General features: G+C 45.1%; 232 protein-coding genes, 1 pseudogene and 1 riboswitch (3 of these 234 only partly in view). Of the genes and pseudogenes, 180 read left to right on the top strand and 53 right to left on the bottom strand.

The window, feature by feature from the left end; genetic code table 11:
* From BR63_RS10175 to BR63_RS10140, 8 genes are all read left to right on the top strand, one after another.
* A protein-coding gene (locus BR63_RS10175; RefSeq protein ID WP_034424034.1) for a 2-isopropylmalate synthase crosses the window boundary here: on the top strand, positions 1–165 show its 3' end. Its footprint begins 1,389 nt before the window's first position; only the last 165 of its 1,554 coding nucleotides appear in the window; its start codon lies beyond the left edge, outside the window; the stop codon is at positions 163–165.
* 14 nt (positions 166–179) lie between these two features.
* On the top strand, positions 180–1,445 hold the full coding sequence (gene leuC / locus BR63_RS10170; protein ID WP_034424037.1) for a 3-isopropylmalate dehydratase large subunit: 1,266 nt from the start codon (positions 180–182) through the stop codon (positions 1,443–1,445).
* Positions 1,445–1,954: a 3-isopropylmalate dehydratase small subunit gene (locus BR63_RS10165; protein ID WP_034424040.1), complete on the top strand. Its 510-nt coding sequence runs from the start codon at positions 1,445–1,447 to the stop codon at positions 1,952–1,954. The genes leuC and BR63_RS10165 overlap by 1 nt, the downstream gene beginning before the upstream one ends.
* Entirely contained in the window at positions 1,947–3,026 is a 1,080-nt protein-coding gene (gene leuB / locus BR63_RS10160; protein ID WP_034424043.1) for a 3-isopropylmalate dehydrogenase, read from the top strand. Before BR63_RS10165 ends, leuB begins: the two co-directional genes overlap by 8 nt.
* 367 nt (positions 3,027–3,393) lie before the next feature.
* On the top strand, positions 3,394–3,609 hold the full coding sequence (locus BR63_RS10155; RefSeq protein ID WP_034424045.1) for a 4Fe-4S binding protein: 216 nt from the start codon (positions 3,394–3,396) through the stop codon (positions 3,607–3,609).
* A complete protein-coding gene (locus BR63_RS10150; RefSeq protein ID WP_034424049.1) occupies positions 3,606–4,673 on the top strand; it encodes a 3-methyl-2-oxobutanoate dehydrogenase subunit VorB in 1,068 nt (355 codons plus the stop codon). The genes BR63_RS10155 and BR63_RS10150 overlap by 4 nt, the downstream gene beginning before the upstream one ends.
* Before the next feature lies 1 nt (position 4,674).
* Positions 4,675–5,421: a thiamine pyrophosphate-dependent enzyme gene (locus BR63_RS10145; RefSeq protein WP_034424058.1), complete on the top strand. Its 747-nt coding sequence runs from the start codon at positions 4,675–4,677 to the stop codon at positions 5,419–5,421.
* A gap of 1 nt (position 5,422) precedes the next feature.
* On the top strand, positions 5,423–5,995 hold the full coding sequence (locus BR63_RS10140) for a 2-oxoacid:acceptor oxidoreductase family protein (protein WP_034424060.1): 573 nt from the start codon (positions 5,423–5,425) through the stop codon (positions 5,993–5,995).
* Between the two features lie 217 nt (positions 5,996–6,212).
* Here the strand turns inward: BR63_RS10140 and BR63_RS10135 are convergent, their stop codons facing one another.
* Complete coding sequence (locus BR63_RS10135; protein WP_187142874.1) at positions 6,213–7,472, bottom strand: IS110 family RNA-guided transposase; 1,260 nt, start codon at positions 7,470–7,472, stop codon at positions 6,213–6,215.
* 303 nt (positions 7,473–7,775) lie between these two features.
* On the opposite strand from BR63_RS10135, the gene BR63_RS10130 reads away from it, so the two are divergent.
* Entirely contained in the window at positions 7,776–8,540 is a 765-nt protein-coding gene (locus BR63_RS10130) for an SDR family NAD(P)-dependent oxidoreductase (RefSeq protein WP_187142892.1), read from the top strand.
* Positions 8,541–8,575: 35 nt separating this feature from the next.
* Here the strand turns inward: BR63_RS10130 and BR63_RS10125 are convergent, their stop codons facing one another.
* The 3 genes from BR63_RS10125 to BR63_RS19990 form a co-directional block, all read right to left on the bottom strand.
* Positions 8,576–8,830: a hypothetical protein gene (locus tag BR63_RS10125; protein WP_243269976.1), complete on the bottom strand. Its 255-nt coding sequence runs from the start codon at positions 8,828–8,830 to the stop codon at positions 8,576–8,578.
* Positions 8,778–10,037 (bottom strand): IS91 family transposase, encoded by a 1,260-nt coding sequence (locus BR63_RS10120; RefSeq protein WP_187142658.1) that lies wholly within the window; start codon positions 10,035–10,037, stop codon positions 8,778–8,780. The genes BR63_RS10125 and BR63_RS10120 overlap by 53 nt, the downstream gene beginning before the upstream one ends.
* Positions 10,038–10,690: 653 nt before the next feature.
* Positions 10,691–10,834, bottom strand: coding sequence for a Spo0E family sporulation regulatory protein-aspartic acid phosphatase (locus tag BR63_RS19990; protein WP_161781908.1), 144 nt, complete (start codon positions 10,832–10,834; stop codon positions 10,691–10,693).
* Positions 10,835–10,896: 62 nt separating this feature from the next.
* On the opposite strand from BR63_RS19990, the gene istA reads away from it, so the two are divergent.
* A complete protein-coding gene (gene istA, locus BR63_RS10110) occupies positions 10,897–12,060 on the top strand; it encodes an IS21 family transposase (protein WP_243269975.1) in 1,164 nt (387 codons plus the stop codon).
* 133 nt (positions 12,061–12,193) lie between these two features.
* Here istA and BR63_RS10105 read toward each other — a convergent pair whose 3' ends face one another.
* From BR63_RS10105 to BR63_RS10085, 5 genes are all read right to left on the bottom strand, one after another.
* A complete protein-coding gene (locus BR63_RS10105) occupies positions 12,194–12,496 on the bottom strand; it encodes a hypothetical protein (protein ID WP_034425946.1) in 303 nt (100 codons plus the stop codon).
* A 43-nt stretch (positions 12,497–12,539) separates the two neighbouring features.
* Positions 12,540–13,937 carry a sigma-54 interaction domain-containing protein gene (locus BR63_RS10100; protein WP_243270115.1) on the bottom strand — a complete coding sequence of 466 codons (1,398 nt, stop codon included), beginning with the start codon at positions 13,935–13,937 and terminating at the stop codon, positions 12,540–12,542.
* Positions 13,938–13,969: 32 nt separating this feature from the next.
* Positions 13,970–14,113: a hypothetical protein gene (locus tag BR63_RS10095; protein ID WP_153802198.1), complete on the bottom strand. Its 144-nt coding sequence runs from the start codon at positions 14,111–14,113 to the stop codon at positions 13,970–13,972.
* 147 nt (positions 14,114–14,260) lie between these two features.
* Positions 14,261–15,541 carry an acetyl-CoA hydrolase/transferase family protein gene (locus BR63_RS10090; RefSeq protein WP_034425948.1) on the bottom strand — a complete coding sequence of 427 codons (1,281 nt, stop codon included), beginning with the start codon at positions 15,539–15,541 and terminating at the stop codon, positions 14,261–14,263.
* A gap of 119 nt (positions 15,542–15,660) precedes the next feature.
* On the bottom strand, positions 15,661–17,112 hold the full coding sequence (locus BR63_RS10085; RefSeq protein ID WP_034425949.1) for a 4-hydroxyphenylacetate 3-hydroxylase family protein: 1,452 nt from the start codon (positions 17,110–17,112) through the stop codon (positions 15,661–15,663).
* Between the two features lie 177 nt (positions 17,113–17,289).
* Between BR63_RS10085 and BR63_RS10080 the strand changes: the two genes are divergently transcribed.
* From BR63_RS10080 to BR63_RS10035, 11 genes are all read left to right on the top strand, one after another.
* Entirely contained in the window at positions 17,290–17,490 is a 201-nt protein-coding gene (locus BR63_RS10080; protein ID WP_034425952.1) for a hypothetical protein, read from the top strand.
* 180 nt (positions 17,491–17,670) lie between these two features.
* Positions 17,671–17,910 carry a hypothetical protein gene (locus BR63_RS19350; protein ID WP_207724710.1) on the top strand — a complete coding sequence of 80 codons (240 nt, stop codon included), beginning with the start codon at positions 17,671–17,673 and terminating at the stop codon, positions 17,908–17,910.
* A gap of 153 nt (positions 17,911–18,063) precedes the next feature.
* Positions 18,064–19,116, top strand: a complete 1,053-nt coding sequence (locus BR63_RS10075) for a hypothetical protein (RefSeq protein WP_207724709.1) — start codon at positions 18,064–18,066, stop codon at positions 19,114–19,116.
* 42 nt (positions 19,117–19,158) lie between these two features.
* Positions 19,159–19,386, top strand: a complete 228-nt coding sequence (locus BR63_RS10070) for a hypothetical protein (RefSeq protein ID WP_034425954.1) — start codon at positions 19,159–19,161, stop codon at positions 19,384–19,386.
* A gap of 137 nt (positions 19,387–19,523) precedes the next feature.
* Positions 19,524–20,981: a transposase gene (locus BR63_RS10065; RefSeq protein WP_243269974.1), complete on the top strand. Its 1,458-nt coding sequence runs from the start codon at positions 19,524–19,526 to the stop codon at positions 20,979–20,981.
* A gap of 7 nt (positions 20,982–20,988) precedes the next feature.
* Entirely contained in the window at positions 20,989–21,909 is a 921-nt protein-coding gene (locus BR63_RS10060) for an iron-containing alcohol dehydrogenase (protein ID WP_034421646.1), read from the top strand.
* A gap of 283 nt (positions 21,910–22,192) precedes the next feature.
* Positions 22,193–22,339 (top strand): hypothetical protein, encoded by a 147-nt coding sequence (locus tag BR63_RS10055; protein ID WP_153802059.1) that lies wholly within the window; start codon positions 22,193–22,195, stop codon positions 22,337–22,339.
* Between the two features lie 37 nt (positions 22,340–22,376).
* Entirely contained in the window at positions 22,377–23,150 is a 774-nt protein-coding gene (locus tag BR63_RS10050) for an HpcH/HpaI aldolase family protein (RefSeq protein ID WP_034421644.1), read from the top strand.
* Between the two features lie 72 nt (positions 23,151–23,222).
* Positions 23,223–24,614: an FAD-binding oxidoreductase gene (locus BR63_RS10045; protein WP_034421643.1), complete on the top strand. Its 1,392-nt coding sequence runs from the start codon at positions 23,223–23,225 to the stop codon at positions 24,612–24,614.
* A complete protein-coding gene (locus tag BR63_RS10040) occupies positions 24,611–25,699 on the top strand; it encodes an FAD-binding oxidoreductase (RefSeq protein WP_034421641.1) in 1,089 nt (362 codons plus the stop codon). The genes BR63_RS10045 and BR63_RS10040 overlap by 4 nt, the downstream gene beginning before the upstream one ends.
* Entirely contained in the window at positions 25,700–26,965 is a 1,266-nt protein-coding gene (locus BR63_RS10035) for a (Fe-S)-binding protein (protein WP_081908108.1), read from the top strand.
* 155 nt (positions 26,966–27,120) lie between these two features.
* Here BR63_RS10035 and BR63_RS10030 read toward each other — a convergent pair whose 3' ends face one another.
* Positions 27,121–28,821: a sigma-54 interaction domain-containing protein gene (locus tag BR63_RS10030; protein WP_051965644.1), complete on the bottom strand. Its 1,701-nt coding sequence runs from the start codon at positions 28,819–28,821 to the stop codon at positions 27,121–27,123.
* A 762-nt stretch (positions 28,822–29,583) separates the two neighbouring features.
* On the opposite strand from BR63_RS10030, the gene BR63_RS10025 reads away from it, so the two are divergent.
* The 8 genes from BR63_RS10025 to BR63_RS09990 all read left to right on the top strand — a co-directional run bounded on the left by BR63_RS10025 (position 29,584) and on the right by BR63_RS09990 (position 36,407).
* On the top strand, positions 29,584–30,654 hold the full coding sequence (locus BR63_RS10025; protein ID WP_207724708.1) for a TRAP transporter substrate-binding protein: 1,071 nt from the start codon (positions 29,584–29,586) through the stop codon (positions 30,652–30,654).
* 100 nt (positions 30,655–30,754) lie between these two features.
* Positions 30,755–31,315, top strand: a complete 561-nt coding sequence (locus BR63_RS10020) for a TRAP transporter small permease (RefSeq protein WP_051965642.1) — start codon at positions 30,755–30,757, stop codon at positions 31,313–31,315.
* Positions 31,308–32,585 carry a TRAP transporter large permease gene (locus tag BR63_RS10015; RefSeq protein WP_034421638.1) on the top strand — a complete coding sequence of 426 codons (1,278 nt, stop codon included), beginning with the start codon at positions 31,308–31,310 and terminating at the stop codon, positions 32,583–32,585. Before BR63_RS10020 ends, BR63_RS10015 begins: the two co-directional genes overlap by 8 nt.
* Positions 32,586–32,652: 67 nt before the next feature.
* Positions 32,653–33,408: an SDR family NAD(P)-dependent oxidoreductase gene (locus tag BR63_RS10010; RefSeq protein ID WP_034421637.1), complete on the top strand. Its 756-nt coding sequence runs from the start codon at positions 32,653–32,655 to the stop codon at positions 33,406–33,408.
* 389 nt (positions 33,409–33,797) lie between these two features.
* Positions 33,798–34,001 (top strand): 4Fe-4S binding protein, encoded by a 204-nt coding sequence (locus BR63_RS10005; RefSeq protein WP_081908106.1) that lies wholly within the window; start codon positions 33,798–33,800, stop codon positions 33,999–34,001.
* A gap of 62 nt (positions 34,002–34,063) precedes the next feature.
* Positions 34,064–35,104 carry a 3-methyl-2-oxobutanoate dehydrogenase subunit VorB gene (locus tag BR63_RS10000; protein WP_034421663.1) on the top strand — a complete coding sequence of 347 codons (1,041 nt, stop codon included), beginning with the start codon at positions 34,064–34,066 and terminating at the stop codon, positions 35,102–35,104.
* Complete coding sequence (locus BR63_RS09995; protein WP_034421636.1) at positions 35,105–35,851, top strand: thiamine pyrophosphate-dependent enzyme; 747 nt, start codon at positions 35,105–35,107, stop codon at positions 35,849–35,851. It begins immediately after the preceding gene.
* 1 nt (position 35,852) lies between these two features.
* Positions 35,853–36,407, top strand: a complete 555-nt coding sequence (locus BR63_RS09990) for a 2-oxoacid:acceptor oxidoreductase family protein (protein ID WP_034421634.1) — start codon at positions 35,853–35,855, stop codon at positions 36,405–36,407.
* 191 nt (positions 36,408–36,598) lie between these two features.
* Here the strand turns inward: BR63_RS09990 and BR63_RS09985 are convergent, their stop codons facing one another.
* The 3 genes from BR63_RS09985 to BR63_RS09975 form a co-directional block, all read right to left on the bottom strand.
* Entirely contained in the window at positions 36,599–38,320 is a 1,722-nt protein-coding gene (locus BR63_RS09985; RefSeq protein WP_051965636.1) for an adenosylcobalamin-dependent ribonucleoside-diphosphate reductase, read from the bottom strand.
* 172 nt (positions 38,321–38,492) lie between these two features.
* Complete coding sequence (locus tag BR63_RS09980) at positions 38,493–39,596, bottom strand: AAA family ATPase (RefSeq protein ID WP_153802058.1); 1,104 nt, start codon at positions 39,594–39,596, stop codon at positions 38,493–38,495.
* A gap of 93 nt (positions 39,597–39,689) precedes the next feature.
* A complete protein-coding gene (locus tag BR63_RS09975; protein WP_051965631.1) occupies positions 39,690–40,490 on the bottom strand; it encodes a M23 family metallopeptidase in 801 nt (266 codons plus the stop codon).
* A 273-nt stretch (positions 40,491–40,763) separates the two neighbouring features.
* Here BR63_RS09975 and BR63_RS09970 point away from each other — a divergent pair, with 273 nt between their 5' ends.
* Positions 40,764–40,994, top strand: coding sequence for an FmdB family zinc ribbon protein (locus tag BR63_RS09970; RefSeq protein ID WP_034421633.1), 231 nt, complete (start codon positions 40,764–40,766; stop codon positions 40,992–40,994).
* Positions 40,995–41,034: 40 nt separating this feature from the next.
* On the opposite strand, the gene BR63_RS09965 is transcribed toward BR63_RS09970, so the two are convergent.
* Positions 41,035–41,508: a PAS domain S-box protein gene (locus BR63_RS09965; RefSeq protein ID WP_034421631.1), complete on the bottom strand. Its 474-nt coding sequence runs from the start codon at positions 41,506–41,508 to the stop codon at positions 41,035–41,037.
* 228 nt (positions 41,509–41,736) lie between these two features.
* Between BR63_RS09965 and BR63_RS09960 the strand changes: the two genes are divergently transcribed.
* Together BR63_RS09960 and BR63_RS09955 are read left to right on the top strand one after the other, a co-directional pair.
* The gene (locus BR63_RS09960) at positions 41,737–43,104 is read left to right on the top strand and encodes an amidohydrolase family protein (protein ID WP_034421630.1); all 1,368 of its coding nucleotides are present in this window, start codon (positions 41,737–41,739) and stop codon (positions 43,102–43,104) included.
* A gap of 224 nt (positions 43,105–43,328) precedes the next feature.
* Positions 43,329–45,239 (top strand): hypothetical protein, encoded by a 1,911-nt coding sequence (locus BR63_RS09955; RefSeq protein ID WP_034421628.1) that lies wholly within the window; start codon positions 43,329–43,331, stop codon positions 45,237–45,239.
* 146 nt (positions 45,240–45,385) lie between these two features.
* Here the strand turns inward: BR63_RS09955 and BR63_RS09950 are convergent, their stop codons facing one another.
* From BR63_RS09950 to BR63_RS09940, 3 genes are read right to left on the bottom strand one after another with little or no spacing between them, the layout of a single operon-like run.
* Positions 45,386–46,120: a DUF881 domain-containing protein gene (locus BR63_RS09950; RefSeq protein ID WP_034421625.1), complete on the bottom strand. Its 735-nt coding sequence runs from the start codon at positions 46,118–46,120 to the stop codon at positions 45,386–45,388.
* Between the two features lie 7 nt (positions 46,121–46,127).
* Complete coding sequence (locus BR63_RS09945) at positions 46,128–46,490, bottom strand: small basic family protein (RefSeq protein WP_034421624.1); 363 nt, start codon at positions 46,488–46,490, stop codon at positions 46,128–46,130.
* A 3-nt stretch (positions 46,491–46,493) separates the two neighbouring features.
* Positions 46,494–47,204: a DUF881 domain-containing protein gene (locus BR63_RS09940; protein ID WP_034421622.1), complete on the bottom strand. Its 711-nt coding sequence runs from the start codon at positions 47,202–47,204 to the stop codon at positions 46,494–46,496.
* Positions 47,205–47,583: 379 nt separating this feature from the next.
* Here BR63_RS09940 and cdaA point away from each other — a divergent pair, with 379 nt between their 5' ends.
* The 27 genes from cdaA (at position 47,584) to dapA (ending at position 74,769) form a co-directional block, all read left to right on the top strand.
* Positions 47,584–48,390 carry a diadenylate cyclase CdaA gene (cdaA, locus tag BR63_RS09935; protein WP_420825478.1) on the top strand — a complete coding sequence of 269 codons (807 nt, stop codon included), beginning with the start codon at positions 47,584–47,586 and terminating at the stop codon, positions 48,388–48,390.
* Between the two features lies 1 nt (position 48,391).
* Complete coding sequence (locus BR63_RS09930; protein WP_034421620.1) at positions 48,392–49,597, top strand: CdaR family protein; 1,206 nt, start codon at positions 48,392–48,394, stop codon at positions 49,595–49,597.
* A gap of 19 nt (positions 49,598–49,616) precedes the next feature.
* Complete coding sequence (glmM, locus tag BR63_RS09925) at positions 49,617–50,954, top strand: phosphoglucosamine mutase (protein ID WP_034421618.1); 1,338 nt, start codon at positions 49,617–49,619, stop codon at positions 50,952–50,954.
* A gap of 109 nt (positions 50,955–51,063) precedes the next feature.
* Complete coding sequence (gene acpS / locus BR63_RS09920; RefSeq protein ID WP_034421617.1) at positions 51,064–51,450, top strand: holo-ACP synthase; 387 nt, start codon at positions 51,064–51,066, stop codon at positions 51,448–51,450.
* Positions 51,438–52,988, top strand: coding sequence for a bifunctional ADP-dependent NAD(P)H-hydrate dehydratase/NAD(P)H-hydrate epimerase (locus BR63_RS09915; RefSeq protein WP_034421615.1), 1,551 nt, complete (start codon positions 51,438–51,440; stop codon positions 52,986–52,988). The genes acpS and BR63_RS09915 overlap by 13 nt, the downstream gene beginning before the upstream one ends.
* Before the next feature lie 187 nt (positions 52,989–53,175).
* Positions 53,176–54,309, top strand: a complete 1,134-nt coding sequence (alr, locus tag BR63_RS09910) for an alanine racemase (protein ID WP_338055975.1) — start codon at positions 53,176–53,178, stop codon at positions 54,307–54,309.
* A gap of 94 nt (positions 54,310–54,403) precedes the next feature.
* Positions 54,404–54,679: a CopG family ribbon-helix-helix protein gene (locus BR63_RS09905; protein ID WP_034421614.1), complete on the top strand. Its 276-nt coding sequence runs from the start codon at positions 54,404–54,406 to the stop codon at positions 54,677–54,679.
* A 1-nt stretch (position 54,680) separates the two neighbouring features.
* Positions 54,681–55,034, top strand: coding sequence for a type II toxin-antitoxin system PemK/MazF family toxin (locus BR63_RS09900; protein WP_034421612.1), 354 nt, complete (start codon positions 54,681–54,683; stop codon positions 55,032–55,034).
* 253 nt (positions 55,035–55,287) lie between these two features.
* Positions 55,288–56,292 carry an asparaginase gene (locus BR63_RS09895; protein ID WP_034421610.1) on the top strand — a complete coding sequence of 335 codons (1,005 nt, stop codon included), beginning with the start codon at positions 55,288–55,290 and terminating at the stop codon, positions 56,290–56,292.
* A 13-nt stretch (positions 56,293–56,305) separates the two neighbouring features.
* A complete protein-coding gene (locus BR63_RS09890) occupies positions 56,306–58,456 on the top strand; it encodes a Tex family protein (RefSeq protein ID WP_034421609.1) in 2,151 nt (716 codons plus the stop codon).
* Positions 58,457–58,662: 206 nt separating this feature from the next.
* A complete protein-coding gene (locus tag BR63_RS09885; RefSeq protein WP_243269973.1) occupies positions 58,663–59,493 on the top strand; it encodes a Nif3-like dinuclear metal center hexameric protein in 831 nt (276 codons plus the stop codon).
* 10 nt (positions 59,494–59,503) lie between these two features.
* Positions 59,504–60,688, top strand: coding sequence for an amidohydrolase (locus tag BR63_RS09880; protein ID WP_034421605.1), 1,185 nt, complete (start codon positions 59,504–59,506; stop codon positions 60,686–60,688).
* 96 nt (positions 60,689–60,784) lie between these two features.
* Positions 60,785–61,186, top strand: a complete 402-nt coding sequence (locus BR63_RS09875; protein ID WP_034421603.1) for a response regulator — start codon at positions 60,785–60,787, stop codon at positions 61,184–61,186.
* 173 nt (positions 61,187–61,359) lie between these two features.
* Positions 61,360–61,845 (top strand): tRNA (adenosine(37)-N6)-threonylcarbamoyltransferase complex ATPase subunit type 1 TsaE, encoded by a 486-nt coding sequence (tsaE, locus tag BR63_RS09870; RefSeq protein WP_338055973.1) that lies wholly within the window; start codon positions 61,360–61,362, stop codon positions 61,843–61,845.
* The gene (tsaB, locus tag BR63_RS09865) at positions 61,826–62,530 is read left to right on the top strand and encodes a tRNA (adenosine(37)-N6)-threonylcarbamoyltransferase complex dimerization subunit type 1 TsaB (protein WP_034421601.1); all 705 of its coding nucleotides are present in this window, start codon (positions 61,826–61,828) and stop codon (positions 62,528–62,530) included. The genes tsaE and tsaB overlap by 20 nt, the downstream gene beginning before the upstream one ends.
* Before the next feature lie 10 nt (positions 62,531–62,540).
* Positions 62,541–62,999 carry a ribosomal protein S18-alanine N-acetyltransferase gene (gene rimI / locus BR63_RS09860; RefSeq protein ID WP_034421600.1) on the top strand — a complete coding sequence of 153 codons (459 nt, stop codon included), beginning with the start codon at positions 62,541–62,543 and terminating at the stop codon, positions 62,997–62,999.
* 236 nt (positions 63,000–63,235) lie between these two features.
* A complete protein-coding gene (gene tsaD / locus BR63_RS09855; RefSeq protein WP_034421599.1) occupies positions 63,236–64,252 on the top strand; it encodes a tRNA (adenosine(37)-N6)-threonylcarbamoyltransferase complex transferase subunit TsaD in 1,017 nt (338 codons plus the stop codon).
* A gap of 207 nt (positions 64,253–64,459) precedes the next feature.
* Complete coding sequence (locus BR63_RS09850) at positions 64,460–65,734, top strand: hemolysin family protein (RefSeq protein WP_034421597.1); 1,275 nt, start codon at positions 64,460–64,462, stop codon at positions 65,732–65,734.
* A 416-nt stretch (positions 65,735–66,150) separates the two neighbouring features.
* Positions 66,151–66,969, top strand: a complete 819-nt coding sequence (locus tag BR63_RS09845) for an electron transfer flavoprotein subunit beta/FixA family protein (RefSeq protein WP_034421595.1) — start codon at positions 66,151–66,153, stop codon at positions 66,967–66,969.
* A 10-nt stretch (positions 66,970–66,979) separates the two neighbouring features.
* A complete protein-coding gene (locus BR63_RS09840) occupies positions 66,980–68,266 on the top strand; it encodes an electron transfer flavoprotein subunit alpha (protein WP_034421593.1) in 1,287 nt (428 codons plus the stop codon).
* Positions 68,250–69,548: an FAD-dependent oxidoreductase gene (locus BR63_RS09835; protein WP_034421591.1), complete on the top strand. Its 1,299-nt coding sequence runs from the start codon at positions 68,250–68,252 to the stop codon at positions 69,546–69,548. The genes BR63_RS09840 and BR63_RS09835 overlap by 17 nt, the downstream gene beginning before the upstream one ends.
* Positions 69,545–69,823 (top strand): ferredoxin family protein, encoded by a 279-nt coding sequence (locus BR63_RS09830; RefSeq protein ID WP_034421589.1) that lies wholly within the window; start codon positions 69,545–69,547, stop codon positions 69,821–69,823. The genes BR63_RS09835 and BR63_RS09830 overlap by 4 nt, the downstream gene beginning before the upstream one ends.
* Positions 69,824–69,833: 10 nt before the next feature.
* On the top strand, positions 69,834–71,174 hold the full coding sequence (locus BR63_RS09825; RefSeq protein WP_034421587.1) for a radical SAM protein: 1,341 nt from the start codon (positions 69,834–69,836) through the stop codon (positions 71,172–71,174).
* A 123-nt stretch (positions 71,175–71,297) separates the two neighbouring features.
* On the top strand, positions 71,298–71,738 hold the full coding sequence (locus BR63_RS09820; protein ID WP_034421585.1) for a DUF6917 domain-containing protein: 441 nt from the start codon (positions 71,298–71,300) through the stop codon (positions 71,736–71,738).
* Between the two features lie 4 nt (positions 71,739–71,742).
* On the top strand, positions 71,743–73,050 hold the full coding sequence (locus tag BR63_RS09815; protein WP_034421583.1) for an FAD-dependent oxidoreductase: 1,308 nt from the start codon (positions 71,743–71,745) through the stop codon (positions 73,048–73,050).
* A gap of 153 nt (positions 73,051–73,203) precedes the next feature.
* Positions 73,204–73,662 carry a RidA family protein gene (locus BR63_RS09810; RefSeq protein ID WP_207724805.1) on the top strand — a complete coding sequence of 153 codons (459 nt, stop codon included), beginning with the start codon at positions 73,204–73,206 and terminating at the stop codon, positions 73,660–73,662.
* Between the two features lie 213 nt (positions 73,663–73,875).
* Positions 73,876–74,769 (top strand): 4-hydroxy-tetrahydrodipicolinate synthase, encoded by an 894-nt coding sequence (gene dapA / locus BR63_RS09805; protein WP_034421579.1) that lies wholly within the window; start codon positions 73,876–73,878, stop codon positions 74,767–74,769.
* 185 nt (positions 74,770–74,954) lie between these two features.
* Here dapA and BR63_RS09800 read toward each other — a convergent pair whose 3' ends face one another.
* On the bottom strand, positions 74,955–75,536 hold the full coding sequence (locus tag BR63_RS09800; protein ID WP_034421577.1) for a 5-formyltetrahydrofolate cyclo-ligase: 582 nt from the start codon (positions 75,534–75,536) through the stop codon (positions 74,955–74,957).
* A 354-nt stretch (positions 75,537–75,890) separates the two neighbouring features.
* On the opposite strand from BR63_RS09800, the gene groES reads away from it, so the two are divergent.
* The 4 genes from groES (at position 75,891) to BR63_RS09780 (ending at position 80,382) form a co-directional block, all read left to right on the top strand.
* Entirely contained in the window at positions 75,891–76,175 is a 285-nt protein-coding gene (gene groES, locus BR63_RS09795; RefSeq protein ID WP_034421576.1) for a co-chaperone GroES, read from the top strand.
* A gap of 55 nt (positions 76,176–76,230) precedes the next feature.
* The gene (gene groL, locus BR63_RS09790) at positions 76,231–77,862 is read left to right on the top strand and encodes a chaperonin GroEL (protein WP_034421574.1); all 1,632 of its coding nucleotides are present in this window, start codon (positions 76,231–76,233) and stop codon (positions 77,860–77,862) included.
* A 313-nt stretch (positions 77,863–78,175) separates the two neighbouring features.
* Positions 78,176–79,528, top strand: a complete 1,353-nt coding sequence (locus BR63_RS09785; protein WP_034421572.1) for a CoA-disulfide reductase — start codon at positions 78,176–78,178, stop codon at positions 79,526–79,528.
* Between the two features lie 242 nt (positions 79,529–79,770).
* Positions 79,771–80,382 (top strand): superoxide dismutase, encoded by a 612-nt coding sequence (locus BR63_RS09780; protein WP_034421570.1) that lies wholly within the window; start codon positions 79,771–79,773, stop codon positions 80,380–80,382.
* A 330-nt stretch (positions 80,383–80,712) separates the two neighbouring features.
* Here the strand turns inward: BR63_RS09780 and BR63_RS09775 are convergent, their stop codons facing one another.
* Together BR63_RS09775 and BR63_RS09770 are read right to left on the bottom strand one after the other, a co-directional pair.
* A complete protein-coding gene (locus tag BR63_RS09775) occupies positions 80,713–81,060 on the bottom strand; it encodes a cupin domain-containing protein (protein WP_081908102.1) in 348 nt (115 codons plus the stop codon).
* Between the two features lie 132 nt (positions 81,061–81,192).
* A complete protein-coding gene (locus BR63_RS09770) occupies positions 81,193–81,366 on the bottom strand; it encodes a hypothetical protein (RefSeq protein WP_153802056.1) in 174 nt (57 codons plus the stop codon).
* Between the two features lie 337 nt (positions 81,367–81,703).
* Here BR63_RS09770 and BR63_RS09765 point away from each other — a divergent pair, with 337 nt between their 5' ends.
* The 4 genes from BR63_RS09765 (at position 81,704) to BR63_RS09750 (ending at position 85,044) form a co-directional block, all read left to right on the top strand.
* Positions 81,704–82,552, top strand: coding sequence for a methyl-accepting chemotaxis protein (locus BR63_RS09765; RefSeq protein WP_034421568.1), 849 nt, complete (start codon positions 81,704–81,706; stop codon positions 82,550–82,552).
* Between the two features lie 98 nt (positions 82,553–82,650).
* A complete protein-coding gene (locus BR63_RS09760; protein WP_051965629.1) occupies positions 82,651–83,085 on the top strand; it encodes a CBS domain-containing protein in 435 nt (144 codons plus the stop codon).
* A gap of 351 nt (positions 83,086–83,436) precedes the next feature.
* Positions 83,437–84,462, top strand: a complete 1,026-nt coding sequence (locus BR63_RS09755) for a YeiH family protein (RefSeq protein ID WP_034421563.1) — start codon at positions 83,437–83,439, stop codon at positions 84,460–84,462.
* Positions 84,463–84,720: 258 nt separating this feature from the next.
* Positions 84,721–85,044: a hypothetical protein gene (locus BR63_RS09750; protein WP_153802055.1), complete on the top strand. Its 324-nt coding sequence runs from the start codon at positions 84,721–84,723 to the stop codon at positions 85,042–85,044.
* A gap of 88 nt (positions 85,045–85,132) precedes the next feature.
* Here the strand turns inward: BR63_RS09750 and BR63_RS09745 are convergent, their stop codons facing one another.
* Genes BR63_RS09745 through BR63_RS09730 form a run of 4 tightly spaced genes read right to left on the bottom strand, consistent with a single transcriptional unit; the run spans position 85,133 to position 87,605 of the window.
* Entirely contained in the window at positions 85,133–85,471 is a 339-nt protein-coding gene (locus tag BR63_RS09745) for a NifB/NifX family molybdenum-iron cluster-binding protein (protein ID WP_034421560.1), read from the bottom strand.
* 26 nt (positions 85,472–85,497) lie between these two features.
* The gene (locus BR63_RS09740; RefSeq protein WP_243270093.1) at positions 85,498–86,382 is read right to left on the bottom strand and encodes an ATP-binding protein; all 885 of its coding nucleotides are present in this window, start codon (positions 86,380–86,382) and stop codon (positions 85,498–85,500) included.
* Positions 86,376–87,224 (bottom strand): ATP-binding protein, encoded by an 849-nt coding sequence (locus tag BR63_RS09735; protein WP_034421558.1) that lies wholly within the window; start codon positions 87,222–87,224, stop codon positions 86,376–86,378. Before BR63_RS09735 ends, BR63_RS09740 begins: the two co-directional genes overlap by 7 nt.
* An 18-nt stretch (positions 87,225–87,242) precedes the next feature.
* A complete protein-coding gene (locus BR63_RS09730) occupies positions 87,243–87,605 on the bottom strand; it encodes a NifB/NifX family molybdenum-iron cluster-binding protein (protein WP_034421556.1) in 363 nt (120 codons plus the stop codon).
* Between the two features lie 161 nt (positions 87,606–87,766).
* Here BR63_RS09730 and BR63_RS09725 point away from each other — a divergent pair, with 161 nt between their 5' ends.
* The 16 genes from BR63_RS09725 to BR63_RS09650 all read left to right on the top strand — a co-directional run bounded on the left by BR63_RS09725 (position 87,767) and on the right by BR63_RS09650 (position 104,645).
* Positions 87,767–88,627 (top strand): Mrp/NBP35 family ATP-binding protein, encoded by an 861-nt coding sequence (locus BR63_RS09725; RefSeq protein WP_034421554.1) that lies wholly within the window; start codon positions 87,767–87,769, stop codon positions 88,625–88,627.
* A gap of 169 nt (positions 88,628–88,796) precedes the next feature.
* The gene (locus BR63_RS09720; protein WP_034421553.1) at positions 88,797–89,201 is read left to right on the top strand and encodes a DUF134 domain-containing protein; all 405 of its coding nucleotides are present in this window, start codon (positions 88,797–88,799) and stop codon (positions 89,199–89,201) included.
* Positions 89,202–89,414: 213 nt separating this feature from the next.
* Positions 89,415–90,731: a sigma-54 interaction domain-containing protein gene (locus BR63_RS09715; protein WP_034421551.1), complete on the top strand. Its 1,317-nt coding sequence runs from the start codon at positions 89,415–89,417 to the stop codon at positions 90,729–90,731.
* A gap of 239 nt (positions 90,732–90,970) precedes the next feature.
* Complete coding sequence (locus BR63_RS09710; RefSeq protein ID WP_243270092.1) at positions 90,971–91,258, top strand: TusE/DsrC/DsvC family sulfur relay protein; 288 nt, start codon at positions 90,971–90,973, stop codon at positions 91,256–91,258.
* Between the two features lie 21 nt (positions 91,259–91,279).
* Positions 91,280–91,624: a TusE/DsrC/DsvC family sulfur relay protein gene (locus BR63_RS09705; RefSeq protein WP_034421548.1), complete on the top strand. Its 345-nt coding sequence runs from the start codon at positions 91,280–91,282 to the stop codon at positions 91,622–91,624.
* 12 nt (positions 91,625–91,636) lie between these two features.
* A complete protein-coding gene (locus tag BR63_RS09700; protein WP_034421546.1) occupies positions 91,637–92,863 on the top strand; it encodes a (Fe-S)-binding protein in 1,227 nt (408 codons plus the stop codon).
* Between the two features lie 23 nt (positions 92,864–92,886).
* A complete protein-coding gene (locus BR63_RS09695; protein WP_034421545.1) occupies positions 92,887–97,290 on the top strand; it encodes an FAD-dependent oxidoreductase in 4,404 nt (1,467 codons plus the stop codon).
* A gap of 13 nt (positions 97,291–97,303) precedes the next feature.
* Entirely contained in the window at positions 97,304–97,720 is a 417-nt protein-coding gene (locus BR63_RS09690) for a hydrogenase iron-sulfur subunit (protein ID WP_034421543.1), read from the top strand.
* Complete coding sequence (locus BR63_RS09685) at positions 97,713–98,546, top strand: 4Fe-4S dicluster domain-containing protein (protein WP_034421542.1); 834 nt, start codon at positions 97,713–97,715, stop codon at positions 98,544–98,546. The genes BR63_RS09690 and BR63_RS09685 overlap by 8 nt, the downstream gene beginning before the upstream one ends.
* The gene (locus tag BR63_RS09680; RefSeq protein ID WP_034421540.1) at positions 98,546–99,568 is read left to right on the top strand and encodes a 4Fe-4S dicluster domain-containing protein; all 1,023 of its coding nucleotides are present in this window, start codon (positions 98,546–98,548) and stop codon (positions 99,566–99,568) included. Before BR63_RS09685 ends, BR63_RS09680 begins: the two co-directional genes overlap by 1 nt.
* Entirely contained in the window at positions 99,565–100,422 is an 858-nt protein-coding gene (locus BR63_RS09675) for an FAD/NAD(P)-binding protein (RefSeq protein WP_243270091.1), read from the top strand. Before BR63_RS09680 ends, BR63_RS09675 begins: the two co-directional genes overlap by 4 nt.
* A gap of 318 nt (positions 100,423–100,740) precedes the next feature.
* Positions 100,741–101,427, top strand: a complete 687-nt coding sequence (gene lipB, locus BR63_RS09670) for a lipoyl(octanoyl) transferase LipB (protein WP_034421538.1) — start codon at positions 100,741–100,743, stop codon at positions 101,425–101,427.
* Between the two features lies 1 nt (position 101,428).
* Positions 101,429–102,289 carry a lipoyl synthase gene (gene lipA / locus BR63_RS09665; protein WP_034421536.1) on the top strand — a complete coding sequence of 287 codons (861 nt, stop codon included), beginning with the start codon at positions 101,429–101,431 and terminating at the stop codon, positions 102,287–102,289.
* A gap of 55 nt (positions 102,290–102,344) precedes the next feature.
* On the top strand, positions 102,345–103,457 hold the full coding sequence (locus BR63_RS09660) for a ComEC/Rec2 family competence protein (protein WP_051965626.1): 1,113 nt from the start codon (positions 102,345–102,347) through the stop codon (positions 103,455–103,457).
* 9 nt (positions 103,458–103,466) lie between these two features.
* Positions 103,467–103,676, top strand: coding sequence for a DUF3006 domain-containing protein (locus BR63_RS09655; RefSeq protein WP_034421535.1), 210 nt, complete (start codon positions 103,467–103,469; stop codon positions 103,674–103,676).
* Positions 103,677–103,769: 93 nt separating this feature from the next.
* Positions 103,770–104,645 (top strand): Lon-like protease helical domain-containing protein, encoded by an 876-nt coding sequence (locus BR63_RS09650; protein WP_034421533.1) that lies wholly within the window; start codon positions 103,770–103,772, stop codon positions 104,643–104,645.
* Here BR63_RS09650 and BR63_RS09645 read toward each other — a convergent pair.
* Positions 104,605–106,062 carry a transposase gene (locus BR63_RS09645; protein ID WP_243269974.1) on the bottom strand — a complete coding sequence of 486 codons (1,458 nt, stop codon included), beginning with the start codon at positions 106,060–106,062 and terminating at the stop codon, positions 104,605–104,607. The genes BR63_RS09650 and BR63_RS09645 overlap by 41 nt on opposite strands.
* A gap of 215 nt (positions 106,063–106,277) precedes the next feature.
* On the opposite strand from BR63_RS09645, the gene BR63_RS09640 reads away from it, so the two are divergent.
* The 4 genes from BR63_RS09640 (at position 106,278) to BR63_RS09625 (ending at position 110,422) form a co-directional block, all read left to right on the top strand.
* Positions 106,278–107,837, top strand: a complete 1,560-nt coding sequence (locus tag BR63_RS09640) for a Lon protease family protein (protein ID WP_051965719.1) — start codon at positions 106,278–106,280, stop codon at positions 107,835–107,837.
* Positions 107,838–108,097: 260 nt separating this feature from the next.
* A complete protein-coding gene (locus BR63_RS09635) occupies positions 108,098–109,342 on the top strand; it encodes a Zn-dependent hydrolase (protein WP_034422130.1) in 1,245 nt (414 codons plus the stop codon).
* Between the two features lie 38 nt (positions 109,343–109,380).
* Positions 109,381–109,575 (top strand): M20/M25/M40 family metallo-hydrolase, encoded by a 195-nt coding sequence (locus BR63_RS09630; protein ID WP_034422129.1) that lies wholly within the window; start codon positions 109,381–109,383, stop codon positions 109,573–109,575.
* A 115-nt stretch (positions 109,576–109,690) separates the two neighbouring features.
* Complete coding sequence (locus BR63_RS09625) at positions 109,691–110,422, top strand: hypothetical protein (protein ID WP_034422127.1); 732 nt, start codon at positions 109,691–109,693, stop codon at positions 110,420–110,422.
* Between the two features lie 346 nt (positions 110,423–110,768).
* Here BR63_RS09625 and BR63_RS19770 read toward each other — a convergent pair whose 3' ends face one another.
* From BR63_RS19770 to alr (BR63_RS09605), 5 genes are all read right to left on the bottom strand, one after another.
* On the bottom strand, positions 110,769–112,577 hold the full coding sequence (locus tag BR63_RS19770) for a sigma-54-dependent Fis family transcriptional regulator (RefSeq protein WP_034422125.1): 1,809 nt from the start codon (positions 112,575–112,577) through the stop codon (positions 110,769–110,771).
* 564 nt (positions 112,578–113,141) lie between these two features.
* Entirely contained in the window at positions 113,142–114,245 is a 1,104-nt protein-coding gene (locus BR63_RS09615; protein WP_051965718.1) for a YkvI family membrane protein, read from the bottom strand.
* A 209-nt stretch (positions 114,246–114,454) separates the two neighbouring features.
* The gene (locus tag BR63_RS09610) at positions 114,455–115,318 is read right to left on the bottom strand and encodes an aminotransferase class IV (protein WP_034422122.1); all 864 of its coding nucleotides are present in this window, start codon (positions 115,316–115,318) and stop codon (positions 114,455–114,457) included.
* Positions 115,319–115,386: 68 nt separating this feature from the next.
* Positions 115,387–115,500, bottom strand: coding sequence for a hypothetical protein (locus BR63_RS19985; RefSeq protein WP_420825505.1), 114 nt, complete (start codon positions 115,498–115,500; stop codon positions 115,387–115,389).
* Positions 115,478–116,689 carry an alanine racemase gene (gene alr, locus BR63_RS09605; RefSeq protein ID WP_081908141.1) on the bottom strand — a complete coding sequence of 404 codons (1,212 nt, stop codon included), beginning with the start codon at positions 116,687–116,689 and terminating at the stop codon, positions 115,478–115,480. The genes BR63_RS19985 and alr (BR63_RS09605) overlap by 23 nt, the downstream gene beginning before the upstream one ends.
* 777 nt (positions 116,690–117,466) lie before the next feature.
* Here alr (BR63_RS09605) and BR63_RS09600 point away from each other — a divergent pair.
* The 5 genes from BR63_RS09600 to BR63_RS09580 are packed head-to-tail and all read left to right on the top strand — an operon-like array spanning position 117,467 to position 122,036.
* Positions 117,467–118,453: an HlyD family secretion protein gene (locus BR63_RS09600; RefSeq protein ID WP_034422120.1), complete on the top strand. Its 987-nt coding sequence runs from the start codon at positions 117,467–117,469 to the stop codon at positions 118,451–118,453.
* Between the two features lie 5 nt (positions 118,454–118,458).
* Positions 118,459–119,370 (top strand): ABC transporter ATP-binding protein, encoded by a 912-nt coding sequence (locus BR63_RS09595; RefSeq protein WP_034422118.1) that lies wholly within the window; start codon positions 118,459–118,461, stop codon positions 119,368–119,370.
* A complete protein-coding gene (locus tag BR63_RS09590) occupies positions 119,371–120,294 on the top strand; it encodes an ABC transporter ATP-binding protein (protein ID WP_034422117.1) in 924 nt (307 codons plus the stop codon).
* The gene (locus tag BR63_RS09585; RefSeq protein ID WP_034422114.1) at positions 120,287–121,396 is read left to right on the top strand and encodes an ABC transporter permease; all 1,110 of its coding nucleotides are present in this window, start codon (positions 120,287–120,289) and stop codon (positions 121,394–121,396) included. Before BR63_RS09590 ends, BR63_RS09585 begins: the two co-directional genes overlap by 8 nt.
* Before the next feature lie 34 nt (positions 121,397–121,430).
* Positions 121,431–122,036, top strand: a complete 606-nt coding sequence (locus BR63_RS09580) for a TetR/AcrR family transcriptional regulator (protein ID WP_034422112.1) — start codon at positions 121,431–121,433, stop codon at positions 122,034–122,036.
* Positions 122,037–122,138: 102 nt separating this feature from the next.
* Here BR63_RS09580 and BR63_RS09575 read toward each other — a convergent pair whose 3' ends face one another.
* Entirely contained in the window at positions 122,139–123,215 is a 1,077-nt protein-coding gene (locus tag BR63_RS09575) for a YeiH family protein (protein WP_051965716.1), read from the bottom strand.
* A gap of 766 nt (positions 123,216–123,981) precedes the next feature.
* On the opposite strand from BR63_RS09575, the gene hpt reads away from it, so the two are divergent.
* From hpt to BR63_RS09515, 12 genes are all read left to right on the top strand, one after another.
* A complete protein-coding gene (gene hpt / locus BR63_RS09570; protein WP_034422110.1) occupies positions 123,982–124,521 on the top strand; it encodes a hypoxanthine phosphoribosyltransferase in 540 nt (179 codons plus the stop codon).
* A gap of 27 nt (positions 124,522–124,548) precedes the next feature.
* Positions 124,549–126,081, top strand: a complete 1,533-nt coding sequence (gene guaA, locus BR63_RS09565; RefSeq protein ID WP_161781876.1) for a glutamine-hydrolyzing GMP synthase — start codon at positions 124,549–124,551, stop codon at positions 126,079–126,081.
* 131 nt (positions 126,082–126,212) lie between these two features.
* Complete coding sequence (gene nadA / locus BR63_RS09560) at positions 126,213–127,124, top strand: quinolinate synthase NadA (RefSeq protein ID WP_034422106.1); 912 nt, start codon at positions 126,213–126,215, stop codon at positions 127,122–127,124.
* Positions 127,125–127,155: 31 nt separating this feature from the next.
* Entirely contained in the window at positions 127,156–128,652 is a 1,497-nt protein-coding gene (nadB, locus tag BR63_RS09555; protein WP_161781875.1) for an L-aspartate oxidase, read from the top strand.
* A gap of 13 nt (positions 128,653–128,665) precedes the next feature.
* The gene (nadC, locus tag BR63_RS09550; RefSeq protein ID WP_034422101.1) at positions 128,666–129,499 is read left to right on the top strand and encodes a carboxylating nicotinate-nucleotide diphosphorylase; all 834 of its coding nucleotides are present in this window, start codon (positions 128,666–128,668) and stop codon (positions 129,497–129,499) included.
* Between the two features lie 93 nt (positions 129,500–129,592).
* Positions 129,593–130,177, top strand: a complete 585-nt coding sequence (locus BR63_RS09545; protein WP_051965712.1) for a tripartite tricarboxylate transporter substrate-binding protein — start codon at positions 129,593–129,595, stop codon at positions 130,175–130,177.
* Positions 130,178–130,339: 162 nt separating this feature from the next.
* Positions 130,340–131,140 (top strand): IclR family transcriptional regulator, encoded by an 801-nt coding sequence (locus BR63_RS09540; RefSeq protein WP_051965707.1) that lies wholly within the window; start codon positions 130,340–130,342, stop codon positions 131,138–131,140.
* 286 nt (positions 131,141–131,426) lie between these two features.
* Entirely contained in the window at positions 131,427–131,984 is a 558-nt protein-coding gene (locus BR63_RS09535; protein ID WP_034422098.1) for a 2-oxoacid:acceptor oxidoreductase family protein, read from the top strand.
* Positions 131,977–132,285, top strand: coding sequence for a 4Fe-4S binding protein (locus BR63_RS09530; RefSeq protein WP_051965705.1), 309 nt, complete (start codon positions 131,977–131,979; stop codon positions 132,283–132,285). The genes BR63_RS09535 and BR63_RS09530 overlap by 8 nt, the downstream gene beginning before the upstream one ends.
* Positions 132,278–133,483, top strand: coding sequence for a pyruvate ferredoxin oxidoreductase (gene porA, locus BR63_RS09525; protein WP_034422096.1), 1,206 nt, complete (start codon positions 132,278–132,280; stop codon positions 133,481–133,483). Before BR63_RS09530 ends, porA begins: the two co-directional genes overlap by 8 nt.
* Positions 133,477–134,370, top strand: coding sequence for a thiamine pyrophosphate-dependent enzyme (locus BR63_RS09520; RefSeq protein ID WP_034422094.1), 894 nt, complete (start codon positions 133,477–133,479; stop codon positions 134,368–134,370). The genes porA and BR63_RS09520 overlap by 7 nt, the downstream gene beginning before the upstream one ends.
* 24 nt (positions 134,371–134,394) lie before the next feature.
* The gene (locus tag BR63_RS09515; RefSeq protein WP_276568982.1) at positions 134,395–135,837 is read left to right on the top strand and encodes a 4-hydroxyphenylacetate 3-hydroxylase family protein; all 1,443 of its coding nucleotides are present in this window, start codon (positions 134,395–134,397) and stop codon (positions 135,835–135,837) included.
* Between the two features lie 17 nt (positions 135,838–135,854).
* Here the strand turns inward: BR63_RS09515 and BR63_RS09510 are convergent, their stop codons facing one another.
* Complete coding sequence (locus BR63_RS09510) at positions 135,855–136,637, bottom strand: ZIP family metal transporter (protein WP_051965703.1); 783 nt, start codon at positions 136,635–136,637, stop codon at positions 135,855–135,857.
* A 281-nt stretch (positions 136,638–136,918) separates the two neighbouring features.
* On the opposite strand from BR63_RS09510, the gene BR63_RS09505 reads away from it, so the two are divergent.
* The 15 genes and pseudogenes from BR63_RS09505 (at position 136,919) to BR63_RS09435 (ending at position 153,811) form a co-directional block, all read left to right on the top strand.
* Positions 136,919–138,265, top strand: a complete 1,347-nt coding sequence (locus BR63_RS09505) for an NCS2 family permease (protein WP_034422090.1) — start codon at positions 136,919–136,921, stop codon at positions 138,263–138,265.
* 155 nt (positions 138,266–138,420) lie between these two features.
* Positions 138,421–138,922, top strand: a pseudogene (purE, locus tag BR63_RS09500) (5-(carboxyamino)imidazole ribonucleotide mutase).
* Between the two features lie 182 nt (positions 138,923–139,104).
* Positions 139,105–140,400: an adenylosuccinate lyase gene (gene purB / locus BR63_RS09495; protein WP_034422088.1), complete on the top strand. Its 1,296-nt coding sequence runs from the start codon at positions 139,105–139,107 to the stop codon at positions 140,398–140,400.
* Positions 140,401–140,597: 197 nt separating this feature from the next.
* Positions 140,598–141,311: a phosphoribosylaminoimidazolesuccinocarboxamide synthase gene (purC, locus tag BR63_RS09490; protein WP_420825496.1), complete on the top strand. Its 714-nt coding sequence runs from the start codon at positions 140,598–140,600 to the stop codon at positions 141,309–141,311.
* 1 nt (position 141,312) lies between these two features.
* Complete coding sequence (purS, locus tag BR63_RS09485; RefSeq protein ID WP_034422086.1) at positions 141,313–141,567, top strand: phosphoribosylformylglycinamidine synthase subunit PurS; 255 nt, start codon at positions 141,313–141,315, stop codon at positions 141,565–141,567.
* Positions 141,564–142,268, top strand: a complete 705-nt coding sequence (gene purQ, locus BR63_RS09480; protein WP_034422084.1) for a phosphoribosylformylglycinamidine synthase subunit PurQ — start codon at positions 141,564–141,566, stop codon at positions 142,266–142,268. Before purS ends, purQ begins: the two co-directional genes overlap by 4 nt.
* Positions 142,265–144,460: a phosphoribosylformylglycinamidine synthase subunit PurL gene (gene purL / locus BR63_RS09475; protein WP_034422083.1), complete on the top strand. Its 2,196-nt coding sequence runs from the start codon at positions 142,265–142,267 to the stop codon at positions 144,458–144,460. The genes purQ and purL overlap by 4 nt, the downstream gene beginning before the upstream one ends.
* The gene (purF, locus tag BR63_RS09470) at positions 144,445–145,899 is read left to right on the top strand and encodes an amidophosphoribosyltransferase (protein WP_051965701.1); all 1,455 of its coding nucleotides are present in this window, start codon (positions 144,445–144,447) and stop codon (positions 145,897–145,899) included. The genes purL and purF overlap by 16 nt, the downstream gene beginning before the upstream one ends.
* Positions 145,878–146,927: a phosphoribosylformylglycinamidine cyclo-ligase gene (gene purM, locus BR63_RS09465; RefSeq protein WP_034422082.1), complete on the top strand. Its 1,050-nt coding sequence runs from the start codon at positions 145,878–145,880 to the stop codon at positions 146,925–146,927. Before purF ends, purM begins: the two co-directional genes overlap by 22 nt.
* Entirely contained in the window at positions 146,927–147,556 is a 630-nt protein-coding gene (gene purN / locus BR63_RS09460; RefSeq protein ID WP_034422080.1) for a phosphoribosylglycinamide formyltransferase, read from the top strand. Before purM ends, purN begins: the two co-directional genes overlap by 1 nt.
* On the top strand, positions 147,549–149,084 hold the full coding sequence (gene purH / locus BR63_RS09455; RefSeq protein WP_034422079.1) for a bifunctional phosphoribosylaminoimidazolecarboxamide formyltransferase/IMP cyclohydrolase: 1,536 nt from the start codon (positions 147,549–147,551) through the stop codon (positions 149,082–149,084). Before purN ends, purH begins: the two co-directional genes overlap by 8 nt.
* A 21-nt stretch (positions 149,085–149,105) precedes the next feature.
* Entirely contained in the window at positions 149,106–150,371 is a 1,266-nt protein-coding gene (gene purD, locus BR63_RS09450) for a phosphoribosylamine--glycine ligase (protein WP_034422141.1), read from the top strand.
* A 564-nt stretch (positions 150,372–150,935) separates the two neighbouring features.
* Positions 150,936–152,762, top strand: coding sequence for a glutamine--fructose-6-phosphate transaminase (isomerizing) (glmS, locus tag BR63_RS09445; RefSeq protein WP_034422077.1), 1,827 nt, complete (start codon positions 150,936–150,938; stop codon positions 152,760–152,762).
* A 332-nt stretch (positions 152,763–153,094) separates the two neighbouring features.
* Entirely contained in the window at positions 153,095–153,343 is a 249-nt protein-coding gene (locus BR63_RS09440) for a hypothetical protein (protein WP_034422075.1), read from the top strand.
* A gap of 117 nt (positions 153,344–153,460) precedes the next feature.
* A complete protein-coding gene (locus BR63_RS09435; RefSeq protein WP_034422073.1) occupies positions 153,461–153,811 on the top strand; it encodes a hypothetical protein in 351 nt (116 codons plus the stop codon).
* A 223-nt stretch (positions 153,812–154,034) separates the two neighbouring features.
* Here BR63_RS09435 and BR63_RS09430 read toward each other — a convergent pair whose 3' ends face one another.
* The gene (locus BR63_RS09430) at positions 154,035–154,424 is read right to left on the bottom strand and encodes a helix-turn-helix domain-containing protein (RefSeq protein ID WP_034422071.1); all 390 of its coding nucleotides are present in this window, start codon (positions 154,422–154,424) and stop codon (positions 154,035–154,037) included.
* Between the two features lie 143 nt (positions 154,425–154,567).
* Here BR63_RS09430 and BR63_RS09425 point away from each other — a divergent pair, with 143 nt between their 5' ends.
* The 9 genes from BR63_RS09425 (at position 154,568) to BR63_RS09385 (ending at position 163,501) form a co-directional block, all read left to right on the top strand.
* A complete protein-coding gene (locus BR63_RS09425; protein WP_187142870.1) occupies positions 154,568–154,744 on the top strand; it encodes an aspartyl-phosphate phosphatase Spo0E family protein in 177 nt (58 codons plus the stop codon).
* The gene (locus BR63_RS09420; protein WP_051965698.1) at positions 154,725–155,399 is read left to right on the top strand and encodes a GGDEF domain-containing protein; all 675 of its coding nucleotides are present in this window, start codon (positions 154,725–154,727) and stop codon (positions 155,397–155,399) included. Before BR63_RS09425 ends, BR63_RS09420 begins: the two co-directional genes overlap by 20 nt.
* Positions 155,400–155,580: 181 nt before the next feature.
* On the top strand, positions 155,581–157,179 hold the full coding sequence (locus BR63_RS09415) for a spore germination protein (protein WP_034422070.1): 1,599 nt from the start codon (positions 155,581–155,583) through the stop codon (positions 157,177–157,179).
* Between the two features lie 49 nt (positions 157,180–157,228).
* Positions 157,229–158,410: a Ger(x)C family spore germination protein gene (locus tag BR63_RS09410; protein WP_034422068.1), complete on the top strand. Its 1,182-nt coding sequence runs from the start codon at positions 157,229–157,231 to the stop codon at positions 158,408–158,410.
* Positions 158,411–158,420: 10 nt separating this feature from the next.
* On the top strand, positions 158,421–159,521 hold the full coding sequence (locus BR63_RS09405; protein ID WP_153802075.1) for a GerAB/ArcD/ProY family transporter: 1,101 nt from the start codon (positions 158,421–158,423) through the stop codon (positions 159,519–159,521).
* 351 nt (positions 159,522–159,872) lie between these two features.
* A complete protein-coding gene (locus tag BR63_RS09400) occupies positions 159,873–160,202 on the top strand; it encodes a winged helix-turn-helix domain-containing protein (protein WP_034422064.1) in 330 nt (109 codons plus the stop codon).
* A gap of 20 nt (positions 160,203–160,222) precedes the next feature.
* On the top strand, positions 160,223–161,008 hold the full coding sequence (modA, locus tag BR63_RS09395; RefSeq protein WP_034422063.1) for a molybdate ABC transporter substrate-binding protein: 786 nt from the start codon (positions 160,223–160,225) through the stop codon (positions 161,006–161,008).
* Between the two features lie 20 nt (positions 161,009–161,028).
* Positions 161,029–161,703, top strand: a complete 675-nt coding sequence (modB, locus tag BR63_RS09390; RefSeq protein ID WP_034422061.1) for a molybdate ABC transporter permease subunit — start codon at positions 161,029–161,031, stop codon at positions 161,701–161,703.
* 307 nt (positions 161,704–162,010) lie between these two features.
* A complete protein-coding gene (locus BR63_RS09385; RefSeq protein WP_051965696.1) occupies positions 162,011–163,501 on the top strand; it encodes a divergent polysaccharide deacetylase family protein in 1,491 nt (496 codons plus the stop codon).
* Between the two features lie 342 nt (positions 163,502–163,843).
* Here the strand turns inward: BR63_RS09385 and BR63_RS09380 are convergent, their stop codons facing one another.
* Positions 163,844–164,359 (bottom strand): chromate transporter, encoded by a 516-nt coding sequence (locus BR63_RS09380; RefSeq protein ID WP_034422060.1) that lies wholly within the window; start codon positions 164,357–164,359, stop codon positions 163,844–163,846.
* Positions 164,359–164,934 carry a chromate transporter gene (locus BR63_RS09375; protein WP_034422058.1) on the bottom strand — a complete coding sequence of 192 codons (576 nt, stop codon included), beginning with the start codon at positions 164,932–164,934 and terminating at the stop codon, positions 164,359–164,361. Before BR63_RS09375 ends, BR63_RS09380 begins: the two co-directional genes overlap by 1 nt.
* 190 nt (positions 164,935–165,124) lie before the next feature.
* Here BR63_RS09375 and BR63_RS09370 point away from each other — a divergent pair, with 190 nt between their 5' ends.
* From BR63_RS09370 to BR63_RS09350, 8 genes are all read left to right on the top strand, one after another.
* Entirely contained in the window at positions 165,125–165,400 is a 276-nt protein-coding gene (locus BR63_RS09370; RefSeq protein ID WP_034422056.1) for a hypothetical protein, read from the top strand.
* A gap of 118 nt (positions 165,401–165,518) precedes the next feature.
* Complete coding sequence (locus BR63_RS09365; RefSeq protein WP_153802074.1) at positions 165,519–166,130, top strand: hypothetical protein; 612 nt, start codon at positions 165,519–165,521, stop codon at positions 166,128–166,130.
* Positions 166,131–166,211: 81 nt separating this feature from the next.
* Complete coding sequence (locus BR63_RS09360) at positions 166,212–166,646, top strand: Hsp20/alpha crystallin family protein (RefSeq protein ID WP_034422052.1); 435 nt, start codon at positions 166,212–166,214, stop codon at positions 166,644–166,646.
* A gap of 93 nt (positions 166,647–166,739) precedes the next feature.
* Positions 166,740–167,036 (top strand): hypothetical protein, encoded by a 297-nt coding sequence (locus BR63_RS09355; RefSeq protein WP_034422051.1) that lies wholly within the window; start codon positions 166,740–166,742, stop codon positions 167,034–167,036.
* Between the two features lie 23 nt (positions 167,037–167,059).
* On the top strand, positions 167,060–167,188 hold the full coding sequence (locus BR63_RS19765; RefSeq protein WP_276568974.1) for a hypothetical protein: 129 nt from the start codon (positions 167,060–167,062) through the stop codon (positions 167,186–167,188).
* A gap of 127 nt (positions 167,189–167,315) precedes the next feature.
* Positions 167,316–167,438, top strand: a complete 123-nt coding sequence (locus BR63_RS19760) for a hypothetical protein (protein ID WP_276568973.1) — start codon at positions 167,316–167,318, stop codon at positions 167,436–167,438.
* 31 nt (positions 167,439–167,469) lie between these two features.
* The gene (locus BR63_RS19755; protein WP_276568972.1) at positions 167,470–167,592 is read left to right on the top strand and encodes a hypothetical protein; all 123 of its coding nucleotides are present in this window, start codon (positions 167,470–167,472) and stop codon (positions 167,590–167,592) included.
* A gap of 177 nt (positions 167,593–167,769) precedes the next feature.
* On the top strand, positions 167,770–168,078 hold the full coding sequence (locus BR63_RS09350) for a hypothetical protein (RefSeq protein ID WP_034422049.1): 309 nt from the start codon (positions 167,770–167,772) through the stop codon (positions 168,076–168,078).
* A gap of 50 nt (positions 168,079–168,128) precedes the next feature.
* On the opposite strand, the gene BR63_RS09345 is transcribed toward BR63_RS09350, so the two are convergent.
* Positions 168,129–168,419, bottom strand: coding sequence for a zinc-ribbon domain containing protein (locus BR63_RS09345; protein WP_034422047.1), 291 nt, complete (start codon positions 168,417–168,419; stop codon positions 168,129–168,131).
* Positions 168,420–168,688: 269 nt separating this feature from the next.
* Between BR63_RS09345 and BR63_RS09340 the strand changes: the two genes are divergently transcribed.
* The 8 genes from BR63_RS09340 to BR63_RS09305 all read left to right on the top strand — a co-directional run bounded on the left by BR63_RS09340 (position 168,689) and on the right by BR63_RS09305 (position 175,548).
* Entirely contained in the window at positions 168,689–169,087 is a 399-nt protein-coding gene (locus tag BR63_RS09340) for a putative ABC transporter permease (RefSeq protein WP_338056053.1), read from the top strand.
* A gap of 63 nt (positions 169,088–169,150) precedes the next feature.
* Positions 169,151–169,795 carry a tRNA (guanosine(46)-N7)-methyltransferase TrmB gene (gene trmB / locus BR63_RS09335; RefSeq protein WP_034422044.1) on the top strand — a complete coding sequence of 215 codons (645 nt, stop codon included), beginning with the start codon at positions 169,151–169,153 and terminating at the stop codon, positions 169,793–169,795.
* 297 nt (positions 169,796–170,092) lie between these two features.
* Positions 170,093–171,460 (top strand): RsmB/NOP family class I SAM-dependent RNA methyltransferase, encoded by a 1,368-nt coding sequence (locus tag BR63_RS09330; protein WP_034422042.1) that lies wholly within the window; start codon positions 170,093–170,095, stop codon positions 171,458–171,460.
* 10 nt (positions 171,461–171,470) lie between these two features.
* Positions 171,471–172,202, top strand: coding sequence for a pseudouridine synthase (locus BR63_RS09325; RefSeq protein ID WP_207724785.1), 732 nt, complete (start codon positions 171,471–171,473; stop codon positions 172,200–172,202).
* Positions 172,199–172,957, top strand: coding sequence for a selenium cofactor biosynthesis protein YqeC (gene yqeC / locus BR63_RS09320; protein ID WP_034422040.1), 759 nt, complete (start codon positions 172,199–172,201; stop codon positions 172,955–172,957). The genes BR63_RS09325 and yqeC overlap by 4 nt, the downstream gene beginning before the upstream one ends.
* On the top strand, positions 172,954–173,583 hold the full coding sequence (locus tag BR63_RS09315) for a nucleotidyltransferase family protein (RefSeq protein ID WP_034422039.1): 630 nt from the start codon (positions 172,954–172,956) through the stop codon (positions 173,581–173,583). The genes yqeC and BR63_RS09315 overlap by 4 nt, the downstream gene beginning before the upstream one ends.
* Positions 173,555–174,358 (top strand): XdhC family protein, encoded by an 804-nt coding sequence (locus BR63_RS09310; RefSeq protein WP_081908138.1) that lies wholly within the window; start codon positions 173,555–173,557, stop codon positions 174,356–174,358. The genes BR63_RS09315 and BR63_RS09310 overlap by 29 nt, the downstream gene beginning before the upstream one ends.
* Before the next feature lie 170 nt (positions 174,359–174,528).
* Complete coding sequence (locus BR63_RS09305; protein WP_034422038.1) at positions 174,529–175,548, top strand: molybdopterin-binding protein; 1,020 nt, start codon at positions 174,529–174,531, stop codon at positions 175,546–175,548.
* Between the two features lie 97 nt (positions 175,549–175,645).
* Here the strand turns inward: BR63_RS09305 and BR63_RS09300 are convergent, their stop codons facing one another.
* Positions 175,646–176,905 (bottom strand): IS110 family RNA-guided transposase, encoded by a 1,260-nt coding sequence (locus tag BR63_RS09300; protein WP_187142874.1) that lies wholly within the window; start codon positions 176,903–176,905, stop codon positions 175,646–175,648.
* A 303-nt stretch (positions 176,906–177,208) separates the two neighbouring features.
* Here BR63_RS09300 and BR63_RS09295 point away from each other — a divergent pair, with 303 nt between their 5' ends.
* From BR63_RS09295 to BR63_RS09205, 19 genes are all read left to right on the top strand, one after another.
* Complete coding sequence (locus tag BR63_RS09295) at positions 177,209–178,873, top strand: PucR family transcriptional regulator (RefSeq protein ID WP_034422246.1); 1,665 nt, start codon at positions 177,209–177,211, stop codon at positions 178,871–178,873.
* A 244-nt stretch (positions 178,874–179,117) separates the two neighbouring features.
* The gene (locus BR63_RS09290; RefSeq protein WP_034422244.1) at positions 179,118–180,056 is read left to right on the top strand and encodes an oxamate carbamoyltransferase subunit AllH family protein; all 939 of its coding nucleotides are present in this window, start codon (positions 179,118–179,120) and stop codon (positions 180,054–180,056) included.
* Positions 180,047–181,597, top strand: coding sequence for an acyl-CoA synthetase FdrA (fdrA, locus tag BR63_RS09285; RefSeq protein ID WP_034422243.1), 1,551 nt, complete (start codon positions 180,047–180,049; stop codon positions 181,595–181,597). Before BR63_RS09290 ends, fdrA begins: the two co-directional genes overlap by 10 nt.
* A 21-nt stretch (positions 181,598–181,618) precedes the next feature.
* The gene (locus BR63_RS09280) at positions 181,619–183,037 is read left to right on the top strand and encodes a YlbE family protein (RefSeq protein WP_034422242.1); all 1,419 of its coding nucleotides are present in this window, start codon (positions 181,619–181,621) and stop codon (positions 183,035–183,037) included.
* 20 nt (positions 183,038–183,057) lie between these two features.
* Positions 183,058–184,257, top strand: a complete 1,200-nt coding sequence (locus BR63_RS09275) for a CaiB/BaiF CoA transferase family protein (protein ID WP_034422241.1) — start codon at positions 183,058–183,060, stop codon at positions 184,255–184,257.
* Between the two features lie 171 nt (positions 184,258–184,428).
* Positions 184,429–185,214 (top strand): cyclase family protein, encoded by a 786-nt coding sequence (locus tag BR63_RS09270; protein ID WP_243270089.1) that lies wholly within the window; start codon positions 184,429–184,431, stop codon positions 185,212–185,214.
* 131 nt (positions 185,215–185,345) lie between these two features.
* Complete coding sequence (gene arcC / locus BR63_RS09265) at positions 185,346–186,290, top strand: carbamate kinase (protein ID WP_034422239.1); 945 nt, start codon at positions 185,346–185,348, stop codon at positions 186,288–186,290.
* Between the two features lie 11 nt (positions 186,291–186,301).
* Entirely contained in the window at positions 186,302–187,201 is a 900-nt protein-coding gene (locus BR63_RS09260) for a carbon-nitrogen hydrolase family protein (RefSeq protein WP_034422237.1), read from the top strand.
* A gap of 320 nt (positions 187,202–187,521) precedes the next feature.
* Entirely contained in the window at positions 187,522–188,376 is an 855-nt protein-coding gene (locus BR63_RS09255) for an FAD binding domain-containing protein (protein ID WP_034422236.1), read from the top strand.
* A 5-nt stretch (positions 188,377–188,381) separates the two neighbouring features.
* On the top strand, positions 188,382–188,852 hold the full coding sequence (locus BR63_RS09250) for a (2Fe-2S)-binding protein (RefSeq protein ID WP_187142868.1): 471 nt from the start codon (positions 188,382–188,384) through the stop codon (positions 188,850–188,852).
* A 16-nt stretch (positions 188,853–188,868) separates the two neighbouring features.
* Positions 188,869–191,187 (top strand): xanthine dehydrogenase family protein molybdopterin-binding subunit, encoded by a 2,319-nt coding sequence (locus BR63_RS09245; protein ID WP_034422235.1) that lies wholly within the window; start codon positions 188,869–188,871, stop codon positions 191,185–191,187.
* A 127-nt stretch (positions 191,188–191,314) separates the two neighbouring features.
* Positions 191,315–192,589, top strand: a complete 1,275-nt coding sequence (gene uraA, locus BR63_RS09240; RefSeq protein WP_034422233.1) for a uracil permease — start codon at positions 191,315–191,317, stop codon at positions 192,587–192,589.
* 128 nt (positions 192,590–192,717) lie between these two features.
* Positions 192,718–192,984 carry a hypothetical protein gene (locus tag BR63_RS09235; RefSeq protein WP_081908148.1) on the top strand — a complete coding sequence of 89 codons (267 nt, stop codon included), beginning with the start codon at positions 192,718–192,720 and terminating at the stop codon, positions 192,982–192,984.
* 166 nt (positions 192,985–193,150) lie between these two features.
* Positions 193,151–193,963, top strand: coding sequence for a tRNA lysidine(34) synthetase (locus BR63_RS09230; protein WP_034422230.1), 813 nt, complete (start codon positions 193,151–193,153; stop codon positions 193,961–193,963).
* Positions 193,964–194,161: 198 nt separating this feature from the next.
* Complete coding sequence (locus BR63_RS09225; RefSeq protein ID WP_034422229.1) at positions 194,162–195,271, top strand: iron-containing alcohol dehydrogenase family protein; 1,110 nt, start codon at positions 194,162–194,164, stop codon at positions 195,269–195,271.
* Positions 195,272–195,352: 81 nt separating this feature from the next.
* Positions 195,353–195,700: a cupin domain-containing protein gene (locus tag BR63_RS09220; protein ID WP_034422227.1), complete on the top strand. Its 348-nt coding sequence runs from the start codon at positions 195,353–195,355 to the stop codon at positions 195,698–195,700.
* Positions 195,701–195,846: 146 nt separating this feature from the next.
* On the top strand, positions 195,847–196,818 hold the full coding sequence (locus BR63_RS09215; RefSeq protein WP_187142867.1) for a 2-hydroxyacid dehydrogenase: 972 nt from the start codon (positions 195,847–195,849) through the stop codon (positions 196,816–196,818).
* Positions 196,819–196,845: 27 nt separating this feature from the next.
* Positions 196,846–197,421 carry a DNA-3-methyladenine glycosylase I gene (locus tag BR63_RS09210; RefSeq protein WP_034422224.1) on the top strand — a complete coding sequence of 192 codons (576 nt, stop codon included), beginning with the start codon at positions 196,846–196,848 and terminating at the stop codon, positions 197,419–197,421.
* Between the two features lie 49 nt (positions 197,422–197,470).
* Complete coding sequence (locus BR63_RS09205) at positions 197,471–198,304, top strand: alpha/beta hydrolase (RefSeq protein ID WP_034422223.1); 834 nt, start codon at positions 197,471–197,473, stop codon at positions 198,302–198,304.
* Between the two features lie 74 nt (positions 198,305–198,378).
* Here the strand turns inward: BR63_RS09205 and BR63_RS09200 are convergent, their stop codons facing one another.
* Complete coding sequence (locus tag BR63_RS09200; RefSeq protein WP_051965739.1) at positions 198,379–198,717, bottom strand: DUF3870 domain-containing protein; 339 nt, start codon at positions 198,715–198,717, stop codon at positions 198,379–198,381.
* Between the two features lie 331 nt (positions 198,718–199,048).
* On the opposite strand from BR63_RS09200, the gene BR63_RS09195 reads away from it, so the two are divergent.
* The 10 genes from BR63_RS09195 to BR63_RS09150 all read left to right on the top strand — a co-directional run bounded on the left by BR63_RS09195 (position 199,049) and on the right by BR63_RS09150 (position 210,008).
* Entirely contained in the window at positions 199,049–200,026 is a 978-nt protein-coding gene (locus BR63_RS09195; RefSeq protein WP_034422221.1) for an NAD-dependent epimerase/dehydratase family protein, read from the top strand.
* A gap of 15 nt (positions 200,027–200,041) precedes the next feature.
* Positions 200,042–200,554, top strand: coding sequence for a 4Fe-4S dicluster domain-containing protein (locus tag BR63_RS09190; RefSeq protein ID WP_034422218.1), 513 nt, complete (start codon positions 200,042–200,044; stop codon positions 200,552–200,554).
* Positions 200,551–200,847: a ubiquitin family protein gene (locus tag BR63_RS09185; protein WP_034422216.1), complete on the top strand. Its 297-nt coding sequence runs from the start codon at positions 200,551–200,553 to the stop codon at positions 200,845–200,847. Before BR63_RS09190 ends, BR63_RS09185 begins: the two co-directional genes overlap by 4 nt.
* A gap of 1 nt (position 200,848) precedes the next feature.
* Positions 200,849–202,720 (top strand): aldehyde ferredoxin oxidoreductase family protein, encoded by a 1,872-nt coding sequence (locus tag BR63_RS09180; RefSeq protein ID WP_034422215.1) that lies wholly within the window; start codon positions 200,849–200,851, stop codon positions 202,718–202,720.
* A gap of 11 nt (positions 202,721–202,731) precedes the next feature.
* On the top strand, positions 202,732–203,712 hold the full coding sequence (locus tag BR63_RS09175) for an NAD(P)-dependent oxidoreductase (RefSeq protein ID WP_051965736.1): 981 nt from the start codon (positions 202,732–202,734) through the stop codon (positions 203,710–203,712).
* A 122-nt stretch (positions 203,713–203,834) separates the two neighbouring features.
* Positions 203,835–205,244: an SLC13 family permease gene (locus tag BR63_RS09170; protein ID WP_081908145.1), complete on the top strand. Its 1,410-nt coding sequence runs from the start codon at positions 203,835–203,837 to the stop codon at positions 205,242–205,244.
* 99 nt (positions 205,245–205,343) lie between these two features.
* Positions 205,344–206,375, top strand: a complete 1,032-nt coding sequence (locus BR63_RS09165; RefSeq protein WP_034422209.1) for a TAXI family TRAP transporter solute-binding subunit — start codon at positions 205,344–205,346, stop codon at positions 206,373–206,375.
* 170 nt (positions 206,376–206,545) lie between these two features.
* Positions 206,546–208,468, top strand: a complete 1,923-nt coding sequence (locus tag BR63_RS09160; protein ID WP_051965735.1) for a TRAP transporter permease — start codon at positions 206,546–206,548, stop codon at positions 208,466–208,468.
* 306 nt (positions 208,469–208,774) lie between these two features.
* A complete protein-coding gene (locus tag BR63_RS09155; RefSeq protein WP_187142866.1) occupies positions 208,775–209,131 on the top strand; it encodes a hypothetical protein in 357 nt (118 codons plus the stop codon).
* Between the two features lie 121 nt (positions 209,132–209,252).
* Positions 209,253–210,008 (top strand): peptidase dimerization domain-containing protein, encoded by a 756-nt coding sequence (locus BR63_RS09150; RefSeq protein WP_051965734.1) that lies wholly within the window; start codon positions 209,253–209,255, stop codon positions 210,006–210,008.
* 519 nt (positions 210,009–210,527) lie between these two features.
* Here the strand turns inward: BR63_RS09150 and yqeB are convergent.
* Positions 210,528–211,331, bottom strand: coding sequence for a selenium-dependent molybdenum cofactor biosynthesis protein YqeB (yqeB, locus tag BR63_RS09140; RefSeq protein ID WP_034422207.1), 804 nt, complete (start codon positions 211,329–211,331; stop codon positions 210,528–210,530).
* A 281-nt stretch (positions 211,332–211,612) separates the two neighbouring features.
* On the opposite strand from yqeB, the gene BR63_RS09135 reads away from it, so the two are divergent.
* A complete protein-coding gene (locus tag BR63_RS09135) occupies positions 211,613–211,918 on the top strand; it encodes an ion channel (RefSeq protein ID WP_153802078.1) in 306 nt (101 codons plus the stop codon).
* Complete coding sequence (locus BR63_RS09130; protein WP_338056058.1) at positions 211,919–212,617, top strand: potassium channel family protein; 699 nt, start codon at positions 211,919–211,921, stop codon at positions 212,615–212,617.
* Between the two features lie 9 nt (positions 212,618–212,626).
* Here BR63_RS09130 and BR63_RS09125 read toward each other — a convergent pair whose 3' ends face one another.
* Both BR63_RS09125 and BR63_RS09120 read right to left on the bottom strand, forming a co-directional pair.
* Complete coding sequence (locus BR63_RS09125; protein WP_051965731.1) at positions 212,627–213,925, bottom strand: HD-GYP domain-containing protein; 1,299 nt, start codon at positions 213,923–213,925, stop codon at positions 212,627–212,629.
* 194 nt (positions 213,926–214,119) lie between these two features.
* Positions 214,120–215,334 carry a hypothetical protein gene (locus BR63_RS09120; RefSeq protein ID WP_034422205.1) on the bottom strand — a complete coding sequence of 405 codons (1,215 nt, stop codon included), beginning with the start codon at positions 215,332–215,334 and terminating at the stop codon, positions 214,120–214,122.
* A gap of 305 nt (positions 215,335–215,639) precedes the next feature.
* Between BR63_RS09120 and BR63_RS09115 the strand changes: the two genes are divergently transcribed.
* On the top strand, positions 215,640–216,620 hold the full coding sequence (locus BR63_RS09115) for an MBL fold metallo-hydrolase (protein WP_034422203.1): 981 nt from the start codon (positions 215,640–215,642) through the stop codon (positions 216,618–216,620).
* An 88-nt stretch (positions 216,621–216,708) separates the two neighbouring features.
* Positions 216,709–217,503 (top strand): transposase, encoded by a 795-nt coding sequence (locus BR63_RS09110; RefSeq protein WP_034422202.1) that lies wholly within the window; start codon positions 216,709–216,711, stop codon positions 217,501–217,503.
* Between the two features lie 39 nt (positions 217,504–217,542).
* Here BR63_RS09110 and BR63_RS09105 read toward each other — a convergent pair whose 3' ends face one another.
* The 5 genes from BR63_RS09105 to dnaK all read right to left on the bottom strand — a co-directional run bounded on the left by BR63_RS09105 (position 217,543) and on the right by dnaK (position 224,267).
* Complete coding sequence (locus BR63_RS09105) at positions 217,543–218,163, bottom strand: DUF1847 domain-containing protein (protein WP_034422200.1); 621 nt, start codon at positions 218,161–218,163, stop codon at positions 217,543–217,545.
* Positions 218,164–218,389: 226 nt separating this feature from the next.
* Positions 218,390–220,987 (bottom strand): ATP-dependent chaperone ClpB, encoded by a 2,598-nt coding sequence (gene clpB / locus BR63_RS09100; RefSeq protein ID WP_034422199.1) that lies wholly within the window; start codon positions 220,985–220,987, stop codon positions 218,390–218,392.
* Between the two features lie 27 nt (positions 220,988–221,014).
* Complete coding sequence (locus BR63_RS09095) at positions 221,015–221,314, bottom strand: chaperone modulator CbpM (RefSeq protein WP_051965729.1); 300 nt, start codon at positions 221,312–221,314, stop codon at positions 221,015–221,017.
* 4 nt (positions 221,315–221,318) lie between these two features.
* The gene (locus BR63_RS09090; RefSeq protein WP_034422197.1) at positions 221,319–222,314 is read right to left on the bottom strand and encodes a DnaJ C-terminal domain-containing protein; all 996 of its coding nucleotides are present in this window, start codon (positions 222,312–222,314) and stop codon (positions 221,319–221,321) included.
* 75 nt (positions 222,315–222,389) lie between these two features.
* Positions 222,390–224,267: a molecular chaperone DnaK gene (dnaK, locus tag BR63_RS09085; protein WP_034422195.1), complete on the bottom strand. Its 1,878-nt coding sequence runs from the start codon at positions 224,265–224,267 to the stop codon at positions 222,390–222,392.
* Between the two features lie 302 nt (positions 224,268–224,569).
* On the opposite strand from dnaK, the gene BR63_RS09080 reads away from it, so the two are divergent.
* Positions 224,570–224,713, top strand: coding sequence for a hypothetical protein (locus tag BR63_RS09080; RefSeq protein WP_153802077.1), 144 nt, complete (start codon positions 224,570–224,572; stop codon positions 224,711–224,713).
* Positions 224,714–224,738: 25 nt separating this feature from the next.
* Here BR63_RS09080 and BR63_RS09075 read toward each other — a convergent pair whose 3' ends face one another.
* The 6 genes from BR63_RS09075 to BR63_RS09050 form a co-directional block, all read right to left on the bottom strand.
* The gene (locus tag BR63_RS09075) at positions 224,739–225,335 is read right to left on the bottom strand and encodes a class I SAM-dependent methyltransferase (RefSeq protein ID WP_034422194.1); all 597 of its coding nucleotides are present in this window, start codon (positions 225,333–225,335) and stop codon (positions 224,739–224,741) included.
* Complete coding sequence (locus BR63_RS09070; protein WP_034422192.1) at positions 225,313–225,870, bottom strand: ECF transporter S component; 558 nt, start codon at positions 225,868–225,870, stop codon at positions 225,313–225,315. Before BR63_RS09070 ends, BR63_RS09075 begins: the two co-directional genes overlap by 23 nt.
* Positions 225,871–226,031: 161 nt before the next feature.
* Complete coding sequence (locus BR63_RS09065) at positions 226,032–226,484, bottom strand: Fur family transcriptional regulator (protein ID WP_034422190.1); 453 nt, start codon at positions 226,482–226,484, stop codon at positions 226,032–226,034.
* A 122-nt stretch (positions 226,485–226,606) separates the two neighbouring features.
* Positions 226,607–227,431, bottom strand: a complete 825-nt coding sequence (locus tag BR63_RS09060; protein WP_034422188.1) for a metal ABC transporter permease — start codon at positions 227,429–227,431, stop codon at positions 226,607–226,609.
* 2 nt (positions 227,432–227,433) lie between these two features.
* Positions 227,434–228,087, bottom strand: coding sequence for a metal ABC transporter ATP-binding protein (locus BR63_RS09055; protein WP_051965726.1), 654 nt, complete (start codon positions 228,085–228,087; stop codon positions 227,434–227,436).
* Positions 228,084–229,109 (bottom strand): metal ABC transporter substrate-binding protein, encoded by a 1,026-nt coding sequence (locus BR63_RS09050; protein WP_034422187.1) that lies wholly within the window; start codon positions 229,107–229,109, stop codon positions 228,084–228,086. The genes BR63_RS09055 and BR63_RS09050 overlap by 4 nt, the downstream gene beginning before the upstream one ends.
* Positions 229,110–229,296: 187 nt before the next feature.
* A riboswitch (cobalamin riboswitch) is annotated at positions 229,297–229,526 on the top strand.
* Positions 229,527–229,680: 154 nt separating this feature from the next.
* On the opposite strand from BR63_RS09050, the gene BR63_RS09045 reads away from it, so the two are divergent.
* Both BR63_RS09045 and BR63_RS09040 read left to right on the top strand, forming a co-directional pair.
* The gene (locus BR63_RS09045) at positions 229,681–230,430 is read left to right on the top strand and encodes an energy-coupling factor ABC transporter permease (protein WP_034422186.1); all 750 of its coding nucleotides are present in this window, start codon (positions 229,681–229,683) and stop codon (positions 230,428–230,430) included.
* Positions 230,414–230,686: the 5' portion of an energy-coupling factor ABC transporter substrate-binding protein gene (locus tag BR63_RS09040; RefSeq protein WP_034422185.1), read on the top strand. It continues 6 nt past the right edge of the window; only the first 273 of its 279 coding nucleotides appear in the window; it begins with the start codon at positions 230,414–230,416; its stop codon lies beyond the right edge, outside the window. The genes BR63_RS09045 and BR63_RS09040 overlap by 17 nt, the downstream gene beginning before the upstream one ends.
* Positions 230,678–230,686: the end of a DUF2023 family protein gene (locus tag BR63_RS09035; protein ID WP_034422184.1), read on the bottom strand. Its footprint extends 342 nt past the window's final position; 9 of the gene's 351 nt are visible here — the last part of the coding sequence; its start codon lies beyond the right edge, outside the window — the gene reads right to left on this strand; the stop codon is at positions 230,678–230,680. The genes BR63_RS09040 and BR63_RS09035 overlap by 15 nt on opposite strands.

The following is a 230,686-nucleotide window of genomic DNA, read 5'->3' as shown; positions in this document are numbered from 1 at the left end:
CAGGGTGAAGTGGTAGTACGGGTGGAAATCGGTGACCGAACCTTTATGGGCAGGGGATTAAGCGTAGATATCATCGAAGCTAGCGCCCGGGCTTATATCAATGCCCTCAACAAAATTGCCGCGACCTATAAAGAAATGGTAGCCCTGCCTGCTGTTAACGAATGAAGGGGGAGAATACAATGGGGATGACAATCACGGAGAAAATCCTGGCGGACCATGCAGGTTTAGCCGAAGTTTCTCCGGGAGAACTGATCAACGTAAAACTGGACCTGGTATTGGCCAATGATATTACAGGACCCTTGGCCATCAAGGAATTTAGAAAAATCGGCGTTGACAGGGTATTTGACAAAGACAAAGTGGTCTTGATTCCCGACCATTTTGCCCCGGCCAAAGATATACCCTCGGCCCAGCAGTGCCTGGAAATTAAAGAGTTTTCCCGGGAGCAGGGATTAACCCATTATTATGAAGTTGGGCGCAACGGCATAGAACACTGCTTTTTACCGGAACAGGGCCTGGTCGTTCCTGGGGACGTGGTGATAGGCGCCGATTCCCATACTTGTACTTACGGGGGCCTGGGCGCCTTTGCCACGGGGGTGGGAAGTACAGACCTGGCCGTAGGTATGGCTACAGGAGAAATCTGGTTCCGCGTACCCGAGAGCATCAAGTTTATTCTCAAAGGGAAACCCAGGAACCCATGGGTGACAGGGAAAGATTATATCTTAGCCATTATCGGAAAAATTGGTGTAGATGGTGCGCAGTATAAAGCCATGGAATTTACGGGAGAAGCCATCAGGGACTTATCCATGGACGGCCGCCTGACCATGGCCAATATGGCCATTGAAGCCGGGGCCAAAAATGGCATCATTGAACCGGACGAAAAAACCTTAGCTTATGTGAAAGAACGGGCCCAAAAGCCCTGGAAGGTTTATACCAGTGACCCAGATGCTGCTTACAGTGAGGTCATAGAAATCGATGTTACCAACCTGGAACCCCAGGTAGCTTTTCCCCACCTTCCTTCCAACACCCGTCCTGTCTCCCAGGCCACACAGGTGAAGATTGACCAGGCGGTGATCGGTTCCTGTACCAACGGGCGCTGGGAAGACCTGGTGGTGGCAGCGGAGATTATTAAAGGTAAAAAGATTCACCCGGAAGTCCGGGCCATTGTCATACCCGGAACCCAGGAAATCTATCTCCGGGCTGTGAAGGAAGGATTGGTAGAGATATTCGTCAATGCCGGTGCAGTGGTGAGCACACCTACCTGCGGTCCCTGCCTGGGGGGCTATATGGGGATTTTGGCTAAAGGAGAAAAGGCCATCTCTACCACAAACCGCAATTTTGTGGGCAGGATGGGTCACCCGGAAAGTGAAGTGTATCTCTCCAGTCCGGCCATTGCCGCTGCCTCGGCCATACTGGGCCGGATTGGTTCTCCAGAGGAGGTGGCGTGATGGCAGGGAATAAAATCAGCGGGCAGGTCTGGAAAGTAGGCCATGATGTGGATACGGACCTGATCATTGCTGCCCGTTACCTCAACAGGTCGGAGCCGGAGTTTCTCGCCCAGCACTGTTTGGAAGACTTAATACCAAATCTGCTGGAAAGGGTTAAAGCGGGAGATATTCTGGTAGCAGGTAAAAACTTTGGCTGCGGCAGTTCCCGGGAGCATGCACCCATCGCCCTGAAGGCCGCCGGTTTCAGTTGTGTCATTGCCGAAAGCTTCGCCCGTATCTTCTACCGCAATGCCATTAATATCGGCCTGCCTATTATTGTTGCTCCGGAAGTTTCCAGGACCGTGCAAGAAGGGAGTAAACTTGGAGTAGACCCGGTTTCCGGTGAGATAAAAGACCTTACGACAGGTACTGTCTTCCGGGGAGAGCCTTTTCCGCCCTTTATGTTAGAAATTCTGGGAAAAGGCGGGCTCATTCCCTATGTGAGAGAGAAGGTGAAGAACCGTGGTTAAACTGGCGGTCCTTCCCGGTGACGGTATTGGGCCGGAAATTATTGAACAGGCTCTTTGTGTACTGGAAGTCATCAAGGATAAATATGACTTTACTTACACCACGCAAACGGGTTTGTTAGGCGGGGCGGCTATTGATGCCACCGGTGAGCCTTTCCCGGAGGAAACCAAAGAACTGGTCCTGCAGAGTGATGCTGTGCTTTTAGGAGCAGTGGGAGGTCCCAAATGGGACCAGCTGCCGGGGGAGAAGCGCCCGGAGAAAGGCCTCCTGGGTATCCGTAAGGCACTGAACCTCTATGCTAACCTGCGCCCCGTCAAATGCTGGCCTCAGCTCATTCAACAATCACCTTTGAAGAATGAAAAACTTGCAGGGGTAGACTTAATCGTCGTTCGGGAATTGATCGGAGGCGCCTATTTTGGGAAAAGGGGTCAGGAAGCTATCCTGGGCGGAATCAAAGCTTATGATACTATTGAGTACTCCACTCCGGAAATTGCCCGGATAGCTAAGGTCGCCTTTTCTTTAGCCGGTAAACGAAGAAAGATAGTTACTTCTGTAGATAAAGCCAATGTCTTGGATACTTCCCGCCTCTGGCGCAAAACTGTGGAAGAAATAGCGAAGGATTACCCGGAGATAAATCTTAATCACTTATATGTGGATAACTGCGCTATGCAGCTATGCCTCAATCCCGCCCAGTTTGATATTATTGTGACGGAAAACATGTTTGGTGATATCCTTTCAGATCAAGCCTCTGTCTTAGGGGGTTCCCTGGGGATGCTGCCATCCGCCAGTATTGGGGAAGGACCCGCGTTGTATGAACCGGCCCACGGTTCAGCTCCTGACATAGCAGGTCAGGACAAGGCTAACCCCCTGGCTACCATACTCTCTGTGGCCATGATGCTGCGCATTTCCTTTAACCGGGGAGAAGCTGCCCTGGCCATTGAAAAGGCCGTCAGCAACGTCCTGGATCAGGGCCTGCGTACGGGCGATATCTGGTCTCCCGGCACTCAACTGGTAGGGACCCGGGCCATGGGCGAGGCCGTGAGAAAGGAGTTAAGGAAGATAACTAACAACTAACAACTACCAACTAAATCTGTCGAAATGTATTCTGTATAATTTTGAACTTTTCAGAGTGTTTTATGATATATTAATAGTGAAGCTATATAGTTAAATGGGGGTATTGCCTGTGTATATCCGCAAATCTTTGGATTACGGGCTTGCAAAACTCCATTACTTTTTTAAAAAAGGGACGATCCGCCAAGGGTCGTCCCTAAACTTTTGCTTGTTATATTATATTTTCAAAATATAACACCTGTTATATTAAAGGGAGGAAGTGGTGCTTTACTAGTACAGTTTATAAAACAGTTTGGTGATGTAGTAAAGGGTAATCTAATTCCAGAATCTTCGGCCTGATGTGAGTTTTCAATGTTTAGGAGGTGTTGTGATGGCTAAAGTTAGTTTCCGGGAGGAATTGTGCAAAGGTTGTGAATTATGTAAGCAGGCATGTCCCAAAGGGATTATCGAAATGGGTAGTCACATTAATGCTATGGGGTATCATCCTGCTCAGGTCACCGATATGACAAAATGTATCGGCTGTGCTTTCTGTGCCTGGATGTGCCCTGATGTGGTCATTACTGTGGAGAAGGAGGGGAAAGCATGAGCAAGGTTTTAATGAAAGGGAATGAAGCCATAGGTGAAGCGGCCATAAAGGCAGGCTGCCGTTATTTCTTTGGTTATCCTATTACTCCCCAGAGTGAGCTGCCGGAATATCTTTCCCGCCGCTTACCCCAGGTAGGGGGTGTATACCTCCAGGCGGAAAGTGAAGTAGCCGCCATCAATATGGTTTATGGTGCAGCCAGTACCGGAGCCAGGGTGATGACTTCGTCTTCCAGTCCGGGAATCAGCTTAAAACAGGAAGGTATCTCTTATCTGGCGGGTTCTGAGCTCCCCTGTGTCATTGTCAATATCATGCGGGGTGGTCCCGGCTTAGGAGGCATTCAGCCTTCTCAGTCCGATTACTTTCAGGCCACTAAAGGCGGGGGCCATGGCGATTATCGCCTCCTTGTACTGGCTCCGGCTTCCGTACAGGAAATTGTGGACCTGGTAAAAGAAGGCTTTGACCTGGCCGAAAAGTATCGCATACCGGTAATGATTCTCGGTGATGGTATCCTGGGCCAGATGATGGAACCAGTGGATTTAGGTAGCGAAAGGACCCTGGAAGCCGGGGAGAAACCATGGGCAGTAACAGGGAAAATGGGTCGTACCAAAAATATCATTAACTCTCTTTATTTAGACCCGGAAAAACTGGAGAAACACAATCGCCATTTGGAGAGAAAGTACCAGGAGATTAAGGCTAAAGAAACAAGGTCTGAATCGTACCTTACCGACGATGCGGAAATAGTGGTGGCAGCCTATGGCATGATCGCCAGAGTGGCTAAAGCCGCTGTGGATATGGCCCGGGAAGAAGGAATCAAAGCAGGGGTTTTCCGGCCCATAACCCTCTGGCCGTATCCTGAAAAAGAGCTGAACCAAGCGACAGTCCAGGCTAAGGCCGTGTTAACGGTAGAGATGAGCCTAGGCCAAATGGTGGAAGATGTTCGGCTTTCGTTAAATGGACGTTTACCGGTGGAGTTTTACGGACGGGTGGGCGGCATGGTACCTACGGCCCGTGCCATATATGAAGAAATTAAACGTTTAGCCAAAACTTACGGGGAGGTGAAGTAAGATGGCAGTAGTATTTGAACGTCCCAAATCCCTGATCCAGCAAAAATTCCATTACTGCCCCGGCTGTCACCACGGCATTATTCACCGTCTCGTGGCCGAGGTCCTGGATGAATTGGAATTACAGGAGAAAACCATTGCCATTGCTTCCGTTGGCTGCTCAGTGTTCGCCTATGACTATTTTGATGTGGATGCTATCCAGGCGGCCCACGGCCGTGCTCCTGCGGTGGCTACCGGTGTCAAGCGGTCTCGCCCGGAAAGTATTGTTTTTACCTACCAGGGGGATGGTGACCTTGCTTCCATCGGAGCTGCGGAAATCATTCACGCCGCCGCCCGGGGCGAAAATATCACCGTAATCTTTGTGAATAACGCTATTTATGGCATGACGGGAGGACAGATGGCGCCCACTACCCTCATCGGGCAGGAAACCACGACGTCACCCCAGGGACGTAACCCCAAGAGCGCAGGTTATCCTATCCGGATGAGTGAAATGTTGGCCACGCTCCCCGGTGTTACCTATATTGCCCGTACATCTGTTCATGACCCCAAGCATGTACGGGAAACCAAGAAAGCCATTAAAGAGGCCTTCCAGGTGCAAGTGGAAGGCAAAGGCTTCTCGCTGGTAGAAGTGCTTTCCGCCTGTCCTACCAACTGGCATATGACGCCTGTGGAAGCTCTTGACTGGATAAAAAAAGAGATGATTGCCTATTATCCCTTGGGAAAATTTAAATCTGCAGAGGAGGCGAAGTAAGATGTTGAAGCAAATGATACTGGCCGGTTTTGGCGGCCAGGGTGTTATGTCCATGGGTCAGCTCCTGGTTTATGGAGGAATGCTGGAAGGAAAAGAAGTAGCCTGGATACCTTCCTATGGCCCGGAAATGAGAGGCGGAACGGCCAACTGTTCCGTAACCATCTCCAGCTCCCCCATCAGCTCACCTCTGGTAACAGAACCTGATATAGTGGTAGCCATGAACAGGCCATCCCTGGATAAGTTTGAACCCCTGCTCAAACCCGGGGGGATATTATTCATCAACTCATCATTGATTGACCGGCCTGCCAAGCGCACTGACATTACTGTTTATTATGTTCCCGTCAACGAAAAAGCAGGTGTCCTGGGTGAATCCCGTGTAGCCAATATGGTGATGCTGGGAGCCCTGTTACAGGCAGAGCCTCTCATCAAGCCCCTTTCCGTCATGGAATCATTAAAGAAAGTGCTGCCGGAGAACAAGCACCATTTACTCCCCTTGAATGCTCAGGCCCTGGCCATGGGGGCAGAAGTGGTTAAGGAAAAAAGCAATAAAAAGACAGCCTGTAAAGTAGGTTAATAAAAAAGGGGCAGGTTTAACGCCTGCTCCTATTTATGTCCAGGAAAAGATATAATTTCTATAAGGGATGTTAGGGGACCGTTTACTTTGTGCTTTTGTTTTATATCTATATATTGAGGGGGAGTAGCGTGAAAACATTCTCGACAAGCGTCGAAGACCCCTGAGCTTAAAAAAGGGTATAGCAAACAAGCCCTAACGGAAGCAGAGCGCAGAAAGATTAAGCAGGCAGCGTGATATGTTCGGGGTTTACGATACCATGGGCAACCAAGAGTTTAGCAGCTTGCCTCAAAGCTTTCTCCTTTTGCTTATTGCGAAGCTCCACCGGCATATCAACATGGTAGAGGTCACAAGGATTGAAGACTTCACCTGATTGGAGCATATGATAAGTGGCTGTAAGTATCATTCTGGCAATGGCGATTATGGCTCGTTTCTTCCCTCGGCGCTTGGATATCCGCTCATATTTGATACGGTAGTAAGCGGAAGAATTCGATTTTACAGCGGCATGGGCTGCTTGCACGAGCGTGGGCTTGAGATAAACCCCGGCCCTCGTAATGCGAACGGACTTCTTTTTGCCTGCGGATTGATTGTTGCCGGGCGTTAGTCCCCCCCAGCAGCATAAGCGTTTCGAGGATGAGAACTGAGACATATCCGTACCAATTTCGGAGAGGATCGTAATGGCTATGTTACGGTCAACTCCGGGAATGGTACACAGTAGGGCAATGGCGCTTTCCAAGGGTGCAGCCAACCGGGCGATGGTTTGGTCGAGGTCGGCAATGAGCTGCTCCACGAAATCCAAGTGTTTGCGGACGAAACGGATGCGTGTCTTCTGTTCCGCAGACATTTGAAAACCCTCAATAGATTCGATGACCTCGTCGGCTTTCTTCTTCAAGGAGCGTTGCAGCAAGGAAACGCAATGTTTTGGATCGAAAGAATCCGAGTTTACAAGGTAGTCCGTGATGGAAGAGGCAGATTTGCCAAACATGTCGGAAACGACAGCATCAAGGGCGACATTGCAAACGGTGAAAGCGTTCTGAAAGCGGTTCTTTTCGCTGGATTTACAGGAAACGAGCTTGAAGCGGTATCGCGTATACTCCCGCAAAATGCGGATGTTCTTGGACGGGATAAAGCTACCGGGAACCAGACCGAGGCGAAAAAGATCGCCGATCCACTTGGAATCCTTGACATCATCCTTGTTGCCCTTAACAGCAGCAACCCACTTGGGGTTGGCGACGGTAACCCGGATGCTGTCCTCCAGCAAATTGTATATGGGAACATAATACTTCCCGGTGCTCTCCATGCAAACGTCAAAGCAGTTGTTGTCAATCAGCCACTGCTTAAACGCCAGAATGGATTTGTTAAAGGTAGAAAAACGCTTTTTTTTGTAACTCGGAACGATACCCTGCGTTGTGATGAGCGTAGCGACGAGAAATGTCTTGTGTACATCGACGCCACAACAGATGGGATAAACGATTCTCAGAATTCTCCCTCCTTGCAATGAAATTGTGAGGGAGAAGACAGTGACTGGATCGCCGCACATTTAACGCTGAGTTAAAACAATGATTAGCGTGCGGCCTCATGGCACCACTTATTTGTGCTTGTAAGGCGATCCTTACACTGGTTTTTATACTGATTTAAGCCAAGAGGCAGTCTGCAACTCGCCTCACCGTGCTTTGTAGTGTGCCTTCTCCTCAGACAGATTGTACTGTAATCAGGGTGGGTGTGCACCTGTTTTCATTACTATTTGTGTCGCCCGCACCGGCGGCGCGAGATGGAGGTTTTTATGGCCGGTACTCATTTTGATTTGTCCGGCAAAGTCGCTATCGTGACAGGAGCCACCAAAGGCATTGGCTACGGCTTAGCCGTGGCTTTGGCCAGATACGGAGCCAATATTATAGTGGTGAGCCGGAACCAGGCAGATTGTGAGGGAACGGCGGCGGAGATCAAGGGATTGGGGAGGGAAGCCTTGCCTGTTTCCACTGATGTGACCAGCCTTGATCAGATACAGAATATGGTTGAGAAAACAATTAATCACTTTGGTCGTGTTGATATCTTAGTAAATAATGCCGGTACGGCCCTTACCAAAAAGGCGGAGGATATAACTGAGGAAGATTGGGACAGGGTACTTAATGTTGATTTAAAAGGGGTATTCTTTTGTGCCCAGGCAGTGGGTAAAGAGATGATAAAACAGAAGCGGGGGAAAATCATCAATGTGGCCTCTATCCTAGGTCTGGTGGGAGACCGGCAGGTGCTTCCCTACTGCGCAGCCAAGGGCAGTGTCATCCAGTTAACAAAAGCCCTGGCTTTAGAATGGGCCCGTTACAATATCCAGGTCAACGCTTTGTGTCCGGGTTATGTAAAAACTTCCATGAATGAAAAGGAATTGAGTCAAGAGAAGATTTACAACCATATTATCGGTAAAATCCCCGTGCGCCGAATCGGGGAAGTGGGAGATATGACGGGGGCAGCAGTCTTTTTGGCCTCGGAGGCCTCTGATTATATGACGGGGCAGACGCTGGTTATTGACGGCGGCTGGACAGCAGAATAAAAAAAGCGCGACCAAGGTCGCGCGCTCTTTGGTTCCTATAACTCATATTTAATACCATGCACACCTAAGTATTCTTTTGGGCGCATCTCACCGCCACAAACCTCACAACTAAACCTTGGTGGAACTGAAATATCTCCGTCATCCATCATATCGCAGTAATCCACCACTTCCTTCGGAATGTCTTCTTCTATGTTACACTGCAAACAAACAAATTTGATGGTTGCCTTGCCGCCTACTTTAGGCGGCTTTTTCTTTGCGTGTTTCTTTCTTTTTCTGCTTACTGGGCTCATCTATTCCTGCCAACTCCTTTAGTCTTTTTTTAGCAAAGTCATCTACGGCATCAACAACTTTCAATATCCCTGATTTTAGACACACTTTCCCCTTGTATTCCATTATCTCTTTACATCTCATACATTCTAACGGGTCTTTTCCTGTGAATTCTTCTATTTTATTTCTCCAGCCTATCCGTTGCTTTCCTCTTTGGCCGTTTTTCCTTCTTTTCTGCCTTCCCAGGTATGCTTCCATTAATTTGTCAGCCAATCTTTTACTCCTTCTGGAGTAAATTCCATAATACCGGATTGTTTTAAATTGCTCATCCGGTATATGCCTTATTATCCGTGATATGAATTCTTCTACGGTGATGGTTTCTTGTTTTTCTTTTTGCTCTGTTTTATCAAAGTATTTAAAGGTTACATTTTCCCCGTCATAGTCTACAATTCTGCTTAACGCCATGGCAGGTCTTCTCATGTACCGCCCTATATATCCTACTTGGGCTTCTACTGACCCTTGTCCTTTTTTATTGGGCGGACCATAGATTACAAATCCTTCAGGGTTATCATCCCATATCTTTTGAAACAACTTCTTATATCGTTTAACTTCTTGTTCCGGCAGTTTTTTCTTCAACATCTCCATTACTGCCGCCTGCCACCTTTTCCTCAGCATTACATATGGGATAAAGTCTTTAACAACCCATTTCCCCGCTCCGTCAAAACCACCTTCAGTTACTAGGATATGTACATGGGGATTGAAGTTCATTCTTGCTCCAAAGGTATGTATTCCTACCATGGCGCCGGATTTGACTTTTCCTCTTTTCTTCAGCCATTCTAATAGTATTTTTACTGCCAGGTCCATTAGATCTTTCAAGAGTTCTCTATGACGGGTAAATATTTCCCACAAACGTTCGTCCACTGTAAACATGATGTGGCGATGAGGAACCGGATACATTCTTTTACTGGTTTCTCGACTCCATTCTTGGGTGTATCCGGTTGCGCACGATGTACAAAAACGTCCCTTACACGTGTGAGGAACTATTTTCATTTCTCCACATACCGGACATGCGAACAGAGTAAATCCTGCTTCTTTTTGTCCACATCGATTAAATTTATTGATTTCCTTTATCACAACAGGACGTATTCTGTCTTCGTATTTATTAACAAACTTTTCCCAATGCTTGTTCTCATCAAAAAATATCTCTCTTAAGATATTATCCTGGCCCATATGTTCTCACCTTTCTAACAACTACTTCCTGCTTTCGTTAAAAAATGAAAAAACCCTTGCTTAGCAAGGGCTGAGAACCACAAAAATTTTTATACTTTCCTATACGTTGAAAAAACCCTTGCTTAGCAAGGGCTGAGAACCACAAAAATTTTTATACTTTCCTATACGTTGAAAAAACCCTTGCTTAGCAAGGGCTGAGAACCACAAAAATTTTTATACTTTCCTATACGTTGAAAAAACCCTTGCTTAGCAAGGGCTGAGAACCACAAAAATTTTTATACTTTCCTATACGTTGAAAAAACCCTTGCTTAGCAAGGGCTGAGAACCACAAAAATTTTTATACTTTCCTATACGTTGAAAAAACCCTTGCTTAGCAAGGGCTGAGAACCACAAAAATTTTTATACTTTCCTATACGTTGAAAAAACCCTTGCTTAGCAAGGGCTGAGAACCACAAAAATTTTTATACTTTCCTATACGTTAAAAAAATCCTGAAATGGAAAAAGGACTCTTGAACCTTGTCGGTGAAATGCTATGTTTGCGACCACACTTACCGAAAGGAGAGTCCTGCCACTATGGTAACATATTTCTCTACGTCCGTGCAGTTTAAAACATGTCTAAGTTAATCCAAAACAAGAATTAACTCCCAATTTATTCAGCCCTGCTTTCCCGAATACTTATTCAACAATTGATCCAGCCGTTGGCTTAGTTGTACCACCTCAGGATCCGTGAGATACTGGTAGTGATAACATAAAAGTTGACCACTTTCATAGCCTGTGATAATGAAAAAATTGACCACCCCGAGAGCCAATTCCTGTATGATTGAAGTTGCAAAGACAACATCGTACAGGAGGAAAGGACATGATCGGAATGGTCGATAAAGAGTATATCAGAAAAAAGTATTACATTGAAGGGTGGTCCATACGAAAGATTAGCCGGAATCTACACGTGGCCCGGCAGACAGTAAGAAAAGCCCTTCAAAACTCAGAAATACCGAAATACCAACTATCCCAAGAAAAGCCCTGTCCCGTATTAGACCCATATAAAGAAATAATTAGGGAATGGCTAGAACTAGATAAAACCCAACCCGAAAAACAACAACATACAGCCAGGAGGATATATCACCGCCTTTGTGAAGAATATGACTATACAGGAAGCGAAACAACAGTACGGAGATATGTCAGAATAGTGAAAAATGAACTCAATGAAGCCTATGTGCCTCTAACAGCAGACTGGGGCGAACAAGCCCAGGTTGATTGGGGGAGAGCCAAGGTCTACATAAATGGTAAGTTAACTGAAGTATCCCTCTTCTGCCTAAGACTTAAAGCAAGTCTAGTCTCCTTTGTATGGGCCTCCCCCACAGAAAAGCTAGAAGGTTTCTTAGAAGGCCATAGAAGGGCTTTTGAATGGCTGGGAGGAATCCCTTGGAATCTTGTCTACGATAACCCTAAGACGGCTGTAACTAAGATCCTAAAGGGACCTTACCGAGAAGAACATAAGCATTTCTCCAGTCTCCGCGCCCACTATCTTTTTGACAGCGAGTTCTGTAATCCCCACAGTGGTAATGAGAAGGGGACGGTGGAGAATCTGGTCAAGTATGTCCGGCAAAATGCCCTAGTACCAGTACCCGAAGTCAACTCATTAGATGAACTCAACAGTATGCTCCTGAACTGGTGCGAAAAACAACGGCAATTGCGTATTAAAGACTGGGAGCAGGAACGTCAAGAACTAAGGCCCTTACCATCAGCCCCGTTTAAATGTTCCAGCACTCATATGATTTCAGTAAGTAAGCTGCTCCTCTTCCAATTCAGCCGTAATTACTATTCTGTCCCCATAGAATATGCCCATAGAAAGTTACGTGTTGAGGCCTTCGTCGACCGATTAGAGATTTACGATTCAACCAAGCTGGTAGCCATCCATGACCGCTGCTACGACCGTGGCGAAAAGATCATGAAACTGGAACACTATCTGCCTATATTAGCTGCTAAGCCCAGGGCCGTAAAAAATGAAAAAACCCTTGCTTAGCAAGGGCTGAGAACCACAAAAATTTTTATACTTTCCTATACGTTGAAAAAACCCTTGCTTAGCAAGGGCTGAGAACCACAAAAATTTTTATACTTTCCTATACGTTAAAAAAACGCAGGCTAAGCCTGCGTTCTTATTCTGTCTTATTTAGAGTTTCATAAACTTTCTTTAATAATGTTTCTTTAAGGACCTTTTCCTCTACGGGATGTAGGTCTACATACAGGCCGCTTACAGAAATGACTTTACCTTGAAAATCAGGGCGGGTAGCACAATCGGCAGGGCAACCGCTCATGATAATTAAAAGGGCCATCTCATTGTCATTCCAGGAGACAAACTCCCATTCTCCTTTGCTGTGTTCTTTAAGATAGTTGATGATAGCAGGACTGTCAATATGTGGGTTACAATTACCGCAGTATTTGATACCGATTTTTTTCATTGTTCAGCTCCTCGCTAGTAAATAGTAACTTTGCTGCTAATAACTAGGAACCGCTAATAGTGATGCCATACTTCCTGGCTTTGCGGAGAAGGGTAGTCCTGTGAATCCCTAGAGCGTGGGCAGCTTTTTCCATATTTTTGTTGCGTTCTAAGGCCTTGGAGATAGCGTCCTCTTCGATCTCGGCCACTATTTGTTCGAGGGTTTTCACCTTTTTTTCGCCCGGAGAGATTTGCCCTTTGATGTGTTCCGGCAGGTCGTTCTCCGAAATCTCATCCCGGAGGGGAGGAATATAAATAGGGACCACATTGAGGCGATAATATAGATCTTCCTGGAAATGCTTTTCCTGGACCATGGCTTTTAAATCTTTATTGGTTGCAGCAATAATCCGTATATTGGCTAACTGGGTTTGTGTGCCTCCTACCCGGATAAATTCCTTTTCCTGCAGAAGGCGCAGGAGTTTAACCTGCATGGCTAAGCCTAACTCACCAATTTCATCAAGAAACAAAGAACCCCCGTTGGCCAGTTCAACTAGTCCTGGTTTGCCACCTTTTTTGGCTCCTGTGAAAGCGCCCGTTTCGTAACCAAAGAGTTCAGACTCTAATAGGTTTTCCGGGATAGCTCCGCAGTTGATTTTAATAAAAGGCCCCTCAAACCTGGGACTGCAACGGTGAATGAGTTTGGCGATATTTTCTTTTCCCACACCGGACTCTCCCATGATTAAGACGGTAGATTCAACCTGGCTGATCCGTTTCACTTTTTCGATAATAGTTTTCATCTCGGGGCTGACTACAATCATCCCTTCCAGGTCCATTTGCTGGCTTCTCAAGTGCTGGAGTTCGGAGTAGTAACGTTGGGAAAGATTCTGGGTCTTTTCCAGTTGACTTTTTAAAGTGTTAAGTTCCGTAATATCACGAACATTTGTTACTACGCGAACAATTTTTCCTTCGGAATTGTAGACAGGATTTCCCGTGACAATCACTTGTTTCCCGGTTTTCTTTATTTCCTGCATGATGGTGGCGGGCTGCTTCTTTTCCAGGACGATGAGGGTAACAGACTGATCAAAGAAACCTTCTTTGACTAAATCTTTCATGTTACGCCCTATTACTTCTTTGGCTAACACACCGGTAATTCGTTCATAGGCTTTATTCACCCGGATAGTTACACCTACACCGTCGGTAACATAGATGCCGTCGTAGGATGATTCAATTATTGCGTCCAACTCCTCGCTTATTTCCCGCACCGACCTGAGTTCCCGGGAAATTGAATCCAGGTCGGAGATGTCCTGAAAGACACCGATAGCCCCAATGATTTCCCCGTCTTTATAGATTGGGGTCCTGTTGGTAATAAAGGTCCGGTCCCCGATAGTCAGTTTCTGACCTGCTTGGGCTTGGCCTGTTCTCATTACTTCCAAAAGACCCGTATTAACCAAAATTTCTTTAATATGTCTGCCGAGGACCAGAGAAGCAGGTTTTCCTAAAAAGCGTTCCGCAGACTTGTTATGATGGTGACTATTCCTTCCTTGTTGATAGCAATGATGCCATTATAGGTGGATTCAAGAATGGTAAGGAGTTCTTCGGTAAGGGATTCTCCGGAATTCAGGTAGGTTTTTTCTGGCATAGCCACACCCCTCGGTAAATACGTATTACTGGTCGCCTAGTCTTCTTAGTTCTGCATGGCCAAGAGAAATCCTGTTCCGGAAAAGTTCTCGGGGGTAAAAAAAACCTCAAAGGACTTGAGGGGAAGGAGATCGGTGTAGAATCTAAGTTAGTTAAACCTGTTTTTAAAGGTTTTAGAGAGGTTTTCCCGGAAATTCGGGTGGGCGATTTGTATTAATGCTGCCGCCCTTTGACGTAAACTCTTGCCGCGTAAATCGGCAATGCCGTACTCGGTTACTACAAAATGTACATCATTACGGGATGTGGTGACGGAGGCACCCTCGTCTAGAGAGGTGACAATCCGGGAGAGTTTCCCACCCATGGCAGTGGAAGGAAGAGCAATAACTGATTTGCCCCCAGGCGAACGGCTGGCGCCCCGTACGAAATCCACCTGACCTCCCACGCCGCTGTACTGCTTATACCCAATAGTATCTGCACAGACCTGACCTGTCAGGTCCACCTGGAGAGCGGAATTGATGGAAACCATTTTATGGTTCTTTGCAATCACGAAGGGATCATTGGTATAATCTACCGAATACATTTCCACCATGGGATTGTCATTTACAAAGTCGTAAAGTTTTTTTGTGCCCATCAGAAAATTGGCTACGATTTTACCTGGGTGCAAAGTTTTTGCGGCGTTTGTTATGACCCCTGCTTCAACCAGTTCCACTACTCCGTCAGAAAACATTTCTGTATGGATGCCCAAATCTTTTTTATCCTTGAGGAAGAGAAGTACGGCATCAGGTATGGCCCCAATTCCCAACTGCAGGGTAGAACCATCTTCTACAAGCTGGGCCACGTGGTAGCCGATTTTTTCTTCCACTTGGGAAATTTCGGGTTTGGGAAGCTCAATGAGGGGAACAGAAGTTTCTACAATATAGTCTATTTGGGAAACATGGATAAAGCAGTCTCCTAAGGTCCGGGGCATCTCTTCGTTAACTTCGGCGATGACGGTTTTGGCAGCCAGAGCCGCAGGCCGGGTATAATCTACCGAGACGCCGAAACTGCAGTAGCCGTGATTATCAGGTTTGGAGACTTGGATAAGAGCTACATCAACGGGCAGGCAGCCGTTAGTAAAGAGGCGGGGTATTTCTGAAAAGAAGCAGGGAGTATAGTCTGCCCTGCCTTCCTGTACGGCTTTCCGGGTAGAACCGCCTACGAACAGGGCATTATGGCGAAAGTGCCTTTCCATTCCGGGCTGGCAGTACTTGGCTTTACCCATTGCTACCATATGGACGATTTCCACATTCTCCAGGCGCTCAGCCTGGGCTACCATGGCTTCAACCAGGGTTTGGGGTTCGCCGCAAGCATGACCGATGACCACCCGAGACCCTGATTGAATGGCTTTAATGGCATTTTCTGCTGAAGTAATTCTGTTTCTCCAAAACATACGCTCACTCCCCAGCGAAATAAAATAAATTGCTTGTGAATACAAATAATAGCCTGAAGACAGGAAGAGGCCAAACAGTTGCTTGTTTAACTTTTAATCTGTTTGGCCCTGTTTTATTGCTACTCCGTAATACCTGCTATTTTTTTGGCCAGTTCTTTTTTAGCATTGAAATTGGCCTGGCGGGAGATGACGATACGTTGGGCCTGGGGAGACCCGGCGCCATGCATGGATTCAGTACGATAGCCCACGGCCGCCGTTCCCAAAGTGAGGTTTTCGATGAGGCGCAGGATACGGAGCCGGTGTTCTGTAGGAATTTCAAAAACGCCTCTAAGGTATTTTTCCACATAGTGGCCAATTTCCGGGTTTTTCAGGTCTTTTTCCGAAGGCATGGTGACCATCAGTCCGCCGGCGATATCTTCAGCCAGGCGGGCAATTTCATAGGGGAAGCGGGTAACGTTTTGCTTACAAACATTGGCCAGGAGCAGGTCAATGAGATAGGTTCCCGTAGCTGTGGGGCGGCCCTGGCAGGAGCAGGCGATACCACAGGCGTAGAGAGTTTCATTCAGGTGGGTCATTTCAATAAGCTTATCCTTAATGTGGCTGGCTTTGCTGGCTCCGTTATAGTCTGCGGCCAGGGCTGCTGCCCCGATGAGGACATCGCCTACACCTACCTTGCAGCCGCCGTAGCTCTGACGGTGATAGCCGGCAAAACGCTCTACAAGCATCCCGGAGAAGTCATATTCTTTATACATAAAGACCCTTTCCCAGGGTACAAATACATTGTCCAGAATTACCAGAGATTCATGTCCCCCGAATTGGGCGTTGCCCAAGTCCATGGTTCCCTCTTCTAGTTTCCGGGTGTCGCAGGATTGGCGTCCGTAAATATAGATTATGCCTTCGCTGTCTGCAGGAAGGGCAAAAGATATGGCATAGTCCTTGTCTGCTTCACCCATGGCAATGGTGGGCATAATCAGGATTTCGTGGGAGTTTAGGGCTCCGGTCTGATGGCACTTGGCGCCTCTCACAATAATACCGTCTTTTCTTTCTTCTATAACATGGACAAACATATCGGGATCTTTCTGCTGCGAAGGAGAAAGACTCCGGTCTCCTTTGGGATCAGTCATGGCCCCGTCCACTGTCCAGTCGTTTTCCTGCATTTTTAATAGCCAGTTGCGGAAACGCTTGTGGTATTCTGTGCCGTATTTCTGATCTATTTCGTAAGTAGTGCTGTCTACGGCATTTATGGCATCCATCCCCACGCAGCGCTGGAAGCAGGAGGCTGTCTTTTGACCTAAGAGACGGAGCATTTTTACTTTTTTAACCAGGTCATCATGGCTTTGATGCAGGTGACAGAAGCGGTTTATCTTCTTTCCGGTGAGACTGGAGGTAGCCGTCATCAAGTCTTCATATTGGGGGTCATGGGCCAGTTCATAGGTCATAGCCACCGAATTCATGGAAGGGCGGACGATGGGATTGTCTACAATGTTTTCGACCCTTTCACCGAAGAGATAAAGCTTAAACTTCATTTTTCGCAAAGATTCAATATACTCTTCTTTTGTTTTTAAGGGCATACAAATACCTCCTCAATAAGTTTTTATTCTATAATGGTCATTAATCATATTCATGCAAATTGTGTGCCAAGTATTGAACTATTTTAACCAAACTAAATTAAATATAGATAATAATTTTCCTTGGGTAATTTTATTTCGTAAGGTTAAAAGGAAGGCAAAAACAGGTGATGTGCATTTTTGCACAAGTATTTTCAGTTAGAGAAGACTGAAAAAATAAAACGAATCAAACTTGAATGGGAAACAGTGCAACAACGCACAAAAGAGTGCAATGGTACACTGTTTTTTAATCCTGTAGAGGCAAAAGTAATTATTCTCATATGTGTCGGTGATTTTTTATTGTTTGGTTTTACAGGGTTGGCGGTTGAATATCATGTATAAAACGATGACTAACTAAAGGAATTATATTGGCATAGAACTTGCAATTGTAACTATGTTGTATAGTGGTTTTATTCTAAATCATAAAAACTAATAAAAAAGGGGGGATTTGGCAGTTTACTAATTATAAAATAAAAGTGCTTTAAACATTAAGTTGATTAACAACAAAAAGGAGGTAATGCGATGTCGAGCGAAGTACCCTTAAAAGGGCAAAAACTACCGTCAGGAACTTTTCCTATCTTGAAGAGGGATTATGGAGGAATCCAACCCTATATACCCTTTGGTCCTTTCAAAATAAGGCTGCCTTTATTACATTATGAATGGGAATGGACAGAATGTTTCGCAGCAATGTTCTTGGGCGTTGCTTGTTTAGGCGCCGGTGTGGCCACAACCATGGAGGTTTTAGGTGTTAATAGTTTCTAGATAGCCCTTACCTTCGGTGTTTTAAATGCCATCTGCTATGCACTCCCGGCTCATCTGGGCGACCCGGTTGTACCAGGCTGGATAACTCCGGCTTTACCTTTAACCATAGGTTATCTATCGGCATATGCCATCGGTCCTGATCGAATCCATGCGATGATTGCCTTACAATTGCTTGTAGCCTTGCTCTTTTTCGTCATGGGGGCTACTGGGGTAGGAAAGAAATTAATCGATAGAATCCCCATCTCCGTAAGGGGAGGCATTATTCTAGGCGCCGGTTTCGCGGCCGCTCTCAACGTAATAAATGTTAGATTAAAGTTAGCACCGATGACTATTATCCTCTCCACCTTAATCGCCTATTTCTTCTTATTCTCGGGTACATTTGCCAAAGCTGCCGAAAAGAACAGGTGGATTAAGATATTGAGAAATCAGGGAATTGTCCCTGCCCAACTTTTTGCCATTATTGTTGGACCTTATCTCTTGAAAGAATTGCCTGTGCCCCAGATCGTCTGGTCTTTGACACCCGTTAATTTTGGGTATGTTCTGCAGAATTATACAGTCTTCGGCCTGGGCTGGCCCGAATTAAAGTTCTTTATTAATGCCTTGCCCATGGCATTGACCGCGTACATCATCGCCTTCGGCGACTTTATTTTGGCTAAAGAGATCGTTAATGATGCCACTGCAGCCAGGGAAGATGAAACTGTGGAATTTGATGCTTCCCGCTCCAACCTGGTATCAGCCATCAGAAATGGTATTATGGGTCTCTTCGCGCCCTGGGTGCCCTTGAATGGTCCTCTCTGGGCTTCCGGTCTGCTAACAATAACAGAACGGTATAAGATGGGATATAAGACATTACCTTCCTACTGGGGAGGCGTAGGTACCTTCCGGGCTGCCACCGTTATTGCTGTTATGTTAATGCCCCTGGTTACCCTGATTAAACCGGCCTTTGGTATATTCTTTGCCCTTACTATGGTGGTGCAAGCCTTTGCTTGTGGATATATCGGTATGAAAATGCTTGATAACAATATGCAGCGGGGAGTGGCTATGACTATGGCTGCCATCCTGGCTATCAAGGGCGCCGCCTGGGGCTTAGCCAGCGGTATCATTCTCTACTTCCTGATTGAGTATACAGCTTCCGAAAAAGTTAATGTCAAGGAAGTTAAGGTAGGTAATATCGGCTGCAGCAGCAGTATGGACCAAAGCAAATAGGTAAAAGTACGATATATCCTTCGTAGAAAGGATGATGGTAAATTGTATAGTTTTAAATTGCCTACAGAGCTTTATCAATATGACACTTTCCCAGAGTTTATACAGGAGTTTGCCCTCAATGAGGAGGATTTGCTTGTCACTAACGCTGTAATCTTCGATAACCATCTGAAAGGCTATAACCTGCCGTGTCATGTCATCTTCCAGGAGAATTATGGCTACGGTGAGCCCAACGATAAAATGATCCAGGAGTTATGCAGTTGGTGGAAATAAATAGAAAATGATAACTCAAAAAATATTTTAAAAAAGATCCTAATTTTCGACAAAAAAGGCTTGACTTTTTCGGAAAGCCCCCATAATCGCTTTGGATGGTATTTTCTACCATCACTCTAGCGATATGGGTGATGCTGATGAAGAAACTGTGTAAACCAACTTTCGAAAAAAAGGATCACGGTCAAGGTGCCGGAATCCCGGTACTCAAGACAATTTGGGATTTATTTGACCTGTCTCTGCTGTTTTCCCAGTCCGGAATACGCAAACACTCCGGAATTCCAGCGTGGCTCCTGGCTTTTGCCTACATCTGCGGCCTTGTTAATCATTCAAGTTCTGCAAATCAAAATGCTAAGTTTTCAACGGAAGCTCCATTTTTACAACAACTGCTTTCCGGGCAAATCATCTCTCAAAGTGCCTTCAGCCGGTTTCTCTCCAAGCCCTTTCAGTGGCTCCGGTTCTCTTTGGGCAGATTTGCCAGGTTACAAGAAAATACGGATAGCAGGCTGACCGACGGCGATATCATTGCCTTAGACGATACCAAAATTGAGCATCCTCACGGTAAAAAAATCCCCTTTCTCTGTTGGCTCTTTGACAGTTCGGATAAGCGCCATGTATGGTGTATTAATCTTGTGTCGACCCTGGCTATCTTAAAGAATGGTCTTGAATATCCCATGTTATGGCGCTTTTGGGTTAAAACCGGTCAGGAGAATGAAAAACAAAGCAAGCTTGATCTTGCTAAACAGATGCTCGCAGAGGCTCGTCAGCTGAACAAGGCCAGACTATGGGTAGCCATGGATCGCTGGTTTTTGTGTAAAAAGTTCCTGAACTGGCTGATGGGTCAAAATTTTGACTGGGTTACCAAAGCCAAACGTAACACAGCGCTATTCAGGAAAATCTACGACCCGGTACTAGGAAAGGAACGCTACATTAAACTTAATCCGAAGCAACTGCTGCGAGAAGTTTATTCCCAGCTTCGGGTCCTTGGCAAAGAATCGGTTCTCAGTATTCCGGACATTTACATCAAAATGCCCTATGAGACCTTAACACGCAAGGGAAAACCCATTACTAGACAACGTTTTTTACCCATAGCTGCCATTGCAGCCACTTATGAGAAGCAGGCTGTCGAGGGCAGCATAGTTCTTCCGGAGGAAGAATGCCCAGCAACCTTCAAGGATGCGTATCTCCTGATAAGCAATCGCGTAGATACGCCGGAAGAAGCTGCAACTGCCTATGTTAAACGATGGAGAATAGAAGTTTTTTACCGCACCGCTAAACAGAATCTTGGTTTAACATCTTGCTATGCTCAGTCTGAAACAGCTCATTTCGCACATGTGGAGCTCTTGTTTACAGCGAAGACCCTTCTTTGTTATGCCTCTTGGGAGTGCAATAAAGAAGGCGCCGAACAAGCCCCCTCCCTCTGCGAAGTGATAAGGTACTTCTTCAACGCCGGTTGTCGGATCCGCTGTTGCGAGCAGTTGATCCAAGTCTATTTTGACACGGCAACCCAGCGTTTTTCAAGGCTTATTGATAAATTCTGGCCACATTCTTTGGAACTTAGGTTATGGGATTGGGAAAATTATCCTGAAACTGCATAACTACTGAATGATCAATGCCATCGTTTCTGAATTGAATGGCAAAGATTACCAGCGGGTAATAGCCGTGGGAGGTGGCACGGTCATAGATGTGGCGAAAATCTTGATACTCCAGGGTGTGGAAGATGTGCTAGAGATATTATATGGGAGAAGTCCGGTGGTCAAGGATAAAAAGCTGGTGGTGATTCCTACCACCTGCGGCACAGGAAGCGAAGTAACCAATATATCCATTATGGAAGATACCCAGGCCCGTGTGAAGAAAGGGATAGTCAATCCCGTTTTATTCCCGGATCAGGCAGTGCTAATTCCGTCTCTCCTCAAGGGTTTGCCGTATAGATTCTTCGCATTCAGTTCCATTGATGCCTTGATTCACGCAGTGGAATCCTACCTGGCGCCCAAATCCAATCCTTTTACAGAGCTTTTCAGCGTAAAAGCTATTCAAGACATATTGGGTGTTTATAAGAAAATATCGGAGGAAGGCCAGGAAGCGGCTTACAAAAACATTGGAGGGGTTTTACTGGCCAGCACATATGCGGGAATCGCCTTCGCCAATACCGGGGTAGCGGCAGTGCATGCCCTCTCATATCCCTTGGGTGGTGGGTATCACGTGTCCCACGGTGAGGCAAACTACGCGTTTTTCAGTGCCGTCATGCAGGTGTATAATCAATATAATCCTAGCGGTAAAATAGCGAATTTTAATCAACTAATTAAAGAAATTATGGGGCTGAAAGAGGGAGAGGATGCCCTGGCTGCCCTGGATAATCTGCTCTCTGTGGTTATCCGCAGGAAACAGCTCAGGGAATACGGCATGAAGGAAGAAGAGATTGAAATGTTTACTACAGCGGCCATGGCGCAAGAACGCCTGATGAAGAACAATTATGTACCCCTTACCTGGAGCGATGTCTATAATATCTACAAGAGCCTATATTAAATCAGATATAAACAGCGAAAGGGTTAGGCAAATACCTAATTTAATTATGTCATAAATTATGATTTTGTAGCGGTGAGGGAAAGCACCAGTCATGGATGGAGGATGGACGGCAGAATAAAAAAACGCGAGGCTTAGCCTGCGTTTTTTTATTCTGTCTTATTTAGAGTTTCATAAACTTTCTTAAGCAAATGAGTCAATAATGATTCGAAGATGAGTCGTTATTGACTCATTTGCTTATTTTTTCACTTTGAAGTGGAGCATCCCCCGTTGGCATGTTTATTGCATGTTAAATTTAATAAGTGAGGTACTGGCTGTAGTGGATATATCTTCTGAAGATTTGGGTATTAATGGTAATGATGCCGGTGGGGGAGAATTGGATAATGTTCTTAAGATACTTGAGCTACCTACTTTCAGGCTTACCGTGACGTAATGCTACAGTTCTTTGAAAGAGAAAGGAGAAAATAGGAATGCGTGAGAATATGCTAAAAAGAAAGTTAAAGGAAGGCAAGGTTTGTATGGGCACCTTTGCTCGTCTAAGTCCGGCTTCTGTGGAAATACTGGGTCTTACAGGTTGGGACTTCGTGGTAATAGATATGGAACATGGTGTTTACGATTTTCCTGCATTAGAGCATATGTTACGCGCTGCACGCAGTGCCGGAATTACTGGTCTCGTCAGAATTGCCGAGCCAAGAGTGTCCTATGTTATGCGGGCTTTGGATACAGGCGCGGAAGGTGTACAGATTCCCCAAATTGAAACGGCACAGCAAGTAAAGACCCTGATGGAAGCCGCCCGTTATTATCCGGAAGGTAAGAGGGGATTGTGCAGTTTTGTCCGCGCCGCCGGTTATTCTGTTACTCCACCGGCTGAACATATACAGACTTCCAATGAGGAAGTATTAACGGTGGTTCATATTGAAGGTGCCCAGGTAGCAGAAAAGATCGAGGAAATAATAACAGTTCCGGGTATTGATGTAATTTTCCTGGGACCATGGGATTTGTCACAATCATTGGGTGTTCCGGGACAAGTAAAGCACCCCAGTGTTGTTACGGTCATGGAGAAGGTAACAGAGGCCTGCCGGAAAAAAGGGGTGACCATCGGTACTTTTGCCCGGGACCCCGAAGACGCCCGTTATTGGGTTGACCGTGGGGTACAGTACATTATGCATTCTACGGATGCTGGCATACTTGTACAGGCCTCGAAGGACCGCTTAGCCGTTTTTAAGTCAGTATTAATAGGTTAGAGCACTTATGACTAGATTTTATGATTGATAGTGGATTTACCGGATACGGGGTTTAGTTAAGGGGGATATAGTGTGTTAAGAAAGGAATTACTGGAAAGAATCGGGGATATAGTTGGCAAGGAGAATGTTATTACTGATACAATTGCTCTTGAAGTATATGCCTATGATGCTTCACCCTACTATAACATGCCCGAAGCAGTAGTATTCCCTGAGAGTACTGAACAAATCATTGAACTGGTGAAGCTGGCGAATCGTGAAGATATACCTATCTTGCCCCGTGGTTCAGGAACTTGCCTTAGCGGGGGGGTTGTACCCATTTATGGTGGTATTGTCCTTGTCTTATCCAGGATGAAAAAAATCCTTGAAATAAATACTGAGCATGAATTCGCTATTGTTGAACCAGGCCTGCCCAATGGTGAGTTGCAGGAAGTTATTGAACCATATGGGTATATGTTTGCTCCTGACCCTGCTAGTTTTCGTGTGTCTAGTCTAGGTGGTAATGTGGCTGAGAATGCCGGCGGTATTAAAGGAGTCAGGTATGGCGTTACGAAAAATCACATTTTAGGACTTGAAGTTGTTATGCCTACTGGAGAACTAATTACAACCGGAATACTATCCCCAAATTACGGTATGGAACCTGATATCACAGGCATGTTCTGTGGTTCCGAAGGTACTTTTGGGATTATAACCAGGATATGTGTAAAAATGACTCCTTTGCCGCAAAGTACCGGAACACTTTTGACGTTTTTTACATCCCTTCAGGATGTAGGTAAAGCGGTCTCAGAGATTATTGCTGAGGGTATCATACCGACAACCCTGGAGATTATGGACCGTGCCTCGGCGCAGGCAGTAAATGATTACATAAATTTTGGTTTAAACCCTAACACTGAAGCCTTACTTCTTATTGAAGTAGATGGGTTAGATGTTGAGATTCCCGGTACATTAATTCGTATAGAAAAAATTCTACACAAAAACCATTGTATTAGTGTTTCCAAGGCCCAGTCTCCGGAAGAAAGGACCCTGTTATGGAAAGCGCGCCAATCTAATTTTGGTGCTATGGGTAGAATTAGACCTTCACAATTAGCTCAAGATGTTGTGGTACCCCGGGATAAGTTACCCGAAATGCTGAGCTCCGTCCAATTAATAGCGAAAAAGTATAATGTTGTTATTGGGCAAGTGGCTCATGCGGGTGACGGTAATGTTCATCCAACATTCCTTTACTCGCCCTGGGATCAGGAGGAGATTGAACGCATGGAGAAAGCATGTGATGAAGTCTTACAGTTGGCCATAGATTTAGGGGGGACGATTTCGGGGGAACATGGTATAGGGATTGAAAAATTGAAATACATGCTTTGGGAGTTCTCTCCTTATGATTTGAAATTCATGAAGAGCATTAAAGATTGCTTGGACCCCAAGGGTATTTTGAATAAGGGAAAGGTGATCCCTGAGGAGGGTGGACAATGAAACTTATGGAAAGTGGGAAACATATTATCGCTCCTGCTTCTGATAAAGAAATAATTTTTTGTATTAAAAATACTGGGGAGTTAGAAAGGAAAATTTCCATAGTTCCTATCGGTCAAGGCAGTACATTAAGAGGAAAGGAAATAGAAAATAGGGGCTCTCATATATTTCTCTCCTCAAGAAATATGAAAAATGTTATTGAACTTGCGAGAGAGAACCTAACTATTACTGTCCAGTCCGGTATAACCTTACATGAAATAGATGAGATTGTTGAACCGGAGGGTTTAGTTCTTGTACGAAGTCCTTTACTGAGACCTGATCGTACTATAGGTGGTGTCGTTGCTGAAGGAACGTATTTTAATAAAGAATTTAATCAATGTATACTTGGCCTAAAAGCTATCCTGCCAAACGGAGATATTATAAAGACCGGTGGTAAAACTGTTAAGAATGCAAGCGGTTATGACCTCAAAAGTATATTTATAGGAAGTAGAGGGATTTTAGGATTTATTTCCGAAATAACCCTTAAACTGCAACCAGTCAAGTCTCATAAGGAATTAATTGTTTGCTGTATTCCTATTTGTGAACTTCCTAACTTGCTAAAGCTAATTTATCCTTTTAAGCATTATTTTACATTTTTAATTATCGATAATGTTGATTTTGTAAGTGAAGGTAGTAATAACAAGACTTGTAAAATATCGGTGGTTTATGAAGGCAGCCAGGAGGCAGTACATTACTTGCGTGATTTTTTAGTTGATAAACTGACAAAAAATGATACACCAATAATCCACACAAATAAAGACATTATAAAGAATGCGTTAAATAAACTACATGAAAATTCAGCACAATTCGATGAATATATCACAATAAATGAAATGGAAGTTGTTCAAACCCTGGGGCCCGAAATGCCAGCATTCATATATGATGTAAAAGCCAGGTATCTACGAGTATTTAAAAAAGGGGAAAAGATGCCTCGGATACTAAATAGCGCAACGGCAAAATTGTTAGAACAGTATACCTTTCACAGTACTTATCTCCAGATTAAAAAGAAAATCGATCCTGATATGCTTTTCGGCATTAATACCAAGTAGATGCGAGGTGGTAGAATGTCGCTCATGTATGAGTTACTACTTAAATGTACTAAGTGCGGGCTTTGTCAACAGGTATGTCCTACTTACCAGGTGAGTAAAAACGAGATGGATCTTGCCCGGGGAAGAGTAAGATTAGCAAGATTGGTGGCAGAGAATAAATATAAGTGGCAGTCTCAAATTGTTCATTCTGTTGAAACGTGCTTACAGTGTGGAGCGTGTGTAGAAAGCTGTCCTTCAGCGGTAAAAACCGACATGATTATGAATTTGGCCAAAAGAGACATAAATAAAGTTAAAAAGCCCCATGCCATATCCCAATTTATCTATAAAAAAATGCTAACTAATCCTAAAATGCTAAAATTTATAGGTGAATTCACACGATATTATTTAAAAATAAAGGATAAGAAAGTACTCAGATTTTTTAATAAGTTAAATCCTATAGAAGAAGTGAGAAGGTTAGAACAAGGTTTACCTGCTTACAAAGAAGATCTGCCGTTATTACCCGGCAAAGCTCATGTTACTTTGAAAATAGGGTATTTCAGAAATTGTGCAAATCTGGCTGTTTTTAACTCTTTAGCACAGGCTACGTTGAAAGTAGTAAGGGGTTCCGGTGCACAGGTTGAGTATTTGTCCAATAAGTGTTGTGGCGCACCCCACTGGTTTAGTGGTGATATTCAGACTTTTGAAGAATTAGCAAAGTATAACATAAACAATGTTGAATTTAATAATTATGACATAATCATTACTGACTGTGCTACCTGTGGGGGAATTCTTAAAAAATACGGCGAGTTATTAGACACTGTTGAAGCAAAGGCATTTTCGGATAAAGTGATGGACATTAATGAGTTTCTGATAAAATATGGTATACCTGACAATTTCAGTTATAAAACAAGAGATGACATTGTTACTGTTCACGATCCTTGTCATTTGGGGCGGGGGCAAAAGATAACAATTGAACCCAGAAAAGTTGTTTCTGCTATTCCTGGGACGATACTGAAAGAAATGAAAAACTCAAATTGGTGTTGCGGTGGTGCAGGCGTCTATAGTGTTATGCAGCCTAAGATGTCTGATCAAATTTTGAGAGCCAAAATAAACAATATCTTAGATACTTCGGCGAATGTTGTGTTGGCTTCGTGCCCCTCGTGCATTATGCAAATCACAAGAGGCGTAAAATTATTTGCCCCATCCTATCATATACAGGTTTTACACCCGATAGAGTATCTTGCTCAAAATATTATGAACAATAATATCAAAAGGCAGACAAGTTGATGAAAACAGGTAACGAGTATATTTAAATCTTCAGATAGTTAAAAACTGAAGCATTTGCCTTCGGTAAAAAATTGGGGACATTGGTACTAGATGTACACTAATTTATCAATACTATAAAAAAGAAAAAGACGTGTGCGTCTTTTTCTTTTTTAAATCTAACTACCAGTTTTTTGGATTTGGCGGAGTCTGCGAACAACGCTGGATTGGCTTATTCCTAAGAGATCAGCAATTTTTCTTGTGCTGCCACAGGATTCCTGAGCCATAAGGATCAGTTGTTCTTCCAGTTCTCTTAAAGCTTGTTTTAAAGGTATAAGTTTATTTACTCTAACATTTGAATGTTCCTTATGCAGGTTCTTAATGTGTTTAGGGAGATGTTTTGGTAGTAATTCGTTATCTGGACTCATGATGATTAAGCGCTCTACAACATTCTTTAATTCTCTCACATTTCCTGGCCAACTGTAGTTCTCCAAATACTCAACTATTTGAGGGGAAAAATATTTCTCCATATTATGTTTTTTGTTGTAAATTTCGCAGAAATGCCATAATAATGGTACAATATCTTCTTTTCTCTCTTTAAGGGGTGGAATTTCTATGGGTACAACATTTAGCCGGTAATATAGGTCTTCTCTAAACTTTCCTTGTTCAACCATCTCTTCTAAATTTTGATTTGTTGCCGTTATAATTCGCACATTGACTTTTTTAGGTATAACTCCCCCCACTCTATACATTTCTTGTTCCTGTAATACTCGTAAAAGTTTTACTTGCAAATCCAGTGATATTTCACCAATTTCATCTAAAAATAGTGTACCCTCGTCAGCTAGTTCAAATAACCCGGGCTTTCCTTTATTAGAGGCTCCTGTAAAAGCACCCGCTTCATAACCAAAGAGCTCTGATTCCAGAAGATTGGGCGAGATTGCACTGCAGTTAATTTTAATAAATGGATGATTGTTTCGTAAACTTGAGGAATGAATTAATTTAGCAATAACCTCTTTACCAACGCCGGATTTTCCTAAAATAAGTACCGTGGTATCAAATCGTGCTACTTGAAGAGCAGATGTTATTACATGCTTCATTTTCGGACTTTCAGCTATGATATCGTCATATTTTTGATTGTGAGTCCTTAGTAGAGTAAGTTCATTTTTATATCGCTCAGTTAACTCATTTGCCTTTTTTAATTGTTGTCGTAGGATACTAAGCTCTGTGATGTCTCTAACATTAGTAATTATATATATTAATTCACCTTTTTCGTTGAAAACTGGGCTGCCGGTTATTATGGCTTGTTTACCTGTTTTGAATGTTTGAATTGTTGTCAGGCTTTTTTGAGTTCGCAAGATAGTGGGTGTAACTATGGGCGTAAACATACCGCTTTTCTCTAAATCTACAATATTTTTTTCTAAAACATCAGACACATTAATGCCAGTAATTCTTTCGTAAGCTTTGTTCGCCCAAATAGTTGTACCATGAACATTTGTGACAAAGATTCCATCATATGATGATTCAAAAATAGCTTTCAATTGTGATTGTATAAGATTAATTTCTTTAAAATCTTCTATAATGGATTTGAAAAGAGTAATATCTTGAATTACCACTATTTTTTCAGAATCTAACGGGATTAATTTCATCGAATAGCTTTTGTTACCTATGTTAAAGCTTGTACTAGAAGCACCTGACGTTAAAGATGCAGATTCTAATTTTGATAAGTGGTCTTTCAATGTAGATATGGTTACTGAATTTAGGAATCTCTCCCCAGTTACATCTAATGCTCTAATTTCTCCTTTCTCATCTATAATAAAAGTATGTAACATATGATTATTAATACTTGGAATATACTTCTCGTACTTAAAGCTTGAAAACATCTTTTTGCCTCCTAAACACTGGTTTAACATGGAGAGGTTTTCATTGTTTAGCATATAAGGATGTATGATTCATTTATGAATCATCTTAAAATATTTCATATTTATGTATATTATATAGTAATTGTCCTAAGTAAGATAGGGCTTTTAACCTTTATAAATAAGAATAGTGAGTCAAAATTGGTTCATTATCGAGTCAATATTGACTCATTTTGCTATATTATAGGGTTTAAATTAAAGATTCCCCGTTGGCATGTTTATTGCATTGTTAAATTTATGAAGTGTACAGGTAATAAAAAATATTTGCCATAATAATGTCGGAAAATAGGGAAATATGACATAAAAAGTTTAGATAAAAGAATGAGAGTCATAAAATTTTTAGAATATTAATAATAGACTATCGAAAATATCACGTGAATTAGAAAAACTCTTAATGGCTATCAGAGTATATTGAAAGCAATAATGCACAAACATTTAAGCTAAAAATGACTTGACATAGAAAATTGATTTTCAAGAAGGAGGAGATACTGTTGGCGATTTAATCAAATGAGAGTTTAACGGGTGGAGGAGGTATTTAAAGTTCCATGGTTCAAGAAGAAAAACATTTTTTTATTTGAAAGGGGGATGATAGTCACCACCTGTCTCAATTATCTATTTACTTCACTTCAGGAGTTGGAAAGAATGTTTGAAATCACTTATTAAATCAATTACTTATTAAATCAATTACTTATTAAATCTATAAGGGGAAAGAGGAGGAGTTTTGTTATGATGAGAATATTACGAAAATTAGGTTTATTTTTGCTTATGGCACTAATAAGTATTGGATTAATAGCTGGTTGTAGTGGAGAAAAACAACAAGTGTCCAATCAACCAAAAAGCAGCGGAGGTCAGGAAGTAGTTGAAATTAAACTATCTCACAGTTCGCCTGCAGTTGATGACAGGCTGGAGGCTGCGTGCCAGGCATTTAAAAAATACGTTGAAGAAAAAACCAACGGAAAAGTTAAAGTTACCACGTACCCTGCCAGTCAGCTAGGCGCGGAAAGGGAGCAACTGGAAGGTGTTCAATTGGGGACAATTCAAATGGCCGCATTGAGCTCAGGACCGTTACCTGGAATATTCCCCCCAATAATGGTATTTGATTTGCCTTACCTGTTTGCTACTCAAAAAGCTGCTTACGAGGTGCTGGACGGCCCTGTTGGCAGAGAAATATTAGATTTAATGAAGGCAAAGACTGGTATTAGAGGTCTGGTATGGGGAGAAAACGGCTTCAGACATTATACCAACAGTGTGAGGCCTATCCGAAAACCTGGGGATATGCAAGGTTTAAAAATTAGGACAATGGAGAACCCCGCACATATGGCTATTGTTAAGGCATTAGGGGCCAGCCCTACACCAATGGCCTTTAACGAGGTATATACAGGATTACAACAAAAGACAATTGATGGGCAGGAAAATCCTATATCCCTGATTGTTTCAATGAGATTCTATGAGGCACAAAAATATTTGACTTTAGACGGGCATGTATACAATCCTTATATTTTAATGATTAACGACAAGTTTTACAACAGCCTTAGCGAAGATATCAGAAAAATCATTGACGAAGGGGCCCTTGTCTGGCAGAAAGTGGAGAGAGAGGAAAATAACAAGCAAATTATGGCTGGTTTAGAGAAACTGAAAGCTGCGGGCATGGAAATAACAGAACTTTCACCACAAGAGCTTCAGGCATTTAGGGATGCAACCAAATCAGTATATGACACAATAGGTAAAAAAGAAGTGGGAGAGGAATTGTTAAATAAGGTGCTTAAAGCTGTGCAAGAAGCTGAAAGCAAGAAGTAAGACTATAAGAGCAACTGGTTTCATAAAATCTACATGTGCTGATTTTATAAAAAGCCAGTTGCTCTTTAATCAACATAATTAGAAATTAGGAGGATGAGAAATGGGATTTCTAAAAAAGCTAGATAAGATCTTGACCTTTATTGAAGACCATCTCATTGCCATCTTGTTAATCATTATGACAGCAATTACATTTTGGGGAGTAATAGCTCGTTTTGTTTTGAGAGATTCATCCTCTTGGGCTGAGGAAGCTGCAAGATATTTGAGTATTTGGGCTGCCTTTATAGGTGCAAGCCTAGGTGTTAAAAAGGGTGCGCATATCGGAGTTGAAGCGTTCGTTATGATCTTACCGAAAAAGGTACAACAGTATATTTCCATCATTACTACCGTTTTCTGTATTATTTTTTGTTGTGCTGTTAGCTACATTGGTTATGATTACACATTGAAGTTACTAAAAACGGGGCAGCTCTCTCCTGCCATGCGTATGCCTATAGTCTGGGCCTATGCCGCAGTACCGGTTGGATGTCTATTAATGACTATACGGTATTTCATGCTTCTAATTGAACAGATTTTCACTTTAAAGGCGGTAGAAGATACCGAAAGTGATAAAAATCAAGTAATAGCGGATAACGCCATTGCGGGAGGTGAAACTATTAATGGGTAACATACTTTTAGTATCGTTTGCAACATTAGTTATCTTGAATGTACCTTTAGCCGTCGGTTTGGGGTTGTCCTCACTGCTAGCGCTAGCAATAACGCAAAAAGTACCTTTATTCTTAATTGCACAAAGGATGTTTACAGGTCTTGATTCTTTTCCCCTTTTGGCTATACCACTTTTTATGATAGCGGGCCGGTTAATGGAGCGGGGTGGAATATCAAGGCGTTTGATTAATCTGGCCACCAATATGGTAGGTTCGGTGGCCGGTGGATTGGCCCTGGTCTCCGTACTTGCATGTATGTTTTTTGCTGCTATTTCGGGGTCAGCTCCAGCGACTGTTGTTGCAATAGGCGCAATCATGGTACCGGCTATGATTAAAGCAGGTTATGACAAGGACTTTGCGGTAGCTTTAATGGCCGCTGCCGGAACCATCGGCGTTATAATCCCCCCCAGTATACCGTTTGTTACTTATGGAATTTCCATGAATGCATCCATCGGGCAATTGTTCATGGCAGGCGTAATCCCAGGTTTTATAATGGGTGGTTCCTTAATGGCGGTGTGCTATGTTATAGCGAAAAAACGAGGTTATAAAGGAACTGTAAGGCCTACTTTAAAAGGATTTCTTTCTTCACTAAAAGAATCAATTTGGGGTTTGTTAATGCCTCTGATTATATTGGGGGGTATTTACGGTGGAGTATTCACGCCAACAGAAGCTGCTACAGTTGCTTGTGTTTATAGTCTTTTCGTAGGTATTTTTATTTACAAAGAGCTGACATATGAAGAAACTATTAAAAGCTTTTCTGAAGCTGGGGTAACTTCTGCGATGGTTATGTTGATTATTGCTACCGCTACAGCCATGGGCTGGATATTGACTACCGAGCAAATTCCTGTAAAAGTGGCAACAGCCATTTCAAGCGTTGCAAAGGATCCTGTCATTCTTTTATTGTTGATAAATATAATACTGCTTATTACTGGATGTTTGATGGAGCTTAATGCAGCTATCATAATTTTGGGACCTATATTCCTTCCCCTGCTGATGAAAATGAATATAGACCTTATCCATTTCGGAGTGATAATGGTTGTCAATATGACAATAGGTCTTTTAACCCCGCCTTTAGGAGTCAATCTGTTCGTCGCCGGTGGTCTTCTAAAAGAGGTTACCTTTAAACAGATTGTAAAAGCTTCCTTCCCATTTCTAGTGATATTAATCGTGGATTTATTTTTGTTCACGTATCTGCCTGGATTGTCGCTTTTCCTAGTAAAGTTGTTTGCTTAGGTCAGGGCAGTACCATTTAGAACAATGGGGACAAGTTTTTTGAAATATAAGGAGGAGGTGATAAGTAGTGAGTGAATTTAATGGCAAGATTGCATTGGTAACAGGTGGAACTAAAGGTATAGGAAGAGCGACAGTTATTGAACTATGTAAGGAAGGTGCCCACTCAGTTATTGTGAGTAGAAATGCTGATGAGGGTTGGGAATTGGTTAAAGAATTAACTTCTCAGGGACTAAAGGCAAGTTATACACAGGCAGATGTCGGGAACCTTTTGGATATCAAGAAAATGGTGGAGGGAGTTATAAAAGAACAAGGAAAAATTGATATACTAGTAAATTGCGCTGGAGTAAATAAAAGAAAACCCATAGAAGAATATACCGAAGATGATTGGAATTTTATGGTTGATATTAACATGAAAGGAACATTTTTTACTTGCCAAGAGGTAGGTAAAACGATGATTGGGAAGGGAATAAAAGGGGTTATTGTAAACATAGGTTCGTTACAGAGCGAAGAAGTATTGCCAGAAAGGGGAATTTATGCAGGTACTAAAGGGGCTGTAAAACAATTAACAAAGGCTTTTGCGGTTGAATGGGCTAAGTATGGTATTCGTGCTAACTCCCTTTCTCCTGCTTTTATAAGTACACCTCTGGTTGAGAGTGTATTGGCTGACCCCAAATGGAATCAGATCATCACATCCCGTACTTTGCTGGGGCGGCCCGGAACCCCTGAAGAAGTGGCTCATCTTATAGTTTTCCTTTGTTCATCTAAAGCGAGTTACATTACTGGGGCGAACATGGTGATTGATGGTGGTTGGACTGCAGGTTAATATTATCCACTAAAATTTAAACTATCTAAAGCAAACCTCCCCTCCCCAATTACGCGTCTTCAAGCCATTCAAATGGTTTGAAGACGTATTATTGTCTGGCCTATCAGGATGTACGATTCATTTATGAATCATCTTAAAATGTTTATCCATTTTATGGAGGAAGTTCATCTAAGCAAGTAAGACAGGCATTTGTTTCCGTAATAAAAGTTACGACTTAAAAATTGGTTCATTAGCGAGTCAATATTGACTCATTTTGCTAAATGATAGGGTTTAAATTAAAGATTCCCCGTTGGCATGTTTATTGCATATTAAATTTATTGCTACTCGGTTTAGCCACTAGGTTTGTTTATTTTAACTAACAGAACCTTAATCTAAAGGAGGTTTAATTAATGGGTTACATCAAAATACGGGAGGAACGTTGCAAAGGATGTACTCTATGTATTAACGCTTGTCCAAAAAAAATAATTTCATTAGCTCCTTATACTAACAGCAAAGGTTATAACCCTGCCACTTTAACAAATGAAGAGGCATGCACCGGTTGTGGCTCTTGTTATGCATTCTGTCCCGATGTATGTATAGAAGTTTATCGTTAAAAGTAAAGAGTTATATAATGCCTAAGGAAAGAGGAGGAGTTAAATTGGCTGAAAAGATTTTAATGAAAGGGAGCGAAGCTATTGCTGAGGCTGCCATTCGTAACGGCTGTCGCTACTTTTTTGGCTACCCTATAACGCCGCAAAATGAAATTCCTGAATATCTGGCAAAACGTCTGCCTGAAGTAGGAGGAACATTCTTACAGGCGGAGAGTGAAGTAGCCGCTATCTACATGGTATTAGGGGCAGGTGCCGCTGGTGCCAGAGTTATGACATCTTCGTCCAGTCCCGGTATTAGTTTAAAACAAGAGGGAATTTCTTACATGGCTGGTGCAGAGGTGCCATGTGTCATAGTAAATATTATGCGCGGCGGCCCTGGTCTGGGGGCAATTCAGGGAGCACAGCCCGATTACTGGCAAGCAACCAGGGGCGGGGGACATGGTGATTATCGTTTGCTGGTGTTGGCTCCTGCTACTGTCCAGGAAGCTGTTAATTTGACTTATGAGGCTTTTGACCTGGCCGATAAATATCGCAATCCGGTAATGATACTTGGTGACGGTATACTGGCCCAAATCATGGAACCTGTCGAGCTGCCGGAAGAGAATAAAGAACAACCGGAAAAAACATGGGCAGTATGTGAAAACCACAATCGCCCCCGTAATATCGTAAGTTCCTCCTATCCTCAAGTAGATGTATTAGAACAAATCAATTTGCGTCTGCACAAGAGGTATAATGAGATAAAAAACAATGAAGTGCGGTGGGATTCATATCTCCTTGATGATGCTGAATATGTAATTGTTGCCTATGGCTCTGCTGCCAGAATTGCTAAAGCTGCAGTGAAAATGGCACGTGCAGAAGGTATTAAAGCTGGCCTTTTGCGACCTGTCAGTGTCTGGCCTTTCCCAGTAAAGCCCTTCCAGGATATTCTTCCCCAGGTTAAAGCTTTCCTTGCTTTGGAAATGTGTACCGGACAAATGATTGATGATGTAAGGTTAGCCATTGGTAATGCAAGACCTGTTCACCATTATGGCCGTTTGGGCGGGGTTATACCGTTACCTGAGGAAGTACTGGGTAAATTAAAAGAGCTGGTTAAGGAGGGAAAATAGGTGAATAAGATTTTTTCATATCCAGAAGCCCTTGTGGATGTGCCAATGCACTATTGCCCCGGTTGCACTCACGGTATTATTCACCGTTTGGTAGCCGAGGTTATTGATGAAATGGGAGTCATGTCCAAAACCATAGGTGTGGCCTCCGTAGGCTGTTCCTGCTTCAATTACGATTATTTCAATTTTGATATGGTGGCCACAGCCCATGGCAGGGCTCCAGCTACTGCCACCGGAGTTAAGCGTGTCCATCCCAATTGTTTAGTCTTTACCTATCAAGGTGACGGCGACCTGGCAGCCATTGGTACTGCTGAAATAATTCATGCCGCAGTACGCGGGGAAAAGATAAGTGTTATCTTTGTAAATAACGGTATTTATGGGATGACCGGTGGGCAAATGGCTCCGACCACCTTACCGGAGATGAAAGCTACCACCTCACCTTACGGTCGTAATACGGCTTTAACGGGATATCCCATTAAGATGACGGAAATGCTGGCCCTGCAGGATGGGTGTGTATATGCGGAAAGAACCAAGATCAGCAGCGTGGCTTCTATTAACAAGACAAAGAAGGCTATAAGAAAGGCCTTTGAATTGCAAATGGCCGGTAAAGGATTTAGCGTTGTCGAAATATTATCAACTTGCCCGACTAACTGGGGTATTGAGCCAGTGGAAGCAATCAAATGGATGGAAAATAATTTGGAAGCCTATTATCCGGTTGGAGTAATTAAGGCACCCAAGGAGGTAGAATAACATGATGCACCAGTTTCTCCTGGCAGGATTCGGCGGTCAAGGGGTAATGCTGATGGGGAGGATTCTTGCCTATGCTGGCATGAAAGAGCAAAAACAAGTGATGTACATACCTTCCTATGGGTCCGAAATGCGCGGTGGGACTGCCAACTGCTCTGTTATCCTCTCTGAGGAAGAAATAGATGCCCCTGTAGTTAGTAAGCCCTCAGGGCTGGTTGTAATGAATGCACCCTCTTTTGATAAATTCGAAACACGTATCCGTGAAAACGGCCTGGTTATCGTTAATTCATCTACAGTTACACGCGAAGCGTTAAGACAGGATGTTAAAGTTATTAAAGTACCTGCCAATGACATGGCCAAAGAACTGGGTAATGAACGGATTGCCAATATGATCCTTCTGGGAACCCTGATTTCTGCCACCAAATGTCTGAAAGCAGAATCGGTCCTGGAAAGTTTAAAAGAAATATTGCCTGTCCATCGACATGATTTATTACCTCTCAACCAAAAAGCCATCGAAGCTGGTATGCAGCTTGCTATTTCAACGCCAAAAAGGAATTAGCCAAAAAAATAGCGGGTATTTCCGAATAATTTATTAGAACAAAGTATGCCAAGTACAAAAGCCCATTATCATTATGATAGTGGGCTTTCTTATCACATCTTTAAATTTTCTGTGTTCACTCAAGAATCCAAATATATATATATATCTTAGTGATTAGATACAACTTGGTAGACAAGCCATATCAGTATGGTTTATTTTGTTTTAGTCAAGGAAAGCACCTGGTCCAGGCGGGTACCCTGGCGATAGACGGTACAGCCTTTAAGCCCCAGGTCATAAGCCAGCCGGTAGGCTTTGGCCACCTCGGCCACAGTGGCGCTGGCCGGGAGGTTGATGGTTTTGCTGATGGCACCATCCACATATTCCTGGATGACAGCCTGCATTTTCAGATGGTCAGCAGGTTTAATATCCAGGGAATAGACGAAAACATTTTTTATTTCCTGGGGAATTCCTTTTATCTCCTGAATGCTGCCTTTTTTCTCCAATTCCTGGCGAAGCTCCGGTGTGTCCAGGTCCAATTCCTTTAGTTTCTCCTCCAGTTGGGGATCCATTTCCCAGAAGACTTTTCCCCCCAGGATGCGGCGTTGATAGACGGGGGCAAATTCGGGTTCCAAACTCCAGGATGTATTGGTGAGGGTAGCGATGGTCCCGGTGGGAGCAATGGACAAAAGATTAGAGTGGCGGAGGCGCACGCCTTTTTTCTCCCACAGGGAGCCGGACCAGGCGGGGTAAACCCCTCTTTCCCCAGCTAAGGCCCGGGAGGCTGCTTCTGCTTCCTGGCGGAGGAAACTGGCCATAGACTGGGCAAAGCTACGCCCTTCCCCGGTATGATAGCCCAGTTCCAGGGCTTTTAAGACCCGGGCCAGTCCCATAAATCCTAAGCCGATGGGACGGGTTGCCAGGGCCATTTCCTGGAGTTTAGGAAGAGGCAGGACGTTGGCGTCGATCATATTATCAAGAAAACGCACTACAGTATGAATAGTGGTCCGGAATTTTTCCCAGTCAAACTCCCAGCCACCATTTAATTTTCTAAGATGTTTTTCCAAATTAATTGAAGCTAAATTACAGGAACTGTAGGGTACGGCAAGAAATTCGCTGCAGGGGTTCCCCCCATAGATTCGTCCAAAATGGGGGTTGGGGTTATCCCTGTTGGCCCGGTCGATAAAAAATAGGCCCGGTTCACCCGTTGACCATGCTTGATAACATAATTCATTCCATAGTTCTCTAGCCGGTATCTGTCTTACGGAGTGACCCAGGGGACTGCTAAGTGTAAAATATTCATCCCTGTCTACAGCCCTGATAAATTCATCGGTAATGGCTACAGAGAGGTTAAAATTGGTTATTTCTCGATCTATCGCTTTAGCTTTAATCCAGGACAGGATATCCGGGTGATGCACAGGAAGGACACCTAAGGCAGCACCGCGTCTTTTACCGCCCTGGGCGATAGCCTCCACAGCCGTATCGTAGACTTTGAGCCAGGCAACAGTACCGCTGGAATAACCTTTGGTTGTACTGACCAGAGCTCCTCTTTCCCGGAGTTTACCGAAGTGAAAACCAACGCCCCCTCCTGTTTTATAGATAAGAGCTGCATCCTTGAGCGTAGTAAAGATGCTTTCCATACTGTCTTCAATGTCCAGAACAAAACAGGCGCTCAACTGTTGTAAAGGTGTGCCCGCATTCATCAAGCACGGACTGGCGGGGGACCACTCCAAGTTTAGGAGACCTTCCAGGAAGCGTTCAGTCCATTCCTTTTGTTCCGCGGGTGCTTTTTCCTGGCCGCCCATGGTTTCGGCTACTCGCCTGTACATATCATAGGGGGTTTCAATGACATGTCTCTCCTTATCCCTTAACAGGTAACGTTCCTCTAAAATTTTCAGGGCCAAAGGAGAGAGACATGGTTCTCTTCGTTCTTTCATGGCTCAATACCTCCACGCAATAGTTTGCAGTGGGCAGTGAATTAGTTGTTAGTTGGTAGTTGATAGTTGGTAGTGACTGATGCTCTCTTTTCCCGATTTCCGAAATAGTTACGGGTGGCTGAAAGCGATTAACATAGTCGGAGGTCGGATGTCGGAAGTCGAAAGTAAAGAGTTAGCGTGAGAAGAGTTCTTTGATTTTGCTGAAAAAGCTTTGGTTTGTGGGGAGAGCAGGGATGTGTTCATTACCCGGATTTAAGAGCTGTTGTGCAATGTTTTTAATACACTGGGCTGCGGGGCAGTTGGGATAATGCAGGGCAAATGGCTCTAAGCGGCGGTTGGCTCTGGGAACAGTGGGGTCTTCCAAAATATAGCCCAGGTTTGACATCTTCAAGGTTAAGAAACGGTTAACCACGTTGACCATGCGGCCGGAAACTTCCTGGTATTCTTTGAGGGATTCTACTCTGTTTAAGACCAGGAGGGGTGATTTTTTATGCTGCTGTTCGTCCAAAACTTTGATAATGGCGTAGGCATCGGTAATGGAGTGGGGTTCAGGCGTAGTAATGATAATGATATCATCGGCAGCCAGGGCAAAATTAATAACGTTTTTCCCCAGTCCTGCCCCTGTATCAATAAGGATAATATCGGCATACTGTTCCAGTGTTTGCAGGCTGGCAATCAAACGGTTAAACTGCCATTCCTCAATATTAGCCAGGTTCTGCAAACCTGAGCCTCCCGGGACAAGGTATACACCACCCGGGCCCTCCACGATGATATCCAGTAATTCTTTTTCCTTATTAATGATATGGGTAAGGTTATATTTGGGTTGCAGATTTAATAAGACGTCGACATTAGCTGTGCCCAAGTCAGCATCAATTATGAATACTCTCTGACCCATTTGAGCCAGGGTAATGGCTAAGTTAATGGTAGTACTGGTTTTACCCACACCACCTTTTCCACTGGTAACAGTAATAACACGGGGTCTATTTCCACGTGCTTCCGCCAGGTGGAACGGTAACTGGATAACCAGATGGGGTTCCGGTTTAAAGCCCCGGGAAATTATCTCCGAACTAAAGGTTATATTACTGCGGGGACACGTGATCTGCATAGGGGTACCGGCACTTAAAAGCACCATCTTACCTTGGGCCATGGGCATAGAAACAGTCATGGCCTGTCCTTCAACGGCTAATACCTCTGTTTGATACATATCCCGGTAGATGGGGGAAATCACTTTTAATTGTAGTAAATCTCCTCTTTGCAGCGGACGGTTACCCAGCAAAACCACGACACCTCCTAACAGGCTTTTGCATAAATTCTACATTTTTGCTGAACTTTCCTGCAGGATACCGGATTTGCTAATAAATTATTCTTTCTATTGATTAGACCAATAGACAAGAAAATGATAGGGGTTTATCCACTGGCCGTAGGGGGTACACATACCAAAATGCAAATGGTCGGGAGTATTTTGGGCATTTCCCGTGTGACCAACATAACCCAGGAGCTGCCCGCGGTTTATTTTCATGCCGCTTTTTAAGTTAGGAGCATAGCCCGAGAGATGGGCGTAATAATAGTAGAAACCATCTTCGCCCCTGAGGCCGATGCGTTCCCCCCCAAGAGGATTAAACCCCATTTTTTCGATGTGGCCATTGGTAACAGCAAAGACCTCGGTCCCCTGGGGTGCAAAGAGGTCTGTTCCTTCGTGAACTCGTTTGCCCCCTTCCCTTGACGCCTGCCAGGTATCTTCATAGCGGGGTTGAACGTTTCCCAAAGGAAAGAAATAGGCACGGGAAAATAAATACCCCGTTCTTTTAAACCTTTTATGGTAATCTTGCACCGCTTTCCATTGTTCTTTGGTTAGTCCGAGATTTTCCCGGGCCTTTCGGCTATCTTTCAAAACCTCGGCGGAACTGATGAGTTCGGAAAGGGTCGGTTCCGGATCGCCGGTCTTATAATCTCTTTTCACATAATAATAGGCAGCAAGCCAGGTCCATTCTGTACCTGTTACTTTTTCCGCCTCCTGGGCTCGAACCACAAATTTTCCATCCAAACAAGAGATGGCCTGGTAATCAGGTGGGGAGAGGGGATTAAAAATAACAGTTAGGATAATCAAACTAACAATCCCTAGAATGCCCAGTAATAATTTCCTGATCGGTTTCTTTTTACGGTGCAGCATTGCTTTCTATTCTCCGGTTCAGCTAATCATATTAAAAATATATCAACAAGTTGCTATAATAGAACTGTAATAGTTCGCAGTTAGCAGTTCGCAGTGGTCAAGTTACTAGTTACTAGTTATTAGTTATTAGCGACTAGTGGAAGCAGTTTGGATTTTTAGGCTGCGGGCGACACATGACCAGAAACCGGTTTTTATCTCCACTGGTCACTGGACACTGGTCTCTGGTCACCACTTTGGACGAAAGTAGATAGCTCAAAGGATGGAGGTAATGATATGCCTACTTATGATTTTCGTTGTCTTACTTGTAACCATGTATTTTCACAAAAGCTGTCCTTCAGCGAGAGAAAAAATGCCGCCTGTGAAAAATGCGGCAGCAAGGAAGTAGAACAACTTTTCAGACGCTGCAATGTTTTGGGAGGTACATCTTCAGTTTCGGGGGACATTACCGGTGGTAAGTCGGCGTGTTCCCGGACAGGCGGCTGCAGCGGGTGTGCCGGTTGTTAGATAGGTACAAAGAACAAAGGTGGCCAATCTGGCCACCTCGTTATTTTTCTCTATTTACATTTGCTGTTGTTGGGTTAATGACTACCAAACAACCAATAGGTTTGGCTTCTGGCTCTGTACGCAGAGGATAGGAATTAAACTCCACCAGTATATTGGTGCCGTCCAAATGAGTGAGGTTATAGTGATAGCCGGCGATAATTTCACCCTGGAGGATTCTTGGTAACCGGGAAAAGTCATAAGGCATGGTGGGTACCAGTATTTCAGCATATTCGCTGATATGGAGCCCGAGAATTTCTTCACGCTCATAACCTACTAAATTACAAAAATTAAGATTGGCATAGGCGATAAAGCCGTTTTCATCGAAAACCAGAATGTTAAAGGGCAGGTTATCTAAAATCGACTGTAAGAGCCCTTTCCTGACGGGAGTCTTGTCACCTTGTTCCTTCACTATGGCTAATAGCTCCATTTCCGCCCGCGGAAGGGCGGGTTCCATTTTAAGGGAAAATTTTCGCATTAAAATGCACCCTTTCAATGATAAATAAGGCCTGTTTATAATATATGGTTCACTTCATTTATAATAAATCCTTCTTTGTGAAAACAATAACAAATAGTCACAAAGCGGCGCCGGAGAAGTAAAAAAGACATTAATTTGACAATTACTGTAAGAATAATAAGAAGGTTTTTTGCTTTTTGTGCCGAAATAACTTAATTAAGTTAACAGCATGTCGAAGAGGTACAAAAAATGAAAGAAATGACTAGACGCCAGTTCTTGTTAGGTCTGGGGGCTGTGGCTGCGGCTACTCTTTTAACCATGGGCTGGGATACCCATGAGGCCATTCCCCAGGAAGGCGCTTTATCTTCAGCTTCACCACAACCTATAGATTGTGATTGGATTATTGACCATGTTAGGATAGTTGATGGGACGGGTAGCCCTGCCTTTATGGGTAAAGTGGCAGTAAAGGGTGACAAGATTGTGGCTGTGGGTGACTTTATGTCCTCACCGGGTACGAAAACAATAGATGGAAAAAATTATGCATTAGCTCCGGGATTTATTGATATTCATACGCACACGGAATCTTATTTCTACAGTGGCGAGAGTATGGCTGCTTTTTTATCACAAGGGGTAACAACTCAAGTGGGCGGAAACTGCGGGCGTTCACCCCGTGATATCGCAGGGTTTCTGAAGAGCAGCCAGGGAAGATCCATGAACTACGGCCTGTTAATAGGATACAGGACTTTACTGGAGTTGGTACAGGGTGTGCCCCGGGCCGGAAGAGTTACCCCCGCGGAACTTGGACAGATGCAGGAACATTTACATAAGGGCCTTTCGGCAGGTGCCTTGGGGTTATCAATAGGTCTCGAGTACTGGCCGCAGAATTTCGCCACAACTCACGACTTAATAATCCTTTGCGAGGTCGTCAAGGAACATGGTGGTTTTTACGCAACCCATATTCGCAGTGAATATGATAAGGTGCTGCAAGCGGTGGAAGAGACCGTGGAAATCGGTCTTAAATCGGGGGTAGCTGTACAATACAGCCATATTAAGGCCGGCTATCCCCAAAACTGGCCGAAATTTGCCAGGGTCCTGGACATGCTGGCAGAGGCTAATAAATCAGGCTTAGATATGAGAGCCGATGTTTATCCCTATACTTTTTCCGGTAATGATATTGGCACAAAACCCCTGCGTCATTCTATTAGCGTGGAGAATCTTGAGGCAGCCCTTATTCACCCACATGTTTTCTATGCCAGTGACTCAGGCATTTATACGGGGGGACGGGCCACACACCCCCGGGCTTACGGTACATATCCCCGTTTTTTAGGGCATTTCGTTAGAGAAAAGGGGTTACTGCCACTGGAAAAGGCCGTGGCCAAAATGACCCATGAGCCTGCCCGGCGCCTAAAACTGCAGGACCGGGGCTTAATCCGTCCGGGATATAAAGCCGATCTGGTATTATTTGACGAGCAGCGGGTTATGGACAAGGCTACTTATGAGAAACCCGTTGCCTTCTCCGAAGGGATAGAAAAGGTTTGGGTTAACGGTGTCCTGGCTTGGAATGAGCAGAAGGTTACCGGCAGTACCAGCGGCCAATTTCTTAAGCTTACAAGCTAATACTATAAATCATAAAAGAGCTGAACTTGCTTCTGTCAGGTTCGGCTCTTTTTAGTTGGTATTTGGTGGTTGATAGTTGGTAGTCGGTACTATCAACATTATGTCATTTACCGACAAAAATTTAGTTGTCTTGCGAATAGTGCTGGAAAAAGGCGGAAAATTTTTGGAGGAGTGGAGGGGGTTATGGCGAAGAAATCTATATACGACAGAAGGAGTGTGGAAGAGTGACGCAAACAAGAATCTGTCTTCAGTTACCACAGGACTTTCTTCATGAGATTATCCAGCGGTTAATAAAGCTTAAACCGAATGACGCTATGGGAGCTTGTCTGAAAGCCTTGGGAGAATTGCGGGAGGAATACCGGTCTCTTTTTCTCTCTGAATTGTCGCAAACCAGGGATAGAAGATTGGTTCCTTTTTTTATGGAAGTTGTGCGCCAATGTGAAGGGCCTCTTAAAGACTGCGCAGAATATGCCCTAATGCGGTTAGCGCCGGAGAGACCTGCAGGATGGGAAACTGCTAGTCAAGAAAGGCGTTTCCTTAAAGCCTTTGCTTCCCGGGACAGGTTTGAAGGAAAGTGTACCCTTACCGTTGTCTGGACAAGTGGGGAAACAAAACCAGTGATTGAGGCACAGCACTTTCTTCTAAGTTTTAATCATGCTGGTATAAAAGATTATTACTGTAAAAAATATCCTGGTTACAGGAGTTATGGGAAAGGTATACGATTGTCATTATCAATGCCGGGAAGTGAATCCCCCCATGATTTCCAGGAGCTTACTCTACTGGAGGCTGCAGCCTTGCTCCAGGATGCCTACGGGCAGAATATCCGCTTTAATTCCCAGCCTGCCTCCGGCATTAACGATTATGGCACCCTTTTGCAGTTCGAAACAGGGAACCTAATACGGCAGGAACTCATGAATAAATTTTATTCACCACACCTGACAGCCCGGATGGTAGGGAACATTTATTTAAGAGGTCTCAAAAATATGGATGCGGCGCTTCTTTATGATTTATCCAGCCAGGAAAGGCAGGCTGCCTTAGGGGAAAGAAGCCAGTTTATTTTTAATTATGGTGAAGAGTTAAAAAACTATACATTCTTAAGGACCCAGGTTACAGGACTGGAAAAAGAGCAAGGAAAGATATTGCTCTCGGCCTATGTGATTGTTAATACACCTCAGGATGAGATCGTAAAGATTTCCTATGATCTAACCTTAGTGAAGGTAAAGAACTATTATTATGTCGATAAATTTTCGGAAATAGGCAGGCAAGAATTAGCTTATAGTGACTCTGATAATCCTCTGAACTATCGCGTATTTTGTTCCGCTTATCATATTTCCAGTGTAAAAAAGATCCAGGATTGGTTAGAAAGTCAGAAAGATATCCTGTTAACCGGTGAATTTGAAAGTGGATACTGCTATAAATGGTTGACGGGGGAGCGAAGCGCAGTTAACAGTTATGATATAACGGATGGTATAGTAGGTGAATTTATCCTCAGAGAAAGGGAACTCCTTATCTATGCCAAAAATCCCGTGGAGTTGGTCCAGGTGGAGGGAAGGATAAAGACTGGTTTAACCCCGCATCTCACCTTGCAAGACAAGTATTATCTTCCTGTCCAGGATGTTTACCGTACAGTTGTTTATCACACTTGTTTGAACCGGGTTCTTCTGGAAAACTACAGCGACGGTTCCTTAAGAAAAGTGCGTGCCAATTGGGCTGTATTCTATGTGGAAGATTACAAAAAATGTTTGTACCAGCTGCAACAAAGAACCATTAACCGTTTGCAGCTGGATAACCATACCTGGTACCTCTGGATAAAAGATAAGATAAGTCCGGCAACGCTCATGACAAAACAGGTTGAATACTATCTTGCCAAGCATTGGGTCAAAGTAAATGTCTTTAACGGTACATTGGAGGAAGAACTCCGGGAATTGGATATACCGGTGACGGAAATTATTTATGGTAACGAATTAGAAAATTATTATGACCTCTTTACCCCGCCTGTGTCGGAGGAGAGAAAATGGGAAATATATAAAGGCTTACACCGCATACATAAGGAGAGTATTATAGGCCGGATGGGCTTCATTCCGAGGCCCAGAGAAATTGCACAAAAACTGGGTTCGGTGAAAAGAACAAATTAAAAGAATGCGCCTACGGCGCATTCTTTTAATTTGTTCTCTGAATTTGGGTAGCTAATTAGCGTTTTATTAATAGCATACTGGTGAATCGGCCCTGTTGATTCGGACATCGGAAGCCGGAAGTCGGGAAACGGGGAGCGGGTGCCGAATTATGCGGCAGGTTTGTTGGGCTCCTGATTACCCGGTGTTTCTGGAGGTTTATACTCCCGAAGGAAATGAAAAACAGGCGGGTCATTTAATGGAGCAATGGTTAGAGACTCCATCTGTTTTAGCCGGGGGAAGGCTTTAAAGAGAGCTAAATTGTCCATGATGCCCCCGGGAATAGTCAGGCCTTTCTCCAGGTTGTTAGGATTACCCAAAGCCTTAATCACGATGGGAAATTGCAATCGGTGATTATTGACGGTAATATACATGGCCTGTTCATCTTCCCCATAAAAAATTGCCGAATTAGCCGTCATGCGGTGCCCGTTTATTTCCACAGCTTCTGCTCCGGCACCCCATAACTCGTTAACAATGCTAATTAAATCGATATAGAGAATGGGTGCGTTTTGGTCAATGGTTACCTCTAACCCAGGTCCTTTTAAAGCTGTACCTCCAGTAACGATCTGCAGCTTTTCCAACTCGTTCCTGAGGCTGGTCATTAATTTTTTCTCGTCCTGGTCACTTTGCAGTTGAGAGTACAACTGGGAACTCAGGTCGCTAATTTCGAGGGCTAGTTTTTGTCTCTTATCAGAAAGACCACGTACCATGGCAATGAGGTCTTCTGTTCTCTGCATGGTAAGGTCGCTGGTAACGCGGCTTTGGGCATGAAATTGTACCGAAAGTAAAATACCCAAAAGCAGGAAAACCAAGGTTATCGGTATTTGCCAATGGTTTTTTTTCACGGATTCCTCACCTCGGTTCGGGTTTTCTTTTCTTGCGATACCTTGTCAATAAATTGTGTCTGATGATAGCCAGGTTTTGAAAAAGACGTACGCCAAAAGCAAACACGGCAGCATAATATAAATCTACACCCAGGCGGTCTCCCATATAAGCCAGGAAGGCAGCCAGCAGGGCATTGGTGAAAAATCCTGTTAAGAGAATGGTTCCGTCGAAATGGTCTTCTAATACCGCCCGTATCCCGCCGAAAACAGAGTCCAGAGAGGCTAAAACCGCGATAGACATGTATTTAACATAGATAAGAGGTACCTGGAAGGTAATGGCGGAACCAATCATGGCACCTATAATTAAACCTAGAACAGGCAGAAGCCACATAGTTTAGCCCTCCTTTGCCGGCTGGGAGTAGTTGAATTGAAGTTCTCCCTTGTAGGCGGGGATGATGAGTTCAGTTTCCTCCTGCAAAGTTACAGGATAATTCGAAGATTTTAAAAGTTCCAATTCACCGTTGGTCACAATTTCGGCCAGGAGCTTGGGGCTTCCAATGGCACGAATCTCAAAAGGCGGAGCAATTCTGGTGGTGTTTACGAGGATTACGTTACCCACACAACGAATTTCCGAAGTTGTGATCAGTCTCTGACCATTCACGGAAATGGCTTCTGCTCCCCCGACTTTCAGTTCACTCACCAGATTGAGGATGTGTTCGTAATGCACGATATATTTATTGGGGTCATCATTAGGGTTGGCCTTGAGACCTGCTTTATTATCATCAATAACAATAATAATTCCGTTCCCCACTACGGGTGTCAGTCCTGCCATTACTTTCAATCTGTCAAGCTGGTTTTTCAGCTCTTGCAGTTTTCTGCTGCTTTGCTGGTTCTGCAGGGCGTTAAGATCGTTACGGGTTCTTTCAATCTGGTTTTCCTGGATTTTTATTTCTTTTTCCAAATCTTTAATGATGGTGACCAGGTTTGTATTTTTCTGGCTAAGGGGATTGATAGTAGTATTGCTGGCCTGTACCTTGAGCTGGAAGGCCAGAAAGAAACCGGAAATAATACAGACTAAGGTTATTGGTACCAGCCATTTACGCATATAGATCCCCCCTTTTACATTACATCACATTATACCACACTGGCATGCTTTTTAAAGGGATATATTTTTGGTATTTCACGGTTTACTAAGTAGTCATAAAAAATGGCCGCATGGAATAAAATGTAAAATTATGCCTAAAAAATCTTATCATAAATTCGAAGAAATTACTATCAATGATTTGTAAAAAAATGGTACAATTCTAAGGTAGAATCTGCAGGAGAAGGTTCTTAACGGGAAAAAATATTTTCTTGGTCTTTTTAAGCCTAAAGTGTGGTAAAAATACTAAAGATAAGGTAGATTTTAAAAGGAATCTACCTTTAAACTGTAGAAACTAGATTATATATTTAAGATATAAGCTGTACAGAAGGAGGGGTGCCTGGTGTTAAAACAGGAACTGGAAATGTTTAATATTATCAGTATAATCGACATTGCTATTGTAGCTTTTGTCATCTATAAGGTTATGATGATCATTAAAGGTACCCGGGCTGTGCAGTTAATTAAAGGGCTTGTGGTCTTAATTATGGCCTCCCTCTTAAGCAACTGGCTGGGTTTTCGCACTTTTGCCTGGATCCTGGGCCAAGTCCAGACAGTACTCGTAGTGGCTCTGCCCGTTGTCTTCCAGCCTGAACTGCGCCGTGCTTTGGAACAGCTGGGAAGGGGCCGGTTTTTTGCCCGTCCCATGGCCATGTTAAATGAGGAGGCCCTGGGTAATTTGGTGGAAGAAGTGGTGAGGGCAGTCAAAGTTTTATCAAATAACAACATTGGTGCACTCATCATTATTGAAAGAGAAACAGGCGTCAACGACTTTATTGAAACAGGGATTAAAATTGACGGGCTGGTTTCCACCGAATTCCTCGTGAATATTTTTATTCCTAAAAGTCCTTTGCATGACGGTGCCGTGATTATCCGCGGTGACAGGGTCATGGCCGCAGGCTGTTTCCTGCCCCTCTCCGAAAATCCTAACCTTAGTAAAGAACTGGGAACGCGCCACCGGGCCGGTCTTGGTCTAACCGAGCAGTCCGATGCCTTAGGTATTATCGTCTCTGAAGAAACCGGCGTTATTTCCATAGCCGAAGAAGGACGTCTAACCAGGTACCTGGATGAGAACACCTTGAAAGAAATACTAAGTAAACGTCTCCAGACCAAGCACAATAATACCATGTCATGGTTCAGCTGGAGGTCATAGTATGCATGAACTGATAAAAAGAGACATCGCCTATAAAGCGGCGGCCATTTTACTGGCGGTACTGTTGTGGTTTTATGTTACCAATTTGCAGAATCCAACAATTGAGAAAGTTCTTTCGGGTGTGCCTGTCTCCTATTATGGCTTAAAAGAAGGACTGGTTACGGGCGATAGGCCCCAGAATATAGAGCTGAAGGTTAAAGGACCCCGTTCCCTAATTAATCCCCTAACTTCTAAGGATATCAAGGCCAGCGTGGATCTAACCCAGGCTAAAATGGGAGAGGGTAATTATCCTGTACAGGTTACGCTTCCGGCAGGTGTAGAGCTGATCTACAATAAAACTCCCAGTATTCATTTACGCATCGATGCCATTCAGGAAAAACAGCTGGCGGTCCAGGTTAAAATAGAGAATACCGTGGCCCAGGGTTATGCCAGTTTTGAACCGGTTCTTACGCCTTCCAGGGTAGTGGTGAAGGGACCCCTGCAGCTTTTGGCCAATCTTGATTCCGCCCGGGTGACGGTGGATCTGAACCAGGCTACGGACAACCTGGTGTTAAATGTACCGGTCAATATTGTAGACAAATGGGGGAATCTTGTACAGGGTAATTCTCTTGACATTAACCCTAAAAGTATCCAGGTCTTTATTCCTGTCATCAAGAACAGCCCCACCAAGGTCGTACCCGTTAAACCTGTATTAAGCGGAAAGCCCGCCGAGGGTTTCCAGGTGGCGAGAATTATTTTAGAGCCGGAAACAGTGAAGATTACCGGACCTTATGATAGATTAAACCTGGTGGACCATGTTCCCACCCAGCCTATCGATATCTCCGGAATCCAGCAGAATCTTGTTACCCAGGTGACACTAAGCTCACCGGAAGGGATAAGCCTGCTTTATGATCCCACGGTCAAGGTGTTAATCCAGGTAGAGACAGGGCCAGTCAGCAAGCAGTTTAACGAAATCCCGCTGAATAAGCAAAACCAGCAGGCAGGGACTAAAGTAATGCTAAAACCCGAAAAAATTAGTATCACCGTGCGGGGATCTCATGAAGAAATAGCCAAGCTTAAAGCTGAAGATATCAAGGCACTAGTGGATCTGGCGGGCTTAACATCGGGGACTTATCAGTTGGAAGTAAAGGTGGATATTTCGAATAACCTCCAGGTATTAAAAGTGGAACCGAATAAAGTGGAAGTAACCATAAGTAACGAAGGTTAAAGGGGAAGGAGCTATAAATATGGCAGTTATGTTTGGAACAGATGGCGTAAGAGGTGTTGCCAACCGTGAGTTAACACCGGAGTTAGCGTTTAAATTAGGAAGAGCCGCAGCCAGTCTCCTTAAACCAGAGAGGGGCAGGGGTTCCATTGTCATTGGCCGGGACACCCGCCATTCAGGCCCTATGCTGGAAGGTGCCTTATTGGCAGGAATTTGTTCCGCAGGACTGGACGTATATTTAGCCGGAGTCATACCAACTCCGGCCATTGCCTTTCTCACCCGGGAGCTGGAGGCCTGTGCCGGGGCGGTTATTTCAGCCTCTCATAATCCTGCCCCGGACAATGGCATTAAATTTTTTAACCATAAGGGTTTTAAATTGGATGACGAGCTGGAAGAAAAGATTGAGGCGCTGGTCCTTGGCGATTTGGAAGGATTACCCCGCCCCACAGGAGCAGATTTGGGTAAAGTGATCCCCCTACCGGATGCCGTGGAGAGATATGTTAATTTTCTTAAGAACATCGTAAAGGGTGATCTTACGGGTTTAAAAATTGTGGTGGATTGTGCCAATGGCGCCGCCTACCAGGCAGCTCCCATCCTGTTGAGGAGGCTGGGGGCAGAGGTCATTATCCTCAATAACGAACCGGATGGAATCAATATTAATGATGAATGTGGCTCTACCCATCCCGCGGGCTTACAGAAGGCTGTGCTGGAGCATAAGGCCCACTTAGGCTTAGCTTATGACGGTGATGCCGATCGGGTTATTGCCGTAGATGAAAAGGGAGAGCTTGTGGATGGAGATAAAATCCTGGTTATCTGTGGTTTGAACCTGCACGAGAAAAATAAATTAGGGAAAAAAATCGTTGTTACGGTCATGAGCAACTGGGGTTTGAAACAGGCCTTTCATAAGGAAAAGGTTGAGGTTTTGGAAACCAAGGTAGGTGACCGCTTCGTCCTGGAAAAAATGCTGGAATCCGGTGCTGTACTGGGCGGGGAACAATCGGGGCATATCATTTTCCTCAAACATAATACAACAGGTGATGGTATCTTGACGTCTCTCCAGCTCCTCCAGGTACTGAAGGAAAAGGGACAGCCCTTAAGTACTCTGGCTCAGGCTATGGAAACATACCCGCAGGTCCTGCGTAACGTTAAGGTAAAAAGCAAGCAGGGCTGGGAAAAAAATTCAGCCATTCAGGAAGCAATTGCCCGGGGAGAAAATACTCTCTCCGGTTCCGGCAGGATACTGGTGCGTCCTTCAGGTACTGAGCCCCTAATAAGGGTAATGGCCGAAGGAAAAGATAGAACACAGCTTGAAACTGTCGTAAATTTAATCAGTGACGTGATAGAAAAAGAATTGGGTTAAATCATGTACTGTTAGCCGCTTATCGCTATCCTTCATTCGCAAGTTTTAGGGAACCTTAGGTTCGGTAGTCGGATGTGGGAAGTCGGTAGGCGTTTTTTGGAGGTTTTACATGCTATACGTTGGTACGGATATTATCGAAATAAGCCGGGTCAGGGAGGCAGCCCTCCGGCATCCGGCCATGTGGGACAAGGTCTTAACGGCCCGGGAAAAAAGTTATTGCCAGGCTAAAGCCAATGGCTACCAGTGCCTGGCCGGGCGATTTGCAGCGAAAGAGGCTATCCTGAAGGCTCTGGGTTTAGGTTTGCGCGGTGTTTCCTGGCGGGATATAGAGATTTTACCGGACGAGCAGGGTCAGCCCCAGGTTAGTGTATACGGGAAGCTCTTGAACCGCAGCCAGGAGTTAGGTATTAAAAAAATTAATCTGAGTATTTCCCACAGCCGCGATTATGCTATGGCTGTAGCCATTGGGGAAGGTGAATGTGGATGCGGATCGTAACGGGTAGTGAAATGAAATTATTAGATAAGTGGGCAGTGGAAGAACGAGGTATTCCCACTGTTTTACTCATGGAGAATGCCGGTAATGCTATAGCACAGACTGTGAAACAGATTTTTGCCTCTGTCTCTGGACGTTATGTCATTATCCTGGTGGGCAAGGGTAATAATGGCGGTGATGCTTTGGTGGCAGCCCGCCACCTTCACCAGCTGGGGGCGGAAGTGAAGCTCTTTTTACTGTTTCCGCCCGAGGAATTCCAGGGGGCAGTGAAAACCAACTGGCACTTTATTGAGAGTTTAGACCTGAAATGGCACCAACTACAGGATGACCACAGCTTTTATTTATTGAAATTGAGCCTTAACAACTGTGACTTGATTATTGACGGGATATTCGGTACCGGTTTCCGGGGGGACCCGCAAGGACATGTGAGCAGGGCTATTCAGGTTGTGAATGAGAGTTCCTGCCCGGTTTTAGCCATAGATGTTCCCTCAGGGCTGGATGCAGATACGGGAAGGGTCGGTGACCCCTGTATTAAGGCGAATTATACGGTGACTTTTGCCTGGGCTAAACGAGGATTGGTACTGTACCCGGGAAAACATTTTGTGGGCAAACTTGTGGTGGCTGATATATCTTTACCCCAGGATGCCCTTGCCCTCCTGGATAAGGAGGAACATTACATTGACAGGGAACTGGCCAAAAAGCTTTTACCCCAGCGTGACTGGGAGGGGCACAAAAATTCCTTTGGCCATGTTCTGGTTATTGCCGGATCCAGAGGTATGACCGGTGCAGCTCTTTTGACCAGTAAAGCTGTGCTGCGTGCTGGTGCAGGATTGGTTACCACGTGTTTACCAGCTTCCCTGGCCGATTTATTTGATATAGCCTTCCCCGAAGGGCTCACCAGAGGAATGGCGGAAACCCGCGAACGCACTTTGGCTGCTGCCGCCTGGTGGGAGATGAGCCCGCTCCTAGCCAATAAGAAAGCAGTGGTTTTTGGACCTGGGCTGAGTACTCACCCGGAAATTGGCGACCTTTTGGAGAAACTCTTGGCTGAATCCCTCGTTCCTTTAGTGATCGATGCCGATGGTCTTAATGTTTTGGCCCAGGATACGGGTATCTTAAAGACGGCAAAAATTCCAGTTATTCTCACGCCCCATCCGGGGGAGATGGGAAGACTGTTAGGGGTTTCCGCGCAAGAAGTACAGGCCAACAGGGTGGAGACGGCCCGCCTGGCAGCAGATCTTTTTCAGTCGATTATTGTTTTAAAAGGTGCTGCTACCATAACTGTTGTACCTGACGGCCACATTTTTATCAATTCCAGCGGCGGCCCGTCCTTAGCCACAGCCGGTTCCGGTGATGTTCTGGCCGGTGTGATCGCAAGTTTTCTGGCGCAAGGATTAGAGCCCGCCTGCGCGGCGATGCTGGGTGTTTATGTACACGGCCTGGCCGGAGACCTTTTGGCAGAAAGTAAAGGAATACGGGGAGTGCTGGCCGGCGACATCGTGGAGACGCTGCCTTTAGCGCTGAAAACGCTGAAAAGTTAAGCGATTTCCGATATCCGACTTCCGAAGTCCGACTATGTTATTCGCTGCCCGCCACCCGCTACCAGCTACCCGTAAATATATCGGGAATCGGGAAACGGGCGGCATCGGTCACTGACAACTACCAACTACCAACAAATAACTAGTAACTAGTAACTAATAACTAGTAACTAATCGGGGGTGTATAGCTGTGATACTAGAACGTCCGGTGTGGGCGGAAATAAGCTTGCCAAACATTATTCACAATTACCGGGAAGTAAGGCGTCTGGTAGGCCCGGCCGTCCAGGTGATGGCCATTGTCAAGGCCAATGCTTATGGACATGGAGCGGTGGAAGTTGCCAAAAGCCTGGACAAAGCCGGTGCTGACCGTTTTGGTGTGGCTATCATGAATGAAGCTGTCCAGTTGAGGGAAAACGGCATTGAAAAACCCATCCTCATCTTGGGCTGGACGCCTAAGGAGGATTACAGGAGGGCTCTTTTAAACGGAATTACACTTACCGTGTTTTCCCTGGAGGAAGCTCAAGAATTATCACGAATATCTACAGAAATAGCAAAGAAAGCTGTTATCCATCTGAAAATTGACACGGGAATGGGTCGTATTGGCTTACGCCCCAATGAACTTAGCCTAAAAGAGATAGAGAAAATTTTATCCTTACCGGCTTTAGAGGTGGAAGGTATCTTTACTCATATGGCCAAGGCTGACGAGAAAGATAAATCTTTTACCCGGCAGCAGCTGGCTTTATTTGAACAATTTGTTAAGGAGATAGAAGATAAAACGGGTTTCAAGTTTAAAATAAAACATGCAGCGAACAGTGCTGCCATCATTGACCATCCGGAAGCTTATTTTGATATGGTGCGTCCCGGTATTATGCTTTACGGACTAGAGCCTTCGGGGGAAGTAGAACTGGAAAAGGTTTCCCTCAAACAAGCCATTTCCTTGCGGGCCATGGTTTCCCATGTGAAAGAAGTGCCTCCAGGTACGCCCATTAGTTACGGAGGCCGTTTTATTACCAAAGATAACTCCCTTATTGCCACGCTGCCACTAGGCTATGCTGACGGTTATTCCCGTTTGCTTTCGGGCCAGGCTCAAGTAATTTACCGGGGCCAGTTGGCGCCGGTGGTTGGCAGGATTTGCATGGATCAATGTATGTTTGATGCCACAGGTTTAGAGCCCCAGGTAAAACAGGGGGATATGGTAACCCTTATTGGTCATGATGGCGACAAATTTATCTCTGTGGATGAATTGGCGCAAAAATTGGGCACTATAAATTATGAAATTACCTGCATGATTTCTGCCCGTGTACCCAGAGTTTATGTTAAATAACTTAATTATTGACGATATATACGCATAATATATATAATGATATAGCACCTATGCTTTAGGCTGGGTTTTTTATTTCCATTGGGAGGTGCTTTTTGTGTCAGAGACTAAGCGCATCATGATTTGTCTCCCCGCAGATCTCTTAGAGGAAGTTGACGGGATAATGACCATAGAGAAGAAGAACCGCAGCGAATTCATTAGAGAGGCCATGCGGTTTTATTTAGCAGAAACCAAAAGAAAAAATCTGCGGGAACAGATGCGCAGAGGCTATCTGGAGATGGCCCAAATCAATCTTACTTTAGCTCAGGAGGCATTTTATTCCGAACTAGAGGTAGATATCCTTTACCAAAACAAATTAGTGGAGTGTCTCTGATATGGTTACAGTAAAAAGAGGGGATATCTTCTATGCTGACCTCAGTCCTGTGGTAGGATCGGAGCAAGGGGGTACACGCCCCGTATTAATCATTCAAAATGACATAGGCAACCAATACAGCCCTACAACGATTGTTGCTGCCATAACCAGCCAGCTTGACAAGGCCAAGCTGCCTACCCATGTGGAAATATCCTGTGAAAGCTGTGGTTTGACCAAAGATTCTGTAATCTTAACGGAACAGATTCGTACAATCGATAAAAGGCGTCTCCAGGAGAAGGTTTCCAGCCTGGATGAAGTAACCATGGGTAAAGTAAGCCGTGCCTTGGAGATCAGCCTCGGGCTGGTGGAACTGTAATTTAGTTGTTAGTTGTTAGTAAGTTGGAATACATAATAGAAACGTGGTAAAGGCCACGTTTTTTGCATTTGTAGAACAACGTGGGTTTAGTGTGTTTAACAAAGAACTGGTAACTATTTTCCAAATATGGTATATTACTTAAGTGGTAAGGCGAGTGATGCTCGTCTTTCTTAATGTTACTAAAAGAGTAGAAGATGAATTTTTGATCTTCGGGTGAATAATGTAAGAGTGGCGAAACGAAAGGATGAAATCAATGGAAGTAGTAAAACTGGTTGAAGTGACACGCGGGGATGTGGTGGAAAGTGTCCACCGCGGCGTTGTGGCTGTAGTAGATAGTGAAGGCAAGCTGGTAGCCTCTGCGGGAGATCCCCGGTATTTAACGTACATACGTTCAGCGGCTAAACCGATGCAGGCTATTCCTGTCCTGGAGAGTGGAGCTGCCAGCCATTATTCTTTAAGCCTGGAGGAAATTGCGGTTCTTACGGCTTCCCACAGCGGTGAAGAAGAACATGTCCGGGTTGTCATGCAGGTCTTAAGTAAAATTGGCTTAACCGCCGCCTATTTACAATGCGGTACTCATCCACCTCTACATAGGCCCAGCGCCAAAGCTCTTATAGCTAAAGGATTAGAACCTACTGTTCTCCACTGCAGCTGTTCCGGTAAGCATGCCGGCATGTTGATTTTAACGCGGTTTAACGAATGGAATTTAGACGATTACTATAAATTAGAGCATCCCGTTCAGCAGTTGATGCTCCAGTGTATGGCGGATTTTGCCGGCCTTAATCCGGAAGAAATTCCTATTGGTATTGATGGGTGTGGCGTACCTGTCTTTGCCATGACTGTAGAAAAGATGGCCTTTTCTTACGCCCGTTTGGCCCAGCCGGAAAGCTTTGCTCCCGAAAGGAAAGAGGCTTCCTTAAAACTTAGAGAGGCGATGACTGCCTATCCCTCTTTAGTGGCGGGAACTGGGAGACTGGCTACAGACCTGATGAAAGTCGTAGGAAATAAGTTAGTAGCGAAAGACGGAGCTGAGGGTGTTTTTTGCATCAGTGTACCTGCCAAGGGATGGGGGATTGCCCTGAAGATAGAGGATGGACATACCCGGGCCGTGGGGCCTGCCGTAATTGCAGTACTGGACCAGCTAGGACTAATTACCGGTGAGGAAAAAGAACTCCTTGCCATTCACACCCGCACAGAGCTTCAGAATTTCCGTAAAGAAGTTATCGGTGAAATCCGACCGGCATTCACGTTAAAGTAAGGGGAGAGATGAGATGGATTTTACGAAGATACTAAGCCAGGAGCTGGGCTGGTCGTACAGCGGTACTGGACAGGCCATTAAATTGCTGGAAGAAGGGAATACTATCCCCTTTATCGCCCGCTACCGTAAAGAAGCCACAGGGGAGATGGACGAGGAGACCCTGAGAAAACTGGCGGAAAGGCTGGAGTATTTAAAAAATCTGACCAAACGCAAAGAAGAAATCCTGCGCCTTATTGAGGAATTGGGTAAACTTACTCCGGAACTAACTGCTGAAATAAATGAGGCTTCAACACTGCAGCAGTTAGAAGATTTATACCGTCCTTATCGTCCCAAACGCCGTACCAGAGCCAGTATTGCCAAAGAGCAGGGCCTGGAGCCCCTGGCTCTGATCATCGCCGATCAATCCCTGGAGGGGGGAGATTTACTGGAGATAGCCCGCACTTATCTTAATCCGGAAGCGGGTATTGATTCGCCTGAAGCAGCACTGGCAGGAGCCAGGGATATCGTTGCCGAGCAGGTCGCGGATGACCCCTTGCTTAGGGAACTGGCCAGAAAAGTTTATTGGGCCAAAGGGGAATTAGTGACAAAAGGGGAAAGTGCCGAACCTACACCTTATGAAATGTACTATGCTTACCGGGAACCTGTGCGCAGCATTCCTCCCCACCGTATTCTTGCCATTAACCGGGGAGAAAAAGAGGATGTCCTGAAGGTCAGAATCGAGGTACCGGAGGAAGAGATTATTCATCTTCTTTATCACAGGTTCGTGACTAACCCTAGAAGTTTAGGGGCCGGGGCCATGCAGGAAGCAGTGGAAGACGGCTGCAAGAGGCTTTTATTTCCCAGTTTGGAGCGGGAGATCAGGAACGAGCTGACAGCTAAAGGTGAAGAGCAGGCCATTAAAGTCTTTTCTCACAACCTGCGCAATCTTTTATTGCAGCCTCCATTACGCAATCAGGTTGTGCTGGGGATCGATCCCGGTTTTCGTACCGGCTGCAAACTGGCTGTAGTCGATGAAACAGGTAAATTATTAGAGGTTGGCGTGATTTATCCTCATCCCCCTCAGAATAAAAAACAGGAAGCCCAGGAGCTCTTGCAATCTCTCGTCAAAAAATGGCATGTTCATGTTATCGCCATAGGTAATGGCACGGCTTCCCGGGAAACGGAAGCTGTGGTGGCCGAATTTATCCGGGAAAATGATTTGCCGGTAAAATACACTATTGTCAGCGAAGCGGGGGCTTCTGTGTATTCCGCTTCCCCCCTGGCTGCTAAAGAGTTTCCCGAGCTGGATTTATCCTACCGGAGCGGGATCTCCATTGCCCGGCGCCTCCAGGATCCTTTGGCCGAGCTGGTCAAGATCGATCCTAAATCGGTAGGTGTAGGGCAGTACCAGCATGATGTAAATGCCAAAGATTTAAACCAGGCTTTGGCCGGTGTGGTGGAGTCCTGTGTGAATACGGTAGGTGTGGAACTGAATACCGCTTCGGTTTCGTTATTACAATATGTAGCCGGTTTAAGTGCTTCCGTAGCTAAGGCCATTGTGGCCCGCAGGGAAAAAGAGGGTAAGTTCCGGCTGAGGGAAGAGTTGCTAAAGGTTCCGCGTTTAGGGCCCCAGACCTTCCAGCAGTGTGCCGGTTTTATCCGTATCGCCCAAGGGGATAACCCCCTGGAAAATACCCCGGTTCATCCGGAGTCTTATGAATTGGCCTGTCTTTTGCTGGCAGAGATAGGTTTTGCCCTGAATGATTTACGGACAAAGGGTGAAAGAATCAGAGCTGCCCTGGAAAACGTTGATCCCCAGGCTATGGCCCGGAAACTGGGGGCGGGAGTTCCCACTGTCCGTGATATTATTGAGGCTCTAAAGCGCCCCGGCCGCGACCCCCGGGAAGACCTTCCACCTGTTTTATTGAGACAGGATGTTTTAACTTTGGATGATTTGCAGGAAGGCATGGTCTTACAGGGTACTGTGCGCAATGTCGTTGATTTTGGGGCCTTTGTAGATATTGGCATAAAACAGGACGGGTTAGTCCACTTATCGCAGATGAGTGACAAATATATCAGGCATCCAATGGAAGTTGTCGCTGTGGGTGATATTGTCAAAGTGGCTGTGTTAAGTGTGGATAAAATACGGGGCAGAATCAGCCTTACCATGCGGGGGATTGATTAGTTGGTAGTTGGTAGTTGGTAGTTGTTAGTGACTTTCGCTTCCCGTTTCCCGATACCCGAATTAGCAGCATATTATCGGGTAGCAGGTAGCAGTGACGGGCAGCGATATGGTAGTTGGTAGTGGGGTCCTGAAGGCAGCTAACGGAATAAAATATTAAAAAGAGTCGGGTGTCGGAATGCGGAATTCGGAAGTCGTTAGGAGGTACAATGATGTTTACCACGGAACAAATCCTGGATATCGCCGTAAAAAAGGCCGGTTTGGATTGTGTACCCGCGGACAGCGGCGTACTTGTACCGGGAGAGAATATTAAAAAAGCAGCCTTCGGAGTGGATATCGAGGTGGGTGAAGTCCTATTAGCCAAAGAGCTGGGAGTAGACTGCCTCATCACCCATCATCCCGAAGGTGAACACCTGGTTAATCTTTTTAAGGTTATGGAAAACCAGATAGACCGGATGGTGGAAGCAGGCGTGCCCATTAATAAGGCCCAAAAAGTGCTGTCCGAAAGAAAAGAGCAGGTAGAACGCAACCTGCATGTTTCCAACTATAACCGGGCCGTTTCGGCAGCCCGTCTTTTGGGAATGTCCTTTGTGGCTATTCATTCCCCGGCCGATTTTCTGGCCCAAAGGGTGGTGCAAAAACACCTGGATGAGAAAATTGGTCCTTATCCCAAAGCTACTTTAAAAGATGTAGTAAATGCCCTGATGGAATTACCCGAGTACCAGAAAACTCATGCCCAGCCAAAAATCAGGGTAGGCAGTGAGGAAAGCTACGCCGGAAAGGTTTTTGTCACTTTTGCCGGAGGTACCAGTGGGGGAGCCAAGGTGTTTAAAGCTTATTTTGAAGCAGGCATAGGTACCCTGGTTGTAATGCATGTACCGGATGATGTGGTGAAAGAGGTTAAAGAACAAAATATCGGCAACGTGATTGTCGCCGGGCATATGGCCAGTGATTCGGTAGGAATCAATCAAATTATTGAGGAACTGGAAAAAGCCGGGTTGGAAGTAGTACGTTTCTCCGGTGTAATTGACCCCAAATAGGAGTGTGGCAATGTTGGAGAAAACAGCTTTAGTAAACGGTCGTATCTATACCATGGCGGGAAATCTTTGGGAAAAGGGGGCCATTCTCTGGCAAAACGGCAAGATTCTTGCTGTTGGTCCCGATGTAGCTATACCTTCAGATGCCGAGGTTATAGATGCAAGGGGTAAAACGGTTTTACCGGGATTCATCGATGCCCATACCCATATCGGCATCTTAGAAGAAATCTATGCCTTTGAAGGCGATGATCTTAACGAAATGACTGAACCTGTTACCCCTGAATTGCGGGCCTTAGATGCAGTAAATCCTTACGATCTTGCTTTTCAGGATGCTCTACAAGGCGGGGTGACTACGGTGATGACAGGTCCCGGAAGTGCCAATGTCATTGGAGGTACATCCCTGGTTTTAAAAACTTATGGAAGAACAATGGAGGAAATGGTGCTGGTCCCCCAGGCCGGTTTGAAAGTGGCCTTTGGGGAAAATCCCAAACGGGTCTACAGCGAACTGAAGAAAATGCCCTCCACGCGCATGGCTATTGCTGCTCTTTTACGCCAGACCCTGATGGATGGCCAAGATTATCTTGCCAAAAAAGCTAAGGCCCAAAAAGAGGAGGATGTTTTTGAACGGGATCTGGGTATGGAAAACGTAAGTCTGGTTTTAACGAAACAAATGCCCCTGAGGGCCCATGCCCACCGGGCCGATGATATTATGACCGCCATGCGCATCGCCGAAGAATTCGGCGTAGAAATTGTCATTGAACATGGCACGGAAGCTCATAAAATTGTGGAGGAAATTGTGAAACGCCAGATCCCGGTAGTCGTAGGTCCATCTTTTTCTAACCGGGCTAAGGTTGAACTGGCGGAGATCACCTGGCGGACAGCGGCAGTTTTACAAAAAGCAGGAGTATTGGTAGCTTTAACTACGGACCATTCCGTGACACCTATTCAGTATCTGCCCTTATGCGCCGCCTTTGCCGTTAAGCATGGGATGCCGGAAGAAGAGGCCTTAAAAGCCATTACCATCAATCCCGCCAAAATCCTAAAACTTGATGAACGTATTGGCAGCCTGGAAAAAGGGAAGGACGCTGACCTGGTGGTTATGTCGGGAGACCCGTTAGATTGGCGTACCAGAGTGGAAGCTGTCTATATTAACGGTAAAAATGTCTATTCCGACAAAACATCCATGAATGTTACATAATTCTTCGCAGGAAATAGGGAATATTTGTGAGAATTTATAGTATAAGGTTATAAGAAAATGTGCCCCCTAACCTTATAGACTGTAGGTGAGCCATCCTTGACTGCTAAAGTAGACATCTTAATTGTTGATGACCAGGCGGGAATCAGAAACTTGTTGTCTGTGGTACTTGAGGAAGACAATTATAGGATTGCTGCGGCTACTAACGGGGAAGAAGGCGTGAGACTAGCCGCCGACCTAAAACCTAAATTAGTGCTGATGGATATCAAGATGCCTGTGATGGATGGCATTGAGGCCCTGAAAAGAATACGTTCTTTCGACCAAAATGTGAAGATAGTGATTATGACTGCCTATGGTGAGGCAAATACCGTGAAAAATTTGATCAAGTACGGGTGTACAGGCTATATCCTGAAACCTTTCGATGTGATAAAATTAAAAGAGTATCTGGGCAGCCTGCTCAAGAATGAGTCTTGTAACATGCCGGGTATAAGTAGTCTATAAAACTCCTTCGGGAGTTTTTTCTTTTCCCCCACTTTCCTATTACTACCGCAGTTAGGTTATAATAGTTATTAGTTGCCAGTTACTAGTTGCTAGTTAATAGTAATTCATGTCAGGACTTCAGAGGTCGGTAAACGGAAATCGGGAAAAGTAATTTGCTGTTTGGAGTGTTGAATTTGCTGGAATTTGATACTTTTTCGCCAGAGGAAACATTGGCCATAGCCTGTATATTAGGAAGTAAACTTAAAGGTGGAGAAGTCATTGCTTTAGAGGGTGAACTGGGAGCGGGGAAAACTCTTTTCGTCAAAGGATTAGCCCAGGGCCTGGGTGTGGAGGAACCCGTGACTAGCCCGACTTTTACACTGATTCACCAGTATGAGGGGGAGATTCCTCTTACGCACTTTGATGTATATCGTTTACCCAGTCCTGAATCCCTGGAGGAACTGGGTTATGAAGAGTTCTTTTACGGACCTGGGGTAACTGCAGTGGAGTGGAGTGATCTTATCAGGTCATATTTGCCCCGGGAGTATCTTCTTATCTCTATCCGGCGTATTTACCAGCCAGATAAGGGAGAGGGCAGGCAGATCAGGCTGGAACCCCACGGGCCTTCTATAGAAAAACTGGTGGAGGAGATGACAGAATATGCTTGTGCTAGGAATTGAGAGTTCCACACCGGTTGCTTCTGTGGCCCTGGTTTCGGAGCAGGGAATTATGGGGGAAATCGTCTTAAATATTGGGTTAACCCATTCGGAGCAGTTACTGCCCCTCATCGATGACCTCTTAAAGCAGGTCAGAATTGATCTGGAGCAAATAGAGGGGATTGCTGTGGGAGGGGGTCCGGGTTCTTTTACCGGGCTCCGGATAGGTATGGCTACGGCGAAGGGATTGGCCCAGGGACGTAAAGTCCCCCTGGTGAGTATTTCTACCTTACGTATCCTGGCAGGCAATATGGAGACACAACCGGCCCTGGTGGCTCCCGTCATGAATGCCAGGAAGCACGAGGTTTATACAGCTTTATTTCGTTTTACGGGGAAGGGAGAAGAAGAACTGGTTTCCCCCCGGGCTATTGCCCCGGAAACATGGGCCCGAGAACTTCTCGCCTTTCGGGAACCGGTGATTTTGCTAGGTGATGGTGTTCCCGTATACCTGGGACTTTGGCAGGAAATAATGGGTAGCCAGGCTTTGATACCTCCACCTATCCACTGGCAGATCCGTGCTTCTCAGGTGGCCTGGTTAGGCAGGAAGAAAATGCTGGCTGGGGAGACCGTCGATTTATATAGTCTTAAACCGGTTTATATACGCCCGGCGGAAGCGGAAGCGAGATTGCTGGGTCAGTCGTGCAGTTAGAGGTGACAGCATGAAATATATTCTGCGACCCATGACCTTAGATGATATAACCCAGGTTATTGCCATTGAAAAAAAATCCTTTCCCACTCCCTGGTCGCCTTACGCTTTTACATGCGAACTGGCAGATAATCAGTTCGCTCACTACTTAGTAGTAGCGACTGAAGAAGATCCCTCGACTGTGCTGGGCTATGGAGGTATGTGGATTATTATTGATGAAGCCCATATTACGAATATTGCCATTGCTCCGGCTTTACGCGGACAGGCCCTGGGGGAGTTTCTGATTAATGGGATGATTCGCTTGGCCCTGGAAAAAAAGGTTGCCCGCATGACTTTAGAGGTGCGGGTTTCTAATGAACCGGCCAAGCATCTCTACCACAGGATGGGCTTCGTTGCTGCCGGTATCCGCCCGGGATATTATACAGATACGAACGAAGATGCCATTATTATGTGGAAGGACATCACTAAGTGACGACGTCCGCTTTCCGACTTCCGACATCCGATTTATTGATGACCGGAGCCCAGTGTGTGGTGTCCAGATAACCTTATTCGTAGACCGTAAACCGTAAACCGTGAACAGTGAACCGTTTTTAAAAATTTCATAGCGGGTTCATATTTACGGTTCACGGTTAACTGTTAACGGTTCACGTTAAAAATTACTACCAAACTATCAACTATCAACTGACAACTATTCGAGGGAATGATAACATGCAGAAACGAGAAATCATCCTGGCTATTGAGACCAGCTGCGACGAAACGGCGGCAGCTGTTCTGGCTGACGGACAGGACATATTGGCCAATGTGGTAGCCTCCCAGATCAAGATTCACCAAAAATACGGCGGGGTTGTGCCGGAGATTGCCTCCCGTCATCACCTGGAACAGGTTAATCTGGTTGTCGATTTGGCTTTGCAAGAAGCTGGCATAACTTTTGACGACCTTACAGCCATTGCCGTTACCTACGGGCCTGGGCTGGTAGGTGCGCTTCTGGTGGGTGTGAGTACGGCCAAGGCCCTGGCCTACGCCTTAAAACTCCCTTTAGTCGGTGTTAATCATATTGAAGGACATATCTACGCCAACTGGTTAGGCAATGATTCTATCCTTTTTCCTGTGGTTTGTTTGGTAGTTTCCGGCGGACATACGGCCCTGGTGGAGATGCAAGGGCATGGTCGCTATCGTTTATTGGGACAGACCCTGGATGATGCTGCAGGGGAAGCTTATGACAAAGTAGCCCGGGCTATGGGTTTAGGCTATCCGGGCGGCCCCCTGCTGGAGTCCTTGGCCAAGGAAGGAGACGAGAAGGCTATTGCTTTGCCCCGGGCCTGGCTGGGGGACGATAACTATGACTTTAGTTTCAGTGGCTTAAAATCGGCCGTGTTAAATTATTTAAACCGTGCCGCCCAAAAAGGCGAGGAAGTGAATAAGGCAGATTTGGCTGCCAGTTTTCAGGCCAGTGTGGTAGAAGTTTTGGTGGAAAAGACCGTCAAAGCTGCCAGGGTGCAAGGTGTGAAGACAGTTTTACTGGCGGGAGGAGTAGCTGCCAACAGTTCCTTGCGAAAATACTTACATGAGCGTTGTAGTGAGGAAAACCTGGAACTTCTTTATCCTCCCTTCCATTACTGTACGGATAATGCGGCCATGATTGCCTGTGCCGGTTATTACCGTTATAAAATGGGGGAACGGGCGGACTGGTATCTTAATGCTGTGCCCAACTTAAAACTGTACTAAAAACTACGCTGTTTCGGCCTTATTTTCCCCATATTGGGACAGATAAGGCCATTATTGTTATTTACCCCTCTCATATTATCCTTTTCTTTAGGAAGATACTTGCGCTGGAGGAAAAGTGTGATTCATAAATTATGGGTAATCTAGTATAATCAAATATTAGATACAGGCTGAATAACAGCCAATATATAATGAGGAGTTGGTCTTAGCTTGGACCCTGATAGTAGCTATCAGCTAATTATACTGGTAGTCTTGGTTTTCCTGTCGGCCCTTTTCTCGGCGGCGGAAACGGCCCTTACTTCATTTAACAAGTACCGCTTACGTCATCTGGTTTCCGAACTGCATCCCCAAGCCGTTGGTGTAAATAAACTCTTAGATGATCCTGCCCGGCTTTTAGGAACAATTCTGGTTGGCAACAATATTGTTAATATTACAGCATCGGTTCTTGGCGCTGCTTTGGCCATCCAGCTTTGGGGACCGAAAATGGGTGTTCTTTATTCCACTTTGCTTCTCACGGTGGTTATCCTGGTCTTCGGTGAGATAACCCCCAAAACCATAGCTGTCCAGTATGCGGAACGCGTATCCTTTACCCTGCTTCGCTTCGTTAAATTCTTTATGATTATCCTCTATCCGGTGGTAAAAATGCTGACGTTCTTTACTGACCTGATTACCGGTGTTCTCGGGGTTAAAGATTCCCAGCAGAGCAACGGTATTACGGAAGAGGAGATTATCAGCCTGGTGGCGGCGGGCCAGGAGGACGGGATTATTCACCAGGAAGAAAAGACGATGATTCATGGAGTCTTTGAATTTACCGATACGGTAGTACGGGATGTGATGGTGCCGCGACCGGACATTGTGGCTGTGGAGAAAAACATATCTTTTGAGGAGCTAATTAAAATTTTTCAGGAAGAACAGTTTTCGCGGATTCCCGTTTACGAAAATTCTGTAGATAATATCCTGGGCGTAGTACACATTAAAGACCTGATTTTTCTTGCCCTTCAGGCACAAAAGGATTTTAATGTCTGTGACTATCTGCGTTCTACGCTTTTTGTGCCGGAAACAAAAAAGGTTAATGAACTCTTTAAAACCATGAAAAAAGAAAAAATTCATATGGCCATTGTCTTAGATGAGTATGGCAGTACGGCGGGGCTTGTTTCTCTGGAAGACCTTATTGAGGAAATTATGGGGGATATCCAGGATGAGCATGACAGCGAAGAACCTGACTTGCAGCAGATTGACGGAGAGACATTCCTGGTAAACGCAAGCTTGCGTATAGACGAATTAAACGAAAAACTGGGCTTGAATTTCATTTGCGAAGAGGCTGACACCGTAGGAGGTTTAATTTTTACCGAATTAGGCCGGGTGCCCTTGACGGGAGATAGCGTTCAATTAGACGGTGTAAAACTGACAGTACAGCAGATGGACGGACACCGGATCGAAAAAGTCCTTTTAAAAAAGACAGAGTCTTCCGGAGAAGAAGAGTAAAGTCTGGTCATCTAGAGAAAAGAAAAAACCAACCTCTCCTATGATTAGGATTGGTTGGTTTTTTTGTCACAGAAGAGATGCGCCTTTAGTCCCATGTGAATGGATAAATTGTGGATAAAGTGGATAACTTTGTGCATAACTGAAATATCAAGGATTTTCGTGTGGATAAAAAAGCAGCACAAAAACCACATTACCTGTGGATAATGTGGAGAATAATGACTAGGGACATATTCTTTAAGGGTTTATTCTGTGGATAAGTCTGTGGAAACTGTGGATATATAGAGCATATGTTCTTCCAGTACTATTCCCATTAAAGTATATGCAGAGCCAGTTTCCGGTAGAACTTTCTTAGGCAAATCTTACATAAAAATCAATAATATGCTAAACTATGATACTAACAGGAAGGAGGTAAAAAAATGCATTATGTTGTTTGCATGAAACAGGTGCCTGATGCTACGGAAGTAAAAATTGACCCCAAGACCAACACGTTAATTCGTGAAGGGGTTCCGGCCATTATCAATCCTTATGATATACATGCCATAGAAGAAGCCCTGAAGTTTAAAGATCAGTACGGGGGAAAAGTTACCGTCATAACCATGGGGCCTTCTTTAGCTATCGATGCATTGAGGAAAGCAGTCTCTTTTGGAGTGGACAGGGCTATCCTCATTTCCGATAAGGCCTTTGCCGGCGCCGATACTTTATCTACCAGTTATGTGCTTACCCAGGCCATTCGAAAACTCAATGAGGAAGAAAAGGTGGATATAATTCTTTGCGGTAAGCAGGCTATTGACGGGGATACGGCCCAGGTGGGCCCGGGGATTGCCGCCCGGCTGGGGATTCCCCAGCTTACATATGTGATGAAAGTGGACAAAATTGACCGGGAGAAAAATGAGATCCAGGTAGAGCGCAAGCTGGAAAATGGACGGGAAGTGGTAAAAACTGCGTTACCCGTTTTGCTCACAGTGGTTAAGGACCTTAACGAACTTCGTTATGCCAGCTTACCTAATCTTATCCGGGCTGCACGCTATGAAGTGGAGACCTGGAATAAGCAGGATATCCCGGTAGAAGATAAGTATTTGGGGCTTAAAGGCTCGCCTACCATGGTACGCAATATTTTTGCTCCCCCGGAGCGGCCCGGTGGAGAAATGATTGCAGGCGGGCAGGAGGATCCTGACCGTGTTGTAGCCCAACTGGTAGAAAAATTAATTCCTTTAAAAATAATCCCCAACAGTTAGGAGGGAGTATATGGCTGTTAAAGTATTAAGGGGAAATTGTATAGGCTGTGGAGCCTGTGTCCAAACTTGTCCCTACGATGCCCTAACCCTGGTAGACGGCATCGTGGAAGTGGACCCCGAAAAATGTACGGAATGCGGTGCCTGTGTGGCTGTATGTCCAACCCAGGCCTTGACTCTCGAAGATCGAAAATCACAAAATACTGTGGAAAGAGGCATTGAACGGATTAAAGAGGTGAAAGGCCCTACACAGGGTGAAGCGGGTGAATATAAAGGCGTATGGGTGTTTATTGAGCACCAGGAGGGAGAGGGGGCTCCTGTCAGCTGGGAACTCCTGGGGGCTGGCAGGCAGCTAGCCAATGCTTTGGAAGTGGAATTATGTGGCATTATCCTGGGACAAGGAGTTGAAAAAATAGCCCAGGAAGGGGTTTTTTACGGCGCTGACAAAGTTTATCTGGTGGAAAGTCCTGTCCTGGCCCAGTATCGTTCCGAACCCTATGCGGAAACCATCGCTAGCCTGGTACAAAAATATAAACCGGAAATCTTTTTGCTGGGGGCCACTACCCTGGGCAGGGACCTTTCCGGAAGGGTAGCCACCCTCCTTTCCACAGGGCTAACGGCAGACTGCACCCAGTTGTCAATCGAAAAAGACAGCCGGTTACTGCTTCAGACCCGCCCTGCTTTTGGGGGAAATATTATGGCTACCATTGTCTGCAAGAATTACCGGCCCCAAATGGCTACGGTGCGGCCCCGGGTCATGCCTATGCCGCAAAGAGACCCGGAACGGAAGGGAGAAATTATTCAGGAAAAATCACTCGTGACGGAAAATGAGGTTAAGACGAAGGTTGTAGAGCTGATTCGTGAGGGAGGCAGTGCTGTTTACCTGGATAAAGCTGATATTATCGTGGCTGGCGGTCGCGGGGTGGGCAGCAAAGAGAATTTTGCCTATCTACAAGAGCTGGCCGATGTCCTGGGGGGAACTTTAGGTGCTTCCCGGGCCGCTGTGGAGGCAGGCTGGCTGCCTGTGGCCCATCAGGTGGGGCAGACGGGTACTACCGTACGTCCTAAGGTCTATTTCGCCATCGGTATATCCGGGGCTATCCAGCACCTGGTAGGCATGCAAACTTCAGATGTCATCGTAGCCATTAATAAAGATCCGGAGGCACCCATTTTTAAAGTGGCTACTTACGGTATTGTGGGTGATTTATTCACTATCGTCCCTAAGCTGACGGAGGCGTTTCGGCAAAAAATTGCGGGTAAAGTAGCGGAAGGAGGGGTTCATCTTGCCGGAAAAATTTGATGTGGCCGTGGTAGGCGGCGGCCCTGCCGGGCTGGCAGCAGCCTATGTGATGGGACAGGCAGGACTTAACGTTATTGTTCTGGAAAGAGGGGAATATCCCGGAGCCAAAAATGTCTCAGGGGCAGTCCTTTACAGTCAGGCCACCAATGCTGTCTTCCCTGAGTTCTGGCAGGAAGCCCCTCTGGAACGACCCCTGGTAGAACAGAATCTCTGGATAACCACTGAAGATGCTGTGGTCAAAATGGGCTATCGCAACCGGACTTTCAATGAAGAACCTTATAACAACTTTTCCGTGCTGCGGGCCAAGTTTGACCGCTGGATGGGGAAAAAAGTCGAGGAGATTGGAGTTGTTCTGGTCTGTGAGACAACGGTTGAAGATTTACTTATGAAAGACAACCGGGTCATCGGTGTAAAAACGGGACGACCCGAGGGAGAAGTCCTGGCCAATGTGGTAGTTCTTGCCGAAGGCTGTAACTCCATTCTTACCCAGGAAAAGCTGGGCTTTAAAAAACGCCATGCCTGGGACCAGCTGGCTGTAGCCGTCAAAGAAATTATCGCTCTACCCAAGGAAAAGATTGAAGACCGTTTTGGCCTGGAGCCTGGGCAAGGGGCTACCATCGAGCTGGTGGGCTGGAACACAAAGAATATGATCGGTACCGGTTTTATTTATACCAACAAGGAGAGCCTTTCCGTAGGTGTAGGGGCCCTCATGTCCCAGATGATCGACCGAAAAGTAAATCCCAATGACCTGTTAGAGCATATGAAAAGTCATCCCGCCGTGAAGCCCCTCATAGAGGGTGGCGAGTTAAAGGAATACGAAGCCAAGCTCATCCCGGAAGGCGGCTATCACGCGGTGCCAAGGTTATATGGGGACGGTGTGGTCATTGTGGGTGATGCGGCCATGCTTGTCAACGGGCTGCACCGGGAGGGGGCCAATCTGGCCATGACCTCCGGGAAGGTTGCCGCCGAGGTGATTGTCGAAGCTCATAAAGCAGGGGATTATTCCGCCGGTTTTCTGAAAAAATATCATGAGCGGTTGAATGATACCTTTGTCTTAAAGGATTTACATAAATACCGCAATGCCAATCAATTCTTCGACCACAACCCTCAATTTTTCCAAACGTATCCAGAAATGCTGAGCCGTGCTGCTAAAGAGTTTCTGACCGTGGACAGTATTCCCAAGAAGGAAAAACAGCGGAAAATTTACCGTCTTGTTAAAGAAATGCGCAGCCCTATACAGATAGGGAAAGATATGCTGGGATTCTGGAGGACATTAGGATGAGAATAGAAGATAAACTCTTTATTAACCGCTATCAGGCCGATAAACACAGCCATATCCGGATTGTAGACCGTGGAGAGTGTCTCAAGTGTGATTTTAAACCCTGTACCTACATGTGCCCGGCTAAAGTCTATGCCTGGAATGAGACAGAAAACCGTATTTTGACGGCTTACGAAGGCTGCTTGGAATGCGGTACGTGCCGTTACTGCTGTCCCCCAGGGATTATAGACTGGCGCAATCCCCGGGGAGGTTATGGTATCCAGTATAAATTCGGTTAGGAAGAGGCCAATGGCAGATAGACTTGTAAAACAGGTTCTTTTCAGGTCGGTGCAAAATTACAATATCCTACCCCTCACCTCTTGCTGCAATGTGAGCTGCCTTTTCTGCAGCCACAGGCAAAACCCCGCAGGAATAGAAGCCTATTTTCTACCGCCTTTGGACTGGGAAACCGTAGAAGACCTGGTGATGTTTTTATCGCCTCAGAAAAAGATTGTCATCGGCGAATCCGCTACCAGAATCATGGAAGGCGAGCCTTTTACCCATCCCCGTATGATGGATATCTTGAGGCTATTACGGGATAAATTCCCCCTTACCGGTATTCAGCTAACAACCAATGGTACGTTACTGGACGAAAAAAAGGTTAGTTTGTTAAAAAGCCTGGAACCCCTGGAAATCAATCTCTCCCTCAATTCCTGTTCACCTGGTATGCGTCAAATCATTATGCATGATAACCTGGCAGAGGAGGCCCTTAAGGCCCCTGCCAGGTTGCAAGTTGCGGGAATTTCGTATCACGGCAGTATCGTACCCATGCCCTGGATAACGGGTTGGCAAGACCTGGCCCAGACTGTATTTTTTCTAGAAGAAAAGGGTGCTCGGACCATTAGAGTTTTTCTGCCCGGTTTTACCCGCTATACTGAAGAGAAGTTACAGCCTCCCCCTGGTTGGGAAAAGGAACTTTTGGCTTTCTTGAAAGACCTCCGGGAAAAGTGTAGTGTTCCTCTAACCATCGAACCCCCGGGGCTTTTGGATTTAAAGCCAATAATTACAGGAGTAATTAAAGGGAGTAAGGCGGAAGCGGCGGGTTTAAGGCGGGGACAAATGATTATCAGTATCAATGGCCTTACTCCTTTTTCCCGGGTGGAAGCTTTTCGGCTCTTAAGTGAACCGGGGAAATATGAGATTAAGGTTACTGACGGCGGGACAGAGCATATAATTATACTGGAAGTATGTCCGGGAGAGAAAAGTGGTCTGGTGATGGACTATGATTTACCTTTAAGTTTGGCTACTGAGATTTTGAATCTTACAAAAAAGGCGGAGAAAGTACTGGTTCTGGCTTCAGAATGGGGTGAGCCCCTGCTCCGGGAAGCTTTACATAAAACCATGAGGCCGGGAATAGATATTACTATTGTTCCTGTTCCCAACAGGACTTTTGGGGGGACCATCAAATCCGCCGGGCTCTTATTAGTAGAAGATTTCCTGAAGGTTATAGAAGATTATGTACAGGATCAAGAGAAGCCTGATCTTCTGGTACTGCCGGGTTTGGCCTTTGATGATCGGGGAAGGGATTTGCGCGGGAGAAACTATCAAGATCTCGTGGAAAGAACTGGTTGTCGGGCAGTTCTAGTTTAATAAAGTGGATTTCGCCAAAAAAATTGAGAAATATTCTCAGATACGAGAAGGAATTTGCTTTTTTTTGGCGAATAATACTACCATCAAAAACTGCTCATCATTGATGAGGAGGGGGGTGTAAAGATGATTGACCCGTATAAAGCAGGCTTATTTTCCCGCAATCCTTATGCCAAGAAAAGACCTTGCCATGGGGAACTGGTGGTTGTTCTAGACGGTAAAATGGAAAACCGCAAGCTTCAACTCATAACACCCATTTCCCGGGCCCTCTGCACTGGAGAAATTCATGAACTAATCGTCACCGATGAGGAACAGGCAGGACCCGGTCAGGAAGTGAACCGTATCGCTTACTGGGGGTTCTTTGAGGTTACCTCGGGGACGGTAGTGGTAGCAGGGGATGAAGTCAGAATAGGGAACAGTGTTTTAGGAACAATTGCGGGATTTGATGAAACCCATATGCCTAATCATCTAAATATTGTGATTAAGGCAGCTGAGAGAAAGACTGGGGTAGAATTAGGACTGGCTTTGGAAGAAAAGATTATCATTACTAAGAAAGAGGAGGAATAGAATTATGGTTAAAGTAGTAGTTATCGGTGGAGGTTGGGCTGGCAGTGCCGCAGCTTTAGCAGCAAGAAAAGCAGGGGCCCAGGTAACCCTCCTGGAAAGAACAGACATGCTCCTGGGCACAGGACTTGTGGGCGGCATTATGCGCAACAACGGCCGCTTCACAGCAACTGAAGAAAACATCGCTTTGGGAGCTCCTGAACTTTTTGATGCCGTCGATGAAACAGCCCGTCATAAGAATATGGAGTTTCCCGGTCATAAACACGCTACCCTTTATGACGTAGCAAAAATAGAACCTGCCGTTAAAGCCAAGCTCTTACAGGCAGGCGTAGAAATTCATTTCCAGGCCCGCTTTACCGATGTGAAAAAAGAGGGAGACCGTATTGTCGGTGTTACGGCCGAAGGAGTAGGTCTGGTGGAAGGTGATGTTTTCATAGATGCTACCGGTACTGCCGGACCTCAAGGAAACTGCACCAAGTACGGCAACGGCTGCGCAATGTGTATCCTGCGCTGTCCTTCCTTCGGTCCCCGGGTCAGTGTGGCCGGTAAGGCGGGGGTACAGGAGATTATCGGTAAAAAAGCCGACGGTTCATTTGGGGCTATGAGCGGTTCCTGCAAGCTGCATAAGGAATCCTTATCCCATGAAATTGTAGAGGAATTAAACCGCACAGGGGTAAAAATCGTACCCATTCCTGCGGAATTACAGAAGAAAGGAGCTCTGGAAAGCAAGGCCTGCCAGCAGTACGCCCTGAAGGAATTTGCCGAGAACGTTATTCTCCTGGATACCGGCCATGCCAAGTTAATGACTCCCTATTATCCCCTAGAAATGCTGCGGCAGATTCCGGGCTTTGAAAACGCCCGTTTTGAAGATCCATATGCCGGAGGTATGGGGAACTCCATGCGTTACCTGGCCATGTCTCCGCGTACTAATGCTTTGCAAGTAGCAGGTGTAGAGAATCTTTTCTGCGGCGGGGAAAAAGCCGGCCTCCTGGTAGGACATACGGAAGCTATCGTTACCGGTACATTAGCAGGCCATAACGCTGTACGTTTTGCCCTGGGTATGGAATTGTTAACTCTTCCCACTGAACTGGCTATCGGTGATGCCATCGATTATGTGGGCAAGCAAATGAAAACAGAAGAAGGTCTCAAGTTTAAATATACCTTCTCCGGTTCCGTTTATTTCGAACGGATGAAACAATTAGGGCTTTACACAACAGATGTAAATGCCATCAAAGCCAGGGTTGAGAAATTAGGCTTGACCGGCGTTTATGCCAAAAAATTAGTGCAAAGCGCCCAAGAAAATGCCGCCAAATAGTTTCGCTTCTGATATCCGACATCCGAATTAGTGACCAGAGTCCAGTGTCCAGAGTCCGGTTTTTTAATAATATTTTTCTGGTCATCGATCACTGGTCACCGGTCACTACCAACTAGCAACTAACAACTAAAAATGAGGTGAAAGTTTATGTCTATGGTAGAAAAAAAATTAGCAGAAATGGGTCTCAGTATTCCTGAGGCGCCAAAACCGGTAGCTGCTTATGTCCCTGCAGTAAAAACGGGAGAATATATCTACACTTCCGGGCAAATTCCTTTAGTCAACGGTGAATTAAAGTTTAAGGGTAAAGTAGGGGCAGAAATGACTCTGGAACAGGGTTATGAAGCAGCTAAAGTATGCGCCTTAAATTGCCTCAGTGTCATTAAAGGCTTAATCGGTGATCTGGATAAAATCGAGCAGGTCGTAAAAGTTGTTGGCTTTGTTAACAGTGCCCCCGGATTTAACATGCAGCCCAAGGTTGTTAACGGAGCGTCTGAATTATTAGGTGCCGTGATGGGCGAAAAAGGATTCCACGCCCGCAGCGCCGTCGGGGTCAATGAGCTTCCCCTGGATGCCACTGTAGAAGTAGAAATGATTGTAAAGGTAAAGGAATAATTAATCATAAAGAGTAAGCCGCCGGATTTCCGGTTAGCTTACTCTTTTTTTGAACAGAAATATTCTCCAATAGTGTTTTTTGTGATAAATTGGGAATAAAGCAGTGCGGCTATCATAGAAGGTAATAGCGAATAAGCGAGGCAGCTTATGAAGGAGCACTTAGAAGTTGTGGAAAAGACGATAAAAATATGAAAAGACAAGAGGAGGATTGATATGACTAAAAAGCCAATAACCGGGGCCTTTCCCCCTGTGGTCACCCCTTTTACAGCTGACGGAGATGTGGATTTTGCAGCATTTCAGGAAAATATCGCCAAATACAATGAAACCGGTTTGGCGGGCTATGTTATTTTTGGTTCTAATGGTGAATACGCTTACCTGGACAAACAAGAAAAACTGGACCTGGTAAAGGCGGGGGTAGAGGCGGCTGCCCAGGATAAGCTGGTTATCGTAGGTTCCGGCTGTGAAAGCACCAGGGAGACCATTGAGCTCACCAATGAATGTGCCCGGCTGGGTGCAGATGCTGCCCTTATTCTCACCCCCAACTACTATAAGGATAGGATGACGAAAGAAGTTTTAAAGAAACATTTCCTAACGGTGGCTGACAATTCTGATATTCCTATTATGTTATACAGTGTTCCCAAGTTTACGGGAGTCACTATCACGCCGGATTTAGTGGGCATACTTTCGCAACATCCCAATATCATCGGTATTAAAGATAGCGCAGGTGACGTAACCCAGCTTGCCCTCCACGTAAACATGACCGGTCCCGATTTCAATGTGCTGGTGGGCACGGCCAATGTGCTCTACCCAGGCTTAGCCATGGGGGCTAAAGGCGGGATTATGGCCCTGGCTAACTGTTGTCCCCGGGAGTGTGTCCGGATGTACCAGTTATACCAGGAGGGTAAGTTTGATGAATTGAGGGATTTACAGTGCCGTCTCATTCCGGTTAATAACGCTGTTACGGGCACTTACGGCATTGCCGGTTTGAAACTGGCCATGGACATGTTAGGGTTTAAAGGCGGGGCGGTGAGGTTGCCGTTACTATCGCTGAACCCACAGGAAAAGGAAGAATTGGTAAAAATCCTGCGAACTGCTCAACTATTATAGGTACAGAACAAAAGCACGCACGTACACTCAAATTAAAATGTTGTGCTTTTGTTCTTTCAAAGGGAACTCATGCGTTCCCTTTGACGCTCCGCTGTTACCCTCCTTATCTAATTTAGGGGACTGCGTTCCCTAACACCCCTAAAATAAGAAAGTTATACTTTCTTATTTTTATTAAAAAAGGAGAGTCATGGACTCTCCTTTTTTACGTAATATGTTCTGCTTTCTGTTATAATAATATCCACTGCTGTATCGTGTGGTTCACGGGGGAGTTCATCCAGCAATTGAAAATCATAGGCCAGACCTACTTTCGTGCAGTCTGATCTTATGGCGGGCAGGAAGCGGTCAAAGTAACCGCCGCCATAGCCCAGCCGGTAACCTTCGCGATCAAAAGCCACACACGGTATGATCAGTAAATCAATATTCTGGACGGGGACAGGGCGTAGGAATTCAGCCTTTGGTTCAAGAATCCCCCAGGTACCCGGGGCTAACTCGTTAAAATCCAGCAGTTCGGAGAGAAGCAGGCTCCTGTCCCGGGGCTGGCAGACAGGTACCACTATTTTCTTTTTTTGCTGCCAGGCTGTTTGCATAATGGCTGAGGTGTCCAGTTCCTTGTTATAGGCAAGATAAATAAGGATGGTTTCAGCTTTTTTATATTCAGGCAAAAAGAGCACACGCTGGGTGATTTCGTGACTCTTACCCTGGACTTCCAGCCAGGATAGAGACTCTCTTCTTTTTAGTAAGGTTTTGCGTAAAGTTTTTTTATCCAAATCATTTCTCTCCTTACTGTTTTTGTTCTCACTAAATCGATTCATATTAATACATTACGAGAAAATTTTACCTATTGCAATGTATAAAAACCAGTAATTACTGGAAACATATTTACTGTTGGTTTAATGTTCCAGCAAAGACCAGGCCAAACAAACCAAAATGTAGCAAATGTGTGAAGTAGAAATAAGGAGCAAAACTGCTTAACAAAAAGAAAAAGGCTGATAATAGCGATTATTTGCCCTATATCGATGTTGCTATCTCATCAGGCCTTTACTATTATTATTTATGGGTATTAGCACTCGATAACGTTGAGTGCTAACAATATATCAACTAATATTAAAGGAGGTTTTTATATGAACATTAAGCCTCTCGGCGACAGAGTAGTCATTAAAACCTTAGCTCAAGAAGAAAAAACTAAGAGTGGCATCGTCCTGCCTGACACTGCCAAGGAGAAGCCGCAGCAAGGTGAGGTTTTAGCTGTTGGTACCGGTAAGACCTTAGAAAATGGCCAAAAGGTACCTCTCGAAGTTAAAGTAGGCGACAAAGTTATCTTCTCCAAATATGCCGGTACTGAAATCAAGATTGACGGGCAGGAAGTCATGATCCTTAACGAAAGAGATATCTTAGCCATCATCTAATTTACTTAAACATTTCGCAGAGCACATATTATTAATTTTTTAAGGAGGGAAAAAAATGGCCAAACAAATTATTTTCGGTGAAGAGGCCAGAAAAGCCTTAGAGAAAGGCGTTAACCAATTAGCAGAAGCTGTTAAGATTACTTTAGGACCAAAAGGTCGGAATGTAGTACTTGATAAAAAATTTGGTTCTCCCACCATCACCAATGACGGTGTTACTATTGCCAGGGAAATCGAATTAGAAGATCCTTTTGAAAATATGGGTGCCCAGCTGGTTAAAGAAGTTGCTACTAAAACTAACGATGTGGCCGGTGACGGTACCACCACAGCTACTGTTTTAGCCCAGGCCATCATTCGTGAAGGTTTGAAGAACGTTGCTGCCGGCGCCAACCCCATGATCCTGAAAAAGGGTATTGAAAAGGCCGTGGCTGCTGCAGTCAACGAAATCAAGGCCGTTGCTAAACCCATCGAGTCTAAAGCTGCTATTGCCCAGGTTGCCTCTATTTCTGCCGCCGATAAAGAAATCGGTGATCTGATTGCCGAGGCTATGGAGACCGTTGGTAATGACGGTGTTATCACTGTTGAGGAGTCCCAGAGCATGGGTACTACCCTAGAAGTGGTAGAAGGTATGCAGTTTGACCGCGGCTACATTTCTCCTTATATGATTACTGATACCGATAAAATGGAAGCCGTCCTCAAAGATCCTTATATTCTCATTACTGATAAGAAGATTTCCTCCATCCAAGAGATTTTACCTGTTTTAGAAAAAGTAGTCCAGTCTGGCAAACAGCTCCTCATTATTGCTGAAGATGTTGAAGGTGAAGCTCTGGCTACCCTTGTTGTCAACAAACTGCGCGGCACCTTTACCTGCGTAGCCGTTAAGGCTCCTGGCTTTGGTGATCGTCGTAAGGCTATGTTAGAAGACATTGCTATCCTGACCGGTGGTCAGGTTATCAGCGAGGAGCTTGGTCTTAAGCTTGATAACACTTCCCTTAACATGTTAGGTCAGGCCGCTACAGTTAAGATCAGCAAAGAAGAAACAACAATTGTAGAAGGCCGTGGTTCCAAACAAGCTATCGATGCTCGTGTAGCTCAGATTCGTAAGCAGTTGGAAGAGACTACTTCCGAATTTGACAGAGAAAAATTACAAGAGCGCTTGGCTAAGCTCTCCGGCGGTGTAGCCATTATCCAGGTTGGTGCTGCTACCGAAACCGAACTGAAAGAGAAGAAGCACCGCATCGAAGATGCTCTGGCTGCTACCCGGGCTGCTGTAGAGGAAGGTATTGTAGCCGGTGGTGGAACTGCTCTCATTCAAGTTCTTCCTGCTCTTGAAAATATAACCTCTGATATTGCCGATGAAATGACAGGTATTAAGATCATCAAGAAGGCTTTAGAAGAGCCAGTGAAGCAGATTGCTTACAACGCCGGCGTAGAAGGTTCCGTTGTTGTAGAAAAGGTAAAAGCATCGGGTAAAGGCATTGGTTTCAACGCGCTGACCGGTGTTTATGAAGACATGATCGCTGCCGGTATCGTTGACCCTGCCAAAGTTACTCGTTCCGCTCTGCAGAATGCCGCTTCCATCGCTGCTATGCTCTTAACTACTGAGTGCTTAGTGGCCGACAAACCTGAGGAAAATAAAGGCGGCATGGGTATGCCTCCCGGCATGGGCGGAATGGGCGGCATGATGTAAAAACTAACAAGAAACCCTTGTATATCAAGGGTTTCTTTCTTCCTATATCCCGTATGACCACATTTTGCCCACATAAAGCAGATATTATATGCCTCTCATTAGTTCGCCGAACTTTTGAGAGGCTTCTTTTTTATTTTCAACAATGTGCGACAGTAAGAACCGTCCCCGTGTCGCAACGAGCCAAGGGGACGGTTCTTATGACACAACGAGGCTCTTTTAACATAGTTTTTTCTAAATTAAGCCTTGACTTTAGGAAAGCAAAAAGAATATGATAAAAACAAAATATACCTAATGGGGGTATGGAGGTGTAAGGATGACTAAATTAGTGGTCATTGGCGGAGTAGCGGCGGGAATGAGTGCAGCCAGTAAAGCAAGAAGAACCAATCAAGGCATGGAAATCGAGGTTTATACTGATGAAGAGTACATTTCCTATGCCGGCTGTGGCCTCCCCTATTTTGTTGCGGGTATGGTGCAGGAAGAGCGGAAGCTCATAGCCAGAACTAAGGAACAGTTTGTCAGGCAGGGAATTAAAGTGTTTACCAACCATAAGGTACTGTCTATTTTACCCACGGAAATGCAGATTATTGTTGTGGACAGTGAAGGCGCAGAAAAGAAAGTGAACTATGATAAACTGGTTATTGCCACAGGGGCCAGGGCCTTTGTTCCTCCTTTACCGGGAAAGGAACTGGACAATGTCTTTACTGTTAAGAGTATTCCTTCGGCAAGACGCATTAAAGAACAGATGCAGAGTGAGCAGGTTAAGAATATTGTCATTGTAGGGGGAGGGTATATCGGCCTGGAAATGGCTGAAGCCTTTGCCGCCTGGAAAAAACAGATAACCATTGTTGAACTGGCTCCCCAACTTCTCGGCAATATTGACGAGGATATGGCAGCCCTGGTCGAAGAGTACCTGGTTAAGGAAGGGGTTCAGATACGAAAAGGTGAAAAAGTTTTGGCCCTGGAAGGCCAGGACCAGGTTAGGAAAGTGGTTACGGATAAAGGTGAAATTCCCGCGGATTTAGTCATCCTGGCTATTGGCATCCAGCCCAATAGTGAGTTAGCGGCCGAAGCCGGTATTCAACTGGGTGTAAAGAAAGCAATTAAAGTCAACAAGTACATGGAAACAAATATCCCCAATATCTATGCGGCAGGGGACTGTGCCACGGCTTATCATCTGCTTTATCAGGATGATGCCTATATACCCTTGGGCACCACAGCCAATAAACAGGGTAAGGTAGCCGGAGAAAACGCTGCCGGAGGAAAGGCCGAATTTGCCGGCATTGTAGGGACGGCCATTATCAAAGTCCTGGACCTGGAAATCGGTCGTACCGGGTTAAGCAAGCGAGAAGCCCAGCAGTTAGGGAGAGAAGTTCAGGAAATCAAGGTGGAGGCTTATACCAAAGCCCATTTCTATCCAGGCTCCCAGGCGGCGACGATAAAATTGTTAATTGAGAAAGCCAGTCAAAAAATAGTGGGAGCGCAAATCGTGGGTGGTGCCGGGGCAGGTAAGCGTATAGACGTGCTGGCTGTTGCTGTTCAACTGGGATTAACGCCTTTTGCTCTGTCCGAACTGGATTTGAGTTATGCTCCTCCCTTTAGTCCCGTTTGGGACCCTGTACTCACTGTAGCCAATGTGGCTGTCGGTGAACTGGAGAAGAAAGCATAAAATCCCTCCTTATTTAATTTAAACCGCACTTTCAGGTGCGGTTTTTAATTCAGGTTCTCCCCAAAATATGCTAAAATAAAAATTATATAACTTTAGTCTGGTAGAGTATAAGATACTGGGTTTATCACCAACATAAAATTTTTTGTTTTGACATAAGAGGAACATTGCTATTAGTATCGAATACTAATAGGCAGGTAATATTTACTAAAGACGATATTACATGATTGAAAGGAGTAATATTTATGACAAAACATGTTTTACCCGAATTGCCCTATCCATATAATGCTTTAGAACCATACATGGATGAGGCTACAGTAAGATTACACCATGACAAACATCACCAGGCTTATGTCGACGGCCTGAACAAGGCGGAGGAAAAAATCCAGGAAGCCCGGGAAAAAGGTGATTATGCCCTGATTAAACACTGGGAAAGGGAACTGGCTTTCCATGGGTCCGGTCACCTGCTTCATACCCTGTACTGGGAAAATATGAAGCCCAATGGCGGAGGAGAAGCTGCTGGCCCTATAGCAGAGCAAATTGCCAGGGACTTTGGAAGTTTCGCTGTCTTTAGAGCCCAGTTTAAGGCTGCCGCAGTGGCTGTAGAGGGCTCCGGCTGGGCTATTCTCGGCTGGAATCCTAAATTCAACAAACTGGAAATTCTCACAGCAGAGAAACACCAGAATCTGACCCAATGGGGTGTGGTTCCCTTGCTTACCGTTGATGTGTGGGAACATGCCTACTATCTTAAATATCAAAACAGAAGGGCTGATTTTGTAGAAGCCTGGTTTAACCTGATCAACTGGGACGATGTGAACAACCGCTTCAGCAAACTCGCCGAGTGCAAGTGCATATAACAACAAGGAGAACGCTTCCAAGAGGAAGCGTTCCCTAGTTTTGTATTTTAAATTGCAGAAAAGAATATCGATGGAATGGGCAATTTCTTTATAAACATCTTCGGAAAACTTTTCTCCTGTCATTGAGTATACCTCACCTCCTGCCAGGAGGCTTCGTTTTTACTTTGTGTTGTTTTTGCATTTCTTATACCCAAAAACATAGCCCGGCTACACGAGCCAGGCTTTTTCTGTTAACCCGTAATAGAAATCATACAATGCATTTCGTGACACTAGTAACTAATAACTGGTAACTTACTGTAATCTGCCAACTGCGAACTACCAACTACCAACTCATTTATCCCCTTCCTCCGGCACAATGCAGATGAAAACAAAATCTTCGTCACTGGTACTGCGGTACTGGTGCAGGACATTGCCGGGTACATAGGCAAAGGAACCGGCTTCCAGTACATATTCCTTATCTTCTATGAAAAGGGTACCCTGGCCCTTGAGAACATAATTGATATGTGGCCAGCTATGTGTATGCCGGGGGGAGTAGCCTTGTTTTTCCAGGGTCATCACACGCATCACATAACCATCCCAGCCTTCCCTGGGACCAATGAGCACCTGCTTCATGGCATTCAGCACACCCGGAGCGTTCATGGGTATTTTTTGCACATCCTTAACATGGGAAACGATCACGTATATCCTCCGCCTTTCCTTGTATTTTAGATGACGTTTCTGGTTACAACATCTGACTACCGATTTTTATGAACTCTAAATTGCGAACAGCATCACTACCAACTACCAACTAATATACTGCGAACTAATGCGCTACTTCCTTGTCTTCCTGTCACTCTTACATTTGGGGCAGCAAATAACATAGGAGACACTGTCAGTACCGGCATTGAGGATAATCGTGGAAGCCTCTTTTTCCGAAAATATGTAACCGCAGTCTTTACAGGTGAATTCAGGCCCGCGAAATATTTTTCTAAGCCAATTAAACATCCTCACATCCCTCCTGACTGTTAAAATAATCTTTATTTCTAATTATAGCTTAAGTCAAGGTATTAAGATAAGTAAAAAGTATTGACAAATGTTATCTAGGGAAGTTTTTCTTACATTCTGTAGTTCTTTTCTTTTCGTTAAGCTGATATTAAAGAAGGAGATGGGTCACTTTAACGCGAATATATAAGATTAATGTAATTTGCTGCGAAGTTTTAGTATATAGTATATAGTGATATAGTGGGGAAGTTAGTTTCTTAAAATTTGTGTGGACAAGACCGGCATTGTCAGAAAATTGCTGGATTGTGGGAAAAAGCGAGAGTGAGAGGGAGGATTTGCCATGCATGAATTAACCATTTTAGACCACCTTCTTAAAGTGGCTCCCCTGATCAACCAGTTTACCCAGGCCGATTTGGGCGTGGCTATTTGTGACAGGGACAAATGGCTGGCCTATATTCCTGCCCAAACCCTGGATCTGAAAATAAAAGCGGGAGACCCGGTTTACGAGGGAACGGCAGTCTATAAAGCCATGAAAAACAGAAAAAGGGTTGTGGTGGAAGTGGATGCCAGTCTCTATGGTGTGCCCTATATTGCCGTAGGTTTACCCTTATTTAATGAGACCGGCGAAGTAATCGGGGCTATTGGTGTATCGGAAAATACCCACCGCAAGGAACTGCTCCTGGATCTATCCAAAAGACTGGGAGTAGCCCTGCAAAATTTCCAGAGTACAATACAGCAGATTGCTGCCGAAGCGGAGGAGCTTTCTGCTACCAGCCAGGAATTAAAACATGTGACGGAAACAGCCACCGGCAAAGTGGAAGCAACAGAAAGTATACTTACGACGGTCAGGCAAATCGCCAAGCAGACAAACCTCATCGGTTTAAATGCATCTATTGAAGCAGCACGGGTGGGTGAATACGGGCGGGGTTTCAATGTAGTGGCCAATGAAGTGCGTAATTTGTCCCACGTTACCAGCAATGCTACCAATGAGATCAGTTCCATTATTGGCACCATCAGGGAGGCTATTCGTTCAATTGATACAGCGACACGGACAGTAAGCCACGTTTCCCATGAGCAGGCGGAAAAGCTGGTTCAGATTAACCCCGTCATGGAGGAGTTGAACAAACTGCTCCAGGAATTGATTGAGGCGGCTGAGAGTCTGACCAAAGATAATTTACAAACGGGGTAAAATTCCTCCTGAAATCTTTTTAAACATTTTTTCTTAATTAAATGCAAAAAAAAAGGTATTTAGGGAAATCCTAATGGGAGAAATGGAAAGGAGGTTATATGATGAAGCTCAGAGATATTATGACCAAAGATGTCATCGCCGTTTCTCCCGATACCACAATTTTTGATGCTGCCCAGATTATGAAAGACAAAAATATCGGGTCACTGCCTATTTGCACCGAGAATATGGATGTGCAGGGCATCATTACAGACCGTGATATTGTATTACGGGTGGTTTGTGCCGGTAAAGACCCCAAACAAGTGAAGTGCCGGGAAGTGATGACCCAGAATGTTGTAGTGGGCAAAACTGACATGGAAGTGGAATCGGCCCTGAATCTTATGGGTGATGTCCAGGTCCGCCGCCTGCCTGTGGTGGAAAATGGCAAGCTGGTTGGCTTTGTGGCCATAGGCGATATGGCTGTCAACAATCGTTTTAACAGGGCTACCGAAGAAGCTCTCACTGAAATTTCCACCCCCAGTCAACCAAGGATGTAAACAGATAAAGCCATCTCCTCTATGACAAGGAGATGGCTTTTAATATTTTCTTCATAGGAGCAGGGAGGGCCAAATACGTTCAATTTCTCGGAAATATTTATAAACTTCAAACGTACTCAATACTGTAGAATCGATCTTCTTACATAAGGACCTTGCTCAATAAAGTAATGCCGTTTCCTTTTATAAAAACAAACATTATTTTACTAATAAAAAAGGTTTTATTATATTAGCTTATAAGCAGCACTAAAATATTCTAATTTTCTTTATAAGGCAGCATAGCGTACACTTATTATAAAATACATACATCATGATGTCATAACATTAATGTAAAATGATAAGGGGGATTGTTAAGTGAGCCGAAGTAGTATTTTACCAGGTTTACTTCTTACGGCAATAATTGCCTATGTTTCTGAGTACCTGCATAGTGTAATTACCTTTGGCGGACAAAAGCCTGTAAGTGGCGTTACCATAGCAATTTTAATTGGGATGGCTATCGAAAACTCTGTGGGCTTAGCTTCTATTTTTAAGGCAGGTGTCCACTTCAGTCAGAAGAAGATTCTTAAGATTGCTATCATTTTATTAGGATTGAGTTTGAGTTTTATTACGGTTATTACTACAGGCAGTAAAGCCCTCATCATTATTTTGATCTGCATCAGCTTCGCTCTTACCATAACCTACTTCTTAGGGAAGAAATTAGGGTTACCTGAGAAATTAGCAGTCTTAATCGGTGTTGGTACAGCGATTTGCGGTTCTACTGCCATTGTGGCATCATCTCCAGCCATCGCTGCGAAAGATGAGGAAGTCTCATTTTCAGTTGGTACTATCACCGTCTTTGGGGTTATTGCCGTTTTTCTTTACCCCATACTGGGTAAACTTCTTTTGTTGAGTGATATGCAGTTCGGTACCTGGGCCGGTGTTGCAGTCAATGACACTTCTCAAGTTGTAGCTGCCGGCTTCGCTTACAGTGAGGCCGCGGGGAAAATTGCCACAGTAGTAAAACTAACCCGGACAGTACTTTTAGCGCCTCTTGTGCTCATTTTAGGGATTATCTATACCAAGAAGCAAGACATCGGAACCAAGGACAAAGTGAACTATATTAAAATATTTCCCTGGTTTGTAGTAGGATTTATTGCTATGGCTGTATTACGTACAATTGGCGATACCTTGTTTGCTGCTCAGAGTTTTTGGCCAGTATTGTTAGAACAAAGTAAAGAATTATCAAAATTCCTGATCGTAATGGCCATGTCAGGTGTGGGGCTGTTGACTAACTTTGAACAGATGAAGAAAGTTGGCTTAAAACCATTTATTACAGGTTTAATCGCTTCGCTGATTATGGCTGTATTTAGTTTGAGTATGATATATGCCCTCGGCATCTAAAGAGTCCATACCGCTATACTAGTCCGACTGCTGATACCCGCTTCCCGATCTCCAAATATTAATATTGATGTTCATATAATTAAAATGAGGCAACCAGTGCCATGCTGGTACTGGTTGCCTCATTTTTTGTACTATAGTATAGGGTATTTTTAGCAAAAGTTATTGTGATAACATTAACAATCAGATAAGATTATTACTATAGAGCAATCTGCTGTAAAATATACGGCAGAAGCACAAGATCCCCAGAGATAGGAGGGATTGCCTATTTCTTACGAGATAAAAGTTGGCATGGTTTTGGGTTTGTTCGTTTTTCTGCTGGTCCTCTTATACCTGCCGGAAACGGATATTGAAAAGCATGCAAGAAATCTTAGCAGGGAAAATAAAGAAAGACTAAAAAAATTTTTCGAGGCCTCTTATCTGGAACAAAATGATTATTTGCTAAAGGTGATTAAAGAAGACTTTTCTAAAGAAAAAAATTCTGAGACAATCGCTCTCTTGCAGGCTATTCTGGCTATTGATAAGGGAAATGAATTTGTCATGAATTTATTGTGGAGTATGTATTTGGATGCCAGGCCTCGCTGAATCGGGTATTTAAGGATGGAAAATATTTTTTTCTAAAAGAGGTCAATTAGAAGAGGGGCGGTAAAGTCGCGCGCCCCTCTTTTATTTTTTAATGGTCACAAGCATTAGGACCTGTTTGTAGTGAATTGTTAAGATAACTCATAACAATGTCTTCAGGGTTTCCTGGCTGAGCACCGGTAATAATCTGTACTCCTGCTGCTTGAAACAGGCTCTGGGCCCGGGCCCCCATCCCCCCTGTTATGACTACATCTGCGCCCTGTTGTTTTATCCAAGGGGGGAGAATACCGGGTTCATGGGGCGGGGGGGTGAGCATTTTTTTGCCCTTAATTTTTTTTTGCACTTCATCGACATCGAAAAAGGCGAAAGATTCACAGTGACCAAAGTGCATACAAAGTTGATTACCTGCAACAGGTAAGGCAATTATCATTTTTAATCCTCTCCTTCATAGCATTTTCATAATGTTTTTTCTTCCGTCTTTAGGAAGGTTTTTATTTTTTCCGCCATGGTCTTAATTTCTTTTACCGCAGGACTTGTGGGGGAAAACTCCACGACATTTACCCCTTCAACCTGGGCTTTTGTAACGGCATTGTCATAGGGGATTATTCCTAGCACTTCTAGGCCCTCTTCTCTGCACTCAAGCAAAATTTTCTTTGTTACTTCGGGGTTAATATCTGCTTTGTTAATACAGACAGCGGTGTTAATCTTAAAATGCTTAGTCAAAGCCACTACCCTTTCCAGGTCATGAATTCCCGAAATAGTTGGTTCGGTGACTGCCAAAACCAGGTTGGCCCCGGAAATAGAGGCGATGACAGGGCAGCCAATGCCAGGGGGGCCATCTACGAGAATAAACTCCTTTTTTTCTTCTAAGGCCAATTTCTTGACTTGGTTTTTAACCAGGGCTACGAGTTTACCTGAATTCTCTTCGGCAATACCCAATTTAGCGTGGACCATGGTGCCGTAGGGTGTCTGGGAGATATACCAGTGGCCCGCCAGGTTCTCTTTAAAATTGATAGCTTTTGCCGGGCAGAAATAGACGCAGACCCCGCACCCTTCACAGGAGACTTTGTCTACCACAAAATTTTCATTAATGGCGGCAAAGCGGCATAATTCAAGGCATTGCCCGCACTCAAGGCATTTATCCTTATTGATAAAAGCGGTCTTGCCACTCCAAAACTCGTGCTTCTCTAGTATTTGGGGTTGCAGCACCAGGTGTAAATCGGCTGCATCAACATCACAGTCGGCTATCATCTTATTGTACAAGAGACTTGCCAAGGAGGCAACAATGCTGGTTTTGCCCGTACCCCCTTTGCCGCTGATGACTACCAGTTCTTTCAACATGAGCTGACCTCCTCCAGGGTTTTGACAAGGTCCGTAAATTTTTCTTCATAGTGGGGCAAGGCTTCTAGTAATAATTGGCCTTGAGAGTAGGCTACGGCGATTTGGCGGTCATCAGGAATTTCCAGGATAATAGGGATTTTATTTGCTTGACAGTAATCCCAAACTTTCCTGTCGCCAATGGTAGAACGGTTAATTCCTACGGCAAAAGGATGGCCCAGTTCCCTGACCATCTCTACAGCTAATTTTAAGTCATTAAGGCCGAAAGGGGTGGGTTCAGTTACTAAAAGCACGAAATCACTATCTTTAACAGACTGAATGACCGGACAAGATGTTCCGGGAGGACAGTCGATAATCACAGTTTCTCTTTCTTTTCCATGAAGTTTGACTTTCTTGATTAAGGGAGGAGACATGGCTTCGCCTATCCGTAAGCGACCCTGAATTAACTGCAGGCCTTCCTGCACTCCTATTTCCACCTGGCCGACTTCTCTGCTAGTTTCGCTAAGGGCTGATACGGGGCACACTTTAATACAGCCGGCACAGCTGTGGCAAAGCTCCGGAAAAGTAAGGACTTTGCCTTTTAAACACACGATGGCTCCGAATTGACAAATCTCACCGCATTTGCCGCAACCTATGCACCTGGCGGTATCAACAACAGGTATGGGGAGTGTTACTGTTTCCTTTGCGTACCAGCTGGGATTGAAAAAGATATGGTTATTTGGTTCCTCCACATCACAATCCAGCAGCGCTACCTTTTTCCCTATTTTATTAAGGAAATAAGCCAGGTTGCTGGCTACAGTAGTCTTACCTGTGCCTCCCTTACCGCTGGCTATGGCGATTTGCATTTGCTCAGATCACCCCTTCTATACCCAATGTCCTTCCACATCATTGCCTTCGGCCTTAGACAACTTTCCGAGTTTGAAGTTCTCAATAGTCTCTTTTACCGTGGATCCTTTAGCAAAATAAATGTCTACGCCTGCCGCACTTAAAGTGCGGTAAGCCTTAGGGCCCACGTGACCGGTAATGACCACTTCAGCCCCTGAATTGACTACGTTTTGAGCGGCCTGGATCCCTGCTCCCTGAGGGGAATTTAAAATTTGGGCATTATCAATGCTCATGTGGGTGTTTTTTTCTAAATCGTAAATGATAAAGTTAGGGGCACGACCGAAGCGTTCGTCCAAGGGGCTGTCCAGGGTATTTCCTTTACAACTCAGGGCAATTTTCACTAATATCCCTCCTTCCCGTAAGATAATTGTCAACTAATAGCAGGTAGCAGGTAAGTAGAGAATAATATTGACATATGCTCAAAACTAACATATCATAGTATTGGGCATATGTCTATAATATATGCAAAAAATTTTTTAAAAAAATGGGAGGAGCATTTATCATGACTGAATGCGGTAACACTACGTGTGGCTGTGGCGAGGAAAAATGTGGTCAAGGGTCCTGCAATGATGAAAATTGCACCTGTGGTAAAGAGTCCAGTGATAAAAAAAATAACAATGAATTGAATCATGTTAAGCATGTAGTGGCGGTGATGAGTGGTAAAGGTGGAGTTGGCAAATCTACGGTAACTGCTCTTTTAGCCTCTGCTTTCCGGAAAAAAGGGTTTAAGGTGGGAATTCTTGATGCTGACATCACGGGTCCCAGTATACCCAAGCTTTTTGGCCTTAAAGACAGTCCAAAAAGTACAGGGTGTGGTCTTTTACCTGTAAAAAGTACCGAAAGTATAGAGATTATGTCCCTAAATTTATTTCTGCCCAGTGAAGACGAACCAGTAATTTGGCGTGGCCCCATCATTTCCGGGGTTATTAAACAGTTCTGGGAAGAGGTTATCTGGGGAGATTTAGACTATCTTTTTGTAGACCTTCCCCCAGGAACGGGGGATGCGCCTCTCACTGTTTTACAATCTTTACCTTTAGACGGTGTAGTAATTGTGACATCACCCCAAGACCTAGCCAACATGGTGGTCAGAAAAGCCATTAAGATGGCGGAAAAAATGGACATACCTATTTTAGGAATTGTGGAAAATATGAGCTATGTGCAATGCCCCGATTGTGGTAAAAAAATATTTCCCTTTGGCCAAGGTAAGGTGGAGCTCATGTGTCAGGAATTTAAAGTCCCCTTATTGGGGATTTTGCCTCTGGAACCCAGCGTAAGCGCCTTCGGTGATCAGGGTAAAATCGGAGAATCCGCCAGCAGCGATTTATTAAGGACGGATCTGTTACTGGAGATTTTGGAAAAATAACAAAAGTAAAGTAGTGGTTGTTATTGATGGACAAGTAAAGGTACTCTCTCATGAGGGTACCTTTTGTATATCATACGAAAGGGGCTGTCGGTTATACTGATAATATAGAAGGAGTCGTACTTGTGTTGTATTATATTAAATAATTAGGAATATGAATGGAGTGTGTGGGATGCCAAGACCGCCAAAATGTCGCAGGGTTGAATTTGAGCCCCAGGTTACCTATTTTAAACCGGCAGGAATACCTAAATGCCAGTTGGAAGAACTGGTGTTAAGTGTAGAAGAAATAGAAGCCATTCGTTTAAAGGACCGGGAAGGGCTGGAACAGGAAGAATGTGCAGAAAGAATGCACGTCTCCAGGCCAACTTTCCAAAGAATCCTCATGAGTGCAAGAAGTAAAATAGCTGAGGCCATTACCGAAGGAAAGGCCATTAAGGTAGAGGGCGGCAATTACCGTCTGGCTACGCGAATTTTTCAGTGCGAGGCCTGTCAATATGAATTTGAGGTTCCTTTTGGACAAGGATGCGGACGTGAAATAAAGTGCCCTAAATGTGAGCATTCAGTTCATCGGATCTAAATTTATTTTCATGCCCACTTTTCCCTCTATGAATTTTTCCCTATATGTCTCTTTTAGCTTGCACATTGCAAGAAAACCGCTGCAATGGAGGGGTACGACATAGCAAATATTCTTGTCAATTATCATTTGTATAGTATTGTAATCCACAAGTAATTAACGCTTACACGGGGCTTGCCCCTGTGTGAGCGTCAAGGAAGAAGGGGGGGGAATGGGATGAGCCCAACACAGATAGATTTTGAGTTTGTAGTCAACAGTATTTCTGAAGGGGTTTTCACTGTGGATACAGAATTTAATATAACTACCTTTAATAATGCGGCAGAGCATATTACGGGCTACAAACGGGATACTGCCCTGGGTCGAAAGTGTTACGAACTTTTGAAAAGCTCCCATTGCTGCGGAGAAAATTGTCTCATGCAAAAAGTAGTAAACAGCGGAGAAAAGGGTTATTCCACTGATGTGGTTATTGTAGCCAAGAATGGCGAATTTGTTCCTGTAGAAATATCGGTGATGCCCTTATTTGACAACTCTGGGAATATAATCGGGGGTTTAGAAATTCTTTCCGACCAGCGTAAAATCCAGCGCCTGCGCCAGGAATTCGAAGGGCGTTATAGTTTTCAAAATATTATCGGCAAAGACCATAAAATGCAGGAAATATATGAAATGGTCGAAGCTGTGGCTCCCTACCGTTCCAGTGTCCTCATTGTAGGTGAAAGCGGCACGGGAAAGGAGCTGGTAGCTAAAGCCATACATTTTTTAAGCGACAGGCGTTATAAACCTTTTATAAAAGTCAATTGTGCGGCCTTGACGCCCACCCTGTTGGAGTCCGAACTTTTTGGACACGAGAAGGGGGCTTTTACCGGTGCCCATTCCACCCACCAGGGCCGTTTTGAACTGGCTGACAAAGGCACCATTTTCCTGGACGAGATTGGGGAAATTCCGGTATCTTTACAAGCCAAGCTGCTCCGGGTGTTGCAAGAGGGGGAATTTGAGAGGGTAGGGGGGAAGAAAACACTAAAAACCGATGTGCGGGTTATTGCAGCCACCAATCGCAATTTAACTGAGGAAATAAGGAAGGGTAATTTCCGCCAGGACCTTTTTTATCGTTTAAATGTTTTTCCGATAAAGCTGCCCCCTTTAAGGGAGAGGAAAAACGATATTCCTCTTTTAAACGAATACTTCATTCGTAGGTTTAATGTCTTTTTTCAAAAGGCTAAAAAAGGAGTTTCCCGGGAGGCTTTAAACTTTTTACTCCAATATGAATTTCCCGGAAATGTCCGGGAACTGGAAAATGCCTTAGAATATGCCTTTATAAAGGGTAAGGGGGATTTTATCATGCTGCAAGACCTGCCCCTTTATATGATTATGACAGCCAACACTGGGGACAGCGCTTTTATCAGGCTGGATGACCTGGAAAAACATCATATTAAACAAGTATTAAGACAGTGTGAAGGAAATAAACAAAAGGCGGCCCAGCTCCTTGGTATAACCCGTAAAACCCTTTATAATAAAATGCAAAAATACGGCTTGTAATTTGTAGTGTGGAAATTCTTTATACAGAAGAGTACCTCCTCTTACTAAAGATAGCCTTTTTCCCTTAAATGTTTTGCATTTTTATCTGGGTAAATATTATACATCTATGTATAATATTTACCCTGTATTTTTAAGGAGGAAAGTGCCTGAAACCTTGATTTAACAAGGGTTTCAGGCACTTTTTTTGTTGGCATGGTATTTGCTTTATATAAAAGTAAAAACAGGATGGGGGAATGGCTATGGCAAGGATGGATAGGGAGGGTTACCTGGTGGACTGGTCGGAATGGGATGAGGAAGTAGCCCAGGTGTTGGCCCGTGATGAGGGTATTGAGCATTTGACGGAAAAACACTGGCTGGTGATCTCCTTTATCCGCAATTATTATGAAGATTTTCAACAGATACCCTCTCTTCGCAAAATTTGCACCCATACGGGGTTAAATACCTTGGAAATTTATCGACTCTTTCCCTCAGGTCCTGTGCGGGGTCCTTGCCGTATTGCGGGATTGTCTTCTTTATCAGGTTGTTAAGAAGGAAAGGTGGTGCATTTTATGAGAGGTCTAAATCTTTTGGGTTCACAACTCCGGCGTCGTTATTTAGCCATAGGACCTGACTGCATTAAAGAAGATTCCCTCTGGGAAGAGATGGTCCAAGAAATTCTCAAAAAAGAGGGTATTGAAACCATTAGTCCCCGGCATCGCCAGGTGATGGACTATGTACGCAAGTATTACCTGGAAAAGGAACGGGCCCCTTCTGTGCGAGAACTGTGTTCCCTGACCGGTCTGTCCCTGGGCGAGTTTTTTGCTCTCTTTTCCGACTGGCCTCACACCCTGTTTTTTTTGGACAGCATTGTCAGCCAGGTGCTGGGGATCCCGGTTTGGCAAGTAGAATGTTAGAGGAGGTTACTTATGGCGGTCATTCGAACAAAGGCTCTGGAACCTAAATTCAGGCAGGAAATTGCCCAAGTTTTTGCAACCCTCCAGGATAAACTGGATTTTAGTCACTGTCTGGCCTGTGGTATGTGTTCCGCGGCTTGTGCTTTTAGCGATGTCCACGAGGAAATGGACCCCCGCAAGTTTATCCGGAAGGTTTTATTAGGCATGAAAGAGGAAGTATTAAATGGCCAATTTATCTGGAATTGTTCCATGTGCGGCCGGTGTACCATGCTCTGTCCCATGGGTGTAGACATTGCCGGCATAGTGAGGACCATTAGAGGTAATTTTGGGGTTAAGTCTCCCGGTTTTCTCCAGGAGGTAGTTGATAACCAATTAAACACCGGCAATCAGATGGCGGTCTCCCAGGAGGACTACCTGGAAACTTTAGAGTGGATGGAGGAAGAACTGCAGGCAGAAATTGCTGACCCCAAGGCAAGGATACCTGTTGATAAAGTTGGAGCTGACTTCTTATTCCTCTGGGATCCCCGTGAGATTAAATACTATCCCCAGGATGTACAGAGTATTGCCAAAATCATGCATGCTGCCGGCGCTAATTGGACCTGCAGCAGTGAATACTGGGACGCAACCCACTATGGTTTGTTCAGTGGTGATGATGAAGCCTCAACTATTCTTTTAAAGCGAATCGCCCAACAGGTGAAAAAGCTGAAAGTACAGTACCTGGTGGTAACGGAATGCGGCCATGCTACCCGGGCCCAGCGCTGGGGCAGGAAGGTTTGGCTGAGTCCTGAAGAAGGGGACTATCCGGTATATAACTTTGTAGAGCTCCAGGCTAAGTGGATTAAAGAGGGGATACTTAAGCTTGATCCTTCCCGCAATCCCGAGCCTGTGACCTTCCATGACCCCTGTAATATGGTGCGGAAAGAAGGAATAGTTGAAGAACCGAGATACTGTGTAACAAAGGCTGTCATGGAATTTAGAGAAATGTGGCCCAACAGGGAGTATAACTACTGCTGCGGCGGCGGTGGCGGTCTTTTGGCCTTTGGTAAGGATATTAAGCCTAACCGCATGAAAAAAGGAAAGCTGAAAGCAGAGCAAATAGCAAGAACTGGTGCAAAAATTGTTGTTACTCCCTGCCATAACTGTTATGACCAGCTGAGCGACATTATTAAAGAATATCAGCTTAAAGTGAAGCTGAAACATGTTCACCATCTGGTCAGTAATGCCCTGATCTTAGATTAATAGGGGGAAGGAAGTGATTTAAGGTGAACAATCTAGAAAAAGTGGGAGCTGTGCTGGTAGCAGGGGGCGGTATCGCCGGCATCCAGTCTTCCCTGGATTTGGCGGAGATGGGCTACAAGGTCTACTTGGTGGAAAAATCCCCGGCCATTGGCGGGACAATGCCTTCTTTAGATAAAACTTTTCCTACCAATGACTGTTCCATGTGCATCCTCTCGCCTAAACTGGTGGAATGCGGCCGGCACTTAAACATTGAAGTTATCACCGGCGCAGAAATAGTCAGTGTAAAAGGAGAAGCAGGGGACTTTCACGTTGAAGTAAAAAAGAAACCCCGCTTCATTGAGGTGGAAAAGTGTACCGGTTGCGGCGAATGCGCGGCCGTGTGTCCTGTGGAAATAGACAATGAATTTGAAAAAGGCCTGTCCAAAAGAAAAGCTATATACAAGAAATATGCCCAGGCCTTCCCCCATGCCTATGCCATCGAAAAAGAGGGGCCTGCCCCCTGTAAAGGCAATTGCCCTGCGGGTGTTCGGGCCCAGGGGTATGTGGCTTTAATGTCCCAGGGTAAGTTTAAGGAAGCTGCGGAGATTGTCTATGATGATCTCTTGCTGCCAGCAACGTTGGGCCGGATCTGTCCCCATCCCTGTGAAGAAAAGTGCAGCAGGGCCCAGGCCGAGGGGGCTGTCTCCCTTGCTGCCTTGAAACGTTTTTTGGGTGATCATGAGCCCCGTCCTCCCTTTGTCTTACCGGAAAGGAAAACCGATAAGGTGGCCGTTGTCGGTTCGGGTCCGGCCGGCTTGAGCGCAGCCTTTGAACTGGCCAAGGAAGGTTACCCTGTCACCATTTTTGAAGCCTTACCCGTAGCCGGCGGCATGCTGGCCGTGGGGATTCCTGATTATCGCTTGCCCAGGGAAGTCCTTAATAAGGAGATAGCTTATCTGACGTCTTTAGGAGTAGAAATTAAAACGAATTCTCCTCTAGGTCCTGATTTGACGATCGAGGATTTAAAGGACCAGGGATATAAGGCTATCTTTTTAGCCACAGGCGCCCACGGTAACCGGAAGCTGGACGTTCCGGGGGAAGATGGAGAAGGGGTCCTGTCTGGAGTGGAGTTTCTGCGCAAGGTAAATTTAGGTGAAGATGTAAACGTAGGGAAAAGGGTCGCCGTCATCGGCGGCGGCGATGTGGCCATGGATGCCGCCCGCAGTGCTTTACGTCTGGGAGCCCAAGAGGTCACGGTCTATTATCGCCGGTCCCGGGCAGAAATGCCGGCCCGGGAAGAAGAAGTAGAAGCAGCCTGGGCTGAAGGGATCCAGTTCAGATTCCTTACTACGCCTTTGTCTTTTGCCAGGGAAGCAGGAAGGTTGACAGGCATGACCTGTGTGGAAATGGAACTAGGGGAACCTGATGCCTCCGGCAGGCGCCGTCCTGTGCCCAAAGCAGATTCGGAATGTTTTATCCCCGTGGACACGGTTATTGTAGCTGTAGGACAGATGCCGGACCTTTCCTTCTTGCCTGAAACCATAAAACGGACGACATGGGGAACTGTGGCTGCCGATGAAGTGACTTTAGCCACTTCCCTGCCTGGTGTCTTTGCCGGCGGCGAGGTCCGTACCGGTCCGGGTATTGCCATTGAGGCCGTGGCTGAAGGCAAGGAAGCAGCTCAATCCATCAGCCGTTATTTAAAGGGAGAAGATTTGCGTCTGGGGCGCCCCAACCGGAGAACCCCCGTAGGCCCTAAGCCCCTTCCTCAGAAAATGGAGAAAGTGGAACGGGTTAAACTGAGAGAGATAGAACCACAAGAGAGGATTAAGGATTTTCGCGAATTTGTCTTAGGTTTATCAGCGGAGGAAGCGCGAAGAGAAGCCGCACGCTGCCTGGATTGCGGTCCTTGTTCCGAATGTATGCAGTGTGTCAAGGTTTGTAAAGCCGGATGTATCGATCATCTCCAGGAAGAAGAAAGGCTCAAGATCCACGTGGGGGCTATCCTTTTTGCTCCTGGCTTTAACGAGTTTCCTGCAGAGAAATTAAGTCACTTAGGCTATGGCCGTTATCCCAACGTCCTGACCAGTATCCAGTTTGAAAGGGTTTTAAGTGCTTCCGGTCCCTTTGGCGGGCATCTGGTACGGCCTTCTGACCACAAGGAGCCAAAGAAAATTGCCTGGATCCAGTGTGCCGGCTCCCGTACCCTGAAGGATGATAAACCATACTGTTCCAGTGTGTGCTGTATGTATGCCATCAAGGAAGCCGTTATCGCCAAAGAGCACAGTCCTTATCCTTTGGATACCGCCATCTTCTATATGGACATGCGGAGCCATGGTAAGGATTTTGAGAAATACTACCGGAGGGCAGAAAACCAGGGAGTCCGTTTTGTCCGTTCCCGTATTTATACAGTGGAAGAAGCTCCGGAGACGGGGAACATCCGCATCCGTTATGCCCGGGAAGACGGGACCATTGCTTATGAGGAGTTTGACCTGGCGGTACTTTCCGTAGGCCTCTGTGCCAGTGAAGACAGCTTAAAATTAGCCCAGGCAGCGGGTTTTGCCTTAAACGAATACGATTTTGCGGCCACCTCTGGCTATGCTCCTGTTTCCAGCACCCGGGAAGGTATCCTGGTGGCAGGAGCTTTCAGCGGGCCCAAGGATATTCCCGATACCGTCACCCAGGCCTGTGCCGCGGCCAGTGAAGCTGCATGCCTTCTGGCTGGCGCTAAAAATTCCCTGGTCAAAGCCAAAGCCTATCCTCCTGCAAAGGATGTAGTGGGACTTAAGCCCAGGATCGGCGTGTTTATCTGCCACTGCGGCATTAACATTGCCAGTGTGGTGGATGTGAAAAAAGTGGCGGAAATAGCGAGAAGTCTGCCCCATGTAGTCTGCGTTGAAGATAATATGTATACCTGTTCCCAGGATACGCAAATCAGGATAAGGGAAATCATCGCTGAACACAGGTTGAACCGTGTGGTGGTAGCGTCCTGCAGTCCCCGGACCCATGAACCCCTGTTCCGGGAAACTTTAAAAGAGGCGGGCCTCAATCCTTACCTCTTTGAAATGGCCAACATCAGAGACCAGTGTTCCTGGGTCCACATGCATGAGCCGGAAAAGGCTACGGAAAAGGCCATAGACCTGGTGAAAATGGCTGTGGCCAAGGCCCGTCTTTTAGAACCGGTAGAGACCGTGTCCGTACCCGTGGAACAAAAGGCCCTGGTCATTGGCGGCGGCGTAGCCGGGATGACGGCGGCTTTAGCCATAGCCTCCCAGCATTATCCGGTATTTCTGGTGGAGAGAGAAAAGGTCTTAGGAGGGATGGCCAACAGGCTTTATTTCAACCATCTGGGGGAACCGGTCCGCCCATATTTAGAAGATCTGCGAATTCAGGTCACCAGCCATCCCTTGATTAAAACCTGCCTGGAAAGCGAAATTAAAGAGATCAAGGGATTTGTGGGCAATTTCCACACGACTATAGAGAAAGGGGAAAAACAGGAAGAGATTGCCCATGGCGTGGTGGTTATAGCCACCGGTGCCACTGAATACAAACCCCAGGAATATCTCTACGGCCAGAATCCCCTGGTCAAAACCCACCTGGAGTTAGAAAAGCTTTTGATAGAACAGTCTGAAGTTGTAAAAGAGATGGAATCTTTAGTCATGATTAACTGTGTGGGTTCACGGAACCAGGAACACCCCTACTGCAGTAAGGTGTGCTGTAACCAGTCCATCCAGCTGGCCCTTAAGGCTAAGGCTCTTAATCCCGATTTAAATATTTATGTGCTTTACCGGGATATGCGTACTTATGGTTTCCAGGAAGAGTTTTACCGGCAGGCCCGCCGGCAGGGGGTTATTTTTATCCGTTATGATCTGGAAAAGCAACCTCAAGTACGGATGGCAAATGGAAAACTTATCGTCACCTGCCGGGACCATGTCTTAGGCCGGGAGCTAGAGATAGAAGCTTCATTATTAAGCCTGGCCGCTGCTACAGCAGCACGGGATAATGAGGCTTTGTCTCAGGCCCTAAAAGTCCCCCTCAACGAAGACGGTTTCTTCCTGGAAGCCCATATGAAACTAAGGCCTGTGGACTTCAGCACCGACGGCGTTTTCCTGTGCGGTTTGGCCCATGGACCCAAACCCCTGGTGGAGACAATCACCCAGGCCAAAGCAGCTGCGGCCAGGGCCTGTACCATCCTCAATAAAGAGTCTTTGGCTGCGGGAGGACTTACGGCCCAGGTCAATCCTCTAAAATGCAGCGGCTGCGGCACCTGTGAGAGCATCTGTCCTGCCAAAGCCGTGGAAGTGGACCGAACTGAAGGGATAGCCAAAGTCAACCCGGCCCTTTGTAAAGGCTGCGGTGCTTGCGCCGCCTCTTGCCGCGCCGGGGCCATTGATGTGCGGGGGTTCCGGAGCGAGCAGATCATGGCCATGCTGAGACAAATCGGGTAAAGGGGTGAAGAGAATGAAGGAACCGAAGATCGTAGCCTTTTTATGTAACTGGTGCAGTTATGCCGGAGCTGACCTGGCAGGTGTCAGCCGCCTCCAGTATCCACCCAATGTAAGGATCGTGAGGGTGCCCTGCTCCGGCAGGGTTGACCCCCTGTTTATCCTGACGGCCTTGAAACATGCTGACGGTGTCTTGACCGCAGGCTGTCATCCCGGTGACTGTCATTACACCAGCGGCAATTTGGTAGCCAGACGCAAGTTCGCTTTGTTAAAAAGCCTGTTGGATTTTGTAGGAGTGGAAAAGGAAAGGGTCCAGTTTGACTGGATCTCGGCGGCCGAAGGAAACCGTTTTGCCGCCAGGATAAAGGACGTGACAGAAGACGTAAAAGGCCTGGAACCTTGGGAAAGATGGGGGGGAAGACAAAATGGATAAAATTATCCTGGAGATAAGGGATAAAGCCCAAGAATTGCTGGAAACAGGACAGGTAGAAGTAGTCATAGGTTTTACTGCAGGTACCCTGCCCGGTAAAAGTACCCCCTGTTTTATCACCAGAGGGGAAGATTGTGAGTTACTGGTCTGGGATGAGGGCTGTAAAAACAACCTGGCCAATTATCTGGTTAAGGAAAAACGCAAGGCGGCCATCATCGTAAAAGGGTGTGACAGCCGCTCCCTCGTTAATCTTCTTACGGAAAACCAGTTGTCACGGGATAGGGTCGTGATTCTGGGAGCCCCTTGCCCTCTCACGGAAGGCTGCGAGGGGTGCCAAATCAAGTCTCCTGTTATCTATGATTATCTGGTGAGCGGCAAAGCAGGGAAAACAGGGGAAGATGATTTTCATGATGTAAAAACATTTGCCCGGCTTTCCCCCCAGGAACGTAAGGAATATTTTTACAAAGAAGTATCCAAGTGCATCCGCTGTTATGCCTGCCGCAATGCCTGCCCTGCCTGCTATTGCAGGGAATGTTTTGTGGAAAACAACCTGCCCCAGTGGGTAGGAAAATCTACCCAGCTTGCTGATAATCTGATTTTCCACCTGACCCGTGCCCTTCATGTGGCGGGACGCTGTGTGGACTGCGGCGCCTGCCAGCGGGCCTGTCCCATGGGCGTGGACTTAAGGATTTTGAACCGCAAAATGTTGCTGGAAGTGAAAGAACTCTATCAATTTGAAGCAGGATTGAAAGAAGAGCAGGAATTGCCCTTGAATACCTATGACCCTGGGGACCCGGAGCCATTCCTGGCAGGAGGTGGGGAAGCGTGATGTATGAGATCTTAAAAGATGACTTTTTTCTCTGGCTCAAAGGGCAGTTGGGGCAAAAGGAGATTTTGGCGCCCCGTTTAAAAGAAGAAGGCTATCTCTTTTTACCCTGGGATGGTGAGGAGTTAGAGTTAACAGGCTATACCAACACCCTAAAGCCTGTTAAGGACGCCTTTTTCCCTCAATGGGAGGCCCTCATCCGCTATAGAATGGATAAAGGCAAGTCCGTCCAGGTTATGGGGGAAAACCCGGCCACAAAGCCCCTTATCCTTTTTGGAGTCCGGCCCTGTGATGCCCGGAGTATCCTCCTTTTAGACCGGGTCTTTAATGGGCCTAAGTATAAGGACCAGCATTACCGTGAGCGCAGGGAGAATACTTTTGTCATCTCCTTAGCCTGCTCAGAACCGGCCAGCACCTGTTTCTGTCAGGATTTGGGAATTAGTCCTCTGGCTAAGGAGGGTTCTGATATTCTCCTGGTTGACCTGGGAGATAAGTTTTTAGCCCTGGCCGATACCCTGGAAGGAGAAGGAATCCTGCAGGAAAGACCTTTTAGTCCGGCTACTCCCGGAAGCATGGATAAATTCCAGGCTTTACAAGGGGTCTCCCGGCAAGCGGCAGCCGCCAGCCTTGTTCCTGAAATTCTATCAGGTGAACTTTCCCAGGTATTTGTCCTCCCCCTTTGGGATGAGATACACCAGAAATGCTTGAACTGCGGCGTGTGTACCTATTTGTGTCCTACTTGTCATTGTTTTGATATCAGTGACGAGGCTACTGATACGGAAGGCCGGAGGGTGCGGAGCTGGGACAGCTGTATGTTTGGTAATTTTACACAGCACGGTTCAGGCCATAACCCTCGTCCTACGGGTAAGGAAAGGATGAGGCAGCGGGTCTTGCACAAGTTTAAGTATTTCCCGGAAAATTACCTGGCAGTGGCCTGTGTTGGTTGCGGCCGTTGTGTAGCCAAATGTCCGGTGAATTTTGATATTCGAGAGGTTCTTAAAAGATTGGGGGGGATGCCAGGATGACATGTCAATGTGAGATAAAAAACCCCTATCTCCCTTATCAAATGGAGATTTTAGAAGTCATCGAGGAGAACCCGGAACAAGATCTGAAAACTTTTACTTTAGGTTTTTTAAACGAAGATGATAATGAGACCTTCTTTTATACCCCCGGTCAATTCGCCGAAATCAGTGTTTTTGGCACCGGAGAGGCTCCTTTTGGTATTGCCAGTTCTCCTACGGAAAAAGGTATCGTACGCTTTTCGGTGAAAAAGGTGGGCCGGGTGACCACGGCTCTCCATATGCTGGAGAAAGGAGACATAGTAGGGTTAAGGGGGCCTCTGGGTAACAGTTGGCCTTTAGAAAAGTTCGCAGGTAAAAACCTGGTGATTATTGGAGGAGGCTTTGCCTTTACCACTTTACGTTCTTTAGTCCGTTACATCCTGGATGAGGAAAACCGGAAGAACTACGGAAATCTCACTGTAGTCTATGGCGCCCGCAATCCCGGCCAGCTTCTCTACAAGGAAGAACTGCAAGACTGGTCGGCACGGGCAGATATTGATATTCATCTTACCATTGACAGGCCTGTGGAGGGCTGGTGGGGAAAAGTAGGTTTTGTTCCTGCTGTTACCGAACAAGTAGTAACATCTTCAGAAAATGCCGTAGCTGTGGTCTGCGGGCCACCGGTGATGATTAAGTTTACCTTGCCTGTCCTCAAGAAAATTGGGTTTACTTCGGAGAATATCTTTACTTCCTTAGAGATGAAGATGAAATGCGGCATCGGGATGTGTGGCCGTTGTAATATCGGGAACAAGTTTGTCTGTAAAGATGGTCCCGTATTCAGTATGGCGGAGTTGGAAAAACTGCCTGCCGAATATTAAACAAATCGCCCCTTTCTTTATTTGGAAAGGGGCGATGGTTTGGGATTTCAAGTTGAGGTTATAAAGATAAATATTCCTAAGTGGGAAAACTTCCTGGGATACCTGAAATATGGTTATGTTAACAGTGAATGTTTTTTAATCCGGGCTATAAAAGAGGTATAAAAAACCTTATGATTTTATGTTTTACCGAGAGGTATTGGAATAAAAACAGAGAAATCTTTATAATGAGAAAACTGCAATGGCCGTTGTCAATTTTGATGACGGCCAATAATTTATCAGTCCGGCTAAAAGCTACGGGCAATTTTAGGGGTGGTAAAAATGAAGCTGCTGGTGGCTCTATTAGGTAAGATGGATTATAAAGAGGCTTTAAGTATACAGGAACATTTATTAAAATTACGACAGCAGGATTTAATAGAAGATACGCTGCTCTTATTGGAACATCCCCCGGTATTGACCATGGGGGTAAGGGGGAGCCGCTCCAATATCATTATCCCGGAAGAAGTATTAAAAGCTCAGGGAGTTAACATATATCAAGTTAACCGGGGCGGGGATGTGACTTACCATGGTCCCGGCCAGATAGTGGGATATCCCATATTAGACCTCAACAAACATGGCAGGGATATACCCGATTTTTTCAGGAAAATTGAAGAGACTTTTATACAATTACTAAAAGAGGAATATGGCATAACTGCCGGTAGGAATTCTAAATACCCAGGGGTTTGGGTAGGAGAAGAAAAAATAACAGCAATTGGTTGTGCCGTCAAACGTTGGGTTACTATGCACGGTTTTGCTTTTAATGTTAATACCCAATTGGAACATTTCAGGTGGATAAATCCTTGTGGTATAACGGACAGAGGGGTAACTTCCTTACAGAAGATATTGGGATATCCTGAAGAGTTGCAGAAGGTTAATGAACAGGTAGTAAGGTATTTTTGTAAAATATTTAATGTACAACCAGAAATAATAGATAAACAAAAACTATACCAGATAACAGGGAGAGAATGATATGCATACACGAAAACCTGACTGGCTAAAGGTAAGACTTCGAGGAGCAGAAAAGTTGACCGAGGTTAAAGAAATGTTAAAGAGGCTTTCCCTGCACACTGTGTGTGAGGAAGCCAACTGCCCAAACATTATAGAGTGTTTTGGCAGAAAGACGGCCACTTTTATGATCTTAGGCAGAATATGTACACGCAATTGCACCTTCTGCAACGTAACCAAGGGCCACGTGCAAGCAGTAGATCCGGAAGAACCCTCCCATGTAGCCCAAGCCGTTAAAGAACTGAATCTTAAACATGTAGTGATAACTTCTGTAACCAGAGATGATCTGCCTGATGGTGGTGCTGGTCATTTTGCCAGGGTTATTGAGCAAATAAAGGAATTAAATAAAAAGATTGTGATCGAAGTCCTTATCCCCGATTTTCAAGGGGAGTATGAGGCCTTAGCTAAAGTGGTAAGGGCCAAACCTGAAATAATTAACCATAACGTAGAAACGGTGCCCCGATTATATCCAGCGGTACGTCCAAAGGCTCTCTATCAACGGTCTCTGGAGCTGTTAAAAAACGTAAAAGAAATGGATGATAGTATATTGACAAAATCAGGGATCATGTTAGGACTGGGAGAGGAAGAGCAAGAAGTTATTCATGTCTTGCATGATTTAAGGGAAGTTGACTGTGACCTGGTAACTATAGGTCAATATCTGGCACCATCGAGTAAACATCATCCTGTGGTTGAATATATACATCCCGAAATTTTTGAGAGATATAAAGAATTGGGTATGGAAATGGGTTTTAAATATGTGGCCTCTTCTCCCCTGGTTAGAAGTTCATATCATGCGGAACAAGTGTCTGAATTGATGATTAGGTGAAAGGGGAAATATCTATCAACAACAGAGGAAAGGTCAAAAATAGGTGAATAAAAATATGTTTACTAAAAGCAAGTGCAGGCTCAGTGTCCTTCTATTAATCATTTATCTTATATCTGCTCTCTTATTGGGCTGTACAGCTTCCCGGGAAGGCGTCTCACCCTTACCTTCACCTCCTGTAGCTAAAGAGGGTAAACTAACTGTTCATTTCCTGGATGTAGGGCAGGGTGACGCTATTTTTCTCCGTTTTCCCGGGGGAGAAACCCTCCTGGTGGACGGTGGGCCGGGTGATAGTGGTGAGGCAGTTGTGGCTTACCTGAAAAAGGCCGGAGTAACCAAACTCACTTACCTTGTGGCCACCCATCCCCATGAAGACCATATCGGGGGACTTAAGGATGTGCTGGAGGCATTTCCTGTAGAAACTGCCTATCTACCCAGGGTAGCCCATACTTCTGTAACCTACACCCGGTTTCTCTCTGCTTTGGAGAAAAATAAAGTAAAGGTGAGAGAAGCCAAAGCGGGAGTAAGTATGGACCTGAAGCAGGGGGTCCAGGCCCAGTTCCTGGCGCCTGTCAAAGATAATTATGCAGATCTCAATAATTACAGTGCTGTTTTACGTGTAACCTATGGGCAGGTATCCTTTCTTTTAACGGGTGATGCGGAGAAAGAATCCGAAGCCCATATGCTGGCTAATGGTGCAAGGTTGGAGGCTGCTGTTCTCAAGTTAGGGCACCACGGCAGCAGTTCCTCCACCAGTCCGGAGTTTCTCCGCAAGGTGAAGCCTAACTATGCCATAATCTCGGCGGCCAAAGAAAATGATTACGGGCATCCCCACAAAGAAACCCTGGCCCTTCTGGCCAGGGAAAAGATTCAAACCTTTTGGACGGCTTTGGCCGGTACTATTGTCATGGAGACGGATGGGCAGAACCTGGCCGTGAATAAAGAAGCCATGAATTTGAATAAATACCTACCTCCATCAAAGCCGGGTGATGAACTGGATAAGTTGTGGGTGGACAGCCGGGGACAGGGCCTCATCAAGGGTAATGTTGGCAACAATGGTAAGGTTTACCACTTGCCCGGCGGGGAATACTACAGCCAGGTTAAAGCCGAAGCCTGGTTCAAGACGGAGAGGGAAGCCCAGCAGGCCGGATTCAGGAAAGCTCAGCGGTAGGTGAGGGAAATGTATGCTGTGATCGATAAGATTGAAAAGAATATAGCAGTCTTAATCTGGGATGATGAAAGAAAAGAAAGTTATTCATTAAATGATTTGCCTCCTGACATCCGGGAAGGGGACTGCCTGGCAGGTCCTCCCTGGAAGTTGGACAGGGAAGAGACGGAAAAACGCAGGAGAATAAATGAGGAGAGGTTGAATAAATTATTTGAAGAATAAAGACAACTACAGGAAATTACTTAAATATGTAGAAAAGACAACAGAAGGAGATGAAAAATAAAGACAAAATGAAGAAGAGCAAGGAGGCATAGCATGAAACAATGGGAATTAACTCCCGAACAACTAAAAAGCGCCTGTAATTGTGCTGCTTTTCCCTTCGAGACTACCGCAGAGGTACCGCCTCTGGAGGGAATAGTTGGCCAGGAACGGGCCGTCAAAGCCATGGAGTTTGGCCTAAAAATTAGAAAGCATGGCTACAATATCTTTATTTCTGGTTTTACGGGAACCGGTCGCAACAGCTATACCCAATCCCTGGTAAAGGAAGTGGCCATGCAGGAAGAGATTCCCTGGGACTGGTGCTATGTATATAATTTTGAAAAGCCTGACCAGCCTAAGGCGCTAACCCTGCCGCCCGGGCTGGGGGTTAAATTCCAAAATGACATGACTCAACTGGTTAACCAGGTAAAATTGAACATCCCCAAAGCCCTGGCTTCGGAGGAATATGGGAAAAGAAAAACCATGCTATACCAGAGCCTGCAGGACCGGCAGGCAGAGATTTGGAACTCCCTGGATGAGGCCGCGAAAAAATTGGGTTTTGCTTTAAAGAATACGGAAAAAGGAATATTAACCATTCCCCTCAATGCCGAGGGGAAACAAATGGATGAAGAAGAGTATAAACAGCTTTCCAGAGAAGCCATCAAGGAAATTGAGGAAAAATCCAAAGCCATTAATTTTCTGGTTTTAGATGCCTTCAAAAAAATCAGGGATCTGGAAAAGGAAATCCATGAGCAGGTGGAAAGGCTGGAAAGCCAGCTGGTGATTGCCGCTATCGGGCACCTGTTCGAAAACCTGAAGGAAGAATACAGCGACTTTCCTCCTGTGGGAGATTTTCTCGAAGAAGTAAAGAAGGATATTTTAAAAACAGTAGTTATGCAGTTTCAGGATAATTTTCCCAATCCCATAACCTAAGTTCCAAAGAATGTGGCCAGAATTTATCAATAAGCCTTGAAAAACGCTGGGTTGCCGTGTCAAAATAGACTTGGATCAACTGCTCGCAACAGCGGATCCGACAACCGGCGTTGAAGAAGTACCTTATCACTTCGCAGAGGGAGGGGGCTTGTTCGGCGCCTTCTTTATTGCACTCCCAAGAGGCATAACAAAGAAGGGTCTTCGCTGTAAACAAGAGCTCCACATGTGCGAAATGAGCTGTTTCAGACTGAGCATAGCAAGATGTTAAACCAAGATTCTGTTTAGCGGTGCGGTAAAAAACTTCTATTCTCCATCGTTTAACATAGGCAGTTGCAGCTTCTTCCGGCGTATCTACGCGATTGCTTATCAGGAGATACGCATCCTTGAAGGTTGCTGGGCATTCTTCCTCCGGAAGAACTATGCTGCCCTCGACAGCCTGCTTCTCATAAGTGGCTGCAATGGCAGCTATGGGTAAAAAACGTTGTCTAGTAATGGGTTTTCCCTTGCGTGTTAAGGTCTCATAGGGCATTTTGATGTAAATGTCCGGAATACTGAGAACCGATTCTTTGCCAAGGACCCGAAGCTGGGAATAAACTTCTCGCAGCAGTTGCTTCGGATTAAGTTTAATGTAGCGTTCCTTTCCTAGTACCGGGTCGTAGATTTTCCTGAATAGCGCTGTGTTACGTTTGGCTTTGGTAACCCAGTCAAAATTTTGACCCATCAGCCAGTTCAGGAACTTTTTACACAAAAACCAGCGATCCATGGCTACCCATAGTCTGGCCTTGTTCAGCTGACGAGCCTCTGCGAGCATCTGTTTAGCAAGATCAAGCTTGCTTTGTTTTTCATTCTCCTGACCGGTTTTAACCCAAAAGCGCCATAACATGGGATATTCAAGACCATTCTTTAAGATAGCCAGGGTCGACACAAGATTAATACACCATACATGGCGCTTATCCGAACTGTCAAAGAGCCAACAGAGAAAGGGGATTTTTTTACCGTGAGGATGCTCAATTTTGGTATCGTCTAAGGCAATGATATCGCCGTCGGTCAGCCTGCTATCCGTATTTTCTTGTAACCTGGCAAATCTGCCCAAAGAGAACCGGAGCCACTGAAAGGGCTTGGAGAGAAACCGGCTGAAGGCACTTTGAGAGATGATTTGCCCGGAAAGCAGTTGTTGTAAAAATGGAGCTTCCGTTGAAAACTTAGCATTTTGATTTGCAGAACTTGAATGATTAACAAGGCCGCAGATGTAGGCAAAAGCCAGGAGCCACGCTGGAATTCCGGAGTGTTTGCGTATTCCGGACTGGGAAAACAGCAGAGACAGGTCAAATAAATCCCAAATTGTCTTGAGTACCGGGATTCCGGCACCTTGACCGTGATCCTTTTTTTCGAAAGTTGGTTTACACAGTTTCTTCATCAGCATCACCCATATCGCTAGAGTGATGGTAGAAAATACCATCCAAAGCGATTATGGGGGCTTTCCGAAAAAGTCAAGCCTTTTTTGTCGAAAATTAGGATCTTTTTTAAAATATTTTTTGAGTTATCATTTTCTATTTATTTCCACCAACTGCATAACTCCTGTTAAAAAATCTAAAGGAATTCAAAGGTAAGGAAGAAAAGTCACCCCTGGAGATGTTTGTTATTAAGGATGAACGGGCTAAGGATTTTACATTTAAGTATATGGTCAATGTCCTGGTGGATAACAGCAAAACCCGGGGAGCTCCTGTCATTGTAGAGAGCAACCCTACTTTCTATAACCTTATCGGCAGGGTGGAGTATGAAACCCAGCTGGGAGTTTTAACCACAGATTTTACGAAAATCAAGGCCGGGGCATTACACCGCGCCAACGGGGGATACCTGATTCTCCAGTGCAGTGATGTGTTAACCAACATCCTTACCTGGAATGCTTTAAAGAGAGCACTTAAAACGGAGAAAATCACCATTGAAAATATTGCTGAACATATCGGCACCATTGCTACTTCTTCCCTTAAGCCTGAACCTATCCCCCTGGATGTAAAAATCATCTTAATTGGCAGCTACCTGGAACACCAGATTCTCTACAATTATGATGAGGACTACCGTAAACTCTTTAAAATCCGTGCCGATTTTGATGTGGAAATGGAACGTACCCAGAGCCACATGTTTAAATTGGCCCAGTTTATCAGTGACCATTGCCAGAAAGAGAAACTCCGTCACTTTACGAAAATGGCAGTAGCCAGGATTGTAGAATATAGTTCCCGCCTGGCTGACAGCCAGGAAAAGCTCTCCACGCGTTTTAACGAACTGGTGGAAATAATTTATGAAGCCGACACCTGGGCTGAGCTGGCAGGTGCGGACCTGGTCACCGAGGAATATGTTGTGAAGGCTATCAAGGAAAAGATTTTCCGGGCCAACAAGTACGAGAGAAAGCTCCAGGAGATGATCGAAAAAGGTGTCATCCTCATTGACACCCAAGAAAAGGTAGTGGGGCAGGTAAACGGGCTGGCCGTTCTGGATCTGGGGGAGTATTCCTTTGGCAAGCCCTCGCGGATCACCGTCAATACCTATATGGGTCAGCGGGGCATTATCAATATCGAACGGGAAGCCAAAATGAGCGGGCGCATTCATGACAAAGGTGTGCTCATCTTGAGCGGGTACCTGGGAGAAAAGTTCGGACGGAAATGTCCCCTCTCCTTTTCTGCCAGCATCTGTTTTGAACAGCTCTATGACGGGGTGGACGGTGACAGCGCTTCCAGTACCGAATTATACGGGCTCCTCTCCAGTCTTTCCGGGATACCCATCAAACAGTACATCGCGGTTACAGGTTCTGTAAACCAGAAAGGACAGGTCCAGCCCATCGGCGGGGTTAATCAGAAAATTGAAGGTTTCTTCCAGGTCTGTAAGGCCAAGGGTTTAAACGGCAAACAGGGGGTGATGATTCCTTATCAGAACGTGGCTAACCTCATGCTTGATGACGAAGTGATTGAAGCGGTAAAAGACGGTAAGTTTCATATCTACGCCGTTAAGGCCATCGAAGAAGGTATTGAAATTTTGACCGGTGTCCCGGCGGGTACACCCGATGCAGAGGGTAACTATCCCGAGGGTACAGTATTCTACAAGGTGCAGAAACGTCTTGAGGAGATTTACAGGTGTCTGAAGAAGGAGGATAAGAAAGAGGGAAATATTATCTCGGAAGTAGATGCTGTGGAATAAAAAACGATAGGGAGTACGAATAGAAGGCCAAGAGTCTTCTATTTCTTTTGGGTCTCTATACACTTTGTGTGAGTCCTATTGTACATTCCCTAAAAATTATGTAATTTAGTGTAAGGGAGTTTTATGCATACAGAGAATAAACAGGACGATGCTGTAGGCCAAGGGGTATACAGGGTAGAGTTCTTATGAAATTATGGAGGTGACATTATAGGATATCACTATGATGTCGTTATTGCTCTTGTAATAAGGAGGATGTGCTTATGCGTGTTAAGATAGAAAGGATCCAACAAAACCTGGAGAACCTGGCCTGTTTCGGTAAATTGGAAGGGGGCGGCGTGAGCCGCCTCGCTTTTACCCGGGAGGACCAGGAAGCCAGAGTCTACCTAGAAAAGGCTCTGGAATCAGAGGGATTAACTGTCAAAGTGGACGCCTTTGGTAACATGCGGGCCAGAAGACAGGGAAAAGAAAATTTAGCGCCCGTCATGATAGGTTCCCACCTGGATAGTGTTCCCCAGGGCGGTCGTTTTGACGGGACCGTAGGAGTTGTCGCGGCATTAGAGGTAATACGTGTTTTGAATGAGCTAAAGGTAGAGACCAGAAGACCTGTAGAACTAATCAATTTCGCAGTTGAGGAATCAGGGCGTTTTGGTGTGGGTACATTGGGCAGTAAAGCTATGTGCGGTCATCTCTCTGTGGAAAAATTAAAAAGTTACAGGGATAATAGAGGAGTTTCCCTTTATGAGGCTTTAAAAAATTTTGGCTTAAATCCTGAAGCTCTGGATACTGTTCGTATCAATCCGGGAGAAATCTACGCCTTTATTGAGACGCACATTGAGCAGGGACGCGTCCTGGAAGCTGAAAATATTCCTATCGGTATTGTCACTGCTATTGCTGCACCCACCCGTCTTAAGGTGCTGGTGAAAGGGAGAGCGGACCATTCAGGAGCAACTCCCATGAGCCTGCGGGAAGATGCTTTAACGGCAGCCAGTGAGATTATTTTGGGTGTGGAGAAGATTGCTGCCAGTGAAGCCGGACCCCATACTGTGGGCACTGTTGGTTATGTGCGTGTTTCGCCGGGAGCTATGAACGTGATTCCAGGTTTGGTGGAAATGGGTATAGATTTACGGGATATAGAGAAAGACAGCAAGGACCTGGCAGTAACGAAGGTTCTGGCACTCCTGAAAAGAGTTTCTCAAAAACGTCATGTGGGTATTGAGTATGAGATTTTGGCAAACGAACCCCCAGTGGCGTTATCTCCCAAAATGGTCGGTTCTCTGGAGAAAGCAGCGCGTAGTCTGGGATATTCCTACAAACTTATGCCAAGCGGTGCGGGACATGATGCCATGTATATGGCCGAGTTAACTCAGGTGGGCATGATTTTTATTCCCAGTAAAGAGGGGATCAGTCATAACCCCGCTGAATACAGTTCATGGGAGGAAATAGCCCGGGGGGCTGAATTACTTTTGGAGACAGTGATCAATTTAGCCAATGAAACTAACCAGTGAGGTGAAGGGGCATGCTTAACTTCATTCAATAAAGGAGCATGCATGCTTGTGGCCCTGATGGACATACGGCCATCGGACTGGCCGTGGCCGAGATCCTGGTAAGTATGAAGGATGAACTTAAGGGAAAAGTTAAATTGATCTTCCAGCCCGCTGAAAAAGGGGTGCGAGGGGCCAAGGCCATGATGGTCAAGGGTGTCCTTTTATTGAGGCGGCAGAGGCTATGCATGATGTAGTGTTGTGGCCGTGGACCTTCTCACAAAAGAGTGAACAGTGCTAAATAATTGACATATTTCCCGCTCCCCCCTCGTAAAGATTACATAAGATAGAATCTTGCGGGAGTGGGGAGAAATGAGGTTAGTACCGAAATTTCCAATAGCTGTTTTCAATATCAAAAAGGTTCCCTGGAAATGGCTTTTGGTTTCATTATTAATCCTGGCCTTGGGATTAGGGGGATTTTATCTCTATGAGGAGGTTACCCAGCCCGATCCCCAGGAAGCTGTAAAACAGGGGCTGGTAAAGACCCTGGGGGCCAAAAGTTATCGTTATGAAGCCATTGCCAAACGTACCCTGGAAGGGAAAGAATCCGTGTTATCCCAGGTAGTGGGGGAAAAGAATCACCAGAGCGTTCATATCAAAGGGGAATTGCCCGTCATCAAAGCGGAAGTGGAAATCTACCAGATAGGTGACACCATGTACAGGAGAGATACTACTTCCAAAGGCTGGTTAAAAGTTCCGGCCAAGGGAAGGGTGGCTTTTGAACAGCTGATTGCCGAAATTAATCCTCTGGGCAGTTTTAATTTCAGCCAGATTATCGAGGTCAAATATGCCGGTAAAGAAAAAATAGGCGGCAAAACCTGCCGTGTCTATGAGGTCATGGCCCGGGGAGAAAATAAGTTCCTGGAACTGTACTGGCAGGATTTTAATTATAAATTGTGGATTGACAGGAACGAGGGCATTATCCGTAAGGCCGAGGTTTCCGCCGAGCATCGCAGCAACTCCCAGCATCTTCTCAATATCAGTATTTTACTATCGGATTTTAATGAGAACATAGAGATAAAAGAACCGAAAGTGGGCCAGTGAGGCCTGCTTTTTTCAACGTATAGGAAACACCCATGAAAATATTTCACAAAGTATAATGAAAATGCGCTGCAACTGTAAGATTTGTAGCATGTGTAATGACAGGCAGCTTAAACAGACCGCCCAAAAAAAACCCCCCGTACGTTCAGTACAAAAGCTTTATGCCCCCTGAACCTTTTCGTGAATTAGGAGAAGGGTTTACCCATGCTGCCGGGAATAAAAACGGGATTACGGCAGGTCTTTAATTGCCAACCCAATGACTGCTGCATTATCGCCAGAAAGAGCCAGATCAATAATCGTAATGGATAAAATACTTAATATTATATCCAAATTATATCAGCCTTCGAAATTATATATACCTCTTAATTAACTCATCGGTAATCTTGTATTTCTTAATTTTCCGGTACAATGTGGCAGATCCAACTGAAAGAGCTTTGGCAGCGTTCTTTTTACCGATAGCCGTGTTGCCGTATCTTTTTAAAGCCCTGACAATTAACTCCTTCTCCATTTCCTCCATAGTCGGTATATCTAAATAATTGGAGTCCCCAGCCGTATTTCCCCGGAAATCTACAAGAATATGGGATGGTATGCTGGAAATCTGAATGATACTGCTCTGTTCCATATTGATGGCATACTCGATGGCATTTTCCAGTTCACGCACATTCCCTGGCCAGTAATAATTCATAAGTTTTTGTTCAGCCTCGGCAGAAAAACCTGTTACGTTTTTACCCAGTAAAGTATTAAATTTTCTTCTGAAGTAATCCATAAGAATGGATATATCTTCCCTTCTGTTCCGTAGTGGAGGAATAAACAAGGGTATAACATTAAACCTGTAATACAGATCCTGCCTGAATTCTCCCCTCTGCACCATCTTTTCCAAATCCTTGTTTGTGGCAGTGATGATCCTTACATCTACAGGAATAGAAACAGTACCCCCCAGCCTCATAATTGCTTTTTCCTCCAATACTCTCAGCAACTTAACCTGAAGGTGGAGTGGCATATCCCCGACTTCGTCCAAAAAAAGAGTTCCGCCATTGGCAAGTTCAAAGCGTCCTGCCTTACCCCCCCGCCTTGCCCCGGTGAATGCGCCATCATCATAACCAAACAACTCGCTTTCCAACAATGACTCGGGTATGGCTCCGCAATTTAGAGCCACAAAGGGCCCATCAGCCCTGAAGCTGGCGGAATGAATGGCCCGGGCAAACAATTCCTTACCGGTTCCGCTTTCGCCCAGAATAAGAATGGTAGAATCACTTGCAGCAACCAATCTGGCCTTGTCCTTGATTTGTGTAATAGAAGTACCGCTTCCCTTAATATCGTCGAAGGTAATCTTTCTTTGCTTTTTAAGATAGTTACCAACCAGTTTCTTTACTTCGGACATATTTCTGATCACTAAAACGTTTCCTTTACCAGCCACGTTGTTTTTACCCAGAATCGGGGTCATAGAAGCCAAAAAATAGAGCTTGTTTCCTGCAATTTCCGCGTAGATTTCCTGGTTATTCAACACGCTTTGTGCCATAAGAGCGTAACTGACTACGGGATCTTTAAATATTTCTATCGCCTTTTTGTTGAGCAATTGTTCCCGTGGCACTCTCAACAGGGATTGGGCAGTATTATTAACCTGGGTGATTATACCGGACTCGTTGATGGCGATAATACCATCTGTGACGGAGTTAATAACAGTTTGAAATTCCGAAGCCAATAAGGATAATTGATCATTTAACTGCCTGGCATCTATAGCTGAACCGATAAGGTCCGAAATTTTGGCGCTGAAATCCACCAGTTTTTTCTCTTGCTTTAAGATAATATTTTTTTGTTCATTATTACAGGCTACAATGCCAAAAATCCCGATCACATCGCCCTGAACAATAATGGGAAGGGCAATTTCGGCTGCATCCGGACAGAGGGTGCGATGGGGACAAAGCTCACAGGCCTCGTGTTCCTTGGAATTCGGAATGATAAAGGTCTTTCCTGTAACCAGGACCTGATGACTAATGGAATTTTTTTCAAATACGCTACCAACCCTCTCTTCATAAACTCCTGTACCCGCTACAATGGAGAGCTGGTCATCGATAATGACCACTTCTACCTCCAGGGTGGCAGCAATAACTTTTGCAGCCTGCTGTACAAATTCCTTGATCATTCCCAGCTTCGTCATAATCTTACCCTCTTTTCATTATGCGTGTAGTCTATGCTTTTAGAAAACAGGTTACGCTGTTTAGAGGGGGTGATATCCCCCTCAAGGCCTTATTGTTATTTATTATACGTTAAACTACGATCTCCTTCTTCCTGAATGGCAGAAACTATCAGTTCGGGATTGCTCCTCTTGATCCCCGTGACTGACAATATCCCATTCATATACCAAATAATGCACCTGTGAGCGGGATTCATAATAATCTCACCCGCGGGAAGAGTCGGTACTACCCCTGATTTCACCTCGCCACTCCTCTTATCCTGTAATACTCTGGGACGATGCTTGTAACTGCCAAAATGCCAAGCGGGAATTAATGAACACCTCGTGCTGCGGATCCGCCTTTTATGTCAATAGTAACTATAAAGGGACTGACCATTTTTTTGGTCAATCCCTTATCTATCTTGCAGGTAAAAGTACCATTAAGAAACAGAATAAATCCTATGGTTAAAACGGCCAGCAAAAGAGTAAAGCAAGTGTATGCGATATTCTTAATTTTATATAACCAAGACTTCTCTTGCGTGTTATCTTTTATGAAGCAGTGTTGGATGACTCGGGAATCGTTCCTCTTTTAATGAATGTTTTAAAGAACACAGCTGCCATAACGAAAAGGCCGATGTAACCAAAGAAGGGATATAAAGTACCAACCAGTTTGGCGAAGGGGAACAAACCCACAACAAAACCAGCGATAGCAGTTCCAATTGTCATTCTTTTAAACTGGCTTGTCCCTTCCTTGGTAAAACGTGCGGCAAACGTATAGAGTAAAGGTACAGCTGTCGAGTAGATTTCACCAATCAAAACGAGAGAGAAGATAGCACCTATTACGGGGATAACCTTATCAGCCATATAAAGAACGGGTATATCTTTATTGTATACTTCGGTAATGATTGAGAGCATACCGAGGTTGAGAATCATAGCGGCTCCACCTAAAGCAACACCACCAAGAATGGCGCCTTTTCGAGCTTCACCAATAACAGGCGCACTTTGGCCAATGGCAACCATGAGCGGAATAGCACACATAATGTTATATGAAACGTAAATGAAAGGCGATAGCCACCAGTTTGGAGCTGCCTTAGCAACAGAAACTGTTTGTAATGCAGCTGTAACATTGGCAAAACCGCCAGGATTGTTAATAAATGTTGCTAAACCAATAATTAAAGAAATAATGATAGTAACGGGGGCAATAGCACTAATAGCATTAACCAGTGCATTCAAGCCTAATAAAACAGTAATTATAGATGCTATAGTAATAATAGCGCGACCAACGTATGGGTTAATTCCATAGTACTGCGTTAAGGCTGCACCGCCGCCGGAAATCATAATAGCAAAAATACCGAAAATAAAGAATGTCGTAACCCACTCGAAAAAAGTGCCAAGGTGATTCCCACAAAAATAGCGAAGCACCGGGCCGTGGGTATTACAATTTAAACGATGGCCCATATTCACGAAAACTACACCGAAAAAGGCAAACAACACGATTACAATTGCAAAACTACCTAAACTTAAATAACCAAAAGTAGTGAAGAACTGCATTACTTCCTGGCCAGATGCAAAACCGGCGCCGATAATAAGTGCGATGTAAGCGCCTGCGTAACGGATAATGTTTAGTAAGCTACTGGACTTGCCCTCTGTCATTCTATTTCCCCCTTTTAATTAATAGTGTATAGTTTACCCCGTGATACATTAGCCTTTCTTTACTTTTTTCTTACTTTGCAGCCTCCCTTTCCCCCCTTTCAATAAAAGCAACTGCATATATTAATCCTAAATATAAATCCTTTTATTAAACCTATACTGGGGGATAGTTGTCGAAAGATTATAGTCTTTCAACAACTATCCGAACCTTTTCAATAGCAAACTTTATCAATAAGCTTTTGGTATTCTGCTATCAGGGCTTTGGTAACAGGTCCAACTTTACCGTCTCCTACGGGTTTCCCATCCAATACGGTATTGGGCATAACCGCAGTGGCGTTGGTAATAAAAATCTCATCGGCATTTCTAAAGAAATCCGGTGTCTGGAATTCCTCCACTAATTTATATCCGAGATTTTTAGCCAGATCGATGATAACACCGCGGGTAATACCGGGCAGAATATACTTGCCGTTGGGAGCAGTGTAAATAACCCCGTTTTTAACTGCAAAGCAGTTGCTAAGACTACACTCGGTTACAAACGAACCGTTATTCATTTCACGTACAAAGAGAACCTCATAGGCATCTGCTTCAGCAGCAGCATTTTTACCCCTCACACTTCCTAACAGGTTAAGAGTTTTGATATGGCACATAAGATGACGCTCGTCAGGATAAAAAATAGTCTTGACTCCTTTGGTAAAAAATTCTTCGGGATAGGGGTTGAGAGGGAATGCCATACCGGATATGAGAGGTTTAACATCCTTGCCGATTATGTGGCTTCGTGGAGACTGCCAGCCCCGAGTCCACTGCAGATAGATAATGCCAAAATCTATACCGGACTCTTGGAGCATTTTGTCTGTAAATTCCTCTACTTCCCTACGTGTATAACAAGGTTTGATTCCGATGAGATTACAGCTTCTTTCTAATCTGTCCAGGTGCTCTTTCCGTAAAAAATGTTTACCGTTAATTGCTACCCAGGCATCATACACGCCGTCACCAAATTGGTAGCCGCGGTCTTCAATACGTATTACCGGTTCATCAACCTCAATAATTTTTCCATCAAACAAACCAACAGCCCTCATATTGAACCTCCTTTTTTTATTCGCCAACCATCTTAATCTACTACTACGTAATTATCTGTTACGGATAGTTATATGGCTTGCTCCAGCGGTGTATAGGACAGGTTATGGGTCTCAGCCACAGCCTTGTAGGTAATCTGGCCGTTAACCACGTTAAGACCCTTAGCCAGGCTGGCATTTTTCAGAACAGCCTGTTTCCAGCCCTTGTTGGCAATTTCCGCTGCATAGGGAATTACTAGGTATGGAAAAATGGAGTCTTGGAACGCGCGCTGTTACCATACAAACCACTTCATAATTGATGGTTCCCAATAATTCTGCTATCTCATCGACAGAGATAGAACTATCCTGGTCCCATCCAATCAAAGTAACAGTATCCCCTTGCTTCACACCGCCCTTGAGATGTGTAGCGTCCAACATCAGTTGATCCATACAAATACGGCCTACGACTGGCGCCTTCTCCCCTTTACACAGGACCTGTGCCTTTCCTGATAGCAGCCGACTGTAACCATCTGCATATCCCAGGGGCAAAGTAGCAATTACTGAAGGCTCCCGGGTAACAAACTTGCCACCATAACTGATAGAACAACCTGGTGGCACCTGTTTAACATGGGACACCCTAGCCCGTAAGGCCATAGCCTGGCGTAATTCTACTTTCGACATATCCACTTCGTCTGAAGGTTTTAGCCCGTAAAGTATGATACCAGGCCGCACCAAATCCAAATGTGCCTGGGGATAATCAATAATTGCTGCGCTGTTTGCGGCATGTTTTATTTTGAATCTAAAGCCAGTACTTTTTTCCAGGTTGGTTACAAAGTCCAGGTAGATTTCCAACTGTTTACGAGTATAGGATTTATCATTTTCATCAGCCTTGGCAAAATGGGTAAAAATACCTTCCACATCAAGGCCCGGTAATTTTAAAATTTCTCCCACCTGTTGTAAACCCGGTTGATCCGCCTGGAATCCAATACGACCCATTCCAGTATCAAGCTTGATATGTACGGTTGCCTTCTGATTTTTTTCTAACGCTAACTGTGATAAGGCCTGGGCTTCTTTCAGAGAAAATAGGGTCAAGGTAATCTGGTGTTTAAGTGCTCTGGCATAATCATCCACTGGCGTCCAACCCAAGATAAGGATTGGCTTATCAATTCCGGCCTTTCTCAACTGAACAGCTTCATTCATGAGGGCTACACCAAATTTGTCTACGCCAGCGCTACTCAAAGACCTCGCTACCTCTATCGCCCCGTGTCCGTAAGCGTTAGCCTTTACAATGGCCATCACTTGCACATGGGGGTCAATTATACGTCTTACTTCTCGATAATTGTGAATGATGTTTTTCAAGTTGATTTCTGCCCATACGGGGCGGTTTTTTTCCATTATATCCACTCAGTTTATCACCTCTTTTCTTTTGGAGTCCGGGGAATACTCTTGTTTAACAGTGACTGTCTGTTTATATTTTCATGCTATGACCTGTTAGATAACAGCCGCGCTCCCTGTACTTTGCAATAATCATGCCAAAATTTAATCGGATATAATAAGAAAATGCCCTGGCTTTCAAACTAGAGCATTCGTCTATTATCACTTGCTTGAATCAATTGCTCCAAATACCCTCAATATTTATCATTATGATAATATCCATGGCTTGTTTATTCTCGTGCAAGCCAGATATTCCGCGACCTTTATCAATTTGAAATAATTTATCATTATGATTTGGACCATATCTACCCGGCGGAGATGATCCCCCCGTTAACCACGGTAGCCGATATTGGGTCCGCCCATGGGCGCGCCAATCCCGTGCAGATATCGGGCATTCCCAACATATATTATTATAAATCATTATTTCCTCTATTGCGTCCGGAACTTTCAATCTCTTATCAGGACTTGAAAATGTACGCTATCCTGTGAACCAATTTCTGAAGAGCCCGATGGGAGAAATCTGCACGCTTGGTTCTGTAGGGGTTTAGGCCACCAATTGGGTGACCATTCTACCCGGAGGGAGCTTAACGCTCCCCTACTTTATTTAAAATTAGCTCTTGTCTGAATAATCGTATAGTGGTAACATAAAAACCGGGTAAACTAGAAAAATGACATTAGTATACTTGTCTATTAATTATAAGGAATTACGTACATAGCACAGCAAAAGGAGTGGAGCAGATGGAGAAGAGGAAAAAGATTGCGGCCGTTATCGTGGTTTTACTGTTGGCAGGGGCTGCCTACTGGCTTTACAGGGAGTATTTCCCCTCCAAAAGCAGTGTGATTGAGGCTACAGGCACCATTGAAGCTACCAGTGTGCAATTAAGCGCCAAATCGCCCGGTACCATTAAAACTTTATCCATAAAAGCGGGGGATCAGGTGAAAAAAGGGCAGCTGGTGGGTGAAATATCCAGGAATGACCTCTTAGCCCAGCGCGAGAGGGATGAACTGACGGTCTTAAAAGCAGAAGCAGCTCTGGCCGATCTTCTTTCGGGAGCCAGGGAGCAGGAAATCAAGGAAGCGGAAGCTGCTGCCAATACGGCCAGAGTTAATTTTAACCGTGCTACCGATGACTTTAAGCGGGCTGAGGCCCTCTTCCAGGCTTCCGCTATTCCCCAGGTTGACTATGAAAAGGCCCAGGCCGCTGTCGAAATAAGTAAAAACCAGTTGCAGGCTGCTGAGGCCAGGCTCAGCATGCTGCGTTCCGGGAGCCGGCCAGATTTGATCAACGCTGCCCGGGCTGAGGTGGAACGGAGTAAGGCAGTATTAAAAGCGACAGAAGCCATGTTGGAAGATTTAATGATTGTATCTCCTATTGATGGCGTGGTTCTCACGAAAAATTACCAGGAAGGGGAATTTGTCCAGGCGGGAGCCTCTCTGGCCACGGTGGTGAACATGGAGGACCTCTGGATCAAAGTGTACATTCCTACCGACGATTTACCCCATATCTACCTGGGGCAAAGAGTCAGGTTCACCATTAGCGGGGTTTTCCAGGTCTTTGAGGGGGTAGTGGAAGAAATTGCCACCCGCGGCGAGTATACACCCAAAACCATTCAGACCAAGAAAGAGCGTACTAACGTGGTCTTTGGCGTCAAGATCAGGATAAAGAGCCAGGGAGGTATCCTCAAGCCCGGTATTCCGGCGGATGTGGTCTTTGACAGGAGATGAGCGGGATGATCAAAGTAGCAGGATTGAGCAAGTCTTTCGGCAGTATTACTGCTGTCCGCAATGTTGATCTTCATGTGGAAAAACGGGAAATCTTTGGCCTGGTAGGGCCTGACGGCGCTGGAAAAACTACCCTCATGCGCATGATCTGCGGGCTCATTACCCCAGACCGGGGCGAGATTACCCTGTTTGGTAAATCACTGGCCCATATTGAGAAACTTAAAGAAAACCTGGGCTACATGCCCCAGCGTTTCAGTCTCTACGGCGACCTGACTGTCATGGAAAACATCTATTTTTTTGGCGCCATGTACAATCTTGACCGTAAAATAATCACCCAAAGAGCTGACGAAATACTGGAGCTCACCAGTTTAATACAGTTTAAGGACCGTTTGGCCGATAAGTTATCGGGGGGGATGAAACAAAAACTGGCCCTGACCTGTGCCCTGGTGACAAGGCCCGACCTTTTGATCCTTGATGAACCCACCTATGGTGTGGATCCCGAGTCCCGCAAAGAATTCTGGAAAATCCTATACCGTTTGAACAGGGAAGGGAAGACAATTTTAGTTTCCACCCCTTATATGGATGAAGCGGAACTCTGTACGAAGATCGCTTTCATCGACCGGGGGCGTATTGTAGACACAGATTCACCGGCCAAGATGAAAGAAAAATTCCCTTATCGTATTTTGGAACTGCGTGGTGCCCTGTCTGATCCGTCCATCATTAAAGATGTTCCCGGCGTATTGGATACCTATTTTTACGGTGATAAGTTTCACCTGGTAATAGACAATTTCCATGGCTGCCAGGAGAGAGTCGTTGAGGGCCTGGGGGAAACTGGAGTGAGTATAGAAAGTATTAAAGAAATCCCACCTTCCATGGAGGATGTCTTCGTCTCCCTGGCTCAGAAAGAGGAGGTGGTCTAGTTGGAGTATGTGGTAGAAACTCATAACCTTACCAAAGCTTTTGGCAGTTTTATTGCCGTCGATAAGCTCAACATCCGGATCAAGCGGGGAGAAATCTACGGTTTCTTGGGACCCAACGGGGCAGGCAAATCTACCACCATTCGCATGCTGTGCGGCATCCTGGAGCCTACTTCCGGTTACGGTACGGTCCTGGGATATGATCTGGTCAAAGATACGGAGAAAATCAAAAGCAAGATCGGGTATATGTCCCAAAAGTTTAGTCTTTATGATGACCTCACTGTTTTGGAGAACTTGCAGTTCTACGCCGGTATATACAATGTCCCTTTGGGGGAAAGAAAAACCCGTATCGCTGAGATGATAGAGATGGCCCATTTAGCGGGCAGAGAAAAAGAACTGGCGGCTAACTTGAGCGGAGGCTGGAAACAAAGACTGGCTCTAGGCTGTGCCATTATTGCCCGGCCGTCTATTATTTTTCTGGACGAACCCACCAGTGGGGTCAGTCCCACCAGTCGGAGGCATTTTTTTAACATCATCCAGAGTTTAGCCCGGGAGGGTGTAACCATCATGGTTACTACCCATTTTATGGATGAAGCCGAACGTTGTAACAAGATCGCTTTTATTTCCGCGGGACAGCTGATGGCTATGGATACGCCCGATAATTTGAAAGAAAGCACAATCGATGGTTTACTGGTGGAACTGTCTGTACCTGACGCCATGGAAAAGATGAGCAGTATTGAACAGCTCCCCTTTGTTAAAGAATGTACTATCCATGGGTCACTTCTTCATGTCCTCTTAGAAAGTGAAGGCGGTATGGCCGATCTGCAAAACTTTACCGGGGTGGAACCTAAACCAATTAAGCCATCTCTGGAAGATGTTTTCCTTGCTTTAGCCAAAAGACAGAGAGCAGGTGAGAAGAATGCATAGAATTTTTTCCGTATTATATAAAGAATTTCTGCAGATGCGCCGGGACAGGATGACCTTAGCCTTGGTTTTTATGCTGCCCATGGTGCAGCTTTTGCTGTTCGGGTTTGCCATTCAGACTGAGGTCAAGCATATTCCTACCGTAGTCTTTGACCAGTCCCTTTCTTACGAAAGCCGGGAACTTCTGGACTCCTTCAGCGCCTCCGGTTATTTTGACATGACGTATGTGGTAAACAGCTATGCCGATGTGAACAGGATGATTGACAGCGGCAAAGCCAAAGTGGGCATCATCTTTCCTCCTGATTTTGCTACCAGTGTGAACAGGGGTGTACCGGCTCCTGTCCAGGTCCTGGTGGATGCCAGCGATAATATGGTGGCTAACCAGGCCATTGCCATCGCCAATGCCATTGGCCTCATTAAATCCCAGGAGGTCGTGGCCCAGAAGTTCCATCTCTCCGCTCCTCCCTATGATGTAAGGGTCCGTCCCTGGTATAACCCTGATGGGATTACAGCTTACTATATGGTACCGGCGATTTTAGGGATTGTAGTTACCATGACTATGGTGATTATGACTTCCATGGGTATCGTCAGGGAACGGGAACGGGGAACCCTGGAACAGCTTATGGTTACACCCATAAAATCCCATGAGCTGATGATTGGAAAAATTTTACCTTATATCGTCCTGGGGTATATCCAGATAACGATAGCTCTCCTGGTAGGTGTTATTGTTTTTCATGTTCCCATTAAGGGGAGCCTCCTGGAACTGTATCTTTTAACCCTTTTTTTCATTACGGCTTCTTTGGGATTGGGTATACTTATCTCCAATATTGCTAAAACGCAAATGCAGGCTATGCAGATGGCGTACTTCGTTTTCTTGCCCAGCATCCTTTTGTCAGGTTTTATGTTCCCCCGGGATGCTATGCCCCGGCTCATTTATTACATTAGCAACGTCATACCCCTTACTTATTATCTGGATATTATCCGGGGAATTGTTTTAAAGGGTATCGGTTTTTCTTATCTTGCAGGTCAGGTATTATTCCTCCTGGTATTCTCTCTGGTCTTTTTAACGCTAAGTACTCTCAAGTTTAAGAAGAAAATCGCCTAGAGTAATCCCTGTATGGCGGGTGAGGAGGTATGATATGCCTGATACGGAACAAAAGAAAGGGTCTCCTATTCGTGAACGCATCATTGCTGCCTTTATAGAACTGTCCAAATCCAAAGGCTTTTACAGGGTTACCATGGATGAATTGTCAGCCCAGGCGGGGGTCAGTAAAAGAACGATTTACAGGTACTTCACCAGTAAAGAGGAGGTTATTGAAGCCGTCATAGACAGTATTATCCAAAGAGTAGCCCGGGAAATGGACCGGGTGATGGCGGAAGCTCATACTCCGGCTGAACTCATTGCCCAGGCCTTACAAAACCTTTATCTTCATGGTCATGACCTTGTTTTCAATCCTCTTATTATGGAGGACTTGCGCTCCCGCTACCCCCATTTCTGGAAAAAAATCGATAGTTACAGGATGGAAAAAGCACAGAACTTGATTAAGGCTATTCTTAGTAAAAGCGATAAAGATTTAACGAGGGAGATTGACCCGCGGATCATGAGTACCGCATTCCTGGCAGCAATACAGGCCGTTGTCAATCCGGAATTTACCCTCAAAAACGGTTTAACTTTACAGGATGCGTTAAACCAGGTGGTTGATTTGTTCACCTGTGGATTTATTAGACAATATCCCGGGAGTTAAAAAGCTTAAAGCAAAAGGCTGCCCTCCTTAAACTTAAGGGCAGCTTTATTCTAAACTTAAAGGAACCACCCTTTAGACAGGTGGTTCCTTTGAGTATTGCATTTATGCCAACACACCGAAGAGGATGTAACTTACCAAAAGGGCCAGAAGCGTATTAAATACGGTAGCAATCAAGAATACATAAGTAGGCTTGCCGCCGAGATGTTTAAAGTCGACAAAGGTCAGTTCCAGACCGATGCAGACGAAGGCCAGGTTAAAGGCCCACTGCTGCAAGTTCTTGATAGCGGTTAGGTCGCCTTTATCAAAAAATCCCATACTGGCGACAATGGAGGTGAAGATGAAGCCCAGAACGAATTTGGGGAAACGCTCCCAGATCACGGAAGCACTGGGTTTTTGCCCGCCCTTTTCTACCACTGTGGTGAAATAGAAGGCCAGGGCAAAGGCAACAAAACCAATGAGCGCGTTCTGGGTCATCTTAATAACGGCTGCAATCTTAGCTGTGGCTTCGCCATGGATGGTGCCGGCACCCACTACCGCGGCCGAGGTGTCGATGTTACCCCCGAACCAGGCTCCGGCAACCTCTGGCGCAAGACCCAGTACGTTAGCCAACCATGGCATTAAGACCATTAAGGGCAGGGCGGTAAAAATAACCAGAGCTGTTACATAAGCGAGTTCTTCTTTCTTAGCCAGTACCGAACCTGCGGCTGCAATAGCTGCGGAAACACCGCAGATAGAGATAGCCGTAGCCATAACGGCTTTCATACTTTCGGAGATTCCAAACCTGTCACAGAGCCACCAAGTGAAGAAGAAAACACAGGTAATCATGATGAGACCCTGAATGATACCTTTGCTGCCAATGCTGACAATAACACCCAGGTTAACGCTTGCACCCATCAGTACAAGGCCTGTCTTTAAAAAGAGTTCTGTTCGAATGGCGGGTTTAATCATTTCTTTGGTGCCGGTAGATGTTACAACGGCGTTGGCGATAAGACCCAGGAGAGCAGCCCAGAGGGGGTATTCCAGGGCTTTAGAGAAATCCTTCCCTACAATCTTGGCTGAGTTATGACTGAGCCAGTTGGTGGTATAAGCAAGTAGCGCGATGACAATAAGACCGATAATAATACCCGCATAATTGGGAGAGGCTTTTTGTTGAGGTGCTTTTTCCGCCTGCATGTTCATGGTTTTTTACTCCTTTCTTCTTAAGATTAGGGATGACCTACCAGGGGACTTTGGCGATCACTTTAGCTGCAACTAAGAAGCAGAGACCTAAACCAATAATCACAGCCAACCAATCCTCGTGAATCTTCACAGTGATCCCTCCTTAGCATAAGAAGATTTATGAGATTGTACCCACAAGCACAAGATAACCAAAATTCCCCCCTTTCTTGAGTTAATACGATAAATGTTTGATACGAAGCAAGGGAAAAACAGAATATTCGAGCTTAGGGACTATTCAATCAATTTAAAATACAATACGACAAGAAAAATTTATGGTATTGTTAAAAAATATTTCTCGTTTTCTTGGTAAATACCTCCATATATTTTTATAAATTCTCTTAATGATATATCAAAAAAATATTAATCAAAAAACGAGAGACAGGAAAAACGTTTTTTTTATTCCGTTCAAAATTTCAGGTAATATATTATACGCTCTTAAGTACAATAAAATGCGTGTCCCTTCCCTAAGTGCCGATTATTGACACTAATTACCCCCGTTGGTATAATTTAAGCGAAATTATGACACCATATGGCCTGGCAGAGGCTTATTTTTTTTTTGATTAATGAAAGGGGACACACCCGCTGAAGCGTGGGTCATTCTTTGGGGACGGGAATGTCCCCATGGGTATTGGACACACCTGCTGAAGTCCGGGTTATCCTTGTGTGATAGGAATGTCCCCAATTGTAAGTATTATATTGAGATATTTTACGGAAGGGAATGTGGTCAATGGAGGAAAATATCTTGAAAATTCTCTTTAAGGAAGAGGAAATCCAAAAAAGGGTTAAGGAATTAGGACAGCAGATTACCGGTGATTATAAGGATAAAGACCTCTTTGTGATTGGTATTTTAAAAGGTGCTGTGGTTTTTTTGTCGGACCTTATCCGGGAAATTAAGGTTCCCCTGCAAATGGACTTCATGGCTGTTTCCAGCTACGGTACCTCTACCCATACTTCAGGGGTAGTGCGTTTTCTTAAGGACCTTGAACTGGATATCGCAGGCAAAGATGTACTGGTAGTTGAGGATATTGTAGATACCGGTTTAACCTTGACCTATCTCAAAGAAAACCTTTTGGCCAGGGGACCCCGCAGTCTAAAAATTTGTACTTTCCTGGACAAGCCCAGTCGCAGGAAGATCGCTATTACTCCGGATTACAACGGGTATGAAATACCGGATGAGTTTGTTGTAGGCTACGGGCTTGATTATAATGAACAATACCGTCACCTTCCCTACATTGGGGTTATAAACCCGAAGCCTACTTATAAGTAGTGTGGAGAAAGAAGGAAATGTACGATGATACAAGATGAATTGATATTAGTGCTGGATTTTGGCGGTCAATACAACCAGCTCATTGCCCGCCGGGTAAGGGAATTGAATGTGTATTCGGAAATGGTACCTTACAACACTCCGCTGGAGGAAATCAAGGCCAAAAAGCCTAAAGGTATCATTTTTTCCGGTGGACCGGCCAGTGTTTATGCCGCCAATGCCCCTAAAGTGGATAAGGAAATTTTCGAGTTAGGTATACCTATTCTGGGAATATGTTACGGTATGCAGTTAATTGCTCATCTCTTGGGCGGTGAGGTCAAGCGGGCAGAGAAGAGAGAGTATGGTAAAGCCATGGTGGAAGTCAGACAAGAGAATCTTCTCTTTAAAGGTTTAGCCCAGACGCAGCAGTGCTGGATGAGCCATGGAGATTTTATTTCCGGGGTACCGGAGGGATTTGTGGCCTGTGCCTATACAGAAGACACACCCTATGCCGCCTTTGCCCACCAGGAAAAGAAATTGTACGGCGTACAGTTTCATCCGGAAGTAAAGCATACCCATTATGGCATGGAAATACTTAAAAATTTTGTTTTTAATATTTGCCAGTGTCACGGACAATGGTCCATGGGTTCGTTCATTGATGAACAGGTCGAGCGCATTCGCCGTCAAGTGGGGGATAAGAAAGTACTGTGCGCCTTAAGCGGTGGTGTCGATTCGTCGGTAGCTGCCGTGCTGGTTCACAAAGCCATTGGTGACCGGCTTACCTGTGTGTATGTAGACCACGGTTTTATGCGCAAGGGTGAATCAGAACAGGTTAAGGCTACGTTTTCCGGAAAGTTTCATATGAACTTGGTTTTCGTGAATGCCCGGGATAGGTTCCTGTCTAAAATCGCAGGCATCAGTGATCCGGAAACAAAACGCAAAATCATTGGTAATGAGTTTATTCGAACTTTTGAGGATGAAGCTAAGAAACTGGGAAAAATGGATTTCCTTGTCCAGGGTACCCTTTATTCCGATGTTATTGAAAGCGGGACAGGGACCGCCGCCACTATCAAATCCCACCACAATGTGGGGGGCCTCCCTGAGGATATGGAATTCCAATTAATAGAACCTTTACGCCTTCTCTTTAAAGATGAGGTTCGGAAAGTAGGCCGTGAACTGGGACTCCCGGAAGAAATAGTGACCCGGCAGCCTTTCCCCGGCCCGGGCCTGGCTATCCGCATTATTGGCGAAATAACTGAGGAGAAACTCAATATCCTGCGGGAAGCTGATGCCATTGTGCTGGATGAGATTAGAAAAGCCGGACTTTATGAGTTTATCTGGCAGTCTTTTGCTGTTTTGCCCAGCATTAAGAGTGTCGGAGTAATGGGAGACGAACGGACATATGCTTATCCCATTGTTTTACGGGCCGTGACCAGCGATGATGCCATGACGGCGGACTGGGCCCGGCTGCCCTACGAGCTCCTGGAGAAAATATCGAACCGAATAGTCAATGAGGTGCCCCAGGTCAACCGGGTGGTATATGATATTACCTCCAAGCCTCCGGCTACTATTGAGTGGGAATAGATGAATGGGAATAGAAAAAAAGTGATGGCCTTAGGCCATCACTTTTTAAATTTGAAAAAAGACAAATCATGCCGTATAATAGTTAACAAATGACAAGACAGCTGTCATAACAAAGAAAGAGGAAAGAATATATGGAAAAGAAGCACTTAATAGAAGAGATTAACAAATTAAAGGATAAAAGAAAAGCTATCATCTTAGCCCATTTATATCAAGTCGATGAGGTGCAGGAGATTGCAGATTATTCAGGGGATTCTCTGGAGTTAAGTAAAAAGGCCGCGGAGACAGAGGCTCAAATCATTGTTTTTTGCGGTGTTAAATTTATGGCTGAAACAGCCAAAATCCTGTCTCCCGCTAAAACTGTCTTATTACCTGCTTTAGATGCCGGCTGTCCAATGGCTGAGATGGTGGAAAGAGAAGATGTTATTAAGCTGAAAGAAAATAATCCCCATGCAGCAGTGGTATGTTATGTCAATTCCTCTGCAGAGGTGAAAGCAGTAAGTGATTACTGTTGTACCTCCGCAAATGCCATTAGGCTTGTGAAAAATATACCCGAAGAGGAAATTATCTTTATTCCTGATAGAAATTTAGGCAGCTATGTAGCCAAACATGTTCCTGAAAAGAAAATGATCTTATGGGACGGATTTTGTAATACACATCACAGAATTATGGAACAAGATATTGAAAAAATAAAAGAGCTAAACCTTGATGTTCCAATATTAGTTCATCCGGAGTGCAAACCGGAGGTTCTGGCAAAAGCCGATTTTGTAGGAAGTACCTCCCAAATTCTCAAATATGCAAGAGAAAGCCTTTCACAAAACCTGGTTGTTGGTACGGAGATGGGGATATTATACAGGCTGAAAAAAGAAAATCCTGATAAAAATATCTACCTGTTATCACCAAAACTAGTTTGTTCCAATATGAAAAAGACAAGATTAGAAGACATTTATAATGTTCTGGATACGCTGGAAAATCAAATTGAAGTGGATGCTGAAGTCCGCAGAAAGGCCCTGTTAGCTTTAAATAGGATGCTGGATTTTTGCTGATAATTTACTGACGATTATTGAAGGTGATATCTTGATTAAAAAATGTGATGTACTCATAATCGGGACAGGAATTGCCGGCCTTTATGCGGCTTTATCATTAGATTCATCCTTAGATGTTATGCTCTTAAGTAAAGATAAGATTGCTGAGTCCAATTCCTATCTGGCTCAGGGCGGAATTGCTGCCGCCATTGATCCGGAAGATAAACCAGCTTATCACTTGCATGATACATTAGTTGCCGGAGCTGGTCTATGTAACGTAGAAGCTTTGCAAATACTGGTTAAGGAAGCGCAGGAAAATATAAAAATTTTACATAGAATGGGTGTGCTTTTTGACCAGGAAAACGGCAGACTTTCTCTAACCAGGGAAGGGGGCCACAGCAGAGCAAGAATACTTCATATTGCAGGAGATGCAACAGGCAGAGGTATTATAGAAGGATTAATGCGAAACGTAAAAATGAAGAACAATATAGAAATCAGCGAAAACAGCTTTTGTCTAGATTTACTGGTAAAGAACAATCGTTGTTTTGGTGCTGTTGCCTTAGAGGGGAAGGAAATAAATTATTACTGCGCCAAAGCTGTGATCTTGGCCGCAGGTGGTATTGGTATGGTTTATGGTGTTACTACCAATGCTCTTACGGCTACCGGTGATGCCCTTGCCATGGCTTATCGTGCAGGGGCGGAAATTAAAGATATGGAATTCATTCAATTTCATCCTACAGTTTTCTATAATGAGGACCACAATAAGAGGTTTTTAATATCGGAAGCTGTAAGAGGAGAAGGGGCTGTTCTAAGAAATCGATTTGGGGAAAGATTTATGTATCAATATGATGACAGGCTGGAATTAGCGCCAAGGGATATTGTGGCAAGGGCCATTGTAAAAGAAATGGAAAAAACACAAGCAAACTTTGTATTTCTTGATTTAACCCATTTAAATAGAGAATATATTCCCAGGCGTTTTCCTAATATAACCAGGAAATGCAAGGAGGAAGGTATTGATATAACCGCACAGATGATCCCGGTCTCGCCTGCCCAGCATTATTGTATGGGTGGGATAAAAACTGATTTATATGCCAGAACCAATATTGCCGGACTATATGCCTGTGGTGAAGCGGCATGCACTGGTGTTCATGGAGCAAACCGGCTTGCCTCCAATTCATTATTGGAAGCTGTAGTTTTTGCACGCAGAGCAGCCTATCTGATTCAGGTTTCTATAAAAAAGATGGAGCCTGTTTCTCTGGATATAGATAATGAGAATACATTGGAGATATCATACCCAAACAGCTGTGACGTTTTAAACGAAAGAGAAAAAATTCAGAAAACGATGAGAGAATATGCAGGTGTTATTAGAAACGAGATGGGTTTGGCAAAATGTTATAAAATCTTAAATGAAATAGGGGAATCTTTAGAGAAAAAGAAAAGTACAAACAAAGAGTATATGGAATGCTTTAATATGCTGACTACAGCAAAGATCATTACAGAACATGCAGTGAAAAGGAAAGAAAGTATAGGAGCCCATTATCTAATATAGAGGAGAAGCGACGATGAATTGGTTTCTAATAGATGAAAAAATAAAAGAATGGCTTCAAGAGGATATGAATAATGGAGATGTTACAACGGATTCGCTTGTCGATGAGGAGTCCCTCTGTGCAGGAAATTTTATAGCCAAAGAAGAGGGAATAATAGCCGGATTAGAGGTTATGAAAAGGGTTTTTGAACTGTTAGATGATCATATATCGATCAATCTTCACGTAAAAGATGGAGAGAGAGTAAAAAGAGGAGAGGTTATCGCCAGTATTAAGGGGAAAACAAAAAGCATCTTAAAAGGCGAAAGGCTTGCCTTAAACCTGTTGCAAAGATTGTCAGGCATAGCTACTGAAACGGCTCAATATGTCGACCTGATTCGTGATTTAAATGTGCGGCTGGTAGATACCAGAAAAACTACTCCAGGTTTGAGAATTATTGAAAAATATGCTGTAAAAATCGGAGGAGGATATAACCATCGTTTTAATTTATCAGAAGCTGTTTTGATTAAAGATAATCACATAGCAGCCACTGGCAGTATTAAAAATGCCATTGAGAAGGCAAAAGAGAACATACCCCATACTATGAAAATAGAGATTGAAGTAGAGACCCTGGGACAAATGGAAGAAGCAATAGCTGCAGGGGCTGACATTGTCTTACTTGATAATATGGATATTGCTATGCTGAAAGAGGCAGTTTCCAGAAATAAAGGGAGAGTAATCCTGGAAGCATCCGGAAATATTACCCGTACGAATATAAGGGAGATAGCAAAAACAGGTGTTGATATTATATCAGTGGGAGCAATAACCCATTCGGTTAAAGCCATGGATATTAGCCTGAAATTTACTTATTAGCTTTCTTTATCATAAGAAAGTAATGCGCTGGAAAAATATTAAGATTCTTTATGCTTATCGGAAAATATTAGTTTCAAAAGGAAATAAGCACAGGTGCAACTAGGGCTTCCGCCGTCGTCCAAGGCTAGGCGCAAGCCGAATTTTCTTTGCAGGGCCGGTTTTACCGGCCTCTTTTTGATATTTAACGGTGCTGCACCTGCCGTTACTGACCTGGTAGGCGGCCATATTCAGGCCGCGACGGTGAGTCCTGCCGAAGTTCAGAGTCAGGTTAAAGCCGGTCAGTTAAAAATGCTTGCTGTCATGAGTCCCGAGCGTAATCCCAATTTCCCCGATGTCCCTACCTTTAAGGAATTAGATTATGATATCAATTTCGGTACCTGGAGAGGTTTGGCCGTTCCTAAAGGCACTCCGGACAATGTGAAGAAGGTGTTAGCCGGCGCCTTTAAGAAAGGTTATGATTCTCAGGAATTCCAGGACTTTGCTAAGAAGGCCGGCCTCGGTTTAGCTTATGCTCCTGCCGACAAGTTTAAGGAATTTCTCGATAGTTTATCCAAAGACGTTTTTTCCCACCTTTTTAGCAATTGGGCTGGGACTAATGAGCCTGATTTTAATTGCTCTCCTGGCCACAATCCTCTACGGTATTTTGCTGCCCCATGTAGGGTTTATTATCATGAGTAAGGAAGGGGCGTATAATCAGTTTATACGCCCCTTGTTCCTTGTTTTGACTCCATATGTGAAAGGTATAATCTAACATTGCAGGGTATCTAGCCAAAGATGTGGACAAGTAGTAGAATTTTTATCAGCATAACTAAATAAGTAAGAGAGAAATAGGTGAGAAGAATGGCCAAAATAAAAAAACAGGATACAGAAGGTAAATTCTATGTGCAATCTATTAACCGTGCCCTTACTATAGTCGATGAACTCAGTAAAGCAAGTCATGGTTTAAGTTTGAGCGAAATAGCCGAAAAAATAGACCTGCCCGTCAGTACAGTGTATAGAATAGTGCAGAACCTTGTAGCCTGGGATTATATCAGGGAACGGGATGATGGCAATTATGTGCTGGGTTTCACCCTGCTGGCTCTCGGTAATAAGGTCCAAGATAATTTGGAAATACGGAATATTGCCCAGAAATACATGGAACAATTGAACAGAGAAACTAAAGAAACTATCTATTTAGCTGTCCTTGATAAGAAAAACGGGGAAATTATCTATGTGGACAAAATGGAAAGCCTTCGTAACATTAAGCTTGCTGCCAGTGTGGGTACACGCAACTATATCCATTCCACGGCCAATGGAAAGTGTCTTGTTTCCAGGTTAAGTGACGAGAAAATTAAAGAATTGCTTTCTATAAAAGGGATGACGGCTCTTACTGAAAAGACTATTACAAGCTTGCCAAAATTCTTGGAAGAGATCAGGAAAGTGCGTCAAAATGGCTATGCCGTTGACGACTTAGAAAATGAGCCAGGGGTACGCTGTGTGGCGGCTCCCATTATTGACTATAATAAAAATGTAGTGGCTGCTTTAAGTATTTCCGGGGTGGAGTCAAATATCTCTATGGAAAGCATAGAGCAAGTCTATAGTAAGTTGGTTAAAGAGGCGGCATTAAAGATTTCGCAGCAATTGGGATATCGTCCAGATTGAACACTGAAACATTAGGTTTCGGTGTTTTTTTGTTGACAAACTTATTAGACTAAGGTGTTTAACGGCAGGTGATTTGGAGCCGGAATACAAGAGAACAACGCCACGATGTGGCAAAGGTGCATAATAGAAAGTTATTATCACATGATGGAAAGAGTTCTTTTTAAAATATCTTGTCTTTTTAGAACATTTGAGTCATTGACATATTATAGAATTAAAAATACAATTAAGGCATAAGATTAAATGAAAATATATTTTCACTGTATGAAAAAGAATGGGGGGGAGTTAATTGAAAGAAATCAGATGGCATGGCCGGGGAGGTCACGGCGGTTTCACAGCTGCACGTCTCCTGGGAATGGCAGCATCAGTCTATGGAAATTATTATGCTCAAGCCTTTCCTTCCTTCGGACCCGAACGTCGGGGTGCCCCGGTATTAGGATTTACCCGGGTTGATAACAAACCCATCCATGATCACAGCAAAGTTTATACTTGCGACTATGTAGTTGTGCTGGATGAGAGTTTGCTGGAGACCATAGATGTAAAAGAGGGGTTGAAAAAAGGAGGAACTTTACTAATAAACAGCATTTTGTCTCCGGACAAGTTTAAAGATTCCGAAGATTATAACGTACATACCATAGATGCAACAAGTCTTGCTTTAGAAGTTCTGGGTGTACCTGTAACTAATACTGCTATGTTGGGGGCTCTCGTGGCTGTGGCCGATTTTGTTTCTTTAGAAGCTGTATTACAGGCCATTGAGCGTTCCATGCCCAAAGAACTTCAAGAAAAGAATAAAAAGGTTGTAAAAATGGCCTACGAGAAACTGCGGGAGGGGAAAATTCATGCCTAAACCACAAATTACAAGCTTTGCTTTTCCCTCAAGGAAAGAGGGAATGCCCCTGGGGCCCAGTGCCGTGGCCGGAGTTTTGGTAGAAGCCAATGCCGGCTGGCGTACTTTTAGGCCGGTGATTAATGGAGAAAAGTGCACCAGGTGTCAGCGTTGCTGGCTCCTCTGTCCGGACGGGGTCATTGAACGGGGGGAACCCTATTTCCAGATTGATTACAATTTCTGCAAAGGGTGCGGGCTTTGTGCTTACGAATGTCCGGTAAAAGCCATAACCATGGTCAAAGAAGGTGATAGCAATGGTTAAGAGTACAGGATTAAAAAGACGTGACTTTATCTCAGCCAATGATGCCGTGGCTTATGGTGTTAAGCTCTGCCGGCCGGAAGTCATTGCTGCTTATCCGATTACACCCCAGACTACAGTAGTGGAGAAGCTGTCCGAATTTATTGAGAACAAAGAAATGGCATGTGAATATCTCAATGTGGAAAGCGAACATAGTGTAATGAGTGCTGTAATGGGGGCTTCTCTCATGGGATGCAGGACTTTTACCGCCACTTCTTCTCAGGGCCTTCTCTATATGTGCGAGATGCTCCATTATGTCAGCGGGAGCCGCTTTCCTATTGTGATGATGAATGCCAACCGTACCGTGGCTGCTCCCTGGAACATTTTTGGTGACCATCGTGATTCCCTGGCTATGCGGGATTCAGGCTGGATGCAGGTTTATGTGGAAAACGGGCAGGAGGCTCTCGATACAATTATCCAGGCCTACAAGCTAGCCGAAAACCCCAAGGTCTTAACACCTGTTATGGTCTGCCTGGACGGATTTGTTCTTACCCATACATATGAACTTGTAGATATTCCGGACCAGTCCGCAGTAGATGCCTTTCTGCCGCCTTTCGTGACGGAAAATAAACTGGACCTGGCTAAGCCTAAAAGCTTATGTATCACAGCCCCTCCCGAATGGCAGACGGAGTTTAGATATCAGCAGTACGAAGCTATGAAAGAAGCCAAAAAGCTTATACCCGGGATTGATAAGGAATTCGCTGCCCATTTCGGCCGTTCCCACGGAGGCCTGATTGAAGAATACCGCTGTGAGGATGCTGAATATGTCCTGATGGCCATGGGCAGCGTAGTAGGAACTTCCAGGCTGGTGGTTGATAAGCTGAGAGAAGAGGGCTTGAAAGTGGGCCTGGTGAAAGTTCGCTTCTATCGTCCCTTTCCCAAGGAAGAGCTGGCCAGTATTGGAAGTAAGGTAAAAGCTGTGGGAGTTATTGATCGGGACATTTCTTTTGGTTATGAAGGGGCCCTCTATGCCGATGTCAAGGCTGCCTTATACAATTCTCAAGGAACTTGCCCCCGGACCATCAACTTTATTGCAGGTTTGTCTGGCCGGGATATCACCAAGGAAAACCTGGAAATGATGTACCGGAAACTGATCAAGGCAGCTCAGGGACAGGCCGAAGAGGAAATACAATTTGTAGGATTGAGGTGGGAGCAATGGTAAATGTACGAAATCTGCCGGACCAGGAGCTGTTTTACGGCCATAAGGCCTGTCAGGGGTGTGGTGCGGCAACGGCAGCACGCCTGGTCTTAAAAATTACCGGAGAAAGAACCTTCCTGGCCTACCCCGCCAGTTGTATTTCCACTGTATCCACCATCTATCTCCAGATGGCCTTTGCGGTTCCTTCCTTAACTATGGCCTTTCCTGCTACTGGTGCAGTTTTGTCAGGTATGGCTGCGGCGGTGAAAGCGAAAAAACTGGAGAATGTCACAGTCCTAGGTATTGCCGGGGATGGAGGTACAGCTGATATCGGTTTACAGGCCCTGTCGGGTGCTGTGGAAAGGGGAGACAAAATCCTCTATGTGTGTTATGACAACGAGGCCTATATGAACACGGGAGTACAGCGCAGCAGTTTAACTCCCTATGGTGCCTGGACTACCACCACGCCTATTGGCGAAAATGAAGATTCCTTTGGTAAACGTAAGTTTAAGAAGAACCTTTTTGAAATTATGATGGCCCACCGGATTCCCTACTGTGCCACCGCCAGTGTGTCTTATCCCGTGGACTTTCTCAATAAAATCGAAAAAGCCAAGGATACCGACGGGCCCTCCTTTATCCATGTGATGGCTCCCTGTCCCACAGGTTGGGGTTTCCCCTCTGACAGGACTATTGAGATAGGGCGACTGGCCGTAGAAACAGGCCTCTGGTACCTGGCTGAATACGAAAACAACAAAGTAAAAATGAACCTTGTACCTAAAACCTTCAAACCTGTTGAGGAATATTTGAAAAAGCAAAAACGTTTTAAACATCTTACCGACGAGCATATAGCCATCATTGAAAAACACCGGGATGAAGAATGGGCCACCATGGGGCAAAGATATGGTTTTTGAAAGTCTATTATTTGAAAGGGGTGTATTCTTATGATGAACAAAGAACAATACATAGAAAGTTTGAGGAAACTCAAACCCATCATCTACTGTAACGGTGAGAGAATCGAGAGCGTCGTGGACCATCCTATGACCAGGCCCCACGTCAACTCCGCAGCCATGACTTATGAACTGGCCTGCCAGCCTGAATACGAAGACCTGATGACTGTCACCTCCAGCCTCACCGGCAAGAAAATCAATCGCTTCACCCACATCCACCAGAGCACCGAAGACCTGGTCAAAAAAGTTAAAATGCTAAGAATGATCGGCCAGAAGACCGGCACCTGCTTCCAGAGATGTGTAGGCTTTGACGCCCTTAACTCCACCTTCATCGTAACCCACAAAGTCGATAAAGAATGTGGCACCAACTACCACCAGAGATTCGTAGAATACATGAAATACGTCCAGGAAAATGACCTGATGATTGCCGGCTCCATGACCGACGTCAAAGGTGAACGGAGCAAAAAACCCGGCCAGCAGGCTGATCCCGATCTCTATGTTCACATCGTGGAAAGAAGAGACGACGGCATCGTCATTCGCGGGGCTAAAGCTCACCAGACCGGTATGGTCAACTCCCACGAAATGCTCATCCTGCCCACCACCAACCTGGGACCTGATGACAAAGACTATGCCGTAGCCTGTGCCGTACCTGTCGACGCCCCGGGCGTAATCCATATCTTTGGCCGCCAGACCAATGACCAGAGAAGACTCCAGGGTGACATCGACACCGGTAATGCCGAATACGCCATCGTAGGCGGCGAAACCCTCACCGTCCTCAACGACGTCTTCGTACCCTGGGAGAGAGTCTTCATGTGCGGTGAATACCAGTACGCCCAGGAATACGTCGAAACCTTCGCCGCTTATCACAGACAAAACTACGGCGGCTGCAAAGTAGGTGTAGCCGACGTCATCATCGGTGCCACTGCCGCCATGGCCGAATACAACGGCGTGCCCAACGCCTCTCACATTAAAGACAAAATCATCGAAATGATCCACCTTGCCGAAACCATGTACAACTGTTCCATCGCCTGCTCTGCTGAAGGCCAGAAGACCCTGGCCGGGAACTACTACGTTAACACACTTTTAGCCAACACCGTCAAACTTAACTGTACCAGATTCATGTACGAAATCTCCCGTTTGGCCCATGACGTAGCCGGCGGCTTCATCGCCACCCTGCCATATGAGGCTGACTACAAATCCCCTGTCACCGGGCCCTACATTGAAAAATACTTCGCCGCCAATCCCAAAGTACCCACGGAACACAGAATCAGAATGGCAAGACTCTTGGAAAACATGACCGGCGGTACCGCCTTGGCCGAATCCATGCACGGGGCCGGCTCACCCCAGGCCATGAGAGTTATGCTTTACCGTGAGACCAACCTGGAACACAAAAAGAGCCTCGCTAAGAAGCTCGCTAAAATTGAAGAATAGGGGGAGAGACCAAAGGTTTACCCCAGTACATTATCCAGGAACATCATGATCACAAAACCAATCAATAAGCTGTGGGTGGCTAATTTTGAACTTTTATCCCTCTGGGTTTCCGGGATGATTTCATGACTAATCACAAAGAGCATGGCGCCGGCGGCAAAGGCCAGGGTAAAGGGGAGTAAAGGCCTTGCCACCTGGACAATTCCTACCCCTAATAAGCCCCCAATGGGCTCAACCAGACCGGTGGCTAAAGCCGCTAAAAAAGCTTTCCAGACAGGAACTTTTTCTCTGATGAGAGGTAAAGCACAGGCTAAACCCTCAGGCATGTTTTGCAGCCCGATGGCAATAGCCAGGCTGATACCGTTTGAAATATTTCCGTCACCGAATCCTACCCCTACAGCCAAACCTTCAGGAAAGTTGTGTATGGTGATGGCGGTAATGAATAACCAGGCTTTTCTCAGGTTATTATGATTTTGACTGGGGCCCAGGGAAAGATTGGTATCGGGGAAAAACTTATCGACCATATCGAGAAAGATACCACCGCCTAATATTCCTATTAAAGTAATGCCGGCTCCCCTGATACCCCCCCCTGCTGCCTCAATGGCAGGGATGATCAAGCTGAAAGAAGTGGCGGCTAACATGACTCCTGCGGCAAAACCCAAGAGAGCATCCAGAATTTTTTTGGGAAAGTCTTTTATGAAAAAAATGGGGAGTGAACCCGCTCCGGTAGCCAGGCCTGCAGCTAGGCTTGACAAAAGACCCAAGGTAATAATACTGAAGTGGCTGGTTAAATACTCTATCACAAAGTTAACCCCCTCTAGCTAAGCTAGTCAGTAGTATATCTCTTCTCTCTAACTTATGATGTGAGAGGTAATTTGGTTAGCGGCCAACTTTACCATACAATGGAAATATACGAATTATAAAAATAAATATTGTATGTAATGTTCGTATTTACCTTGACATCATGGCTTATTGTAGATAACATTAGAATATAAGTTCGTTAAATGAGGCATGTTTAGGACCAATCTCTTTGGCGAATGCTACCATCAAGAAAGTAACTTCAGCACGTGGGAGGAAATAATCGATGTTAGAGAAATTGTTTAGACTTCAAGAAAATAAAACAGATGTAAAAACAGAAGTAATGGCTGGAATTACTACTTTTATGACTATGGCTTATATCATATTTGTTAACCCCAGCATTCTGAGCATTGCCAAGATACCATTCGGAGCCGTGATGTTTGCCACTTGTATTTCGGCGGCTTTAGGTACTATCTTGATGTCTTTACTGGCCAATTATCCTTTTGCCCTGGCGCCGGGCATGGGCTTAAATGCCTTTTTTACCTTTACCGTTGTCTTAAACCTAGGCCTTCCCTGGCAAGCTGCTTTAGCCGCAGTTTTTATCTCAGGATTGATTTTTTTACTCCTGACCCTGACCAAGGCCCGGGAAGCCATCGTTAATCATATTCCCATGTCTCTAAAACTGGCAGTAGGCGTAGGTATCGGTTTGTTTATTGCCTTAATCGGTTTCAAGAACGCGGGAATTGTGGTACCTAACAGTGCTACGCTGGTCCAGTTAGTTTCTCCCCAGCATTTTACCGATCCTGAACTAGCCAAACTGTTACCTCCGGGCACAACCGTAGCCAGTGTCTTATTGGCCGTTTTTGGTGTTCTCTTCACAGGTGCTCTGGTGATCCGTGGGGTAAACGGTGCCCTGTTTTATGGGATTATTGTGACCACATTGGTGGGCATTCCTTTTGGTGTAACGAAGATTCCTGCTGATTTCAAGATTTTCGGTCTACCGGAAAATCCTCTGGGTGCTTTTTTGGCTTTCGATTTCCGCTCAGTCTTCGAATTCGGCATTATACCTATCATCTTTGCCTTTACTTTTGTCGACCTCTTTGACACCATTGGGACTCTGGTAGGGGTTTCTACCAAAGCCAACATGCTAAATGAAAAAGGAGAACTTCCTCGGGCCAATCAGGCGCTTTTGGCTGATTCTTTAGCCACCATGTTTGGCGCCGCCATGGGGACCAGTACTGTTACCACTTATGTGGAATCGGCTGCGGGTGTGGCTGCGGGCGGACGTACCGGTTTGACTTCTCTGGTCACTGCCCTGCTCTTTCTCGTGGCCATTTTCTTTGCACCCCTGGTGGGTATCATACCGGCGGCTGCAACGGCTCCTGCTCTGATTATTGTAGGTATTTTTATGATGGAGCCTGTCACAAAGATCGACTTTTCCGATTTCATGGAAGCTATTCCAGCCTTCTTTACCATTGTGGCTATGCCCTTCACTTTTAGTATCGCTGAAGGAATTGTAGCCGGTGTTCTTTCTTATACTATTCTCCGTATATTGACGGGGAGAACTAAAGAGATCAATACTACTATGTGGGTATTATCTGTGCTTTTTGTCATCAGGTTTTTCCTGCATTAAATGAATAAAGAGGGGTTGTCCCCCTCTTTTGCACCATTTAGAAAGTATAAATTTTAAGAGGCACAAGTGCAACTAAGGCTTCTACCTTCGCCTATGGCTCGGTACAAGCCAAGTTTTCTTTGCCATATCATATACATTTTGAAAGGGTGGTTAAGATGAACACACAAGTACTTATGATCATGGGCAGCGATTCCGACTGGTCTATTATGCAAAAAGCAGCCCTTACTTTAAAAGAGTTTGGTGTGGCTTATGAGGTTCATGTGGCTTCTGCGCACCGTACCCCTGAACGGGCTTTGACTTTGGCCAGGGAAGCGGCAGAACGGGGATATTGAAGTCATTATAGCCGGAGCAGGCGCGGCTGCCCACCTGCCTGGTGTCCTGGCTGCAGTTACGCCTCTCCCCGTGATTGGTATTCCTATCAATGCCACACCCCTCAATGGCCTTGACGCCTTGTACGCCATTGTGCAAATGCCTTCAGGTATTCCTGTAGCCACAGTGGCTATTGACGGGGCGAAAAACGCCGCTTTGCTGGCTGTGCAGATTTTAGGTGTGAAAGACAAAGCTTTGCGGGAGAAATTTGTCTCTTATAAAGCCCAGATGGCTGAAGAAGTAGTCGCTAAACATAAAAAAGTGCAGCAGCAGGCGGCGGAATTATAATTCTATCCGACATCCGATATCCTCTTTCCGAAAAATTCATACTGAGAATATTTATATCTACAGAAGTATCTCTATTACTAACGGTAGTTGGTTGTAAGAAAACGGTTCACGGTTAACGGTTAGCGGAAGTCGGAAATCGGTAGTCGGAAGTGGGAAAGTCGACGGAATAGGAGGACTAAAGGATGATAGATCGTTATACCTTGCCGGAGATGGGAAAAATTTGGACTGTAGAGAATCGTCTTTCCACCATGCTGGAAGTGGAAATCCTGGCCTGTGAGGCTATGGCGGAACTGGGAATGATTCCCCGGGAGGCGGCCCAAAACATCAGGGCCAAAGCTGCCTTTGATGTAAAGCGCATTGAAGAAATAGAAGAAATAACAAAACACGATGTGATTGCTTTTCTGACCAACGTGGCCGAGTATGTAGGAGAGGATGCTAAGTATATTCATATGGGCATGACCTCCTCCGATATCCTGGATACAGCCCTTTCCGTTCAGATGAAGCAGGCTGGTGAATTAATTCTGCAGAAGATGAAAGGCCTGGGGGAAGTGCTAAAAGAAAAGGCAGCCCTTTACAAAGATGCCATTATGATGGGACGTACCCACGGTGTCCATGCCGAACCCGTTACTTTTGGCTTGAAAATGGCCCTCTGGTACACAGAGAATCAAAGAAACATGGAACGCCTGGAACAGGCCATCAAAATGGTCTCCGTGGGTAAAATTTCGGGCGCTGTAGGAACCTTTGCCAATATTCCACCTCAGATTGAAGAATATGTCTGCCGTAAATTAGGTTTAGAGCCGGCCCTTGTATCTACCCAAATCATCCAGCGTGACCGCCACGCCCATTACATGGCTATCCTCGCTGTCATCGCCAGTTCTTTGGACAAGTTCGCCACAGAGCTCAGGCATCTCCAGCGCACCGAGGTACTGGAAGTGGAAGAACCCTTTGCAAAAGGGCAAAAAGGTTCCTCGGCTATGCCCCATAAAAAGAACCCCGTTTTAGGCGAAAGAATTTCAGGCCTGGCCCGGGTTATCCGCGGCAACGCTTTAGCCGCTTATGAAAACGTAGCCCTCTGGCACGAACGGGATATCAGCCACTCCTCTGTGGAAAGGGTTATTCTCCCCGACAGTACCATTCTCGTCCATTACATGCTGGACAAGATGACAGGTATTATTAAGAATCTAAAAGTCAATACGGATAACATGCGGCAAAACATTGAGAAAACCCTGGGACTGATCTTTTCCCAGCGGGTGATGCTGGCCCTGGTGGAAAAGGGAATCGCCCGGGATACGGCCTACCAAATGACCCAGCGCAATGCTATGCGAGCTTGGGATGAAAAGAAGGATTTCAAAACTCTGGTTCTGGAGGACGGGGACATTATGACCCATTTAACTCCTGAGGAGGTTGAAAATCTTTTTGATTATACTTACCACACCAAGCATGTGGACTATATTCTGAAGCGGGCAGGCATTCTATAAGTTTGCAGTGCGCAGTGGACAGTTGGCAGCACTTTATCGTACCACGTTAACCGTTAACAGTTAACCGTCATTAGGGGCCACAGGGTGCAACTATAATACGGTTTACGGTTCACGTCATCACGGTTAACGATCCTGGGTTCACTGGTCACTAGCTTCGGAAATCGGAAGTCGTGAATTAATGAAGGAGGAGTATAAATATGGTGGAAATTCTTGAACAACTCTATGAAGGGAAAGCCAAAAAGGTTTATAGGACTTCAGACCCCAAACTCTACATGGTTTACTACAAAGATGATGCCACAGCCTTTAACGGTTCAAAAAAGGGTTCCATTCAGGACAAGGGCTACTATAACAACCAGATTTCAGCTATTTTCTTTAAACTCCTGACGGAAAAAGGCATTCCCAATCATTTTGTGGAGCTTACCGGGGAGAGAAGCATGCTGGTGAAAACCCTGGAAATTATTCCTGTGGAAGTTGTTGTGCGTAACATTGTAGCGGGCTCCCTGGCCAAACGGATAGGCAAGCCGGAAGGAACCCAGCTGGCTGTTCCTGTCTTAGAGTTTTATTACAAAGACGATGCGCTGGGAGACCCTATGATTAACGAGTACCATGTGAAGGCCTTGGGGCTTGCCACGGAAGAGGAAATGAAGACCATCAGCCAAATGGCCCTAAGGGTGAATGAGATTTTGGTGGAACATCTTACACCCCTTAATATCCAGCTGGTGGATTTTAAACTGGAATTTGGCCGCCATGAGGGAGAGATTCTCCTAGGCGACGAGATTTCCCCCGATACCTGCCGTTTTTGGGATACGGCCACCCAGGAAAAACTGGACAAGGACCGCTTCCGCCGGGACCTGGGCAAAGTGGAAGAGGCCTATCAGGAAGTTTTACAGAGACTGACAGGGGGTAAATAAAATGTTGAAGGCCATCGTCACCATTCATTTGAAGAAAAGCATCCTTGATCCCCAGGGCAGTGCCGTTCACCGGGCCCTCAAAGCCCTGGGTTACCAGGGTGTGGAAGAAGTCCGGGTCGGCAAGCACATTGAGGTTTTTTTGGCTGATACCAATAAAGGGGAAGCCGAAGAGAAGGTAAAAGAAATGTGTGCCAAACTCCTGGCTAACCCGGTCATTGAGGATTATCGTATAGAAATCGTGGAGGTAGGAGCATGAAATTCGGTGTGGTCGTTTTCCCAGGCTCCAACTGTGATGCCGACTGCTACCATGTCATCGATAAGGTCCTGGAACAACCCGTAACCTATTTGTGGCATGGACACGATGACTTACAGGGGGTAGACTGCATCATTGTGCCCGGCGGTTTTTCTTATGGCGATTACCTGCGTACCGGGTCCATTGCCCGGTTCTCTCCCGTTATGAATAAAGTAGTGGATTTCGGCAAAAAAGGAGGCCTTATCCTCGGTATCTGTAACGGTTTTCAGATTCTGACCGAAGCAGGGCTTTTACCCGGTGCCTTAATCAGAAATCCCAGCCTCCAGTTTCGCTGCGAGAATGCTTACCTGCGGGTAGAACGTGCAGATACTCCTTTTACCAATGAATTCACCAGGGGGCAGGTCATCCAAATCCCTATTGCCCACGGGGAAGGAAGCTATGTGGCTGATGAGGAAACTCTAAAGCGTATAGAGGACAACGGTCAGGTACTTTTCCGCTACTGTAATGCCAGGGGGGAGATCACCCCTGAGGCCAACCCCAATGGTTCCCTGCATAACATTGCCGGTATCATCAATGATGAGGGCAACGTCCTGGGAATGATGCCCCATCCCGAACGGTGCTCCGAAAAAATTTTAGGTGGAGAAGATGGCCTCTTACTTTTTAAATCCCTGGTGAAATGGTGGATGGGAGGTGCTGGTCGATGAAAGAGCCTGTGTGGCGGGAAATGGGTCTCTCGGACAGTGAGTATGAACGGATTAAAGAAATATTAGGCCGGGAGCCCAATGAAGTGGAACTGGGCATGTTCGGTGTCATGTGGTCCGAGCACTGCAGCTATAAAAACTCCAAACCGGTTTTGAAAAAATTTCCTACTAAGGGGCCCCGGGTTTTGCAGGGGCCGGGGGAGAACGCCGGTGTGGTGGATATTGGTGACGGCCAGGCCGTTGTTTTTAAAATTGAAAGTCATAACCACCCCTCGGCCATTGAACCCTACCAGGGAGCGGCCACAGGGGTAGGGGGCATTATTCGTGATGTCTTTACCATGGGAGCCCGGCCCATTGCCCTTTTAGACTCCTTACGTTTCGGAAGCTTAAAAAGTAAAAAATCCCGCTATCTCTTTAGCGGTGTAGTAGCCGGGATTGCCGGTTATGGCAACTGTATCGGTATTCCCACGGTCGGCGGCGAAGTATATTTCCATCCCTCCTATGAGGATAACTGCCTGGTCAATGCCATGTGTATCGGCCTTATTGAGCATAAGGATATTGCCAAAGGTGTGGCCGCAGGACCGGGAAACCCCGTCATGGTCGTAGGGGCCAGGACAGGCCGGGATGGTATCCATGGTGCTACTTTTGCCTCCGAAGAACTCAATGAAACTTCGGAAGAGCGGCGGCCCGCTGTCCAGGTGGGGGATCCCTTTATGGAAAAGCTCCTCATGGAGGCCTGCCTGGAACTCATCAAAACAGGCTATGTGGTGGGCATGCAGGACATGGGAGCGGCCGGGCTTACCAGTTCTTCCTGTGAAATGGCTTCCCGGGCCGGGACAGGCATGGAAATCGATGTGGCTAAAGTACCCCGCCGGGAAACGGGCATGACCCCTTATGAAGTAATGCTTTCCGAGTCCCAGGAGCGCATGCTGGTGGTACCCAGGAAGGGGAAGGAAAAAGAGGTCCAGGAGATCTTTGATAAATGGGGCCTGGAGGCAGCAGTCATCGGCCATGTTACCGACGACGGCTACATGACCATCAAAGAGGGGGACAAGATTGTGGCCCGGATTCCTGCCAAGGCCCTGACCGAATCCTGTCCCGTCTATGAAAGAGAGGCAGTGGAACCTGCTTATTTAGCTCAGGCTCAAAACTATGACTTAAGCACCTTGCCCGAACCCGAAGACTATGCTCAAGTGTTATTGACTTTGTTAGGTACGCCTACTATTGCCAGTAAGGAATGGGTTTACCGCCAGTACGATTACATGGTGGGATTAAATACTGTGGTACCGCCCGGCAGTGATGCCGCCGTCTTACGGGTCAAGGGTACGAAGAAAGGGATTGCTGCTACCACAGACTGCAACTCCAGGTATGTCTACCTTGACCCCTACCGGGGAGGCCAGATTGCCATCGCTGAGGCAGCCCGTAATTTAGTGTGTTCCGGGGCTATGCCTCTCGCCGTAACAGACTGCCTGAACTTTGGTAACCCGGAAAAACCGGAGATCTTCTGGCAGTTTAAAGAGGCGGTAGCCGGTATGAGTGACGCCTGCCGGGAACTGGAAACACCGGTTACCGGGGGTAATGTCAGTTTCTACAACGAAACCAAAGGTGAAGCCATCTATCCTACCCCCACCGTTGGTATGGTCGGTCTGGTGGAAGACCTGGACCATGTGACCACTATGGGCTTTAAAAAGGCCGGCGATATTATCATTCTCCTGGGACAAAATAAAGACGAACTGGGTGCCTCCACTTATCTTAGCGTCATCCACGGACTGGAAGCGGGAAGACCGCCGGAAATTAACCTCCAATTGGAAAAGCAGGTGCAGCAGACAACCCTGGAATTAATCAAAGAGAAATTGATTAATTCCGCCCATGACTGCTCGGAGGGTGGTTTGGCCGTAGCCCTGGCCGAGTGTTGCCTGGTCGGTGGCATAGGGGCAGAAGTTAGTTTATCTGATAGCATACGTCCCAGCAGTATCCTTTTTGGCGAGAGCCAGTCACGTATTATTGTGACTACACCCAAAGAAGAATTGGACAATGTTTTAAACCATTTAAGTCAAAAACAGGTCCCCTATAAAGTTTTAGGTACCGTGGGCGATACAGAGCTTAGTATTGTGGGTACCGGTTGGAAAGTGCGCCTGGACCTTAAAACCATGGAGGAGAAATATCGGGGGGCTATACCATGTTATATGAGTTAAGAGATAAAATGGAGGAGGCTTGTGGGGTTTTTGGCATCTACGGACCCCAAAAAGATGTAGCCAAATTGACCTACTACGGCCTTTATGCCCTGCAGCATCGGGGCCAGGAAAGTGCAGGTATTGCTGTATCCGACGGCTTAGGAATAAAAGTGCATAAGGACATGGGGCTGGTGTCTGAGGTTTTTACGGAAGAGATTCTAGCCAAATTAACGGGACATATGGCTATCGGACACGTGCGCTATTCTACCACAGGTGCCAGCCTGGCTGTAAATGCTCAGCCCCTGGTGTGCCGTTATCTCCAGGGCAGCCTGGCTGTCGCCCATAACGGCAACCTTACCAATGCCAATGAACTCAGGGATAAACTGGCTGCCAATGGCTCCGTCTTTCAGTCCACGATAGACTCAGAAGTTATCGTTAATCTTATTGCCCATTATGGCCAGAGTTCTATAGAGGATGCCCTTATGAAATGTATGATCGATATTAAGGGTTCTTATTCCTTGGTCGTAATGACCGAGGAAAAAGTATTAGGGGTACGGGACCCTTATGGCAACCGGCCCCTCTGTTTGGGCAAACTGGGGGATTCCTATATCATAGCTTCAGAGACCTGTGCCCTGGATGCCCTAGGGGCCCGGTTCGTCCGGGATATGGAACCGGGGGAGATTGTCACTATCGACCAGCACGGGCTCCGTTCCCGCCGTTTCCTTACCGCTCATGAACCTGCCGTCTGTATTTTTGAATATATCTATTTCGCCCGGCCTGATTCCAACATTGACGGGATTAATGTGATGGCGGCACGGCGGGCCATGGGCCGGGAACTGGCCAAAGAACATCCTGTGGAAGCGGATATTGTGATTCCTGTACCTGACTCGGGTATAGCGGGAGCCCTTGGCTATGCAGAAGCCATGGGGCTCATGTTTGAAGTGGGTCTCATGAAGAACCGCTATGTGGGCCGGACTTTTATCAATCCGGAACAAAATGAACGTGACCTGGCTGTACGCCTGAAGCTCAATCCTGTCACCAGGCTGATTGAGGGCAAAAAGGTTGTAGTGGTGGACGACTCCATTGTACGGGGGACCACCAGTAAAAAAATTGTGAAAATGCTAAAGGACAAGGGAGCCAAAGAGGTTCACATGCTGGTTAGTTCTCCCCCCGTCATGCATCCCTGTTACTATGGCATAGATACCTCCGAACGGGCTCAACTCATTGCCGCCCAAAAGCCTCTGGAAGAAATCCGTAAATATATTGATGCCGACAGTCTCCATTACCTGAGTCTGGAGGGACTCTACCGGGCTTTAGGCCGGGAAGGCGGTTTTTGTACCGCGTGCTTAAGCGGCGAATACCGTATTGATATTCCGGCCGAGGAAGAACTGGGCAAACATATCCTGGAAACTACGGAATGGCGGAGGGAGGTTAAAGCATGCGCCCGACTGAAAAATTAACCTACCAGGCGGCAGGAGTAGACATAGACAAAGGAAACCAGGCCGTGGAACTCTTTAAACCCCTGGTGGCCAGGACCATGCGGCCTGAAGTAATGGGGGGCTTAGGCGGCTTTGGGGGCCTTTTTGCCCTGGATATAAAGAAATACACCCAGCCTGTCTTAGTATCCGGTACTGATGGCGTAGGGACTAAACTGGCTGTAGCCCATAAAATAGGCAGGCATGATACTATTGGTATCGACTGTGTGGCCATGTGCACCAACGATATCCTGGTTTTGGGTGCAGAACCCCTTTTTTTTCTGGATTACCTGGCCGTGGGCAAATTAGAACCGCAGCAGGTGGCTGATATTGTGGCCGGAATTGCCGAAGGCTGTTTCCAGTCAGGCTGTGCCCTCATCGGTGGGGAAACCGCCGAAATGCCTGGATTTTACCGCCCTGGCGAATATGATGTGGCGGGATTTGCCGTAGGTGTGGTAGACAGGGATAAAATAATTGACGGTAAAAACATTGTCCCCGGGGATGTTATTTTAGGATTGTCTTCTTCGGGGCTGCATTCCAACGGGTACTCTCTAGCTCGCAAAATCTTTTTTGAACTATTGGGCTGGGAAGGGGACAAGTATGTGCCCGAGCTGGGTTGTACCCTGGGCGAGGAGCTTTTGCGCCCTACTCGTATTTATGTGAAGTTAATCCAGGAAATCATGGCCAACTTTTCGATAAAAGGCATGGCCCATATCACCGGCGGGGGGCTCCTGGAGAACCCGCCCCGCATCTTACCCCAAGGCTCCCATATCCTCCTTGATTATGGCTCCTGGGATGTTCCTCCTGTCTTTAAGCTTTTAGCCCAGGGGGGCCAGGTGGAGACACTGGAGATGCTCCGCACCTTTAACATGGGGATTGGTTATATGCTGGTTGTGGCTCCGGAGGAAGCCGAAAAAATACTGGGCTGGCTTACGGCTAGAGGTGAAAGGTCCTATCCCATTGGACAAGTGGTTGAGGGTGAGCCGGGCGTAACGGTAAGGGGGTTACCCTGATGGCTCATCTGCGGTTGGCTGTTTTAGCCTCGGGCAGGGGTTCCAATCTCCAGGCCCTGCTGGATGCAAGTGAAAGGGGTCAAATGAATGCCTCTGTAGTGGTGGTAATTTCTGATAAAGAAAAGGCTCAAGCCCTGGAGCGGGCCCGCAAGCACGGTATACCGGCCCTTTGGGTAAATCCCCGGGATTTCTCCGGTAAAGAAAATTTTGAAGCCGCTGTTTTAGAAGTGATTAAAACATATAAAGTGGATTATATTCTCCTGGCCGGGTTCATGCGCATTCTTTCCCCATCCTTTATCCGGCAGGCCGGCATACCTATCCTGAATATCCATCCTTCCCTTTTGCCTGCTTTCCCCGGGCTTAATGCCCAGAAACAGGCCATTGACTACGGGGTGCGCTACAGTGGCTGTACCGTGCACTTTGTCGATGAAGGTGTGGATTCAGGCCCCATTATTCTGCAGGCCGTGGTACCTGTTTTTCCTGACGATTCGGAAGAAACCCTTTCCATGCGTATTCTGAGGGAAGAGCACAAACTGTATCCCCTGGCCGTCCGGCTCTTGAGTGAAGGACGGGTACGGTGCGTGGGGAGAAAGGTTATCATTTCAGGGGAAGGTGAAGTAGATGGCTAGACGTGCACTTATCAGTGTCTCTGACAAAAGAGGATTGATAGATTTTGCTAAAGGGTTGGCGGATCTGGGCTACACCCTCATTTCTACAGGAGGAACTGCCCGTGCGTTGAAAGAAGCAGGAATAGATGTTACCTATGTTTCTAACGTTACCGGTTTTCCGGAAATCCTGGAAGGCAGGGTCAAGACCCTTCATCCCTTTATTCACGGTGGTATCCTGGCCAAAGGAACAGGGGAACACCTGAAGCAGCTGGCGGAGCTGGGGATAGCACCTATTGATCTCGTAGTGGTTAACCTGTATCCTTTCCGGGAAACCATAGCCAGGCCAGGCGTTACCCTGGAAGAAGCTATTGAAAACATCGATATCGGCGGGCCCACCATGGTGAGAGCGGCAGCCAAGAATTATGAACGGGTAGCCATTGTGGTTAATCCTGACCGTTATCAGGAAATCCTGGCCCAGCTCCGGGAGAAGGGTGAAGTGACCAGGGAGACCAGGCAGGCCTTAGCTTTAGAAGCCTTTAGCCATACGGCTTCCTATGACATGGCCATCAGCCGTTATTTAAGTAAAATTGTTAATCCTGATGCATTCCCTGTTCACTGGTTTGAGGAGGGGATCAAGGTTCAGGAACTGCGCTACGGGGAAAATCCCCACCAGAAGGCGGCTTTTTATCGACTGCCGGGAAATATGGAGGGTACCCTGGCCGGCGCCAAACAGCTCCAGGGTAAAGAGCTCTCCTATAATAATCTGGTGGATCTCCAGGCTGCCTGGTCCGTGGTGAGAGATTTTAAAGAGCCGGCAGCGACTATAATTAAACATACGAACCCTTGTGGCACTGCCTTAGGGAGCGATCTCTACGAGGCCTACACCCGGGCTTTTGCCGCCGACCCTGTTTCTGCTTTTGGCGGCATCATAGGACTAAACAGGCAGGTGGACGGGAAAACAGCAGGGGAAATCGCCAAGACTTTTATGGAAGCAGTGATTGCTCCCTCCTATACACAGGAAGCTTTAGCTTTTCTCGCCGATAAAAAAAACCTGCGGCTTTTGGCCATAGGTGATAATCAGCCTGAGGAACATGGTTACTGGCTGGAACCTGTGAGCGGCGGTTTTCTCATTCAGGAGCTGGATACTGTACAGGTGCTGGAAAAAGAGCTTAAGGTAGTAACAGAAAAAGCACCCGATGCTGAAATGCTCGCTGAGCTCCTTTTTGCCTGGCAGGTGGTAAAGCACGTGAAGTCCAACGCCATCCTCCTTTCCAAAGACAAACAAACCATTGGCGTAGGAGCAGGTCAGATGAACCGGGTGGGGGCCGCCCGTATTGCCCTGGAACAGGCGGGCGAAAAGGCGAAAGGTGCAGTTCTGGCCTCTGATGCCTTCTTTCCCTTCGCCGATACGGTGGAACTGGCCGCCCAGTATGGTATTAAGGCTATTATCCAGCCTGGTGGTTCTATCCGTGATGAGGACTCCATCAAAGCGGCTAATGACAGGGGAATGGTCATGGTCTTCACCGGCATCCGGCATTTTAAACACTAGGAGGAACCACAGGTGAGAAAAATGAACGTTTTAATCGTAGGTAGCGGGGGAAGGGAACATGCCCTGGCCTGGAAGATAGCCCAGAGCCCTAAAGTGGAAAATCTGTACTGTGTACCCGGCAACGCCGGGATCAGCCGGCTGGCCCGGTGCTTTCCCATCAAAGTGGAAGACATCCCGGGTATTGTGGCCTTTGCCCGGGAAAAGTCCATTGATCTGGTCGTTGTGGGACCGGAACTGCCTCTTACCTTAGGTCTGGTGGATGCTTTAGAGGCAGCGGGTATCAGATCTTTCGGTCCTTCTCAAAAGGCTGCCGAGATCGAGGGAAGCAAGGCTTTTGCCAAAGACCTGATGCATAAATACGGGATACCCACGGCCCGTTACGGAGTTTTTACCGATGTGGAAACAGCCCGTAACTTTGCCCGGGAAATGAAAGGGCCCTGGGTGGTAAAAGCCGACGGACTGGCGGCGGGTAAAGGTGTTCTGATCTGCACTTCCATGGAAGAAACTTTTGCCGCTATTGACCAGGTCCTGGTGGGGAAAAACTTTGGTTCAGCGGGAGACAGGCTGGTCATTGAGGAGTTTTTAGAAGGCGAGGAATTAAGCCTAATGGCCTTCTGTGACGGGGAAACTGTGGTACCCATGGTTTCTGCCCAGGACCATAAACGGGTCTTTACGGGTGATCAGGGGCCTAATACGGGGGGGATGGGGGCTTATTCGCCCGCACCGGTGGCTACACCCCGTCTCCTGGAAGAAGCGCAAAAGACTATACTGGAGCCGACGGTAAAGGCCATGGCCCAGGAAGGACGCCCCTTTAAGGGGGTTCTCTATGCGGGACTAATGATCACGGAAGAGGGTCCAAAAGTACTGGAATTTAACGCCCGCTTCGGAGACCCCGAAACCCAGGTGGTTTTACCCCGCCTGGAAAATGACCTGATAGAGGTTATGGACGCAGTAATCGCAGGAAGATTAGCAGAGATAGAAATAAAGTGGAAGCCTGAAGCCTGTGTCAGCGTCGTGATGGCTTCGGGAGGATATCCCGGAGACTATGAACAGGGTTATCCCATCACCGGCCTGGATCAGGTGCCTGAGGGAGTGATGGTTTTCCACAGCGGCACAGCATTTGACGGTGAGAGAATAGTCACCAAAGGTGGACGGGTCCTGGCCGTAACGGCTTTAGGAGCGGATCTTCGCCAGGCTGTGGACAAGGCTTATGAAGGGGTAAAAGCGATTAACTTTACTAAAGCCCACTACCGTACGGATATAGCCCACCGGGCTTTTAGTAGGTAATAGCAAGACCATCATAAAACTAATAACAAGAGGGCTTCCGCTTTTGTCACAAAGGAGGAAGCCTTTCCCATAAAATAACAAGGGGAGGTTCTTGATGATATGTTATAAGTAGTGTAAAATTATTACGTTTAGCATGGGAAAAATGTTTCCAGTTTAGGGGACAGGCAACATTTTTACCCTCTGCTCATACATAATAAATCTCAGGAGGTGATTTTATAGAGAAGAGTACTACCAACTACCAACTATCAACTAACAACTACCAACCATGGAAAGCGCCAGGACCGCCTCTGCGGTTGACGAGGTGGGGGTTTATCGAAGTGTTCGGCGGATGCCCTCCGGTGCAGCACCACCGTTAAAGGTATCAAAAGACCGGGAGCAATCCCGGGGACAAAGGGTACCGGGTGCCATATTACGATTACCGATTACCGTTATCCGATTACCGAATGGAATCGGCTGATTTGTTATTGTCTGAAACGTAATTTCTGGTATCAGGTCCTTCGGATATCGGAATTCGGAGTTCGGATTTCGGACCGCTTAAATGAGGTCTCTAGAGGAGGAAATAGAATGTGTGGTATAGTTGGCTACGTCGGGCACAAGGACGTTACACCTGTTCTGGTGTCCGGCTTAAAGAAATTAGAATATAGAGGTTATGACTCTGCCGGTGTGGCAGTAATCGAAGGAAACCGTATAGCAGTGGTTAAGACTGTTGGGAAATTATCAAGCCTTGAGAAAAAGCTGGATGAGTACACTCCTCAGGGTTATGTGGGTATAGGGCATACCCGCTGGGCTACCCACGGTCGTCCCAGTGATGTCAACTCTCACCCTCATCAGGGGTGCTCCGATGACTTTGCCGTGGTACACAACGGTATCATCGAAAACTACCTGGAACTAAAAGAATGGTTAATTCATGAAAAAGGCCATGTTTTTACTTCGGAGACGGATACAGAAGTTATTGCTCATTTGATAGAAGAGTATTACCGGGGAGATCTGGTGGAAGCTGTGCGCAAAACCCTGGATAAGGTGAACGGGTCCTATGCTATTGGTGTAGTTTCGGTACGGGAACCGGAGAAACTGGTGGCTGCCCGGAAAGACAGTCCCCTGATTGTGGGACTGGGTGACGGGGAACACTTTATTGCATCAGATATTCCCGCTGTCTTAAACCATACCCGTGACGTCTACCTTATTGAAGATGGCGAAATTGTGGTGCTGACCAAAGATAATGTGCAAATTATTAATCGTGACAATACTCCGGTTAAACGCGAAATCTATCATGTGGAATGGGATGCGGAAGCAGCCGAAAAAGGCGGTTTCGACCATTTCATGCTGAAAGAAATTTTTGAACAGCCGGAAGCTTTTAAAAAGACTTTAACGGGCCGGATCCAGAATGATAAAGTTAAGTTTAGTGAATTTGAATTTACTAAAGAGCAGGTACAAAACTGGAAGAAAATCTTCATTGTGGCCTGTGGTACAGCTTATCACTCGGGATTGGTAGGCAAGCCCCTCTTGGAGGAATTCTTACGCATACCTGTGGAAGTAGATATCGCCTCTGAATTTCGTTACCGGGATCCCCTGGTAGACGAGGAAACCCTGGCTATTTTTATAAGCCAGTCAGGTGAAACGGCAGATACCCTGGCCGCTCTTAGGGAGGCCAAGAGCCGGGGCGCTGTCACCCTGGCCATTACCAATGTGGTGGGCAGTTCCATTTCCCGGGAAGCCCACCATACCCTCTATCTTTGGGCTGGGCCGGAAATAGCCGTGGCTTCTACCAAAGCCTATACTACCATGCTTATTGCCCAGTACCTCTTATGCATTTACCTGGCCCAGGTGAAAGGGACCATGCCTCAAGGAAAGGCAGAAGAGATTCTCTCCGCCCTCCAGCTTCTTCCCAAGAAGTGCCAGGAAATACTGGCCAACAAAGATGCCTTCCTGGAAGCGGCAAGAAACATCAAAGATGCGCAAAACCTTTTCTTCATTGGCAGAAGCTATGACTACCACATCGCTCTGGAAGGTTCCCTGAAACTGAAAGAGATTTCCTATATACACGCTGAAGCCTATGCAGCCGGGGAATTAAAGCATGGCACCCTGGCCCTCATCACTGAGGAGACTCCTGTTATTGCCATTGCTCTCCAACAGAAAACCTATGACAAAACATTGAGCAATGTCAAAGAAGTAAAAGCCCGTGACGCTTTCGTCATTGGTTTGGCTATGGAAGGAGATACGGAAATTCTTAAGACCGTGGATAAAGTCCTTTACATTCCTAAAATAGACGACATCGTCAGTCCTGTCCTGGCCATTGTCCCCCTCCAGCTCCTGGCTTACTATGCCGCCTGTGAAAGAGGATGCAACGTGGACCAGCCCAGGAATTTGGCCAAGAGTGTTACGGTGGAGTAGGGGGGTAAGGGAATTCCGATTAGGGCAGGATTAAGGGAAAAGGATTAAAGGAAAAGGCATAAGGAATAAAAAAGGGATAAGTACAAAGCCTTGAAAAATACAGGCTTATGTTGCTTATCCCTTTTTTTCATTTATCCTTGAGCCTATCCCTTTGGCATAATGCAGGAAAAACATAAAGAATTGTTGAAAAAACTTAATGCTGTAAGCTGGAATTCAAAAGGAATATTTCCAGGATACGGAGAATTATATACTAAAAATGATTAAAGAATAAAAAAATTAATGATGGGTATCATGGCTGTTAAAGAACATTTTATTTTTGCGGTAGCAGCGAAATGAGTTATAAATGGGCCGATAACGAAGCAGGTGAGAAGAGTACATTATACATGCATAAATGGAGAGTGCCAAATCCTCCGCCTAAATCAATCAATGTTACAGTAAAGTTTAAAGGTGAATTAGAATTATATGATGAAGCTCAATGTTTTGGAGAATATACAAGTGACTTCACTCCTTTAGGGAAATTTGGGTTTTGTCACTTGAAATCTTCTCCATTTTGGGGTGAAGTCCTTTTTTCTGTCATTTGAAACCTTTGTTGGACAACACCTCAACAATTATGCAAAAGGCTCGTACTTTATAAAGATAGAAAAATTAGATAGAATATGATAATATATTTTTTGAATTACTTGGAAGGTGGTATGAATATGGATACATGCATAGAAAGTACGAAAAAAGCGGAAATAACAATGCGATTATCTGAATTTGAAATGCCCCCGATGCAGGATGTTTTGCTCGTTGGGAAAAAAGCTCCTATAGGTCCAGAAGCCGCAAGAAGGATGGTGGATATTTTATCACCAGAACAATATGAAATTATAGGGGTTGACCATGCTGCAATTGAGGCTATCGTTATAAGAAAAGTGCTTCTCAATATGTTGCCGCAGGAAAAACTTGTTACATTAATTTTGGAGGAAGGTGGCAAGATTGCTAACGAATCGATGATTATAAAGGCACAGGTAAATATAATACTTCAAGTTAGCAAGTCCATAGATCTATGATAAAACGGGTATGGGGGATAGATGTCCTTTTGGTACAACAGGATAATAACTTGGTTGGGCTGATAACGAAAACGCTTTTAAGCGCTAACTTGGTAAGCATATCGATTTGCTTACTGGTTTATATAAAAGCGATTATAAATATAGATTGCCAAAAAAGGATGAGGTTATATTATACCCTCATCCTTTAGTTTTCAAGGTGGACACTATGAATAAAATAGCTACTTTAGTTCTTGCCCATATAAGGAAGGATAGTTTTTATAAGCTTTTTGACTAACTCTAATTCTTTTGGCGAGCATTTGTTAAGTAAATCATTTATCTCTGTGTCTTTGTTACTATCAAAAGTATCGTAAGTATTACGGGCATCGTGAACATAATAAGCATTACAAGCGTTTTTCCCGAAAATAAGGTAATCTAAAGATACATGTAAACAATTGGCGACTTTCACTAAAACGGGGAGACTCATTTGCCGCTCTCCCCGTTCCAGTTGCCCGACGTAGTAATCTGAAAGTTCTATAATTTCTGCAAACTCTTCCCGCGAAAGTTCGAGTTTTTCTCTCTCTTCCCGTATTCTTTGCCCGATAGCCTTGTTATTTATCTCCACATTTCTCTCCATTTCTCGTTCACTCCCTACTTTAAAATACTTTATCTAACTTTAAACCATAGATGAATTTGCAATGTGCATACATTTATTGTTTGCAACATGCCAATATTTGATGTAGAATTATGATTGTGGTTATTTTTGGGAGAGTGAACGGAGTGAATATAAAAGATAAAATAGAAATAGCAAGAAATATCCTTAATAATGCAGCAAATATGAACATGAGCAAAGAAATTCTCTTAAAAATAAGCCAAAAAATCGATAAATATATTGTTGAGTATTTTCGTGAAGGTGAAGGCCAAAAGGGTGGTTTCAATGAAAGAGAAGATGTATAAATATGCTCCTGTTATTTTATTGTCAGGTGGGCTGATCTTATGGCTTATCGCATTTTTGATAGATAGACATTACAACCATAATCAAGGTCTGGCGGTATGGATGCCGTTTGTAATAATCCAGGTGGTAATTAGCACAATCTGTGGCATCTTCATTAAAAAACTGCACCAACAGGTACATACTGATTCGCTAACTGGCCTGCGCAACAGGAAATATTTTTATACAAAACTGTCAGAACTAAAATCTAAAGCTCCAGTCTCATTAATTTTAATAGATATAGATGATTTCAAAAGTATAAATGACACATACGGGCATATAGCAGGCGATCAGGTTTTACAGCAGTTCGCCGATATTCTGCAAAGCAATACAAGAAAAAACGATATAATTGCCCGATGGGGCGGGGAAGAATTTATGGTAATTCTTCCCCAAACTGATGTCAAAGAGGCTTTTAAAATTGCCAATAGGATTAGAACGATAGTAGAAAATCACCTTTTTTCTTATGAAAATATTACTTGCAAAATTACTGTGAGTATCGGCATAACCTCGATAAAAGAAGGGGCAGATATTGGCACAGAACAATTCATTAAAACTGCTGATGCAGCTCTCTATAGAGCAAAAGAAAAAAAGAATTTCATCGTCACAGTTACGGGAGGCTAAAGTTAAAGAAAATATTTGTTTTGGGCTAAAGACATTCCGTGAAATAAAGCCTTTCCAGAATGAAAAAATGTCTTACTATGCTATATCCTCATCCTCCAATCGTTCTTCCTTCTATACATATTTCCACCTACTTCTAGTAAAACTACCTAGAAGGTGGAATCCTGAGAAAACGAGGAGCGTTATGTTTCGTCATATATTTAAAAAACTTCATTTTTGGCAAATGTTTAACGCAAATTATCATGAACAGGACGGTACTTCCTCAAAACTATCTCAAGCTAACATTTCCCGTGACCTTAAACAGAACCTAAAAGTTTTACGAAACATTTTAGGTACGAGTAGTGATGTTATTATACGCGAATTCAGTTTTGGTTACGAAGAAAAGATTAATGCCGCTCTTATCTTTCTGGATGGCATGACAGATAAAGCTATAATTAATGAAAGTATCATTAAGCCTTTGATGTACGACAGCCACTTGTTCAGTCCCCAAGAATTATCGGTAACAATTAATATTGAAATTATCCGAACAACAATGCTTTCCGTGGGAGAGGTTAAAAAAGTTATTTCTCTAGATGAAGCGGTTAATGACTGTTTATACGGAGATACTATTTTGTTGATAGATGGTTTCCACGAAGCTCTGGTTATTAGTACCAAAGGCTGGGAATCCCGCAGCGTAGAAGAACCTAAGACTGAAGCCGTGGTAAGAGGACCCCGGGAAGGCTTCACCGAAACCTTACGTTCCAATACAACCCTGTTACGGCGCAAAATTCGCAACCCTAATTTTATTATTGAAACGCTGCAATTAGGTGAAAAAACCAAAACCAATGTTTGTATTGCCTATTTAAAGGGGGTAGTAAATCCGCGGCTTGTAGAGGAAGTGAAGGGCCGCTTAAAGAGGATTAAGACGGATGCCATCCTGGAGTCCGGTTATATTGAACAATTTATTGAAGATGCCCCTTTTTCTCCCTTTCCGACAGTTGCTAACAGTGAGAAACCTGATGTTATTGCGGCAAAACTACTGGAAGGGAGGGTGGCCATCCTGGTTGACGGTACTCCTATGGTGCTAACTGTACCGATGGTTTTTATCGAAAGCTTTCAAACCGCGGAAGATTACTATTCTCGTCCTTATTATGCAAGCATTGTTAGAATGCTGAGATTCCTGGCTTTTTTTATAACTATCACAGCCCCAGCAGTATATGTAGCTTTAACAACCTTTCACCAGGAATTAATCCCCACACCCTTATTAATCACCATGGCAGCGGCCAGGGAAGGTACTCCTTTTCCTGCAGTAGCAGAAGCCCTTATTATGGGAACAGTATTTGAGATCCTGCGAGAAGCGGGCGTCCGTTTACCACGCCCTGTTGGTTCAGCCATAAGCATCGTAGGGGCTTTGGTAATCGGTGAGGCCGCTGTATCAGCCGGGCTTATTGGTGCCCCCATGGTTATTGTCATAGCTTTAACAGCTATAGCTTCCTTTGTGGTTCCTTCCCAGTCTGATGTGGCCGCTCTCCTTCGCCTAATCTTTACCGTTTTGGCCGGATTCCTGGGTGCCTTCGGCATTATGATTGGATTAATGGGTGTTTTAATCCACCTGTGTGCTTTAAGGTCTTTTGGCACTCCCTATTTCTCACCTTTGGCTCCCTTAAGTCTTGGCGACGTGAAAGACGTATTTTTTAGAGTACCTATGTGGGCCATGCTCACCCGTCCCCGTACCATTGGCTGGCATGATTACCAACGGCAAGAATGGGGGTTAATGCCCCATCCTCCCAAAAAAGATGAGTAACTGGTTGCCCATTACAGGCCTACACGGAAATTTTGTCTTGAGGTGTTCTATGATAAAACCTGGTAGTTTACTTAGCAAAATATTGGTTTTATTGCTTATAATACTGATTATAGGCGGCTGTTGGAACCGCCGGGAGTTAAATACTTTAGCCATTGTCTCTGGTCTAGCACTTGATAAAGCTGAGGAACCCGGTAAAATTCGCATAACAGCCCAAATCATTAAACCGGGGGAGATGAAAGTCCCTCAAGCAGGGGGTGGTAGTGGAGGAGGCGGTGATGGACAAAAACCTTACTGGAATGTATCGGCCACAGGAGATACCATCTTCGATACAATAAGGGCAATTACCCACCAGTCAAGTCGTAAGTTATTTTTTCCGCATAATGAAATTGTTATATTTAGCCAGGATGTCGCTAAAGAAGGAGTGCAAGAATATCTCGATTTTCTTGACCGTGACCCCGAGCCCCGTCGCCTGATTTGGATTTTAGTTACCAAAGGTACAGCAAGTGAAATTTTAGAAACAAAAGCAGAATTAGAAAAAGTACCTGCCATCAGTATTTCCCATTTAATCGAAGCCCGGGCCGCCACATCGGAAGCAAGTGCTGTGAAGATGCACGAGTTTTTGACCCGTTTGATGAGTAAAACCACGGCACCGGTAGCCTCGCTTATTGAGGTCTCAGGCCAGGGAAAAGAAAAAACAGCCATTCTTACAGGAACGGCAGTTTTCAAAAGAGACAAATTGGTGGGTTATCTTGACAAGACAGAGACCCGGGGCCTTCTCTGGGTCATCAATGAAATAAAAAGCGGTATTATTGTTGTGGAATGTCCTGGCGGTAAAGGCAAAGCAAGCTTGGAAATTATCCGGGCCCGCAGTAAAATTATCCCGGAAATAAAGGATAATAAAATACATATTACGGTAAAAGTTGATGAAGAAGGAAATTTAGGCAGCCAAATGTGCTCTGAAGATTTAACATCACTGTCAGCATGGATGAACCTGGAAAGGAAACAGGCTGCCGCTATTCGCAGTGAAGTGAAGGCCGCCTTAAAAAAAGCGCAGGAACTTAACACGGATATTTTTGGCTTTGGTGAGGCTGTACACAGAAAATATCCTAAGCTGTGGAAAGATATAGAAGACCACTGGGATGATTTTTTCCCGGACATTGAAGTAACGGTAATAGTAAATGCTAAATTGCGCAAATCAGGCATAACGACAAAACCAGCTAAACCGGAATAGGTGGGTCTTAATGATGAAGCTTGAAGGAGGTAAAATATCCAGGTCCCAGTTAACCTTTTTAATCACAGGGTTTACTCTGGGTTCCTCCGTAATCTTGAGCCCCGGTCAAGCAGCCAAACATGATGCCTGGCTGGCCATTTTAGCGGGCCTGGGCGAAGGCCTGGTCTTTGCGCTAGTTTTTACAACCCTGGCTATGAGGTTCCCCGGTAAGACCTTAGTCCAATTTAATGATATCATTTACGGCCCCTATTTAGGTAAGGTAATTTCTTTAAGTTACTTATGGTTTTTCTTCCACCTGGCTAGTTTAGTTTTGCGCAACTTTGGGGATTTTTTTACTGCTATAATCTACCCGGAAACTCCTATGGTGGTATTTATAATCCTTGTTGCCTTAATCTGTGCCTCGGCGGTACGAAACGGGATAGAAGTAATAAGCCGGTGCAGTTTAATATTAATATCCTTCACAGCTTTTATGATCTTAGGTACGACAATTTTACTCCTGAAAGACATGGAGTTTGTCAATTTTTTACCTGTTTTCGACCTTCCTTTAAAGGAATTTTTAAAGGCCAGCCATGCTGCAGCTACTTTTCCCTTTGGTGAAACAGTGGCCTTTCTTATGGTAATGGCCTTTTTAAATAAGGTAAAACAGGCCAAGACATCTACCATAATGGCTTTAATCATTGCCGGTATACTCCTGGTAATAGCTGCAGTACGAGATACAGCTGTCCTGGGAATTACCAAAAACATTTCTGTTTATCCTTCTTATCAAACAGTACGCTTAATTGAAGTAGGAAAAGTAATAACCAGGCTGGAAATTGTAGTGGCTGTTAACCTGTTAGCTATGGGGTTCTTGAAAATTTCCGTCCTCTATTATGGAACGGTACTGGGTATGGCCCAATTATTAAATTTACGTTCCTATCTGCCCCTGGTATTTCCTATTGGCGCTATGATGGTCAGCCTGAGTATCTTGCAGTTTGACAGTAATATAGAAAATATGTTTTTTGCCTTTAATATCTATCCTTTTTACAGTCTTCCCTTTGAAGTTGGACTACCTCTTCTTTCACTAATTATTGCTATGATACGGGAGGTACCAAAAAAAGCGAAAGGAGCATAGAAGTGATTGTCTTGTTGATCGCAGCTTTTGTAGGCATTGCCCTATTTGAAGTGCCGGGCCTTATACAAAAGAAATATTGGCGGGAACTTATAGTTTTTTTGATGTTCTTACTAGGGGCTTTCATACTGAGCCTTCTACAAGTCTTAGGGGTTAAAGTGCCTAATCCTGTGAAGGGCATAGAGTTTCTTGTAAAGAACTTCCTAACCATTATAACTTAATAACTGTTGTTCATAATCTTTTCATGTAATATAATTACTATTGTCTAGAATTGGATTTTATTTTTCTGCCATCAAATGGGCTATTTTTTTTAGACATCGTTATGTTTATATGAAAATAATGAGAGGTAGTTATATGAAACTTAGGTACAAGCTTTGGCTTGAGGTGGACGAGGGGAAAGCCTTTGGCACTGGCCCCTATGAGATTCTTAAGCATGTTGAAGTTTTTGGTTCACTGAATAAAGCTGCAAAAGAATTAAACATCTCCTATAGTAAGGCTTGGAAAATCATAAATATGGTGGAAGAGAGACTGGGCATGGCCTTAATTCATCGAGAAACGGGTGGTATGTCAGGGGGCGGTTCTTACTTAACCGAAGAAGGAAAAAACATGCTGAGAAAATACAGCTCTTTTATGGAAGAGGCTGACCAAGCTTTACAACAATTATTTGCCAAGCATTTTAGTTAATTAATGAGGAGATGGTACTTATGAAAAAAGTTGTGTCTGTTTTAGCCTTACTTGCACTTATCTTTAGCACATTTATCTTTGGTGTTGGTTGTACTGCGAAAGCAACAAAGCCAGGAGCATTAACGGTGTCCGCTGCTGCCAGTCTAAAGGATACGATGGAAGAAATCAAAGAAATTTATGCCAAAGAAAACTCAAAAGTGGAAATTACATATAACTTTGGTGCATCGGGTGCTTTACAACAGCAAATAGAACAAGGGGCTCCCGCTGATATTTTTATTTCAGCAGCCCCTAAACAGATGGACGAACTACAAAAGAAAGATTTAATTGTCAAAGACACGAGAAAAGATCTTCTGGAAAACAAGGTTGTTTTGGTTACTCCTAAGGATAGACGGCTCATAACTTCTTTTGAGGACCTTGGGAAAAAAGAAGTGCAGAAAATTGCTATCGGTGCTCCGGAGTCTGTCCCTGCTGGGAAATACGCCCAGGATGCCTTAACCTCCCTTGGTATCTGGAACCAGATAGCATCGAAACTAGTCTTAGCCAAGGATGTACGTCAGGTTTTGACTTATGTTGAGACTGGAAACGTGGAGGCAGGTATTGTTTATCAAACAGATGCCAAAATCTCTCACAAGGTGCAGATAGCGGCTGTTGCTCCCGAGAAGTCTCATGCTCCTGTTGTTTATCCTATAGCGGCAATTAAAAGTAGTAAGAATATGGAGCAAGCTCAAAGTTTTATTAGCTTCTTAGCAAGTGATAAAGCAAAGGCTGTCTTTGAAAAATACGGTTTTACTGTCAAGACTAAATAAATCATTAAAGGGGTTTTAGAATGGCTAGCTTAGACTTGTCTCCTTTATGGATTTCTGCTAAAACTGCCTCAACAGCCACTGTAATCACATTTTTCCTGGGGATAGCGACTGCCCGCTGGATGGCTGGGTATAAAGGGGGGCTAAAAAGCATCCTCGATGGGTTATTCATTGCCCCTCTTGTCCTCCCCCCTACTGTAGTCGGGTTTATTCTTTTGTTGATATTTGGGAAGAATGGTCCTATTGGAAGTGTTTTATTAAAACTGGGGAAAACCATTATTTTTTCCTGGCAGGCAACAGTGATTGCTGCTGCGGTTGTTGCTTTTCCCATCATGTACCAGACAGCCAGGGGAGCTTTTGAGCAGGTCGACCCCAACCTTGAAAACGCTGCCCGGACTTTAGGGGCCAGTGAATGGACTATCTTCTGGCGTATTACTGTACCTCTGGTGTGGCCGGGTATTGCGGCAGGAACAATTCTTTCCTTTGCCAGGGCACTGGGAGAGTTCGGAGCTACCTTAATGTTGGCAGGTAATCTCCCAGGCAAGACCCAAACTGCACCCGTAGCCATTTATTTTGCTGTGGAAGCTGGTGATACTTCTAAGGCCTTGTTTTATATGCTGGTAATTATGGGTATTTCCCTGGGGATGATCTTTGTTCTTAACCAATGGAAATCATATCAGGACAGGGTAAAGGTATAACTTATTCTCGTGAGGTTAGAGAGGATGCTTGAAGTAAACATAAAAGAGAACTTAGCGGGTTTTTTATTTGCATATTCCTTTCAAGCCAACAATCGGGTTGTAGCCCTGTTTGGGCCGTCCGGTAGCGGCAAAAGCATGACGTTGCAATATGTCCGGCCTTCCAAACGGGAATACCCTCTTTATTAAGAGAGAAATGATTTTATCCTGGTTTTTTAAATTAAGTTTGAAAACTAACATAAATTTATCCTGGATAAATAAATATTGATTAAAACTTTTATATGCGTTTCTTTAATAAAGAAGGTGTTCCATGAAAAAACTCAGATTACTGGTTATAAAAAAACGGGTACTATACTTGTTCATTCTGAGTTTTTTAACTCTTATCCTCACATATACTGAATATAAGCCCATAACAACCACATTTGGCGAACTCATGGCACCCATTTGTATCATTAACAAAAAAGTTTTTCTGGACCCGGGGCATGGTGGTGAAGACCCGGGATGTAATGATCCGCGTTTAGGTATTTACGAGGAGGACATTAACCTTAAAGTTGCTTCCAAAACCAGGGAGATATTAACGAAAGCTGGTGCAGAGGTCATAATGTCCCGGGAGTCGGATAAAGATTACGTCTTACCAAAAGCTCTAAGAGGGGATATGACCAAAAAACGTTGTGACCTTACAACCCGCATCAGCATTGCAGAAGAGGGTAAAGCCGATGTATTTGTATCCCTTCACGTTAATGCTACCAGGAAACGGTCATATGCCGGTGCTGAAACCTTTTATAATCCTGCTGAACCTGACAGTGTTCTCCTTGCCCAAAATATTCAAAAACATTTGCGCAGTATCCCCGATATGACGAAGCGAATTCCTAAGCCAGGAAACTATTTTCTTCTGAAGAATGCTTCCATGCCTTCAGTCATCGTCGAGATGGGCTATTTGTCAAATAGTAAAGAGAAAGAGTTACTGGTACAGGAAAGTTACCAGGAAGCACTGGCTCTTGCCATAAGCCGAGGTTTGATCGACTATTTTAAAGATTGCACATTAAGACTGGAATCTCCTTCGGTCACTGATGTCATAGCCATACAAAAACCCAAGGTGGCTATCATTATTGATGACCTTGGACATCCTTACAACAAAGGTGTTGAGGAAATTATGGCCCTGCACAAGTACCCGTTAACCTTAGCCGTTATGCCCAATATGGAGAAAACTGTGGAACACGCTTTAAGGGCTGAGAAAAATGGGTTTGAAGTATTGATTCACATGCCTATGGAGCCGGAGTATGGGAACAGTAATTGGTTAGGGCCCGGTGCCATCAAGAATAAGATGTCAAGGCAGGAAATCACCCTGAACCTCAGGAAAGCCCTGGATCAAATTCCTAATGCTGTAGGTTTAAACAACCACATGGGTTCCCTGGTTACCCAAAAAAGGGAACTTATGCTGCCTGTTATGGAATTTTTAAAAGAAAACTACCTGTTTTATGTTGACAGCCGTACTTCGGAAAAAACAGTCTGCAGAGATATTGCCGGGGAGGTAGGAGTGCCATATACAGAACGCACGCTGTTTTTAGATAATCAGTATGATTATGCTTCTATAAAGAGAGAGATTTTAAAATTAGGTCAATTGGCCCAGTTAAATGGCTACGCCATTGGCATTGGCCATGTAGGACCTCAAGGATTAAACACAGCCAAAGCGTTGGCTGATACACTGCCGCTCTTAGAAGAACAAGGGATTGATCTTGTATTCGTTTCAGAGCTATTTGTTGAGCAAAATCCTTTCAAAAAAACCATTAGCGATGGCTAATGGTTTATTTTTCCTGTACGCCCAGCATGGGCGTCATCTCTAGGGTGAAAGTCCCGAACGGGGGCTGGCGAGTGCCTACCGTTAGCTGACGGCAAGGGTGTACATCGTGTTGCGCCTTGAAAGCGCATGAGTAACAAGTAACCTGAAATGGTTACCATGATAAAGTTTAACCAACAGTCATGTACCGAGTCTTGTGCGGTGCATAGCAATGTGTCCAGCAAACCGAGTACAGTCCAAATTCGTCAATCTTTAGAAACCGCCTAGTGCGGACCCGCATGCCAGGTGGTGTGAGAGGCGGGGGTTTATCGCCCCCTCCTACTCGATTTTTGCGATGTTATTCTCCTAGTAAATAATGATACCAAGGACCCCAAAGGCCAGAAGGATAAAGATAGGGTGCAGCTTTGTATATTCCATTAGTCCTAGAGCAATTAAAGCCAGGATAACACTGGTTATATTAACAATGGTGTCTTTACCTACCAGAATCGCGGCACCGATGACAAGGGCAACGACCACAGGGCGAAGACCTTGAAAGGCCCCCTGAAAGCGGGGGTTATCCTTATTCTTAATCACAATACTGGCTAAAGTGGTGATTAAAACAAAGGAAGGTAAAACAACGCCTGTAGTAGCCAGGGCAGAACCTAAAACTCCCGCCATTTTGTATCCCACATAAGTTGCAGTGTTTACAGCTACGGGGCCAGGAGTCATTTCCGCAACGGCCAGGATATCAGTAAACTGCTGGATGGTCAGCCATTGATGATTATACACCACTTCCTGTTGGATTAATGGGAGCATACCATAGCCTCCGCCAAAGCTGAAAGCGCCAATAAAGGTGAAAGTAAGAAAAAGTTCCCAAAGCATTATGAGACCTCCTTGTTCCGTTTGGAGAGAATAATACTTCGTGCGATTCCGGCTATGGCTCCGGATATGATAAGGACAATGGGATGAATTTTGAATAAGACGAGAGCAGTAATAGCCAGAAGACCTAAAATGACACTAAAGGGGTCCTTAATGCTCTTTTTCCCCATGCCCAGCCCTGCACCAAGAATCAGAGCTACCACAGCGGGGCGAACGCCTTCAAAAAACTTAGTCATGTACTGGGTTCCACTTTGGGAGGCAATGAAGATGGCAAACAAGAGAATAGTTATGAAGGAAGGGAGGACAGTACCTAAAAGAGCAGTGACTGCTCCCGGAATTCCCGCTAACTTATAACCTATGAAAACGGAAGAATTTACAGCGACGGGGCCTGGAGCAGATTGTGTTACGGCAATCATATCGATGAATTCCTCTTGTTCCATCCAGCATTTGTTTTCGCAAACTTCCCTTTGAATGACAGGAATCATGGCAAAACCGCCGCCGAAGGTAAAGCACCCCACTTTAAAGAAAGAGAGGAAGAGGGCAAAAAGAAATTTAGATAAAATCGATGGACGTGACATGGGATCTCCTCCACGTAAGATGATAAGGTTAATACTTTTATATCATAACATATAAAATGTACAAAAATGCCCAAGTTTTTATACCAAAGGATAAAAAAGCAAAATGAAAAGAATTACAGGTCATGCACCAGATACTCCACTTAGACATAAATTTAAACAAAATGGTGTGAGAAGGAAGGTGACCAAACCCATGAGTTTGACTCAAATGCTGCAGATCATGTCTGCTCTACCGCAAATTGTAGAGACCATCAAGAAAATGGGTCCTGGGGAAAAGGACGTGTTCGTACAGTCCCTGGGTCTGGAAGGTGAAGAAAAGGAAGCAGCTTATACCGTTATCACAAGGTTCCAGGAGGGGAAACAATTAAGCCCGGATGAACAGGTAAAAGCCCAGATTCTTTTGGAAAAAGCATTAAAAATGAATAATATGGATCTATCCACTCTCCTCAATATGGGGATGAAGAAGTAGTAAACTATGGAGGCTGGTGCCTCCTATTTTGTTCTTGTAATTTGTTAAACACTTTTTCTTAGGAAATTTCATATTATGCATCAGTGAATAGTGTAAGAGGGTGATGTTGGTGGCAAGTTTGCGGTTTACATTTGATGGGGAGAGACGGCCAGAAAGACCTAGACCTCTTCCACCTTTTATGGCACGACCTGTACAGTCCAGGCCTTATATGATGCCAATGGGAGGATATCCCAGGGAAGAGGAGCCAGTTGAACCAAATAAAACTTCAGAGGAAGCGTTATCGGAAAAGGTCACAGAAAGAGAGCCTGAGGAATTAAAGATTATTAGAGACGAAATTAAACAAGAACAAGTAACCCTTCCTCCAATAGAAGATAATACTCAACAAAAAGAGAGTTCTTATGAGCCAAAGCAGGAAATGTCACCGCTTCATGTCAGTGAAAAATTTGTAGCCAAGTTGGACCAGGTAGAAACTACCCTTAGTAACCTGCGGGGACATGCAGTTACGATAAAGCTTCTCTTCGACGAGATCAATTTTAAACTGGATAGCTTTATGCAGATTTTAGAGATAATTCGTGCCAATGAGGAAAGAAGAGTTAACCGGACCCAAATCCAGGTAGCTTCCCAGAAGACGGCCAAGGACACTGTGGATGAGTTCCTGGAGCTCCTACAGACACCAGTCATGCAAAACGCCATGCGGCAGTTTTTAATTAATATGCTGGTCAAAAAGTGAAACGAAAGTCGGTTAATATAACCGACTTTTTATCATTTTAGGGTGCAGTTTCATATCTTGTAATGAAAGGAGGTGGGGTTGATGTATAATAATCATCCTGCCATGAGGGAATTTTGGGAGCAGTACCAGCGCATGATGCAGGATACTCTGGCCGGGACACAAAAACTCCTCCAAAGTATGAACACCTATCTTGAACCTATATCCAGAGGAGTAAAGGATGCCGGTACCGTAGGCTTGGGGAATTGGCCTGCAGGATCCTCGCATGAAATACAGATTAGTAATGACACCGTAGCTGTGACTTTTACTGTTAATCAGGTTACTGATAAAACGAATACAAAAATCTATCTGGAAGGTAATCACTTAATTGTAGACGGGGTTATCCAGGAGAAAATTCCTTTGCCCGTGGCAGTCCAGAAATATGGGGGCAGAGCAAAATATAGCCAGGGTAAACTGGAAGTTATTTTACCAAGAGATAAGTATCTAAACAGGCAGAGCATACCAATCGAAACTGGGTAAAGATAAATCGTGTAAACAAGTAACCAGTAATTAAGCTTAAACATAGGATAGATTACAGGAACGCCTCAAGAAGCTGTAGGGAGGTAAAAGTGGATGACCGGCTATCACGAGAAAAGTTCTTTTCATCATATCAGTGAGGAAAGGCAGACACAAACGAATTTGCCCCAAGATAGCAAAGAAGTGAATGAAGATAATGAAGATAAGGAAAAAAAGAACCCCAACGAAATTACATTGTTTGGTGTAAAAATGAGTTACGCAAAAACTTTTGGTATTGCCTTTATGGTTCTTTTTGCCCTGCTGTTTTTTCCCGGCATAGGAGTTTCCTCATCCCAGGTCAAAAAAGAAGAAATTCCTCAACCTTCAGAAGGGCAAGAGAATATTAACCAATAAAAAAACGTGAAGGAGGTATTTTTATGGTAAATGAAAATGCTCAAACTGAAATGTTCTTTGGTGGCTTTGGCTTGATTTGGTTGATTTTCGCGATTATTATCATTTGCGCCATTTTCCGGCCTATCTTCTTTCCTTATCCCTATGTATACTAACAATTCTTATTTGCGAAATTTTTAGTCATAAAAAAATCAGTCACCACATAAAATTGTACTTCATACAATGAAAGCAGATAAGGAGGAAATGACTCCTTTCGGTAAAATTAAAAGGAGGTATTTAATAATGGCTGACACTGCTGCTCATGGCTATGGCTATTATCCTTTTGGACGCGGTTTTGCGATCCTCTTCCTGGTAATCCTCATCCTCTTACTCTTCCCTGGCTTCTTTGGTGGTTATGGCTGTTAAAATGAAAAAAAGCTAAAGGAGGTATTTAATAATGGCTGACACTGCTGCTCATGGCTATGGCTATTATCCTTTTGGACGCGGTTTTGCGATCCTCTTCCTGGTAATTCTCATCCTCTTACTCTTCCCTGGTTTCTTTGGTGGTTACGGCTACTAATATCTGAAAAATGTTTGAGACGCAAGTTAAGCTTGCGTCTTTTTAAATACTAGAAAGGATCACTTTAGCAAACAAAAAAAACAACAAAAATAGTTAATTCCGTACGTGCCTTTGTTCTGTAGCATTATGAAAGGGGTTTACATACAATAAGATGCGAGTTTATAGGAGGTGTAGGAAATGGAGAATAACGTAAATTCCAAGGTTATGGAAGAGGTATCGACATTAACCACTCAGCTATACCAAGTGAAAGGTTTGTGCAGCTATCTTAGTAATATGATAGACGAAGGAACCTATAAGCTGGATGCTATTTTAAATATTGTAAATAACCTTAAAACCAGGGAACAAAATATCATCGCCACGGGTGCAAGTCCGGCCGTAATCCAGCAATTGAACGCGGAGCAGGTTGACAGTTTATTGGAAATGCTAAAGTCACCTGCTTTCCAAAATATTGCGCGTCAGGTTTTGCTCAAATGGGTGGAAAAATAATAAAATAAGCCCTGCTTTTGCGGGGCTTATTTTTATTTAGTTATCTGGAGTTATCTGGAATTTGTGTAGCAGTCACGGCAGTAGACAGGTCTTACACCCGTTGGCTTAAAAGGTACTTGAGTTTCAGCACCACAGCTGGAGCAGTTTACAGTGTAGTACTGACGATCCCCACCACTACGACCGGCATTACCGCGGTTTCCGCTTTGCTGTTTGCGGGCTTTACGGCAGGGCAGGCATCTAGCGGGTTCGTTCTGGAATCCTTTTTCAGCGTAGAAAGCTTGTTCTTGCTCGCTGAAAATAAATTCGGAACCACAGTCTTTACATACCAGAGTCTTATCCATGTTCTCTTCCTCCTAGTGTTAGATTTGCCTGCTCACTTGTCGGGACCTCCAAATCTAACCCTGGGAAAAGAGAATAGATGGAAATACTAACCGTTCAAGCAGAAAGCAGGTATCACCAATTCAAGTATACAACGGAAAACCGCAATTTGCAATTTTTTTTGCAATTTCTGAAAGTATAACTTTATGGAATTAATGGTGGCAGGACAGATTTACCAGAGATTAGCTCCTATAAATTTTGCAAAAATACTTAAACTAAAGTTATGATGATAATGCGTTTTGTAATTTATGGCATAATCGGTTGGGCTTTAGAAATATTTTGGACAGGTATGGGGGCATTGTTCTCAGGTAACTGGCAGCTTCCGGGGTTTACTTATCTTTGGATGTTTCCCATTTATGGGTTGGCGGTACTGCTGGAACCACTCCATGATGAAATTAGTATTTGGCCCTGGTACATCAGGGGGCTGGTGTGGGTGGTAGTTATTTTCGCCATTGAGTATAGTACGGGCTGGTTACTGGGAATGATCCTGGGAAGCTGTCCTTGGGATTACAGTGGGACTACTCCTTTTCATGTCCGGGGTTTGATCAGGCTGGATTACGCCCCGGCCTGGTTTATCGCAGGTTTGCTTTTTGAACGCCTTCACAGGACATTAGATAAAATCAGGATTTAGGCCCTTGCGCTAAATGAGGAAAAAATATAATATCTAATGTGAGTCCTTGTGGGAGGAATACCTATGCGGCTGCGGAAAAAACCTGGCGTACAAAACAAATTACAGGAAATGCGGGAGTTAGTTATCCCTAATCCCGAAGTAAATAAGGGTAATTGGCATGCTGTCTTTGGCAACACCAATCCCCTCCATGTAGAACTGGGTACGGGGAAAGGGACTTTTATTACGACTTTGGCGGGAATAAATCCGGAAATTAATTATCTCGGTGTGGAAAAAGTACCCGATATTCTCTATATTGCTGCTAAAAAAGCCATTGCCCAGTGCTTGCCTAATTTGCGTTTTTTGCATATGGATGTGGAAAATCTGCCTTTTATTTTCGAAGATGGCGAGGTGGACCGTATCTACTTGAATTTCAGTGATCCCTGGCCTAAGAAAAGGCACAGTAAAAGGCGCCTCACACACCGCCACTTTCTGGAAATCTATAAAAAAGTTTTGAAAAGGCCCGGGGAAATTCATCTGAAAACGGATAACCAGGGATTCTTTGAATTTTCTCTTAATGAATTTTCCGAAATGGGGTTTCGCCTGCGCAATATTACTTTTGATTTACATAACAGCGGCTTTAGCGGTAACGTCATGACCGAGTATGAAGAGAGATTTGTTAATTTGGGGCAGCCCATTTACCGCTGTGAAGCCATCGTCTTACCGGAATGAACAAAGGCGCTAATGCGCGCTTTGTTCTTCAACGGGAACCCCTGCGTTCCCAATGAGGCTCCGCCGTTACCCTCCTCATTGAACATAGGGGAATACCTTCCCCTAAGACCCCTGATTCCTAAGGAATTATATCAATTCCTTAGGAAGAGCAAAACGCCAGCACTGGCGTTTTTTTCGTAATATCAAAAAAAGTATAGCCCCATTCATTCGAAAATCGGAAGTCGGATTTCGGAAGTCGAAAGTAAGCTTGACATCACTCCCGGACAAGTTGAAAATGGGAGTGAAAGGAGTGAAACCATGCGTTTGCCGGAAAGCTTCGCGTTACGGATGCAGGACTTGTTAAAAGAAGAGTGGCGGGAGCTTCTTCAGGCCTGGCAAGGGGAACCTTACCAGGGTTTACGTGTCAACACCCTTAAAATAAGTGCCCCAGAATTAAAAAAGCGGGTTTCCTTTAGGCTTGAACCTATACCCTGGGTAGAAGAGGGCTATTATTACCCTTCAGGGGAAAGACCGGCCAAGCATCCCTATTACCAGGCAGGGCTTTATTATTTGCAGGAACCCAGCGCCATGGCCCCTGTAGCCTGTTTGGACATCAAACCGGGAGAAAAAGTATTAGACCTTTGTGCCGCCCCCGGTGGAAAGTCCACCCAGATTGCGGCCAAACTACAGGGTCAGGGGCTTCTCGTTACCAATGATAATAACGCCGAAAGAGTCAAGGCCTTAGTGTGGAATATGGAGCACTGGGGAGCCACCAATGCTGTGGTGACAAATGAGACACCTGAACGCTTAGCCCGTGTGTTCTCTTCCTATTTTGATAAAATTTTAGTAGATGCTCCCTGTTCAGGGGAAGGGATGTTCAGGAAAGACCCCAGGGCCATCAAGAGCTGGGAGAACTACAGTGTGGAAAACTGTGCCCTTTTACAAAAGGATATCCTGGAACTGGCCGCCAGCATGCTGAGTCCCGGAGGACGGTTATTGTATTCAACCTGTACCTTCTCTCCTGAGGAAAATGAAGGTGTCATAGCCGATTTCCTGGCGAAACGTCCTGATTTTAAAATAGCACCCCTTCCCCTGACTCATGGTTGGGCTCAGGGAAGACCCGAATGGGTAAATGATGCCGCAGGATTGGTAAAAGAAGCCAGGAGGCTGTGGCCCCATAGGGTGAAGGGGGAAGGGCACTTTCTGGCACTTTTGGAGAAAGATAGTACAGAACTATTAAGTAAGCCCCTTTCACCTGTGCATTACAGGGAAGAGAAAAATCTTGAGCCACTTTACGCTTTTATGGAAGAAAATTTGACTCACCCCTTAGCAGGTCCTTTTTTGCTCCAGGGCCAGTATGTGTATAGAATACCCCAGGGCCTTCCTGTCATGCAGGGACTGAAGGTGGTACGGCCCGGGTGGTTTATCGGTGTTCTGAAAAATAAACGGTTCGAGCCGTCTCAGGCTCTGGCTATGGGCTTATATAAAAACGATGTCCAAAGGACCCTCTCATTTAGCTTGGGGGATGAAGAGGTGGAACGCTATTTGAAAGGAGAAACCCTGCTGGTAGATGGCGAAAAAGGGTGGACCCTGGTTTGCCTGGAGGAATTCCCCTTGGGTTGGGGGAAACAAACGGGCGAGTATCTGAAAAACTATTACCCACCTGGCTGGCGCCTGTTGGAGTAAGGGGTGTATTGTGAAAGAATATTTACGCCTTGATAAAATCCTGGCCCACATGGGCATAGGAACGCGCACAGAAATTAGAAAAATGATGAAAAAAGGTTTGGTCAGTGTGAACGGGGAAATCATCAAAGACCCTGCGCACAAGATTAATCCGGAAGAAAGTTCTATTATGGTGGCAGGGGAGCCCGTCATTTATAAACAGTTTATCTACCTGATGCTGAATAAACCTGGCGGTTACCTCTCGGCTACCACCGATGAATATGAGAAAACCGTACTTGATCTATTAACTCCGGAACACCAGATTTTTGCCCCTTTTCCTGTGGGACGTTTGGACAAAGATACCGAGGGATTGCTGCTCCTTACCAATGACGGCAAGTTGGGGCATCATCTAACCTCACCGCGCCGGCACGTACCGAAGACCTATTATGCTTTAATTAAGGGTACAGTTGACACAGAGGACCAAAGTGCCTTTGCTGAAGGCGTAGTACTCGATGACGGCTATCATACTCTTCCCGCCCAGCTTACCATCCTCAACGCAGGCGTGCGGTCAGAAATTGAACTTACTATCTATGAGGGAAAATATCACCAGGTAAAAAGAATGTTTGAGGTCCGGGGTAAAGAGGTTATATACTTAAAAAGAATCAAGATGGGTCCTCTTGCTCTGGACGAAAGCTTAGCCCCCGGGGAATATCGGGAATTGACTCCTGAGGAACTTGCGCGACTAAAGGAGGATATCCCCCAATGAAATTTTCTGAAGCCCTGAAGGTATGGGAAGCGGGAATCATCACTGCCGTAGGGGCAGGGGGAAAAACTTCCCTGCTCCTCTCTTTAGCCGCCGAGTGGCGTGAGAGAAAAGCCCCTTTTCTACTTACGACAACCACGAAAATGTTCTTCTGGCAGGTGCAAAATCACCGGCCCGTGATGTGCAGGGATTATGAACGCGGTGTACGATATCTTCGCAAATCGCTGGACAGGCACGGCTTTGCTTCCTGGTTTACCAGGTGGCGCGGGACCAAGGTAGACGGAGTTCCACCCCACTGGTTGGACATGTTTTTTCAAGCTCAATTGGTTCCCCATATTTTTGTAGAGGGGGATGGGGCCAGGCGTAAACTGATTAAAGCGCCGGCACCTCATGAACCAGTGGTTCCCCTTTCCAACCACCTGACACTGGGTGTGATTAACCTGGGGGCCCTTGGCCGTGATCTTACTCCCCAGTATGTGCACCGGCCGGAAATTCTTGCCCATTTACTTGGTAAATCCCTGGGTGATACCATAGAGGTGAGAGACATTGCTGTTCTTGCCGGACATAAAGAGGGAATTTTTAAAGGGACCCCGGGGAAAAAAGCCCTGGTTCTCACCGGCGGGAGCCGGACAAATGTATCTTCTGGAGAGAAAATACTGAAATATTTGTCAACTGCCAACGAGGTTGGCATTAAGCACTTTATATTAACAGAGGGATTCGGCGGAAAGATGCGCGTAATCGAGGTGTTTCATTTATGACGGAAAACTTGGGAGTGGCAGTGTTAGCGGCAGGTTTGGCCAGGCGCATGGGAAAACCGAAGCTTCTTTTGCCTTTTGGTCATGATACTATCCTGGGTCATGTCCTGCGCACAGCCAGTGCTCTTCCCTGGGGGGGAAAAGTGGCCGTTATAGGTGAACCTCAGATGTTGCTAAGGAATATTTGCCAGCTCTACAAGTTTCCCGCTGTTTATAATCCAAACCATGAACAGGGTATGAGCACATCCTTGCGCAGAGCTTTACAGGAGCTTCCTCTCACAGTTGATGGGATTATCTTTCTTTTAGGAGATCAGCCCTTTATTACACTGGATTTAATAAAGGCCATGACGCGAGAGTTTGCTGCCAGGAAAAATCCTGGGGCTATCATTGTGCCAAGTTTTAGGGGGCAGTATTATAGCCCTGTGCTTTTCGGTTGTAACTGGCGGGATGAATTACTCCAGCTTTGCGGTGATGAAGGAGGCAGGAGGCTAATCCGCAATCATCCTGAAGCGGTGATTCCGCTGGTCTGGGATAAACATGAGCCCTTTTATGATATTGATACCATAGAAGATTATAATTCCCTATGTAAGGAGTGGATGGATGATGAAGATATACCAAAAGATCGTTGAATTACTGGAGCAGGGAGAGGTTATTGCTTTAGCTCGCATTACCAGTCAAAAGGGATCGGCCCCCAGGGGGTCAGGGGCCAAGATGCTGGTACGCCAGGATGGCTCCATTTTTGGCACCATTGGGGGTGGACCCCTAGAAGCCCGGGTTATTCAGGAAGCTAAAGAGAGTATCGCCAAACGGGAAAACAAACTGCTGGAATATGACTTGAACAAAGAGTTAAGCGGCGGCTTGAATATGCAGTGCGGGGGACAGGTCCAGGTATCTATCGAAATCATTGCCCCACCACCTCACCTGATCATTGCAGGAGCCGGGCATATTGGCCAAGTCTTAGCCCAATTTGCTCATGCATTAGATTGGCAGGTTTCAGTAGTTGATGATAGGGAGGAGCTTCTTGCTCCCGGGAAACTGCCGCCGGGCGTATGTGGTGTTTGGGGTGAAACCTATGTGGAGGCCATCAGGAAAGTTAAGATTACGCACAATGCTTATATCGTTATTGTGACAAAGGATGCCGATGCCCAGGTCCTGGAGGAAGTCATTCATTCTCCTGCCGCTTATATCGGCATGATTGGCAGTCAAAGAAAGGTGGCCCTGGTCAAAAAGAACCTTGAACAAAAAGGTGTGGACCCAGAAAGACTGCAGGCTGTCCATGCCCCCATCGGTCTGGATATTAAAGCAGAAACACCGGCAGAAATAGCCGTGAGTATTTTAGGGGAAATTATTATGGTGATGAGAGGCGGCCACGACCCGAGACCTATGTCAGTTGTTAGTTGGTAGTGACGGACGCTCCCCGTTTCCCGATTCCCGATACCCGAATTAGCAGTATATTTTCGGGTAGCTGGTAGCGGGTGGCGGGCAGCGATTAAGTTAGTTGGAAATCTGATGTCGGACGTCGGAAAGCGGAAAGCGGATGTCGTTGATAATAGAGAGTTGGAGGAGTTGAGAGCATGCGTAAGGTTAAGGTGGAAGAGGCTGTGGGGATGGTCCTGGCCCATGATATTACCAAGATTGTACCGGGGGAATTTAAGGGGGCTGCTTTTAAAAAAGGACATGTGGTACGTTCTGAGGATATACCCAGGCTCTTGGACCTGGGAAAAGAACATCTTTATGTCTGGGAAGCCAAAGAAGGCTGGCTCCATGAGGATGACGCCGCCAGGGCCATTGTCGAAGCAACGGCGGGAACAGGTTTAACCTTTTCTGAACCCAAAGAGGGAAAGATTAATTATGTGGCTAAGTTTCCCGGTATCCTGAAAATTGATGTGGAAAGGCTGTACCGGGTGAATTCCGTAGATCAGGTGGTTCTTTCCACCCTGCATAACAATATGCCGGTGAAAGAAGGGCAGGTTGTAGCCGGTACGCGCGTTATACCACTGGTCATCGAGGAAGAGAAAATAAACCAGGTCAAGGCCATAGGGCAAAAAAGCCCCCTCATCCAGGTTATACCCCTGAAGGCGAAAAAAGTTGGTATTGTGACTACGGGAAACGAAGTATTCAAAGGAAGGATCAAAGACGGTTTTGGCCCGGCTCTGGAAAGGAAAATGGGCCATTACGGCTGTGAGATTGTGAAGCAGATTATTGTTCCCGATGATACCAGGTTGATTAAGAATGCCATTATTGAGGTCAAAGAAGCAGGAGCGGAGATAATCTTAACCACGGGCGGCATGTCAGTAGACCCCGATGATGTTACGCCTTTAAGCATCAGAGAATTAGGGGCGGATATTGTCAGTTATGGTTCACCTGTACTGCCGGGGGCTATGTTCTTGCTGGCTTACTGGCTTGGGACACCCATCCTGGGCTTACCCGGCTGTGTCATGTATGCCAAGCAGACGGTTTTTGACCTGGTGTTTCCCCGTTTGCTGGCAGAGGAAATCCTGAAAAAACAGGATTTAATACAATTAGGGCATGGTGGGTTATGTATGGACTGTGAAGTATGCCGCTATCCGGCTTGTAGTTTTGGTAAGGCCTAGGAGGTAGCGTGAAAACATTCTCGACAAGCGTCGAAGACCCCTGAGCTTAAAAAAGGGTATAGCAAACAAGCCCTAACGGAAGCAGAGCGCAGAAAGATTAAGCAGGCAGCGTGATATGTTCGGGGTTTACGATACCATGGGCAACCAAGAGTTTAGCAGCTTGCCTCAAAGCTTTCTCCTTTTGCTTATTGCGAAGCTCCACCGGCATATCAACATGGTAGAGGTCACAAGGATTGAAGACTTCACCTGATTGGAGCATATGATAAGTGGCTGTAAGTATCATTCTGGCAATGGCGATTATGGCTCGTTTCTTCCCTCGGCGCTTGGATATCCGCTCATATTTGATACGGTAGTAAGCGGAAGAATTCGATTTTACAGCGGCATGGGCTGCTTGCACGAGCGTGGGCTTGAGATAAACCCCGGCCCTCGTAATGCGAACGGACTTCTTTTTGCCTGCGGATTGATTGTTGCCGGGCGTTAGTCCCCCCCAGCAGCATAAGCGTTTCGAGGATGAGAACTGAGACATATCCGTACCAATTTCGGAGAGGATCGTAATGGCTATGTTACGGTCAACTCCGGGAATGGTACACAGTAGGGCAATGGCGCTTTCCAAGGGTGCAGCCAACCGGGCGATGGTTTGGTCGAGGTCGGCAATGAGCTGCTCCACGAAATCCAAGTGTTTGCGGACGAAACGGATGCGTGTCTTCTGTTCCGCAGACATTTGAAAACCCTCAATAGATTCGATGACCTCGTCGGCTTTCTTCTTCAAGGAGCGTTGCAGCAAGGAAACGCAATGTTTTGGATCGAAAGAATCCGAGTTTACAAGGTAGTCCGTGATGGAAGAGGCAGATTTGCCAAACATGTCGGAAACGACAGCATCAAGGGCGACATTGCAAACGGTGAAAGCGTTCTGAAAGCGGTTCTTTTCGCTGGATTTACAGGAAACGAGCTTGAAGCGGTATCGCGTATACTCCCGCAAAATGCGGATGTTCTTGGACGGGATAAAGCTACCGGGAACCAGACCGAGGCGAAAAAGATCGCCGATCCACTTGGAATCCTTGACATCATCCTTGTTGCCCTTAACAGCAGCAACCCACTTGGGGTTGGCGACGGTAACCCGGATGCTGTCCTCCAGCAAATTGTATATGGGAACATAATACTTCCCGGTGCTCTCCATGCAAACGTCAAAGCAGTTGTTGTCAATCAGCCACTGCTTAAACGCCAGAATGGATTTGTTAAAGGTAGAAAAACGCTTTTTTTTGTAACTCGGAACGATACCCTGCGTTGTGATGAGCGTAGCGACGAGAAATGTCTTGTGTACATCGACGCCACAACAGATGGGATAAACGATTCTCAGAATTCTCCCTCCTTGCAATGAAATTGTGAGGGAGAAGACAGTGACTGGATCGCCGCACATTTAACGCTGAGTTAAAACAATGATTAGCGTGCGGCCTCATGGCACCACTTATTTGTGCTTGTAAGGCGATCCTTACACTGGTTTTTATACTGATTTAAGCCAAGAGGCAGTCTGCAACTCGCCTCACCGTGCTTTGTAGTGTGCCTTCTCCTCAGACAGATTGTACTGTAATCAGGGTGGGTGTGCACCTGTTTTCATTACTATTTGTGTCGCCCGCACCGGCGGCGCGAGATGGAGGTTTTTATGAACAAGGAAATTGGTTTGAGCCTTAGAGAACTTCTGGAACTTGAGCCATTTCACAATACAAGAGTTGTAGGGGGCCATAAGGGGCTCGATAAAACGGTGATTAATGTCAATGTTATGGAAGTGCCGGATATCCTTGATTGGATTAAGCCGGGTGAGCTTCTTTTAACTACGGCTTACTCCATACGCGATAATGTCACGGCGCAGCAGAATCTTGTTCCCCAACTGGCCCAAAGAGGGCTGGTGGGATTGGCCATCAAACCCCGCCGCTATATTGAACGTATTCCCGACATTATGATCGAACAGGCCGATCAGTATGATTTTCCCCTGCTAGAATTGCCAGGAGAAGTTTCTTTTTCCGATTTGATTAACCATGCCTTAACAGCCATTGTAGATAAGCAGAACAACTATTTAAACCGTTCCCTTAATGCGCACCGCTTGTTTATGGATATTGTCCTAAATGGGGGTGATCTAAAAGACATGGCTAAAAGTCTGGCCCAACTCGTTGAAAATACTGTAATCATCTACGATGTTAAACATGAACGGGTGGCCTGGGAAACGGTAAATTGGGACGAGGATAAAATCGGGGATTTATGGGATAAAGAAAGTGTAGGAGTTGTTCGAGGACATGTACAAACAAGTAAAGTACCTGTAGAAGCCGACGGTTGCAAATTCTGTAACCTGGAGGTTCCCATATATTCCGGAAATGAATACTATGGTAAAGTGCTTGTTTGTGAAACAAACAAGCCCCTTAGTTTTTCGGATATCCCTATTGTGGAAAGATTGGCTACAGTAGCGGCTTTAGAAATTGTCAATCAACATGCACTCATTCAAGTGGAAAGACGTTATGCCAACGAATTTTTAGATTTGTTGTTATTCTCACAAATAGAAGAGGAAAGTGAATTTATTAACCGCGGCAAGTTTTTTGGTTGGGACCTTGCCAAACCCTATGTAGCAGTGATTTTACAGTACGAAAATGACTCTATTAAAACCGGCAGCGAAAGTGAAAAGAGACGACAGGATATTAATAATAGTATTTTTAAGATGGTTTGCGACTTTTATAAAGATGAAGATAGAGCTGTTATTGCTGGCACGAAAAGCAATATGGTTATTTTGTTATTAGAAGTAAAGAAAAAGGAACCAAAACTTTTATACAGGGAGGTTATGGAAGAAGCCAAGCTTATGCGGAAAGCCCTTTCTCATCTTTTAAAAGAAGGGGATCTTACAATCAGTGTAGGACGTTACTATGAGGGAATTGCCGGGATTCAGAAAAGTTACAAAGAAGCCTTTAAAGCCTTGCGTATTGGGAAACAAATAGGCTCCCGGGGGCAGAATATTAATTTCCACGATCTTGGGATTTACCGCCTCCTTGTCCTCATTGATAAACGGGAAGAACTGGAGGAATTTCTTAACGAAACGGTAAGGCCGCTCATTAATTATGATGCTGAGAGAAATTCAGATTTGGTGAAGACTCTGGACATGTTTTTCAGATGTCAGGGCAATGCTAAAAAAGTTTCCGATAAACTCTATACTCACTACAATACGGTTTTGTATCGTTTGGAAAGGATTCAGGAAATAACCGGACTGGATTTAAATGACTCTGAGGACAGGTTTAACCTTGAGGTTGGCTTAAAAGTATGCAAATTAATGCAAACGAAAGTTTGACCCCTGGATAACTACTGAGACCTTTTTGCGGCGAGTCCTCATTATTCGAATAGTAGTTTAAGCCAAATGCTGTAAAAGCCCTTAAGAGGGCTTTTCTCTTTTCAAGGATGAACTGGATGTAAAATACTATACAAAATAAGCAAGTGACGTTTGTAAAACAGTAACAAAGGTATAAACCTTGCAAAAAGAGAATATTTTTATGAAATGTTATACAGATTAGCATAAGAAGAGGGGGGCTTAGGCCATGGGATTGATGTTACGTGGAGTTTCCCTTGGCGAAGCGTTCCGCCATAGACTTAAGCAGGGCTCCTTTACGGGAACTGTGCACAGTGTGTTTCACCGGGTCTGTAATCTTTTCACTATGGAGGGTGAACTGTACTCTCTGGCCTTACCGGAGGTGGGCAACAGTCCTAACAGTTTACTGGTGGCACTGCCCCCCGGAGAAGATTTTATATCATGGGGGTTCGTGCAGAATGGGAAATTCATGGCTATTGGTACAAGTACCCTCTTAATTGATGATTATTTTATTGATCTCAGTAAAGCTGGGCTATGGACCCTGGGGGATATGGATTGTCCAGTTTCCCGGCATCAAATACTAAAAAATCTCATGATTTTAAAAAAACAAGTGGTGAGGGATGGCTTTCCTGAAGGATTAGGCGGGCTTCTTGCCGATAAACCTCCGGACAGCTATCTCATCAAGGCCGTTTTGAAAGTATTGATTCCTCTTACTGAAGCTATCCGTTCCGGGGATCAGGTAGGTGTTTACAGGGGGGGCCGTTCGCTGATTGGCCTTGGACCGGGATTAACTCCCTCGGGGGATGATTTTTTAAGCGGTTTTATGAGCAGTCTTTATTGTGGCGCCAAGGCCTTGGGATTTGAAACTACAGGGGTTTGGCGCTGCAATCAGGAGATTGTCAGAGCAGCTAAGGGCCGCACCAACCTGATCAGTTATACACAAATCTTATATGCCAGCCAGGGTCAAACACCGGAACATATACATGCCCTCCTTAATGCCCTTTACTACGGCGAGGATGATGAACAGTTAATAAAAGCCGTAAAAAGGGTACTGGGGATGGGCAGCACTTCTGGCAGTGACCTGCTGGCCGGTATTGGTATGGCTATGGAGTTTTTATTAACCCAAGATACTTTATATCAAGAAAGGAGTGCCCAGATATGGTTGTAAAAGTTATCGTAAAGGCTAATGCCTATTTTGACTCTGTTACCCTCATGGCCATTTCTAAAAAAATAACAGAAAGGGCAGGGGTCTTTGATGCTGTCGTTGGTATGGGGACAGACTTAAATAAAGAACTAATTGCTAATGTTGGCATGGAAACCCCGGAAGTGGTGAAAGCGGGGCCCAATGACCTCTTAATCGCTGTCAAGGCTGAAAACGAAACAATTCTGGCAGAAGCCATCCAAGCAGTAGAGGAAGCATTGGTGCAACGTAAAGGTGCCAAAAAAGCAGCCGAACAGGTGCCTAAAAGCCTGGACGGGGCCTTAAATCTTGCTCCTGAAAGTAATTTAGTTGTGATTTCCCTGCCAGGTGCTTATGCGGCCAGGGAAGTGAAAAAAGCCCTGGAAAACAATCTCCATGTCATGTTATTTTCCGATAACGTGTCCCTGGAAGATGAAATTGCCCTAAAAAAATTAGCCCATGAAAAGGGTCTCTTGATGATGGGACCTGACTGTGGCACAGCCATTATTAACCATGTTCCCCTTTGTTTTGCCAATGTAGTCCGTCCCGGGAATATTGGTATTGTGGCTGCTTCAGGAACAGGTACCCAGGAAGTTACTTCTTTGATTGACCGTTTCGGTGGCGGGATCTCCCAGGTCATCGGTACAGGAGGCAGGGATTTAAAGGCAGAGGTAGGCGGAATTATGATGCTGGACGGCCTCAAGGCCTTAGAAGAGGATCCCGCTACTGCTGTTATTGTGATTATTTCCAAGCCCCCTGCGCCTCAAGTCGCAGAAAAAGTTCTGGCAGCAGTAAAGAATGGGTCCAAACCCAAAGTAGTGTTTTTCCTAGGGGGTGACCGCAGTGCTATTGAAAAGGCTGGAGCCATCGCGGGATATAACCTAGAGGATACTGCCCGGAAAGCGGTGGCCTTAGCCTTAGGCAAAGAAATTCCCACAGATTGTGTATGCTGTGTAGAGGATCTGGCCGTTGTGGAGCGTGAACAGGCTGGAATGGCTCCTGGACAAAAATATGTTCGTGCCCTTTATACGGGTGGAACACTGTGCGATGAAGCCATGTTAGTATTGCAGGAGGACCTGGGCGGTATCTACTCAAATATTGCCTTTAAGCCCGAGTTGATGCTGGAGGACACCTCTAAGAGCAAGAAACATACAGCTATAGACTTAGGTGATGACAAGTTTACAGTAGGACGGCCCCACCCCATGATTGACCCCACCCTCAGGCTCTCCAGGCTTTTACAGGAGGCCCGGGATCCAGAAACAGCCGTTATCCTCCTGGATGTTGTTTTAGGTTACGGTTCCCATCCCGATCCTGCAGGGATTCTTGTGCCCGTGATTAAGGAAGCTAAGGCTCTGGCTCAAGCCCAAGGACGATACCTGTCCGTTGTAGCATCCATTTGTGGAACCCATAAAGACCCGCAAAATTTCACTGAACAAGAGGCCAAACTGAAAGAAGCGGGTGTCGTTATTGCATCCAGTAATGTAAAAGCCGCCAAACTGGCAGGTACAATCGTGAAGGACAGACAATAGGTCCGGAAGGGAGGTTAAGACATGACAAAGATAAAGGAGCTCTTTGCACAAAAAATCAACGCTATTAATTTGGGAACAGAACTCTTTAAAAACGACTTAGCCAAGCAAGGTATTCCTGTGGTTCAGGTGGACTGGACTCCTCCGGCTGGAGGGGATATTCGCCTGATCAAAGCTCTGGATGCTTTGAAAGCTTTAGAAGATAAAATTAATGAAGCAAACCAGGAAGCATTTAATCGTTATACCGGTGCCCAACCCATGCTGGTGGATATAGAGACTGCTTTGGACTTTATACCCGGTATGACGAAAAAGACTATCCTGCACGCAGGGCCGCCCATAACCTGGGAGAAAATGTCCGGACCCATGCGTGGGGCCGTGATGGGGGCCCTCATCTATGAAGGTTTGGCTTCTAATGGGGAAGAAGCGGAAAAATTAGCTGCCTCAGGAGAAATCACTTATTCTCCCTGTCATGAGCGGGGCGGGGTGGGTCCCATGGCTGGTGTAGTTTCAGCCTCTATGCCCGTCTTTGTCATTAAAAATGTTACCCATGGCAATACAGCTTTTTGTACTTTGAATGAAGGCCTGGGTAAGGTGCTGCGCTATGGTGCCTATAGTGAGGAGGTTATTGAACGTTTACGCTGGATAGAGAAGGTCCTGGCCCCTGCTCTGAAAAAAGCCATTCTTCTTTCTGGCGGAATCGACCTTCGAGCCATGGTAGCTCAAGCCGTCCACATGGGGGACGAAGGTCATAACCGTAATAAGGCCGGTACTTCTCTCTTTATTCGAGCTATTGCCCCCTATTTGCTCCAGGCAGGAATACCGCAGGAAGATTTGGTGAAAATAGTTAACTTTATCAATAGTAACGACCACTTCTTCTTGAATCTTTCTATGCCATATTGTAAAGCCGCTTTGGATGCGGCAAACGGTGTGCCTTACAGCACCATGGTCACAACCATGGCTCGAAATGGTACAGAATTCGGTATACGTATCAGTGGCTTGGGGACCAGATGGTTTACCGGTCCGGCCCAAATGATTAAGGGGCTCCTTTTCCCAGGTTTCACGGAAGCTGATGCCAACCCTGACATTGGTGACAGCGCCATCACCGAAACAGCCGGTATCGGAGGTTTTGCTATGGCTGCTGCCCCGGCTATAGTCCAGTTTGTGGGTGGAACTGTGGATGATGCTCTCGCCTATTCCAACCGTATGTATGAGATTACTATTGGAGAAAACAAATTCTTCACTATTCCGCAATTTAATTTCCGCGGCAGTGCTACGGGGATTGATCTAAGAAAGGTTATTGAGCTGGGTATTTTACCCCAGATCAATACGGGGATGGCCCATAAGGAGCCCGGTGTTGGTCAGGTAGGTGCGGGATTAGTGAATCCGCCCAGAGAGTGTTTTGAAAAGGCTCTCCTGGCTTTTGCTGAAGAGTATGCAAAATAACTTGATAAAGGGTGTAAGATATGAGCAATACCAAAAAGCTGCCTCTGGCTGGAGTTAAGGTGCTGGACATGACCAGGGTCCTGGCAGGTCCATTTGCCACCATGATGTTAGCCGATTTCGGGGCGGAAGTCATCAAAATAGAGCGACCTGAAGTAGGGGATGATTCCCGTGAGTTTGGGCCTTTTGTGGATGGCTTCAGCGCTTACTTTGCCAGTTTAAACCGGGGGAAAAAATCACTCACTTTGGAACTAAAGATTCCCGAGGGTAAAGCTGTTTTCCTGGACCTGGTGAAAAAAGTAGATGTATTAGTGGAAAACTTCCGGCCAGGAACCATGGAAAAGCTGGGTTTAGGCTATGAGGAATTAAAGAAAGTTAATCCTAGGCTAATATATGCTGCTTCTTCGGGCTTTGGCCAGACCGGTCCTTATGCTCATAAAGCTGCCTATGATATGATAGTACAGGGAATGGGCGGTATCATGAGTATTACCGGGGAACCAGGCAGACCACCTGTCCGGGTCGGGGCTTCTATCGGGGATATCACTGCAGGGCTTTTTACTGCTTATGGTATTATGACTGCTTTGTACCACCGGGAGAAGACAGGGCTGGGGCAGCTGGTTGATGTGGCCATGCTGGATTGCCAGGTGGCTATCCTGGAAAATGCTATTGCGAGGTATGCCGTTACCGGAAAGGCCCCTGAACCCCTGGGTACACGTCATCCTTCCATTACCCCTTTCCAGGCCTATAAAACGCAAGATGACTGGATTATTGTCGCTGTGGGCAATGATCAACTCTGGGCCAAGTTTTGTAAGGTGATCGGACGTGAAGAATTAATTGATGACAGCAGGTTTATCACTAATGCTAAGCGCACGGAACATGTTGAAGAATTAGGAAACATACTGGAAGAAATCTTTAAAACCAAGAGTTTTGCCCAATGGATGAAAGAGTTGGATGCTGCGGGTATCCCCTGTGGTCCCATCAACACTGTTGATAAGCTCTTTAATCATCCCCAGATAAATTCTCGAGAAATGCTGGTGAAAGTTAAAATTCCTCAGGACAAGGAAATTGTTGCCCCAGGGGTTCCTGTAAAATTGTCAGAGACACCGGGTGGTGTGCAAGGGCCTGCCCCTGCTTTAGGTGAGCATACCGATGAAATTTTGAAGACTTTATTGGGTTATACTGAAGAAAAGATAGCCTCCCTGAAGACAAAAGGTGCCCTCTGAGATGAAATGGAGGTTTTGCCACATGAGCATAATCGTTAACCGTAAACCTTGAACCTTTAACCGTTAACCGACTTCCCATCTCTGACTACCGACTTCCGACAACAGATTTCAATACTGTTAAAAGCTAGAGTTTCTAAAGTAAATAAAATTAGAAAAAAGGAGAGATTTACCGTGATTAAAAACTGGGACAAAGTAAAAATGTATGACTTAACCCAACCTCTCAGCCACTTGACTCCGGCCTGGCCTACCTATGAACCCTTACAAATCAAATTCTTCAAGCGTCTTGCCCCTAATGGCGCCAACGGACAGCTGATTACCACCAGCAACCACGTAGGAACTCACCTGGATGGTTCTTTACACTTCTGTACCCACGGCCGTGACATTGCCAGCATTCCTCTTACTGACCTCATTGGACCTGGTGTAGTTGTGGACCTCAGTGATATTGCTGAAGATTATGGTATCTATACTTCCAAAGATATTACCGACAGGGTGGAGGTTAGAGAAGGGGATATCCTCCTCATCCATACCGGCTACGTTAAATACAGTTGGGATCAACCCGAGGCCGATGAAGTGCGCTACATGGTAAAACATCCTGGTCCTACTCGTGAATTCTCAGCATGGTGTAAGAAAATGAAAATCAAGTGGATTGGTATTGATGCCGGCTCTGCTGACCACCCCATGAATACCAAGATCCGGGATTGGATGCCTGCCCAGGCTAAAGAATGTGATGCCTACTTTAGGAAGAAATACAATAAATCCCTTGAAGAAATGTTCCCTGCCGAAGATTATCAGTTGATGCACATTGACCTCTTCCCCCATGATATAATTCACGTGGAAAATATAGGGGGACAAATCCGTGAAGTCTTAAACAAGCGCCTCATCATCGGCTGCTACCCCTGGAGATTTGTGGGCGGTGAATCCAGTATTTGTCGTATTGTGGCCTTTGATGAAGAATAAGATAATGGAAGTGAAGGTTGACAGGCTTTAGGGCCTGTCAACTTTACCTCATAGCTATTTCAGGAAATCAATACCAGTAATAAAATACTGTTAATTCTGAAAAAGGGAGAATTATGGGGGGCAAGTTTTAGATGGGAAAAACCATTGTATTAGCCTTTGGCGGTAATGCCATCACCAAGGCCGGTCAAAAAGGGACTTTTCCAGAACAGTTAGCCAATATTAAAGAAACCTGTGCTCATCTGGTAGGTCTTATTAAAGAAGGACATCGCGTAGTCTTGACCCACGGCAACGGACCCCAGGTCGGTAATCTGCTAATTAAAAATGAGTTAAGCAAATCTGTTGTACCCGCTATGCCTTTGGATGTTTGTGTATCTAATACTCAGGGTTCGTTAGGGTATGCTTTGCAGCAGGAACTCACCAATGCCTTAGTTAAAGAGGGTATTCATGTTCCAGTGGTTACAGTAGTCACAAGAGTCGAGGTAGATAAAGATGATCCGGCCTTCCAAAATCCTACCAAACCTGTGGGTCCTTTCTATACTGAAGAAGAGGCTAAAAAGCTTAGAGAAGAGAAAGGTTATGCCATGGTTGAGGATAGCGGGCGCGGTTGGCGCAGGGTCGTTCCTTCACCTTTTCCTCTGAAAATACTAGAAAAAGATGCGATTCGTGCTTTAATCGAGGCAGGTGCTGTGGTTATTGCTGCCGGTGGTGGCGGAATCCCGGTCTCCCAAAATGATTTGGGAGAGTATAGTGGAGTTGAAGCCGTTATTGATAAGGATTTAGCCGGTCAACAGCTAGCCCGGGATGTAGGAGCGGATACCTTTGTCTTGTTAACAGGGGTAAGCCGCGTTGCCATCAACTTTGGCAAGCCTTCACAAAAGGAGTTAGACGTTATTACTGCCAGGGAAGGCCGCCAATATCAAAAAGAAGGTCACTTTCCGCCCGGCAGCATGGGTCCTAAGATGGAAGCAGCTCTTTTATTTGTGGAAAAGGGAGGCCAAAAGTCAATTATTGCGGCCCTGGAAGAGATTGGACCAGCCTTAAAAGGAGAAACAGGTACCACTATTATTCCTGAGTAGGAGGATTTATCATGATCGAGCATATTGTGGCAGGAGTACAAATTGCCGCCAAACCCAATGATGTAGAGTATAACGTAGCCAAAATGCTTATGTGGTTAGAGAAGGCGGCTAAAGAACACAGGGCCCAGCTGGTTGTTTTTCCGGAAAGTATTACCACTGGTTTTACACCCTGTATGGCTGTTAGTGATTTCTACCATTTGGCCGATACAATCCCGGGCAAAATTACTGATCAGATTGCCAGAGAGGCTAAAAAGTTGGGTGTTCATGTGGTTCTGCCCATGTATGAAAAAGGTCCTGAGCCTTCCATTATCTACAACTCTTCAGTTTTAATTGACGACCTGGGACGAATTGTCGGAGTATACCGTAAAACTCATCCCTTCCCCACAGAAAGGCTGGAAGGGGGAGGATGGACTACCCCCGGAAATGAAGCCAATGTCTATGAGACCAAACTTGGTCGTATCGGTATGATCATCTGCTACGACGGGGATTTTCCCGAACTATCCAGGGTTCTGGCCATCAAAGGTGCTGAAATCATCACCCGCCCCTCGGCCTTATTAAGAAGTTTTGATATCTGGTCTTTGACCAATCATGCCCGGGCCTATGATAACCATGTCTATGTGGTAGCCGTTAACGCTATTGGGCCCGATGCGGGTAATAATTACTATTTTGGCCATAGCATGATTGTCAGTCCCATAGCCCAGAAATTAGCCCAGGGCAGGGGAACGGAAGAAATTATTTCGGCAAAATTAGATCCTGAACCCTTAAAATATGTGAGTTACGGGACCTTATCACCGCAAATTTTTGACCATTTAGAAGATAGAAATGTAGGTGTTTACCGGGAAATTCTCACGCCGGCCAAAAGTGCTTTTGAACCCTCAAGACGGATACCTTATAAAAAGACTGAATTGTAGGCAAAGAATATTTTTATCGACAATATACGACCTGCTAATATGTATAGAGAAAACCTCTGGAGATATTGGCTGCGGGGAAAAAGATGGTCTCCATTTTTTAGCAATTGGCATTGATTAACAAATAAAATGACGGGAATTTATCTAATGGTAACAAAGGAATTTAGTTTTTAGGCAAGAATTATAAAAACAACAAAAGAAAATTTGTTAAAAACGTACATTGCTTTATATGGACGGATGAGCAAAGGACTTATAATTATCAGACAATTCGCAATTGGTGTCAAAAGTGGCAACCATGTACACAAAAGTCAGGAGGTGGGGTTATGCATCAATTCATGTATGTTAAACCAAAGGATATCACCGAAGCAGTGAGAACATTAGCAGAAAATGGAGAAAAAGCCAGGGTGCTTGCAGGTGGAACTGATTTAATTGTTCGTATGGTCGATAAAATATGGAAGCCTGAAGTTGTCATTGATATTAAAGGATTAAAGGAACTCTCGGGTATCAGGGAAATAGATAATTATGGTGTGGCTATCGGGGCGGCCACACCCCTTAACGAGATTATCGGACATCCCTTGATCCAGGAGCGCTTTTCTATCTTAGCGGAAGGAGCCCATGAAATAGGTTCGTGCCAGATTCGGAATCGTGCTACTCTGGGAGGAAACCTGTGCAATGCCTCGCCTTTGGCTGATACGGCGCCTGCTCTTTTGGTCTTGGACGCAGTGGCAGTTGTACAGGGAGAAGAGGAAAGACTCATACCTATGACGGAGTTCTTTGCCGGTCCGGGGAAGACTACCCTGGCCAGGGGCGAATTGTTAAAAGAAATTCGTATCCCCTATTTACCCACCGAAAGCAAGGGGATTTATTACAAGCATGCCAGGACTAAAGCTGTTGACTTGGCCTCAGTTGGTGTAGCCGTATTGGCCCTGAAGCCGGGAGAAATTCGCATTGCTTTGGGAGCTGTGGCACCTACACCTGTCAGAGCCAAAAAGACGGAAGTTTTCTTAAAGGGTAAAGAGATAACCCCTTACGTAATCAAAGAGGCTGTGGCCCTGGTGCAAGAAGAGGTATCTCCCATAACCGACATTCGCGCAACGGAAGAATACCGCCGGGAAATCATAGCTGTACTTGTTAGACGCGGCCTCTATGAAATACAAAAATTTCTACGGGGGGAGTGAGGGCTATGATGAAACATAGAATCCGTTTTACGATTAACGGAGAAGTAAGAGAGATGGAGGTTAAATCTAACCAGCGACTCCTCGATCTGATTCGTAATGACTTGGACCTGACGGGCACTAAAGAAGGCTGTGCCGGAGGAGAGTGCGGCGCCTGTACTGTTCTCGTTGACGGTAAGGCGATTAACTCCTGCCTGATGTTGGCCGTAGAGGCTGACGGTAAAGAAATATTAACTATTGAAGGACTGGCCGAAGGTATGGTTCTTGATCCCATCCAGGAATCTTTTGTAGAGCATGGTGCCCTCCAGTGCGGTTTCTGTATACCGGGAATGATTATGTCGGCTAAGGCTTTGTTAAAGAAAAATCCCCACCCTTCGGAAATGGAAATTAGAGAGGCCATTAGCGGAAATCTCTGCCGTTGTACGGGATATGAGAAAATTATTGAAGCTATTCTAAATGTTACCCAAAAACAGGCCTGAAGGGAGGTAGAGTTTTATGGCAGGAAATGTAATCGGTAAAAGTGTAGTTCGTAAGGACGCTTTGGAAAAAGTCACCGGGGCGGCTAAATATGTAGGTGACTTAAAGTTTAGTCCCATGCTCCATGCCAAAATCTTGCGCAGTCCCTATGCCCATGCCAAGATTGTCTCTATAGATACCTCGGAAGCTAAGAAACTCCCCGGGGTTAAAGCAGTCGTAACGGGGGATGATTTCCACCAGTATGTGGGTTTATACCTGGTAGACAGAACCCTCTATGCCTATGAAAAGGTCAGGTATATAGGTGAGGCGGTAGCGGGTGTGGCGGCCGTCAGCCCGGAAATCGCCGAGGAAGCTGTTAAACTTATTAAAGTTGAATATGAGCCCCTCCCTGTGGTATTAGACCCTGAGGAAGCTATGAAACCCGATGCTCCCCTTATTCATGAAAAACTCCATGAATATAAATGTGTGCCTTTTATTTTTCCGGTGCCTCATACCAATATCTCTAACCACTTCAAGATCAGGAAAGGAAATGTGGAAGAAGGTTTTAAGCAGTCAGATTATATCTTTGAAGATGAATACTATGTCCCCCACATGCAGCATTGCCCTATCGAACCCCACGGCACCATAGCCCATATGGACCAGAAGGGAAAGATTACCGTTTATAACAGCTGTCAGTCCCCCAATGCCACGAGAAAACTGCTTTCTGCCGCTTTAAATTACCCCGTCAACAAAATCCGGGTTATTGCGCCTTATGTGGGTGGTGGTTTTGGCGGTAAGGCGGGGGCTACCATCGAGACCCTGGTTGTGCCCTTAGCCATGAAAACACCTGGCTATTATGTCAAATTAATCTACAACCGGGAAGAAGAGTTCCGTGATACCTTTGTCAGGCAGGGCATGAAGGCCTACGTTAAGACAGGGGTTACCCGGGAAGGAAAAATCCTGGCCCAGGAACTGAAGATGATCTGGGATGGCGGTGCTTACACAGAATACGGCGCCAACATTACCAGGGCAGCAGGTTATACTTCAGGGGGGCCCTATGAAATCCCCCATATGAAAACTGATTCTTACTGTGTTTATACCAATAAACCCGTAGGTGGACCTTTCCGGGGCTTTGGCATGGGTGAATTACATTGGGCCCTGGAACAGCAGCTGGACCAGATCGCCTGTAAACTGGGTATAGACCCCGTGCAGATTCGAATGATTAATGCCTGCCGCGACGGATCCATCAATGCTTGCGGCGAAAAGCTCAAAGATATCGGGCTTACCAAGTGTATTGAAAAGGCTGCGGAGATGATCGGCTGGGATAAGCCAAAAGAATACACTCCAGGTAAAGTAAGGGGCCGTGGTATTGCCTGCATGGTAAAAGGTCCGGCTATGCCGCCTAATGCAGGTTCTTCGGCAGTATTAAAAATCAATGAAGACGGCTCTGCTAATTTACTCATCACGGCTACGGAAATCGGGCAAGGCTCCATGACGGCATTGGCCCAGATTGCCGCGGAGGAACTGGGTATGTCCGTGGATAAAATCGAAGTGGCTCTGCCCGATACCGAGTATACTCCTTATGAATGGCAGACGGTGGCCAGCCGTATCACTTATTCTGCCGGTAATGCTGTCATCCGGGCAGCCCAGGATGCGAAACGCCAGTTGAAAGAACTTGCTGCCGTGGGCTTTGGTGTTACACCGGAGGAGATGGATGTAGCCAATGACAAAGTATTCTTGATCGCCAATCCTGAAAAATACTATACCATCGCTGAACTGTCCCTGGGATTGGTTTTACCCAACGGAGGAGGAGTGGGAGGACCCATTGTAGGCCGTGGTTCCTGGGTGCCCGAAGGCTTAGGGGGTTTGGACCCGGAGACAGGACAGGGAACTAAGGCTGTCGCCCACTGGACCTTTGGCTGCCAGGCCGTGGAAATCGATGTGGACGTGGAAACAGGTAAGATTGACCTGGTCAATGTGGCTGCCGTTTATGATATTGGCAGGGTAATTAACCCCTGTATGGCCGAAGGGCAAACCCAGGGTGGTATTGTTCAGGGACAGGGTGTGGCCTTCCACGAGCAAATGGTTTTTGACGAAAACGGTAAGCTGAAGAATCCGTCCTTTGTGGATTATAAGTTGATTAACGCCGTGGAAATGCCCAAGATGTCCATCCATTTTGTAGAAACTCCCCTTGAAGACGGTCCCTATGGTGCCAGGGGTTTTGGCGAGCACGTCATGGTTCCCACAGCCCCGGCCATTGCCAATGCCTTATATGATGCTTTAGGGATCAGGGTTAAGTCTCTACCCATGACAGCAGAAAAGGTGCTGAAAGCCATCAAAGATAAGAACTGCGTATAGCTTTCAGAATCTGGATACCCCCGTAAGGAAGGTGGTGAAGGACAGGGACAGGAAGAATGAACCAGGTATGACTGCACTTTAGCCATTAAAAATTATGCCCTGAGGGGTAGTAGGAGTTGAGTTAATTTTGGCGAGAAGAGTCATTCAAGTTGAAGAAAAACTACCTTTGTTAGAAGCCCTTCCTCTTAGTTTCCAGCATTTGTTCGCCATGTTTGGCGCCTCTGTGTTAGTACCTATCTTGTTTAAAATCGATCCTGCCACTGTTCTTCTCTTTAACGGTATCGGTACTATTATTTACCTTGTACTGTGTAAGGGTAAAACCCCGGCCTTCCTGGGATCCAGTTTTGCCTTCCTGTCACCGGCTTTTGCTGTAATGGCAACCCATAGTTATGAGTATGCCCTGGGCGGATTCGTTGTTTCCGGTCTTATCTTTATGGCTACTGCAACTCTTATTTATTTTGTAGGTATCAAATGGATAGATGTGGTCTTCCCCCCTGCAGCCATGGGCGCTATTGTTGCCATTATCGGTTTGGAACTGGCTCCGGTAGCTGCTGACATGGCAGGACTTACGGCTAAGACTTTAGACCCCAAGACCATTACTGTATCCATGCTTACCTTATTAATCGTTATTTTGGGTTCAGTGCTCTTTAGAGGATTTCTGGCAGTTATTCCCGTGTTAATTGGCGTAGTTGGCGGTTATGTCATTGCTTTAGCCATGGGCATGGTAGACTTTACCCCAGTGGCCCAAGCTGCCTGGGTCAAAATGCCAACTATCTATACACCAACCTTTGATGTGGGAGCTATAATTACTATTATTCCCGCTGCCCTGGTGGTTATTGCCGAGCACGTAGGTCACCTGATTGTTACCGGTAATATTGTGGGTAGAGACCTGGCCAGAGACCCCGGTTTACACCGTTCTTTAATGGGTGATGGTGTTTCCACTACTCTCTCCGGTTTCTTTGGTTCCGTTCCTACCACCACTTATGGTGAGAATATAGGGGTAATGGCTATTACAAGAGTGTACAGTGTCTGGGTTATCGGTGGGGCTGCCGTGATTTCTATGATCTTAGCCTTCTCCGGCAAACTAGCCGCTCTCATTCAGAGTATCCCTGTTCCTGTAATGGGCGGTATTTGTCTACTGCTCTTCGGTGTAATCGCTGCCTCCGGTATCCGCATGCTGGTTGAGCAGAAAGTAGACTACAGTAGACCCAAGAACCTGGTACTCACTGCCGTTGTTCTTACCATTGGTCTCAGCGGCGCCCATGTAGAATTGGGAACTGTATCCCTGAAAGGGATGGCCCTAGCCACTGTAATTTCCATCTTTATCAGCCTGGCTTTCAAAGTCTTTGAGATGATGGGCGCTATGAATGATCACGATGATGACGTGAAGGTTTCCCATTAATTCTTAAGTGTAAAAACTGCTGTCTTCACAGGCAGCAGTTTTTTTGATGGATTTTTGAACCATTTTTCTGCCTGTCTCATAAGATGTAATGGACATTCAATTACATCCGGAAGGAGGAGGCCTCAGGCATGAATAATGAGAGAAATAGACCTTCACCACTTAAATGTCCGTACTGTGGTAAAGTTTTCCCCTATGGCCCCGGTTTCGGTCCTGGTCCTTATGGACCAGGGTTTGGTCCCGGCCCCTATGGCCCCGGTTTTGGTCCTGGTCCTTATGGACCTGGTTACGGTCCTGGCCCCTATAGACCTGGTTCTGGGTCTTGGCTCTTTCAATCTATCTTTGATTTCTTTGGTCCTGGACCTGTACCGCCCCGCGAAAGAAAAGAAGAAGCCTGATCAAATAAGTAAGTTAAAAGCCCCTAGTTGGATGGGGGCTTTTAATATGGATATTTATTGGGATGTATTGCCTGGTTGTACTACTTTTCGGGAAGTTTAATCTTGACAAAGCAGGGGAAGTTGTAGAATATATTTTTGAGTTCATCATGGATAAGGAGTAGGAAAAATGCGTATATCACTTCCTAGAACGATTATCAGAACAATACAAAGGGCCGTTGTTGAATTTGAGCTGCTGGAAACCAATGATAAGATTTTAGTGGGATTGTCGGGAGGAAAGGATAGTACTCTCCTGTTATACGCTCTGACCATCCTTAAGAAACATCTTCCTTTCCCCATAGAAGTAGAAGCTTTAACCATCGATTTGGGATTTAAAAAGCAGGAAGAAATGGATTTAAGTCCTTTGCAAACCATGTGTAACCAACTGGAAGTTCCTTTTCATACGATCAGGGCGGAACTGGCGGATGACATTCTTAACAATCCCCAACAGAATCCCTGTGCCCGCTGTTCTTATTTCCGCCGGGCCATTATCCATAATTTTGCCAAAGATAAGGGATTTAACAAAGTGGCCTTTGCCCACCACTATGATGACGCAGTAGAGACCTTCCTTATGGGTATTTTGTACTCGGGGCAGCTTTCTACCTTTTTGCCCAAGACGTACCTGGATAAAACGGGTATAACCGTTATCAGGCCTTTAGTATACTTACGGGAAGCCGAAATAAAAGGGGCTATTAAAAAGCTGGGAATTACCCCTATGCCCAGTCCCTGTCCCCGTGACGGCGAGACAAAACGGGCTGTGGTGAAAGAAATGATTCGAAGCCTTAGAAAAGAAAACGAAAATATCTTTGCCCACCTTGCAGCTGCCATGCGCCAGGGACGCAACATCCAATTATGGCCCCGGGAGCTGACCAAAGAAGAAATCTGGCAAAAAAGCCATGAATTCTGGTATCAGCGGAAAGGGGACACACCCGCTGAAGCATGAGTCGCTATTTGGGGACGGGAATGTCCCCAACGTAGTGAAAGGGGACACACCTGCTTATCTGAAGAAGTTACTAGTTATTAGTTGTTAGTTACTAGTGATTTGGGTCGGACTTCGGAAGTCGGAAAACGGAAATCGGAAAAAGGGACAGGAATGTACCCAAAAAAGATTACAGTAAATAGCATGTAGAGGTGGAAAATTATGGATCTTCGGTTTTATGTACCAACACAGGTTTATTTTGGCACAAGGGTCCTGGAAAAAAACAAGGCCCAGTTAACCTCCTGGGGAAAGAGAGCGCTCATCGTTACCGGAGCTAGTTCGGCAAAGAAGAGTGGGGCTTTACAGGATATTATCGCTATCCTGGAGCAGGACGGTATCGTCTACCGTATTTTTGACAAGGTAGAGGAAAACCCTTCTCTGGCTACGGTTTTACAAGGGTGCAGGGAAGTAAAGGAGTGGGAGGCTGATTTTATCATCGGCTGTGGTGGCGGCTCGCCTTTAGATGCGGGGAAAGCCGTGGCCCTCCTGTCTGCTCAGGAAAAAATTAATCAGGATATTTTTCAATTAGAGAATCCCGGAGCTATGTTGCCGTACATTGCCATACCTCTCACGGCGGGTACGGGCAGTGAGGTTACTCCCTATGCTATTCTTACCGATCCCGCGGTGGAAACAAAACGCAATCTTTCTACAGCTTTTTCTTTTCCCGTGGTAGCTTTTCTGGATCCCCGGTATACGGAAAGCTTACCCTTGGACATTACATGCCATACGGCCATTGATGCCCTTTCCCATGCCATAGAGGGTTATGTTTCCCGGAGGGCCACTCCTTTAACAGACCATCTGGCCCTGGAGGCCATAAAGTGTTTCCGGGGAACTTTCCCCGCTTTACTTTCAGGAAACATCGCCCTGGAGGAAAGAGAAAAACTCCTTTACGGTTCTTTGCTGGCAGGTTTAGTAATAGCCCAAACAGGTACCTGCCTGGTACATGCCCTGGGTTATAACCTTACATATTACCATGATATTCCACACGGGGCTGCTAACGGTTACCTGATGGAGGCTTTTCTCGCTTTCATTGCTCAGGACGTACCGGCTAAAACAGCTAACATCCTTGCAGCTCTGGGGTTAGATTACTCCTGGCAGGTGGGGAAAATGCTTTCCCTCCTCTTATCCCCAACCTCCATTAACCTGTCGGAGGAGCAATTGGCCCTATATGCGAAGAAAACCCTGGAGTCTAAAAGCATCCAGTTTAATCCCCGTATTCCTACAGAAGAGGACCTGAAAAACATGCTGAGAAAATTGATCTCCATTAACTAATAGTGTGACTTAAATCATAGCTGGCCTGGAAATTATTTGGGTATAATATGAGCAAAGAGATATGAAGGAGGTCAAAGATTTATGACCAATACCCAAATCATGAAGAATATAGAGTTTTCCAAAGCCTTGCGTCTGGAGGATCTAATCGATTACCAGGAAGGACAGATCGTCAGTAAAACCATTGCCCAGTTGCCTGGTGTCAGTGTCACTTTGTTTTCCCTGGCTAAAGGGGAGGGTATCAGTACTCATACCACTTCGGGGGATGCCATGGTCCAGGTACTGGACGGAGAGGCGGAAATCACTATTGGTGGAGAGGTGGTTACGGTAAAGGCGGGAGAAACGGTGATTATGCCTGCCGATGTTCCCCATGGTTTAGAGGCCCGGGAAAGATTTAAGATGCTGCTGACCGTTATCAAAAAACCTGTATAATTCCTGAATGAGTAAGGCTCTCTCAGCCCTTTAAGGCTGGGAGGGCCTTTTCTTTTAGACAACTTAAAAAATTAAAATAATATATCATTTCATTACTCGGGCGAGTTATAATTGGTTTATATATACCTGAAAAAGGAGTAGTTGTGATGAAATCCAAAGTATTTATCGCCAAAAAAATTCCCCGGGAAGTGGAAGAATACCTGGCCCGTTACTGTGAGTACCGCAAGTGGGATTCGGACGAACCTATCTCCCGGGCACAATTACTGGAGGAAGTAAAAGATATAGAAGGACTACTCATTACGGGTGGAAAAATTGACAGGGAATTACTGGACCATGCACCTAAATTGAAGGTAGTCAGCAATATTTCCGTAGGTTATAACAACTTTGATTTAGAGGCCATGGGAGAAAGAAAAGTGTTGGGGACCAATACGCCGTCGGTGCTGGATGATACCGTGGCCGACCTGATTTTTGGCCTCATGCTGGCTGTAGCCCGGCGCATCCCCGAGTTGGACAGGTTTGTTAAGGAAGGCAGGTGGCAGAAATGCTCCGATGAACCTTTCTGGGGTATTGACGTGCATCACGCAACTTTGGGCATCATCGGCATGGGCCGCATCGGCGAGGCCGTTGCCAAACGGGCCAAATACGGGTTCAGTATGGAAGTTCTCTATTATAACCGCCGCAGGAAACCTGAAGTGGAAGAAAGCCTGGGTGTCCACTACCGCACCCTGGAACAACTGCTTCAGGAAGCCGATTATGTTGTTTTGATGACGCCTCTTACCCCTGAGAGCACTGGCCTAATGGGCCCGCACGAATTCAGCCTAATGAAGAAAAACGCCATTTTTATTAACGCTTCCCGGGGTGAGACAGTTAACGAAGAAGCTCTGATTGCGGCCCTGGAAAAAGGCCAGATTTGGGGTGCAGGCTTAGATGTCTTTTCCCAGGAACCTGTTGATCCCGGTAATCCTCTTCTGAAGATGCCTAATGTAGTAACTGTACCTCACATCGGCTCGGCCACGGCGAAAACCCGTTTCGCTATGGCCATGCTGGCTGCCCAAAACCTGGTGAAGGCTTTGCAGGGGGAAGTGCCGCCTAACCTGGTGGAAGAATTAAGGGTTTAGCTTAAAGCGGTTAGGAGATGTGATTGTATGAAAACCAGGTGCAAGTGGGCGGGACCTGAGCAGATTTATCTTGATTATCATGATTACGAGTGGGGTGTCCCCGTTTATGATGACCGTACCCTCTTTGAATTTCTTATCCTGGAGGGAGCCCAGGCAGGACTAAGCTGGATCACTATTCTCAAAAAGAGAGAAAACTACCGCCGGGCCTTTGATAACTTTGATGCCGTGAAAATAGCAAACTACGATGAAAAAAAGAAAGAAGAGCTGCTCCGGGACCCGGGTATTATCAGAAACCGGCGGAAGATTGAAGGGGCTATCGATAATGCCCGGGCTTTTCTTAAAGTCCAGGAGGAGTTCAGCAGCTTTAGCCAATATATCTGGGGATTCGTGGGAGGAAAACCCAGGGTAAACCACTGGACCAGTCATGGGGAGATTCCTGCCCAAACGGCCGAATCCCAGGCCATGAGCCGGGACTTAAGGAAGAGGGGGTTCAAATTTGTGGGGCCAACCATCTGTTACGCTTTTATGCAGGCCGTAGGTATGGTGAATGACCATACCGTAGATTGCTTTAGATATGAAGAAATTAATACAGGAAAGCTCTAAAAAAGACGACTAATTTTGAAAATAGCCGGTAAAAGGGAGGCTAGGTGAAATGCAGAATTTTGAGTTCGCCTGGAAAACGGCCGATGGGTTGGAGCTTTATGCCCAGGGGTGGTTGCCGGAAATTCCACTTGAAGCTGTTATATGCCTGGTCCACGGTCTGGGGGAGCACAGCGGACGATATTTCCGCCTAGCTGCATATCTTACCCGGGCTGGCTGTGCCGTACTGGCCTTTGACCAGAGGGGATGCGGGAAATCCCAGGGGTTACGTGGCCATATTCCTTCATATGAAGTAGCCCTTGATGATATCTCTCACCTCCTGGATGAGGCAGGCCAACGTTTCCCTGACTCCCCGTGTTTCCTGTATGGCCACAGCCTGGGCGGAAATCTGGTAATCAATTATGTCTTGCGCCGTTTCCCTCGGTTGGCTGGGATTATTGCCACTTCTCCCTGGTTACGGCTGGCCTTTGAACCTCCCGCCTTTAAAGTAAGACTGGGCCGCATAATGAACAGTGTATGGCCATCGTTTACCCAGGCAAACTGTTTAGATATCCAGGCTCTTTGTCGTGATCCGGAAGTAGTGGAAGCTTACAAGCAGGATCCCCTGGTACATAACCGTATCTCAGCCAGATTGTTTACTACTGCTTTCAACTCGGGTAAATGGGCCTTGGAACATGCGGAAGAATTTAAGCTGCCTTTGCTGCTCATGCATGGGAGTGCTGACCGCATAACCTCTCCCCAGGCTAGCAGCCAGTTTGCGAAAGAAGTTCCGGGGGACTGCACCTTCAAACTTTGGGATGGTCTTTATCACGAAATTCATAACGAACGGGAGCACCAGGATGTGCTTAATTTTTTAGTAGAGTGGATAAAAGCTCATCTCAGTTAACTTACAAAAAAAAATTACTTGAAGATACTTAAGAGTTTTTCTGAACAGAGAGGAGTAGTTACCTCTCTTATATTTTATTTATTGAGCTGTTTTTGCTTTGCTTTAGAATAGTTGATGCAAGCATTTTTAAAAGCCACAATGATGGCCCTTTGAGATGCGGCATGAAACCGGGTTTCGATTTGTTTGATAATTTCTTCTGCTTGAGAAGAAATATTATATCCTATCATCATTTTTCTTATCATGTTTCTAGCTAAAGGAGTATATAACGTACAATATGCATTAACTATCAGATCAGTGTTGGGATCTATTTCAAGGCCGATAAGTACTATATCAAGAAATTTAGCAGTTGGAATATCAGTAGGTAGTTTCCCATGACCAACGACATACCAGTTTTTATTTGATGATGGTAACACAATATTTCCCCCCCTCAAGGTAAACTAAATATAATCTTCTATTTTTTACAAAAAAATCCTTTAAAATATTTTCGAAATAGCAGGAATTAAATAGAACATAACGAATATATTTCATAGTAGTACAAGTAAAATATGCTAAAAGTTTTTAATTAAATAATATGGTTGTATTCTCTGCCAATATAAGGTTATTGTAATGACTTTGAGGTAGGTAATATCCAGCCAACTATATGGAAGGTATTTTTAGGATAGATTCTTTGTAGAAAAATCCTAAGAAATTTTCCATGTGGTTGGCTGTTTTTATTTAAATCGAAATAACAAAGGAGGTATTAAGATGTCAAAGGTGTTGGTAACTGGCGGGTCGGGGTTTTTAGGAGCTTATGTGGTGAGGGACTTAGTGGAAAGGGGAGACGAAGTGGTTGTTTATGATATTTCTTACCCGTCTGGAGCTATGGTTAACTATTTAAAATCCGTTATCGAAAAGGTCAAGTTTATAAAGGGACAGCTCAATGATTTACCTACGTTAATCAGGACATTAAAGGAAGAAAAAGTGGAAAAGGTAGTACACTCGGGTGCCCTATTTGATCCTCAGTTCTCACTGGAGCAGCCCTACTTAACTTACAAGATTAATGTGGAGGGAACATTAAATGTCTTAGAATCAGTTAGGATTTTAGGACTTGAAAAAATAGTGCATGTAAGCACGATTGGTGTTTTTCCTGTCAAACAATACGAACCCATGGATGAAAGACACCCAGTCTTTTTACCTACCGAAGGGCATCCCACGGGGCCTTATGGGGCATCTAAGGCGGCATGTGAGATTTTTGGCTTAACTTATTATACATTTAATAAAGTTAATTTTATTGCCCTGAGATTTTCGGCAATTTATGGTTATGGGATGCGTTATCCCATGTACATCAAACCAATGGTAGAAAATAGCTTAAGAGGCCTGCCCGTTGAGTTTGCAACTGGTGGAGATATGCCGAGGGACTATACATATGTAAAGGATTGTGCACAGTCTATCCTTAAGGCTTTAGATGCAAATGATAAGGATCTTAAACAAAGAGTTTTCTTAATATCGGGGGGGGAGGTAATTAAGGCCTCTGAAGTTGCAGAAGTAGTGAAAGAAGTCGTACCCACAGCTCAAATTAAAATTGGCGCTGGTTTAAGTGAATTTGAAAAGAGCGATGTCAAAAAACGCGGTAAATTGGATATTTCGGCAGCAGTCGAGCAACTAAAATATCAACCCCAATATAACCTTAAAAAAGGCATCCAGGAATATGTAGAACTGTATAAACAATATGAAAATCTATAACGGGTGGGGGGTTCTATGGGAAAAATCAATGTGGATTTTGCACAGTGTACCGGTTGCAGGATGTGTGAAATATGGTGTTCCTTGAAAAAAGAAGGGGTTGTCAATCCCAAGAAAAGCCGGATCAGGGTAACCTTAATAGGATTACCGGAAATCCCCGTTCCGGTTACCTGTCAGCAATGCAACTCTGCTCCTTGTGCCAGGGTTTGCGTTAGCAATGCTATTGAAAGGAATGAAACTACAGGTGTTTTAATAGTCGATAAATCCTTGTGTACCGGATGCGGAGACTGTGTTGAAGCATGTCCCTTCGGAGCTATCTTCATCCATCCCGTTGAGAATATAGCAGTCAAATGTGACCTGTGTGGTGGTGAACCGGAATGTGTTAAACATTGTGTTAGAGGCTTTTTAATCTGTGACTGCGAGGCGCCCAAGGTAGAAAAACCTACTATTAATAGTACGTCAAATCAAAAACGTGTTAAGTTTGCCCAAAAAATCTCCGTCAAATATAAGGGAGAAAAGAAAAACCCATGACTGATATTGATAGAATTTACCTGCTATCTTACGGTGACATTCAACTTATTGTCGGTACTCATAAAAAAGAGTTATATATTAAAAAGAACAGCAGTTTTTATGAATTCTTAGAGTATCTGATTGAGATTTACGGTAAAGAAATAAAAGAACTTATCAAAGACCCTGACACAGGTCAATATCTGCCTATTATGTATGTCATTAACAGTAGGGTTTATGCCCAAAAAGATCTCTGTGATGTCAAATTAAAAGACCAGGATGAAGTAGCTATTATCTATTACGCGGAGGGAGGATAAAATGGCTTCTAAAAAATTTCCCTATGGAGGGTATAAAGGGCAAATTTTACGCATTGATCTCTCAACGATGAAAATAATTAATGAACCTTTAGATCCTCAATTAGCTGAAAAATTTTTAGGGGGGAATGGGCTAGCTGCCTATTATTTATACAAGGAAATACCTCCTAAGATTGACGCTTATGACAAAAGAAATAAAATTGCCATTATGACGGGTCCCATAGCCGGTACCATACTGCCTCTTTGTTCCCGTGTGGGGGTCTTTGGTAAATCTCCGCTAACTGATATGTTTTTTGACAGTTATGCTGGCGGTTACTTTGCGCCCGAACTAAAGTTTGCCGGTTATGACGGTATTCTTATTGAAGGTAAAGCTGAAAACCCCGTTTATCTATGGATCGATGATGGAAAGGTAGAGTTTTGTTCTGCTGAAAGATTATGGGGTAAAGGTATTTATGAGACACAGCGACTAATTAAAGAAGAGCTCAACGACGAAGAAGTGCAGATTGCCGTAATAGGTCCTGCTGGTGAAAATTTGGTTCGTTATGCCGGGGTTTTCTTTGGAGTGAGGGCTGCAGGAAGGGGCGGGCTTGGGGCCGTTTTAGGATCGAAAAACCTGAAAGCCATCGCAGTTAGGGGATCTTCTGATATAACTGTTTATGACCACGAGGGATTAGTTGAGCTTAGTGAAAAAGTTATTCAGCAAATTATGAAAAATCCAGTGTCAGGAAAGACTTATTATGAATTTGGTACTACACCAAATGTAATGGCCGGAAACCTGGCCGGCGTATTGGGCACCAGGAACTGGCAGACTGAAGTATTTCCTGAGGCAGAGAAAATTAACGGCGTAGCTTTTAAGAATACACTTGTGAAAAGAAATAAGGCCTGTTACAACTGTCCCATGATGTGTGGCAAAATTGCGGAAGTAAATGATGGACCTTATCAGGGTGCTGTTACAGAAGGGCCGGAGTATGAAACATTATTTAGTTTGGGTTCATTATGCGGTGTTAGTGACCTGAAAGCTATTGCTCTTGGCGACAGACTATGTGATGACTATGGGATGGATACACTTTCTGCAGGAGCAGCAGTTGCCTTTGCCATGGAATTATATGAGAGAGGTATTTTGTCTCTGAAAGATACAGGCGGGATCGACCTTAAATTTGCTAATGCCGAAGCAATGCTGGAAATGCTAAAGCTAATTTCGGAGCGCAAGGGATTAGGAGATATCTTAGCTGAGGGGACTAGAAGAGCCGCACAAATTATCGGAAAGGGTTCGGAAGACTATGCTGTACATATTAAAGGTCTTGAACCTGCCGGCCACTCAGCCCGGGCCCATAAAGGATTGGGGATGGGTTATGCCGTTGCTACCCGGGGTGGCAGTCACCACGACCCCAGGCCCAAAGCAGAACGCAGCGGAGAGGTTGACCGGGTAACTACCGAAGGCAAAGGACAATATGTCGCCATTATTAATAATATGACGGCAGCTACAGATTCCTTTATTATTTGCCACATGGCTGAAAATTTTTTAGGTTTTTTTGATATTACAGAGGTCCATTCTCGAGCAATTAAACTGGTAACCGGTTTAAATTTTGGCGTAGATGGAATAAGGACGCTGGGAGAAAGGGTGTGGAACCTGGAAAGGGCCTTCAATTGTCGAGAAGGTAAGAGAAGGGAAGATGATACTCTGCCGAAAAGATTCCTAACGGAGCCCATTCCGGAGGGCCCCAGTGCCGGATTATATATTACTGAAGAACAGCTGGAAAAAATGAAAGATGATTATTATGCTTTCAGAGGCTGGGACCTTCAGACTGGTATTCCCACTAAAGAGAAGTTAAAGGAATTAGGATTAGAATTTACTATAAAAGATTTATGGGACTAAGGAGGAGAAAAATGAAAGATTTAATTTTTATTGCTGAGAAAATCAATCCACCCTTACTAAAAAAGTTAGAAGAAACAAAATTATGTGAAATGTTTATTGATGAAACATTATGGCAAAGACAGGAAGAACTTATCGGAAAAGTTAAGGACGCCACTATTATCGTTGCCAAAACTTTAACTCAAATCACCAAAGATGTGATTGAAGCGGCGCCTGGTTTAAAACTAATTGCCAGGGATGGTATAGGTCTGGAAAACGTTGATGTGGACACTGCTACAGCAAAAGGTATTCCTATAACGATGCCTATGGGTGCTAACGCTGTAACTGTAGCTGAGTTTGCGGTAGGTCTTACCTTGTCATTATTAAGGCAGATTGTCTTCTCTCATGTTCCTTTGAAGACCACAGGAGAATGGCAGCGTTTTAAGTTTTTTGGAAAAACCACTGAACTTTACGGGAAGACAGTGGGTATTGTTGGCTTAGGGGCAATAGGCTATCAAACTGCCCGGAGACTGCAGGGCTTTGGTGTGAAGATTTTGGGATACGACCCTTATGTAGGGAAAAACAGGGCCTTGGAAGTTGGCTGCGAGATGACTAATTTACAGGAATTATTGGCTCAATCAGACGTTGTCATTTTACATGCCCCCCAAACAGCCGAAACTACAGGCATGATTGGGGAAGCAGAACTAAAGTTAATGAAAAACACTGCTTATATCGTCAACGTGGCCCGCGCACCATTGATTCAACACGAAGCCTTATATAAAGCATTATCAGAAAAATGGATCGCAGGTGCAGCCCTGGATGTATTCCATAAGGAACCCATCAATCCTGATGATCCTCTTTTGCAACTTGATAATGTAATTGTCACTCCCCATCATGCCGGAGGTAGTATCGAATCAACTCAGCGAATGGCTGAATATACGTTTGAAGATATCGTAAGGGCCCTCAAAGGTGAGCCTGTCTTGCATTATGTGAATATTCCGATGTTGAGGAAATAGTTTTAATTTTAGAATTAGTCAGGGGGTTGATATATGTTTAAAAAGAAAATTAGCGGTACGTTTTTGTCACTAATGGTTGTACCCGTGATCTTGGTTGTAGTTTTTCTTTAAGGAAGGTAAAAATGAGCAAATCTTTGTTAATGTATTGTAGCATCACAATATTAGCAGTTTTATTGGTGCTATTTCTAATGCCGCTTAGTGTAGCCTGGCCTGTAAAAGCAACAACCATATTATTAATTGTTGCCATAGGATTATGGATTTTCCAGCCAATACCTCTGGCAGCATCTTCAATCATTGTACTAGTAGCGTTATTCTTTTTACGAATAATTCCTTTTAATGATGTTTATCAAGGATTTTCCAATGACGCCCTTTTTATTCTTATGACTGGCATGATGATTGCTAACGGAGTAAATTCTACAAAATTGGGGCATAGAATAGGACTATGCATAATAATGTTGTTTGGAAGTACTGCCCAAAGAATCCTTTTAGGTATTATGGTATCCCTCCAGGTATTAGCATTTATAATTCCTGCCTCAGCAGTACGTGCCACCCTTCTATTGCCTATTGTGCTAATGATTATTGATATATTTAAAAAAGAAAGCCCGGCGGAAAACATTAAGAAATTATTACTAATAGGCCTTGCTTTTGGCGCTATGATTAGTGGAGTTGGTCTTATCACGGGAGCCGTGGTGAACCCCTTGACAATTGAGTTTATCCGGCAGAGTACATCATATCAGATGTATTATCTTGACTGGATGATTTTAACTTATCCCATCTCCATTCTAATGACCGTTGCAGCATGGTTGGTCCTAGTCAGGGTATTTAAACCGGAAATCAACAAGCTTCCCGGTGGCACAACTAAAATTTACAGCGAATTAACAAAATTAGGAAAACTTAGTCCTGAAGAAAAAAGATGTATTACTATTCTCCTGATCACTTTTTTACTCTGGGTTACTCAGAAAATACATCACTTACCTGTATCAGCCCCCGCTTTACTGGCCGTTGCCTTAATGGTGGCACCTGTTACAGGTATTACCGAGTGGAAGAAAGTGGTTGATATAAATTGGGGTTCAATTCTTTTATATGGCGCAAGTTTGAGTTTTGGAGGAGCACTGACTTCCACAGGTACCGCAGAATATTTAGCGGGAATGTTTTTATCATTAGAAATAGTGAAAAGTATACTAAATAGTCCACTATTAGCGGTAGCAGTAATAACTCTTTTTACTCAGATTTATCATCTAGGGTTTGCAGGTGTTACCTCCTGTCATGTAACGCTTGTGCCTCTTATAATTTCTGCTGCTGTAAAAATCGGTGCAAATCCTGTGGTGTTTGGTTTAGTTGCAGGAATCGCTTCATTGTTTGGTTTTATTCTAGTAGTAGAAACTTTGCCCAATATTGTGGTTTTTTCCTCAGGTGGTATTGAAGGAAAGGATTTACTTAAAGCTGGCACGTTATTGTCACTACTGGCTGTACCCGTGATCCTGGTTGTGGTTTTCTTATGGTGGCCTTTAGTAGGTCTTAGTATCTGGTAAAGAGAGAAGGCCTTATAATTCGATTTTGAAAGAGGGGAGGTGGAAAAAAGTAATCCCAATTGTAATACATGAAAATAATTTATTAAGGAGGAGTCAACATTGAAAAAGTATTTTAAATCAATGGTTTTGATTCTGTTATGTGTATCCTTGTTTTTGCTTATTTCTGGATGCGGGCAGTCTGAAAGTAAAACATCTGATAGTAAAACTGATATTTCAAACAAAAAGGATTGGCCTAAGGGTATTGCCGTTTCATCAGCGCCGCTGGGAGGAACCTTTCACGTGTATGCTACAGCCTGGGCTAGTATAATTAACAAGAATCTGGGTATTGCGACTAATGTAGAAGCAACCGCTGGTCCAATTGCTAATCTTCAACTAGTCGATAATGGTCAGTCAGATGTTGGTTTAGTTACAATGGGTCCAGCATATGAAGCATACAATGGAATTGGCTGGACAGATAAAAAGCATCAAAATATAAGAACTATTTTCCCAATGTATGTTAGTTATTTACACTGGTTTGTAGCACCTAATACAAATATAAAAACGGTCGCTGACTTTGAAGGTAAGGTTGTAGGTACTGGAGCCAGGGGAGGAACGCCTGATTATTATACAGTAAAAATATTAGATGATTTAGGTATAAAAGCCTCCCGTATTATTAATAGCTCCTTTAGTGAGTATGCCAATTTAATGGCAGATAAAACTATACATGCTTTCGGTGTCTTTGCCCCCACAGGTCATCCAACTGGGGCAGAAGTTATAAGAACTCAAAACGCTAAAGTGATGGGCTTAGGAGAAAAGTCGAAGGAACTTGCTAAAAAATACGGGATTACAAGTGGAATTATGAAAGCCAAAAGTTACGAAGGACAGACCGAGGATATAGAAACTCTAACTATTTACAGCGCTTTCGCTGTGAATAAAAACCTTCCTGACAGCTTAGTTTACGAATTAGTAAAAACTACTTTTGAACAAAAAAACGAATTGCAAAAAGCAGTAATACAGGCCGCTGAACTAAATTTAGATATAGTACCGGATTCGATAACTGCTGTCCCTTTACATCCGGGAGCAATAAAATACTATGATGAAAAAGGTGTTAAGCTTCCAAAATCCGCATATCCCCCAGAATATTCGAAGTAAGGAAAGACTATAGTATAAATCCATATTAACCGTTCCACTACTTGTGATTTAAAGATTTGTTATAAGAGCTCTTTGTTTATGTTTAAGTGCAACATTTGTAAATAAAGCCATAATAAACAAAGAGTTCTTTATAACTTAATTGGATTGATTAGCACAAGAGAGGTGAAAAAATGGATACTAATAAGGATATGAATTTAGATGACTTTGAAAGACAACAAAGACAGCTTAGTGGTTTTAATGCAAAGGTAGTGTTTTTGATAGGACTTACTTTTGGAATTTTTCAAATAATTGTACTTTCTGTATATCCAATAGATCCTTGGGTTTTTAGAGCCCTTCACTTTGCAGGGGCTGGGGCTATTGGCTTTTTAACATATTCTGCAATTAAGGGCAAATCAACGTCAAGACCTACAATTATTGACTTTGTAATGGCTTCATTACTACTAGCCTCAAGTATCTATATAACGGTTAACTATGTTGAAATGCTTGACAGGGTTGGCGTTGCTCCTACCTCATGGGACTTGTTTTTTGGAGCTGTAGCAATATTGTGTTTGCTTGAAATAACTAGAAGGACGACAGGATGGGCACTACCGATATTAGCAGTATTTTTTTTAGGTTATACTTATTTCGGGAAAATCTTTCCCGGAGAACTTTGGCATCGTGGATATAGTCTTGAGAGGATTATAAGCTATATGTTCAGTATGGACGGAATTTATAATATACCTTTGGGTGTCTCAGCTAACTATGTATTTATATTTATATTGTTTGGTGCATTTCTTGAAGTAACAGGAAGTGGGAAATTTTTCATTGACTTATCTTATTCAATTGCAGGTCGTTTCCGTGGAGGACCGGCAAAAGTGGCTGTTATTTCTAGCGCAATGATGGGTTCAATAAACGGGAGTGCTGTTGCGAATGTTGCAAGTACCGGAGCCTTTACAATACCTTTGATGAAAAGAGTGGGGTATAAGGCACAATTTGCCGGTGCCGTTGAAGCTGTAGCTTCAACTGGAGGACAAATACTGCCTCCGGTGATGGGGGCCGGTGCGTTCATAATGGCAGATATTACAGGTATTAGCTATTCAACCATAATTATTGCTGCAATGGTACCAGCATTACTATATTTCCTAGCTGTTATATTTATGGTTGATTTTGAAGCTGGAAAGCTTGGTCTGGTAGGATTACCAAAAAGCGAGCTGCCTGATACACTGAAAGTTCTTAAAGAGCGTGGTTATTTGCTTATACCTTTAATAGTAATGCTTTTATCATTACTTGTCTTACAAAATTCACCAGTTCGTGCTGCTATATTATCAATTGGATCCCTGATTATATTAAGTTGGTTTACAAAAAGCGAAAAAATATTCCTGAAACAATTCTTTGAGGCAGTTAGTAATGCTATGAAAGGAATGGCATCAATTGCCGCTACTACTGCCTGTGCTGGTATTATAGTCGGTGTTTTTTCTTTGACAGGATTAGGAGCAAAAATTGCATCTTTTGTAATCGTTATATCTGGGGGTAATGTGGCGGTAGCGTTATTTCTAGTTATGATGCTTTGTCTTTTATTAGGCATGGGACTACCTACTGTTGCCGCATACGCACTAGCGGCAAGTACAGTCGCACCAGCGCTAGTAGACCTAGGAGTACCGTTACTAGCCACCCATCTCTTTATTTTTTACTTTGCCTGTATGTCTACTATTACACCGCCGGTATGTTTATCTGCATTTGCTGGAGCCGCAATTGCGAAAGCTGATCCTATGGAAGTAGGTTGGCAGGCATTAAAACTTGGAAGCACGTCGTTTATTATTCCTTTTATGTTTATGATTGACAGTACTTTATTACTACATGGTGATGTGGCGACCATTATTATTGACATAACCAGTGCAATTATTGGAATTATAGCACTGTCCGCTGGAGTGAGCGGGTTCTTGGCTAATAAAATCAGTGCACTAGAACGCAGCCTTTTTATAATAGCGGCCCTTTTGTTAATGACTCCGCAAATAACAATATCTATTCCAGGGTTTATACTGTTTTGTATTCTTTGCTACTTAAATCTGAAAAAAAAAACTTCAAAACAGGAGTTATGCAGTTGGTGGAAATAAATAGAAAATGATAACTCCAAAAATATTTAAAAAGATCCTAATTTTCGACAAAAAAGGCCTTGACATTTTTGGAAAGCCCCCATAATCGCAGAGGATAGTACTTTTTACCATCACTCTGGCGATATGGGTGATATTGATGAGCAAGCTTTGTAAAGCTACTTTCGAGAAAAAAGATCACGGGCGAGGTGCCGGAATTCCGGTACTCAAGACAATCTGGGATTTGTTTGATCTTAAGCATCCTCACGGAAAAAAATCCCCTTTCTCTGCTGGCTCTTTGACAGTTCTGAAAAACGCCATGTCTGGTGCATGAACCTTGTATCGACCCTTGCTGTTTTAAAAAATGGTCTGGAATATCCCATGTTATGGCGCTTTTGGGTTAAAACCGACCGGGAAAATGAAAAACAGACTAAGCTTGACCTGGCCAGAGAGATGCTCTCGGAGATACGTCGACTGAACAATGCCAGACTCTGGGGCGCCATGGATCGCTGGTTTCTGTGTAAAAAGTTCCTATTCTGGCTTATAGCTCAGGGCTTTGACTGGGTTACCAAGGCCAAAAGCAATACGATTCTGTATCGGAAAATCTATGACCCTGTGTCACGTAAAGGACAATACATCAAGCTTAACCCGAAACATTTGCTAAAAGAAGTAGCTTTTTACCCATAGCTGTTATTGCGGCAACTTATGAGAGACCCTTCTTTGCTACGCAACCTGGGAGTCGTGTATCTGGGAAAACTCTTTTAAAGATGAGAACGGTCATCCCGTTATTCGCCTGGGTAATAAGGGTATGCTCTATGTGGAAATGAGGGTAAAAGCCGCCGCTACAGACTACCATTCCCGTTTTGCTCCCGTTATTCCCAATGCGGTGTGGAGACTTGTTTGGGCCATTTCCACACTCAAAGGTGCAAATGAAAAAATACTCATTGAAGGATTTTATGATAAGGTTAGGTCTATTCCTGAAGAAGAATATGGTGCTTTAAAAGACCTGGCAGCCCAGGAAGACAAAATAAGAAAGCGGGCCCAGATAAAGGAATTATTAAACGGGGTAACAGGAATAGACTTTGCCAATCAACTTTTTAATGCGCCTACCTGTACCATTTGCGGGATAGAATCGGGATATACCAAAGAAGGCCAAAAGATAGTACTTCCCTCTACAGCCATGGCTAAGATTGATTTTCGCCTGACCGTGGACCAGGATCCTGAGGAAATTCTTCAATTGCTAAGAAAACATCTGGATAAGCACGGGTTCCAGGATGTAGAAATACATACCTTGAGTACTGCCAAACCGGCCAAGACTCCTATTACTTCACCGTTTGTTAAGGTTGTCTTGGAGGCAGGAGCTTTAGTCTATGACAAACCTTTTGTCATTGAACCAAGTTCCGCCGGGACCGGTCCCCGCTATGTTTTCAGTAGCTGGACCGATATGCCTATTGCCTCTATAGGCCCAGGATATGCAGGTTCTCTTAATCACGCACCTGATGAGAATATTGTCCTGGAAGACTACCGGCAAGCCTTGAAAGGTAGCAAACCAAACTCCTGCTGAGATCTTTGAAAAGTTAGTAAGTTTTGTCCGAAAGTTAGGATATGACAATGTTGATATAGAGCTTAAAGGATGTGTAGAACCATCTAAAACTCCAGTCGATACGCCTTACCTCCCCCTTATAGAAGAAGCCACCCGGGAAACATATGGGGAATACATTCTCTATCCCAGTCGCCCCTCTACAGCTCCGGATTACTTATGGACCAATGTTTTGGGCTTACCCGCCATACAAGTACGCTGGGGGGATGCGGACTCGGGGAATCATGCGCCCAATGAACATTTGGCCATTGAAACGTACTTGAAAGGAATTGAGTTAACAAGTCGTGTAATACGCGTTATTGGGGAAAAAGATCTTTAACCTAATAGTGTGACAGCTGGGTGATTCCCGGAGATATTGAACACCAGGCTGAAATTATAGAAGATTCAGTAGTTGTAGAAGTTTTCTCTCCCGTTAGGGAAGATTATCTGCCATAAAATAAAAAACAATACACCCGGTTCAAGATGCCGGGTGTATTGTTTTGATTATAGTTTTTTGCTCTGCCTGAGATGGAGAATGGCTTCCAAAACCCCTCCACCGATGGCCCGGGCTTTATCGGAAATAGTGTAGCAGTATTCCTTTTTGCCCCGGGGGTCTACATCACCGATTTTCATGCCCTGTTTTACGTGGGCCCCCTGGGCAATAATGCCGCGTACGATACCCGTAATAGGTGCCAGTACTGGGCTGCCGTGGACTTCCCCTATGATCTGGTCCTTTTCTACGGAGGAGCCGATCTCTACCAGCCCCTGAAATACTCCTGTCCCAGGAGCCCTGATAATACGTTCTACTGTGAAGCCTCCGATATCTCCGGGAATGCCGGTATCCGGTAAAGCTTCACCCTGGTAGATAACTCTTCCCAGATCATGGCCCCGGCTTGTTTCGATGACGGCATCCACATCCTTACCTGCAGCGAAACCCGGTCCCACACCGATGACAATGGGGGCCTGTCCTCTGTAGGTACCTAAATTACGCTTGGCGATAATGGCATCCACCAGGGCCAGGGGATGAAGCTGTGGGATATGTTGCCCGAAAGGGTCAATTAAAACAGGAATAAATCCTTCTGTCATTTTTTCAAGGGCTTCACCGGGAGTGGAAACAAGAACGGCTGTTACGCCTTCAATGGTTGTTTGCCCATCATAGACGGACTGGGCAAATGCCACTGTGCGGCGGATGACGGTAGGTTGCGGTATTTCCAGGATGACAACGGGAAAACCGCTCTGGAAAAGGCGGTGGGCGATGCCTGTGGCCAAATCGCCTCCCCCGCGGATGATGACGGGTTGAGATGACAAATTGTATCAGCCTTTCTACATATAAAATTTCTGTTTCTATTATACCTGTTTTGGGTGGCTGTTTGGCAGGTTTAACGGAAGGGCGGAGTATGGTTTTTAATGGTCGGCAGATATACAAGTTATAAAATTTGTTATTTGGGAGGTATAAGTGCCAGAGGACTTACAACTTGGTTGGCTTGTTGAAAACCAGGTTTTCTTTATATAATAGAATAGAAAAGAATGCCTGGTTTTTCCATTATTTCCGCAGTTATTTCATAATCTATGTCTTTAAGGAGAAAGGTATGTCAGTTTATAGGAAATTAATCCTCAGTATTATCATAATTGGTTTGTTGCTTCTCCTGGGTACTCTGGGTTATATTTTTCTGGAAGGATGGAACACGCTTGATGCCTTCTACATGACGGTGATTACTATCTCTACAGTGGGGTTTAAAGAGGTAGGCGAACTTTCCCGGGCAGGGCGTCTTTTTACCGTCTTTTTAATTTTTTCCAGTGTGGGTACAGTGGCTTATAGTTTTGGCAGTCTAATTATTTTTGTCCTGGAAGGACGATTTAGAATTTTATTAAAGGAGAAGCGTATGGAAAAATAGATTTCGGAATTAAATCAGCATTATATTGTCTGTGGTGCAGGGCAAACGGGCCGGAATGTGATTAAAGAATTGCAAAAAGCGAAAGTACCTTTTGTGGTTATTGAGAAGAATCCTGAAACAGTAGAGGAATTATTTGCACAAAATATTCCCGTCATTCACGGAGATGCCACCCATGATGCAGACCTGGAAAGGGCTCAGATTAGACGGGCTAAAGGTGTGGTCTCAACTTTAAACAATGATGCGGATAATGTTTTTACTGTTCTCAGCTGCCGACAGCTTAATCCCCGTCTCTATATTGTCTCGCGATCTATTGAAGCCAGCAGTGAGGCCAAACTGATGAAAGCGGGAGCGGATGTTACCGTCTCTCCCAATGAAATTGGAGGACAGCGTATGGCTGCCCTCGTGCTTAAACCGGCAATTATAAGCTTTTTAGAGATTGTAAACCGTGGTGGTGAAGACTTGACTGTAACGATACAGGAAGTAGAGGTGGCTGCAGGTTCCTGCCTCATTGGGCAAACTTTGCGGGAGGCAGATATCAGAAGCAGGACAGGGCTTACTCTGCTGGGTGTTTTCTCCGGTGATAAGGAATATCTTAATCCTCCGGGTGATTTGGTTTTCCGGGCAGGTGACAGGCTGCTTGTTTTTGGTACCGATGAACAGGTAAATAAGCTGCTCTCTCTATGCGGTGTCTCGTCTTAGTTTTCGGTTTTATCTATTGCTTAGAATATAACTATTTCTTTGTAATTGACTTGATAAAGAGGACCATCGGTCGTCAATCAGGCCCCGGTTTTCAAAAAGGATGTCGGCTATTTCCCCATCTAAGGCACCGCCCCTTACTTGGTTATAAATGATCCTCTCTATCTCTGCCCAGGTGAGAGAGCTGCGATACGGGCGTTCTTCCCGTAACGCTGTGAATATATCCGCCACGGCCACGATCCTGGCTTTTGTATCCAGTTCGTGTGCCCCTTTGTGGAAGGGATATCCTTGCCCGTCAAGTCGCTCATGGTGATAGGCTGCCCACTCGGCTACAGGAAATGAGGGGAAAAGAGGCTTTAACCACCAGTATGTATAGTATGTATGTTGTTTCATAATGCTAAATTCTGCCTGAGTTAAACGACCGGGTTTTTGGATGATTTCTTCGGGAACTGACAATTTCCCGATATCATGGAGTAAGCCTGCCAGGTTAAGCAAAAAAACTTCATCTTGGGGGAGCCCTGCCTGTTCTGCCAGGGAACGGGCGATGAGGGCTACACCCTGGGAATGCTTGAGCGTAAAGGGACTCTTGGCGTCAACGACTCTCGCATAAAGCCTGGCCATGTGGGAAAGGTCTTCCAGTTTGATACTCCGGCGGTTTTCAGGCAATTCATCAAGGAGACGCTGGGAGACCCAGGAAGAAGTTAGGTCCATCCAGAGGCTTTCTACCTTTGTCAGATCAGCTACAACAGCCACCAGGTCGGGATCGAAAAGGGAACCCGCGTATTTTTGCAGTTGTTTAATAATATCATTGGACTGCTGTAAAATAAAAATCTTGTCATTAATCAAAACATCAACACGGTCGGCGACATAGATGATACGGCTGGGCAGAGGGATCTGGGTCCCGGAACGCCCGGAGGGATTATTTCCGGCCCAGGTGTCATGATGGGAGAGAACAATATCAGCAGCTTTATCCAGAAAAGGAATACCGGAAAGGAATTCGTAACCTTTTTGACAATGTTCCCAGGGGTTTTTGACCTCAAAATGATGCAGGCGTCTCTTTTCGTTCCAGGTGACAGCACCTACATCATGGATAATTGCGGCTGTGAACAAATTGAAAAGATCCTGTTCTTTAAGACCTGCAGCTTTACCAAGGTATAATGATAGTAGGGCTACACGTTCGTGGTGTTGCAGCAATCCTTGCGAGGAAAAATCAAGACTGCGGGAAAGGTGTACCAGGGAACTGGCCAGGTTAATTTCCAGTGTATGGACAAGTTCCTCCTTCTTGCTGTATAGAGATGTATAGGTTTCCATAAGAATCCCCCTGCCAACAAAGATTATGCTTCCCAGTGTCTAATAAGCATCCTGCAAAAGTTTTAGCATGCTGAGAAGAACAGTGCCAGGAATTACTATTCGAAATGAGGATAATTATCCTTTTTTAGAAATGTTGAAAAATCAATAATTAAGAAGAATCATGCAAAAATAACTCTCCTTGTTTTGAAGAGGGGTCAACTATTCACTATTTCTTCGGCGTTAGCAAGTATTGAGGGAATTTCTTCCGCGTCTGAATTATCGTCTAACTGATTCAACTCCGTAGTGGCAGAGTTAAGGAAATCATAAATGCTCACTTTCTTAAAAATGTCCAGGTGATAAAAGACTTCAAAGTCTTTGGTTTTTTTCTCACAGACGGCAATATTTAAATCAGTTAAATTTAATTCAAGGGGAATTCCATTGTCGTCCACTTCCTCAAATTGTCTTTTAATAGGCAGGGCCTTAAAGATGTGGACAAACTGGTCATCATTTAACAGGCGTATGACGCTATAGGTATCTTTACCGCTAATGATTTTAAGTTCAATAGACTGGGTACTAAAACTGCGTTTGCCGGAGACGAAAACATCCCCTTTGTATTTCTTGCCGATATAGGCATTTTTAAAGGTGTTGTAGGAGACGGTCACCTCTCCCAGTCTTTTGCTTTTAATGGAAGGATTCTTGCCGACTGAGGTTTTCCCCACAAGGGAGCCTTCAATTACTTCCCTTAAAGTTATGTAATAGACCGTTTTCCTGCGCAAAATCGTGATATACACCTGAATGGGCTGGCGGAATAGTTCTAAATCTTTAATTAGCATATCGGCCGAATTTATTATCTTCTCGTATTCCTTTCCCAAATCTACGGCCAGCAAATAGTCAAATTCTAAAAAGGTAACCGTTTCCCATACTTTATACTTTTCCAGAAGTTCCTCCAGGAGGGGAAGTATCTGCTGGACCTTTTCATTGATTATTTCTTCGTATTTAGGTTCCAGGTTGATTAACACCTGGCTCTTTTCTTTTATCTTATAAATCCTGCTGGTGATATTCATTTCACAGTAATTGATATCGTTCTTGAAAGTAGTGTACTGTTCCCAGACCTTTTCTGTTTCTTTGATTTTGTTACGAATAGTTTCAATTTGCTGTGAGTACTCAGCAAGACTGTTTTGCAGCGTACTGATGTTGGGATGAGCATTCAGCATATTTTGTAAATCCATTAAGGTTGACTTAAGGCTGTTGAGTTCTGCGCTCAGAGACTGGCGGAGTTCGATGGGAAGTTTGCCGGTTTCGCTATAAGTAAGATAGCCTTTTTTCTGAATCTTTTTTAGATCGAGCAAAAGGGACTTTCTGGTCAGATAAAAACTGGAGATAATTGAGCCGCTAATTAAGGCTATGATAAAAAGTACTATGTTTAACATTTACTCCACTACTGCACCACCTTTCTTTCTAACTACTGCTTGTCTTTTTTCCTTATTCGCTGTCAGGGGGTAATAAACCTGCGACAATATGCGAATTTGTCGAAAAAAAAGGATAAAAATTCCCAACCCGATGAATGAAGTGCCTGCCCTGGGCTTTATCATAATAACCTTGGCACCAAGGAACAATGACACGGCCCGTACCTGAAGAGGATACGGGCTTTTCTTTGGTCTCTTTAAAGGAAACAACGCCTTAGATGTTGAATAACTAAAAATGTCTTATTAAATGATGTAAGGAGTGCCTGTAGATGATTCAAGAGATTTCTCGCCAACTTTATAAGCTGGATATACCCTTGCCTAACAATCCTTTAAAAGCTCTCAACTGCTATATCTTCAAGGGACCCGAACGCAACCTCATCATTGATACCGGTTTCGCCAGGGAAGAATGTAGAACTGCCCTGGATGAAGGCTTAAAGGAGTTAGGTATAGATCTACATAAAACCGATTTGTTTATCACCCATATGCATGCTGACCACTCGGGTAATATCTCTTACCTGGTTACACCCGATACCCGCATCTATGCCAGCAAAGCCGATGCTGTTATAATCAATGCGGGTCGTGAAAGCAGCCACTGGGAGGAGATGCGGGTCTATGCGGGAAAGAGTGGTTTTGTCCCCATGGAACTGAAGGGGGCCATTGAGAAACACCCCGGCTATAGATTCGGTACGGAAGGAAATCATGAGATCACCTATATGGCTGAGGGAGACCGGCTTCGGGTAGGGGACTACAATCTTGAGATTGTGGAAACGTCCGGACATACAGAGGGTCACCTCTGCCTCTATGAACCGGAAAAGAAGATACTTTTTTCCGGTGACCATATCCTCTATGACATTACCCCTAACATCGCCCTCTGGTCAGATGAGGAGAACCCCCTGGAAGAGTATTTCATGAGCCTGGATAAAATAGATAAGCTGGAGATAAACCTCACCTTGCCCGGCCACCGCAGCCTGATTACCAGCCCCCGGGAGCGTATTGCCGAACTAAAATCCCACCATCAGAAAAGGCTGGATGAAGTACTGGAAATCCTGAAAGCCGGGACCATGAACGCTTACCAGGTAGCGGCCCGCATGACCTGGGATCTGACCTACAAAACCTGGGAGGAGTTCCCCACACCCCAGAAGTGGTTTGCCACAGGTGAGGCCATTGCCCACATTAAGTACCTGGTGGAAAAGGGGCAGGTTATCCAGGCGGAAAAGGATGGGATAATAGTATATTCTTTAGCGAGGTAGAGAGTGTCGAAGGGACGGTTCCATTGACATTTGGACATTTGTGACATTTGGGTAATAAACTGGTAAACTTTGCATGGGAGGTGTTAAAATGCCAAGATATGCAAGAATGTGGAGCGACAGTCGGATTTACCATGTAATGCTGAGGGGAAATAACAGAGAGAACATATTTATTGATGATGCTGACAAGAATAGAATTATAGATACGCTCCGTGATAAAAAAGCAGAAGGGGAATATTACCTGTTTGCATATTGTGTAATGGATAATCATATTCACCTTGTCATAAAGGAAGGCACAGATAGCTTACCACGTAGTATAAAAAGAATTGCAGCAAGCTACGCCTATTATTTTAACAAGAAATACAGGCGTATCGGGCATGTATTTCAGGATAGATACAGAAGCGAGAATATAGAAGATGACAGATACTTATTGGCAGTAATAAGATATGTACACCAAAACCCTTTAAAAGCAGGAATAGGCTCCATTGAAAAATACAAATGGAGTAGTTATAAAGAATATGTAAATAGAAAAAGTGGCATGGTCGAAACTGATGGGATATTAGAAATGTTTTCAGAAGATAAGGAAAAAGCCATAAAAGAATTTGCAAGGTTTAGCCATGACACTGCAGTGGAAGTTTTTATTGATATAGGGGAAGAAAAAGAAATAGATGAGACCAATGTTAATGAATATATTAACAAGTTCTTAAAGGAAAAGGGTGTGGAGTTAAAAGGATTAAGTCAAGTAACAAACAGAAAGATAAGAGAAGAATTAATACAATTGCTGCTAGCAAAGTCGAACCTCTCCAGAAGAGGAATTGCAGCAATATTGGAATTAAACAGGGAAATGGTAAGAAGGGCTTCAGTGTCAAGAGAACCGTCCCCTTGACACCTCCCCTTGACACCTCCCTTGACACCTTGGTCTACTTCAAAGAAACAGCTTATTCTTAAAATAGCCGTCAGCACAGTAGAGGGCTCCTGCGGGGTTATGGGCTAAAACCCGGTCTTTGGCCACTAACACCGTGGTGGGGGCTTCTGCGTATTTAAAGAAAAGGCTGTCATGGCCCACACAGAGTCCTACTACAATATTGAAATCTACTCCGGCCTGATTGAGGAGTTTAGCCTGGCTGATGGGATTACACATGGCTTCAAACTGGCCGGGGCGTACTTTATCTTGTTCGGGAATGCCCAGGAAGGACTTTGGCGTCCCGCCGTTCTTGCACACTACGGAGACAACATCAAAACCGTGGGAACGCAAGATTTTTGCCAGCATACGGGCTTCCTGCTTTAAACCAATGCAAAAGGCAATACCCAGCTTGTGATACCCCATTTCTTTACAGAAATAGATGATTTCCTGTACCCGCGTCCACTGGCAATAGCCCTTGCTTTCCGTGAGGGCGGCCTGACGGGCGAAAAGTAATATTTCATCACGATATTCTTTTCGTATTTCTTCTTGCAAAGTTGTCAGACGACCGGGACAGTTTTTGGGTAACTGGTCTGTTCGCCCTTCCCGGCAGCTGAGTTTTTCACATTCTGCACAGGTAAACACTGTTTTTCATCTCCCTAACAATAGATCTCTACGTAAATAAGTTTCTTCATTTTTGGGATAATACCTTTTTATTTCGAAGGAATTGCAGAAAGCTATTGCTCTTTTTGCACACAAAAAATAGAGAAAGCCTCGTGACAGGCTTTCTCTGTTCTTGTGTCTATCATGATTTCAGGAAAGAAATGTTTGTAAGGCCGCAAAGCGGGAGTCGAGCCGCATAGCGTCATTTTTACTTTACTGTCAACTGCAGTTCACCGTTTTTTGCCTCAAGGCTGATAGTAGAGCCTGGTGAAGCTTCCCCTTTTACCAGCAACCGGCTCAGGGGCGTTTCCACCTCCTGCTGGATCAGCCTTTTTAAGGGACGGGCCCCGAAGCTGGGGTCATAACCCTTGTTGGCCAGGTATACCAGGGCTTCCTGGGACCAGGTCAGGGTAAGACGGGCCGTTTCTTTCAGGCGTTTGGCCAAACGCTCCAGCATTAAGGTAGTAATTTCCTGCATGTGTTTGGGTTCCAGGGCGTGGAAGACCACCGTCTCATCTACCCTGTTGAGGAATTCTGGACGGAAGTAGCGTTGCATTAAATTCATGACGGCATTCTTCATCCTGTCATAATCATGAATGCCCTGGCGCTGGAATTCCAGGATTTCCTGGCTGCCGATGTTGGAGGTCATGATGATGACAGTGTTTTTGAAGTTTACGGTACGGCCTTTACCATCGGTAAGACGTCCGTCGTCCAGGATCTGCAGCATGACATTAAAGACGTCGTTGTGGGCTTTTTCAATTTCATCGAAAAGAATGACGGAATAAGGACGGCGTCGGACGGCTTCTGTTAACTGGCCACCTTCATCGTAGCCCACATAACCGGGAGGGGCACCAATGAGACGGGCTACCGTGTGTTTCTCCATGTATTCGGACATGTCGATGCGGATCATGTTCCTTTCATCATCAAAGAGGGCTTGAGCCAGGGCCCGGGCTAATTCTGTTTTACCTACCCCTGTGGGCCCCAGGAAGATAAAACTGCCGATAGGCTTATTTGGGTCCTTAATGCCGGCCCGGGCCCTTAAGACCGCATCAGCCACGGCACGTACGGCCTGATCCTGGCCGATCACCCGCTGGTGGAGAAACTCATCTAAGTGGATAAGCTTTTCTTTTTCACCTTCCATGAGTTTATTTAGGGGGATTCCTGTCCAACGGCTGACAACGCGGGCAATATCCTCTTCATCCACTTCTTCTTTTAGGAGCATGTTGTTCTTTTGCTTGTTGGCCAGCAGTTCTTCTTCCGCTTTTAGTCTTCTTTCCAGGTCATTCATCCTGCCGTATCTTAGTTCGGCCATGCGGTTTAAGTCATATTCCCGTTCAGCTTTCTCGATTTCCAGGCGGGTTTCTTCTATTTCTTTTTTCAGCTGGCGTAACCGGGCAATGGCCTGTTTTTCCACCTGCCACTGGGTACGCATCACATCGGCTTCTGCTTTTAATTCAGCCAGTTGTTCCTGGATTTTCTGCAGCCGCTCCTGGGAAACTGCATCTTTTTCTTTTTTCAAAGCAGCTTCTTCAATTTCCAGCTGCATAATACGGCGGGTGATTTCATCTAAAGCCGTAGGCATGCTGTCAATCTCTGTCCGCAGACGGGCGGCCGCTTCATCCATGAGGTCGATGGCTTTATCGGGCAGGAAGCGGTCAGTAATATACCGGTCAGAGAGTGTGGCTGCTGCCACCAGGGCGCTGTCCTGGATACGTACCCCGTGATGGACCTCGTACCGTTCTTTTAAGCCCCGCAGGATGGAAATGGTGTCTTCCACGGAGGGGGGATTAACCATAACGGGCTGGAAGCGCCGTTCCAGGGCGGCATCTTTCTCCACATGCTTACGGTATTCGTCCAGAGTCGTGGCACCAATGGCCCGCAGTTCACCCCTGGCCAGCATGGGTTTCAACAGGTTGCCGGCATCCATGGCCCCCTCGGCCGCTCCTGCCCCTACTACAGTGTGGAGTTCGTCGATAAAAAGAATGATCCGTCCTTCAGACTTTTGCACTTCTTTTAAGACTGCTTTCAGTCTTTCCTCAAATTCACCGCGGTATTTGGCGCCGGCTATAAGAGCCCCCATATCCAGGGCAATAACTAATTTATTTTTCAGCCCTTCGGGGACGTCACCGGCCACGATTCTCCGGGCTAATCCTTCCACGATGGCAGTTTTACCCACGCCCGGTTCACCAATGAGGACAGGATTGTTTTTGGTGCGGCGTGAGAGAATTTCAATGACCCGGCGGATCTCGTCATCACGGCCGATAACGGGGTCCAGTTTACCTTCCCGGGCCAATTTGGTCAAATCACGGCCGTATTTTTCCAGGGCTTCATAGGTTTCTTCGGGGTTTTCGCTGGTTACCTGCTGGTTACCTCTGATAGCCTGTAAAGAAGCCAGTAAAGTTTCCCTTCTCAAACCTGTCTGGCGGAAAAGATTCCGGACTTCGCTTTCTCCTTCTTCCAGGAGGGCCAGGAGCAGGTGTTCCACACTGACATACTGATCTTTCATGTCCCGGGCTTCTTTTTCAGCCCTGGGGAATACCCTGGCCAAACCGCTGCCCAGCCGTAAAGACCCCTCGTAGCCATGGACAGCAGGGGTACGGGCTAATAAATCTTCCAGGAGTCTCTGCAGGGTAGCCACATTAACGCCGGCATACTCCAGGAAACGGGGGACCAGGCCTCCCTCTTGGGCCAACAGGGCCGCCAGCAAATGTTTACCGGTAACCTCCTGGTGATGCCGTGCGGCAGCCAGATCCTGGGCAGAAGAAATGGCTTCCCTTGATTTTTGGGTATAACGGTTTAAATCCATAGCGCTTACCCCCTTAAAGCGGGGTATTCACCTCCTTCGTAACAGGTCTAATTCTTGCTCAAGTTCTTCGATACGTTCTAAGAGATCAAGGATGACGGAGGCACCAGGCAAATTGATGCCCAGGGACTGGCGGAGACGTATAATCTTCTGAATCCTGGGGAGCTGGTCTGCCCGCAGCCGGTTGTCCTGGATCTCGATAATCCCAAATTCTGCTAAACGTTCTAAGAAGCCAGGGTGGTACCCGGAACTTTCCATATCTATCCAAAAAGCTTCTTCCTGGGGGTAAAGGGTGTGGTGATACAATTGTACGTAATATTTACGCACCATAGTTTCACACCCCTTTCCTTAATTCCGCTAGTTTTTTGTATAAATCAAGTTCTGCCTCACTCAAAAAAGCCGGGAGATCAATGACTACTTCCACATAATGGTCCCCTCGTCCCCCGCCCTTTAATGGCCAGCCTTTACCGCGCAGGCGCAGCTTTTTTCCGCTGTGGGTCTGGGGAGGAATGGTGAGGATGATATCCCCGTCCAGGGTGGCAGTGGTTACTTTGTCACCCAGGGCAGCCTGCTCGGGGGTAATGATGACTTTAGACTCGATGTCGTTTCCTTTCAGGGTAAAGAGGGGATGGGGCTGGATATTGACTTTGAGATAAAGGTCACCCCGCTGGCCACCTCCTAAACCTTCGCCTCCCTGATTCCTGAGGCGGATCTTGCTTCCGTTCTGGATACCTGGGGGGATCTTTACTTCCAGGGTCTTTCTCACCGTTGTGTTTCCTGTGCCGCCGCAATAGGCACAAATACCCCTGTCCAGGTGCCCGCTGCCCTGACAGACGGCACAAATTTCCCTGGAGGTCAGTTGAATGGTTTTTTCACCGCCCCGGTAAGATTCTTCCAGGGTAAGCTGAAGTTCGCTTTCTATATCCTGGCCGCGCATCTGGGGCTCCCAGCGAAAGCCGCCTCCGGTGCGGTTAGCCCTAGCTCTGCCAAAGAGGGTCTCAAAGAAGTCGCTGAAACCTGTTGCACCCAGATCCCCATCGTTCCAGGTGTAAAAGTGGAAACCATCCATATCAGGCGGCGGTTGCCATTCCTGGCCATGTTGCCAGTTGGCGCCCAGACGGTCATACTTGGCCCGTTTTTCGGGATCACTGAGAACCTCATAAGCTTCGTTAATTTCTTTGAATTTTTCTTCGGCGGCTTCTTTCTCGCTCCCTGTTTTCAGGTCGGGGTGATACTGGCGGGCTAATTTACGGTAGGCGCTTTTAATCTCCTGTTCCGTGGCCGTACGTTCCACGCCCAGGATTTTATAATAGTCTTTATATGTCGTCATTTATTGTTCTCACCACCTTATGACTTAAGGCTGCCGGATAGACCGGCAACCTTAAGTTGAGTTAATGGGGAAGGGTTATTTCTCGTGATACTCGGCATCGATTACATCGTCTGGTCCGGAACCTTTAGTATTACTGGAGTAATTTCCTGACTGCGGATTATTGCCTGCATGAGCGAAGGCTGCGGCAGCCTGCTGGAGGTCGCTGGTCAGGGAGCGGATACGCTCAATATTAGCATTATCTTTTAAGGCTGTTTTCAAGTCATTGACAAGCTGCTCAAGGCGGGCCTTTTCATGGACGGGTAACTGAGTGCCTTGTTCTTTTAGTTTCCGTTCTACCTGATAGATGATACTGTCAGCTTCATTGCGAATTTCTACTTCTTGGCGGCGTCTTTTATCTTCAGCCGCATTGGCTTCAGCTTCTCTGACCATTCGCTCAATTTCTGCCTTATCCAGGGTAGATGAACCGGTGATGGTAACGGTTTGTTCTTTTCCTGTGCCTTTATCTTTAGCGCTTACTTTCAAAATCCCGTTGGCGTCGATGTCAAAGGTCACTTCAATCTGAGGTACGCCGCGAGGCGCCGGGGCGATTCCTTCCAGCTTAAACTGGCCTAAAGTACGGTTGTCTTTGGCCATTTCCCGTTCACCTTGCAGGACATGGATATCTACGGCAGGTTGATTGTCTTCGGCGGTGGTGAAAATCTGGCTGCGGCGCACAGGGATCGTGGTATTCCGTTCAATGAGTTTTGCCATCACACCACCCAGGGTTTCCACACCCAGGGAGAGGGGGGTAACATCCAGGAGGAGGACGTCTTTCACTTCACCGGTTAACACACCTGACTGGATGGCGGCACCAACGGCCACGACTTCATCGGGGTTTACTCCCTGATGGGGTTCCCGTCCTCCCGTCAGTTCCCGTACCAGCCGCTGTACTGCAGGAATCCGTGTAGAACCTCCTACCAGGATAACCTGGTCAATATCTTTAGCTGTCAGTTTGGCGTCAGCCAGGGCAGCCAGTACGGGGCCGCGGGTACGTTCCACCAGGTGATGGGTAAGGTCGTCGAATTTCGCCCGGGTAAGTTTCATATCCAGGTGTTTGGGACCAGTGGCGTCGGCTGTAATAAAGGGCAGGCTGATTTGAGTTTCCGTGATGCTGGAAAGCTCTATTTTTGCCTTTTCCGCCGCTTCCGTCAGGCGCTGCAGGGCCTGCCTGTCTTTTCTCAGGTCGATGCCGTAGTCTTTCTTGAATTCTTCGGCCAGCCAATCCACGATGACTTTGTCAAAGTTGTCACCGCCCAGGTGGGTGTCACCATTGGTGGCTTTTACCTCAAAGACGCCATCGCCTACTTCCAGGATGGATACGTCAAAAGTACCGCCGCCCAGGTCATAAACTAGGATTGTTTCATTCTTTTTCTTGTCTAGCCCGTATGCCAGGGCGGCAGCCGTAGGTTCGTTAATAATACGCAGGACATTGAGGCCGGCAATTTTGCCCGCGTCCTTGGTCGCCTGCCGCTGGGCGTCATTAAAATATGCCGGTACGGTAATGACGGCATCGGTGATTTTTTCTCCCAGGTATTTGGAAGCATCATCAACCAGCTTCTTTAAAACCATGGCGGAAATTTCTTCAGGGGCATAGAGTTTACCGCCGATATCGAAACGTACGGTATCATTGGGACCGGGCACTACCTTGTAAGGGACAAGGTTCCTTTCTTCGGCAACCTCCGAATAGCGGCGTCCAATGAACCTCTTCACAGAGTAAAGGGTTTTGTCGGGATTTAACGCGGCCTGTCTTTTAGCCACCTGACCGACCAGTCTTTCTCCGTTATCTTTAAAAGCTACTACCGAGGGTGTTGTCCTATTACCCTCCGCATTCACAATTACTGTAGGTTTCCCACCTTCTAAAACAGCAACAACTGAGTTCGTCGTACCCAAGTCGATACCAACTGCTTTTCCCATAAATAAACCTCCCTCATAACATATATTAATAATTATTACTAAATTGACCAAACTTGACCTTAATTTTATTATCGTATTTTTGATATTTTTGAGCAAAGGTCAGATTAGGTCAGGATACAACCAGAAGGGTTATTTTCTCAAATCTACTTAAATTACGTTGTATTATCTCACTCAATTATTATTTTTTGTCATCATTTAACATTTTTAACCAAGACCTTTTCCGGGGAAATTTTAAAAGCCAGTGTGGGCATTAAAAAAACTATCTGCCTGGTCATAGAAGCATCCGTTCCGTTAAGATGGCTGTGGAGGAATACCTAAAAGAGCCGGAGTTAAGGGATTTACACAAGGTAGAACTAGAAATGGCCAGGTGTTTTGACAGTCAAGATTACCAGGAAGGCTACAGGGCTTTCTTAGAAAAACGCAAGCCCAGGTTTCAGGGCAAATAAAAGTGGCCGGTGAAATACCGACCACTCATTTTTTACCTAAAACAAAATACAGATATTCATTATCCTTTTTATCTATTACTTTGAAGCCTACTTCTGTGAGAAGAGCCTCCAGGTCTTCGGCAGGAGGTAAGCCATGGGAAATCAAGCTCCGGCCAAGTTCCTTGTGCCTCTGATTGATTGTCTCCCGGCTTTCCGAGTGGCAGATTAAAAGGAGACCGCCATCTTTTAAATACCTATTCATAGACTGAAGGGTTTCCCAGGGATTGATAAAATGAGGGAAAACCGAGTAACACACAATTGCGTCAAAACTTTGGGGAGGAAAAGAGGCATCGGTAACGTCGCCTGCAATAAATTGGATGTTGGGGTGTGGAAATTTGGCTTTGGCTTTTTCTATCATTTTTTCGGCCACATCAATAGCGGTTATCCGTCCTGTTTCGCCAACCAACTTCAGGAGAAAAGGCAGTAAGATTCCCGTGCCTGTTCCCACATCCAGTACGGAAGCGCCGGGGATTAAACAAAGTTTGCCTAAGAGGTATTGGATTCTTTCAGGGTTATGGTTCACAATATTGTCCCATTGGTCTGCTTTATTATTGAAGAAACTACGATTGAGTTCTACTGTCATTAATATTCTCCTTGCCCATAATGAAATTAGCCTTTTCCAATAGTCTTACCATAATGGGGATGATGACTAACTGAATGATAATACCGGGGACTGCTGTGACAAAGGCAGCCGTCAGGAAAACTTTAAGTTTGAAAGCCTTGGCTAGGAATTGTGTTAAGAGGAGATAGTTCACAGCTCCTGCCACAAATCTTCCTGCGAGCATACCCGTTAAAAGAGTAGGGAACAGGGATATGTTTCGTTTGTGGTACAGGTAAGAAATGACAAGACCATAAGTGCCTAACTCAAACATCATCTGCACAGCCCCGGGAAAGAGGGGAGGCATGGAGGTTAAAACGCTGCTGGCGATAGGGGTTACCATTCCCACTAAAAGAGCATAGAGGGGAGAGAGGACAAAGCCGCCTAAAAGAACGGGTATGTGCATGGGCAGGAAGACCGGGCCTCCCATACCGAAAGTATGAAAGGCCATGGGCAGGACAAGACCCAGAGCAATTAAAAGACCTGCGGTGATCGTTTGTTTGGCATGGTTGTTGTTCACAGTTGATAACCTCTCTTTCGTAAAAATATAAATACCCATAAAAGAGCTAGGCTTCACGCCTAAACCTTCATGGGTATTTTCTCCAGGGTAAATTGTCGACTTTTCCTGTACATAAGCCTTCGTGGCTTATCATTTCGTTTAAATTATATTCGCTTTCTTTACTAATTATCCTGCTCAACTCCGGAATTTTTTCTGCATTCCTTACAGTAACCGTATATTTCGATGCGGTGTTCCGTGGGTAAAAAATCTGTAGATTCCCGCAGTGTCTTTTCTAACTCTCCCAGGGGGCAGTAAGGTAAGCGTTCTGTCTTATGGCATGACTTACAGATCATATGATGAAGGTGAGATTCCGGTCCCCGCAGCTTAAATTTTGCCCCGTCGGCGAAATTCAGCTTTTCGATGAGCCGGCTCTCTACTAAAATTTCCAGATTTCTGTAGACCGTAGAGAAATTTATCTTTGGGTTTCGGCTTCGTACCTGATCATAGATTTCGGCAGCATTGAGAAATTTATCTTCAGAACTGCAAAAAACAGAAATGATGATTTTACGGGCAGGTGTGAGTTTGAAGCCTTTATCTTTAATTGTATCGTAAATAAATTCTATTTTCGCAGGCATCTTTTAACTCCTGATCTTGATGTGATGCTCTTATTCTAACAAATACTGACCAAAATTAAAATCCGGTATGAACTAGTGCACTTTGTACCGCGGCACAAGTGCAACTTGGCTTCTACCTTCGCCTACAGCTTGATACAAGCCAAGTTTTCTTTGCACTTCTTGCCTAAAAGGACAAGAAGAAGAATTATGACCGAAGTGACCACAATGGTACCGCCGGGAGCCAAATCAAGATAAAAAGAGGCGATTAAGCCAACTAATACAGAGGTAATACCAAAAAGATTGGCCCATATCAAGGTAACCTTAAAACCTTTGCCAAGCAGGATACTGGTAGCCGTAGGAACAACCATGAGTGAAGAGATAAGCAGGGCTCCCACGATTCTTAAACCCAGAGCAATAATGGCCGCTGCCAGGATGATAATAAGATAGTTGAAGAAGTTAACCGGGATTCCGGCCAGGCGGGCTCCTTCTTCGTCAAAGGTCAGATAGAATAATTCCCGGTAATACCGTGTAACTAAGCCTAGAGCGATAAGGGCCAGGATACCTATAAAAATAACTTCTTCATTTGTTACGGACACAATACTGCCGAAAAGAAGGCTGGCCAGGGTTGAATCGGAAGCGCGTACTATTCCCATCAGGATAACGGCAGTCCCTAAACCTCCCGCCGTAATGATAGCGAGAGAGACTTCTCCATAATATTTAAAATAGCGCCGCAGTTTCTCCAGGAGTATAGATATCAGGATAGACATAACCAAGGCAAAAGGGATAGGACTAATACCCCAGAGTATGCCGAATAATACTCCGGATAAAGAGACGTGGGACAGGGTTTCCCCTACCATGGAAAGACGGCGGAGAACCAGAAAAAGGCCCATGGTAGGACATAGGATGCCCACTATAAGACCGACAATTAAGGCTTTCTGCATAAAGACATATTGTAAAATTTCCAGCACGGCTACACCACTTTCAAATCTTCTTTAGCAACTTCTTTTCCCTTGCCTTTGGAAATGTAGAGGAAACGGGAGGCATGGTCCAAAACCGGGGAAACGTCATGGGTGACCATGACGATGGTGAGGCCTTCTTTGTTAAGCTTAACGAGTAAAGATAAGAAGTCCTCTTGGGCTTCCGCATCCAATCCCGTAGTAGGTTCATCAAGGAAGAGGATTTGTGGGTGATTGATCAAGGAACGGGCAATGAGCATCCTTTGAAACTGGCCGCCGGAAAGGGAACTCACCAGGGTATCCCTTTTTTCCAGCAAACCAACTTTTTCTAAAACAGAATGGACTAAGCTACTCGCTGTTTTTCCTTTGACAGCAACCTGCAGTTTCACTACTTCCTCTACTGTTGCGGGAAAACCGGGATTGAGGGCCGAAGATTTTTGAGGAATATAATTTACAACTGCCTTAGTTTCGGTGTTAATTTCCACAGAACCTTTCAGTGGTTTTAATAAGCCCAGCATGAGCTTTAGGAGCGTAGTTTTAGCGGCCCCGTTGGGACCTAAAATTACTAGAAATTCTCCCCGATAAACCGTAAGGTTGATATTTTCCAGGACATAAGGTCCTCCTGGATAGGCAAAGGAGACGTGACTTAAGGAAATAACCGGTTTCATGGCTGGTACTCCAGAGCGATTTTGAGGTTTTCCAGATTCTCCCGCATGATGCTGAAGTAATCTTTACCTGCCTGAAGGTCTTTCTCCGTGAGTCCACCGATAGGATTTAAGACCAGGGTTTGTGCTTTGGTTTCCCGGGCGATGGTTTCAGAGATTTTAGGGCTCACCAGGGTTTCAAAAAAGATATATTTGATACCGTGTTCCTTCAACGTATTAATAATCTCTTTCATTTTTCCCGGTGTAGGTTCAGCATCAGCATTTAAACCCATGACCGGGATTTGTTTTAGACCATAATCTCGCGCCAAGTAACCGAAGGACTCATGAGATACCACAATCTCTTTTCTCTTACACTTTGATAATGTCTCTTGATATTCTCGGTCCAGTTTGCTTAACTCCTCTTTAAAAGCCTGGTAATTCTTTTCGTAGTAATCCTTATTTGCCGCGTCTACTTGGTTCAGAGCCTGTAAAATTTTTTCCCCCTGTTTAAGGGCATTACCGGGGCTTAACCAGGTATGAGGGTCAATACCGTCATGTTCATGGTCTTCATAGGCGTCTTTTTTTTCATCTTTTTTATCTTTTTCATCATGATGTTCTTTCTTATGTTCCTCTTCATGTTCATATTTATGTTCAAGGTTACTCTTGATTAAGTCCAGGCCGGCGCTGGTTTCTACCAGGATTAAAGGAGTCCCTTTGACGGCTTCTTTGAGTTTTTCTATGTAGTGTTCCATGCCGGCGCCGTTGTAAATAAAAAGTTTGGCTTTAGTTAATTCCGCCAGTAATTTGGTAGAGGGTTCAAAGGAATGGGGTTGGGCTCCCGCCGGAACTATATTTATGACCTTAACTTTATCACCGCCGATTCTTTTGGTGAAATCATACATGGGATAAAAGCTGGTATATACTGTCAACTTAGCTGGGGGATCAGGGTCTCTGTTTACAGTGGCAGCCGGTTTTTGGCTGCAGGCCGTTGAAGTGAAAACAAAAATGAGGGACAAAAAAAGTGACAGAATAGAGCGAGCTTTCATAAATTACCTCCAAATGCAAATCATTAGCATTTGCATTTATTATAAACCCATGGCATCCTTAAAAGCAAGGGCTTAAGTGTTAATAACTGGAAGTAGTAATATTCTTATTTTTTTTTAATTGTTGTTGGTGAGAAAAGAATAACTTGCAAAATCCTGCATAGTTATGTAACATAAACTTGGACAAAACTTTATACATTATCTGTTAGGTGCCCTTTCAGGAGGGAGAATAGGGAAACCGGTTAAAATCCGGTGCGGACCCGCCGCTGTAATCGGAGACGAATCCCCAAAATGTCACTGTCCAGCACTTAACTTAATGGTTAGTAATATAGTTACTACCATTAAGTTAAGTGCCGGGTGGGAAGACGGGGAGGAGGATGACACGAGAGCCAGAAGACCTGCCTAACGGGAAGCCTGCTATCTGGGGAACAGAACAGGCTTAAGCGGACTAAGTCTTTGAGGCGGGTTACAGTCCCTTAGCGCAGCTAAGGGATTTTTCTTTTGTTTGGAGGTGATTTACAGGTTGCTTATTGGACTCATGGTTACTACGTTAAAAATATAGGGAGGGACGAAAATGAAAAGAAGGTGGTTTATTCTTACCGCATTACTTGTCTTCTTATTACCACGGGAAACTTATGCCATGCACATCATGGAGGGATTCCTGCCTCTAAACTGGGCTGTAGTATGGAGCCTGGCCAGTTTACCGTTTTTATATTTGGGTCTCCGCTCCATAGGCAAAGTAACCAGTGAGAATCCTCAGTTAAAGATGCTTTTAGGCGTTGCTGCTGCTTTTACCTTTGTCTTATCTGCGTTAAAATTGCCTTCCGTTACAGGGAGCAGTTCCCATCCTACCGGGGTTGGTCTTGGTACTATGCTGTTTGGCCCTATGGCTATGAGTGTTATTGGTTGTATTGTGCTTATTTTCCAGGCCCTTCTTTTAGCCCACGGGGGTATAAGCACATTGGGAGCTAATACCTTTTCCATGGCTGTGGTGGGGCCCCTGGTTGCATACGGGGTCTATAAGGCTGCAAAAAAAGTTGGGGCTCAGGGTATTTCCATTTTCTTAGCGGCTGCTTTAGGTGATTTAGCAACCTATGTTACTACTTCCTTGCAATTAGCCTTGGCTTTCCCTGATCCTACAGGAGGTGTGATGGCTTCCTTAATCAAATTTGGCAGCATTTTTGCTCTTACCCAGGTTCCCCTGGCAATCGTGGAAGGCTTATTGACGGTTCTTGTTTACAATTATCTTACCGTCTACAGTCAAAGCGAACTCCAAGAATTAGCCCTGTTGAGAGGAGATGTGCAGCATGACCCTGGCGCGTAAAAATCTTTTACTTATTTTTGCTGTTGTTGTCTTAACGATCATGCCTTTAATTATGATAACTGACTCTGAATTTGGAGGGGCCGACGGTGCTGCTGAAGAGGTCATCCTACAGATTAAGCCAGACTACGAACCATGGTTCCCTGTTTTGTGGCAGCCACCCGGTGGAGAAACGGAAAGTCTGCTTTTTGCTCTGCAGGCTGCAATAGGTGGAGCTTTTCTGGGTTATTATTTTGGTATAAAGAAAGGGCTAGCCGGT

The organism is Thermanaerosceptrum fracticalcis, assembly GCF_000746025.2.
GTDB lineage: Bacteria > Bacillota > Peptococcia > DRI-13 > DRI-13 > Thermanaerosceptrum > Thermanaerosceptrum fracticalcis.
This window is presented reverse-complemented; position numbering and strand designations above follow the sequence as displayed.

Bases quoted from the DNA above. Each gene is read 5' to 3' on its own strand.
- BR63_RS09225 (WP_034422229.1), top strand. From the start codon at position 194,162: ATGGATCTTCGGTTTTATGTACCAACACAGGTTTATTTTGGCACAAGG.
- BR63_RS10140 (WP_034424060.1), top strand. From the start codon at position 5,423: ATGTTGAAGCAAATGATACTGGCCGGTTTTGGCGGCCAGGGTGTTATG.
- purF (WP_051965701.1), top strand. From the start codon at position 144,445: ATGTTATATGAGTTAAGAGATAAAATGGAGGAGGCTTGTGGGGTTTTT.
- BR63_RS19770 (WP_034422125.1), bottom strand. From the start codon at position 112,577: ATGACGAAGCTGGGAATGATCAAGGAATTTGTACAGCAGGCTGCAAAA.
- BR63_RS09710 (WP_243270092.1), top strand. From the start codon at position 90,971: ATGGCAAGGATGGATAGGGAGGGTTACCTGGTGGACTGGTCGGAATGG.
- BR63_RS09770 (WP_153802056.1), bottom strand. From the start codon at position 81,366: ATGTTTAATTGGCTTAGAAAAATATTTCGCGGGCCTGAATTCACCTGT.
- BR63_RS09785 (WP_034421572.1), top strand. From the start codon at position 78,176: ATGACTAAATTAGTGGTCATTGGCGGAGTAGCGGCGGGAATGAGTGCA.
- BR63_RS10030 (WP_051965644.1), bottom strand. From the start codon at position 28,821: ATGTTTTCAAGCTTTAAGTACGAGAAGTATATTCCAAGTATTAATAAT.
- yqeC (WP_034422040.1), top strand. From the start codon at position 172,199: ATGAAATTTTCTGAAGCCCTGAAGGTATGGGAAGCGGGAATCATCACT.
- BR63_RS09075 (WP_034422194.1), bottom strand. From the start codon at position 225,335: ATGACAGTAGAACTCAATCGTAGTTTCTTCAATAATAAAGCAGACCAA.
- fdrA (WP_034422243.1), top strand. From the start codon at position 180,047: ATGGTTGTAAAAGTTATCGTAAAGGCTAATGCCTATTTTGACTCTGTT.
- BR63_RS09705 (WP_034421548.1), top strand. From the start codon at position 91,280: ATGAGAGGTCTAAATCTTTTGGGTTCACAACTCCGGCGTCGTTATTTA.
- BR63_RS09280 (WP_034422242.1), top strand. From the start codon at position 181,619: ATGACAAAGATAAAGGAGCTCTTTGCACAAAAAATCAACGCTATTAAT.
- BR63_RS09990 (WP_034421634.1), top strand. From the start codon at position 35,853: ATGATGCACCAGTTTCTCCTGGCAGGATTCGGCGGTCAAGGGGTAATG.
- BR63_RS10095 (WP_153802198.1), bottom strand. From the start codon at position 14,113: ATGCCAGAAAAAACCTACCTGAATTCCGGAGAATCCCTTACCGAAGAA.
- BR63_RS09810 (WP_207724805.1), top strand. From the start codon at position 73,204: ATGGTAGAAAAAAAATTAGCAGAAATGGGTCTCAGTATTCCTGAGGCG.
- BR63_RS09350 (WP_034422049.1), top strand. From the start codon at position 167,770: ATGGAGAATAACGTAAATTCCAAGGTTATGGAAGAGGTATCGACATTA.
- BR63_RS10015 (WP_034421638.1), top strand. From the start codon at position 31,308: ATGGGTAACATACTTTTAGTATCGTTTGCAACATTAGTTATCTTGAAT.
- BR63_RS09135 (WP_153802078.1), top strand. From the start codon at position 211,613: ATGTCAGTTTATAGGAAATTAATCCTCAGTATTATCATAATTGGTTTG.
- BR63_RS10090 (WP_034425948.1), bottom strand. From the start codon at position 15,541: ATGTTTTGGAGAAACAGAATTACTTCAGCAGAAAATGCCATTAAAGCC.
- BR63_RS09825 (WP_034421587.1), top strand. From the start codon at position 69,834: ATGGCAGATAGACTTGTAAAACAGGTTCTTTTCAGGTCGGTGCAAAAT.
- BR63_RS09120 (WP_034422205.1), bottom strand. From the start codon at position 215,334: ATGTTAAACATAGTACTTTTTATCATAGCCTTAATTAGCGGCTCAATT.
- BR63_RS09275 (WP_034422241.1), top strand. From the start codon at position 183,058: ATGAGCAATACCAAAAAGCTGCCTCTGGCTGGAGTTAAGGTGCTGGAC.
- BR63_RS10075 (WP_207724709.1), top strand. From the start codon at position 18,064: ATGATTGCCTTACAATTGCTTGTAGCCTTGCTCTTTTTCGTCATGGGG.
- BR63_RS09685 (WP_034421542.1), top strand. From the start codon at position 97,713: ATGGATAAAATTATCCTGGAGATAAGGGATAAAGCCCAAGAATTGCTG.
- BR63_RS09175 (WP_051965736.1), top strand. From the start codon at position 202,732: ATGAAAGATTTAATTTTTATTGCTGAGAAAATCAATCCACCCTTACTA.
- glmS (WP_034422077.1), top strand. From the start codon at position 150,936: ATGTGTGGTATAGTTGGCTACGTCGGGCACAAGGACGTTACACCTGTT.
- BR63_RS10145 (WP_034424058.1), top strand. From the start codon at position 4,675: ATGGCAGTAGTATTTGAACGTCCCAAATCCCTGATCCAGCAAAAATTC.
- BR63_RS09930 (WP_034421620.1), top strand. From the start codon at position 48,392: ATGCATGAACTGATAAAAAGAGACATCGCCTATAAAGCGGCGGCCATT.
- BR63_RS09410 (WP_034422068.1), top strand. From the start codon at position 157,229: ATGATAAAACCTGGTAGTTTACTTAGCAAAATATTGGTTTTATTGCTT.
- BR63_RS09340 (WP_338056053.1), top strand. From the start codon at position 168,689: ATGCGTTTTGTAATTTATGGCATAATCGGTTGGGCTTTAGAAATATTT.
- BR63_RS10000 (WP_034421663.1), top strand. From the start codon at position 34,064: ATGAAAGGGAGCGAAGCTATTGCTGAGGCTGCCATTCGTAACGGCTGT.
- BR63_RS09675 (WP_243270091.1), top strand. From the start codon at position 99,565: ATGACATGTCAATGTGAGATAAAAAACCCCTATCTCCCTTATCAAATG.
- BR63_RS10005 (WP_081908106.1), top strand. From the start codon at position 33,798: ATGGGTTACATCAAAATACGGGAGGAACGTTGCAAAGGATGTACTCTA.
- BR63_RS09965 (WP_034421631.1), bottom strand. From the start codon at position 41,508: ATGCGAAAATTTTCCCTTAAAATGGAACCCGCCCTTCCGCGGGCGGAA.
- BR63_RS09065 (WP_034422190.1), bottom strand. From the start codon at position 226,484: ATGCCTGCGAAAATAGAATTTATTTACGATACAATTAAAGATAAAGGC.
- BR63_RS09655 (WP_034421535.1), top strand. From the start codon at position 103,467: ATGTATGCTGTGATCGATAAGATTGAAAAGAATATAGCAGTCTTAATC.
- BR63_RS09305 (WP_034422038.1), top strand. From the start codon at position 174,529: ATGCGTAAGGTTAAGGTGGAAGAGGCTGTGGGGATGGTCCTGGCCCAT.
- BR63_RS09370 (WP_034422056.1), top strand. From the start codon at position 165,125: ATGAGTTTGACTCAAATGCTGCAGATCATGTCTGCTCTACCGCAAATT.
- BR63_RS09440 (WP_034422075.1), top strand. From the start codon at position 153,095: ATGAGTTATAAATGGGCCGATAACGAAGCAGGTGAGAAGAGTACATTA.
- BR63_RS09885 (WP_243269973.1), top strand. From the start codon at position 58,663: ATGATGTTTACCACGGAACAAATCCTGGATATCGCCGTAAAAAAGGCC.
- BR63_RS09405 (WP_153802075.1), top strand. From the start codon at position 158,421: ATGATGAAGCTTGAAGGAGGTAAAATATCCAGGTCCCAGTTAACCTTT.
- BR63_RS09355 (WP_034422051.1), top strand. From the start codon at position 166,740: ATGACCGGCTATCACGAGAAAAGTTCTTTTCATCATATCAGTGAGGAA.
- lipA (WP_034421536.1), top strand. From the start codon at position 101,429: ATGCATACACGAAAACCTGACTGGCTAAAGGTAAGACTTCGAGGAGCA.
- dnaK (WP_034422195.1), bottom strand. From the start codon at position 224,267: ATGGGAAAAGCAGTTGGTATCGACTTGGGTACGACGAACTCAGTTGTT.
- BR63_RS09170 (WP_081908145.1), top strand. From the start codon at position 203,835: ATGAGCAAATCTTTGTTAATGTATTGTAGCATCACAATATTAGCAGTT.
- BR63_RS09845 (WP_034421595.1), top strand. From the start codon at position 66,151: ATGCATTATGTTGTTTGCATGAAACAGGTGCCTGATGCTACGGAAGTA.
- BR63_RS09610 (WP_034422122.1), bottom strand. From the start codon at position 115,318: ATGAGGGCTGTTGGTTTGTTTGATGGAAAAATTATTGAGGTTGATGAA.
- purD (WP_034422141.1), top strand. From the start codon at position 149,106: ATGAACGTTTTAATCGTAGGTAGCGGGGGAAGGGAACATGCCCTGGCC.
- BR63_RS09600 (WP_034422120.1), top strand. From the start codon at position 117,467: ATGGAGAAGAGGAAAAAGATTGCGGCCGTTATCGTGGTTTTACTGTTG.
- BR63_RS09330 (WP_034422042.1), top strand. From the start codon at position 170,093: ATGCGTTTGCCGGAAAGCTTCGCGTTACGGATGCAGGACTTGTTAAAA.
- BR63_RS09185 (WP_034422216.1), top strand. From the start codon at position 200,551: ATGACTGATATTGATAGAATTTACCTGCTATCTTACGGTGACATTCAA.
- BR63_RS09985 (WP_051965636.1), bottom strand. From the start codon at position 38,320: ATGAAAGAACGAAGAGAACCATGTCTCTCTCCTTTGGCCCTGAAAATT.
- istA (WP_243269975.1), top strand. From the start codon at position 10,897: ATGATCGGAATGGTCGATAAAGAGTATATCAGAAAAAAGTATTACATT.
- BR63_RS09375 (WP_034422058.1), bottom strand. From the start codon at position 164,934: ATGTCACGTCCATCGATTTTATCTAAATTTCTTTTTGCCCTCTTCCTC.
- BR63_RS10155 (WP_034424045.1), top strand. From the start codon at position 3,394: ATGGCTAAAGTTAGTTTCCGGGAGGAATTGTGCAAAGGTTGTGAATTA.
- BR63_RS09345 (WP_034422047.1), bottom strand. From the start codon at position 168,419: ATGGATAAGACTCTGGTATGTAAAGACTGTGGTTCCGAATTTATTTTC.
- BR63_RS09260 (WP_034422237.1), top strand. From the start codon at position 186,302: ATGATCGAGCATATTGTGGCAGGAGTACAAATTGCCGCCAAACCCAAT.
- purB (WP_034422088.1), top strand. From the start codon at position 139,105: ATGATAGATCGTTATACCTTGCCGGAGATGGGAAAAATTTGGACTGTA.
- BR63_RS09735 (WP_034421558.1), bottom strand. From the start codon at position 87,224: ATGCAAATCGCCATAGCCAGCGGTAAGGGAGGCACAGGTAAGACTACT.
- groL (WP_034421574.1), top strand. From the start codon at position 76,231: ATGGCCAAACAAATTATTTTCGGTGAAGAGGCCAGAAAAGCCTTAGAG.
- BR63_RS09380 (WP_034422060.1), bottom strand. From the start codon at position 164,359: ATGCTTTGGGAACTTTTTCTTACTTTCACCTTTATTGGCGCTTTCAGC.
- modB (WP_034422061.1), top strand. From the start codon at position 161,029: ATGGCTAGCTTAGACTTGTCTCCTTTATGGATTTCTGCTAAAACTGCC.
- BR63_RS09915 (WP_034421615.1), top strand. From the start codon at position 51,438: ATGCGGATCGTAACGGGTAGTGAAATGAAATTATTAGATAAGTGGGCA.
- BR63_RS10060 (WP_034421646.1), top strand. From the start codon at position 20,989: ATGATCAATGCCATCGTTTCTGAATTGAATGGCAAAGATTACCAGCGG.
- BR63_RS09580 (WP_034422112.1), top strand. From the start codon at position 121,431: ATGCCTGATACGGAACAAAAGAAAGGGTCTCCTATTCGTGAACGCATC.
- BR63_RS09740 (WP_243270093.1), bottom strand. From the start codon at position 86,382: ATGTTGAAAGAACTGGTAGTCATCAGCGGCAAAGGGGGTACGGGCAAA.
- lipB (WP_034421538.1), top strand. From the start codon at position 100,741: ATGAAGCTGCTGGTGGCTCTATTAGGTAAGATGGATTATAAAGAGGCT.
- BR63_RS09945 (WP_034421624.1), bottom strand. From the start codon at position 46,490: ATGTGGCTTCTGCCTGTTCTAGGTTTAATTATAGGTGCCATGATTGGT.
- purQ (WP_034422084.1), top strand. From the start codon at position 141,564: ATGAAATTCGGTGTGGTCGTTTTCCCAGGCTCCAACTGTGATGCCGAC.
- BR63_RS10120 (WP_187142658.1), bottom strand. From the start codon at position 10,037: ATGGGCCAGGATAATATCTTAAGAGAGATATTTTTTGATGAGAACAAG.
- purN (WP_034422080.1), top strand. From the start codon at position 146,927: ATGGCTCATCTGCGGTTGGCTGTTTTAGCCTCGGGCAGGGGTTCCAAT.
- BR63_RS09095 (WP_051965729.1), bottom strand. From the start codon at position 221,314: ATGGTGCGTAAATATTACGTACAATTGTATCACCACACCCTTTACCCC.
- BR63_RS19765 (WP_276568974.1), top strand. From the start codon at position 167,060: ATGGTAAATGAAAATGCTCAAACTGAAATGTTCTTTGGTGGCTTTGGC.
- BR63_RS09725 (WP_034421554.1), top strand. From the start codon at position 87,767: ATGACTGAATGCGGTAACACTACGTGTGGCTGTGGCGAGGAAAAATGT.
- BR63_RS10085 (WP_034425949.1), bottom strand. From the start codon at position 17,112: ATGCCCTTAAAAACAAAAGAAGAGTATATTGAATCTTTGCGAAAAATG.
- tsaB (WP_034421601.1), top strand. From the start codon at position 61,826: ATGCTTGTGCTAGGAATTGAGAGTTCCACACCGGTTGCTTCTGTGGCC.
- BR63_RS09615 (WP_051965718.1), bottom strand. From the start codon at position 114,245: ATGACAGAGGGCAAGTCCAGTAGCTTACTAAACATTATCCGTTACGCA.
- BR63_RS09830 (WP_034421589.1), top strand. From the start codon at position 69,545: ATGAGAATAGAAGATAAACTCTTTATTAACCGCTATCAGGCCGATAAA.
- BR63_RS09625 (WP_034422127.1), top strand. From the start codon at position 109,691: ATGAGGTTAGTACCGAAATTTCCAATAGCTGTTTTCAATATCAAAAAG.
- BR63_RS09650 (WP_034421533.1), top strand. From the start codon at position 103,770: ATGAAACAATGGGAATTAACTCCCGAACAACTAAAAAGCGCCTGTAAT.
- dapA (WP_034421579.1), top strand. From the start codon at position 73,876: ATGACTAAAAAGCCAATAACCGGGGCCTTTCCCCCTGTGGTCACCCCT.
- BR63_RS09880 (WP_034421605.1), top strand. From the start codon at position 59,504: ATGTTGGAGAAAACAGCTTTAGTAAACGGTCGTATCTATACCATGGCG.
- BR63_RS09585 (WP_034422114.1), top strand. From the start codon at position 120,287: ATGCATAGAATTTTTTCCGTATTATATAAAGAATTTCTGCAGATGCGC.
- BR63_RS09415 (WP_034422070.1), top strand. From the start codon at position 155,581: ATGTTTCGTCATATATTTAAAAAACTTCATTTTTGGCAAATGTTTAAC.
- BR63_RS09110 (WP_034422202.1), top strand. From the start codon at position 216,709: ATGCCAAGATATGCAAGAATGTGGAGCGACAGTCGGATTTACCATGTA.
- BR63_RS09540 (WP_051965707.1), top strand. From the start codon at position 130,340: ATGGCCAAAATAAAAAAACAGGATACAGAAGGTAAATTCTATGTGCAA.
- BR63_RS09360 (WP_034422052.1), top strand. From the start codon at position 166,212: ATGTATAATAATCATCCTGCCATGAGGGAATTTTGGGAGCAGTACCAG.
- BR63_RS09090 (WP_034422197.1), bottom strand. From the start codon at position 222,314: ATGACGACATATAAAGACTATTATAAAATCCTGGGCGTGGAACGTACG.
- BR63_RS10035 (WP_081908108.1), top strand. From the start codon at position 25,700: ATGCGAGGTGGTAGAATGTCGCTCATGTATGAGTTACTACTTAAATGT.
- BR63_RS09045 (WP_034422186.1), top strand. From the start codon at position 229,681: ATGAAAAGAAGGTGGTTTATTCTTACCGCATTACTTGTCTTCTTATTA.
- BR63_RS09595 (WP_034422118.1), top strand. From the start codon at position 118,459: ATGATCAAAGTAGCAGGATTGAGCAAGTCTTTCGGCAGTATTACTGCT.
- BR63_RS10130 (WP_187142892.1), top strand. From the start codon at position 7,776: ATGGCCGGTACTCATTTTGATTTGTCCGGCAAAGTCGCTATCGTGACA.
- alr (WP_081908141.1), bottom strand. From the start codon at position 116,689: ATGGAAAAAAACCGCCCCGTATGGGCAGAAATCAACTTGAAAAACATC.
- BR63_RS09315 (WP_034422039.1), top strand. From the start codon at position 172,954: ATGACGGAAAACTTGGGAGTGGCAGTGTTAGCGGCAGGTTTGGCCAGG.
- BR63_RS19760 (WP_276568973.1), top strand. From the start codon at position 167,316: ATGGCTGACACTGCTGCTCATGGCTATGGCTATTATCCTTTTGGACGC.
- BR63_RS09715 (WP_034421551.1), top strand. From the start codon at position 89,415: ATGAGCCCAACACAGATAGATTTTGAGTTTGTAGTCAACAGTATTTCT.
- BR63_RS09900 (WP_034421612.1), top strand. From the start codon at position 54,681: ATGGTTACAGTAAAAAGAGGGGATATCTTCTATGCTGACCTCAGTCCT.
- porA (WP_034422096.1), top strand. From the start codon at position 132,278: ATGGTTAAGAGTACAGGATTAAAAAGACGTGACTTTATCTCAGCCAAT.
- BR63_RS09820 (WP_034421585.1), top strand. From the start codon at position 71,298: ATGATTGACCCGTATAAAGCAGGCTTATTTTCCCGCAATCCTTATGCC.
- BR63_RS09575 (WP_051965716.1), bottom strand. From the start codon at position 123,215: ATGAACATGCAGGCGGAAAAAGCACCTCAACAAAAAGCCTCTCCCAAT.
- BR63_RS09970 (WP_034421633.1), top strand. From the start codon at position 40,764: ATGCCTACTTATGATTTTCGTTGTCTTACTTGTAACCATGTATTTTCA.
- BR63_RS10125 (WP_243269976.1), bottom strand. From the start codon at position 8,830: ATGAGCCCAGTAAGCAGAAAAAGAAAGAAACACGCAAAGAAAAAGCCG.
- BR63_RS09055 (WP_051965726.1), bottom strand. From the start codon at position 228,087: ATGAAACCGGTTATTTCCTTAAGTCACGTCTCCTTTGCCTATCCAGGA.
- leuC (WP_034424037.1), top strand. From the start codon at position 180: ATGGGGATGACAATCACGGAGAAAATCCTGGCGGACCATGCAGGTTTA.
- BR63_RS09890 (WP_034421609.1), top strand. From the start codon at position 56,306: ATGGATTTTACGAAGATACTAAGCCAGGAGCTGGGCTGGTCGTACAGC.
- BR63_RS10105 (WP_034425946.1), bottom strand. From the start codon at position 12,496: ATGAAAAAAATCGGTATCAAATACTGCGGTAATTGTAACCCACATATT.
- BR63_RS09520 (WP_034422094.1), top strand. From the start codon at position 133,477: ATGGTAAATGTACGAAATCTGCCGGACCAGGAGCTGTTTTACGGCCAT.
- BR63_RS09720 (WP_034421553.1), top strand. From the start codon at position 88,797: ATGCCAAGACCGCCAAAATGTCGCAGGGTTGAATTTGAGCCCCAGGTT.
- BR63_RS09220 (WP_034422227.1), top strand. From the start codon at position 195,353: ATGACCAATACCCAAATCATGAAGAATATAGAGTTTTCCAAAGCCTTG.
- BR63_RS09645 (WP_243269974.1), bottom strand. From the start codon at position 106,062: ATGAAGAAACTGTGTAAACCAACTTTCGAAAAAAAGGATCACGGTCAA.
- BR63_RS09190 (WP_034422218.1), top strand. From the start codon at position 200,042: ATGGGAAAAATCAATGTGGATTTTGCACAGTGTACCGGTTGCAGGATG.
- purM (WP_034422082.1), top strand. From the start codon at position 145,878: ATGCGCCCGACTGAAAAATTAACCTACCAGGCGGCAGGAGTAGACATA.
- BR63_RS19350 (WP_207724710.1), top strand. From the start codon at position 17,671: ATGTCGAGCGAAGTACCCTTAAAAGGGCAAAAACTACCGTCAGGAACT.
- BR63_RS09780 (WP_034421570.1), top strand. From the start codon at position 79,771: ATGACAAAACATGTTTTACCCGAATTGCCCTATCCATATAATGCTTTA.
- glmM (WP_034421618.1), top strand. From the start codon at position 49,617: ATGGCAGTTATGTTTGGAACAGATGGCGTAAGAGGTGTTGCCAACCGT.
- BR63_RS10055 (WP_153802059.1), top strand. From the start codon at position 22,193: ATGTTAAATTTAATAAGTGAGGTACTGGCTGTAGTGGATATATCTTCT.
- BR63_RS09160 (WP_051965735.1), top strand. From the start codon at position 206,546: ATGGATACTAATAAGGATATGAATTTAGATGACTTTGAAAGACAACAA.
- BR63_RS09050 (WP_034422187.1), bottom strand. From the start codon at position 229,109: ATGAAAGCTCGCTCTATTCTGTCACTTTTTTTGTCCCTCATTTTTGTT.
- clpB (WP_034422199.1), bottom strand. From the start codon at position 220,987: ATGGATTTAAACCGTTATACCCAAAAATCAAGGGAAGCCATTTCTTCT.
- BR63_RS09155 (WP_187142866.1), top strand. From the start codon at position 208,775: ATGAACCTTGTATCGACCCTTGCTGTTTTAAAAAATGGTCTGGAATAT.
- BR63_RS09195 (WP_034422221.1), top strand. From the start codon at position 199,049: ATGTCAAAGGTGTTGGTAACTGGCGGGTCGGGGTTTTTAGGAGCTTAT.
- modA (WP_034422063.1), top strand. From the start codon at position 160,223: ATGAAAAAAGTTGTGTCTGTTTTAGCCTTACTTGCACTTATCTTTAGC.
- BR63_RS09215 (WP_187142867.1), top strand. From the start codon at position 195,847: ATGAAATCCAAAGTATTTATCGCCAAAAAAATTCCCCGGGAAGTGGAA.
- acpS (WP_034421617.1), top strand. From the start codon at position 51,064: ATGCTATACGTTGGTACGGATATTATCGAAATAAGCCGGGTCAGGGAG.
- BR63_RS09960 (WP_034421630.1), top strand. From the start codon at position 41,737: ATGAAAGAAATGACTAGACGCCAGTTCTTGTTAGGTCTGGGGGCTGTG.
- BR63_RS09640 (WP_051965719.1), top strand. From the start codon at position 106,278: ATGTTTGTTATTAAGGATGAACGGGCTAAGGATTTTACATTTAAGTAT.
- BR63_RS09530 (WP_051965705.1), top strand. From the start codon at position 131,977: ATGCCTAAACCACAAATTACAAGCTTTGCTTTTCCCTCAAGGAAAGAG.
- rimI (WP_034421600.1), top strand. From the start codon at position 62,541: ATGAAATATATTCTGCGACCCATGACCTTAGATGATATAACCCAGGTT.
- BR63_RS09420 (WP_051965698.1), top strand. From the start codon at position 154,725: ATGAAAGAGAAGATGTATAAATATGCTCCTGTTATTTTATTGTCAGGT.
- BR63_RS09125 (WP_051965731.1), bottom strand. From the start codon at position 213,925: ATGGAAACCTATACATCTCTATACAGCAAGAAGGAGGAACTTGTCCAT.
- BR63_RS10150 (WP_034424049.1), top strand. From the start codon at position 3,606: ATGAGCAAGGTTTTAATGAAAGGGAATGAAGCCATAGGTGAAGCGGCC.
- BR63_RS09385 (WP_051965696.1), top strand. From the start codon at position 162,011: ATGAAAAAACTCAGATTACTGGTTATAAAAAAACGGGTACTATACTTG.
- BR63_RS09505 (WP_034422090.1), top strand. From the start codon at position 136,919: ATGTTAGAGAAATTGTTTAGACTTCAAGAAAATAAAACAGATGTAAAA.
- BR63_RS09435 (WP_034422073.1), top strand. From the start codon at position 153,461: ATGGATACATGCATAGAAAGTACGAAAAAAGCGGAAATAACAATGCGA.
- BR63_RS09815 (WP_034421583.1), top strand. From the start codon at position 71,743: ATGGTTAAAGTAGTAGTTATCGGTGGAGGTTGGGCTGGCAGTGCCGCA.
- arcC (WP_034422239.1), top strand. From the start codon at position 185,346: ATGGGAAAAACCATTGTATTAGCCTTTGGCGGTAATGCCATCACCAAG.
- BR63_RS09635 (WP_034422130.1), top strand. From the start codon at position 108,098: ATGCGTGTTAAGATAGAAAGGATCCAACAAAACCTGGAGAACCTGGCC.
- BR63_RS10040 (WP_034421641.1), top strand. From the start codon at position 24,611: ATGAAACTTATGGAAAGTGGGAAACATATTATCGCTCCTGCTTCTGAT.
- BR63_RS09230 (WP_034422230.1), top strand. From the start codon at position 193,151: ATGCGTATATCACTTCCTAGAACGATTATCAGAACAATACAAAGGGCC.
- BR63_RS10065 (WP_243269974.1), top strand. From the start codon at position 19,524: ATGAAGAAACTGTGTAAACCAACTTTCGAAAAAAAGGATCACGGTCAA.
- BR63_RS09245 (WP_034422235.1), top strand. From the start codon at position 188,869: ATGGCAGGAAATGTAATCGGTAAAAGTGTAGTTCGTAAGGACGCTTTG.
- BR63_RS09235 (WP_081908148.1), top strand. From the start codon at position 192,718: ATGAATAATGAGAGAAATAGACCTTCACCACTTAAATGTCCGTACTGT.
- purC (WP_420825496.1), top strand. From the start codon at position 140,598: ATGGTGGAAATTCTTGAACAACTCTATGAAGGGAAAGCCAAAAAGGTT.
- BR63_RS09745 (WP_034421560.1), bottom strand. From the start codon at position 85,471: ATGATAATTGCCTTACCTGTTGCAGGTAATCAACTTTGTATGCACTTT.
- BR63_RS09940 (WP_034421622.1), bottom strand. From the start codon at position 47,204: ATGCGTAAATGGCTGGTACCAATAACCTTAGTCTGTATTATTTCCGGT.
- BR63_RS09765 (WP_034421568.1), top strand. From the start codon at position 81,704: ATGCATGAATTAACCATTTTAGACCACCTTCTTAAAGTGGCTCCCCTG.
- BR63_RS09115 (WP_034422203.1), top strand. From the start codon at position 215,640: ATGATTCAAGAGATTTCTCGCCAACTTTATAAGCTGGATATACCCTTG.
- BR63_RS09180 (WP_034422215.1), top strand. From the start codon at position 200,849: ATGGCTTCTAAAAAATTTCCCTATGGAGGGTATAAAGGGCAAATTTTA.
- BR63_RS09840 (WP_034421593.1), top strand. From the start codon at position 66,980: ATGGCTGTTAAAGTATTAAGGGGAAATTGTATAGGCTGTGGAGCCTGT.
- BR63_RS09760 (WP_051965629.1), top strand. From the start codon at position 82,651: ATGATGAAGCTCAGAGATATTATGACCAAAGATGTCATCGCCGTTTCT.
- BR63_RS09250 (WP_187142868.1), top strand. From the start codon at position 188,382: ATGATGAAACATAGAATCCGTTTTACGATTAACGGAGAAGTAAGAGAG.
- BR63_RS09660 (WP_051965626.1), top strand. From the start codon at position 102,345: ATGTTTACTAAAAGCAAGTGCAGGCTCAGTGTCCTTCTATTAATCATT.
- BR63_RS09895 (WP_034421610.1), top strand. From the start codon at position 55,288: ATGGAAGTAGTAAAACTGGTTGAAGTGACACGCGGGGATGTGGTGGAA.
- hpt (WP_034422110.1), top strand. From the start codon at position 123,982: ATGGAGGAAAATATCTTGAAAATTCTCTTTAAGGAAGAGGAAATCCAA.
- BR63_RS10165 (WP_034424040.1), top strand. From the start codon at position 1,445: ATGGCAGGGAATAAAATCAGCGGGCAGGTCTGGAAAGTAGGCCATGAT.
- BR63_RS09975 (WP_051965631.1), bottom strand. From the start codon at position 40,490: ATGCTGCACCGTAAAAAGAAACCGATCAGGAAATTATTACTGGGCATT.
- BR63_RS09295 (WP_034422246.1), top strand. From the start codon at position 177,209: ATGAACAAGGAAATTGGTTTGAGCCTTAGAGAACTTCTGGAACTTGAG.
- BR63_RS09700 (WP_034421546.1), top strand. From the start codon at position 91,637: ATGGCGGTCATTCGAACAAAGGCTCTGGAACCTAAATTCAGGCAGGAA.
- BR63_RS09690 (WP_034421543.1), top strand. From the start codon at position 97,304: ATGAAGGAACCGAAGATCGTAGCCTTTTTATGTAACTGGTGCAGTTAT.
- BR63_RS09400 (WP_034422064.1), top strand. From the start codon at position 159,873: ATGAAACTTAGGTACAAGCTTTGGCTTGAGGTGGACGAGGGGAAAGCC.
- nadC (WP_034422101.1), top strand. From the start codon at position 128,666: ATGAATTGGTTTCTAATAGATGAAAAAATAAAAGAATGGCTTCAAGAG.
- BR63_RS10020 (WP_051965642.1), top strand. From the start codon at position 30,755: ATGGGATTTCTAAAAAAGCTAGATAAGATCTTGACCTTTATTGAAGAC.
- purS (WP_034422086.1), top strand. From the start codon at position 141,313: ATGTTGAAGGCCATCGTCACCATTCATTTGAAGAAAAGCATCCTTGAT.
- BR63_RS09210 (WP_034422224.1), top strand. From the start codon at position 196,846: ATGAAAACCAGGTGCAAGTGGGCGGGACCTGAGCAGATTTATCTTGAT.
- BR63_RS19755 (WP_276568972.1), top strand. From the start codon at position 167,470: ATGGCTGACACTGCTGCTCATGGCTATGGCTATTATCCTTTTGGACGC.
- purL (WP_034422083.1), top strand. From the start codon at position 142,265: ATGAAAGAGCCTGTGTGGCGGGAAATGGGTCTCTCGGACAGTGAGTAT.
- groES (WP_034421576.1), top strand. From the start codon at position 75,891: ATGAACATTAAGCCTCTCGGCGACAGAGTAGTCATTAAAACCTTAGCT.
- trmB (WP_034422044.1), top strand. From the start codon at position 169,151: ATGCGGCTGCGGAAAAAACCTGGCGTACAAAACAAATTACAGGAAATG.
- BR63_RS09630 (WP_034422129.1), top strand. From the start codon at position 109,381: ATGCATGCTTGTGGCCCTGATGGACATACGGCCATCGGACTGGCCGTG.
- BR63_RS09290 (WP_034422244.1), top strand. From the start codon at position 179,118: ATGGGATTGATGTTACGTGGAGTTTCCCTTGGCGAAGCGTTCCGCCAT.
- BR63_RS09680 (WP_034421540.1), top strand. From the start codon at position 98,546: ATGTATGAGATCTTAAAAGATGACTTTTTTCTCTGGCTCAAAGGGCAG.
- nadA (WP_034422106.1), top strand. From the start codon at position 126,213: ATGGAAAAGAAGCACTTAATAGAAGAGATTAACAAATTAAAGGATAAA.
- BR63_RS09255 (WP_034422236.1), top strand. From the start codon at position 187,522: ATGCATCAATTCATGTATGTTAAACCAAAGGATATCACCGAAGCAGTG.
- purH (WP_034422079.1), top strand. From the start codon at position 147,549: ATGGCTAGACGTGCACTTATCAGTGTCTCTGACAAAAGAGGATTGATA.
- BR63_RS09205 (WP_034422223.1), top strand. From the start codon at position 197,471: ATGCAGAATTTTGAGTTCGCCTGGAAAACGGCCGATGGGTTGGAGCTT.
- BR63_RS09150 (WP_051965734.1), top strand. From the start codon at position 209,253: ATGCTCTATGTGGAAATGAGGGTAAAAGCCGCCGCTACAGACTACCAT.
- BR63_RS10025 (WP_207724708.1), top strand. From the start codon at position 29,584: ATGATGAGAATATTACGAAAATTAGGTTTATTTTTGCTTATGGCACTA.
- BR63_RS10050 (WP_034421644.1), top strand. From the start codon at position 22,377: ATGCGTGAGAATATGCTAAAAAGAAAGTTAAAGGAAGGCAAGGTTTGT.
- BR63_RS09310 (WP_081908138.1), top strand. From the start codon at position 173,555: ATGATGAAGATATACCAAAAGATCGTTGAATTACTGGAGCAGGGAGAG.
- BR63_RS09430 (WP_034422071.1), bottom strand. From the start codon at position 154,424: ATGGAGAGAAATGTGGAGATAAATAACAAGGCTATCGGGCAAAGAATA.
- tsaD (WP_034421599.1), top strand. From the start codon at position 63,236: ATGCAGAAACGAGAAATCATCCTGGCTATTGAGACCAGCTGCGACGAA.